The organism is Psychrobacter cibarius (genome assembly GCA_030686115.1).
GTDB lineage: Bacteria > Pseudomonadota > Gammaproteobacteria > Pseudomonadales > Moraxellaceae > Psychrobacter > Psychrobacter cibarius_C.
The window spans coordinates 1,556,159-1,786,844 of the sequence record CP131612.1 but is presented as its reverse complement, the minus strand read 5'-3'; the positions used below and the strand labels follow the sequence as shown (position 1 = coordinate 1,786,844).

General features: G+C 42.9%; 186 protein-coding genes and 1 tRNA gene (1 of these 187 only partly in view). 90 read left to right on the top strand and 97 right to left on the bottom strand.

Features of this window, described 5'->3' with window-relative positions; genetic code table 11:
• Positions 1–73, top strand: the 3' portion of a protein-coding gene (gene msrB, locus Q6344_07450; protein ID WLG12455.1) for a peptide-methionine (R)-S-oxide reductase MsrB. 1,133 nt of this gene lie to the left of the window's left edge; the window shows 73 of its 1,206 coding nt (coding positions 1,134–1,206); its start codon lies beyond the left edge, outside the window; the stop codon is at positions 71–73.
• Between the two features lie 130 nt (positions 74–203).
• On the opposite strand, the gene folE is transcribed toward msrB, so the two are convergent.
• A complete protein-coding gene (folE, locus tag Q6344_07445; GenBank protein WLG12454.1) occupies positions 204–800 on the bottom strand; it encodes a GTP cyclohydrolase I FolE in 597 nt (198 codons plus the stop codon).
• A 353-nt stretch (positions 801–1,153) separates the two neighbouring features.
• On the opposite strand from folE, the gene Q6344_07440 reads away from it, so the two are divergent.
• Together Q6344_07440 and Q6344_07435 are read left to right on the top strand one after the other, a co-directional pair.
• A complete protein-coding gene (locus tag Q6344_07440) occupies positions 1,154–1,960 on the top strand; it encodes an enoyl-ACP reductase (protein WLG12453.1) in 807 nt (268 codons plus the stop codon).
• Positions 1,961–2,070: 110 nt separating this feature from the next.
• Positions 2,071–2,766, top strand: coding sequence for a YoaK family protein (locus tag Q6344_07435; protein WLG12452.1), 696 nt, complete (start codon positions 2,071–2,073; stop codon positions 2,764–2,766).
• A gap of 49 nt (positions 2,767–2,815) precedes the next feature.
• Here the strand turns inward: Q6344_07435 and Q6344_07430 are convergent, their stop codons facing one another.
• Positions 2,816–2,980, bottom strand: coding sequence for a hypothetical protein (locus Q6344_07430; GenBank protein ID WLG12451.1), 165 nt, complete (start codon positions 2,978–2,980; stop codon positions 2,816–2,818).
• 533 nt (positions 2,981–3,513) lie between these two features.
• On the opposite strand from Q6344_07430, the gene Q6344_07425 reads away from it, so the two are divergent.
• Together Q6344_07425 and Q6344_07420 are read left to right on the top strand one after the other, a co-directional pair.
• On the top strand, positions 3,514–4,935 hold the full coding sequence (locus Q6344_07425; protein ID WLG12450.1) for a DASS family sodium-coupled anion symporter: 1,422 nt from the start codon (positions 3,514–3,516) through the stop codon (positions 4,933–4,935).
• A gap of 141 nt (positions 4,936–5,076) precedes the next feature.
• Complete coding sequence (locus Q6344_07420) at positions 5,077–5,880, top strand: metallophosphoesterase family protein (protein WLG12449.1); 804 nt, start codon at positions 5,077–5,079, stop codon at positions 5,878–5,880.
• 40 nt (positions 5,881–5,920) lie between these two features.
• On the opposite strand, the gene Q6344_07415 is transcribed toward Q6344_07420, so the two are convergent.
• The gene (locus Q6344_07415; GenBank protein WLG12448.1) at positions 5,921–6,448 is read right to left on the bottom strand and encodes a hypothetical protein; all 528 of its coding nucleotides are present in this window, start codon (positions 6,446–6,448) and stop codon (positions 5,921–5,923) included.
• Between the two features lie 51 nt (positions 6,449–6,499).
• Between Q6344_07415 and Q6344_07410 the strand changes: the two genes are divergently transcribed.
• The 5 genes from Q6344_07410 to Q6344_07390 all read left to right on the top strand — a co-directional run bounded on the left by Q6344_07410 (position 6,500) and on the right by Q6344_07390 (position 12,915).
• Positions 6,500–7,093, top strand: a complete 594-nt coding sequence (locus Q6344_07410) for a DUF1543 domain-containing protein (GenBank protein WLG12447.1) — start codon at positions 6,500–6,502, stop codon at positions 7,091–7,093.
• Positions 7,094–7,141: 48 nt separating this feature from the next.
• Positions 7,142–7,459 carry a hypothetical protein gene (locus Q6344_07405; GenBank protein WLG12446.1) on the top strand — a complete coding sequence of 106 codons (318 nt, stop codon included), beginning with the start codon at positions 7,142–7,144 and terminating at the stop codon, positions 7,457–7,459.
• 97 nt (positions 7,460–7,556) lie between these two features.
• Entirely contained in the window at positions 7,557–7,889 is a 333-nt protein-coding gene (locus tag Q6344_07400; GenBank protein ID WLG12445.1) for a hypothetical protein, read from the top strand.
• 333 nt (positions 7,890–8,222) lie between these two features.
• Entirely contained in the window at positions 8,223–12,371 is a 4,149-nt protein-coding gene (hrpA, locus tag Q6344_07395) for an ATP-dependent RNA helicase HrpA (GenBank protein ID WLG15172.1), read from the top strand.
• Between the two features lie 175 nt (positions 12,372–12,546).
• Positions 12,547–12,915, top strand: coding sequence for a hypothetical protein (locus tag Q6344_07390; protein WLG12444.1), 369 nt, complete (start codon positions 12,547–12,549; stop codon positions 12,913–12,915).
• Positions 12,916–13,127: 212 nt separating this feature from the next.
• Here the strand turns inward: Q6344_07390 and Q6344_07385 are convergent, their stop codons facing one another.
• Together Q6344_07385 and Q6344_07380 are read right to left on the bottom strand one after the other, a co-directional pair.
• A complete protein-coding gene (locus tag Q6344_07385; protein ID WLG12443.1) occupies positions 13,128–13,457 on the bottom strand; it encodes a hypothetical protein in 330 nt (109 codons plus the stop codon).
• A gap of 292 nt (positions 13,458–13,749) precedes the next feature.
• Positions 13,750–14,607 (bottom strand): AraC family transcriptional regulator, encoded by an 858-nt coding sequence (locus Q6344_07380; GenBank protein WLG12442.1) that lies wholly within the window; start codon positions 14,605–14,607, stop codon positions 13,750–13,752.
• A 185-nt stretch (positions 14,608–14,792) separates the two neighbouring features.
• Here Q6344_07380 and Q6344_07375 point away from each other — a divergent pair, with 185 nt between their 5' ends.
• Positions 14,793–15,206: an organic hydroperoxide resistance protein gene (locus Q6344_07375; protein WLG12441.1), complete on the top strand. Its 414-nt coding sequence runs from the start codon at positions 14,793–14,795 to the stop codon at positions 15,204–15,206.
• 292 nt (positions 15,207–15,498) lie between these two features.
• Here the strand turns inward: Q6344_07375 and Q6344_07370 are convergent, their stop codons facing one another.
• Positions 15,499–15,870, bottom strand: coding sequence for an MliC family protein (locus Q6344_07370; GenBank protein WLG12440.1), 372 nt, complete (start codon positions 15,868–15,870; stop codon positions 15,499–15,501).
• Positions 15,871–16,039: 169 nt separating this feature from the next.
• Positions 16,040–16,960, bottom strand: a complete 921-nt coding sequence (locus tag Q6344_07365) for a DMT family transporter (protein WLG12439.1) — start codon at positions 16,958–16,960, stop codon at positions 16,040–16,042.
• Between the two features lie 339 nt (positions 16,961–17,299).
• Between Q6344_07365 and Q6344_07360 the strand changes: the two genes are divergently transcribed.
• Complete coding sequence (locus Q6344_07360; GenBank protein ID WLG12438.1) at positions 17,300–17,983, top strand: DUF421 domain-containing protein; 684 nt, start codon at positions 17,300–17,302, stop codon at positions 17,981–17,983.
• A gap of 136 nt (positions 17,984–18,119) precedes the next feature.
• Here Q6344_07360 and creD read toward each other — a convergent pair whose 3' ends face one another.
• The 4 genes from creD to pnuC all read right to left on the bottom strand — a co-directional run bounded on the left by creD (position 18,120) and on the right by pnuC (position 21,791).
• Positions 18,120–19,712 (bottom strand): cell envelope integrity protein CreD, encoded by a 1,593-nt coding sequence (gene creD / locus Q6344_07355; GenBank protein ID WLG12437.1) that lies wholly within the window; start codon positions 19,710–19,712, stop codon positions 18,120–18,122.
• Positions 19,713–19,905: 193 nt separating this feature from the next.
• Positions 19,906–20,430 (bottom strand): TIGR00645 family protein, encoded by a 525-nt coding sequence (locus tag Q6344_07350; protein WLG12436.1) that lies wholly within the window; start codon positions 20,428–20,430, stop codon positions 19,906–19,908.
• A 67-nt stretch (positions 20,431–20,497) separates the two neighbouring features.
• Entirely contained in the window at positions 20,498–21,079 is a 582-nt protein-coding gene (locus tag Q6344_07345) for an ATP-binding protein (GenBank protein ID WLG12435.1), read from the bottom strand.
• On the bottom strand, positions 21,030–21,791 hold the full coding sequence (pnuC, locus tag Q6344_07340; GenBank protein WLG12434.1) for a nicotinamide riboside transporter PnuC: 762 nt from the start codon (positions 21,789–21,791) through the stop codon (positions 21,030–21,032). The genes Q6344_07345 and pnuC overlap by 50 nt, the downstream gene beginning before the upstream one ends.
• 297 nt (positions 21,792–22,088) lie before the next feature.
• Here pnuC and Q6344_07335 point away from each other — a divergent pair, with 297 nt between their 5' ends.
• The 6 genes from Q6344_07335 to Q6344_07310 all read left to right on the top strand — a co-directional run bounded on the left by Q6344_07335 (position 22,089) and on the right by Q6344_07310 (position 30,848).
• A complete protein-coding gene (locus tag Q6344_07335) occupies positions 22,089–23,234 on the top strand; it encodes a beta-ketoacyl-ACP synthase III (GenBank protein ID WLG12433.1) in 1,146 nt (381 codons plus the stop codon).
• 253 nt (positions 23,235–23,487) lie between these two features.
• Positions 23,488–24,579, top strand: a complete 1,092-nt coding sequence (gene prfA / locus Q6344_07330) for a peptide chain release factor 1 (GenBank protein WLG12432.1) — start codon at positions 23,488–23,490, stop codon at positions 24,577–24,579.
• Positions 24,580–24,779: 200 nt separating this feature from the next.
• A complete protein-coding gene (lysS, locus tag Q6344_07325; protein ID WLG12431.1) occupies positions 24,780–26,318 on the top strand; it encodes a lysine--tRNA ligase in 1,539 nt (512 codons plus the stop codon).
• A 114-nt stretch (positions 26,319–26,432) separates the two neighbouring features.
• Positions 26,433–27,695 carry a hypothetical protein gene (locus Q6344_07320; protein ID WLG12430.1) on the top strand — a complete coding sequence of 421 codons (1,263 nt, stop codon included), beginning with the start codon at positions 26,433–26,435 and terminating at the stop codon, positions 27,693–27,695.
• 69 nt (positions 27,696–27,764) lie between these two features.
• Positions 27,765–29,714 (top strand): DNA polymerase III subunit gamma/tau, encoded by a 1,950-nt coding sequence (gene dnaX / locus Q6344_07315; protein WLG12429.1) that lies wholly within the window; start codon positions 27,765–27,767, stop codon positions 29,712–29,714.
• Between the two features lie 234 nt (positions 29,715–29,948).
• Positions 29,949–30,848 carry a LysR family transcriptional regulator gene (locus tag Q6344_07310; GenBank protein WLG12428.1) on the top strand — a complete coding sequence of 300 codons (900 nt, stop codon included), beginning with the start codon at positions 29,949–29,951 and terminating at the stop codon, positions 30,846–30,848.
• Positions 30,849–30,962: 114 nt separating this feature from the next.
• Here the strand turns inward: Q6344_07310 and Q6344_07305 are convergent, their stop codons facing one another.
• Both Q6344_07305 and Q6344_07300 read right to left on the bottom strand, forming a co-directional pair.
• Positions 30,963–32,144, bottom strand: a complete 1,182-nt coding sequence (locus Q6344_07305; protein ID WLG12427.1) for an aspartate aminotransferase family protein — start codon at positions 32,142–32,144, stop codon at positions 30,963–30,965.
• 47 nt (positions 32,145–32,191) lie between these two features.
• Positions 32,192–32,383, bottom strand: coding sequence for a DNA gyrase inhibitor YacG (locus Q6344_07300; GenBank protein WLG12426.1), 192 nt, complete (start codon positions 32,381–32,383; stop codon positions 32,192–32,194).
• A 209-nt stretch (positions 32,384–32,592) separates the two neighbouring features.
• Between Q6344_07300 and Q6344_07295 the strand changes: the two genes are divergently transcribed.
• Entirely contained in the window at positions 32,593–33,270 is a 678-nt protein-coding gene (locus Q6344_07295) for an SAM-dependent methyltransferase (GenBank protein WLG12425.1), read from the top strand.
• 140 nt (positions 33,271–33,410) lie between these two features.
• Here the strand turns inward: Q6344_07295 and Q6344_07290 are convergent, their stop codons facing one another.
• Both Q6344_07290 and purD read right to left on the bottom strand, forming a co-directional pair.
• The gene (locus Q6344_07290) at positions 33,411–34,805 is read right to left on the bottom strand and encodes an AarF/ABC1/UbiB kinase family protein (protein WLG12424.1); all 1,395 of its coding nucleotides are present in this window, start codon (positions 34,803–34,805) and stop codon (positions 33,411–33,413) included.
• A 298-nt stretch (positions 34,806–35,103) separates the two neighbouring features.
• Complete coding sequence (purD, locus tag Q6344_07285; protein WLG15171.1) at positions 35,104–36,432, bottom strand: phosphoribosylamine--glycine ligase; 1,329 nt, start codon at positions 36,430–36,432, stop codon at positions 35,104–35,106.
• Between the two features lie 457 nt (positions 36,433–36,889).
• Between purD and Q6344_07280 the strand changes: the two genes are divergently transcribed.
• Positions 36,890–41,737, top strand: a complete 4,848-nt coding sequence (locus Q6344_07280) for an NAD-glutamate dehydrogenase (protein WLG12423.1) — start codon at positions 36,890–36,892, stop codon at positions 41,735–41,737.
• A gap of 151 nt (positions 41,738–41,888) precedes the next feature.
• Here Q6344_07280 and Q6344_07275 read toward each other — a convergent pair whose 3' ends face one another.
• Together Q6344_07275 and Q6344_07270 are read right to left on the bottom strand one after the other, a co-directional pair.
• Positions 41,889–45,839 carry an AAA family ATPase gene (locus tag Q6344_07275; protein WLG12422.1) on the bottom strand — a complete coding sequence of 1,317 codons (3,951 nt, stop codon included), beginning with the start codon at positions 45,837–45,839 and terminating at the stop codon, positions 41,889–41,891.
• 101 nt (positions 45,840–45,940) lie between these two features.
• Complete coding sequence (locus Q6344_07270; protein ID WLG12421.1) at positions 45,941–47,503, bottom strand: exonuclease SbcCD subunit D C-terminal domain-containing protein; 1,563 nt, start codon at positions 47,501–47,503, stop codon at positions 45,941–45,943.
• A 273-nt stretch (positions 47,504–47,776) separates the two neighbouring features.
• Here Q6344_07270 and Q6344_07265 point away from each other — a divergent pair, with 273 nt between their 5' ends.
• Entirely contained in the window at positions 47,777–48,442 is a 666-nt protein-coding gene (locus tag Q6344_07265; GenBank protein ID WLG12420.1) for a DUF4377 domain-containing protein, read from the top strand.
• A 97-nt stretch (positions 48,443–48,539) separates the two neighbouring features.
• Here the strand turns inward: Q6344_07265 and cysG are convergent, their stop codons facing one another.
• Entirely contained in the window at positions 48,540–50,144 is a 1,605-nt protein-coding gene (gene cysG, locus Q6344_07260; protein WLG12419.1) for a siroheme synthase CysG, read from the bottom strand.
• Between the two features lie 249 nt (positions 50,145–50,393).
• A complete protein-coding gene (locus Q6344_07255; protein WLG12418.1) occupies positions 50,394–51,344 on the bottom strand; it encodes an acetyltransferase in 951 nt (316 codons plus the stop codon).
• Positions 51,345–51,734: 390 nt separating this feature from the next.
• Here Q6344_07255 and Q6344_07250 point away from each other — a divergent pair, with 390 nt between their 5' ends.
• The gene (locus Q6344_07250) at positions 51,735–52,550 is read left to right on the top strand and encodes a DUF817 family protein (GenBank protein WLG12417.1); all 816 of its coding nucleotides are present in this window, start codon (positions 51,735–51,737) and stop codon (positions 52,548–52,550) included.
• A 158-nt stretch (positions 52,551–52,708) separates the two neighbouring features.
• Here Q6344_07250 and Q6344_07245 read toward each other — a convergent pair whose 3' ends face one another.
• The 3 genes from Q6344_07245 to Q6344_07235 all read right to left on the bottom strand — a co-directional run bounded on the left by Q6344_07245 (position 52,709) and on the right by Q6344_07235 (position 55,722).
• Entirely contained in the window at positions 52,709–53,347 is a 639-nt protein-coding gene (locus Q6344_07245; GenBank protein WLG12416.1) for a phosphoadenosine phosphosulfate reductase family protein, read from the bottom strand.
• Positions 53,348–53,417: 70 nt separating this feature from the next.
• Entirely contained in the window at positions 53,418–54,038 is a 621-nt protein-coding gene (locus tag Q6344_07240; protein ID WLG12415.1) for a DUF934 domain-containing protein, read from the bottom strand.
• Positions 54,031–55,722, bottom strand: coding sequence for a nitrite/sulfite reductase (locus Q6344_07235; protein ID WLG12414.1), 1,692 nt, complete (start codon positions 55,720–55,722; stop codon positions 54,031–54,033). Before Q6344_07235 ends, Q6344_07240 begins: the two co-directional genes overlap by 8 nt.
• A gap of 242 nt (positions 55,723–55,964) precedes the next feature.
• Between Q6344_07235 and sat the strand changes: the two genes are divergently transcribed.
• Positions 55,965–57,215 carry a sulfate adenylyltransferase gene (gene sat / locus Q6344_07230; protein ID WLG12413.1) on the top strand — a complete coding sequence of 417 codons (1,251 nt, stop codon included), beginning with the start codon at positions 55,965–55,967 and terminating at the stop codon, positions 57,213–57,215.
• A 116-nt stretch (positions 57,216–57,331) separates the two neighbouring features.
• Here the strand turns inward: sat and Q6344_07225 are convergent, their stop codons facing one another.
• Positions 57,332–57,847: a hypothetical protein gene (locus Q6344_07225; GenBank protein ID WLG12412.1), complete on the bottom strand. Its 516-nt coding sequence runs from the start codon at positions 57,845–57,847 to the stop codon at positions 57,332–57,334.
• A 551-nt stretch (positions 57,848–58,398) separates the two neighbouring features.
• Between Q6344_07225 and Q6344_07220 the strand changes: the two genes are divergently transcribed.
• The 5 genes from Q6344_07220 (at position 58,399) to cysA (ending at position 63,718) form a co-directional block, all read left to right on the top strand.
• Positions 58,399–59,409: a sulfate ABC transporter substrate-binding protein gene (locus tag Q6344_07220; GenBank protein ID WLG15170.1), complete on the top strand. Its 1,011-nt coding sequence runs from the start codon at positions 58,399–58,401 to the stop codon at positions 59,407–59,409.
• A 249-nt stretch (positions 59,410–59,658) separates the two neighbouring features.
• Positions 59,659–60,753, top strand: a complete 1,095-nt coding sequence (locus tag Q6344_07215) for a sulfate ABC transporter substrate-binding protein (GenBank protein WLG12411.1) — start codon at positions 59,659–59,661, stop codon at positions 60,751–60,753.
• Between the two features lie 282 nt (positions 60,754–61,035).
• On the top strand, positions 61,036–61,920 hold the full coding sequence (cysT, locus tag Q6344_07210; GenBank protein WLG12410.1) for a sulfate ABC transporter permease subunit CysT: 885 nt from the start codon (positions 61,036–61,038) through the stop codon (positions 61,918–61,920).
• Complete coding sequence (cysW, locus tag Q6344_07205) at positions 61,920–62,876, top strand: sulfate ABC transporter permease subunit CysW (protein WLG12409.1); 957 nt, start codon at positions 61,920–61,922, stop codon at positions 62,874–62,876. Before cysT ends, cysW begins: the two co-directional genes overlap by 1 nt.
• A 119-nt stretch (positions 62,877–62,995) precedes the next feature.
• On the top strand, positions 62,996–63,718 hold the full coding sequence (gene cysA, locus Q6344_07200) for a sulfate ABC transporter ATP-binding protein (protein WLG12408.1): 723 nt from the start codon (positions 62,996–62,998) through the stop codon (positions 63,716–63,718).
• Between the two features lie 72 nt (positions 63,719–63,790).
• On the opposite strand, the gene Q6344_07195 is transcribed toward cysA, so the two are convergent.
• The gene (locus Q6344_07195; GenBank protein WLG12407.1) at positions 63,791–64,120 is read right to left on the bottom strand and encodes a metalloregulator ArsR/SmtB family transcription factor; all 330 of its coding nucleotides are present in this window, start codon (positions 64,118–64,120) and stop codon (positions 63,791–63,793) included.
• Positions 64,121–64,498: 378 nt separating this feature from the next.
• Here Q6344_07195 and Q6344_07190 point away from each other — a divergent pair, with 378 nt between their 5' ends.
• The 3 genes from Q6344_07190 (at position 64,499) to bfr (Q6344_07180) (ending at position 66,162) form a co-directional block, all read left to right on the top strand.
• Positions 64,499–64,690, top strand: a complete 192-nt coding sequence (locus Q6344_07190) for a (2Fe-2S)-binding protein (GenBank protein ID WLG12406.1) — start codon at positions 64,499–64,501, stop codon at positions 64,688–64,690.
• A gap of 436 nt (positions 64,691–65,126) precedes the next feature.
• Positions 65,127–65,615, top strand: a complete 489-nt coding sequence (gene bfr / locus Q6344_07185; GenBank protein ID WLG12405.1) for a bacterioferritin — start codon at positions 65,127–65,129, stop codon at positions 65,613–65,615.
• A gap of 67 nt (positions 65,616–65,682) precedes the next feature.
• Positions 65,683–66,162 carry a bacterioferritin gene (gene bfr, locus Q6344_07180; GenBank protein ID WLG12404.1) on the top strand — a complete coding sequence of 160 codons (480 nt, stop codon included), beginning with the start codon at positions 65,683–65,685 and terminating at the stop codon, positions 66,160–66,162.
• Positions 66,163–66,353: 191 nt separating this feature from the next.
• On the opposite strand, the gene Q6344_07175 is transcribed toward bfr (Q6344_07180), so the two are convergent.
• Entirely contained in the window at positions 66,354–67,730 is a 1,377-nt protein-coding gene (locus Q6344_07175) for a DHA2 family efflux MFS transporter permease subunit (GenBank protein ID WLG12403.1), read from the bottom strand.
• A 355-nt stretch (positions 67,731–68,085) separates the two neighbouring features.
• On the opposite strand from Q6344_07175, the gene yghU reads away from it, so the two are divergent.
• From yghU to Q6344_07125, 10 genes are all read left to right on the top strand, one after another.
• Positions 68,086–68,940, top strand: coding sequence for a glutathione-dependent disulfide-bond oxidoreductase (gene yghU / locus Q6344_07170; protein WLG12402.1), 855 nt, complete (start codon positions 68,086–68,088; stop codon positions 68,938–68,940).
• 359 nt (positions 68,941–69,299) lie between these two features.
• Positions 69,300–70,571, top strand: a complete 1,272-nt coding sequence (locus tag Q6344_07165) for a DUF1176 domain-containing protein (protein ID WLG12401.1) — start codon at positions 69,300–69,302, stop codon at positions 70,569–70,571.
• 583 nt (positions 70,572–71,154) lie between these two features.
• A complete protein-coding gene (locus Q6344_07160) occupies positions 71,155–72,822 on the top strand; it encodes a DEAD/DEAH box helicase (protein ID WLG12400.1) in 1,668 nt (555 codons plus the stop codon).
• Positions 72,823–72,998: 176 nt separating this feature from the next.
• A complete protein-coding gene (locus Q6344_07155; GenBank protein ID WLG12399.1) occupies positions 72,999–74,243 on the top strand; it encodes a DUF819 family protein in 1,245 nt (414 codons plus the stop codon).
• A gap of 299 nt (positions 74,244–74,542) precedes the next feature.
• Complete coding sequence (locus tag Q6344_07150) at positions 74,543–75,091, top strand: peroxiredoxin-like family protein (GenBank protein ID WLG15101.1); 549 nt, start codon at positions 74,543–74,545, stop codon at positions 75,089–75,091.
• A gap of 418 nt (positions 75,092–75,509) precedes the next feature.
• The gene (locus Q6344_07145) at positions 75,510–77,273 is read left to right on the top strand and encodes a hydantoinase B/oxoprolinase family protein (protein WLG15100.1); all 1,764 of its coding nucleotides are present in this window, start codon (positions 75,510–75,512) and stop codon (positions 77,271–77,273) included.
• Between the two features lie 46 nt (positions 77,274–77,319).
• Positions 77,320–79,401: a hydantoinase/oxoprolinase family protein gene (locus Q6344_07140; protein WLG15099.1), complete on the top strand. Its 2,082-nt coding sequence runs from the start codon at positions 77,320–77,322 to the stop codon at positions 79,399–79,401.
• Positions 79,402–79,555: 154 nt separating this feature from the next.
• Positions 79,556–80,626 (top strand): AraC family transcriptional regulator, encoded by a 1,071-nt coding sequence (locus tag Q6344_07135; protein WLG15098.1) that lies wholly within the window; start codon positions 79,556–79,558, stop codon positions 80,624–80,626.
• An 80-nt stretch (positions 80,627–80,706) separates the two neighbouring features.
• Positions 80,707–81,699 (top strand): virulence protein RhuM/Fic/DOC family protein, encoded by a 993-nt coding sequence (locus Q6344_07130; protein ID WLG15097.1) that lies wholly within the window; start codon positions 80,707–80,709, stop codon positions 81,697–81,699.
• Between the two features lie 88 nt (positions 81,700–81,787).
• Entirely contained in the window at positions 81,788–82,531 is a 744-nt protein-coding gene (locus Q6344_07125; protein WLG15096.1) for a zinc-dependent peptidase, read from the top strand.
• A gap of 150 nt (positions 82,532–82,681) precedes the next feature.
• On the opposite strand, the gene Q6344_07120 is transcribed toward Q6344_07125, so the two are convergent.
• On the bottom strand, positions 82,682–83,347 hold the full coding sequence (locus Q6344_07120) for a hypothetical protein (protein ID WLG15095.1): 666 nt from the start codon (positions 83,345–83,347) through the stop codon (positions 82,682–82,684).
• A gap of 395 nt (positions 83,348–83,742) precedes the next feature.
• On the opposite strand from Q6344_07120, the gene Q6344_07115 reads away from it, so the two are divergent.
• A complete protein-coding gene (locus Q6344_07115) occupies positions 83,743–84,228 on the top strand; it encodes a hypothetical protein (GenBank protein ID WLG15094.1) in 486 nt (161 codons plus the stop codon).
• A 1,239-nt stretch (positions 84,229–85,467) separates the two neighbouring features.
• The gene (locus Q6344_07110) at positions 85,468–86,736 is read left to right on the top strand and encodes an integrase arm-type DNA-binding domain-containing protein (GenBank protein ID WLG15093.1); all 1,269 of its coding nucleotides are present in this window, start codon (positions 85,468–85,470) and stop codon (positions 86,734–86,736) included.
• Between the two features lie 206 nt (positions 86,737–86,942).
• Here Q6344_07110 and lldD read toward each other — a convergent pair whose 3' ends face one another.
• From lldD to Q6344_07095, 3 genes are all read right to left on the bottom strand, one after another.
• Complete coding sequence (gene lldD, locus Q6344_07105; GenBank protein ID WLG15092.1) at positions 86,943–88,085, bottom strand: FMN-dependent L-lactate dehydrogenase LldD; 1,143 nt, start codon at positions 88,083–88,085, stop codon at positions 86,943–86,945.
• Between the two features lie 127 nt (positions 88,086–88,212).
• The gene (gene dld / locus Q6344_07100; protein ID WLG15169.1) at positions 88,213–89,919 is read right to left on the bottom strand and encodes a D-lactate dehydrogenase; all 1,707 of its coding nucleotides are present in this window, start codon (positions 89,917–89,919) and stop codon (positions 88,213–88,215) included.
• Between the two features lie 65 nt (positions 89,920–89,984).
• Positions 89,985–91,688, bottom strand: coding sequence for an L-lactate permease (locus Q6344_07095; GenBank protein ID WLG15091.1), 1,704 nt, complete (start codon positions 91,686–91,688; stop codon positions 89,985–89,987).
• A gap of 294 nt (positions 91,689–91,982) precedes the next feature.
• Here Q6344_07095 and Q6344_07090 point away from each other — a divergent pair, with 294 nt between their 5' ends.
• Entirely contained in the window at positions 91,983–92,888 is a 906-nt protein-coding gene (locus Q6344_07090; protein WLG15090.1) for a LysR family transcriptional regulator, read from the top strand.
• A gap of 109 nt (positions 92,889–92,997) precedes the next feature.
• On the opposite strand, the gene Q6344_07085 is transcribed toward Q6344_07090, so the two are convergent.
• From Q6344_07085 to Q6344_07055, 7 genes are all read right to left on the bottom strand, one after another.
• The gene (locus Q6344_07085; GenBank protein WLG15089.1) at positions 92,998–95,379 is read right to left on the bottom strand and encodes a TonB-dependent receptor; all 2,382 of its coding nucleotides are present in this window, start codon (positions 95,377–95,379) and stop codon (positions 92,998–93,000) included.
• Positions 95,380–96,331: 952 nt separating this feature from the next.
• Positions 96,332–98,629, bottom strand: a complete 2,298-nt coding sequence (locus Q6344_07080; GenBank protein ID WLG15088.1) for a TonB-dependent siderophore receptor — start codon at positions 98,627–98,629, stop codon at positions 96,332–96,334.
• Between the two features lie 174 nt (positions 98,630–98,803).
• Positions 98,804–99,790 (bottom strand): siderophore ABC transporter substrate-binding protein, encoded by a 987-nt coding sequence (locus Q6344_07075; GenBank protein WLG15087.1) that lies wholly within the window; start codon positions 99,788–99,790, stop codon positions 98,804–98,806.
• Positions 99,787–100,563, bottom strand: a complete 777-nt coding sequence (locus Q6344_07070; GenBank protein ID WLG15086.1) for an ATP-binding cassette domain-containing protein — start codon at positions 100,561–100,563, stop codon at positions 99,787–99,789. The genes Q6344_07075 and Q6344_07070 overlap by 4 nt, the downstream gene beginning before the upstream one ends.
• Positions 100,560–101,519, bottom strand: a complete 960-nt coding sequence (locus Q6344_07065) for an iron chelate uptake ABC transporter family permease subunit (GenBank protein WLG15085.1) — start codon at positions 101,517–101,519, stop codon at positions 100,560–100,562. Before Q6344_07065 ends, Q6344_07070 begins: the two co-directional genes overlap by 4 nt.
• Positions 101,516–102,454: an iron chelate uptake ABC transporter family permease subunit gene (locus Q6344_07060; GenBank protein WLG15084.1), complete on the bottom strand. Its 939-nt coding sequence runs from the start codon at positions 102,452–102,454 to the stop codon at positions 101,516–101,518. Before Q6344_07060 ends, Q6344_07065 begins: the two co-directional genes overlap by 4 nt.
• A gap of 337 nt (positions 102,455–102,791) precedes the next feature.
• Positions 102,792–103,748, bottom strand: a complete 957-nt coding sequence (locus Q6344_07055; GenBank protein WLG15083.1) for an AraC family transcriptional regulator — start codon at positions 103,746–103,748, stop codon at positions 102,792–102,794.
• A gap of 193 nt (positions 103,749–103,941) precedes the next feature.
• On the opposite strand from Q6344_07055, the gene Q6344_07050 reads away from it, so the two are divergent.
• A complete protein-coding gene (locus Q6344_07050; protein WLG15082.1) occupies positions 103,942–104,247 on the top strand; it encodes a cupin domain-containing protein in 306 nt (101 codons plus the stop codon).
• Positions 104,248–104,777: 530 nt separating this feature from the next.
• On the opposite strand, the gene Q6344_07045 is transcribed toward Q6344_07050, so the two are convergent.
• Together Q6344_07045 and Q6344_07040 are read right to left on the bottom strand one after the other, a co-directional pair.
• Positions 104,778–105,293, bottom strand: a complete 516-nt coding sequence (locus tag Q6344_07045; GenBank protein ID WLG15081.1) for a hypothetical protein — start codon at positions 105,291–105,293, stop codon at positions 104,778–104,780.
• A 340-nt stretch (positions 105,294–105,633) separates the two neighbouring features.
• Positions 105,634–106,590 (bottom strand): hypothetical protein, encoded by a 957-nt coding sequence (locus Q6344_07040; GenBank protein ID WLG15080.1) that lies wholly within the window; start codon positions 106,588–106,590, stop codon positions 105,634–105,636.
• A 237-nt stretch (positions 106,591–106,827) separates the two neighbouring features.
• On the opposite strand from Q6344_07040, the gene Q6344_07035 reads away from it, so the two are divergent.
• The 12 genes from Q6344_07035 (at position 106,828) to Q6344_06980 (ending at position 123,242) form a co-directional block, all read left to right on the top strand.
• Positions 106,828–107,826 carry a LysR family transcriptional regulator gene (locus tag Q6344_07035; GenBank protein ID WLG15079.1) on the top strand — a complete coding sequence of 333 codons (999 nt, stop codon included), beginning with the start codon at positions 106,828–106,830 and terminating at the stop codon, positions 107,824–107,826.
• A 397-nt stretch (positions 107,827–108,223) separates the two neighbouring features.
• Complete coding sequence (locus Q6344_07030) at positions 108,224–109,411, top strand: divalent metal cation transporter (GenBank protein WLG15168.1); 1,188 nt, start codon at positions 108,224–108,226, stop codon at positions 109,409–109,411.
• A 354-nt stretch (positions 109,412–109,765) separates the two neighbouring features.
• Entirely contained in the window at positions 109,766–110,656 is an 891-nt protein-coding gene (gene prpB, locus Q6344_07025; GenBank protein ID WLG15078.1) for a methylisocitrate lyase, read from the top strand.
• A 93-nt stretch (positions 110,657–110,749) separates the two neighbouring features.
• On the top strand, positions 110,750–111,403 hold the full coding sequence (locus tag Q6344_07020; protein ID WLG15077.1) for a DUF2059 domain-containing protein: 654 nt from the start codon (positions 110,750–110,752) through the stop codon (positions 111,401–111,403).
• Between the two features lie 120 nt (positions 111,404–111,523).
• On the top strand, positions 111,524–112,663 hold the full coding sequence (gene prpC, locus Q6344_07015; protein WLG15076.1) for a 2-methylcitrate synthase: 1,140 nt from the start codon (positions 111,524–111,526) through the stop codon (positions 112,661–112,663).
• 670 nt (positions 112,664–113,333) lie between these two features.
• Positions 113,334–115,967 carry a Fe/S-dependent 2-methylisocitrate dehydratase AcnD gene (acnD, locus tag Q6344_07010; protein WLG15167.1) on the top strand — a complete coding sequence of 878 codons (2,634 nt, stop codon included), beginning with the start codon at positions 113,334–113,336 and terminating at the stop codon, positions 115,965–115,967.
• Positions 115,968–116,205: 238 nt separating this feature from the next.
• Positions 116,206–116,883 carry a tetratricopeptide repeat protein gene (locus tag Q6344_07005; GenBank protein ID WLG15075.1) on the top strand — a complete coding sequence of 226 codons (678 nt, stop codon included), beginning with the start codon at positions 116,206–116,208 and terminating at the stop codon, positions 116,881–116,883.
• 13 nt (positions 116,884–116,896) lie between these two features.
• The gene (gene prpF / locus Q6344_07000) at positions 116,897–118,126 is read left to right on the top strand and encodes a 2-methylaconitate cis-trans isomerase PrpF (protein WLG15074.1); all 1,230 of its coding nucleotides are present in this window, start codon (positions 116,897–116,899) and stop codon (positions 118,124–118,126) included.
• A gap of 73 nt (positions 118,127–118,199) precedes the next feature.
• Complete coding sequence (locus Q6344_06995) at positions 118,200–118,964, top strand: hypothetical protein (protein WLG15073.1); 765 nt, start codon at positions 118,200–118,202, stop codon at positions 118,962–118,964.
• Positions 118,965–119,001: 37 nt separating this feature from the next.
• Positions 119,002–120,855: an ABC transporter ATP-binding protein gene (locus Q6344_06990; protein WLG15072.1), complete on the top strand. Its 1,854-nt coding sequence runs from the start codon at positions 119,002–119,004 to the stop codon at positions 120,853–120,855.
• Between the two features lie 71 nt (positions 120,856–120,926).
• Entirely contained in the window at positions 120,927–121,553 is a 627-nt protein-coding gene (locus tag Q6344_06985; GenBank protein ID WLG15071.1) for a GNAT family N-acetyltransferase, read from the top strand.
• A 144-nt stretch (positions 121,554–121,697) separates the two neighbouring features.
• Positions 121,698–123,242 carry a bifunctional 2-methylcitrate dehydratase/aconitate hydratase gene (locus Q6344_06980; GenBank protein WLG15070.1) on the top strand — a complete coding sequence of 515 codons (1,545 nt, stop codon included), beginning with the start codon at positions 121,698–121,700 and terminating at the stop codon, positions 123,240–123,242.
• Between the two features lie 123 nt (positions 123,243–123,365).
• Here the strand turns inward: Q6344_06980 and Q6344_06975 are convergent, their stop codons facing one another.
• Entirely contained in the window at positions 123,366–124,157 is a 792-nt protein-coding gene (locus Q6344_06975; GenBank protein ID WLG15069.1) for an SDR family oxidoreductase, read from the bottom strand.
• 239 nt (positions 124,158–124,396) lie between these two features.
• Between Q6344_06975 and Q6344_06970 the strand changes: the two genes are divergently transcribed.
• Together Q6344_06970 and Q6344_06965 are read left to right on the top strand one after the other, a co-directional pair.
• Positions 124,397–125,761: a DUF2868 domain-containing protein gene (locus Q6344_06970; protein WLG15068.1), complete on the top strand. Its 1,365-nt coding sequence runs from the start codon at positions 124,397–124,399 to the stop codon at positions 125,759–125,761.
• A gap of 130 nt (positions 125,762–125,891) precedes the next feature.
• Positions 125,892–127,526: a DUF3482 domain-containing protein gene (locus tag Q6344_06965; protein ID WLG15067.1), complete on the top strand. Its 1,635-nt coding sequence runs from the start codon at positions 125,892–125,894 to the stop codon at positions 127,524–127,526.
• A gap of 34 nt (positions 127,527–127,560) precedes the next feature.
• On the opposite strand, the gene Q6344_06960 is transcribed toward Q6344_06965, so the two are convergent.
• The 3 genes from Q6344_06960 to Q6344_06950 form a co-directional block, all read right to left on the bottom strand.
• Positions 127,561–128,589, bottom strand: a complete 1,029-nt coding sequence (locus Q6344_06960) for an ArsA family ATPase (protein WLG15066.1) — start codon at positions 128,587–128,589, stop codon at positions 127,561–127,563.
• 33 nt (positions 128,590–128,622) lie between these two features.
• A complete protein-coding gene (locus Q6344_06955) occupies positions 128,623–128,916 on the bottom strand; it encodes a cory-CC-star protein (GenBank protein ID WLG15065.1) in 294 nt (97 codons plus the stop codon).
• Between the two features lie 123 nt (positions 128,917–129,039).
• Positions 129,040–130,719, bottom strand: a complete 1,680-nt coding sequence (locus Q6344_06950; protein ID WLG15064.1) for a carbon starvation protein A — start codon at positions 130,717–130,719, stop codon at positions 129,040–129,042.
• Positions 130,720–131,015: 296 nt separating this feature from the next.
• On the opposite strand from Q6344_06950, the gene Q6344_06945 reads away from it, so the two are divergent.
• Positions 131,016–131,684: a hypothetical protein gene (locus Q6344_06945; protein ID WLG15063.1), complete on the top strand. Its 669-nt coding sequence runs from the start codon at positions 131,016–131,018 to the stop codon at positions 131,682–131,684.
• Positions 131,685–131,786: 102 nt separating this feature from the next.
• Entirely contained in the window at positions 131,787–132,350 is a 564-nt protein-coding gene (locus Q6344_06940; protein WLG15062.1) for a hypoxanthine-guanine phosphoribosyltransferase, read from the top strand.
• A gap of 80 nt (positions 132,351–132,430) precedes the next feature.
• Here Q6344_06940 and Q6344_06935 read toward each other — a convergent pair whose 3' ends face one another.
• The 4 genes from Q6344_06935 to Q6344_06920 form a co-directional block, all read right to left on the bottom strand.
• Positions 132,431–132,949 (bottom strand): MepB family protein, encoded by a 519-nt coding sequence (locus Q6344_06935; protein WLG15061.1) that lies wholly within the window; start codon positions 132,947–132,949, stop codon positions 132,431–132,433.
• A gap of 37 nt (positions 132,950–132,986) precedes the next feature.
• Positions 132,987–135,200 carry an exodeoxyribonuclease V subunit alpha gene (gene recD / locus Q6344_06930; GenBank protein ID WLG15060.1) on the bottom strand — a complete coding sequence of 738 codons (2,214 nt, stop codon included), beginning with the start codon at positions 135,198–135,200 and terminating at the stop codon, positions 132,987–132,989.
• A 74-nt stretch (positions 135,201–135,274) separates the two neighbouring features.
• The gene (locus tag Q6344_06925; GenBank protein ID WLG15059.1) at positions 135,275–139,822 is read right to left on the bottom strand and encodes a UvrD-helicase domain-containing protein; all 4,548 of its coding nucleotides are present in this window, start codon (positions 139,820–139,822) and stop codon (positions 135,275–135,277) included.
• Positions 139,823–139,898: 76 nt separating this feature from the next.
• Positions 139,899–144,425 carry an exodeoxyribonuclease V subunit gamma gene (locus Q6344_06920; GenBank protein ID WLG15058.1) on the bottom strand — a complete coding sequence of 1,509 codons (4,527 nt, stop codon included), beginning with the start codon at positions 144,423–144,425 and terminating at the stop codon, positions 139,899–139,901.
• 457 nt (positions 144,426–144,882) lie between these two features.
• On the opposite strand from Q6344_06920, the gene Q6344_06915 reads away from it, so the two are divergent.
• The 4 genes from Q6344_06915 to Q6344_06900 all read left to right on the top strand — a co-directional run bounded on the left by Q6344_06915 (position 144,883) and on the right by Q6344_06900 (position 147,792).
• Positions 144,883–145,404: a hypothetical protein gene (locus Q6344_06915; GenBank protein WLG15057.1), complete on the top strand. Its 522-nt coding sequence runs from the start codon at positions 144,883–144,885 to the stop codon at positions 145,402–145,404.
• Positions 145,405–145,473: 69 nt separating this feature from the next.
• Entirely contained in the window at positions 145,474–146,271 is a 798-nt protein-coding gene (locus Q6344_06910; protein WLG15056.1) for a hypothetical protein, read from the top strand.
• Between the two features lie 67 nt (positions 146,272–146,338).
• Positions 146,339–146,414, top strand: a tRNA-Arg gene (locus tag Q6344_06905).
• Between the two features lie 166 nt (positions 146,415–146,580).
• On the top strand, positions 146,581–147,792 hold the full coding sequence (locus Q6344_06900) for an integrase arm-type DNA-binding domain-containing protein (protein ID WLG15055.1): 1,212 nt from the start codon (positions 146,581–146,583) through the stop codon (positions 147,790–147,792).
• A gap of 120 nt (positions 147,793–147,912) precedes the next feature.
• On the opposite strand, the gene Q6344_06895 is transcribed toward Q6344_06900, so the two are convergent.
• The 24 genes from Q6344_06895 to Q6344_06780 all read right to left on the bottom strand — a co-directional run bounded on the left by Q6344_06895 (position 147,913) and on the right by Q6344_06780 (position 175,118).
• The gene (locus Q6344_06895) at positions 147,913–148,164 is read right to left on the bottom strand and encodes a hypothetical protein (GenBank protein WLG15054.1); all 252 of its coding nucleotides are present in this window, start codon (positions 148,162–148,164) and stop codon (positions 147,913–147,915) included.
• Between the two features lie 24 nt (positions 148,165–148,188).
• A complete protein-coding gene (locus Q6344_06890) occupies positions 148,189–150,087 on the bottom strand; it encodes a 3'-5' exonuclease (protein ID WLG15053.1) in 1,899 nt (632 codons plus the stop codon).
• Positions 150,088–150,418: 331 nt separating this feature from the next.
• Entirely contained in the window at positions 150,419–152,932 is a 2,514-nt protein-coding gene (locus tag Q6344_06885; protein ID WLG15052.1) for an LPD1 domain-containing protein, read from the bottom strand.
• Between the two features lie 150 nt (positions 152,933–153,082).
• Positions 153,083–153,949, bottom strand: coding sequence for a hypothetical protein (locus tag Q6344_06880; GenBank protein WLG15051.1), 867 nt, complete (start codon positions 153,947–153,949; stop codon positions 153,083–153,085).
• Between the two features lie 6 nt (positions 153,950–153,955).
• Positions 153,956–154,345 (bottom strand): hypothetical protein, encoded by a 390-nt coding sequence (locus tag Q6344_06875; GenBank protein ID WLG15050.1) that lies wholly within the window; start codon positions 154,343–154,345, stop codon positions 153,956–153,958.
• Positions 154,342–154,878 (bottom strand): hypothetical protein, encoded by a 537-nt coding sequence (locus tag Q6344_06870; protein ID WLG15049.1) that lies wholly within the window; start codon positions 154,876–154,878, stop codon positions 154,342–154,344. The genes Q6344_06875 and Q6344_06870 overlap by 4 nt, the downstream gene beginning before the upstream one ends.
• A gap of 30 nt (positions 154,879–154,908) precedes the next feature.
• Positions 154,909–155,094, bottom strand: coding sequence for a hypothetical protein (locus tag Q6344_06865; GenBank protein WLG15048.1), 186 nt, complete (start codon positions 155,092–155,094; stop codon positions 154,909–154,911).
• A gap of 13 nt (positions 155,095–155,107) precedes the next feature.
• The gene (locus Q6344_06860; GenBank protein WLG15047.1) at positions 155,108–155,845 is read right to left on the bottom strand and encodes a hypothetical protein; all 738 of its coding nucleotides are present in this window, start codon (positions 155,843–155,845) and stop codon (positions 155,108–155,110) included.
• Between the two features lie 2 nt (positions 155,846–155,847).
• Positions 155,848–156,711 carry a hypothetical protein gene (locus Q6344_06855; protein WLG15046.1) on the bottom strand — a complete coding sequence of 288 codons (864 nt, stop codon included), beginning with the start codon at positions 156,709–156,711 and terminating at the stop codon, positions 155,848–155,850.
• A complete protein-coding gene (locus Q6344_06850) occupies positions 156,711–160,967 on the bottom strand; it encodes a hypothetical protein (protein WLG15045.1) in 4,257 nt (1,418 codons plus the stop codon). The genes Q6344_06855 and Q6344_06850 overlap by 1 nt, the downstream gene beginning before the upstream one ends.
• 168 nt (positions 160,968–161,135) lie before the next feature.
• Complete coding sequence (locus Q6344_06845) at positions 161,136–163,964, bottom strand: N-6 DNA methylase (GenBank protein ID WLG15044.1); 2,829 nt, start codon at positions 163,962–163,964, stop codon at positions 161,136–161,138.
• Between the two features lie 296 nt (positions 163,965–164,260).
• Positions 164,261–164,860: a hypothetical protein gene (locus tag Q6344_06840; protein WLG15043.1), complete on the bottom strand. Its 600-nt coding sequence runs from the start codon at positions 164,858–164,860 to the stop codon at positions 164,261–164,263.
• A complete protein-coding gene (locus Q6344_06835) occupies positions 164,850–166,454 on the bottom strand; it encodes a hypothetical protein (GenBank protein ID WLG15042.1) in 1,605 nt (534 codons plus the stop codon). Before Q6344_06835 ends, Q6344_06840 begins: the two co-directional genes overlap by 11 nt.
• A gap of 12 nt (positions 166,455–166,466) precedes the next feature.
• Positions 166,467–167,123 (bottom strand): hypothetical protein, encoded by a 657-nt coding sequence (locus tag Q6344_06830; protein WLG15041.1) that lies wholly within the window; start codon positions 167,121–167,123, stop codon positions 166,467–166,469.
• Positions 167,120–168,013: a hypothetical protein gene (locus Q6344_06825; protein ID WLG15040.1), complete on the bottom strand. Its 894-nt coding sequence runs from the start codon at positions 168,011–168,013 to the stop codon at positions 167,120–167,122. Before Q6344_06825 ends, Q6344_06830 begins: the two co-directional genes overlap by 4 nt.
• 60 nt (positions 168,014–168,073) lie before the next feature.
• Entirely contained in the window at positions 168,074–168,565 is a 492-nt protein-coding gene (locus Q6344_06820; protein ID WLG15039.1) for a hypothetical protein, read from the bottom strand.
• Between the two features lie 9 nt (positions 168,566–168,574).
• Complete coding sequence (locus Q6344_06815; protein WLG15038.1) at positions 168,575–169,195, bottom strand: hypothetical protein; 621 nt, start codon at positions 169,193–169,195, stop codon at positions 168,575–168,577.
• A 97-nt stretch (positions 169,196–169,292) separates the two neighbouring features.
• Positions 169,293–169,922, bottom strand: coding sequence for a hypothetical protein (locus Q6344_06810; GenBank protein WLG15037.1), 630 nt, complete (start codon positions 169,920–169,922; stop codon positions 169,293–169,295).
• Positions 169,910–171,373 carry a hypothetical protein gene (locus tag Q6344_06805; GenBank protein ID WLG15036.1) on the bottom strand — a complete coding sequence of 488 codons (1,464 nt, stop codon included), beginning with the start codon at positions 171,371–171,373 and terminating at the stop codon, positions 169,910–169,912. Before Q6344_06805 ends, Q6344_06810 begins: the two co-directional genes overlap by 13 nt.
• Positions 171,357–171,686: a hypothetical protein gene (locus Q6344_06800; GenBank protein WLG15035.1), complete on the bottom strand. Its 330-nt coding sequence runs from the start codon at positions 171,684–171,686 to the stop codon at positions 171,357–171,359. Before Q6344_06800 ends, Q6344_06805 begins: the two co-directional genes overlap by 17 nt.
• 8 nt (positions 171,687–171,694) lie before the next feature.
• Positions 171,695–172,075, bottom strand: coding sequence for a hypothetical protein (locus tag Q6344_06795; GenBank protein WLG15034.1), 381 nt, complete (start codon positions 172,073–172,075; stop codon positions 171,695–171,697).
• Between the two features lie 11 nt (positions 172,076–172,086).
• Entirely contained in the window at positions 172,087–172,620 is a 534-nt protein-coding gene (locus Q6344_06790) for a hypothetical protein (protein ID WLG15033.1), read from the bottom strand.
• 134 nt (positions 172,621–172,754) lie between these two features.
• Positions 172,755–173,654 (bottom strand): hypothetical protein, encoded by a 900-nt coding sequence (locus Q6344_06785; protein WLG15032.1) that lies wholly within the window; start codon positions 173,652–173,654, stop codon positions 172,755–172,757.
• A 75-nt stretch (positions 173,655–173,729) separates the two neighbouring features.
• On the bottom strand, positions 173,730–175,118 hold the full coding sequence (locus Q6344_06780) for a hypothetical protein (protein WLG15031.1): 1,389 nt from the start codon (positions 175,116–175,118) through the stop codon (positions 173,730–173,732).
• Positions 175,119–175,468: 350 nt separating this feature from the next.
• Between Q6344_06780 and Q6344_06775 the strand changes: the two genes are divergently transcribed.
• From Q6344_06775 to Q6344_06765, 3 genes are read left to right on the top strand one after another with little or no spacing between them, the layout of a single operon-like run.
• Entirely contained in the window at positions 175,469–178,345 is a 2,877-nt protein-coding gene (locus tag Q6344_06775) for a contractile injection system protein, VgrG/Pvc8 family (protein ID WLG15030.1), read from the top strand.
• Positions 178,346–178,350: 5 nt separating this feature from the next.
• Positions 178,351–179,247, top strand: coding sequence for a hypothetical protein (locus tag Q6344_06770; GenBank protein ID WLG15029.1), 897 nt, complete (start codon positions 178,351–178,353; stop codon positions 179,245–179,247).
• Positions 179,248–179,264: 17 nt separating this feature from the next.
• On the top strand, positions 179,265–180,527 hold the full coding sequence (locus tag Q6344_06765) for a DUF3396 domain-containing protein (protein WLG15028.1): 1,263 nt from the start codon (positions 179,265–179,267) through the stop codon (positions 180,525–180,527).
• Positions 180,528–180,551: 24 nt separating this feature from the next.
• On the opposite strand, the gene Q6344_06760 is transcribed toward Q6344_06765, so the two are convergent.
• The 14 genes from Q6344_06760 to Q6344_06695 all read right to left on the bottom strand — a co-directional run bounded on the left by Q6344_06760 (position 180,552) and on the right by Q6344_06695 (position 195,286).
• Positions 180,552–180,719 carry a hypothetical protein gene (locus tag Q6344_06760; GenBank protein ID WLG15027.1) on the bottom strand — a complete coding sequence of 56 codons (168 nt, stop codon included), beginning with the start codon at positions 180,717–180,719 and terminating at the stop codon, positions 180,552–180,554.
• Positions 180,720–180,800: 81 nt separating this feature from the next.
• The gene (locus tag Q6344_06755) at positions 180,801–182,060 is read right to left on the bottom strand and encodes a hypothetical protein (protein ID WLG15026.1); all 1,260 of its coding nucleotides are present in this window, start codon (positions 182,058–182,060) and stop codon (positions 180,801–180,803) included.
• A gap of 71 nt (positions 182,061–182,131) precedes the next feature.
• Positions 182,132–182,857, bottom strand: a complete 726-nt coding sequence (locus Q6344_06750) for a hypothetical protein (protein ID WLG15025.1) — start codon at positions 182,855–182,857, stop codon at positions 182,132–182,134.
• A gap of 98 nt (positions 182,858–182,955) precedes the next feature.
• Positions 182,956–184,770, bottom strand: coding sequence for a hypothetical protein (locus Q6344_06745; protein WLG15024.1), 1,815 nt, complete (start codon positions 184,768–184,770; stop codon positions 182,956–182,958).
• 309 nt (positions 184,771–185,079) lie between these two features.
• The gene (locus tag Q6344_06740; protein ID WLG15023.1) at positions 185,080–185,646 is read right to left on the bottom strand and encodes a hypothetical protein; all 567 of its coding nucleotides are present in this window, start codon (positions 185,644–185,646) and stop codon (positions 185,080–185,082) included.
• Positions 185,643–186,836 carry a hypothetical protein gene (locus Q6344_06735; protein WLG15022.1) on the bottom strand — a complete coding sequence of 398 codons (1,194 nt, stop codon included), beginning with the start codon at positions 186,834–186,836 and terminating at the stop codon, positions 185,643–185,645. The genes Q6344_06740 and Q6344_06735 overlap by 4 nt, the downstream gene beginning before the upstream one ends.
• Positions 186,829–187,125, bottom strand: a complete 297-nt coding sequence (locus tag Q6344_06730) for a hypothetical protein (GenBank protein ID WLG15021.1) — start codon at positions 187,123–187,125, stop codon at positions 186,829–186,831. The genes Q6344_06735 and Q6344_06730 overlap by 8 nt, the downstream gene beginning before the upstream one ends.
• Positions 187,126–187,128: 3 nt before the next feature.
• Positions 187,129–189,468, bottom strand: coding sequence for a hypothetical protein (locus Q6344_06725; protein ID WLG15020.1), 2,340 nt, complete (start codon positions 189,466–189,468; stop codon positions 187,129–187,131).
• A gap of 361 nt (positions 189,469–189,829) precedes the next feature.
• Positions 189,830–191,383, bottom strand: coding sequence for a hypothetical protein (locus Q6344_06720; GenBank protein WLG15019.1), 1,554 nt, complete (start codon positions 191,381–191,383; stop codon positions 189,830–189,832).
• Between the two features lie 10 nt (positions 191,384–191,393).
• Entirely contained in the window at positions 191,394–191,924 is a 531-nt protein-coding gene (locus Q6344_06715) for a hypothetical protein (GenBank protein ID WLG15018.1), read from the bottom strand.
• A complete protein-coding gene (locus Q6344_06710) occupies positions 191,921–192,823 on the bottom strand; it encodes a hypothetical protein (protein ID WLG15017.1) in 903 nt (300 codons plus the stop codon). Before Q6344_06710 ends, Q6344_06715 begins: the two co-directional genes overlap by 4 nt.
• A gap of 9 nt (positions 192,824–192,832) precedes the next feature.
• Positions 192,833–193,261 (bottom strand): HIT family protein, encoded by a 429-nt coding sequence (locus Q6344_06705; GenBank protein WLG15016.1) that lies wholly within the window; start codon positions 193,259–193,261, stop codon positions 192,833–192,835.
• Positions 193,262–193,270: 9 nt separating this feature from the next.
• Positions 193,271–194,122, bottom strand: a complete 852-nt coding sequence (locus Q6344_06700; protein ID WLG15015.1) for a hypothetical protein — start codon at positions 194,120–194,122, stop codon at positions 193,271–193,273.
• A gap of 186 nt (positions 194,123–194,308) precedes the next feature.
• On the bottom strand, positions 194,309–195,286 hold the full coding sequence (locus tag Q6344_06695; GenBank protein WLG15014.1) for a hypothetical protein: 978 nt from the start codon (positions 195,284–195,286) through the stop codon (positions 194,309–194,311).
• A gap of 241 nt (positions 195,287–195,527) precedes the next feature.
• Between Q6344_06695 and Q6344_06690 the strand changes: the two genes are divergently transcribed.
• Positions 195,528–195,959 (top strand): hypothetical protein, encoded by a 432-nt coding sequence (locus tag Q6344_06690; protein ID WLG15013.1) that lies wholly within the window; start codon positions 195,528–195,530, stop codon positions 195,957–195,959.
• Positions 195,960–196,070: 111 nt separating this feature from the next.
• Here Q6344_06690 and Q6344_06685 read toward each other — a convergent pair whose 3' ends face one another.
• From Q6344_06685 to Q6344_06640, 10 genes are all read right to left on the bottom strand, one after another.
• Positions 196,071–197,408, bottom strand: a complete 1,338-nt coding sequence (locus Q6344_06685) for a hypothetical protein (GenBank protein ID WLG15012.1) — start codon at positions 197,406–197,408, stop codon at positions 196,071–196,073.
• Between the two features lie 348 nt (positions 197,409–197,756).
• Positions 197,757–200,117 carry a hypothetical protein gene (locus Q6344_06680; protein ID WLG15011.1) on the bottom strand — a complete coding sequence of 787 codons (2,361 nt, stop codon included), beginning with the start codon at positions 200,115–200,117 and terminating at the stop codon, positions 197,757–197,759.
• Between the two features lie 96 nt (positions 200,118–200,213).
• Entirely contained in the window at positions 200,214–201,155 is a 942-nt protein-coding gene (locus Q6344_06675; protein ID WLG15010.1) for a hypothetical protein, read from the bottom strand.
• Positions 201,148–201,846, bottom strand: coding sequence for a helix-turn-helix transcriptional regulator (locus Q6344_06670; protein ID WLG15009.1), 699 nt, complete (start codon positions 201,844–201,846; stop codon positions 201,148–201,150). Before Q6344_06670 ends, Q6344_06675 begins: the two co-directional genes overlap by 8 nt.
• Positions 201,847–202,030: 184 nt before the next feature.
• Entirely contained in the window at positions 202,031–202,507 is a 477-nt protein-coding gene (locus tag Q6344_06665; protein WLG15008.1) for a DUF1064 domain-containing protein, read from the bottom strand.
• 40 nt (positions 202,508–202,547) lie between these two features.
• Positions 202,548–202,949, bottom strand: a complete 402-nt coding sequence (locus Q6344_06660) for a hypothetical protein (GenBank protein ID WLG15007.1) — start codon at positions 202,947–202,949, stop codon at positions 202,548–202,550.
• Positions 202,946–204,301, bottom strand: coding sequence for a YdaU family protein (locus Q6344_06655; protein ID WLG15006.1), 1,356 nt, complete (start codon positions 204,299–204,301; stop codon positions 202,946–202,948). The genes Q6344_06660 and Q6344_06655 overlap by 4 nt, the downstream gene beginning before the upstream one ends.
• Positions 204,301–204,969, bottom strand: a complete 669-nt coding sequence (locus tag Q6344_06650; protein ID WLG15005.1) for a phage antirepressor KilAC domain-containing protein — start codon at positions 204,967–204,969, stop codon at positions 204,301–204,303. The genes Q6344_06655 and Q6344_06650 overlap by 1 nt, the downstream gene beginning before the upstream one ends.
• Before the next feature lie 58 nt (positions 204,970–205,027).
• A complete protein-coding gene (locus Q6344_06645) occupies positions 205,028–205,510 on the bottom strand; it encodes a phage regulatory CII family protein (GenBank protein WLG15004.1) in 483 nt (160 codons plus the stop codon).
• A gap of 65 nt (positions 205,511–205,575) precedes the next feature.
• A complete protein-coding gene (locus Q6344_06640; GenBank protein ID WLG15003.1) occupies positions 205,576–205,827 on the bottom strand; it encodes a hypothetical protein in 252 nt (83 codons plus the stop codon).
• A 104-nt stretch (positions 205,828–205,931) separates the two neighbouring features.
• On the opposite strand from Q6344_06640, the gene Q6344_06635 reads away from it, so the two are divergent.
• From Q6344_06635 to Q6344_06615, 5 genes are all read left to right on the top strand, one after another.
• Positions 205,932–206,684: a S24 family peptidase gene (locus tag Q6344_06635; GenBank protein WLG15002.1), complete on the top strand. Its 753-nt coding sequence runs from the start codon at positions 205,932–205,934 to the stop codon at positions 206,682–206,684.
• Positions 206,685–206,822: 138 nt separating this feature from the next.
• Positions 206,823–207,116 (top strand): excalibur calcium-binding domain-containing protein, encoded by a 294-nt coding sequence (locus tag Q6344_06630; GenBank protein WLG15001.1) that lies wholly within the window; start codon positions 206,823–206,825, stop codon positions 207,114–207,116.
• Positions 207,101–207,487, top strand: coding sequence for a hypothetical protein (locus tag Q6344_06625; protein WLG15000.1), 387 nt, complete (start codon positions 207,101–207,103; stop codon positions 207,485–207,487). Before Q6344_06630 ends, Q6344_06625 begins: the two co-directional genes overlap by 16 nt.
• Before the next feature lie 135 nt (positions 207,488–207,622).
• Positions 207,623–208,486 carry a hypothetical protein gene (locus Q6344_06620; protein WLG14999.1) on the top strand — a complete coding sequence of 288 codons (864 nt, stop codon included), beginning with the start codon at positions 207,623–207,625 and terminating at the stop codon, positions 208,484–208,486.
• A gap of 77 nt (positions 208,487–208,563) precedes the next feature.
• Positions 208,564–209,391, top strand: a complete 828-nt coding sequence (locus Q6344_06615) for a DUF3037 domain-containing protein (protein ID WLG14998.1) — start codon at positions 208,564–208,566, stop codon at positions 209,389–209,391.
• A gap of 82 nt (positions 209,392–209,473) precedes the next feature.
• On the opposite strand, the gene Q6344_06610 is transcribed toward Q6344_06615, so the two are convergent.
• Positions 209,474–210,466: a DUF4917 family protein gene (locus tag Q6344_06610; protein WLG14997.1), complete on the bottom strand. Its 993-nt coding sequence runs from the start codon at positions 210,464–210,466 to the stop codon at positions 209,474–209,476.
• Positions 210,467–210,901: 435 nt separating this feature from the next.
• Here Q6344_06610 and Q6344_06605 point away from each other — a divergent pair, with 435 nt between their 5' ends.
• From Q6344_06605 to Q6344_06590, 4 genes are all read left to right on the top strand, one after another.
• Positions 210,902–211,180, top strand: coding sequence for a hypothetical protein (locus Q6344_06605; GenBank protein WLG14996.1), 279 nt, complete (start codon positions 210,902–210,904; stop codon positions 211,178–211,180).
• Positions 211,177–211,845, top strand: coding sequence for a hypothetical protein (locus Q6344_06600; protein ID WLG14995.1), 669 nt, complete (start codon positions 211,177–211,179; stop codon positions 211,843–211,845). Before Q6344_06605 ends, Q6344_06600 begins: the two co-directional genes overlap by 4 nt.
• A gap of 140 nt (positions 211,846–211,985) precedes the next feature.
• On the top strand, positions 211,986–212,399 hold the full coding sequence (locus Q6344_06595) for a hypothetical protein (GenBank protein WLG14994.1): 414 nt from the start codon (positions 211,986–211,988) through the stop codon (positions 212,397–212,399).
• Between the two features lie 104 nt (positions 212,400–212,503).
• On the top strand, positions 212,504–212,695 hold the full coding sequence (locus tag Q6344_06590; GenBank protein ID WLG14993.1) for a hypothetical protein: 192 nt from the start codon (positions 212,504–212,506) through the stop codon (positions 212,693–212,695).
• A gap of 358 nt (positions 212,696–213,053) precedes the next feature.
• Here Q6344_06590 and Q6344_06585 read toward each other — a convergent pair whose 3' ends face one another.
• Entirely contained in the window at positions 213,054–214,670 is a 1,617-nt protein-coding gene (locus Q6344_06585; GenBank protein WLG14992.1) for an NAD(P)/FAD-dependent oxidoreductase, read from the bottom strand.
• Positions 214,671–215,254: 584 nt separating this feature from the next.
• On the opposite strand from Q6344_06585, the gene urtA reads away from it, so the two are divergent.
• The 12 genes from urtA to Q6344_06525 all read left to right on the top strand — a co-directional run bounded on the left by urtA (position 215,255) and on the right by Q6344_06525 (position 227,905).
• Positions 215,255–216,565, top strand: a complete 1,311-nt coding sequence (gene urtA, locus Q6344_06580) for an urea ABC transporter substrate-binding protein (GenBank protein ID WLG15166.1) — start codon at positions 215,255–215,257, stop codon at positions 216,563–216,565.
• 130 nt (positions 216,566–216,695) lie between these two features.
• Positions 216,696–218,480 carry an urea ABC transporter permease subunit UrtB gene (urtB, locus tag Q6344_06575; GenBank protein ID WLG14991.1) on the top strand — a complete coding sequence of 595 codons (1,785 nt, stop codon included), beginning with the start codon at positions 216,696–216,698 and terminating at the stop codon, positions 218,478–218,480.
• Positions 218,481–218,490: 10 nt separating this feature from the next.
• A complete protein-coding gene (gene urtC, locus Q6344_06570; protein ID WLG14990.1) occupies positions 218,491–219,561 on the top strand; it encodes an urea ABC transporter permease subunit UrtC in 1,071 nt (356 codons plus the stop codon).
• Positions 219,561–220,526 carry an urea ABC transporter ATP-binding protein UrtD gene (gene urtD / locus Q6344_06565; protein ID WLG14989.1) on the top strand — a complete coding sequence of 322 codons (966 nt, stop codon included), beginning with the start codon at positions 219,561–219,563 and terminating at the stop codon, positions 220,524–220,526. Before urtC ends, urtD begins: the two co-directional genes overlap by 1 nt.
• A gap of 46 nt (positions 220,527–220,572) precedes the next feature.
• A complete protein-coding gene (urtE, locus tag Q6344_06560; GenBank protein ID WLG14988.1) occupies positions 220,573–221,271 on the top strand; it encodes an urea ABC transporter ATP-binding subunit UrtE in 699 nt (232 codons plus the stop codon).
• A 29-nt stretch (positions 221,272–221,300) separates the two neighbouring features.
• Positions 221,301–222,290, top strand: coding sequence for an urease accessory protein UreD (locus tag Q6344_06555; protein WLG14987.1), 990 nt, complete (start codon positions 221,301–221,303; stop codon positions 222,288–222,290).
• Positions 222,291–222,444: 154 nt separating this feature from the next.
• Entirely contained in the window at positions 222,445–222,747 is a 303-nt protein-coding gene (ureA, locus tag Q6344_06550; protein ID WLG14986.1) for an urease subunit gamma, read from the top strand.
• A gap of 74 nt (positions 222,748–222,821) precedes the next feature.
• Positions 222,822–224,948: an urease subunit alpha gene (gene ureC / locus Q6344_06545; protein WLG14985.1), complete on the top strand. Its 2,127-nt coding sequence runs from the start codon at positions 222,822–222,824 to the stop codon at positions 224,946–224,948.
• A 74-nt stretch (positions 224,949–225,022) separates the two neighbouring features.
• On the top strand, positions 225,023–225,622 hold the full coding sequence (ureE, locus tag Q6344_06540) for an urease accessory protein UreE (GenBank protein ID WLG14984.1): 600 nt from the start codon (positions 225,023–225,025) through the stop codon (positions 225,620–225,622).
• Positions 225,615–226,430, top strand: a complete 816-nt coding sequence (locus tag Q6344_06535) for an urease accessory UreF family protein (protein WLG14983.1) — start codon at positions 225,615–225,617, stop codon at positions 226,428–226,430. Before ureE ends, Q6344_06535 begins: the two co-directional genes overlap by 8 nt.
• 38 nt (positions 226,431–226,468) lie before the next feature.
• Positions 226,469–227,122, top strand: a complete 654-nt coding sequence (ureG, locus tag Q6344_06530; protein WLG14982.1) for an urease accessory protein UreG — start codon at positions 226,469–226,471, stop codon at positions 227,120–227,122.
• 105 nt (positions 227,123–227,227) lie between these two features.
• The gene (locus Q6344_06525; GenBank protein ID WLG14981.1) at positions 227,228–227,905 is read left to right on the top strand and encodes a HupE/UreJ family protein; all 678 of its coding nucleotides are present in this window, start codon (positions 227,228–227,230) and stop codon (positions 227,903–227,905) included.
• Between the two features lie 332 nt (positions 227,906–228,237).
• On the opposite strand, the gene Q6344_06520 is transcribed toward Q6344_06525, so the two are convergent.
• A complete protein-coding gene (locus tag Q6344_06520; protein WLG14980.1) occupies positions 228,238–230,514 on the bottom strand; it encodes an ESPR-type extended signal peptide-containing protein in 2,277 nt (758 codons plus the stop codon).
• Between the last annotated feature and the right edge of the window lie 172 nt (positions 230,515–230,686).

Below are 230,686 nucleotides of genomic sequence, written 5' to 3'. Positions count from 1 at the left end.
GGCAATGCGTTTTATTCCACTGGCACAGATGGAAGCAGAAGGTTATGGCAATTGGATTGATGACGTAAAATAGGTTAGTTAAGCCTCGTTATATTGCAATTAATGGTTGATTGCTAATTATTAATGATAGCTATATTGAAAGGTACGCATTAAAAAAGGATACTTAAGTATCCTTTTTTTATTATCTATTATTACTTGAAGCGTTAGAATGCAGGTTGACGTCTAGGAATCGCACTCAAAAACTCATTGCGCGCTTGATTGTCATGTACGTACTCACCCAACATCGACATCGTGCGTGTAGTAGAGTGCTGTTTATTTACGCCGCGCATCATCATACACATATGTGCTGCATCCATCACTACTGCTACGCCGCGACAGCCAGTGACATCCATGATAGTTTGTGCCACTTGCTCGCTTAAATTTTCTTGAACTTGCAAGCGACGGGCGAACATGTCGACGATACGGGCAAATTTTGATAAGCCCAGTACTTGACCATTGGGTAAATAGCCTATATGAGCAATACCATGAAAAGGCAGCATATGATGTTCGCACAATGAATAAAATTCAATATTTTGTACCAATACCAGCTCGCGATTGCTTGATGGAAATAGGGCGTCGTTGACGACTTCATCCAAGCTTTGATGATAACCTTGGGTTAGATGTGCAAAAGCTTTTGCAGCACGCATCGGCGTTTCTTCAAGACCGGGACGCTGTAAGTCCTCGCCTGTTGAGAGAATCAGTTGACGATAAGACTCAACGCTTTCTTGGTAATTTGATGCTATTGTTGGGGTGTTACTCATAAGTTTGGCAGCCATCCAAAATGTGGGTGTAGCTTAACGCTAAATCCCTAATTACGAACAGTTACAAATAACTGTTGTAAAGGATTTTTATAAAAATTGTGCAAGCTGGGAAGGGCTGTGATTATACTTGAAATCTACTTAACTTCATACTGCTGTGGCGAGCAGTTGAGCGTTTAATCGATATTAGACGCCATTACAAGGGAATACAGTTTACGACTGTTTACTTAAATTAATTCGTGTATAATGACTTATTTTATAATTTGTACTTTTTACGCTGTGATATTCATCGTATCTAATCACTCTAAATAACTTAATATGATTAAACAATTTTGATCGACCCAAAAGGAAATATTATGCTACTACAAGGACAACGATTTGTCGTGACAGGCATTGCGAGCAAACTGTCTATCGCTTGGGCTATCGCTGAGGCACTGCACCGTGAAGGTGCCTCATTAATTCTCACTTATCCTAATGATAAGATCAAAAAGCGTGTCGATATGGCAGCGGAGAAATTCGAAGCAGATTTGGTACTTGAGTGTGATGTGGCATCTGATGAGTCTATCGCTGCCTGCTTTGAGCAAGTCACTGCCCATTGGGGTGATGGAATCGATGGTGTGGTACATGCGATTGGCTTTGCACCGATGGATCAGCTTGATGGCGATTTTGTTAAGGCGACGACCCGTGAAGGTAGTCAAATTGCCCATGATATCTCAAGCTATAGTTTTGTGGCATTAGCCAAAGAAGCTCGTGCTTTATTGTCCATGCGTCACGGTTCGATGCTGACATTGACATATGAAGGTAGTATCTCGGTATTGCCAAACTATAACGTCATGGGTATGGCAAAGGCCAGCCTCGAAGCCAGTGTTCGCTATTTGGCTACTTCGATGGGCGGTGAAGGCATTCGTGTCAATGCGATCTCAGCAGGTCCTATTCGCACGCTTGCTGCCAGTGGCATCAAATCATTCCGTAAAATGCTCGATATCAGCGAAAAAATCGCGCCGCTACAACGCAATATCACCCAAACCGAAGTCGGTAATGCGGCGCTTTTCTTGCTATCACCTTGGGCATCTGGTATTACCGGCGAGATTATGTTTGTTGACGCAGGTTTTAATACCGTTGCTATCAGTGAGCAATTAATGATGCTTGATGAGCCGAAATAATCCACTTCAATAGTCGGTTATAGGGTTCTATAGATCAGGAAGGCAGCCAATAGGTTGCCTTTTTTGGTTATAATAGATGCTTTTTGGTGATAAGCCATTAGGCGGCGAATATGATAACCAAATTACCAAAGTGGATATTGTGGGGCGGGGCAGTACTGGCATTCAGTGCTGGCTGTGTTAACACTGCTGCGTTAATGGGGTTTACCAATCTATCGGTTTCTCATGTCACTGGCAACGTAAGCTTATTTGCAGCGGCTATTGCTTACTTGGATGTGCGTAGTATCTTGTATATTGGTGCGCTGCTATTGTCTTTTTTGGCAGGCGCGATACTGAGTGGTTATGTGATTGGGCAGACATCATTAAAGTTAGGTAGGCGCTATGGTAGTGCGCTATATATCGAGGCGGCACTGTTAATGGTCAGCTACTGGTTGTATCAGCAGCATGATTATTTAGGACAGTTGGCAGCGGCAATGGCATGCGGATTACAGAATGCCATGGTAGCGACTTATAGTGGCGCGGTTATTCGTACCACCCATTTAACAGGTTTGACATCAGATATGGGCGCAGCGATTGGCAACTGGTTGGCGGGTCGATCGATTAGCAAACCGACATTAGGGTTTCAAGCCATTATTTGGTATTGCTTTTGCGGTGGCAGCGCCGTTGGAGCATTTTTATTCGCCAAGGTTGGCTATGAAGCGCTATTTGTACCCATTGCTATCGTCTTGACGGCAGCATTTATATATAACTATGTCTCAGACCGCCTGCCAGAAAAAAGAGAGCCAAAAAATAAAAGGCACTCATCATAACGATCAGTACCTTTTATTTTTTGCTTTGAGATAATAATAAAGCTGTGATTTAGTTTTTACCTTCTTCATTATGGTCTTCATGTTCATGCAACCCTTGCATCATATCGAGTGCAGAGTCATCGGTACGCTGCTGATCTTTTTTAGCCAAACTGTCTTGATTGATATCTCTTGGTGACATTTTAGTGGTTGAGTCTGTTTTATTTGCATCTGTCATAAAGTGCTCCTATTTATTGTTATTCATTTTCCGATATAAATACTAATAAAAAACAGTTGTTAAGCTATTACTGGTATTAGAAATTTATTTTGACTTATTTAGTATGAGATAGCACCATACGCTTGTACATACTAAGTGTACGCTTGTTTAGTGACGATGTGTAACCGCACATCACAAGGCTTGCTGTTTAATGAAAAACAATTACTTGGTTATAAGTTGCTCTCTCACTCACTTTCGGCGTTCGGTTCAAAAATAAAAAACTCATGAGATAAATGTCATCTCTATAAAGTACCGTTTTAAGGTACCTTTCCTAAAACGCATTAAAGTAACTCTTTACCTGTGAAATAACCATGTTTATTGCAAATTTTATAACGGTTTTTTTATAAAAGCTTTGTTGCATCAGCTTTTTGTTATATATCTGTTATGATAACGGCGTATTTTTTGTGGTTGCTGGTTGAATAACCATTAATAGCTAACATGCGTTTTTATTTTAGCGTCTTTTTACACTGTCTTTGGGAAAATAAGGACATTTTATGTCAGAGCAAAAACTAGATAGCCATCTTCCTGATGATGGCAATGAGTATTTATTTACCGATACCTTTCCAAAGGGTACTGGTAAAGGGTTGATAGTGGTCGCTATTGCGGCAGTTATCAGTATGATTATTTATAATGTATTACCATTCGATATCAACGCCAATAAGGGTCTTGCCTTATTGTTCTTCATCGGCGTATTGTGGCTAACGGAAGCGTTGCACGTCACGATTACGGCACTATTGGTAGTCGTGGTTGGTGCCTTAGTTGGTATACCAGAATTCGATGCCGAAATAGGCTTACAAAGCTTTGCCAATCCGACCATTTATTTGTTTTTTGGTGGTTTTGCTTTAGCGGCAGCCTTGCATGTGCAGCAATTGGATAAAAAAATTGCCCTGAAGATTTTATCGATGTCAGGTGGCAAATTAAGCACGGCGGTATTTTTAATATTTGGCGTGACCGCATTTTTGTCGATGTGGATATCGAATACTGCGACGGCGGCGATGATGTTGCCATTAGCACTGGGTATTTTAACGCAAGTTGACCGTGAAAAAGACCGAGGTACTTTTGTATTTGTACTATTAGGTATCGCTTATTCAGCAAGCCTTGGTGGTTTAGGTACGATCGTTGGTTCGCCACCAAATGCTATCGCTGCAAAAGCGCTCAATATTGCCTTTGTGGACTGGATGAAGTTTGGTGTGCCGATGATGCTGGTATTATTGCCGCTATTGTTAGGCGCGATGTATGTGTTTTTGAAGCCCAACCTGAATCGTAAAATTGTACTGGTTGAAGATGAGCCTATTGTATGGAATAAACCTCGCGTAGTGACGATTATCGTCTTTATTGTCACCGCATTGAGCTGGATTTTCTCCAAAAAGATTGGTGCTGCGCTTGATATTACAGATACTGACGCGGTTATTGCCTTATCAGCCGCTGCCGCTGTGGTCAGCTTAGGCTTGGTATCGTGGAAGCAAGTGTCTGATAATACGGATTGGGGTGTACTCATGCTGTTCGGTGGTGGTATCGCCCTGTCGACGATTCTGAAAGTGTCAGGTGCCTCTTTGGTGTTGGGGGAGACGGTCGCTAATGCCTTGTCTTCTGCACCGCTTATCGTGGTGATGATTGCGGTATCAGCATTTATTATTTTCTTAACGGAGTTTGCTTCTAATACCGCCTCTGCCGCCCTGCTGGTTCCCGTATTTGCTGCTATTGCAGAGCAGATGGGTTTGCCGCACGAAGTGTTGGTATTGGTCATCGGTATTGGTGCATCTTGTGCCTTTATGCTACCAGTTGCAACACCGCCAAATGCGATTGTCTTTGGTACGGGGTTGATTAAACAGAGCGAAATGATCCGTACGGGTGTCATTCTTAATATCATTGCTACCTTTGTCGTCGGATTATGGGCTTATTTCTTCTTAATATAGTTTATCAATCACATTAATCATAATTTATGAAACCCAATGTCTTAATAATCACGAGCCATTGGGTTTTTTTGTTTCTCTTTTCTATTCCTTTTTATGGTTAGTCGATGTATAACATAGTGATTTGTTAGGAAAATAAATAGGATGGCGCACTCTAACTCCAACTCTAATAACAAGCAATTAAATACTATCGCAGCTATTTCCGACATTCATAGTAATGTCTTCGCGCTTGAAGCCGTGTTGACTGATATTAAACAGCGCGATATTGATCAAATTGTTAATCTGGGCGATATTTTATACGGACCGATTGCCCCTAAAGATACCTATGCGCTCTTAATGGCTCAGCAGAACGATATCATTACTATTCGAGGTAATCAGGATAGACAGATTTATGAAGCGACAACGGCGGAGATTGGCAACAACGCAACCATGGCTTTTATCATAGAGGACTTGCCAAAAGCAGCGGTTAATTGGCTACAGAATTTGCCATTTGATTGTCATCTGAGTGAAGATGTTTATCTTTGCCATGGGTCACCAACCGATGACATGGTATATTTGTTAGAAAATATCGAGACGGGTCAGCCGACCTTACGTGATAATCTAGACATTTTGGCACAGCTTAACGGTATTGGCAGTTCAGTGATCGTATGTGGTCATACTCATATTCCACGTACAGTCACGCTATCGACAGGGCAAATGATAGTCAATACAGGTAGCGTGGGTTATCCAGCCTATGAAGATGATTTGCCTATTTTGCATAAAATGCAAACCTATTCGCCCCATGCCAGTTACGCGATTATTAAATGTGTTGATACTGAACAGGGTAAATACTGGCAAACTGAGCATATCAAAGTGCCTTATGATTATGAAGCTGCGGCTAAATTGGCTTCTATGAACGGTCGTGAAGACTGGGCGTTTGCACTGAGAACAGGGCGAGTATTGCCTTGATGAGCAATTAAATATATAAGTATCAGGATTTTGCCTATTTTTAGCATGATTTACTAAGTTGCAAGCTATGATATGCATCAATATCTCTATGACCACACCAAGCCTCTTTCAATGCGGGTAGCGCTTGAATATCTATTTGCCTAAAAAAACCGTCTACATTAAGCTGTCGATAATTTGGTCCTCGCTCCATTAGTTGATTAGAAAATAAAGAAAAGCTTGCAACTGGCGTCTCGGAATGGCTATAGATATGAATACTAATAACATTAGCTCCCTCTTTGCCGCCTAGACCTTCACGCCAAAAACCATGGCTTTGACTGTTTATCTCATCGACTATGGCTTGCATTTTTTCAGGCTGATGCTTTGCGTCGTAAGATAGTAGAATAGGGTTTGAATAAGGGTTCTCAATTTCAACTTTGCTGATGTCATGATAAGTAGCTCTTGATGTTAAGCTTGATTCTTTATTTGTACAGGAAGTTAAACACAACACTATTGGCAAAAATATAGTCGCTATAAACGTCAGCTTAGTAGCTATCAGAATGCCCATATTGATCCTTTTTATATGATTCATCTAACATCACACATTTTACTCAGAAGTTATTAACGTACAAGGTAATTCTTTATGCCAACACTCTTTATGGTACAGCTTGGTGGTCGCCCCAAAGGTCGTTTGATTGAGCAGCATGATATTTTCTTTGGTGTGGCCAATCAGGTGAGCGAGCTGGTAGACGATATCAATAATCATTGGCCAGAAGTCAACAATAAATGGCATATTGACTCGTATCGCGCTATTACTAAAGTTGATAATTATAGTGTCAAATTAATTGAATCAAACAACAAAGTAGATGCTGAGAATGGTTTAAGGTTGTTCTTTATTAATTTAGGTGGTTATCAGCGGGGGAGCTTTGAAGAGTTTCATCATAAACTGCTTATCGTCGCTGCTACTCAAGCAGATGCTATTAAACAAGCCAAACAAAGTACATTTTATAAAGAATTTACTTTTAAAGATAAAGACTCACCTTTTAATGCCGCATCGCACATTGATGATAAATTTCAGGTAGATATCGATGATATATACGACGTGAACGACCTTGTCTCAAACATACAGATTTTAATTGAGCCTACGATTCATAATAGTCACGAACTTGCAAATGCTGATGAAGATAAAGAGTATGTTGGTTATCTAAGTATCAAGAATTTAAGGAAGTTATTTTAAATTCATTTCATTTTTAGTCTCATCATTTAATTAAGGACACACCCCAATATGGCTTTAAATATGTATTATAAAAATGGCATGATTCGCAAATCGCGTTGCCAACTCTCTGATGAGCTATTACCGACCCTTTATCAGATTCATGATAATGCTAAGTTTCCAAAACTCACTTGGTTGATTGATAATGTATATGAAAATCCTCAGATTCAACCCGATGTCGCACAAGCCTTAGCTGATGAAATGGTAGCGTTTGAGAGGTTAATACTTTCGCTGCATCTGCCTTTTCCTAGGCTGCCATTGCAAAAGTTGCAGAATTTCTTTACGGGGGCTGCCATTCGTCAACAGATTATTTATACAAGCAGCGTTTGAGCTTACAAATAATTTATTCACAAAAATAAAATAGGGCTGGCAGGTTTGAGAAATTTGATAAAATGTCACTACTAAACCACGAATTTACGAACCTTTTATGATCTATCAATGCATCACAGAAGAGGGTGAGCATTTACGTTTGGATGTGATTAATAGCGATATTGGTTATATGCTGAAGTATTATTTCGCTACCCAAGGCAATCCTTTAAGATTAGAGGCGCAGCAAGCGACTGAGGATACCTATTATACGACTCTTTCTAATGGTACTAATCTCGTTATGCGGGATCCGAATAATTACTATGAGCTGACACAGTTTGAAGATAGCGATACTTCTTTTTATATTATTAATGCCATCACTGGTCAGGAGATGAATCATTTTTTATGTGAGGATAACTCAATTGAAAAGGATCAGTATGCTTTGATTGCTTAAATGGAGCCAGAGCATTTTAAATTTAAGCCTATGACTAATGAGCTTAGAAATATTTTGACTGAGCGTTTTGAAAATAGATAATAGTCTGCATAGTTGCCAACCAAACACTATAACCACCTTGAATCACGCCCAAATTACCCTCATAATCTAACCACTTCCAAACAATGAATAGCCTAAGTAAATATGCCGAATACTTCTAAGAGCACCTCAGATATGCCGACTGGAAACAATACCAATGGATTTAAATCCGATGAATTAAGTAAATTAACAAACCCAAGTAACAATGATTTAAATATTACGGCAAACAGTAATGAAGCGTCTTCACAACCTGATATGGTTGTTGATTTACCAGTACTCGCTAAAGACAGTTATTATTTAAGTCGTCTTGAGCGTGAACTGGCAAGGGCTGCCGTGGCTAAAAATAAAAAAGTTTCTGACGATAAAGCGGATGATGGGCTAACTAAAAAACGTGCGCAGTATGAAAAAATCAAGACCCGCTCACAGCAAGCGGTGCAGGCACGTATGGATAGCATTCCAGAAAAACTGGCAGAAAAACTGAATCTTGATTTGCCCGTGAGTCAACGTGCAGAAGATTTAGTACAGGCAATTATTGATCACCAAGTCATTATTGTTGCAGGGGAGACGGGTTCTGGTAAGACGACGCAATTGCCGAAGCTGGCAATGCTGGCAGGTCGTGGTATCACTGGGCAGATAGGGCATACCCAGCCTCGACGATTGGCCGCGCGCAGTGTGGCAAACCGTATCGCTGAAGAACTGGGCGAGCAGCTCGGTAATACTGTCAGCTTCAAGATTCGCTTTAATGAGCAAGGTACGGCGCAATCTGTTGTTAAGCTCATGACCGATGGTATCTTGCTGGCAGAATTGGGGCATGATAGATTCTTGAGTAAATACGATACCATCATTATTGATGAGGCGCATGAGCGTAGCTTAAACATTGATTTTATTATGGGTTATCTGAAAAAGCTACTGCCCAAACGTCCTGATTTAAAAGTGATTATTACCTCAGCAACACTTGATACCAAACGCTTTAGTGAATATTTTAGCCGCTATGATAATAAGCTAAAACGCAACGTACCTGCGCCTATTTTCAATGTCGAAGGTCGTAGTTTTCCTGTTGAAGTTCGTTACCGTCCGCTGACCGATGAGCCAGTGAACAGCTCGGATGATGACAGCTATGATGACTTTGAAGAAAATCTGCCACGTGCGGTCGTTGCCGCCGTCGAAGAATGCTTTAGCGATGCACAAAATAAAGGTCATGCCGATCAAGCGGACATTCTCATATTTGCAGCGACAGAAGCTGAGATTCGTGAGCTACAAGAGGTGCTTGAGCGTCATGGACCCAAGCACACCGAAGTGCTGCCACTATTTGCACGGCAGACTTATGAAGAGCAGCAGCGCATCTTTCAACCGTCAGGTCGTGGTCGGCGTATCGTTATTGCGACCAACGTTGCCGAGACCGCGCTGACCGTACCTGGTATCCGCTATGTGATTGACTTGGGTTTTGCGCGGATATCACGCTATTCGTATCGCTCGCGCGTACAGCGTTTACCGATTGAGGCGATCTCGCAAGCGGCTGCCAATCAGCGTAAAGGTCGCTGCGGTCGTGTTGCGCCGGGTGTTTGTATCCGTCTTTATAGTGAAGAGGACTTTACCGGTCGTCCAGAATTTACCGAACCTGAGATTTTACGGACCAATCTTGCATCCGTTATTTTACAGATGGCCAATCTGCGCTTAGGTAGTGTTGATGATTTTGCCTTTATCGAGCCACCCGATAGCCGCTTGGTTACTGATGGGCATAAATTGCTTGATGAGTTAGGCGCGATTACCTCTAAAAATGAAGTAACTGCTGCTCATCAAAACAATCAGCCAAAACCAAAAAAAGGTCTCGACCATTTAAGCCTGACGCCAACTGGACAAAAAATGGCGCGTATGCCAATCGATCCAAGGCTAGCACGTATGTTGGTTGCGGGCAGTGATTTTGATTGTATCCGTGAGATGCTGATTGTAGTAGCGGCTCTTGCTGTACAGGATCCACGCGAGCGTCCTGCCAATAAACGCCAGCAAGCCGATCAAAAGCATGCGGAGTTTCGTCAAGATGATTCCGACTTTTTATTCTATTTAAGTCTGTGGAAAGCCCTATTTGAAAAAGATGAAGATGGCAATAAGCTGTCTGGTAATCAGCGAAAGCAGTTTACAAAGAAAAACTATCTGAGCTTTCCGCGGGTGCGTGAATGGAATCAAACCCATCGTCAGTTAGTACAAATGGTCACAGACCTTAAGCTGACGGATGTTAAAGAGGCAAAAGCTTCTGATAAAGGAGCTGATAAAAATTCTTCGTTAGAAAACATGACCAGCGATCCTACCGCGATCGAAGATGAAGAACTCAAAGCGGTTAGATATGCCAATTTACACCGCGCATTATTGACAGGTCTATTGTCTACGATTGCGCACAAAACTGAGAATCGCGGTGAATACTTAGCAGCTCGCCAGCAAAAAGCCAAAATATTCCCAGCCAGTACGGTATTTAAACAAGTACCGCCTTGGGTCATGGCTTTTGAAGTGGTCGAAACCTCACAAGTCTTTATGCGCACTGTTGCCAAAATTGAACCAGAATGGATTATCTCAGCGGCAGGCGACTTATTAAAATATCACTACTTTGAGCCGCATTGGTCGAAAAAGACTGGACGAGTGAAAGCCTATGCGCAGATTAGTCTGTTTGGTCTCATAATCATTAGTAAGCAGCTGACCAACTATGAGCAAGTGAACTTGGCTGAGTCACGAGAAATCTTCATTCGTGATGGTCTGGTGACTGGTAATTTGGGGCGTCAAGCGCCATTTTTACAGCATAATATGGATAAAATTGCCGACATTGAACGCATTGAAGATAAGTTACGTCGCCGTGATTTGTTGGTTGACGAAGAAGCACTGTATCAATTTTATGATAAAAAAATACCTGAGCATATTGCCAGCCGCAAAGCCTTTGAAGATTGGCGTGCCGAGGTCGAAAAAACTGATGCCAAATATCTATTCTTTACCGATGATGACGTGCTTAACAGCCAAGCACCAACGACAGGCGATTTTCCAGAAGTGTGGAAATTGGGTGATTTAAAATTACCGCTACGCTATGTCTTTGATCCATCAAGCGATGATGATGGCGTGACCATTCGTGTGCCACTGGTAGCGCTACCGCAGCTTGATGCGATCGAGCTATTGTGGGGCGTGCCCGGTTGGCGCTATGAGCTGGTATTGCAATTGCTCAAGTCATTGCCGAAAGACATTCGCCGTCAAATCGTACCGATTCCTGACACCGCCGATAGTTTGTTTGATGAATTGCAGCCCGCTGGTGGTCAAGGATTGCTCAAGCAGCTTTGCCAAGCGCTCAACCGTCGTGGCGTTATGTCAGTGACGCCTGATAGCTTTAATCCCTCTAGCATTGATCGCTATTTACAGCCGCAAATCTGTGTGGTCGACGACAAAAACCGCATTATCGAAAAGGGTCGCGACCTGCAAACGCTACAGATTCGTCATGCCTCTGAAACCCGCCAAGCGGTGAATGAGCAGCAAGGTACGCATACCGAATTCCCTGAGCATTTTGCCTTTAGCAAAAATCATCATAGTGCAGGAGTGGTGATGAAGCAATTTGCTGCTTTGGTTGCAGATGCATCAGGTGAAGCGGTATCTATCCATCAATATACCGATGTCAATGCAGCGTTACAGGCACACCGTATCGGGGTTTTGACCTTGATAAAAGGTAAGCTTGGTGCGAAGAAAAAACAGCTGACCAGCCAAATTGATAAGATATTTAAATTGGCATTCGCGCCACTTGGTGATATGGAAAAGCTAAAAACCATCGTCATCGACGCGGCATTGGACGCGTCGCTCGAAGAGCATTATGTATTATTTGATCATAGTGCTGATTTGCCTGAAAGTGCTGATGATACTGCCGTAGCGCTTGCTGAAGAATTGCCCTTTACACCAGAAGAGTACGAGAAAACCTTGGAAGTGGTGTCGGGTAACTTTCTATTGACAGGTCAAAACGTCATAAAAATCCTGAAAAATGTTTATACTCGCTGGCAACGTATTCGCCAAAGCTTACTCATGCTCGATCGAGAGGTATTTGGTGAGTCTATCGAAGATATCGAAGACCAGCTAGAAGACTTGCACTTGGCTGATTTTGTTTATCGTATGGATTATAGCCATTGGCAGCAGTATCCGCGCTATCTAGAGGCGCTTGAAATTCGTATCGAACGGCTTGAGCACAATCTTGAATCCGATCTCGAAGGGGTATACGCGCTTGATGTGCATATGGAGCGGCTGGCAAATTGTGCCAACGATAAAGCCATTAGTGAGTATCGCTGGATGGTCGAGGAGTATCGTATTCAGCTATTCGCGCAACCGATGAAAACCCGCATGGCAGTGTCACCGAAGCGCCTAAGCAAGATGTGGGATAAAATGAGTTAAGGATCGATTTGAGTTTTAAAATTTACTAATTGACAACATATGACAATTGTCTTGTATAGCTCTTTGATTTAGTCGATAATATTTGATTAAATGAAAGAGCTATTATTTTTTATACCAACGTTTTTTGCATGTTACCTAATATATTGATGTAAGTTTTTGAGCAGGATAAAAAATAATGATTAAATGTAGATTGATAATACTAGCATTTGCATCAACTATATTTATGAGTACGGGCTGTGATGAAACACAAGCCAGTAATAATGAAAATGTGAAGGTATTTGTGCCAACAAGCGTAGAAAAAGAAGTGCAGTTACGCGGTAAGTTTAAAAGAAGCTTTGAGATTCATGAGTTCGTTTCTGATAACATTATTTACTATGTGTCAGACCCAAAGCAATTATTAATTAAAGATTCAAAAAGTCTCAATCAAAAAGGCTATTACAAATATTTCGAAACTTGCATCATTGGTAACATTAGCCCCATCGGTCAATATGGGCCTCTAGGCAAATATCAAAATCAAATAACTATTCGTGAGATTTGCGCGTAGCTTTGATAGAGTAGGTTATCGAATGGATACTCTACTGATTTTAAGTAACCAACCCTCACTCACTATCGATAAAAAGGCTGGATTAGCAATTGCTAACTCAGCCTTTTTTTTGAGTGTCATTGTTTTTCTGCGATGGACAAATCTTTTATGAAGCAAAAAAGCAAAGGTGGCGTCATATGACCTTTGCTCTAAAATTTAGCACCTGAGTAAAATTAGTGGCTGATCTTTTCTGTCAGCACACCCATACTATAAAGCACGAATGCTATAACGGTCAGTGCTACAATAAATGGCGTGAGTATCCAAATCACCACGTTGATCAATAATGAGGGCAATAATCCGTTGAATAATACCGTGTTTGGTGTAAAAAAATCCGTCATAACATCGACTGAACGCTTAGCTACGGGGAATAGCAAGGTGCTTAGTGCCAGCATATAAATATACTTGCTAAAACCAGGGTCGCTCATGACCACCATAAAATAAAACACCAAGAAATAAGTGACACCCAATGCCCAGCATTTGAGAGTATAGCTTAAACGAATCATGTTAGTGCCTCCCGAAATATTCTGACGATCACACGTAGAAAAATTATTATAATAGTTGCAAAATTATGAATATAATATATATGTTATAATATGAATATATAGACCAAGTCAACTGTTTTTTTCTTGGGTAAGATATTTCGTCGTTTGTTTGGCTGGAAAGAGGGAGGGTGTAGGAATCTGTTAAACAGATAATTACATTGTGTACGCAGTTGCTTATGAAGCTGTCAAGACGCAGAGGGATTGCCTTAGTCAGAAACCATTATAGTAGGGGCATTATGGTAGAAGCCTCATTCTAGATATTTAACTCACTGCTTGGGCTTACTCCAAATAGCCGTTTATATTCACGGCTAAATTGGCTGGGACTTTCATAGCCTACTTGCATGGCGATTTGCGATACTTGTGCCTCGCCGAGTTGAATAAGCTGCCGTGCTTTCATCAATCGTAGGCTTTTTTGATATTGAAGCGGGCTTAGTTGAGTGATTTCTTTAAAATGTTGATGAAATCCCGACACACTCATACCGCATCGACTGGCCAAATCTTCTATGATGACGGGCTCTTCTAAATGCGCTTTTAGCCAATCGGTAGCTTGGGCAATACGGTGGGTGTGACTGCCATTAACCACCAGTTGCCGAAGCTTATGACCTTGCTGTGCTGAGAGCAGACGATAATAAATCTCTTGCTGAATTAAAGGTGATAAAAACTCTATATCATTTGGATAATTAAGCAAGTCTATCAGCCGTTCGAATGCGGTTAATATGGTGTCTTCTAATGGCCATTTTATACCTTGATGCTCATAATCGGCATTTTTCTGAGGTGGTATTTGTGCCATTACCTCACGAATGAGCGCTAGATTTAATTTCATAGACAATACGATGACAGGCTTTTCTACAGTGGCGTGTTTGATATGCATGTTTATAGGAATATTGACAGGGCAGAACATCAGACTGCTGTCATCAAATTTCTGGCAATCTGTACCTAAGTAAATTTCACGCGTGCCTTGTAAGACAATACATATGCTAGGTTCTTGGATATAGCTGATAGTCTTTCTTGGTCTGTCGGCACAATAAAAAAACAAGCCTGAAATGTCTGATTCGATAGTTTGGTTTTTGGGTAATATACTAAATAGCTGCTCTACCGTTTTTGTTTTCATGATTTACGCTTACTTTATAATTTGCCTAATGATATAAATATTTATAGTATTAGGCAAGGATTCTGGAGTAATGCTCTACCGGATTAGCGTGCTCACTTCTATAATGATGGCATCAAAACGCAGCAAGATTGATTTGCAGCGTTTTGCACAACACCAATAACACGCCAATCCGTAAGGAATATATGATGAAAATTTTCTATAAAACGCGCGCAACGGCAACCGGTGGTCGTTCTGGTCATACAGGTCTTGACGATGGTTCGCTAGCTTTTGATCTGGTCTCTTTTCAAGAAACAGACAAGGAAGGTGTCAATCCAGAGCAGCTTTTTGCAATGGGTTATGCGGCTTGTTTTGATAGTGCTTTAAATCTGACCGCTCAGCAAATGAAACTGCCAATCACTGCCTCAAAAACCTCGACCCAAGTGGGTATTGGTATGAAAGCCGATGGTAGCTATAACCTAGACATAGATTTGTATGTTGAAGTGTCGGGCATTGATGAGGCTCAAGCGCAAACACTGGTCGAAACAGCTCACCAAGTTTGCCCATACTCTAATGCCACTCGCGGTAATGTCGATGCACGTTTGCATGTGACCGTGGTTTAACGGTCAGCAGTAGTTAATACCTAACGAACGATTCAACAGCTGCTCTAATAACTATAAACAAATATAAAAACGACATGACTTTCAACTGCTTGAGTACATAAGTATTCAGGCAGTTTTTTATTGAGTGATTCAACGTTGATCATTAAAATTAAATTATCAAGCATAAAAAGTTAAGCACAAAAAAGAGCCAGTAGTTTGACTACTGGCTCTTTCGTTTTCAATAGATGAGAATAAAAACATGGGTTTTATTCAAATAACCACCACGTATTATTCATACTTGTTTCTAAGATTATTATAGTTGGCAGTTCACTTGGTATTGTTGACCATTGTCTGATTTGATGGTCATGATGCCGTAATCCGCTTTGGTGTGCCAATCGTAAGTGGTTTTAGGGTTAACATTATTGACATAACGAGCGCCAGAACCTGATACCGCTTGCTCCATGGTGATTTTTGCGTTGGTCAAGCCAACTTTAGGCAAGGTCACGTTTAGGTTAGCAGTTTGACCATTTGCAGTGTAAGCAGCAGTGAGTTGACCATTGTCTTCACAAGTGAATGATTGGACTACTGGCTGAGTATTGGTCTCTGGGGTCGTAGTGGTTGGTGCATTAGTGGCGCAGGCAGACAATAATAGAGCAAAAGGTGCTACGGCTAATAATTTTTTCATAATATGCCTCAAAAGTATCGGTAAAAGTAGGTTGTTACTTCAAGCAACATGATACCGTAGAGAATGTAACTTCATGTTGTGTTTGAGGGCTATGGTAGTAATCTTATCTGTCTTTTTTATGACTAAGCCTCTATTAGCCTATTTATTTTAAATAACGAATGAGAATATTTCACGTAGGGGCTTTTTCTCTATTTAAAATAAATACCAATACTGCACCCAAGATAACTGAGCTTGCTATAACGAATGGCAAGGTCAATTGCTCAGATAAAAACACCACGCCTAATATCGCAGCCAGTATAGGTACACACAGTTGTACAACTGCTGCTTGGGTGTTTTTTAACAAAGGCATGGCCATATACCAGATGCTATAGCCTATACCGGATGCGATCGCTCCTGACGCAAAGGCCAAAAGTACTCCTTTTATAGTAATATCACCTAAATTGATGTTTTCCAAGCCTATATTTTCTAGATAAGTCATGCCTATCACTAACAGTATGGGCGCTGCTATCAGACTCCGAATGAAATTAAAACCTGTGGCTCGCAGCGGTGACACGCATGATTTGCCGCGTATGCTATATATGCCCCAAGCAGCACCACTGATTGCCATAAGCACCGCCGCCAGTAACGAAGGCACCGCTGCTGACGGTAGCATCAAATAGACAAACCCTGATACCGCTACGATAAATGCCAGCCATTGTAAGCCGCTCAATTGCTCTTTTTTATAGATGCCCCAACCAATCATCGTCAGCTGAACCGCTGAAAATAGAATCAGCGCTCCTGTACCAGTATCCAACTCTACATAAGCAATCGAAAAGCATAGCGCATAAATCACTAAGCTCAGGCTACTTAACCAGCTACCTTTGTCGTTTAAAATAGCAGCGTGAGCAATGCTGTCAGGCTCTCGTACATGCTGTCGTAACCGATAAGCATGAATGGTCATGATAATACCTAGGCAGACAGCAGCGCTCAGCAGGCGCAGAATGGTAAAGCTCCAAGCATCTATATGACCCTCTGCTAACGCCATACGGCAAAAGAGAGAGTTTGCAGCAAAGGCGATTAATGCAATAACGGTGTACAAGGTGGCTTTCAAAAATAATTCCTACAATAAAGAAGCTGGTTTTTGAATAAAATAGGCAAATTCGACTTTTAGGGATGTTGTTATTACCGCTTTTTTACCAGCAAAAATAATGGCTGAAGTGCCAAAAATTAGTTGCTAGTTGCTAGTTGCCAATTGGGAGATTTCTCACAACAGACCATATTTTATTGCACTCGCAGGCAAAAGTATTTTTTAAATTGGACTGATGATAGTTGAATTAACAATAAAGGCTGACGACAAAAATGATGTGATGTGGGTCAAGCGCATATTCAGAACGATTGCTGAAGTTAATCGTCATAAATCAAATAAAAACAATAGATAGGAAAAAGTAATATGGATTGGGCAAGTATCTTTATTCATGACACCACTTGGGCATTTGCGCTTGAGATATTGGTGCGCGTCAGCGTCATGTTTGTGCTGATTATCTCGTTTTTGCGTTTGACGGGCAAACGCGGCGTCCGTCAGCTGTCAATCTTTGAGTTGACCATTATTTTATCATTGGGTTCTATCGCAGGTGACCCTATGTTTAACGAGGATTTGCCGATTATTCAGGCGGTGCTGGTCATGAGCGCTGTTATCCTGCTTTATCGATTGTGCACGTGGATCATGATGGAATTCCAACCTTTTGAAGATCTATTAGAAGGGAAGTCGCTCTATATTGTAGAAGATGGGATGCTGGTACTTGATAAGATTAAAAAGGGTAAAATGTCTCATGATGAGTTTTTTACTGAAATGCGCCAACAAGGGGTCGAGCATTTGGGTCAAGTGCGTACAGGCTTGCTAGAGACAGACGGTAATTTTAGCATATTGTTATATCCGCCTGAAAACACTGGCTATGGTATGCCGCTTTTCCCTAAGCAGTATCAACCTGTCGAAGAGATAGAGTCAGAAACATATTACGCATGTATGCACTGCGGCTATGTCGATTATATATCTGACCCAAATCAGCTCTGTGAACGCTGTGAGAATGGATGTCGAGACTGGGCGAAGGCCTTGAATAGTGAGATCATTAGATGATAATAAATGAGATGATAGCTATATTGAATTATCTATGAGTAGATCGAGCGGTCTTATGTTGGCAGGCTTAATAATAGCCAATTCTACCAACGTAAGACAGCCCTAGACTAAACGCTTTTAACATGCCCTATCTGAGTTAGGCAATTTTATACCAATCAATTTTACGGGTCATGACCATCACGCAAGCGAGTAGCACAAAACAGAAGACAGCACCAAGCAATAAATTCATATCTTCGGTGGTTAATATGCCGAAAAACGCCGCATACAATCCTGCCAGTGTGACAGTAAAAATCGCCGCTCGCTTGACGCCGCCCAGTACATAATAAGCATACCAACCAATGAGTCCAACACAGGCGCTGGCAGCAATGGCATACGCTTTCCAAAAGACAATTTGCTCCGCAAGTGGTAATAGTAAGACATAAAACACAAACAGCGCACAACCGACCAACAGATATTGAATAGGGTGAATACGGCTGGATTTGATCACTTCAAATAAGAAGAAAGTGCCGAATGATACTAAGATTAATAATAAGGCATATTTCATCGTTCGTTCAGTTTGTAAATACACATCATTAGGCTCAGCAAAACTCACACCAAAGCTGTTCAGGCGCACGTTTCGATAGCTATCAGGTATGGCGGTAGCTTCTGCTGTGGCAGCGCCTTCCATTGCTATAAGCGCATCACCAGAAGCCATTGACTGGCTATTATTATCGAGAGTGGCTTGACTGGTGACGACACATCGGTTGTTAGCGATGCTGACACACTGCGACAAATCTTGATTGTTGGCTATTGTTAAATACTGATTTTGCCAACTGGCTTCAAAACCTTTAGCGGTAAGTTTTTTGGCATTGGGGAGCGCCTTACCAATAAAGTTTGGCGCATGCCAATTACTGCGCATCGTTAAGTTAAAGTTTTGTCCAGTCGGCACAGTGTTTACATTGCTAATACCAGCTAACGGTAAATCAATGACGATTTCTGTACTGGTCAATGACTCGCTAGTACCGTTCGTAGCAAGGGCGTTATTGCCATTCTGCTGGCTCGTTATGTTTTTTACTGAACGTTGTAATATATCTTGCGGAATAGCTACTTCTACATAGGTCAGGTTTTTCAGCAGCGCTGTCTGAGGGTAGGTCGCTTTTATCGGTTTTTTATCAATGGTCACCGTTGGTAGCGTCGCCACGCCGCGCAGATCTGATACTGGAATAATCAATTTTGCTGCATTCCAGTGGATAATGGTTTTTTCGGGCTGGGTGTTATTTTTATTGGCGGGTGTACTGACAGAACCTTGTGCGTCACTAGCTGTGCTCGTAGTGTCATATAAGCTGCTGATGGCTTGATCAAATGTATAGCGCTGGTCAAATGTCAACGCACCATCATAACTAGTCGCATGATAGATGCCACGTTTGTAGGTATCAGTGCTGACTTCAAGATTTTGTATGGCTTGGGTCTGACTGGCAAAGATAATTTCATTTTTTAAATAGGATGGTGCACATTTACTGGTTGTTTCAGGTGCTGTAATCTGACATTCAGGTGTAATTGTGGTAGGGATGATGATAAATGGGGTGATGACTTCTTGCGGATTGACGTGCTGCTGGGCAATTTCTTTAACCACCGACGCGGCATAATTTTGTCGTTCGTAGATGACTGAGCCAATCATACCGAGACCGATGGCAAAAATAATACAAAGCCCGGCGATGATGGACAATTTAGTCAATAGTGTTTTTTGCATGAAAGCTCCTCATATGAATCTTTAGTCCAAAACTGTGCATATAACAGTCAGTAGGTTCAAAGAAGATCATAGAGGAGAGATGAAGAAAAAATATGTAAGAACGATGGAGAGTGTGTGGAAAAATAAGCCTTAGTGTTTTCTGATACTAGTGTTTTCTGATACTAGTGTTTTCTGATACTAGTGTTTTCTGGTATCAGTGTTTTTTAGTATCACCAACCACTTTATCCATAATAGCAAACAATAAGCCAGACAACACAAAAGTCATATGAATGATGACTTTCCACATGAGTTTGTCCGCTTCACCCTCACTCAATTCATTAGGAATATCCATAAACGATTTTAACAGATCAATCGCAGAAATAGCGACAATGGCACCGATGACTTTTAGTTTTAGACCAGAAAAATCTACTTTGCCCATCCAACTAGGTCGATCAACGTGATCACCAGTGTCAATTTTTGAGACAAATATTTCATAGCCACTAAATATAATAATTAATAATAAACTGGCTACTAAAGAGAGGTCGACCAACACTAATATATTAACAATGACATCTGATACAGAAGCGCTAAATACAGTATTGAACATCATGACTGTTTTTTGAATGAACTTTATAAATAATAAAATAATCCCTAAGACCAGCCCTAAATAAAAAGGCGCTAATATCCAGCGGCTGTTAAAGATGGTTTTTTCTAGGTATCGTTCAATGTTTTTTAGCATGGACATCTCTTAATGCTCTTAAAGGTAAGGTTGTAGGTCATTTACTGATAACGTGGTATAGATGGATTTAAGAAAGCCATTCAAGCACTTGTTGTACCCGCTCATCTCTATCACCACCTATGCGATGAAATGGCTTTTGGTGACGGGTCAGCTGACTTTCAAAATAAGCACTGATTTCATCACGTTGATGTGGGCTATCACGCAAATCATCGGCGACCCACGGAATATCAACTTCGGTTAATAGAATCAAATCATAATGATGCGTTAACGCCGCATTGGTGAGCGCTTTAGGGCAATCACCATAATACCAGTTGGCATAAACCATTAGCTCAAATAAACTGGTGTCACAAAACAAGTAGCTGCTATCAGAATTTTGCGCGGCTTGTGCGGCGAGTTTATTTTCTAACTCAATTTGACCTTGTGCAATAGGGAGTAAATCATCCCAAGTGCAAGTGAGGTGTTCCTTATCCCATTTCGCTTGTAGATAGGTGCGCATGTATTCTGGCACCCAAGGGCAACCAAAATGCGCTGCCAAGTCGCGACATAGCGTGGTCTTACCAGTGCTCTCTGCCCCTAGGATAGCGACATTGATGACCGATTTAGGCGTATGCTGCTTTAGGTTGCAAGCGGTAACGTCGTTGCCATTCATAGTAAGCCCAAATTGCGATAAGAGTGAAGACTACGTATTGTAGCGCAGTAAAAGTGAGACCTTTATAAAAGTATAGCGGGACTGAAATAGCATCGGCGATTATCCAGAGTATCCAATGCTCAATTTTGCGCCGCGCCATCAGCCACATCGCCATCAAAAACAGCGCGGTGGTCAGCATGTCGGTGTAATCAACCCACGTAAATAAATGCAAACCTAATACCGCGCCATCAAAACTAAAGTTATTATTGATGACTGGTCTGAAGTAATACACCAACGCGACAAAGGCAATAGTCGCCGAGGCTAGTAAGGCGAGTATTGGCACATCTTTTTTATCGAGATGTTCTACTTGAATAGCATTCTGGGCGTTAGTCCTTGCTAACGACTCATTTTGCTGCTGACCAGTAGGGTTGATATAATCTTGCTGTTTTTTGATTGCTGTGTTTTTCTTACTCTGTGTCCAATTGATCCAGCCATATAGACTCATCACCGTATAATAGGCATTGATAAACATATCGCCAAATAACTGCCATTTCCACAACAGATAGACAAAGATTGCGGTGCTGACGAGACCAATGGGGAAGACTAGAATATTGGTTCTGCTGGCGAGTAAGACACTTGCTACCCCAAATATGACGGCAATCAATTCAAGAGCAATAAAGACGGTGGGATAGTCAGCGTACTGTCCAAATAACCAGTTAAAAATTTCTACCATGAGTATTCCCAAATATGAGCGGGTTTATGTCTCGCAGTTTTATGAGCTCGAACTGTGAACGCGTCGCTAGCAAAATGCGCCAATTATAACGTAGCTGCTCCAAAATGAAGTCAGGACTTTGCTTATTTTTCGCAACAAACAGATTATTTGTAACAAAGTATTAGAAAAATAATTATATTCAGGCATAATAAAGGCTCTGATTTTAAGTTTACAGTTATTCACTGAAATCAAACGACTGTTATTTTTCCACTTTTATGCTTATCCCAAGCCCTATAGTAGTAGACAAGGAAGCTTATCATGACGACTTGTATCACAGGCACTGGCCTGTATATTCCGCCTTATAGCATCAGTAATGAAGAGCTAGTAGATTCATTTAATAAGTATGTTGAGAATTATAATGCAAAGCATGCTGACGAGATAGCAGCAGGAACTTTGACTGCCCTAGAGCCTTCTTCAGCGGCCTTTATCGAAAAAGTATCTGGTATCAAATCACGTTATGTGATGGAAAAGGATGGTATTTTAGATCCTGAAATCATGGCACCAGTGATTCCTTATCGTCATTTAGGTGAAGAGCTGTCTATCATGGCAGAAATGGGTACTGCGGCTTTGAAAGACGCGCTAGCAGATGCGGGTCTTGAGGCGAATGACCTAGATGGTATTATCCTTGCCTGTTCAAACTTCCAGCGTACTTATCCTGCGGTCGCTATCGAGATTCAAAATGCAATCGGTATGATTGGTGGTTTTGCTTATGATATGAACGTCGCTTGTAGTGCCGCGACTTTTGGTCTATCGCAAGCACACGGCTCTATCGTTTCTGGTCTGGCTAAGCGCATCGCTGTGGTCAACGTTGAGATTACTTCAGCGCATCTAAACTGGCGTAACCGTGACAGCCACTTTATCTTTGGCGATGTCGCGACAGCATCTATCGTCGAAGAGCTAGACACGCCAAAAGGTTATGAGATTCTTAACTCTAAGCTATTTACCCAGTTTTCGACCAATATCAAAAACGAATACGGCTTTATGGATCGCTCAGAGTTCTTAGCAGCACAGACTGAGATGTATCCAGACATTAAAGAGCCAGTCACCGACAAGCTATTCTTACAAAATGGTCGAAAAGTGTTCCGTGAAGTCTGTCCAAAGGTTTCAGAAGTCATCACTGAGCATTTGCAAGAAAATGATATCGCAACGTCTGACGTTAAAATGATGTGGCTGCACCAAGCCAACGCCAATATGTTGGATTTAATCCTACGTACTGTGATTGGTAAAGAAGCAGATAAAGCGATTGTGCCAAGTGTCATTGCTGAATTTGCTAACACCAGTTCAGCCAGTCCGATGATTGTTTTCCATCGCTATAAAGATGAGCTAGCATCAGGTGATTTGGGTGTGATTTGCTCATTTGGTGCGGGTTACTCTATCGGTTCAGTGTTGGTGCGTAAGGTTTAATTTTTAAAGTAAAATCTGGTACTAATAAAAAATAGCTAAGAGCAACCTTAGCTATTTTTTTGTCTGTTATTTTTATTATGAGCATTTAATCACATTATTTAAGCAATATATTATTCAAGAATGAGGCGCTATTTGCGAATATAACGGGAAGAATGCTTAGAATATCGACAAGAATGCGTAGAGGTTTTAATTTACCCCGAAAAATTTGCTATAATCACGGTCTTATTCCTCTCATCCAATTAAAAGTCCTTTTATGAAAGAATCCTTACGCCTGCGTTTAGACCAGATGGTAGACCGTTATGAAGAGGTCACCGCCTTATTATCAGATCCTAGTATCATCAGCGATAATAATAAATTCCGTGAATTGTCTGTCGAACACAGCGACTTGATGGATATCACTACTTTATGGCAGAACTATGTGCGTGCAGAAACGGATCAGGCTGATGCAGAGGCTATGCTGGCTGATGCATCAGATCCTGACATGAAAGAGATGATGATCGATGAGATTGATAACGCCCGCGAGACCATCGTAGAGATGGAAGAGGCGCTCAATGTCATGATGCTACCAAAAGATCCGAATGATAAAGTGCCTGCTTTCTTGGAAATTCGAGCGGGTACAGGTGGTGATGAAGCCGCGATTTTCTCTGGTGACTTGTTCCGCATGTACCAAAAATACGCGCAGACACAAGGCTGGACAGTGGAAGTGCTGTCGGCAAGTGAAGGCGAGCATGGCGGTTATAAAGAAATTATCACTCGCGTATCAGGCAACAGCGTGTATGGGCGCTTAAAGTTTGAATCTGGCGTACACCGTGTGCAGCGTGTGCCTGAAACCGAAAGCCAAGGTCGTGTGCATACCTCAGCTTGTACCGTGGCGGTGATGCCTGAGGTTGAGATTGATGATACAGTAGATCTAAATCCAGCCGATATCCGCTTTGATACCTTCCGTTCAAGCGGTGCGGGTGGTCAGCACGTTAACACCACTGACTCAGCCGTACGTTTGACCCACATTCCAACGGGTACCGTGGTAGAGTGTCAGCAAGAGCGTAGCCAACATAAAAACCGTGCGCAAGCGATGAAAATGCTGATTTCAAAGATTCAGCAAGTCAAAGTACAGGCTCAAGTTGATGCCGCAGATACCATACGCCGTGATTTGGTGGGTAGTGGCGATCGTTCAGAACGCATTCGCACTTATAATTTCCCACAAGGTCGCATGACCGATCACCGTATCAACCTGACGTTATACAAGCTTGATGCCATTATGGAAGGCGACTTGGATGAGATTCTTGATGCACTGTTGCGTGAGCATCAGGCTGATTTGATGGCCAGTATCGGCGGTGGTGATTAGTAACCATCAGGATATTAATGACTAGAGGCTCAATAGCTGGTCGTGAATCATTAATTCATAAAAGCGTGACACTGTCTAGATGACAGTGTCTGTTTGTTTATAGCTGTTTTTTTACGGCTATCGACTATGATAATAAGTATAGATTTAATTTTGCAGTTTTCGTTTATTCCATTTAATTATCTAATAATATTGAGAGTGTTATGTCAAAGCACAATAATCAGAACCAAGACCAAACTCCAGTTGTAGAAGACGCTAACGAGCTGATTGCGCAACTGCAAGCCAAGCTAGACGATATCAGTGCTTCAGGCAAGCAGCCGTATCCAAATACGTTTAAACGTACTGATTATGCGCAAGATTTGCAAACTGCTTTTGACGGCGTCTCAAAACAAGAAATTGAAGAAAAAGCGGCGAATGGTGAAAAAACACAGGTCAACGTGGCAGGTCGCGTCATGCTGAACCGTGGTGCCTTTATTGTTATTCAAGATATGACGGGTCGCATTCAGTTATATGTTGCACGCAAAGAGTTGGACCCAGAGACGTTGGCGACCATTAAATCACTAGATTTGGGTGATATTGTTGGCGTATCAGGCTATATCGGTCGCTCAGGCAAGGGCGACTTATATGTGCATATCGAAGAGTTTCAGTTATTGACTAAAGCGCTACGTCCAATGCCAAACAAGTTTCATGGTCTAGCTGATGTCGAAGCGCGCTATCGTAATCGTCATCTTGATTTGATGACCAATGAGACGACTCGTGATACCTTTATGATTCGCAGTCAAGTCATTAGCGGCATTCGCAAGTTTATGTTAAATGAGCGTTTCATGGAAGTTGAGACGCCGATGATGCATCCTATCCCAGGTGGTGCGGTGGCGCGTCCGTTTGTGACGCATCATAACGCTCTAGATATGCCTTTATATCTGCGTATCGCGCCTGAGCTTTACTTGAAGCGCTTAGTTGTTGGTGGTTTTGAAAGAGTGTTCGAGATTAACCGCAGCTTCCGCAACGAAGGTGTATCAACTCGCCATAATCCTGAATTTACCATGATTGAATTTTATCAAGCTTATGCTGATTATCATGACTTGATGGATTTGACCGAACGCTTATTTAATGAATTGGCGATGGATATCTTGGGCACAACTGAGATTACTTATCAAGAAGAAGCCATCAGTCTAAAAGCGCCATTTATACGTTTGTCTATGTCTGATGCAATTGCAAAATATGCCGAAAATTTCGATATGGCACGTATCAATGACCGTGATTATTTGGCAGAGTACGCCTCGACAACGCTTAAACAGCAAGTGAAAGAGGTGTTTGGTGTGGGCAAACTACAGACCATTATCTTTGAAGAAACCGCTGAACACCAATTGCGTCAGCCAACGTTCATCACTGAATATCCAGCGGAAACGTCACCACTGGCACGTCGTAGTGATGACAATCCTGAAATCACCGATCGTTTTGAGCTATTCATCGGTGGTCGTGAACTGGCAAACGGCTTTAGCGAGCTTAATGATCCTGCTGATCAGGCAGAACGCTTCCGTGGACAAGTCGCTGAAAAAGACGCTGGTGATGATGAAGCGATGCATTTTGATGAAGAGTACATCGAAGCGCTGTCTTATGGCTTACCACCAACCGCAGGTGAAGGTATCGGTATTGACCGTTTAGTGATGTTGTTTACTGATTCTGCCAGTATTCGTGATGTGATTTTGTTCCCGCATATGCGTCGCAAATTAGAAAGCTAAAACTGGTTTACTTGCCATAAATCCATGCTGGGACTAAACTGAACATAAGAAAGCTCTTTTGCTTTCAATGGAATGGTCCCAGATTCTTTATGAGACCTCATTTATAGGGATATCATGGATACTCAGCACGCGTCACCCTCACTTTGGCAACAGATGATTCAACGAAGTTTCTTATCTTTGTATGAATTACCAGCAGATAAAACAACCAATCCTGAGCAGTTTCAAGGTTATGATTTCGTTTTTGAGTTTTCTGGCGCTATCATTTATTTGATCGTCAATGATGTAGTGATGCAAGCGAGTAGGCAAAAAGTAGACAGCGCTCAAGTTCGTGAGTGGAGAAAAGAAGTCGTCAACCAACTAATCAAGCGTCACGCTCAGCTTTATCTAAAAAACGATAAGTCGATGGCAGAAAGTAATACCTCGACAGCTGGTAAGGATGTTTATTTCATTGGTTTGACGTCATTGTCTGTTACACATCAAGATGACAAACTACAAGCATCCTCGCATACGGTTGATTATGAATATGGTAGTCAGTTTTTTGCTGAAGACTGTGTTTTAGATCTGGATGATGAGCAGAGTGTCTTACAGGTATTTAGCCATCAAAACTTTGTCGATATCATCAGCCAATTGGTTACGCCAAGCGATTTGTCCGCATTTTTAGACTTTCATCGCAGCCAGCTGACAGGGTTTGAGTCATTCCAAGACGAATCGACATTACTTACCCAGTTTTTACAGTCGCCTGACTTTCATCAAAGAGCGATTAGGGTGCAAGAGCAATTGATTGACAATCAGTTGATCGATCAGATTGAGCAACGCTTGCTCAAAGCTACAGAACCAGATCAGGCAGTATTTGCCAAAGCACTCATGGCTGAGATTCAGAAAAATACTCGAATGTGGTACAAGCTGTTTAATAGTTTGATCAAAAATTATTATGAGGCAGGTCAACCCCTACCAAAAGAGCCAGTCGATATTTTGGTCGATGAGTCAATGTACACTTACGCTTGTTTGGTTGAAAAAATCTTAGCTTACAAAACGATGGATCAAGACTCTCGCTGGAATGGTTATGTTTGTCATGAGCACTCTTATCACGTGTTTGGACGCCATTATCTGATGGTTTTCTATGCGCAAGATGATAATAGTTCGCTAAGTGCTGACAAGGTGCGCACGTCTCAACAAGATTTGTTGTTGGAGCTCAATGCTCAAATGCAGGATCCAGTGATGGATGATTTGTTTTTGATTGGCGTTGAGTTTAGACCTTGTGACGATAGCGTCAATACAGAGGTGCATTTGGATGCCTTTTATCAAAAAGGCTCAGTGATTGACGCCAATACTCAGCGCTTATATGAACGTTTGGCACAACTTCAAGCGCAGTTATAATCTAAACCTAATATAGCCTACTGGTTTGACACTCCATCTATATTTGTATTATTCACATTGGCATTTATTATGACGCAGCAATATCAAGTTTTAGCGCGCAAATACCGTCCCAAAAACTTTCACGAGTTGATTGGGCAAACGCATGTTTCTCAAGCACTGATTAATGCGATTGATTATAACCGTTTGCATCATGCTTATCTCTTTACGGGCACACGCGGTGTGGGTAAGACCACGATTGCGCGTATTTTATCTAAATGTTTGAACTGCGATACGGGTATCACTAGTACCCCTTGCGGTGTGTGTGATAACTGCATGGCAATCGATCAAGGGCGATTTATCGATCTTATCGAGATTGATGCGGCATCCCGTACCAAAGTAGAAGACACACGTGAGTTGCTGGATAATGTACCGTATGCGCCAAGTCAGGGGCGTTATAAAGTATACCTGATTGATGAAGTACATATGTTGTCCACACACAGTTTTAATGCGCTTCTTAAAACTTTGGAAGAGCCCCCTGAGCATGTAAAATTCTTACTTGCTACGACTGATCCGCAAAAATTGCCAATTACCATTATTTCGCGCTGTTTGCAGTTTGTGCTACGTCCGCTACCGCAAACGTTACTCAGCGAGCATTTGGCAAATGTTCTTACCCAAGAGCAGGTAGGCTATACGCAACCTGCGCTCTGGCAATTGGCCAGCGCCGCCAAAGGCTCGGTACGTGATGCGTTGTCATTGACCGATCAGGCCATTGCTTTTGGTCAAGGTACGCTCGATGATGTCACTGTAAACGCCATGCTTGGTTTAATTGATGCGGCTGATCTGGTCAGTTTAATTACTGATATCTATAACCATGACAAATCTGCTGTCGCGGCTCACATAGAACAAATGCGCGCGCAAATGGTTGATGCCACCAGCATGTTTGATGGTCTTACTGAATTACTGCATCAATTGGCGTTGACTCAGCTGTTGCCTGAAGTGGCATTAAATGTGAATGAGGCACAGGCGCAAGATATTAACACGCTTGCGCAGCATATGAGTCCAGACGTTCTGCAACTGTATTATGAGATTGTCGTGCAAGCACGTGAGGGTGTTAAGCTTGCGAGCACACCAATGCAAGCGCTGGAAATGTGCATTTTACGTCTGCTAGCATTTCGTCCGTTGCCAGTCGATGAGATATTAAATCATACTTATGCTGGCTCTGAAGTACCAGCTATAGAAGATGGAACATCTACAGGTTCTACACAGTCATCGAATAAGTCATCAAATAGCCACTCGGCTTCTGCACAGCCATTACAGTCTTATGGCATTGATTATCAAGCACGAAATAATGATGATTTGCAAGTCGAGACCTATGACAATATTGAGCCAAGTTTGGCTCAAAATTCTGAGCAAAACCATGATGTATTAGTTACTAACCCTGAACCAGTTGTTGAGCCTGAACCAGTTGTTGAGCCTGAACCAGTTGTTGAGCCTGAACCAGTTGTTGAGCCTGAACCAGTTGTTGAGCCTGAACCAGTTGTTGAGCCTGAACCAGTTGTTGAGCCTGATGCAAATAATTCTCAGTTAACAAGGCAACTTGATGATCCTCGTACTTTGCTGCGTTGCCCACCGCAAGAACTGCTAGGTGAGTGGACACCAGAAAAATGGGATTATTGGCTACAAACGGCTCGTGAAGCGGAGATATTGGCTCAAGACGAATTGGCACTTGCGCGTCAAGGCATGATGACGGGCTTATGCGATGGCAAGGCAATATTTATAACCAGTGTAGATAGTCGGCATTTACAAACTACTTTTCAGCAATTAGCGGCTAAACTGCAACAGCAGTTCACCCAAGCAGAAATTGACTTGCAAATCGATGGCAGCGTCATGCAAGCAGAGGATAAGACGCCTGAGCGTCGCCAACAAAAACGCTTGGTGCAAGCCAAAACGGTTGCAGAAGCAAGACTGCTTGCTACGCCTGTGATGCAGTATTTGAATGAGCGCGGTGAAGGAAAAATGGGTAAGGTTCAGTTGTATTAAACAGTCAGAAAAACTGTTGTTAAAATTATTTAAAAGTCTATATAGTTATTAAATACAACTTTCATATAAAATATCAAGGCGATGTTGTACTATCGCCTTGATATTTTTGTTTTTATTGCAGAGTAAATGGACTTTTTTAAACAAGAGAGAAATATTTAATAACGATAAAATAAATTAAGATTCGCTATAATGGTTAAGTTATATTAAAAACTGAAATGAAGTTTAGGTGAGAATATGTTGGATAATTTACGCGGTATGGCTGTGTTCGCCAGTGTAGTTGGACATGGCTCTTTTAGTGGCTCTGCTCGTGAGCTTGGCATTACAACCAGTGCCGTCAGTCAGCAAATCCGCTCATTAGAAAATGAGCTGGGCGTCGTGCTATTACACCGCTCAACTCGTAAGCTGAGCTTAACAGAAGCTGGTGAAAGCTTTTATGAAGCCGCAAAGGATGTGGTAAGTGCTGCTGAACAAGGCCGGATTAAGGTCAATCAGTTGCGTGATGAGTTGGCAGGTAGCTTACGAGTGGCGACAACACCGGAGCTTGGTGTTAATCACATCTTGCCGGCACTCTCTACGTGGATGGCGGCACATGATGATCTTAGCATTACCTATCTGGCAGACAACCACTATATTGACATGATTGATGAGCGGATCGATATTGCGATTCGTATGAGTCCATCGATTAATGACTCGAGCCTCAGCAGTCATCCATTGACCGATGTGCGCCAAATGTTGGTTGCTTCACCGCAGTATCTACGCCAACATACCAAACTGCAGACGCCTAAAGATTTGGCTGACCATCAGCTGATTTGTATTGAAATCATGAAAGATGCCAATCAAATTGATCTCATTCAGACAGAAACGGGTAAGAAGACGCGCACGAAAATGAATTCACGCATTTATACCAATAATGTCTTTATGGCAACCACCTTGGCGAAAGAAGGTCATGGCTTGGTTAGAATGATGGAAATGGACATCAAAAAAGAGCTTGAAAATGGTGATTTGGTCGAAGTGTTGACCGGTTATCAATTACCAAGTTTTGTACTATATGCCGTCACCTTAAACCGTGATCAACAGCCAGCCAAAATCACTCGCTGTTTAGAGGTGTTAAAAAAGTACTTCCATGCCAATTAGGTGACGTTTGAATAATGCAACGTAGAGAGTAGTTTAAAGCCTCCAAAAGCAAAAAGCCTATAGACATATTATCTATAGGCTTTTTTAGTGTTAGCGTTTAATGTAACCAATCATTTAAAATGATGGTTTTAGCAAGTCAATCAGACGCTCAGCCACTTGTGTGCTGTCATCGCGGCTCATATTAAGCGGCGGTAGCAAGCGCACAACATGCCCACCAGTGACATTGATGATGAGCTTTTGTTCATCACGCGCACGATCGACCAACTGACTACAGTCCATGTCTTCAGGTAAGGCGATACCAATCATCATACCTGCACCACGACTGCTGACGCCATATTGTCCTAGTGTATCGACCAGCGTCTCTCGAATAAACAGCCCTTCGGTTACGGCATTGGTCATGATATCACTGTTAGCCAATACGTCATATACGCTATGTACCACACGACTGGCTAGCGGCGTACCACCATAAGTAGAGCCATGACTACCAGCACCAAACAGACCATTAGCGCGGCCACGTACCATACATGCGCCTACTGGAAAACCGTTACCCAAGCCCTTAGCTGTCGTCAATACATCAGGACGCGCATTACTATGTTGATAAGCGAAGTATTTACCCGTACGGCCATTACCTGTTTGCACTTCATCCAGCATAAATAGCCAGTTGTGGGCTTCACACTCTGCTTGTAGTTCTTCAAGATACGTAAATCCGTTAGCAGCAGTATTTAAACCCCCTTCACCTTGAATAGGCTCTACAAAGATGGCGCAAATTTCATCATGATCGTGCGCGGCTTGCTTAATCGCGGCAATATCGCCAAAGGGTACACGGATAAAATCCTCATCTAATGTGTAAAACCCTTCACGGGCTTTTGGGTTGGCGGTGGCTGACAATGATAATAAGGTACGACCATGGAATGACTGCTCCATAACGATGACTTTTGGGCGTTTAAAACCTTGCTGATAGGCATATAGACGCGCCAATTTGAGCGCCGCTTCGTTCGCTTCAGCACCACTGTTGGCAAAGAACACACTGTCCATTTGGGCGGCTGTACATAGCACTTCACCCGCACGCTCTTGCCAGTCGATACCGAATAAATTACTGGTATGTACTAAAGTCGCTGCTTGCTGCTGAATGGCGTCAGTCACTTGCGGGTGGCAATGCCCTAGACCGCATACGGCAATACCAGTCAGCGCATCTAAATAAGGCGTGTCATCTTTGGTATATAGCCAGCTGCCTGAACCGCGTGTAAAGCTGATTGGCTGACGGTTATAAGTGGGCATCAGATAAGTAGCAGACATATAAAACATCCTTAAGATGATAAATTAGTTAAAAGAGAAGGTGTTGATTATAGCTCGTCAGAAAAAGGCGTAGTTTCTGCAGGTAAGGTATAGTCTTCATTTGCCCATGAACCTAAGTCGATAAGTTTGCATTGACTGCTACAGAACGGCTTGTATTTATTGTCTTGCCATGCTGTTTTGGTACCACAACGTGGGCAAGGATAGGTTTTAGGAGAAGTATTGGGGGTAGATTCAGTCATGATAGGGGTGGGAGTATCCTCGATTTATTTGTATGATGAACGTCATTAGCGAGCGGCAGTCGGTAATTGCATCTATTTTTATCTCGTATGCGCTTGATAGACTACGATAGCGCGTTACTCGCTGTCGCCATATTACTATTGAAGTGGATTGGCTATATAATAGCATGCGCCCGAATAATGGCAAAAGACAAATACTTTAAGGATAGTAGATGAGCGATAATATTGAGCTTACACATCAGCAACAGCGAGCATTTCAACCAGAAAAGCTTTCAGCACCACGTGATTTTATTATGCCAAATATCATTCACGACAATGAAAGTACTGTCCCTTTAATATTAGAAATTGGTGCAGGGAAGGGTAAGCATGCGCTTGGTTTCGCCGCAAAAAATACTGATAAGCATTTGATTGCGATCGAACGTACGCGTAATAAATTTGACGCTTTTGCCAAACTGGCAGTGCTACAAGATTCACCGAATTTAACTGCCATTCATGCTGATGCGATCGCATGGATTGTGCATGCCATTAAACCCAATAGTGTCAGTAAGATTTTCATTCTGTACCCCAATCCTGAACAGCATAATCCCAACCAGCAATGGCTAAACATGCCTTTTTTCGAGTTTTTATTGTCACGCTTGCAAGTAGGTGGAGAGATGGTACTAGTAACCAACATCGAAGCCTATATCAATAATGCAGAGCAGCAAGCAACGAAGACATGGTCGTTGCCTAATGAGCGCTATCAAGTCGCTGATGACAGTCAGCGCACGCATTTTGAAATAAAATATTTAGCCCGTGGAGAGGTATGCTGGGAGCTTAATATGCGTAAGCCGGAGGGTTATAAAACTAGGTTTGATGAGTGGCAGGCAGATATTGTGAATCAAGTTAAATAGCCTAAGTAATAAATCAAGACCAATATTGCCAATAATAAGTACTAATTTGTAATATATGAAATAGCCTAAGCGAATAAAATATTAGAAAATAAAACCGCCACAAGAAGGCGGTTCAAAAATTACTTACTCTTCAATTAAGACTATAAATAAGGTTTTACTAAGGTATCGGAATCAGTATAAGCGTCAAGCACTGTCAAAAAGGTGTAAGCACCAATAAATTTTCGACTAATAAACATAAATTCTTTTGGTGGTAAGTTAAACTCAAAAGACTGCATCGCTTTTGTGGCTTGTGTTGAGAGGCGAGAGTGGAGTTTGCTGTTCGCCCAAATATAACGGTCGTCCTTATCTAGACAATCGCTAGGAATTTCAGGATTGGTCGCTGGATCACTAAACGGTTCGGTTGCCAATAAAAATAGTGAGGCCATATCAGAGCGTACTTTATCACTCATACTATCAAAGAAATCGTAACCCGTCATCGCAAGCATCATCGCCTGATGGTCATGGCGGTAACCAGCTTTTAGTAAGCCATGCGCAATGGTCAAAAGGTTGTTATCAAATTGACGAATAGCACCAAAATCTAATAATACTAATTTATCGATATCGCCTTCATTTTCACTGACACGAACCAGATAATTACCAAAGTTGGGGTCTGTCTGCATTTCACCCCACACAAAAATCTCTTGCATCATGATTTCGATGGCTGCCTGACCAATAGCGTTACGACGCTCATGAGGTAATAATTGTAATGCCTCAGAAACTACGGTAATACCTGGCTCATAAGACATACAGAGTAGGCGTTTTTTGGAATAAGTGCGATTAATCTTGGGAACTATGTAACGCGGATCATTACTCAGACGGTCATAAAACCGTTCTGTCGTCGCGGCTTCAGCTTCATAGTCCACTTCATGATGGAGTAGGTCACGTATCTCTTCGAACCAAGCATCGAGCGAACGGGTCTGCGGAACGATATTACTTACTCTTAATAGTTGCTTAAATAAAGCAAGATCTGAGTTGATCGCATCAGCAACACCCGGATACTGAATTTTTAATACAACTTGCTCGCCAGTTGCAATCACGGTGGCTCGATGAACTTGAGCGAGCGACGCAGTACCTATAGGAACCGTATCGACATCTAATTCATGTAGTTTTTCACCCAATAATTGCTGCAGCGTTTGTTGCATGGTTGGCCATGATAGCGTAGCGGTATCGTCATTGAGCGTTTGCAAGGCACGGGTGATTTCTGGTGGCAAAATATGTTCGCCATAAATTGCTAACATTTGACCGATTTTAACGACCGAACCTTTTAGCTTACCTAGCTCTTCTGCGAGGTAGTTTGCTTGAGCCTCCATAAACACTTGGTTGCGTGCTGTGCGAGCTTCTTTGTTTAAGAACATGCCAGACACGCTATTACCCGCCCAGCGGCGACCAATATTTAAGGAGGTTTTAGCAATCGACATTCGTCTATCAAACCCTGAGGTTTTTAAGTTATCGATGGATTGCTTGGTGCTAGAAGGTTTAGACGTATCATTTGCCATAAATATAATCATTCATCCAGTTGGTATTGATTTGTGGGTTCAAAACCTACAATACAAGGGAGATGCGATGTACGGGTACAAAATTGTATCATATAAAGCACATTTGATTGATGAGCCTAAGCTTGCCAATAGCAGTTACTTTGTAAGCCGCAGTATATATTTGCAGATTATAACTTCGTAAAAAATAATATCAAAAAATAAGACCTAGCATCATGCTAGGTCGAATCATAAAAGCTAAAAGTAATTTGGTATATCAGACTGAAACTGCGAACAGCTCTCGCCTGAGTAATATTGATTTTTAACTGTTTTCACGAGCAATGGCATGATGACCAATATCACGGCGATACTGTGCACCATCAAAACTAATCGCACCTGTTACCGCAAGTGCGGCTTGCTGAGCATCTGAAATACTATCTGCAAGAGCAGTCACGCATAATACACGTCCGCCATTCGTCACCACTTCTTTTTCACGGTCTATGGCATCACTGTCAGAAAACGCTGTGCCAGCATGGAAGACTTTGACAGCGTTGTCATTATTGTCATCTAGTTCTGGCAAGCCAGCAATTACATCACCTTTTGATGATGTTTCAGGATAGCCTTTTGAAGCAATGACGATACCGAGGGCAGGGCGGCTGTCCCATTGAGCATCACTAGGTAACTGTCCTGCTAGACCTTGTGCCACCAAATCTACCATTGATGATTGTAAACGCATTAAGATAGGCTGAGTTTCTGGATCACCAAAACGGCAGTTAAATTCGATCACATAAGGATCACCTGCCTCATCAATCATAAGACCTGCATATAAAAATCCTGTATAAGGGTGACCAGCATTATTCATTGCATCAACCACTGGCTGAATGACTTGAGTCATGACTTTTTCATGGACATCTTGAGTGACCACTGGCGCAGGAGAGTATGCTCCCATACCGCCTGTGTTCGGACCTGTATCGCCTTCAAAAGCCCGTTTATGGTCTTGGCTCGTTGCCATTGGCAAGATATTTTTACCATCAATCATGCAGATAAAGCTGGCTTCTTCACCTTGCAAAAACTGCTCAATCACCACTCGGCTGCCTGCATCACCAAACTTATTGTCCGCAAGCATGTCATCGATGGCCTCATATGCCTGTTCGATAGTTTCTGCAACGATGACCCCTTTACCAGCGGCAAGGCCATCAGCTTTGATAACGATGGGTGCACCTTTTTCATCGATATAAGCTTTGGCTGCCACCGCTTCGGTGAAGCCTTTATAGGCTGCGGTAGGGATATTGGTTTGCTCCATGAATTCTTTAGCGAAGGTTTTGGAGCCTTCTAACTGCGCACAGTATGCTGTTGGTCCCCACGCTTGAATCCCAGCATCGCGGCAAGCATCAACGATACCAGTGACCAAAGGCGCTTCTGGTCCAACAATGACCATATCAATGGCATTGTTTTGGCAAAAATCGATGATTGCACTATGCTCACTAGCGTTCTCGTCTGTCGATACTAGGACAATGTTTTGGCATTTAGGTTCAAGCGCTGTACCAGCATTACCAGGCGCGACGTAGACATTATTGACCTTATCGTCTTTTGCACATTGCCATGCTAGCGCGTGTTCGCGACCACCTGAACCAATCACCAAAATATTCATCATACGTCTTGCCCTTAGCATTAAAGTTAATTATGAGTTAGCCACACACTCTCAAATATACTGGCATATTCTAACAAAAAAGTCGTACCGATTGCCATGAGTATCCACTTGCCAGCAATTAATCATCAATAAACGGAAAAACCTGTCTCATGAGCAAATGTTATCGACATGTTGCTGATTCATGAAATGATGTTGTACGCTTTAGCTGGCGCGCTATGTACGTTACACTTCACTAAATTAATGGTATTAAATCCCAATTGCGACATATTCCTAAAAATAAGGGTGAAAAAAGGAGAGAAACTTAAAATATCAAGAAAAAACAGAATAAATTGCGTAAATGGATATACTGCTCCGCAGCACTAATAATGTTTCACATATTTATGCGCTGCCATTAGTTATTACGAATCAATAAACTTAAATAAATGATAAATCAAATCTATAAAAAAGGATGAAGGACATGCCAAACTCCCTCAGTATCGCAAAAGAGCGCATCAGCCAGATAAGCGATATTGCTACCAGTTATGTACAAAAAGACAAATCATTATTTGATCATTTTATTCATAGCTACTATCAGCCATTGCACGCAGAGGCAGCTGAGACTATCAGTAATGCTGACCTAGCGGGCATGGCATTACATCATTTTACGTTGCTCCAAGCCTATGATGGCAGCAAGCCACAACTGAAGGTGCTGAACCCAAAAGCAGAAGAGCAGCATTTTCATAGCTCACATACGGTTATTCAAATTGTTGCCTATGACAGACCGTTTTTAGTCGATACGATTTTGATGAGTCTTGAGTCTGAAGGTATCGATGTTCATCGTACTTATAACATCATTGTCAGTGTTGCACGTGATGATAATGGTCATATTACTCATGTCGAAGGCGCACATGAAAGCGCGACCTCTCATTTGTCTTTGATTCATTGTGAAATTGCCTATCAAGATGATGAGGATCTGGCTGCATTACAGCAAATGTTATTGGCAAAAATTGATACGCTAGATACAGTCGTTGGCGATTGGAAGCAGATGCGTGCGCAGTTGACGGATATCAAAGCTGAGCTATCAAACAAACCACTGCCAGAAGTTTTTTACTCGCAGCAAGAGATACAAGCATTTTTAGATTGGATATTAGACGATCATTTTATATTCTTGGGTTATCGTGAATACCGTTTGGAGGGCGGGCAGGCTGTCGAAGTGAATGCTGAACCTGCTGATTTAGATTTATTCGCCATTGGTAATAGCGGTCTTGGTCTATTACGCGGTGCTGAAGAAGATAAACTGTCAGAAAGTTTTAGCCAATTGCCAAAAGTATTAAAGCAACTATTGACTGAACCGCGAGTATTGATGTTGTCCAAATCAAGCCGTGTATCGCCTGTGCATCGTCCCGTATATATGGATTTTTTGGGTATTCATAAGTTTGATGACAACGGTAAGCTGGTTGGTGAATATCGATTTATTGGTCTATTGACCTCACAAGCGTATCAACTAACGGTACAGCAAATTCCGCTATTACGTGACAAAGCCAATAAGATTATGGCGATGGCAGAACTGCCGCGTGACGGTCATGCGCACCATAAAATGATGCATGTGATTAACACCTTACCGCGTGACGACCTCTTTCAAGCCAGCGTCGAAGAGCTATATCCTATCGTTTCTGGTATCAGCCAGTTGCAAGATAAAAAGAGCCTGCGCCTATTCAGCCGTGTGGATCATTATCAGCGTTTTGTATCATGTTTGGTCTATATCCCGCGCGACAAGTTCAACACCGAGCTACGTATCAAAGTACAGAACGTCCTAAAAGAAGCCTACGGTGGCACATCATCAGGGTTTACCACCGAATTCAATGAATCAGCTCACGCACGTGTGCATGTCCATGTGCGTACGGTGCCAGGTCAAGTAAAAGACGTCGATACTGCTGCACTTGAAGCAAAACTATCTGCTTTAATGCAATCATGGAGCGACAGCTATCAAAAGATGCTATTGGATAATGTGGGTGAGCAACAAGCCAATGCTTTAAACCGTCGCTTTTTAAATTATATCCCTGCGGCTTATCAAGAGCGTTTTGATGCCCGTACTGCGGTTGAAGACACTAAGCGTTTGGCTGTATTGACAGCAGAACAGCCGATGATTTGGCATTTATACCAGTCAACTGGCGATGCAAGCAATCAATTACACCTAAAACTGTATGGTCGTGAACAGCCTGTCATTTTGTCTAAAGTCCTGCCAATCCTTGAAAACTTTGGTGTGTCTGTCATTTCAGCACAAACCTATGAGTTTGATTTGCCAGAGCAGCCCATTTGGATGCAAGAGTATGAGCTAACACTGGAGCATGTCGATACTGTCAACATGCAAGTAGTGCGTGGTCAGTTTGAAGACAGTCTCAAACAGATTTGGGCGGGACATGTCGAGAGTGACTCCTTTAACGAATTGGTATTGACTACCAACTTAGATACTTATGATGTGGTGGTACTACGAGCATTGTCACGCTATATGATGCAAGCAAAAGCACCATTCTCTAGTACTTATATTCAACAAACGGTAGTAAAAAATAGCGACATTAGCGTGGCGCTCGGTAGTCTGTTTGATGCTCGTATGAACCCTAAGTACAGTGAAGATGAGCGCACAGAAAAAACCGCGCAGATTCAACAGCAAATCACGGCTGCATTGGCAGGTGTGGATAGCTTGGATGAAGACCGTATCTTGCGTTGGTATTTAGATTTAATTAACGCCATGGTACGCACCAACTTCTATCAAACCGATAGCGATGGTCAGCGTAAAGATCGTTTATCGTTTAAGTTTTTGGCAGCAGATATTCCTAATCTACCAAAACCAAAGCCGATGTTTGAGATATTCGTGTATTCGCCGCGTGTTGAAGCCGTGCATTTGCGCGGTGGTAAAGTGGCTCGTGGCGGTCTGCGTTGGTCAGATCGTATGGAAGATTTCCGTACCGAAGTGCTTGGTTTGGTCAAAGCACAGATGGTCAAAAACGCCGTAATCGTTCCTGTTGGTTCAAAAGGCGGTTTTATCGTCAAAACCAAAACCATGGCAGATGGTCGCGACGTATTCCAAGCCGAAGGCATTGCTTGTTATCAAGCATTCCTACGCGGCATGCTGGATGTGACGGATAATATCGTTGATGGAAAAATTGTCCCGCCAGCCAACACCGTGCGTCATGATGAAGATGATCCGTACTTAGTGGTGGCGGCTGATAAAGGAACGGCTAGCTTCTCTGATATTGCGAATGCCTTGTCTGCTGAATACGACTTCTGGCTCGACGATGCCTTTGCTTCAGGAGGCTCGGTTGGTTACGATCACAAAGCCATGGGTATCACTGCACGCGGTGGCTGGGAGTCGGTCAAACGCCACTTCCGTATGCGCGGCATGGACATTCAGAACCGTGATAACTTTACCGTGGTTGGTATTGGTGATATGAGTGGTGACGTATTCGGCAATGGCATGCTGCTCTCAACCCATACCCAGCTGGTTGCCGCATTTAACCATCTACATATCTTTATTGATCCTAATCCAGATGCTGCTGCTTCACACGCAGAACGTGCCCGCTTATTTGATATGCCGCGTTCGACGTGGGATGACTATGAAAAGTCACTTATTAGCCAAGGAGGTGGCGTTTTCTCCCGCCAAGATAAGAGCATCACGCTCAGTGCTGAGATGAAACAGCGTTTTGATATCGCTGAAGACAGCATGGCACCCAATGAGTTAATCAGTGCGTTGTTAAAATCGCCTGTTGATCTTATTTGGAATGGCGGTATTGGTACTTATGTGAAAAGCGTGAATGAGAGCCATGCTGATGTCGGCGACCGTGCCAATGACGCAGTACGGGTCAACGGCAATGAGCTACGTACGGCTATCGTTGGTGAAGGTGGTAACTTAGGCTTTACCCAGCAAGGGCGTATCGAATATGCACAAACAGGCGGGCGCATTTATACCGACGCTATCGATAACTCAGGCGGCGTAAACTGCTCAGATCATGAAGTAAATATCAAAATCTTACTTGGTAAAGTGGTCGAGCAAGGCGACATGACCTTAAAGCAGCGTAATGAGTTGCTTGAGAGCATGACTGATAGCGTGGCAGAGCTGGTATTGCGTCAAAACTACCTTCAACCACAAGCGATCGAGCTTAGCCACATTCGTGCCGCGGCTAACTTAAGTGATCATCAGCGTTTTATTCAGATGTTAGAAGGCGAAGGGCGTCTTGATCGGGCGATTGAATATCTGCCATCAGATGAAGAAATTGCCAAACGTCAAAAAGCAGATACTGGCTTGACCAACCCTGAGCTGGCAGTTGTCATGGCTTATGGCAAAATGTGGGTGTATGACAACTTATTATCATCAGACTTGCCAGATGATGCGTACTTTATCAATGAGCTACGCAAGTATTTCCCTGATGAGCTGGCGACGCGTTTCTTTGATGAGATGACTGAACACCGCTTACATCGTGAGATTATCAGCACCTATTTGACCAATAGTGTGGTCAATCGTTTGGGCATTGAAGCACTGTTCCGTCTTTATGAGGAAACAGATCAATCGCTGGCGACTATCGTGCGTGGTTATGCGATTAGCCGTGATGTGTTCAATGTATCAAAAGCTTGGAACACGCTTGAAGCACTGGACAATCAAGTCGATGCTACATTACTACTAACTCTTGAGCTGCGTTTGCGTGATGCGCTTGAGCAAGGTGTTGTTTGGTTTATCAATGCTTTTGGTCAAGAATTGCAAGTCGCTGACATGATCAGTCGCTTTAGTGATAGTGTTGAGAAATTAACCAAATCAGGCGGCTTTATTGAGCAACAATTTGCAGAATACTTGCAAGAAGATACGACTAGCCTGATGCAGGATGATCTGTCTAATAATGATGCCGCATTGTTTGCGATGCTGCCTTATCATGTTGATGCACTTGATGCCGCACTGCTCGCTGAGCAATATGAGCGTCCTGTTGATGAGATTGCAACATTGTACTTTGATGCCTATCACGTCTTGCAGTTAGATTGGATGATGGACAACATCGCCACGTTACCACAGCAAGACTACTGGGATCGCCGCGCACGCCATGCGTTGATGAATGAGCTGTCACGTAGTCTACGTCTACTGATGGATGCTATATTATCTAAACCTGATGCGAAGCAAGCGTTTGGTGAATGGCGTTCACGCCACTTAGATCATCTGGAGTCTGTCACCACAGAGATGAGCAAGTTAGATAATCTGCATCGTAATGATGAAAATGGTCAAATTGGTCTTTCAACGTTGTCAGTATTGATGAGTGAGCTAAGCGGTTTGGTAACCAAGTAACTAAACTAACTAGTCATTCAATAAGCAACAAGATAAACGTCTTTTCAAAAAAACCACCGTTAATTAATAACGGTGGTTTTTTATTGTCTGGCTAAGCGTAAAAAGTAATCAACTGCGTGATGCACGCTCGACTCTTGATGACCGCTTTAACTTACGAGGCTTTTTCATTAGTAATATTGACCACTCGGCGACAGCCTTGACCACTGATTTGGCTAAAACCACCCGAGATTTTTTCAACCTTGATTTGAGTCAAGATGCGATCTTTTAACGCCTGTACGTGAGAGATAATACCAATAAGCTTACCTTCTTGTTGTAAGCTCGTTAAAGTATCGAGCGCAATATCAAGCGACTCTTCATCAAGCGTACCAAACCCTTCATCCAAAAACAGTGAATCCACGCGAATGTTGTGACTCGCCATCTGCGATAGTCCAAGGGCGAGCGCCAAGCTGATAATAAATCCTTCGCCGCCCGATAGATTTTTGGTACTGCGAATATCACCGCCTTGATAGTTATCAATCACATTAAGCTCCAGCGGATTACTGTCATCATGAATGAGCAAATAGCGGTCACTCATTTTTTGCAGTTGCGTATTGGCATGGCTAATCATCACTTCAAACGTTAAACCTTGCGCAAAGGTACGATATTTTTTGCCATCAGCAGAACCAATTAACGTATGTAGCTGCTGCCAAACTTGTAGTTTTTGTTTTTGTTCATCGATTGCAATCAGCTGTATCTCCTGTTGCCCTTTTTGGCTGTCGTTATCCTTAAGCTTTTGGTCAATCGCACCGATTTTTTGACTTAACTCATCGATATCCGTCTGTATTTGATGATGCTTGCTAGCAAGTGTTTCTCGGTCTTCATCTGTCATAGGGGTAGCAAGTTTTTGCTCTAACGCATGCTGGGTATTATTTAACTGCAACTTAGCTTGTTGTAGGGCATTATCAATCGCTAGTTTACGTATATGTAATGCCTCACGCTCTTCTTTAGGCAGACGCGCACTCAAAAAATCCGCCTCATCGATGAACTTTGACTCTGCGAGTAAGTTAGTAAAAATACTGTCCTGTGTATTTACGGTAGTAGTCGCCGACTGTTGCTCTTTGGCTAGCTGTTGCTCTCTGCTCTTTAATTGCTCTAAAGACTGCTGTATAGAATCTAGCTGTCTTTGCGCTATGATTTGTTCGGCTTTAGCCTCATCAGCAGCACTGCGTAACTGATTTTCTTCATGGTCTGTATCTTTATCTGCGAATAGCGCTTTTCTAGCTTTCTTTAATTGTTCGATATCCTCTATTTTATTATCAATTAATGTCTCTAATTCTTTGAGTGCGGTCTCATCATGGGTAAGCTGCGATTGTTTGGTATCAATCTGCGCAGTTAAACCACTTAAGCTATTCAATAGTTGTTGTTGGCTGCTGCTTTGCTCATTGTAGTGTTGCTTCAACTGCTTTAAGACACGACTTTGGGCACGCAATTTTTCAATATAACGGTCATAATCATCGACACTATCAAGCACTTTTTGCTCGTTGATATCATGAAACAGTTTTTCAATTGCGGCTTGAACCTCTGTGCCTGCCAGCTCGATACTGACATAATTTTTGTATTTATCGACTGGGTACTTACTTACCAGAGCTGCAATGGTCGCCATCAAGGGTGACAGTTCGGAGAAGTTAGCAGCGGTTTTCTCATCGATGCTCTCTATTTTTTGAGCAGTCAGCTTTAGGTCAGTTGTCAGATAGCTTATCTCACTAATAAGCGCTTGCTGCTGTTTTTCCTTGTTCTCTAGGGCCTTACTGAGCGCTGATATACTGTCGCTAAGGTCGTCATATTGGGTGAGTATTAGTTTAAGAGCGTGTTTTTGTTCAAGTAGATTGCATTTAATGCTACTTAATAGGGTTAAAGAGCGCTCAACATCAGCATCAATTTTTAAATGGGCAAGCAGCTGGATAATCGCCGCAATCGATTCAGAATAAGGGTTTTTAGCGTCAAACAGTGAGGAAAGATAGTATTGAATATCATCGGTTAACGTTTGAGATTGATGCTGTAAGGGTATCAGCTGCTGCTGTTGGTTATTAATGGCTTCTTTTTTGGTGGCATGGTCAATATGATGTTTAGATAAAGTCTGCTCAAGATTATCAATAATAGTTTCTAATTCAGCTATGTGCTGCTGAGTTAATTGCGCCTTAGTCTGTTTTATTGTGGACGACTGGTTTTGATCGTCATGGGCGTCGGTATTATTATTCTTGGTACTAGGGTCTAATAATGGATGATGTTTGCTATAAGGATGCTCATGTGCACCGCAAAGCGGGCAGGGCGACCCATCCTCTAGCTCTACTATATAATCTTCAAGCTTAGCGACCTTTTGTAGTAGATGTAGATGCTCTTGTTTATCTTGCCTCTTGAGCTTAGCCTCTTCAATATTTATCTTGTGACTGTCAATCAAACCTTCTAAAGTCTTAAGCTCTTGATTCAGTGTGGGTAACGTTGCATTGATGTGTTGAATTTGGCTGGTACGCTCAGACAGCTGCTCTAGCTTAATATTGGCTTGCACAATCTGGGTGCTTATTTGATCGATTTGCTCTTGCTCGCTACGCATATTAGCAATGGGCTGGTTTTGAATGAGGGTGGCTTGCTGCTGTTGTACGCTGACCAATTTCTCGCGTTTTTGCTTAATTAACAATTCATCTGCGGCTTGTTGCTTATATAACTTATCAAAATCAGTCTGTAGCATGCGGGCTTGATTACTATAAGCAAGTTTATCCGCTGTTAGATTGGCATTATCTTCCAACAGCGCCATTAATTGGCGACAGCTGTTATCGAAGGTCACCATATCTTTATCGAGGTCTTTTAGCTCTTGGTAATCGCGAAAGTACTTTTCTACACTGCTAAGCTGAGTCTGAGTCTTTTGCTCTGTTTGTTTGTAGTCAGCTATATCTTGACCTAATTGTTGAGTGTTACTAACTAATACCTCTTTACGCTGATTATCGCTAGCTAAAGAATAAGAGTGCTGTTTTATCTCAGTATCCAACTCACGCGTCTTTTTAATAATAGGCAAAGTAGCATGTAGGCTATCTGTGGCTTGCTTTTCAATGGTATTGATATTATTTAGATGGATTGAAGCTTGTGCCAGTACTTCTTGCTGAGTTGGAATCTTATTAAGTAAACCTTGCTGCTCAACCTCTAACTGCTTGACCAAATTTCGGCTGTAGCTCAGCTCTCGGAAGTGACTGTCAATCTCTAGAGCTTTATTAGCAATGTTTAAGCGCTGTGCTTCTGGGATAAAGGCTTGCTGCGTTTGCTGCGCTGTTGCAAACTCGACCTGATAGGTCGAGAGATTTTGCTGTAGCTGCTGAACGCTATCCAGCCATTGTAACTGTTCACTCAGGGTTTTGAATGTTTGGCGCTGTGCGCTCTGCTGTTGGTTAAAGCTCTCTAAATCTGCTACCAGTAGCTTTTCGTCTTCAATATTTAATAATGACAAGCTATTCACGCCCGCTTGCAGCTTACCAAGCACGTATTCCTCAGAGCGTTTTTTTTCATGAACGTTTAATGATATTTTGGCATAAATAGCAGTGCCCGTTATTTTCTCTAAAATCGCGGCTCTATCGCCGATATCAGACTTTAAAAACGCGGCAAAACTGCCCTGTGCGAGCATGATGGAGCGCGTAAATTGATTAAAATCCATGCCAATGAGGTTTTGTATATAGGCAGAAGTTTTGGACTTCTTCTCTTCTAAAATCTTGCCGGTCTGCACCTCACTAATCTCATGCTTAATTGGTAATAAATTGCCCTTGGCTTTTTTGTGGGCACGATGTTGATACCAATAGCATTGATAACGCTTGGAATCAATCTCTATAATGACTTCTGCTGAGCATTCACCCGTACCTTGAGTCATGATCTCGTTCGTTGAACCAGTGATATCGCCCAGTCTTGGCGTCTGGCTATAGAGTGCTAAGCAAATCGCATCCAATATGGTCGTCTTGCCAGCCCCCGTTTGCCCAGTGATGGCAAAGATGCCTTCATTAAGAAAAGCGGGATCACTAAAGTCAATGTGCCATTCGCCTTTTAAAGAATTTAAGTTTTTAAGTCGTAGTTCGATTAGGCGCATGATAAGGTCTTATTTTTATAGGTAGTAAATGAGGGTAATAATGAGAAATGAAGCTGTTATTCTAGCTAGTTTCTATCAACAGCGTTTATGATTACATAATACTATTCAGCCTGAGTATCTTCGTGACGTAAGTTATAAACGATTTGATCATAGGCGTCACGTAAGGATGATTTTTGCTCATCAGAAATATCATGAGCAATCAAGCAACGCTCGAATACTTCTTCCTCATTTAAATCTTGTAGCGTCTCAGAGATCTGTTGTTGATTTAGTACTTTATTATAGGTACGAGTGTTTTTGATTTTTAACACCTCGCACGGCAAATTATCTACCATCGTTTGGATATGCTCACGTAACTCGCTGATAATCTCCTCACCCGTATAAATAATTTCGAGCCAAACAGATTCTGTTGCGTCAAGAGATTGAATGACTTTATCTATAGCCTGATTAATGCACTCCAAATCACCTGAAACTTGCGCCAGTTGTTGAAACTTTGGAATAGGTAGTGATACTACTTGCATCTGATTAGAGTCATCTCGGTGCAGTATTTTGTTGGAAGTATCGATATTTTTAGGCATTGATTGGTTGTTTTGATCCTGCTGATCAGGGATGTTTTCTATAGCAGCAGTTTTTGTCATCTCATTATTTTTTGATTGCTCGTCAAAACCAAACAAGTCATCCATAAATTCAGTCGTTTGACTGGCTACTTTCTTAACAGGTTTTTCAATCGTGGTAACGGTATTGGTCAGCTGAGGAATAATGCTTTCAACTATATTATTTGAGGCTGACTTTTGACCGCTAATGTCATTTGCTACTGCACCAAACTGTACCAGTAATACTTGTTTTTGCTGTTTTGACTCACCAAATCCCATCGCGATTGGCGAGCCTGAATAGCGAATGCTCTCACGACCACCGACGCGTTGCGGTACGTGCAAATGTCCAAGCGCCACATAGTCAAAAATTTCATCGAACATGTCAGCAGAAATCTTACCGAGTGAGCCGACATAAAGCTCACGTACACCATCGTCTTCAGTAGTGGTGCCACCGGCTGCAAATAGATGCCCTGTAGCAATGATGGGAATGTGACGCTGGTATACTTCAACTAATTGAGCCTGCTTGGCTTTGGCAATGCTAGCCACTTCATCGTAATGAGCACGAATGCCTTTAATGACATTGGCATCTTTGCTATCAGCCGACTCGCCAGCGCCACTAATACGGACATCACGATCACGCAAATAGGGAACAGCCGCAATAATACAATGCGGGTTTCCATTTGTATCGTCTAACACCAATACTTCATCGTTTAAGTCTTCACAAGCCGTACCGATAACATGGACGTTTAAAAACTTGAGTACATTGCTTGGGGCATCCAAAAATGTCGGTGAATCGTGGTTACCTGCGACGATGACGACATGTTGACAGCATGATTTTGAAACTTTTCCTAAAAATTCATAATATAGCGCTTGAGCTCTATTACTTGGGGTCATGGTGTCAAAAATATCACCAGCAACGATCAATATATCCACTTTCTGCAGGCTAATGGTCTCTTGTAGCCAACTTAAAAAGGCTTCAAATTCCTCATAACGCATGCGCCCATAAAGCCGTCTTCCCAAATGCCAGTCGGAGGTATGGAGGATAGTCAGAGGGGTAACAGCAGATACAGACATAATGAGGCTTAATGGTGAATGAAAGACAGCGATTATTCTAGCAAGGATTAGAGAAGTTTGCTTTGCTATAAATTTACCAGTAAAGCAAAGTAGATACGAATGAGTAGTGACATTTGACCGTAAATGAAACGATGATCGTTTATTAAAATAATGGCTATTTAAAAAAGCTGATTAATAAGGCGGATTGTTAATAGTATTAAGTAACAAATAAATGGTACTAGAAAAGGTCCATATTTAGTAACATCCAAGCCATTATTAATATAAGGTTATGTTATGTCGTTTATCAGATTATGCACATTGGCTTTAATTGCCACTTCCTCTTTGGCTGCTTGTAGCAGTTATGAGCAAGCAAATATGAATAATAAAACCAGTGTTAGTCAAATAAAAGATAGCACCGCGTTTTTCCATTCGATTAAACCGAGTCATTCTGACGCAATCATTGGTCAAGTGACTGAGGTCATCTCGCAAGACAGAGAGCAGCAAAAGGTCACTATCGTCGCTCAAGATGGACAGACGTATACCGCGGAAATCAGTAAAGCTAACTTTGCTCAGAAAAACGCCCATCAAATGCAGAAATTAACCATAGGCGATTATGTTGAAGTGATGGGAGAGCAATCAACATCACAATCAGGGGTAGATAGTAAGCACCACATTACTGTCCATGCGATGCCTTATGTTTTACGTAAAATCATCATCGCTGACCATCAAGTAGACTGTGTCGGTGTTGCGCCGCAATCATGTTTACTGACTAAGCCTGCTGAACAAGCTAACGCCGACTGGGAGTATCGATATAGTGGTATAGAAGGTTTTGATTTTGAACCTAATTATGAATACACTTTGCTCATCAAGAATACACCCATTAGCAATCCGCCCGCTGACGCATCATCAATTCATAGCACGCTAATAAAAGTCATTGAGAAACATAAGACCAAATCTTAATTATTAAAAACGAATAGCTCATAAAAGATCAATAGCGTTATACTCAAAAGCCCTGCTAATCTACTGGCAGGGCTTTTTAGAAATTTAAAATCATACTTCAACCAATCACTAACTGCTCCAAACCATCATCAGCCGTTGCCAAATTAGCCACCATAGATAACGCATGGGCTTGCTGGTTGGTATGATCTGCCTTTGGTGTAGCGGCTGTCCCACCACGTAGCCAGTTACTAGCTGTGGTGTCACTATTGTTGTTTTCCTTCTGATTTTGCAAATTATACCAAGCCAAATCATGATGGAGTGCGACCACGTCTCCCATAATGAGCAAGGCTGGCGTGGGTAGCTGGTTTTTTTCTTGCAACTCAACGATGTCGGCAAGCGTACCCGTTAATACTTGCTGATTGGGCATACTGGCATTGGAGACAATGGCAATCGGGGTGTCGCTACTGCGCCCTGCATCAATCAAGCCTTCAGTCAAACGCGCCAGCGAATGCAACCCCATATAAAAGACGACTGTTTCATCCGTATTCAAAAAGCTCTTAAAATTACTATTGGGCGCGCCAGCCTTTAAAAATCCAGTGACAAAACGTACCGACTGCGAATGGTCACGATGAGTCAGTGGAATGCCAGCATAGCTTGCAGCGGCATTGGCAGCGGTAATACCAGGTACGACTTGATAAGGGATACTGTGCGCACGCAAGCTCTCAATTTCTTCGCCGCCACGGCCAAAGATGAAAGGATCACCACCTTTTAGACGCACCACACGGCGACCTTCTTTAGCGCTATTGACCAATAACTCATTGATACCAAGTTGCGCTACTGCATGATTGCTGCGTTTTTTGCCAACAAATACTTTATCAGCATCACGGCGGCATAAATCCAATACTTGCGGTGAGACGAGCGCATCATAATAGACAATGTCAGCCTGCTGCATGAGACGCAGCGCTTTAAAGGTGAGTAGCTCTGGGTCACCTGGGCCTGCACCAACGATATAGACTTCGCCTACATTATTTTGTAGGGTTTGAGGTTCTGTGGATATATCATTCTCTGTATGTTTTTCAGTGATAATTGATACTGTTTTATCTAAATCGGCTTGTAATTGTGCCGCCGCTTCAGCTTCATTGCCCGCAAACATCAGCTGACTGACTGGACCTTCAAATGCTTTTTCCCAAAACTGCCTGCGTCCTGTCAGCGTAGGTATTTTAGTTTTCACTTCGCTACGAAAATCCCCAGCAAGCTTTGCCAATTTACCATAGCCTTGTGGAATCAAGGTTTCGAGGCGAGCGCGTAATAGACGTGCCAGCACTGGCGCTTTGCCGTTTGACGATATGCCAATCACGATTGGATTGCGATCAACAATCGCAGGGAAGATAAAATCGCACAAATGCGGCGTATCGACTACATTAACTGGAATGTTTAGCTCAGTGGCATCAGCATGTATTTGATGGTTAAGTATCTCATCGTCAGTGGCAGCAATAATGACGCGTGCGCCTGTCATATAAGTTTTATTATAATTCTCATAAATCAGCTCATGCTTACTGTCACTGAGCAAGGCTTGTATCTCGTGGCTAATGCTTGGTGCAAGGACAGTAATACACGCGCCAGCACGGCTGAGCAAATCCGCTTTACGTAGTGCCACATCGCCGCCGCCGACGATCAGTACTTTGCGACCTTCTAATTTAAAAAATAGCGGAAAGGTGTTCATATTATGACCAGTTATTCAATGTATGCCACTATTATGATTTATTAGGCGCGAAGGCTCACGTAGCGAATTGGCATTAGCATATTCGTTTTTGTCATGTTGGTGAGGGTTTTTGATGTAAAAGGGAATAGGTGAGTCGTGAAATACAGAACTAAAAAAGCCACAGGCTTACGTCAAAGCTTGTGGCTGTCATTTAGATTAGATTTTTGCATTGGCTATTAGCAATAAAGAGATTTGACCACGTACAAGAACCTATTCAAACTCACTCAGCATCTTAGTCATACGGGCATCTTTTTGTTGCCAGATATCCTCTAACCAGTCAAACATCATTTTTTTGGTGGTTTCATCACGGTCATAGCCGCCGTCCATGATGGCAGCAAATAATTCATCTGGTATCTTTAAGCGAGTCACATCGACGCCCAAACGGCGAATATTACCTTTCCATAAATCATCATAGTCAGGCGCGCCGTCTGGGTAGACAATGGTCACGTCCAAGATAGAATCCAACTCATTGCCTAACGCATTAATGGCTAATGACAAACCGCCAGCCCGTGGTTTTAACAAATGCTGATAAGGAGATTTTTGTTGGTCATGTTTTTCTTTAGTAAAGCGCGTCCCTTCCAAATAGTTTAATAGCGCGAAAGGTTTGTTTTTTAATTGACGACAAGCACGTTTAGCCTCAAGCAAGTTTTGTTTTTTAAGTTCTGGATTCTTGGCCATCGCTTTGGCAGAAAAGCGCTTCATCATCGGAAAGTCTAAGAAATAAAAGGCTTGACCGATGACAGGAATATAAATCAGATTAAATTTGGTAAAAAACCGTGTCAGAGGCAGCGTATCTTGGCTGATATATTGCACAATGCTGGTATCAACCCACGATTGATGGTTGCTTACCAATAGATACTGTTTGTCTTCGCTCAGGTCGTCAGGCAGGTTAATGCGCCAGTCTTTATGAGGTAGCGCATGATCAATGACGGCGTTATTACTATTAATCCAGTATTTAGTAATCGCAATCAGCGCATCATCCGCAGCTTTTGCTCCTGTCAATACTTTTGCCGCTCCCAAAGTCCAGATGGGCAGACCCACCATCGCACTATTGGCAGTAAGAACACTCGTACCGGTTAAAAAAGAGGCGGTCTTGCCTACCGCTGGTAGCTTATCGTGCAGTTTTTCATAGAGTGAATCGATTTTTTTTATAAAAGACATAATAAATATCCATATTAATGAGCGCGAGTGCCTATAAGGAAATAAAAAAGGATGAGTAACTTTGTCCATGATGTGGCTTTATAGCGTCGGTTTAATGCCGAGCGGCCACTGAGGCAAGCCATAGAATACCGCAATGTTAGACAATAAAACGTTCAAGAAACGTTAATTATTCAAATGCTGACTTCTTTATACAGATAGAGATATTCAAAAATAATAGAAAATTGTCTATTAAGCGGAGTATTTGCTATAGTTTGGCGGCCTCTAATAAATACTTTATATAATAAGCTATTGTGAGGAAGAGGAGGATGTATGTCATGGTTCACCATAGCGTATGAAGCGAGCTGTTAAAGCAATAAACGGTAGTCAATATGATTGTAGTGCTAAACTAAGGTGTTGAACATTATTCCGCGTGGCGCCGCGCTGAGTTTAGCGTCTGCTTTGTTTGGCATACTTTTATTATTGGCTTTTGTACTGACTCATCAAATAAGTTGGTCAATTTCTGGTATCTATCGCTATGATCTGTTATTGGCTTATGCTTTGATTATTCAGGTTTTTTTGGTTTATTTCAAATTAGAGACACCGCGTGAGGTATGGGTCATTGCTATTTTTCATATCATGGCCATGGCAATGGAGCTGTTTTTAACCCATCCCAAAATTGGTTCTTGGTATTATCCTGAACCAGCAATTTTTAGAATTGCCACTGTGCCACTTTTCGCTGGATTTATGTATTCGGCCGTAGGTAGTTTTTTAGCGCGTGGCTTAAGATTGTTTAATGCCTCTTTTACCGACTTACCACGTTTACTATGGGTGAGTTTATTGGTTATTTTTTCTTATGCCAACTTCTTCACTAAGTTTTTAGTCCCTGATATTCGCAATATATTGTTCATCGCTTCAGTAGTTTTATTTTGGAAAACCAGAGTGTTTTTTCAAATCCATCACAAGAATAATCTTCAACTGCATGATACCAAGCAATATCAATGTCCATTTTTACCATTACTGTTGTTTCTCGCTTTTTTGGTTTGGTTGGCAGAAAATATTGCTACTTTTACCAATATTTGGCGTTATCCGTCACAAGCAAATGTATGGCATATGGTAGGTTGGGGTAAGCTGGGCTCTTGGTACTTATTACTGATGTTAAGTCTAGTGTTGGTTTTGGCAGTCATGGGTAAAAGGGATGAGAAAGGCGGTTGGCAGTTAGCTCAATAATTTTGATATTGTGTGTGTGTCCTCATTGTTTTGGCAGTAGCGCTAGCGCTTGGATTATAGATTCAAATTTTGTGGGACTGAATATTGAATCTACTATGACAATAAAAAAAACACCTCTTATATCTAAGAAGTGTTTTTATCGTAAAACTACGAAATACCTAAAGCTGCGTGTGCAAGCCACACTCACGGCTTTCTTCTACTTTCGTTGGATCAAAGTAATCAAATTCATTCGGTAAGTGATGCTCTTCGAGATAAACATCTAAATCGGCGTCAGTGTTTTCAAACAATGGTGCTACTTTTAAGACGCCATCTTTTGATAGGCTAAGTACATCAAGACCTTGGCGGAATTCGGTTTGATCTTTACGAATCGCATTGAACCAAACATCTGGCTTTAACTCATCTAGCGCACGGCGGAAGGGTTCCAGTTTTACTTGGTCAGTGAATTCATCATGCTGTGGGTTGTCGATACCTGGGATGCCGTTCATGGTCGCGTCACGATACGCCGCTGTTTGCTTAGGAATATAAGTGATGACGTTTAAGTTTAAATTACGGATGACTTTATTGGCAAATTGATAAGTGGCATCAGTATTGTAGCCTGAGTCTACCCACAATACGGTGATGTCAGGGCGCTGTTTGGCAACCAAATGCAGAATCGCTGACTCGTATGGGCGGAAGTTAGTCGTGATGATTGGGTTTTTCGCTTGGCTTAATGCCCACTCAACGATTTGCTCAGGCGACTTGCCTTGCAATGCTTGGTTGGCTTGGTCGAGGTCTAAACTTGGATGTAATTGGCTCATAATACCTTCCTTAATGGTTGTTAATATAAAAGTGTCGATTAAAAATTAAAATTTATGATCAGTGTTAAAGCTAGGCGATTGAGGGTTCTGACGGTTTAGCAAACATCGGTAAATCCGAAGCACTTTGTCCATCATAACTACTGGCAAGGGCAGTAAATGCTTGCTCAATACCGAATTTAGAGTCTGGCTGCATGTCATGCTCGCTCAATACAAAGCTATCAACACCCATGCGCAATAGATATGCGATTTGATCACGGCCAAACGCGCCAGCCACCCGAATCTCGCCTTGGTAGCCAATTTGGCGTAGGGTACGTGCAAAGCTAAAATTGCGACCATCAGCGAATTTCGGTACATCAATCACGATAAGCGCCTGCGTTGATAAGAACTCACTAAGACCTTCTAACGCATCAGCATCGGTGTCAGCCGTCACCCACAATCCAAGGCGGCTACTGTGCTGTACAATCAGCTCATAAATCTCTTTAACCAGACCACCGACCTGCACGCCTGAGTTATCCAATAAATCAGCGAGCGGTACAATCACATCGGGCTTTTCTTGCCTTTGTAGCAACTCAAGCAACGTAATGTTTGTTGATACAATACTCTCTGGTAGCGCGTCCGTAGTGAGCACATGCCATGTATCTTGGCTGCCGATATCTACGCCATGACTGTCCAAAATATGGTGATTAGCCATAGACCTTCTCCTTAAATGGATCAATACCAACGCGCTCAACCAATTGACCAAAGCTTTCGACATCATTGTCGGTACTGGCTCGCAAGTCTACATAGACATCGACGATCTGCTGTATGGTATTGGCAACCTCAAGAGCAGGGACAGATTTACCTAAGATTTTGCCAAGTTTGGCATCGTCACTGGAATTGCCGCCAATGCTGATCTGATACCAGTGCTCACCTTTTTTATCGACGCCCAAGATACCAATGTCACCTGTATGATGGTGCGCACAAGCATTGATACAACCAGACATGTTTAAGCGAATCTCACCCAAATCATACAGATAGTCTAGATCATCGAACTGTTTTTCGATTTGTTCAGCGATGTTGTGTGTCGTCGCATTAGCAAGCGAGCAGTAATCCCAACCTGGGCAGACAATCATATCTGTTAGGGTATTAATATTAGCGCGTGCTAAATGCAACTCTGCTAGCTGCTGCCACAATTCATAGAGAGTGTTGGTTTGCACATCAGCGAATACCAGATTCTGCTGATAAGTACCACGCAGTTCACCAAAGCTGTATTTGTCAGACAAATCAGCCAGTGCATCCATCTGTGACTCGCTGACATCACCAGAGGGCACATATTTGCCATCGACCAAGCCTGCTTTGAGCGAAATAACGACCGCACGATAACCAGCGACTTTATGCGCCACCGTGTTTTGGTTATACCAATTGGCAAAATCTTTATCAGCATTTAATTGCTGTTGTAGCTTAGACTGTACTTGTAGCGCATCAAACGACACATAGTCAGGCTCACTAAAAAAGCTGCTCGCCGTCGCAAAGTTCTCATCAGTTAAGGTAAGCGAACCATCTTTGGTGTGGGCTTCCCACTCAGCATTGACCAGTTTGGCAAAGGCAGGGCCGCCCATGCTCTCGACCAAAATCTTGATACGTGATCGGTATTTACTGCCTTTATCACGGCGACCATGCAAGTTATAGACACGTAAGATGGCATCTAAATAGCTAAGCAGATGCTGACGCGGCAAGAACTTATTGATGACCTTACCCAAGACAGGAATACGTCCTAGACCGCCACCGACCAATACTTCAAAGCCAATTTCGCCTTCATCGTTGGTTTTGATATGAAGACCGACATCATGTACTTGGGTTGCCGCGCGGTCATCATTGGTACCGATGACGGCAATCTTAAATTTACGTGGTAAAAAAGCAAACTCAGGATGGAAGGTTGACCACTGACGGATAATCTCACAATAGGGACGTGGATCAGCGATTTCTTCTTTATGAATACCAGCATATGGATCGGTGGTTGTGTTACGAATACAGTTGCCCGAGGTTTGGATCGAGTGCATCTGTACTGATGCCAGCTCTGCCAAAATATCTGGCACGTCTTCTAGCTTTGGCCAATTCAGCTGGATATTGGTACGGGTAGTGAAGTGCCCATAACCTTTGTCATATTTACGAGTAATCTCAGCCAATTTTCGCAATTGGTAGCTGGCAAGTAGCCCGTAAGGAATGGCGATACGCAACATCGGTGCATAACGCTGAATATAAAGGCCGTTTTGTAATCGCAGCGGCAAAAATTGCTCTTCTGGCAGCTCACCTGCCAAAAACCGTTCGGTCTGGTCGCGAAACTGAGCGACTCGTTCTTCTACCAAGGTTTGGTCAGCGTAATTATATTGATACATGACGTAATCTCAATTTTGTTTTTAGTCTTAAAAGCAGTGACGAAAATGATTTGCGTGTGTAATCGGTCTTATTGCCAGTCGCAAGGTAAACCATTCAGAGTCACATCATATAAGCTTGCGTCTATAAACATAAATTCCTTTAAGACATATGTATATCCAAACACAGCATAAATTTTCATAACGAAAGTTAGGTAGCCTATGCTTATCAAATTTATCACTACCCATAAAGGTTATAAATCAATATGACATCTATCACCTCTAAGCAACCATCAAAACTTGTTCCGCCGCATGGCAGCACTGATCTTAAGCCACTATTGTTGAATGCTGAGGCACGCGCTCAAGCATTGAAACTTGCCAGCACATTGCCGACCATTACTTTAAGCTCACGTGAGCGTGGTGATTTAATTATGTTCGGTATTGGTGGCTTTACGCCGTTGAATGGCTTTATGAATCAAGCAGACTGGCAGGGTGTGGTTGATGATATGCGTTTGCAAAGTGGTGACAATGCGGATCTGTTTTGGCCAATTCCGATCACCTTGTCTGCACCAAAAGCGACTGCAGATAGTTTGAGTCAAGGCGATAAAGTAGCCTTGGTCGCAAAAGATGGCGAAATCATGGGTATCTTGACGGTAGAAGAAACCTATACCATCGATAAAGAGCACGAGTGTCAGCAAGTATTCACCACAACAGACCCAGAACATCCGGGCGTACAACAAGTTTTAGAGCAAGGTGAGGTCAATATTGCCGGTAGTGTCGAGGTATTGAGCGAAGGCGAGTTCCCAACGTTATATCCAGAAATCTACAAAACGCCAGCAGAAACGCGCGCTATTTTGGACGCTAAAGGCTGGAAAACAGTGGCTGCCTTCCAAACGCGTAATCCAATGCATCGCTCACATGAGTATTTGGCAAAAATTGCGATTGAGATCTGTGACGGTGTATTGATTCATTCATTGCTAGGGGCATTGAAACCTGGTGATATCCCAGCTGATGTCCGTCAAGAAGCGATCAAAACTTTGATTGATAATTACTTTAGACAAGATACGGTTATTCAAGCCGGTTATCCGCTAGATATGCGCTATGCCGGTCCACGCGAGGCATTACTGCATGCCGTATTCCGTCAAAACTATGGCTGTAGCCACTTGATTGTTGGTCGTGACCATGCTGGTGTCGGCGATTATTATGGGGCCTTTGATGCACAAACGATATTTGAACAGGTTGGTAAAGATGATTTGATTACTCAGCCGTTAAAAATCGGCTGGACGTTCTGGTGTAATGCTTGTAATGCCATGGCTTCCGACAAGACTTGCCCGCATGAAGCGTCTGAACACGTGAAAGTATCAGGTACCAAGCTGCGTAAAGCGCTATCAGAAGATGAAGAAGTACCAGACAACTTTAGCCGTCCAGAAGTACTACAAATTTTGCGTGATTATTATGCTGGTATCGCAAGAGAGGAACGTGCTGAAGTGAAATTAGTCGGTGCCTCTGCGGTGTAAACCAAGATTATCAGCATACAAATAAGTATCAAAAAAAGGTGTCAGACTTATTATCTGACACCTTTTTTTGATACTGGTTTTCAACTCCTGTTATCTAAGCTAGCGTTTGTTATCTATTAAATCTCTAAATCTGTTGTCAGCTTTTGATAGTCACCGACCAATGTGCCACCGCCCGAACAAAAATAATTCAACGCGTATTTATCTTGACTATCAATAGTCAGCTTATCATCCTTAAATTGAAAGAATGCCGTACTGTCATTCACTTTGCTTTGGAAAATAATGCCGTGCGCGTCATCTTGACCCATTAATGTCGCCTTGCCATCAAACTGGCAACTGGGCTTTTTAATATCGCTACGGGCGCGAACCTTTATGTTGATTTGCTGATCACTCTCTGCCCGTACCATGACGCCAACCCAATCATAGCCTTGCGCGCGCTTTTCATAACCTTCATCAGCATAATCTCCAACGACTGCTTGCACAGCTGGCATGACATCGGCTATAGGTTGTTTTATGGCTTGGTGATTTACGCTAGGTGTCACGTTATTACAGCCACTTAAGGCAAATAGAGCCGCCGATGTGGTGAAAAATACCGAAAAAAAGCGTGAGTGACGAGCGGCACGAGGTGGAGACATGATCATTTAAGTACCTTTGATAAAGGAGTGATTAAGAGGAATGGTCGTTATCTAAACGCAACGCCTAACAGCATGGCTGTAAGGATATTAGTTGACCACTACAAGAGATAGTATCGTTTACATAAAGGCTCGTCTATATAGTAAGCAATACCATTACTTACTCAAAAGTGTCTGCTCATAACTATAGCGCAAAATACTTAGAAAAAATAAGCCCTGTAAAATAATTAATAAAATGACTTATGCCAAGTTAATCACTCGATAAGCGCATTTGTCACTAAGCATTTGACTCACATGCTGTTAGCATATTTCTCATTATCTATAGAACCGCATCCAAAGAATTATGCGCATTAATAAGATTGTTAATGCTGTGGAAAACGCTTCTATCAACATTATCGAGAGCACCCATGCAACCAGATAACAAAAGTATTCAGCAAGTATCTAAAAATCTTCGTTTTGCGAACATACATACATTTATTGAGGATAAAGAGACACCAACGCCGCTCGCCAATATCAGTGTTAAAGTTGGTAGCGTACTAGCCTTTGCCATGCTAATGACAGGCTGTAATCCTACCAAAGCCACTCAGCAAGACGGCTCAAACGCGACGGGTGATGCAAAAAATATCAGTTTATTAAATGTCTCTTATGATGTATCACGCGATTTCTATAAAGATTATAACGTTTTATTTAGCGCAGACTATCAGCAAAAGCATTCAGACAGTCAGGTAAATATCAACCAATCACATGGTGGCTCAAGCAAACAAGCATTGTCGGTTGCCAATGGTCTGCAAGCAGATGTAGTCACTTTAAACCAAGAAAGTGATATGAATCTGTTGGTTAAAAAAGGCTTGGTTGCCTCTGACTGGCAGCAAGCATTCCCGAACAATGCGGTGCCTTATACCAGTACCATGGTGCTATTGGTGCGCGATGGTAACCCCAAAAACATCAAAGACTGGTCGGACTTGGCGCGTAACGATATAGACGTGGTGATACCAAACCCGAAAACCAGCGGCACCGCGCGTTATGCGTTTTTGGGTGCCTATGGTTACGGATTACATCAATTTAAAGAAACGGTACAAAGTCCTGCCAAAACGGATGATTTTATCAAAAAGCTACTGGCAAACGTGGTCACTTATGACAATGGGGCGCGTGCCGCAACGACCAGCTTTACTCAGCGCGGACTGGGCGATGTGCTCATCACGACCGAAAACGAAGCGCATTTAGCCGCCAAGCAATTTGCCAAAGGACAGGTCAATATCGTTTATCCCAGTTATTCTATTGTGATTGCCAACCCAGTGGCAGTCGTAACGGCAGTGACTGACAAGGGCGGCAAGACGGCAGCGGCGAATGCTTACCTAAAAGGCTTATGGGACACCCCAGTACAAGAGCTCATGGCACAGATGTATATGCGTCCCAGCAACCCACAAGTGCTGGCAGCTCACAAAGCAACCTTGCCTGATATTGAGACTTTTGAGCCGGTAGCAGTATTTGGTTCTTGGGAGCAGATTATGGACACTTTCTTTGTCGATGGTGGGCGTTTTGATCAGCTGGCAAGAGTGAAGTAGGGAGCCTTTATCAAGAGATCATCAATGGCCTGATACATGCTCAAAGTGCTCAATTTGTATGAGCCAGAGCGGGTAGTTAGTAGGGTGTCAGCGTTATGTATTAACGATACTATTTAAGTGATTGATAACCTTGTATTTATCCCTTTGTTATTCCATTTTGGCAATAACATACGCATATTCATCATTAAACATAATAAGATGGCACTGTTAGCATACTTGCATTACTTAACAGATACCTTTGAGGGATTTATGACATACGCTTTGCAATATCAACAAAAAAGTAAAAAACGTAACGTCTTGAGCATTGCAGGCGTTGCATTAACCTTGGGGCTGGCTGGCTGTAGCAATAGCGAGACAGAGACGACTGCTAATGCAGATGGCACAGTTGCCACAGAAGGTCAAAATATTGAGCTGCTGAACGTCTCTTATGATGTGGCACGTGACTTTTATAAAGACTACAACCCATTATTCGTTGAGCACTATAAAGCGGAAAATCCAAACAGCAATATTCTAATCAAGCAGTCACATGGTGGCTCAAGTAAACAAGCGCTGTCAGTTGCCAATGGTCTGCAAGCAGATGTCGCCACCATGAACCAAGGCTCTGATATTGAGCTGCTTGAGAAAAAAGGCTTGGTTGAGTCAGATTGGGAAAGTAAATTCCCAGACAATGCCGTCCCTTTTACCAGTACCATTGTATTCCTAGTCCGTAAAGACAATCCAAAAGGCATCAATGACTGGGAAGATTTGACCAAAGAAGGCGTTGAGATCGTCATGGCCAATCCAAAAGTGACGGGTAATGGTCGTTATGCGTTCCTGGGCGCTTATGGTTATGGCTTGCACGCTTTCGATAAAAACGAGACCAATGCCAAAAACTACGTGAAAGACATGCTCAAAAACGTCAAAGTTTATGAGAATGGCGGGCGCGCCGCGACCACTACTTTCGTTCAACGTGGTATCGGTGATGTCCTAGTGACTTTTGAAAATGAAGCCAACTTGGCAGCGACTGATTTCGGTGCTGGTAAAGTAGACATCGTTTATCCTAAATACTCTATTAAATCAGAAAGCCCTGTTGCGATTGTCAAGTCAGTGACAGATAAAAAAGGCACAACGGATGCCGCAAAAGCTTATCTTGACTACTTATGGAGCGAACCTGCTCAGCAGCTAGCAGCCAATCTATACTTGCGTCCTAGTGTAAAAAGCGTCCTTGATAAAAATGGTGATAAATTACCACCAATCGAAACATTCCGTCCAAATGATGCCTTTGGCACGTGGGATGAGATTATGGGTACTTACTTCAGTGATGGCGGTGTATTCGACCAGCTCGCCATTAACGCCCCGCAGTAATCACTTGCTAAGTGCATAAGAGAAGCTGCTGCGCTAGCAAATGCAGTCAGTCATACCATAGTCATGCAGAATCTTATAAAGGACATGGTCATATACGCTATGTCCTTTATACCGTAAGCATATTAATAACTACCTGATAGCGTGGTTTTATGGACGACATCATCGTTAAATGCTTTCTGTTAAGTGCTCTTTTTAAGTATCAATAGTGAAAACCCACGTGAAGCAATAACAATAAATAGTAATCATCGCTAAGTACGATTGGTTAGGCAATAGGACATCATTATGAGTGCAAAAACATCTCCTGCCAGCAAAGCCCCTGCAAAAAAAGGGTGGTTAACACGTTTGCGCCAACGCAATGTGCTGCCAGGGTTCGGCCTGAGCATGGGTATCACGGTCTTTAGCTTGTCGCTACTGGTGGTATTACCGTTTGCCATGATGGCTTATACCACGACTCAGATGGGTTGGACTGGATTCTGGGAGACGATTAGTCAGCCGCAAGTCACTGCTGCTATCAAGCTAAGCTTATGGATGTCGTTTTTAGCGATGCTCACCAATATGGTGTTTGGCACATTGGTCGCTTGGGTGCTCGTACGCTACGAGTTCTGGGGTAAGTCGCTGATTAATGCGCTAGTTGATTTACCATTTGCATTACCAACGGCGGTCACAGGTATTTCGCTTGCGACCCTTTATGCCCCTAATGGTTTGATTGGACAGTGGTTTGATAAATTTGGCATTCAGGTCGCCTTTACACCCATAGGTATTTGGTTGGCATTGGTCGTGGTCAGCTTTCCCTTTATTGTCCGTGCTGTGCAGCCTGTACTCGCTGAGCTATCGGTTGAATTTGAAGAGGCAGCCGCGGTATTGGGTGCCAATCGTTTCACGACGTTTCGCAAAGTAATTTTGCCAGAGCTGTTGCCCGCTTTACTCATGGGTGCAGGCATGATGTTTGCCCGTGCCACTGGCGAGTACGGTTCGGTTATCTTTATCGCTGGCAATATCCCCATGCAATCAGAGATTTTACCGCTCATTATTATTAGTAAACTAGAGCAGTTTGATGTTCAAGGGGCTTCTGCAGTTGCATTATTTATGCTACTGATCTCATTTGTGATCTTATTGACCATTAATATCATGCAGTGGAAACTGTCGCGCCGTGTAGGAGCTCGCTAATGCAAATATCTAATAGCTACGATTACCAAAGCAACGCAGCGACTAAAGATACGCCATGGATACGCCTTACCTTTATCGTCATCGCAGTGCTATTTATGGTCATCATGTTGGTCATTCCGTTGCTGGCTGTGTTCTATGAGGCCTTTAAAGGTGGCTGGCAGTTGTATATTGCCTCGTTGGTTGATCCAGAAGCTCTGCAAGCCATTAAGCTGACATTGATTACCGCGGCTATCGTCTTACCCATCAATATGGTGATGGGTATCGCCATCGCATGGTTAGTGACGCGCTATCAGTTTAAAGGTAAGCAGCTGGTCACCACCTTGCTTGATCTGCCATTTTCAGTATCACCCGTCGTTGCAGGTTTGATGTTTGTTTTACTATTCGGACTCAATTCCACCATTGGCGGCTGGCTTGAAAGCATGGGATTCCAAGTCATTTATGCGGTTCCAGGTATTGTATTGGCAACGCTGTTTGTTACTTTCCCTTTTGTAGCACGTGAGCTGATACCGCTGATGCAGACGCAAGGCGACTCTGAAGAGCAAGCGGCATTGACCTTGGGCGCGACTGGTTGGCAGACGTTTTGGCATGTGACGCTACCCAATATCAAATGGGCACTACTCTATGGTTTGATTTTGACCAATGCGCGGGCAATGGGTGAGTTTGGGGCGGTGAGTGTGGTATCTGGTCATATTCGCGGCGAGACCAACACCATGCCACTACTGGTTGAGATTGCTTACAATGATTATAACTTTACCGCTGCTTTTGCCTTATCGAGCCTACTAGCTGCATTGGCATTGGTGACGTTGCTTATTCAACAAGTCATGACTAAGCTACAAGAGCGCAAATTTGCCAAGTCCGAACGGCTGGCAAGTGGGCCTGAGTTACTGGTAAGTGCCAACGCTACTAAGGCTACCAATACTACTGATGCAACAACCACTGAAAGTTCGGATAAATGATAAGCAAAATTATCTACACTTGGTCTGCACAAGGGCTGGCATTAGATTTAATTTAATAATGTAAAGGCGGTAACTAAAAAATCTGCCACGATACCAAAGATATAATAAGAGAACCCATTATGAGCATCGAGATTCGCAACGTTAATAAAAAATTCGGTCAGTTTACCGCCTTAGATAATATCAATATCACCGTGCCGACTGGCAAGCTGACCACTTTGCTGGGACCATCAGGCTGTGGCAAAACGACGTTGCTACGCATTATCGCCGGCCTAGAATATGCTGACTCAGGGCAAATATTGTTTGATGAGATGGATGTGACCAATACGCCAGTACAAAAGCGCCATATTGGCTTTATGTTTCAGCATTACGCATTGTTTCGTCATAAAAATATCGCCGATAATGTTGCCTTTGGACTGACCTTGTTACCAAAGAATGAGCGACCGAGTAAGGCAGATATCAATAAACGCGTTGCCGAGCTATTAGACTTGGTGCAGCTGCCACAAGTGGCCAATGCTTATCCGCATCAATTATCAGGCGGTCAGCGTCAACGGATTGCGCTGGCACGCGCCTTAGCAGTGAAGCCAAAATTATTGTTGCTTGATGAGCCTTTTGGTGCACTCGATGCCAAAGTACGTAAAGAGCTGCGCACGTGGTTAAAGAACATTCACCATGAGCTTGGTATTACCAGTATCATGGTTACTCACGATCAAGAAGAAGCCCGCGCGGTCTCAGATGAGATCGTGGTCATGAATCAAGGGCGGGTAGAGCAGGTAGGCACATCGGAGGAGCTGATACACCAGCCAGCCAATGCGTTTATCAGTGATTTTTTAGATTTGGCATAGTGAAATTTGGTGCAGTTTTTCTATTATAACCTATAAAAAAAGACCTATTTATTGTAGGTCTTTTTTTATGGGTTATATCTCAGAAGGCTTGGATATATCAAGGTCTTTGCTAGATATTTGCTTATAAGTAATATCCAAAATCTCTTGGCACCATTCTGGCAAGTCGTCAGCGACTTCATACCACATCCACGTACCGTCGCGAACACAGCTTAAAATACCAAGTTTCTTTAAATGGTTCAAATGACGCGATATCGTTGGCTGTGGTTGATCTAGTATTTCTACCAACTCACCAACACAGCGCGATTCTTTGTTAAATAGAATTTGAAATATTTTTAAGCGCGTCGGGTCAGATAAGACTTTAAATAACTCGATAGGTCGTATCGTAAAATTATTATCAGACATAGAACAATTCCAATTGGGCTTTGTTAATAGGGGTTCAATATAACAGCAGTTATCTACAAAATCGATTAAAAAATGGGCTAAATTACAGTTCGTCGTTAATTTACTACCTTTCATCATATTCGGTTACACGCACGCTTATATTCACTTACATCAATTAACTGTGTGCAATATAACTCTACTTTGATGACTGTACTTTTATACCAATAATATATCAAATGCTATTGCAAATGATAATAGTTATCGTTATTATACATCAAGCCATAAAAATGACCGTGAATATCAAGACAAACACTCTACTCACCATTTTTATCATCAATGCACTAAATTTATGAGCAATAAAAGCAGTTACCGAATAGCGGTATTCAGAGGAGCCAGACCATGTACGTATGCATCTGTAATGACGTAAAAGAAAAGCAAATCAAAGCAGCCATTGCTTCAGGTATCGATACCCTTGACGGTCTAAAAGATACCCTCGATGTTGCGACTTGCTGTGGCTGCTGCGAACCGATGGTTAACGATTACCTAGATGAGCATCATGCGAGACTCGATGTCTTGGCTTACGCTGTTTAAGAATTATCAAACCAGAGATTTACTACCCAGCTGTTCATCACCTCATTACACCAATATCACTAGTACGCCTCGATACCACATACATTCAATATTCCGCACTTATCCTTTGGTCATTATACATAAAGGGTAAGTTGCGAGCGTCCATATAACTTTACCTATACACCTACTTCAATGATATTGAGCATCATTAGCAGCCATTGTTGCGATAAATCAGTTATTACTAAAGCTAGCTAATTATGATTCTCAATTAGCATCTTATTCTTAGTTCATAACATTACAAGCTGTACAGAGCCTATATGCTACTATATCTGTCTCACGTTGTAAGACGTTTTGTTGATTTTGATCTTTACTGATCAGTTTACCAATAGTACTATCCTTATATGGGTAATTATGAATGTAAGGTGATCTGTAAAATATAAATAGGGGAGTATAGGTTATGATAGGTAGCCCAAAAGTCATTGATTATTTGAATTTTTTGTTAGGCGGTGAGCTTGCTGCCCGTGACCAGTATTTTATTCACTCAGAAATGTATGCTGAGTGGCATTATGGCAAATTGTACGACCGTATCCATCATGAGATGGCAGATGAGACGCTACATGCCCAATCTATTATTCGCCGTATCCTAATGCTGAGCGGCACGCCAAAAATGACGGTCAATGCCATCAATATCGGCGCGACAGTTCCTGAAATGCTGCAACTTGATCTTGAGCTAGAGTATCAAGTACAACAGCACTTAAAAGACGGTATTGCTCTCTGTGAAGCAGAGCGCGATTATGTCACGCGTGAGATGTTGGTAGAACAACTAAAAGACACTGAAGAAGATCATGCGCATTGGCTTGAGCAACAGTTGCGCTTAATTGATATGATCAGTCTGCCCAATTATCTGCAAAGCCAAATGGCTGAAGTCACTCCCAATCTTGTTTAATGTCACAAAGATATGAACAATAACCATAGTATTTAGCATAAATAACGACATGAAAGGGAGAGAGATAATGAAAGGGGATAAAGAGGTTATTCGCGCTTTAAATAAAGTGCTCGGACAGTCATTGATTGCCATCAACCAGTATTTTTTACATGCGCGCATTGCGCGCCATTGGGGATTAGAAGCCCTCAATGAAAGTTTCTATAAACAATCCATCGCTGAGATGAAATGGTCTGATGAGCTGATTGCCCGGATTTTATTGCTAGGCGGTTTACCAAATTTGCAAGATTACGGTAAGATGTTCATCGGTGAAGATGTGCCAGAGATTATCGAATGCAATTTGCGCTTAGAAAAACAAAAGTTCGAGATCATTACCGATGCTATTACTCTATGTGAAACAAAGTCTGACTATGTGTCACGCCAGCTATTGGTGACGCTAAAAGATGGTAATGAAGAGTATCAAGACTGGTTAGAGACTCAAGAAGACTTGATCGAAAGCGTTGGGGTTGAGCGCTATATCCAATCACAAATGGATGATTACGCGCCTTAATGGTTCATTATTGATGCAATGAGCCGTACTGTGCTCTAAAAATGCCAGCGTGTCGTGTGGTTTATAATCACTCACATGCTGGCACTTTTATGTCTCATATTTGACAATACGTGCTATCTGCACTGCTGACAAAATCAACGCTTAATCAATATTTTTTCAAACTCTTTATTCAACATCTAAATATCAGCGGCTCAGTATAAGCCGCGCCCATCTTCGGGCTTGAGTCGTAAGAAGTATAGCCCCGAGAGAATGGTTAAGACCCCAAGTATCCAATAGGTGGTTTGAAACGCTGTCAGCGTATCCATTTGTAGGCGTTCACGTAACAGCGTCAGTACCGCTGCCCCAAAAGCAATACCAAAACTAATTGCTAACTGCTGATTGACCGCCATCAAGCTATTGCCACTACTGGTTTGAGTGCCTTCTAAATCACCGATAGTAATCGTATTCATCGCGCTGAATTGCATAGAATTACAAGCGCCCATTATGGTCAAAATAGGGATAAACCATAACCACTGTGAGGCATCGGTAAACTGTGCCAACACAATGATGAGCGTGCCCATCAAAAACGTGTTGAAGACCAGCACTTTGCGATAAGTATGACGCTGAATAATTTTACTGACCCATGGTTTAATCCCGATAGCACCGACTGCGATGGGCGCGAGTAGCCAACCTGCCTGCGACGGTGAGTATTCAAACACCACTTGCAGCAACAGCGGCAGCAAAAACGGTACGGCGCTAATACCTAAGCGCGTGAATAGGTTACCAGTGATGCCAATACGAAAGGTGCGAATGTCAAACAAACTCAAGGGGAACAACGGTGCTTGACGACGCTTGGCGTGCCAGATATAAGCGCCTATCAATAAACTGGCCACCAAACTAAGCAGCAACCCATAGAATCCGCGACCAGTCTGTGAGCCGAACTCTACAGCAAGCGTAAACCCACAAGCCGCTGCCGCAAACAATAAAAATCCTGTCCAATCAAGACGCTTGGTATCCTCAAATAGTGCGGGAACCAGTTTTTTGCCCATGATAAAGCCAAAAATACCCATCGGTATATTGATCAAAAATATCCAATGCCAACTGGTATATTGTACGATATAGCCACCTAAGACCGGCCCTACTAGTGGTGCTACCAAAGCAGGAATCACCGCAAAGTTCATGACGGTCAGCAGCTTATTGCGTGGGTAAGATTTGACCAATATTAAGCGAGCCACAGGCGTCATCATCGCCCCGCCAATACCTTGTATAACCCGTGAGCCAATCAAAAAATCCAACGTTGGTGACGCAGCACATAGCAGTGAGCCAATACAAAAGATAATAATCGCTGCCAAAAATACTCGGCGCGTGCCGTATTTATCCGCCAAAAAACCACTGATGGGAATGAATATGGCCAAAGTTAGCGCATAACTGATCACCGCCCACTGCATTTTTAATGGAGACTCACCCAGCGCCTGTGCCATCTGCGGTAATGAGGTATTTAATATAGTGGCATCCAAAATTTGCATAAATAGCGCCACCGCTAGCACATAGGGCAAGTATTTATCTTGTGTCGGGGTTAGCGTTACCATGTAAATCTCATTAGACATTCCATCATAAAATTAACAAAATAGTCTATTGACGACTAATTCGCTATACCAACCGAGTAGTATAAGAAAGACTCAATCATAATAAAAGGGAATCAAAGTAACGGCTGGCGGTTGAGGTTATAGAATTCTGTGTTTAGAGGTAATAATATTAATACTGCTTACAAGAGAGGACTTTAATGTCAGGGTTGGTTATCGTTATAGTAAACCCTCGCTAACGACTTAAATCAATAGATAAGCAGTATAGTCAATCTCATATGATTGAGATGAGATTGACTATACTGCCGAAGATATAACTAGAAGCATCAACAACATGATAAAGATAAATTGAGGATATATTATGAGTCAGGAAAATAACAAAGCTTACAATCATACCGATGGGCAAAACGATAAATATGTACCGCCAAAGGTTTGGACGCAAGACAAAGAAAACGGTGGTAAGTTTGCCAGTATCAATCGCCCAACAGCGGGTGCGCGCTATGAGAAAGCGCTGCCAGTAGGCGCTGCGCCATTACAGTTGTACTCGTTGAATACGCCAAATGGCGTCAAGGTTAATATCCTGTTAGAAGAGCTTGCCGAGATTGATGTTAAAGGTGCTGAATATGATGCCTATAAAATTGATATCTCTCAAGGAGAGCAGTTTGGTTCTGGCTTTGTAGCCATAAACCCTAACTCAAAAATTCCAGCCTTGGTTGATCATTCTGCCGATATAGCTGGCGAGCCGATAGCACTTTTTGAGTCTGGTGCTATCTTGATGTATCTGGCAGAAAAATTTGACCAATTTATGCCTTTGTCACTTGGCAAAGCACGGGCAGAGTGTTTGTCTTGGGTCATGTGGCAGATGGGCAGTGCGCCTTTTTTAGGTGGCGGCTTCGGACATTTTTATGCTTATGCACCTGAACCGCTAGAGTACCCGATCAACCGCTATACTATGGAAACCAAACGCCAGCTCGATGTGCTGGATACCCATCTAAAAGACAGCACATATATGTGTGGCAACAACGAAGCCGATTATAATATTGCGGATATGATTATTTGGGCATGGTATGGACAATTGGTGCTTGGAAAGCTTTATGACGCTGCCGAGTTCCTGCAAGTTGATGACTACAAGCATGTGAAACGTTGGGCACAGGTAATTGCTGAACGTCCAGCCGTTAAGCGTGCCGTAGACCTATCATTAAAGCCTATTGACTAAATCTGTCGATAACAGACGCATTGATAAAATCAAGGCTGATAGGCTATTTGCTTATCAGCCTTGATTTTATCCGACATCTTGCTATTCTATATCCATATATGGTTATATTAAAATAGAGATATACTTACCTGTTTACACAATGATACATTAGTACAACAGATAGAAACCTTAGTACGTTAAGATAGCTTGAGTAGCTCAAGCACATAACACCTTAATAAGTGGGTATTTGTACTGCTTATTTAATTGGCTCAATACCATTGGGATACCAGCAAGGCGAATAGAGCGACTTATAATAGACTGAGTAAATCAGACAACATATCTGATTGAAATAAGATTGACTATATTGATGGATAACGATTATGAAGGATGATAACCGTAAACGGATCAACTTCTCACGACAGGCGATGGCTAGCGAATTAACAGTTATCAATACCAAACTCAGCGCCATTCATAACGATCAACAGATAGATGCTAATCGATACTCAATATTGCAATATAAAGCCAACTTAACCACCCATCCTAAAAAAATAAAAAAGATACTCTTATTGATGATAAAAAATAAAATACGATTACCTATGTTTGCTGCTATCAGCGCAGCTTTATTTAGTACAGCGACGATGGCCAGCAATGGCGTTGAATTTACCAATCAAGACTGGCAGGTAGTCTGCGACAATACCCGTACGTGCCGGCTGGCAGGCTATCAAGCAGAAAACAATAGCGAATTTCCTATATCGGTATTGCTCATACGCCGTGCAGGCGCAAATGCTGGTGTGGATGGCAAAGTGAAGCTGGGCGGTGCTAAAGAAAGCTCAGCTAAAGCCTTGATGCAACTTGGCAATCGTCATCGTATATCATTGTTCATCAATGGTAGAGACTATGGCGAAACCAAGCCGTTTTCAACTGCAGCAGGCAATGCTGATCTGACCCCAACACAAGTCGCAGCGCTACTAGAGGCGCTGACTAAGTCAAGCAAAATTGAGCTAGTGCTACGTAACTCACGCTGGCAACTCTCTGATAAAGGGGCTAGCGCCGTCATGCTCAAAGCAGATGAAGCCCAAGGTCGAGTAGGGACGTCATCTGCCTTTGTCAATACTGATGGTGCCGCCAAATCAAATAGCACTGTATTGTCACCCAAGTCAGCACCAAAACTTCGCTTTGTGGCGCCCAATCCGAAAGCCGTCGCTAGTAACAATAGAAAGTTTGTGATGAAATCGTCGCAGCTAGCGGCGCTGATGAAAAGTACGATGAAAGATGCGGATAGTGACTGTCCCAATCTATCAGACAAATCACCATGGCGTGTGAGCCGACTGAATGGCTCACAGCTGTTGGCACAACATGATTGCTGGACAGGTGCTTATAATACTGGTGCAGGCATCTGGGTCATCAATGACAGTAGACCTTATAAACCGACATTGGTAACCACCAACGCCACTGGCTATGATAAGGGTAAAATCACTTCCGTACAAAAAGGTCGCGGCATCGGTGATTGTTTAACCAAGACTGATTGGGTATGGATAGGTAAGGCATTTGAAAAAAGCCATGAAAGTACCACAGGGCTTTGCCGTATGATTGAAGCGGGCGGTGCGTGGCAGCTGCCGACGTATGTCACCGAAGTTAAAATGGTGCGATAGCCGCCAATAATACTGCTGATTGTCTTATTACTCAGCATATTGAACAAGCACATTTATAAGTATATTTTCTTTATTTACTGAGAAATTTAATAAATAGCTACATATAATATTTTATTGTGCTATACTGCGTCGCCACGTTAGCTTAGGCTTTCGTGAATTATGAGATTGATAACATCGCCTGCGATTTTGGGTCTAGGATGACCATAAGTAATTGTTGCCGATGATTTTGTGTACTTGAATAACCTATAATGAAAATAGCAGTTATTTTTGACTCATATCTTATCTACCGAACCATAAATATGGTTTAAATTGGTTGTTATTCGCGATTATTTGCTTTGGACAAAGCATTAATAATACGCTTATATCAAACAAGGATGAGACACTCGGCACTACCACCAAAATACGTCAGACAGCACGAACGCATTTATTGTAGAGGCTCTAAGCTTTATTGACTTGGCTTCTGATTATCGACACTTACATGTGGTCCGGTAATTCTTTAATAAAGGCAGCGTGGTGAACGGTTATCAGTGGTATGCATCAAGCTTGCTGAATTTACAGCAACTTATACTTACCAAGGATTCTCATGACTGATATTTTATCTGCAATCGCCGCTGAAAACGGCATCATCGAAAACACTGACACTCCAAATACTGATACTAATAATCAAGCGGCTACTACTGACGCGACTGATGAAGATCAAATTACCTTTGCTGAACTAGACATTGCCAAGCCGATTTTGACCGCGCTTGATCGCAGTGGTTATACCAATCCAACACCTATTCAAGCACAAGCCATTCCTTTTGCACTAGCCGGTCGCGACTTATTATTGTCTGCGCAAACCGGTAGTGGTAAAACTGCGGCATTCGTTATCCCTGTACTTGACCGTTTAAGCCGTGCCACTAGCTTTGATAAATTAACTAAAGCCCTTATCTTAACGCCAACGCGTGAACTTGCTCAGCAAGTACATGATAGCGTACGTACTTATTCTAAAGATATGCGTGGTCTATTCTGCGTGCCTTTAGTTGGCGGCGCACCATACAATGGTCAGATCACTGCGTTGAAAAAAGGCGTTCAAGTTATCGTTGCGACCCCAGGTCGTCTACTTGACCATATCAATGCTGGTCGTGTTGACTTATCAAGCCTAGAAATTTTGGTACTTGATGAAGCTGACCGTATGTTAGACATGGGTTTTGCTGATGACATCAGTGACATCCTTCGTGCCGCACCAATTGATCGTCAAACGATCATGTGTTCTGCAACTTGGGATGGCCCAGTAGGTAAAATCGCTGCCAGCTTCACTAAGAACCCTGAGCGTGTATCAATCAAAGTAGAATCTGCACACATCGAAGAAAAAGTGTACTACTGTGATGATTTTGATCATAAAAACCGTTTGCTTGACAAAATCGTTTGCCAGCAAGATATGGAACAGATCATTATCTTTGCTGCTACTAAACGTAGCACTGAAAAACTGGCCAAACAGCTACAAGAAGCGGGTCATAAAGCCAGCTTCCTACATGGTGATTTGCCACAAAGCAAGCGTAACCGTATCGTTCAAGACTTGCGTAATGGTAAAGTTAAAATCTTAGTAGCGACTGACGTTGCTGCTCGTGGTCTAGATATCCCAGCTATCTCGCACGTTATTAACTATGATCTTCCACGCCAAACTGAAGATTACGTCCATCGTATCGGTCGTTGTGGTCGTGCTGGTCGTACTGGTATCGCTATCAGCTTGTGTAGCATGGATGATCGTCCACAGCTAAACGCTATCAACCGTTATTTAGATCGCAAAATGGAAGTATGTATCATCGAAGGCATGGAGCCTAAGAAGACTTATGTACCTAGCGAAAATAAAGGTAATGGTCGTGGTCGCGGTCGTGGTCGTTCAAACGGCGGCGGTGGTAATGGTCAAGGCCGTGGTCGCTCGAGCGGTGGTTATCAAGGTAATCCTGCTAATGCTCGCGGTCGTTCAAGCGACAGCGCTTCAACTGGTCAACGCGCTAGCAATGACAGCGGTTATCAAGGTAAGCCACGTGACACGTCAGGCAAGTCAAATGAGCGTTCAGGTGGCAAGCCGTATCAAGGCAAGCGCACTGGTGCTCCTAGCCGCGGCGATAGCACTGGCGTTCCACGTGGTGAGCGTGCTGCAACAGGTCGTGGTCGTCCAAGTGGCAGCCAAGGTCGCCCAGCAGGTCGTTCTGACAGCCGTGGTCAAGGTCGTCCAAACGGCGGCAACCGTGGTAACAACTCGTAATACTGTTATATTTGGTGATTAAAATTATTAATTACTTGATCGCCTAAAGATAGCACTAAAAAAGCCAGATACTCGTTATCTGGCTTTTTTGTGTTTATTCGATCGCTGCTTGCGCGTTTTTTTCGCCTTGTCTATACTAACAAGCTTTTATTCATCGTGTGCTGCGGAGCTATTTGATGCCCGATATTTCTCATTTAACCATTGATAGCCTGCCATTGGCCTTTGGCATCATTATGGCCATTATCGGTTTGGTTTTTTATACCCAAGGATTACCCGGTAAATTCTGGCAGCGCTTTTATGCGGTATTGCCGGGTATCGTGCTGTGCTGCTTTATACCTGCGACGCTTAATAGTTTAGGTGTTTTTGCTGACGGTATTGGCTCACAGATTTATGGCTTTACCGCCACGTATCTGTTGCCAGCAAGTTTGCTGTTAATGACCTTGTCGATGGATGTACCGAAGATATTGGGGCTAGGCTGGAAAGCCATCGCCATGTTTTTTGCTGCTAGTATCGCGATTATTATTAGTGGACCAATTAGCTTAGGTGTCGCTAAATGGGTATCGCCTGAGATGTTTACCGATGACACGCTATGGCGTGGGTTTTCGGCGGTGGCGGGTAGTTGGATCGGCGGTGCGGCAAATCAAGCAGCGATGAAGGAGCTATTTGGCGTCAGTGATGATTTATTTGGGATGATGATTTTGGTCGATACCACCAATGCTTCATTATGGTTATTGGCTATCTTGGTATTGGCGAAGCATAGCGATAAGATAGATCGGCTATTGAGGGCAGACACCAGTAGTATTGATAAAGTGATTAAGGCGGTTGAGAATTATGAGCGTGACAATGCTCGTCCAGCCACTTTAAATGACTTGATGGTGATGTTTGGCTTATGCTTTGCTATGGTGGGTGTCGCACACTTTATTGGTGGTCAAATTGCAGGGTTTTTTGCGCCCTATAGCTGGGCAGTACAATATAGCTTTGCCAGCTCGTTCTTTTGGATGGTGGTGATTATCACGTTAATCGGTGTGATTTTTTCTTTCACTAAAGTACGCAGACTCGATCATGTTGGCGCTTCCAAAATAGGTACTGTCTTTATCTTCATCTTGATTGCTGCTATTGGTATGCAAATCAATCTTGCGGGTATCGTTTCGCAATGGCGACTGCTCCTTATTGGTTTATTATGGATGAGCATTCACGTTGTCATTATCTTTGCTGTGGCTAGGATAATTCGTGCGCCGTTTTTCTTTTTGGCAGTCGGCTCCAATGCCAATACTGGCGGTGCATCATCGGCCCCCATTGTCGCAACGGCGTTTCACCCATCACTCGCGCCAGTTGGGGTGTTTTTGGGCATTCTGGGCTATGCGGTAGGCACTTTCGGTGGCTATATTAGTACCCAATTGATGCGCTTGGTAGTAGGGTGAGCGCGAATATAATGCTCAGCATTGGTAACGCCAAACGCTTCTGTAATAACGCTAACTAGTCTGCGCTGTTAATTGCCAGCATATTCATATGAGTCGGACTGGTTAGTATTAGTTGATAAACAACTATGTTGACCCATCATATCTCTACAGAGATAAAAACTTTCAATTTACACCAATTTAATAACAAAAAGCCGACTTCACCGTCGGCTTTTTACTTGTAGTATCAATACATACGAAATTGAGCAAACACTCAAATTTGATATTAAATATTTTTAACCCAAAACTATAAGGATAAAACAATGCAAGCAAACTACAACCCAAAAATCATTGCTGGTGCAACATTTCCTACTATCGAAGTACCAGCTTATAATGGTGGCATGATGCTATTGGGCAAGCCCGAAAATGGTCATGACTGGAAAATGGTGGTTGTTTACCGAGGTCAACACTGTCCCATTTGCACCAAATACCTCAATCAGTTAGAAACATTAAAATCGGCATTTAATGAAACGGGTGTCGACGTCATCGCTGTTTCAGGTGACAGCAACGAGCAGGTAGCAAGTCATTTGGAAAAAATAAATGTGAGCTTTCCTATCGCCTATGATCTGACCGTTGAACAAATGAAAATGCTAGGTCTTTATATCTCTGACCCACGTTCAGAGAAAGAAACCGATCATCCATTTGCAGAGCCCGGCTTGTTTGTTATCAATACAGAAGGGGAGATTCAGATTGTAGATCTCTCCAACGCTCCTTTTACTAGACCTGAGCTGGAAGCCTTGGTAAATGGTCTGGCCTTTATCAGAAATCCAGAAAACAACTATCCTATTCGTGGTACACACGATTATGCTTAAGACTGTCTTATTGACGACGGCATTTTTTCTTGATGTCAGACATTTAATACGCTTAAGTGTGGCTGTAAACTCAAAACTAAACTAATACATAGTCAAAGACGTAAATTCATAGGGCAGTGCATCATAATCGATGCATTGTCTTTTTTATTGCAAACGCTCTTTATTGTTAACATTCTCTCCAAAAGCTGAAATCACAAACCTTATTTATACAGGTGTGCACTCACAGTCAAAAACTCTGCACTGTCAGCCAATTAATTTGCCAAAAACCTCGCTATAGTAAAAAAGCTTCGTCATTAGGATGGATGACAGCCATATAAAGAATGAGTGTAATTGTTAAGTATTGACGGCCACATTGGGCGTTATATTTTACAGAGCCACTCATATCTTCTGATATAAATTTCTAGACAGGGAGTCTCACATGAGCAACGCTCACACTTCAATTGATCCTATTACCTTGTCCGTCGTACGTGGTGCCTTAGAAACGGCGCAGCGCGAGATGACGACAACCTTAGAAAAAACCGCACGTTCTAGTGTCTTTAACTTAGCTCACGATTATAGTAATGCCTTGTTTGATCATCTGCCTGAGATGATCTTGCAGGGTCAAGACATTCCTATTCATCTAGGTTCACTCATGCCAGCCATGAAAGCCGTTGCCGAATATTATGGTGATGACATTCATGAAGGAGACGTTATTTATCACAACGATCCCGTGATGATGGGCAGTCATATCCTAGATTGCTGTATGTATAAGCCAGTGTTTTATAAAGGTGAGTTGGTATTTTGGACAGTATGCAAAGGTCACGTCACTGATATCGGTGGTCCAGTACCGGCAGGATATAATCCAGACGCTAAAGAAATATACGCCGAAGGGTTGCGCATTCCGCCTATCAAAATATGGGAAAAAGGCGTTAGACGTCGTGATGTCATTAACTTAATCCATAGCAACATGCGCTCTCGTCGTAACCAAGAAGGCGATCTCAATGCTCAGTATGGTGCGTGTGCAGTCGGTGAGCGTAACATGATTGCGCTATTAGACAAGTATGGCGTAGAGACCGTCCGAGCAGCGATTGAAGAGCTGAAGAATATGGCTGATACCCATATGCGCTCATTGATCTCATCTATCCCAGATGGTCAGTATCATGGCGAAGCGGTATTAGAAGATTCAGGTCACGGTTTAGGTGATTTGACCATTAGCGCTGATATTGAGATTAAAGACAGTGATGTGCATATCAAGATTACCAGTCCACCGCAAGTACCTTACTTCATTAACTCCTATGCAGGCAACTCGATGTCTGGTGTTCTCCTAGGGCTGATGATGTTTGCCCAAGTAGACCCGCCGTACAACGAAGGTTTATATCGCTGTGTTACGGTAGATCTGGGTGAGCATGGCACGCTATGTAATGCCAAAGAACCTGCCCCTCATGTGAATTGTACTACCACACCGATGGAAACCTTAACGGATGCTGTGCGTATGGCTTTTGAAGATGCAGCACCAGATCGCGTGATTGCTTCCTGGGGTCATGCCTCAGGTATCAACATCTCAGGTATTGACCCAAAAACAGGGGAACAATACGTCACTATGATTCTAGCTTCGATTATCTCTGGTGCTGGCGCGACTCAGCAGATGGATGGATGGCATGCTTGTGGCCCATTATGTTGCTTCGGCGCGTTAAGCTCTGGTGATATTGAACTACTAGAGTATCAGTATCCTATCTTAATTCATAAGTACGGCTTGGCAGAAGACAGTGGCGGCGCTGGTGAGTATCGTGGTGGTTGCGGCACCGTATGGGAAGTTGAGCCATTAGGTCATGAGATGACTGTCGTAGCATTTGGTGAAGGACGTGAGCATCCGACAATGGGCGCTGCAGGTGCAGAACAAATATCACCTGAGCTTAAGTTAGGGCGCTTAGAGATTATCCATAAGGATGGCGTCACTGATCTGCACAAGCAAAACATAATGACTGAAATTCAACCAGGTGACCGTGCGCGTAATACCAATCCTGGCGGTGGCGGCTATGGCAGCTCGTTTGCACGGTCGGTACCCGCAGTATTAAAAGATGTAGAAGAAAGAATCATATCAGTAGCAGCGGCTAAGACTGAGTATGGAGTGGTTATTGACCCACAAACGATGGCGGTCAATGAAGCAGAGACTGAATCGCTACGCCGTAAGCTGACGGCATAACACCAAATACCAACTGATATTAAATAATTTGAGTTAAGGATGACTTATGAAAAATGATTTCCGTATTGGGGTCGATGCTGGCGGGACGTTCACTGACTTTGTTCTGGCCGAAAGAAGTGGCAATGTACATCTGTTCAAAGCACCTTCTACCCCTGAGGATGGTACCTTGGCCATTGCCAACGGGTTACAGCAAATCGCTACCCAGTTTGACCGTCCTATTGAAGATATTATCCAAGCCTGCGACCTATGCATCAACGGTACGACCGTCGCGCTAAACGCCTTGATTCAGATGAAAGGGGTAAAGGTTGGTCTGTTATGCACGGCAGGCCATGAGGACAGTATCGAGATACGTTTAGGTCATAAAGAAGAAGGGCATCGCTATGATGCTAGCTATCCGCCAGCACCGCAAATCGCCACCCGTGATCGTCGCTTTCCTATCCGTGGTCGTATCTTAGCTGATGGCACTGAACACGAGCCGCTAAATGAGCAAGATATCCTCGATGCGATTAAAGTGTTAAAGCAGCAAGACGTTCAGGCTGTTGCTATCTCCTTCGTCTGGTCTATTCGTAATACTCAGCATGAGCAACGCGCCAAAGAGCTGGTTGAGCAGCATATGCCAGGGGTATTCGTTTGCTGCGGTAGTGACGTATATCCACAGATTAAAGAATATACTCGTACCTCAACCACCTTAGTTAATGCCTACCTAAGCCCAGTTATGGCATCTTATGTCCATAAGATTGACGACTACTTTAAGGCGTTAGGCGCTGAGCAGCCCGTACGTTATTTCCAGTCTAATGGCGGGCTTGCAGTTGGTAGTATCATGCGAGAGCGTGCGGTAAATGCCATTAACTCGGGGCCAGCATCTGCACCACAAGCGGGTCTGTATATTGCTAGCCCTTTTGGAATTGACGATATTATCACGGTCGACATGGGCGGTACTTCTTTTGACATCACCATGGCGAAGGCAGGCAGAACCAGCCTCAACCGCGATATTGATTTCTTACGTAATCGTATTGGCGTGCCTATGATTCATGTAGAAACATTAGGGGCGGGCGGCGGCTCTATTGGGCATGTTAATACCTTTGGTATGCTAGAGGTTGGCCCTCAGAGTGCTGGCGCGACGCCTGGACCGGCATGTTATGGTAAAGGTGGTGACTTGCCGACCGTCACAGATGCAAACTTAGTATTGGGCTATCTACAGCCGAATGCGGTATTAGGCGGTAGTGTGACCTTAGACAAAGACAAAGCCGTACAAGCGGTGCAAACACACATCGCTGATCCGCTAAACATCGAGTTAGATCATGCTGCATTCGGCATCAGTGCTATCGTTAACCAAAACATGTCTAATGCCATTCGCCGTATTACTATCGAAAAAGGCTATGACCCTCGGGACTTTGCGCTAGTCTGTGCAGGCGGAGCAGCTGGCATGCATATTATTGCTCTGGCTGAGGAAATGGGAATAGGGACTATTTTAATACCCAAAATTGCATCCTGTCTCTGCGCCTTTGGCCAGATTATCTCTGATATTAAGTATAACTACTTAGCGACACAAATGATGATTCTCGCACCAGATGTAGAGCTGCAAGCACTCAATACCAAGCTACAAGAACTTGAGGAGCAAGGTGTCCAAAAGCTGCTAGAAGATGGCTTTACAGATGAAGATATCACTATCGAGCGTACCATGGAGATGCGCTATGTTGGCCAGGTGCATGAATGTAACGTGCTGATACCGAATGGTAAGCTCGATGCTGATAGCGTCAGCACCATCTTAGAGTTGTTCCATCATCGCCATCGTGAACTTTATACTTATGATGAGCGTGATAGTCACGTCGAGCTGGTCAACATTGAGGTATCGGTAATTGGTAAAATCAGTAAGCCAAAACTACCGAGTCTAGTAGCACAGCAAGGGGATATCAGTAATGCTAAAACGGGTAGCCGCGAGATGCTGTTTGATCAGTCCTATGACTGGATTGATACGCCTATCTATGACGGTGAGAAATTCGGTGCTGGTGCATTGGTCACAGGCCCTGCGCTTATCCAAGAGCCAACCACTACTGTGGTCATTAAAAATGGCTGGCAAGCAGAGCTGCATGAGACTGGAACTTATGAGCTGACTCGAGCAGCATAAAGCAAGTTATGAAACAAAACTAATTAAAGGCTTTAGGCATTAAGTACTCTTTAATGCCTAAAGCCTTTTTTATTTTATGATATAAAAGAGGTTTATTGATGAATAACTGATAGGATATCAGTACAGTTGTATACCATATATTGAGTGTTCAAGGATGAATGCAAATCAAAAGCCAAATCGTTATCAAAATACTTCTCATCAAACCTTACAGTTGCAGGCAGGTCAGACAAACGATACCTCTGCACATTATTTACCAATGAATAAAAATCTTCTAAGACCCTCAGGGTTGGAGATGCCAACAACGGAGCGCATGCAAACCTTAGGTGCCTTCGATTGGAAACATACCATCAATGAGACTTACTTTGATCTTGATGTTAGTTTTCGGCAACCAAATAAGTTTTCTGGTTTTTTGCAACATGCTAAGCTTCTAGAGATAGGTGTTTCGCACTATCATGCTAATACTGTGCACTATAATCGCGGCAGACAGAGTTCCGGCTATATTGATGACAGTATTTTAATTACCTTTCCTATCACAGGCGACGTTCGTTTTACTCAAAAAGGTCGACAGCTAACGTCTAAGCCCGGTCAGTTCTTTATTGAGCTGTCCAGCCTACCTTATGAGTTCTATCATCTGCACGAAGCATCACTGTATGTGATTAAAGTGCCTTTAGCGCTATTAACCCCGCAAATGGGTACTATAGAGCGGCAGTTTGCCCGCAGTCTGTCTATTGATGAAGGGGCAGGCAGGTTGCTAGTATTTCAAATTGGTCAAATACTGGCGCTTATTCATAACAATCAGCTGGGTGATTTAGAGATAAAAATATTAGAGCAGCAGCTGCTTAACCTTATTGTATTGACATTGATCGCCCCGAAAGAGGTGATGATGAGTGCTAGCTCGTCCATACAATCGGTGCACTTAAAGCGGATAGAACACTATGTAAGTCTAAACTTAGCAAGTTCTGACCTTAATCCTAAGACCGTCGCTGCTGCTTGTCATATCTCTGCCAGATACCTACATAAGTTATTTTCTGAGCTACCTTATACTTTTTCAGAATGGGTCAAGGAATTGCGCTTAAAGCAGGCCAATCATATTTTAAAAACCAAAAGCTACGTGACTATAGATGAGGTCGCTCATAGAGTAGGCTATACCGATCAAGGTTATTTTTCACGTATTTATAAGCAGCACTTCGGTTATTCGCCGCGAGATACACCAGGCACAGGATAGTCATTATTATGTACTCTTTCATGCAGTCGCCGTATAATTTATGAATTGAGCATAAGCGCGTATATTAAGGAAAAACCAAGATGGTTGGTGTTACGAATGATAAAACAGCAAAAGTAGAAATATATGAAAGCGCTGATGGGAAGGCGCAGGTAGACGTGCGTTTTGGACAAGATACTGTTTGGCTTACGCAAGCACAAATGACCGAGCTGTTTGGTCGTGACCAATCGGTGATTTCTCGTCATATTTCCAATGCCATAAACGATGAAGAGATCGCTGAAAAAAGCAATATGCAAAAAATGCATATTGCAAATTCTGACCGCCCTGTGACTTTTTATGACTTAGATGTAGTTATCTCAGTAGGTTATCGCATCAAATCTCCCCAAGGTGTGCAGTTTAGACGCTGGGCAACCCAGCGTCTACGTGAATACTTGGTCCAAGGTTATACACTCAATCAAGAGCGCTTTGATAAAAACTCGAGCGAGCTACAACAAGCATTAAATTTAATTCGAAAAACCGCGCAAAGTCCCGAACTTAACACCGATGAAGGTCGCGGCTTGGTTGAAATTATCAGCCGTTATACACAGACATTCTTATGGTTACAGCGTTATGATGAAGGCTTGCTTGATAATCCTTCAGGGGAGGATGGCGGTATCTTACCCAGTCCGACTCAGGCGATGGCAGCGCTGACGGATTTAAAAGCGCAGCTGATAAATAGAGGCGAGGCGACTGAGCTATTTGCTAAGCCTCGCGGTGATGGGTTGGACAGCATACTGGGTAATTTACAGCAAACGGTGTTTGGTGAGCCTGCATATCCGACCATCGAGAGTAAAGCGGCGCATCTGCTATATTTCATGGTCAAAAATCATCCTTTTACCGATGGTAATAAACGCAGCGGCGCTTTTTTGTTCGTGGATTTTTTGCATCGTAATAATCGACTGCTTAATGATAAAGGTGACATGGTTATCAATAACACGGGGCTTGCCGCATTAACCTTGTTGGTCGCTGAATCTGACCCCAACCAAAAAGAAACCTTGATTAAGTTGATTATGAATATGCTGTCTTTAGAGAGTTAATAAATAGGTTTATCATCCGTGGCACGTAATACTCATAACGCTAATAATAAAAAGCACAGTCTAACAACAAAATTAAAGGAAATTCAATATGTTTAGCATGATAAAAGACTGGCGCGAGCAGCGCATACTGGACAATAGCGAATTTACTCATGCTGACTGGCTGCAAGCGGCTCAGCGTATTGTGATACTTGATCGGTTAAATGAGGACGAGCTAACACGCTTGTTTGAGCTGGCGACGCTGTTTTTGGCGGATAAGTCGATTACTGGCGCGCAGGGTTTCGAGATTACCAATGCGGTTAAGCAATCCATCGCCTTGCAAGCTTGCTTGCCTATCTTAAACCTTAGCCTTGAATGGTATGCTGGCTGGTCAGCCATTATCATTTATCCTGGTTCCTATAAGAGTGAAACTACCACTGTCGATGAGCTGGGCATTGTCCATGAGGGTAGTCAGCACCGTAGCGGCGAAGCATGGCTGCGTGGCCCCGTTATTCTGTCGTGGAAGGATGCCAAACATTCAGGGGAGCGCGATGGTCATAACGTGGTCATTCATGAGTTTGTGCATAAGCTTGATATGTTAAATGGTCGTGCCAACGGCTTTCCACCACTGCAAGCGGATATGGATCCTGCGCGCTGGACTGAAATTATGACACGAGATTTTGAGGATTTTCAAAGCCATCATAAATCAGGTCTTGATCGTTATGGCGCGACCAATCCAGCGGAGTTTTTTGCAGTGCTCAGTGAGGTATTTTTTGAGACGCCGCAAAAGCTGGTCGATGCTTACCCTGATATTTACGACATAATGGTGAAGTTTTTTCACCAAACACCACTTTAATCAAAATCATTAATAGTCACTATTAATGTTCGATAATGAATATATAGACATGAAGAAGCAATAAAAAAGGGCAGTGCATGGGTTTCATGACACTGCCTTTTTTTTGGCTTATTTTTTCTTTAAGTCTATATTTTTATAGATAAAAACTATTTAAGTTGTCCATTGCTCATTCACAATAGCGACCAAATAGCGTTTACCTTGATACTCTTCAAACACTAAACGCATGATGCGCCAATCCATACCAGCGTATTCCTCCGAGCCTTTATGATAAAACTCGACAACCTCTGAATTGGGATAAATTTTCTTCAGGTTATTAATCATATTCCCACTGTGTTGGAACTCATTAATGCCGATACTGGCATTGTTAAATTTACTAGCATCAATCCACGTGTCTAAATATGTAGGTAGTGGCGTGACGAGTAGATCGCCCGTACCGTCTTTTTCACCCCAAGTAAAACGAATTTTAGACTGTTGCAAATATTGGGCGAATTGTTCACGGCTAAAGACTTTATCCGTCTCAGGACGCACATAGGCATACATCGAAAAACGGACGCCACGGGTTGGATGAATATCATTGGTGATGCGAGAAAAATCTTTATTCGCAAGCGCGCGCTGAATACGTAAGGCTTGCTGCTTAAGGGTTTGCTGACTGATATCGGAGACAACAGGCGTTGATGAATGACCGTTAGATTGATTGGGAGTGGCTATATTGGATTCAGCAGAAGATTGACAGCCAGTTGCTGCTAGCGCCAAAGCCAATGCGCCGCCAACGGTTAATTTAGATGAACGGTCTTTGAAAGTAGATAATAGGGTCATAAAGCATCCTTATCGCAGTGGTTATCGAAATATACGTTACTGTGAATATAATTGGGCAAATTTCACAAGATTACTGAGCAAAAAGTTGTTATTTAAAAGTTACTAGGGTGTGTCCTTACTCTAAAAACGGTGATGAAAATGAGATAAATTGATGTCAAACAAGGAAATTAGCGCAAATAATATTAAGATATTCATAAGCTATTTAAAGATATTTGGCAAAATTTAGCCATTTTTAGTCCATTTAGTTAATAATCGATTGAATTGAGGACGCGCCCTAAGTAATAGATTGTTTTTAGTAGATAAACCGGAATGATACGATAATACAGCAGAGTCATAATATGGTTATGATGTAATGGTTTATAACACTTATATCATTGAAGCTCGTAGAGAACGCCATGCCAACACATTATTCACTGACGCTGCTAGCTATGGGACTGATAGCAACCAATTCTGCTATAGCTGTTATAGCAGAGTCAACTCAGGCTTATGCAGCCATAAAAATAGCGACCATTAGCAACATGTATCAGCAAGATGTCAGCAATCAAGGCATGGATAATCCGGTCGTATTGCAACAGTATGCCGACCCAGATCTACAAGCCGCGATGCAGATTGAACAGGATTATTTTGATAGAGAGCAAATATCTTGTCATGTTGATTATGATGTATTGTGGGATTCGCAAGATCCTGATTATACCCAAGACAAACAGTTTTCGATGACTGACCAAGGATTGGTGCAAGTGAGTTTGGCACATGGTAGCAATGTTTATTATGAGTTGTCATGTAATGGTACCGGTGAGGATGCTAATTGCCGAGTGGCAGATGTGATTTTAGATGAAGATGGCAAGTCTTTGCGCAAGCATTTACTAGAAGCCTGTCGCTAGCCAATGCTGCGTATTATTTTTATTAATACCTAAATATAAAAAGTTATAAACCCTGAATAAGAATTACATAAACAATCATGAGAGCTTATAAATGACACTGTATAAAACTATGAGCCTAACTTCTAAAGCCATTGGTTTGTTTTCGTATAATGTATATTATGTTAAATAAGCAATACCTGATAGTAAATTCATGGAATTATAATCAAACGGTAAATTATTAATCTGATTGATAATTTCTTGACCAAAATATGTACCACCTATCAAATAAATACTGTAATCACTCCTAACGTAACTACTAGCTGATATGTCTTGAAGGTTTAATCTACCATTCATTCAAAGTTAATCTGTTCGATGAACTTGTTCTGACTATGGTTAATATGCTTATTCCCTTCACCATGCATAGCTAGCCCTTTGCATAGTCTCTCATTCCTAATCATCATCATCCAACAGCAAAATTCACTATCATTCAATTGTTAGCATCTTAATCATCTGGTTCTTTGGTATGAATGCTCTTGCAATACGTTAGGCATATAAAGATATCACTACCTATAGATTATTAGCTTAGCTCAAAAATCATAAATCTTTTTGATATCTGTTACTTCATATCAATTCTAATAGCGCAGGTATGATCTTACAATGCTCCTACTTAGCCTGTCTGCAAGTCTGGTTTGGAACTACCTTATAGTGGCGAATATCATGACCAACTAAGCTGTAATACTTTTTGTTTTAAGTTATCAAAAACCCCTCACTATTCGTAATATAATTTCATCTAAAGCACTAATTTGACAACCGCCAAATTTGCACAAAACAGTACTATGCCCATAATTTTTATATTCTGTGCACGTACAGGAGCATGGTTTTTTTCAAAAATATGCTCAATCAAATGCTAGGCAAAGCATCCATCTTATATTAACTCCAATTATTTGACCAAAATAACCAGTAATAATAACCTACAGCTCAATAAACGCATAGCCTACTCCTCCTTCAGTAGTTATACTATAATCATCCCCAAGTGAAGGTTGGGGATAATTTGACATTAAAACCTCTAATTTAAAGGGTTTTATAAAATGATTAATGAATAACAGTGTCCATGTTAGTGTCCAACAGCTATCTATATTTCTCAGAAGATGCTTTTCAAAATTTATAAAACGTGCGCAAAGGTTGCTCTAGCTCTAAGTATAGAGATAATAGATTAACACTCACAATTTACCTAGCTTATAAAGCTGACGGATGTACCTCATGGCTGTCGATAATTTAAATGATATCAATAAACTTGAATGCCGAGATAAAGATTACTCGGTCAGTGTCTCAGGTATCGCGGGTTTAAGTATTCGTATTTATCCAAATGGTAAAAAGGAATACTACTTACGGTACGCTCATCCGCACATCGATGGTAAGCGCCCTAGAATGATGTTAGGTAAGGTCGAAGATATCAGTCTATATGAAGCTAAGTATAAAGCAGAAACTATAATTAGCATGGTCGTGCAAGGCTCTGACCCTAAAGCTATCCATAAAAAAGAGCAAGTCAATAAGTATGCTCATCTAAAGAACGCCACATTTTCTGAAATCACACAAGCGTGGCGAGATCACAAAACGTCAAGTCGTCACCATAGTAAATCTAGAAAGCGCGCGTTTAGTGACTCAACCCTTAAATTTTGGGATTTATGTCTAGGATACATGTGTCGTGAGATTGGCGATTTAAGAATGAACGGTATCACCAGCGAGATGATATTGAGTGTATGTGAGGCGATTCAAAACAATGAAAATCAAGCAACCTTCGTTGGTGCCAGCACTCGGCTTTATACTGAAAAAGTCTTCTCATTTGCTGTCGCAAGAGGATTATGCGATAGAAATGTAGCTATTGATACACGTGGCGAGCTAGCGCCTGCTAATTCAGGCAACCATTTACCAGCCATTACCAAGCCCGATCAGTTTGCCACCCTCCTGAACGATATGTCTAATTTCAAAGGTGCAAGTAAAATCACATTAGAAGCGATGAATTTACTGCCATATATCTTTGTGCGTAGTATCGATTTGCGGTCTATGCGTTGGCAAGATATAGATTGGGATAATAAGGTATGGGAGTTTTCTCCTACTAAAGGCGAAGGTCGTGATGACATGGTATCGCACTTAGTTGTACCACTAGCCACTCAGGTTATTGCCCGCTTACGAGAACTACAATTAGCTACAGGTCATAAAGAATATGTATTTGCATCGATACGCGCCTCGAGCAATCCTTATATTAGTAAAGCAACGCTAGTGCAAATATTTCATAGGCTTGGATATAAGGATGTTCAATGCGCTCATGGATTTCGAGCATCAGCGAAAACTCTACTAATGGAACAACCTGAACTGCGTTATTCAGATATCGTGACTGAGCTGCAATTAGGACATCGAATAAAGGATACGCATGGCGGCGCTTATAACCGATTAGATGAAATAGATACTAGGGTACACATGATGCAAGATTGGGCAGACTATATAGATAAGCTCCGGGGTTCAACGTAATACTTACTTTACATTGATCGTATCACTCAACAATAATATGCCTATTAGCATTCACAGTGCACAATAAGCCCTTTGCATAGCATCTCATTCCCATTCATCACATAACAACCAAAACACACTAACATTCGCAAGCTGACGGCTTCTAAGCTCCGGTATCTTATTTGCATGAGTTCACTTCATGTACTGACAAACTCTATAGCATCGGTTTAATTATCCAGCTTTACCAAACAATCAGAATTAATATCAGCAATCGTTTTGGCACCAGTCAAGGTCATTGCGACGCGTATTTCTTTATCTAGCAGTTCTAACAAATTGCTTACTCCTGCACCGCCATCCGCTGCTAAAGCATAAATAAAAGCGCGCCCTAGCATGCAAATATCAGCGCCCAAAGCCAACATGCGCACAATATCTAAGCCATTACGTATGCCAGAGTCGGCTAAAATTTTAATCTCTCCTTTCACCGCATCGGCAATAGGAGGCAGCGCCCGTGCACTGGATAAAACACCGTCCAGCTGTCGCCCACCATGATTGGATACGACTATGCCGTCTGCCCCAAAACGCACCGCATCTTTGGCATCTTCGGGGTCCAAAATACCTTTGATGACCATAGGCCCATCCCAGTACTCGCGAATCCAATCTAAATCTTTCCAAGAAATAGAGGGGTCGAAGTTATTACCTAGCCAGCCTATATAGTCTTCCAATCCTGTTGTCTTGCCTAAATAAGTAGAGATATTACCCAGATCGTGCGGACGGCCATTTAGTCCTACATCCCATGCCCATTGCGGATGCGTCATAGACTGGAAGTAACGGCGCATAGCGGCATTTTTACCGCTCATACCGGAGTGCATATCTCGGTAGCGTGCCCCTGGTACCGGCATATCTACCGTAAAAACCAAGGTCGAACACCCCGCAGCTTTGGCACGCTCCAAGGCATTTTTCATAAAACCTCGGTCCTTTAATACATAAAGCTGAAACCACATTGGACGGTTAATTTTAGGCACTACTTCCTCAATCGGACAAACCGAAACTGTCGACATGGTAAACGGAATGCCTTTTTGATCGGCTGCCATAGCGGCCTGCACTTCTCCGCGGCGCGCATACATACCTGTCAGACCCACGGGTGACAACGCGACAGGCATAGACAGAGTTTCATTAAATAACTGCGTCTCTAAGCTCAGTTGTGACATATCATTCAGTACACGTTGTCTAAGGGCAATTTTTGATAAATCTTCAACATTATGTTTTAAGGTATATTCCTCATAAGCACCGCCATCTATATAATGAAATAGAAATGGTGGCAGTCGGCGCTTGGCAGCAGCCCTGTAGTCGTTTGGAGATGAAATAATCATACGCTTGCCCTTATTCTGTTAGATACCTATGTAATATTTTTGAATCTCTAATTATTTATTGATTAGTGCTAAACGATGGATGCAATTGGCTTATTTTTGAAGCGGCAAGCTCAACCCACACTCACTATTACACACAGCAAGAGCAATTACGTTTGGTTTTCGACATTTTGCCAATACCCGGATTAAAGGTATTGGTTGGGTCTAGACTTTTATAGAAGTTTTGCAAATCAGGTTCTGCTTCATACAAGTGCCCCACATTATGCTCAGCAGGATATTTTGCCCCGCGTGCACTCAACAGCTCTAACATCATCTTTTTAACAAGCTTGGCATCACTGCCCTTCTTCAAGATATAGTCTTGATGAAACACATAACAAAAGAAATGTCCGTAATACAGCTTCTTTTCTAAGCGTTTTTCAATGTCTTCAGGCAAGCTTTCAAGCCACTCTAGCTCGTTACGTGGTATGGCAATATCCAGCGCTAATATCTCACCGACTTCTTTTTCATGTATGATTTCATAGCGTAATGCGGCACCGGCTGCTGCAAAACGATTTAAAAGTGCGCTTTCTGATTCTTCCTGACTACATTCAAAATAATTGCCTGTGTCCGACGCATCAAAAAACGTCTTCAGAAAATTCTGTGCCTCGGCTATACCTTCATCACTCATTTTTATGATGAGGTGATGTTCATATTGATCGCGATACTCCATCATGCGCTTCGGCAAATGCTTGGGAAATATATTGGCGACGAACTGCATGATTTTGTCAGTAAAATGCTTTGGCATCCATGACCATTTATGGAACTTTGCATCCATAGCGCCTTTGATAGAGAACAGTCTAGGTAAAGCATTTGTACCGAGATGCTTGATACTCAAGAACGTGTCTTTACCGTATTTAGCGGATACATCGAATATATCACGATGCATATACTCGCCCACTTCAGGGATATTGTCGAAGCGGGATAGTATCTGTCTTCTGAGCTGTGCAAGCTCACTCACACTGTTAGTGCCTATGTAGAAGGTTTGCTCTTTTGCAGCTATTGGATAAGTGTCAAGACGTACTGCAAACACGGCAAGCTTGCCAGCACAGCCGCTTGCTTCATACAGTCTGCGCTTGTCCGCATTAAAGCGACTGGGTGTGCTTGCATCAACATCTTTTACTCGGGCGATGTACTCTCTGTCAGATGCGAGCTTACCAGTGTCAGGTAATTCTTTTTTATCAAAATGACCGTTTTGCAAATTTGTTAATATTTCTTCCGGAGTATCACCCAACTCGACGTCTAGATGATTGACTAGCACCAGTTGACCGTGTTCATTTATTTGGGCAAACAACGCAAGCTCGGTATAGGCAGGGCCTCTTTTAACTAGAGCCCCACCAGAGTTATTAGATATACCACCAATAATAGACGCTCCCAATGTCGAGGAACCGATGACAGAGTGAGGCGCTCTATTGACAGCCTTAAGCTGACTTTGCAACTGATGCAATGTCGCCCCAGACAAGCTAATCACTTGCTCGCCATCATTCACCAAATACAACTGGTTTATGGCAAGCGTATTAATCACCACAACAGGTCTATCGTAGTCATTACCGCTCGGTGTTGATCCTTCAGTCAGGCCTGTTTTTGCCGCTTGCATAATGATAATACAGTCGCCTTCAACGCACACTTCTAAGCTACGCCAAATGTCCAGCAATGTTTGCGGGAACAAAACCGCTAAGGCACTGCCGCCACCAGAGCGCCACCCCATTCTATAGTGCTCATTTTTCTCTGGATCAGCCTGTACATTACTCGCGCCTAGCAAGTTGGTTAGTTTATCTAACACCTGATCAGGACTAAGCATGCCTTGAGAAACGTGATTTGACGAAGATATATGATGCTCCTTATCTTGTGATTGTGTATCATTCATCATGCTAAGGGACCTTGAAAACCAAAAATGTAAATAGCGGCCATGACGATGATGCCACAGAACAACACGTAGTATATGGTGGGTAAAATAGTACGCCTAAGTGTGGCGCCCTCCATACCAAGTAAACCTACTGTTGCCGATGCAGCCACCACGTTATGTATGGCAACCATATTACCGGCTGCGGCACCAACCGCTTGCGCCGCGATGATTAGAGAAGGTGAAATATGTAAGCTCATGGCGGCTTCATATTGGAATTGACTGAACATCATATTAGATACGGTATTAGAGCCTGCGATAAATGCACCTAAAGCACCAATGGTTGCACTAATCAATGGAAAAACATTACCAAAAGTACCTGAAAACAACTCTGCACTGGCGACTGGCATACTCGCCACATCTGATAAGTTTATGCCTGAATTAATAAAAATTCTAACCATTGGAATCGTAAAAATAAGTACAAAACCTGCCCCTAACACGGTCTTGCCTGATTCTTTAAAGGCACTGTTTAGGGCGCTGACGGGCTTTCTAGTTTGAAAAGCGGCGGCAACCAAAGCACTAATTAGTAACAAGCCGCCTGGTAAGTATAAAGGACTAAAACTGGCACTGATATCTGTCTCACCTAAAATCGAGGTTAGGTCTACTGCCACACTGTTAAGTAAAGACTGAAAGCCTGTAAATACTCTTGAAAACACCAGTAAAAGGGCAACCAGTAAATAAGGGAACCACGCCATAAGGGTGGACATCTTCTTATCACTCAAGGTCAACGTAATATCTTCTTTACTGACCACTAACTTACCAAGCCATTCACTCGGCCAGTTTTTTTGCGGTTCAAAATCCCATATGGTTTTTGGCACCAAAAACCCTCTTTTAGCAGCATTAACAACAATAGTAATACTGACCAAGCCACCGACCAGTGACGGAAACTCTGGCCCTAAAAAAACACCAGTTATCATATAAGGGATTGTAAATGCCAAGCCTGCAAAAATCGCAAACGGCCAAATCGCAAAGCCTTCTCGCCAGCTTTTGTTTTTACCAAAGAAGCGAGTGAGCATCATCACCATAAAAAGTGGCATAAACGTACCAATGACACCGTGAATAATGGCGACTTGACTGGTAATCAGTTGTAAAAATTCGCTCCACTGTACTCCTTGTTGTGCCAGTTGAGCGCTAATGGCAGCTTTATCTAACCCATCGTTTACCCCTATCACAATAGGCGTACCGACCGCACCAAATGATACAGGTGTACTTTGTATCATCATTCCCATCAACACCGCACCCAGCGCCGGAAATCCTACTGCCACCAGCAAAGGCGCTGCAATAGCGGCAGCTGTACCAAAACCAGAGGCACCCTCAAGAAAGCAGCCAAAGCACCATGCAATAATAATGGCTTGCACACGCCTATCTGGCGATACATTAGTAAACCCAGCACGGATAACGGCGATTGCACCAGTATGTTTCAATGTATTCAACAAAAAAATAGCCCCAAAGACTATCCACAATACCGAAACCGTAATGACCAAACCCTGAATAATAGATGATGACACTCGGTTAAGCGTCATATCCCATATAAAAATGGCAAGCGCAGCGGTAACCACTAAAATGATAGGCATTGTTTTTTTAGCTGACCATTGCAAACCTATCAGAAAAATACCACAGAGAACGATTGGCAGTAATGCCAAAAGCCCATATATTGTTTGATTCAAAATTACATCCTTTTGATTGTGTGATCTTCCCTGAACCAAGTCATCGAAGCCTTTATTTTGACGAATTCATGATGACTAAGTTGTATTAAATATTCACAAATAGGGACTGCTTATTTACTAAAGCTATCTTGTAGACAAAGCTGAGCACGACTTGCGACAGTTTATGTCCCAATGTTAAAAATGCCCTGAAATAGTCTACGCCTTGTTAATTCATTGATATATTGCATCAATGGACAATGTTATTTTCCTTTTTTGATATAATCAGAAACACATTACTGCAATTGGAGAACAAGTGTGACCAAAGCTGACGACATGATTTTATTCGTTCAAGTTGTTGAAGAAGGGTCATTTTCTAGAGTCGCTGAAAAATTATCATTGACGAACTCAGTAGTGAGCAAGCGCATTGCGAGATTAGAAGAAAACTTAAATACACAACTGCTTTATAGAACCACTAGAAAGTTGAGCTTAACCGATGCAGGCAGGGCGCTTTATAACAAAGCTAAAATTGCTAAATCCGCCTTTCAAGAAGCTGAAAATGCTGTCACGGGTTACGGCGAAGATATGAAAGGCCATATACGTATAACCATGCCTGTGGTCTCTGCGAATTTCATATTTAGCGAATCTATTGCCGAATTCTGTAAACAACACCCTGAAGTATCAGTAGAGTTACAAATTACCAATCGATTGGTTGACTTGATAGAAGAAGGATTTGATTTGGCACTAAGGACCGCTGTGCTTGAAGATTCCTCGCTCATTGCAAGGCGTCTTATAGATAGCCAATGGATTATATGCGCGACTCCAGCCTATTTAAAGCAATATGGTACGCCTCAAACTCCTGAACAGTTACAGAATCATGAGTGCTTGGTTTATAAGTTTGATAATACGGCTAACAGTACATGGCCGCTATATATAGACGGCAAAGAGCAATTAATATCTGTCCATGGTCGGTTTCATAGCAACCATCTGAGTGCAATTAAACAAGCCGCGCTTAGCGATTTAGGTATCGCTTTTTTACCACAAGTGTTGATCTATGAGGAAATACAGAAAAATACACTCACGCAGATTTTACGATGTTTTACCAGCAAGAAGCTTGGCCTATATGCGGTTTATCCTAAGGCCAGACAACCGGATCAAAAGTTAAAATTGCTCGTTGCACATTTACGAGACTCATTACATCAAAAACAGGCTTACTACTACTAAGTAATAAGCCTGTTTTTGATGTATATAAAAAAACTAATAAAGCGGTATTAAAATTAAAGAAATGGTGAAGATTTTTTTATGGGCAATAAAAACTGGTCTGATATTATTTTTAATAATCCACAGTGTAGCTCAAGCCATAAGTTGTACCCGAGGCAGGCAAACGATTCAAGTCGCCATAGGTTGTTTGATGATAGACCGTTAGATAATCTTTATTGAGTAAGTTATAAATCCCATAGTCTACTCGACCTACCGGCATTTTGACTTGTCCTAATACATCAAGTGTCATATAACCTGTGACTGGCAATGCGCTAGAATCAGGGTCTTTTTGTTGATCCTTAAAGGCTTTATCATCACCACCAATCGCTAATGCTTGTAGACGTATATTACTGCCTTTATCGAAGTTATATTGTGCAAATGCGGTGCCTTTAAGTGGTGTCAAGCGTACGGCATCAAGCTCCAACCAATCACCATCTTTATCATACTGGCCACGAGTATAGGCGACACTGCCACCCAATTGCCATTGATCATCAATATCATGGCTGAGCGAACCTTCTATTCCGTAGACGCGCTCATCAGTATCGACCACTTCTACCGTATAGTCATTGGTAAAGCGTACCGTTTTGTCTGACTCATTATAAAAACCGCTCAATCGTGCAGCAGTACTGCCATGCTTACCTTGCCAGCCCAACTCGTAATTATCGATTGCGATAGGTTGTACATTGTCTGAATTGACCACAAAGCCTGCCCGTACATCACGTAGCGCACGCTGAATGTCAGCAGTCGTAAAGCCTTGTGAAAAATTGGCAAATACTTGGTCATTTGGGGTTAATTGATAGCTGGTACCGATATTAAATAGGGTTTTATCGTGGTCTGTATTGCCCTTTTCCACTTGACCAGCCTGATAGTCAATGCCATAAGCATCGCTGACACCACTGATGCGAGGATCATTAAAATACTCTTCGAGCAATTGCTCATAAATGGGCGTGAAAGTAGCCGTTTCTGCTTTCAATTTTTGATAGCGCACGCCAGCACTGGTATGCCATTTATCAGTGATATCTATATCGGCATTGACAAAAGCGCCCCATTTATCAATGGTGGTATCTGGTCCACCATTATAAGATAGTCCGTTGGTTTGAGCGCTCAAACCATTACTAGCAAGAAACGTGTTTAAGTCTTGCCCTTCATAGGTTTGCTCACTTTTTTCGCGTTCAAAATCAGCCCCATAGCTAAACAGTGTCTTTTGACCCGCAATTTCACTATCCGTTTGCATAGCGGCACGCAAACCCATCACCTCAATATCTGCTTCTGATTGAGTGACGAATGTTGCCGCGCCCAAAAGCTTACCTAGCGTGTCTTTATCAGTAAGACCCTTGGTAGCCCAAACTTCAGCTGCTTGGTCTGCTGCACTTTTCCCAGAAGGATAAAAACGGCCTTTTTCGTCTCGATAGTAGCCAGTCACGCTCAAATTTGAGCCTGCAATATCATCATTATTATAATTTAGGTTCACTGATGTTTTGGTGGTATAAGGCTCGTTTTCTACATTGGCACCATAAATAGCCTTTAAGGAAGGTTTTGCGCCAAATAATACTTGTAAATTTTTACCATAATCTGGACCATAGTCAGTATCCTGCTCATCATTATAGTAAGTCACTGCCAAATCAAGACGTTGGCTGTCAGTGAGCTCTATACCTAAGCTACCATTAATACTTAGCGACTCGGTATCTTGTTGGTCAGTTTGATTGACGTCTGGACTGATGCGATTATCGTGGCTATCGAATTTGCCGCCCTTACGATCATAATCCACATCTAGGCGACCATAGACTCGCTCACCGCCATAACCCAATGTTTGCCCCACATGATAACCCAATGAATCTGAGTCAAAATTACGACTGCTACTGACGCCGACTCTGGTTTGCCTGATAGAGCCATAACCCACCATAGATTTTGTGACGAGATTAATCAGACCACCAGCCGCGCCAGCCCCATAAATACTGGTCGCACCAGAGAGCACCTCTACCCGCTCAAGCTGCGCAGGGTCGATACTGTTTAGCTCGCGTGAAAGGCTGCGTGAGCCACTCAATGGCACACCATTCAGCAAAAACTGCACGGGACGGCCATGCATGGTCGTGCCATAGTTACTGGTTGAGCCGCTGCTTGCCCCCAAACTTGGAATCAGCTGAGCCAATATATCTCCAGTAGTGCGATTGCCTGTCGCCTGCATCTGCAGCTCATTTTCGGTAATTACCTGTGTGACGGCGGGCATCTCACTAATTTTTTGTGCCAAAGCCGTTCCTGTCCTTGCTTTAGCAGTGACCGTAATGGTATCTAAAGTCACGTTTGGTAACTCACTTGAGGCGGCGTTGACAGCTAAGTCTTCTGAAAGCATTGTATTTGAAGCGATGTCCATAGCACTGACATTGTTTTGTGCATATAGTTGCTGGCTGATACAAAGGGTAAGAAAGGATAGAGCAACTTGATGGTGGCGTTTCATATTCACTTCACTTAATTGGAGGATCAAAGAGTGGTAAAAGTTATATTTAGCTAATAATGCTATGTGTACTAACTTTGTGAACAATATTGTAAATGATAATCATTGTTGTTTCTATAATTATTTACAATATCGAAACCCCTTATTACTCCCAAAAAATACTGCTCCAGCGTCACTCAAGATTCGACATCTATTTATGATGGCCTTGGTAGAATAGAGGGTGCCAAACGTACCAGAACGCCAAATGAGATTGAACTGACTATATTGCCGTCCTCTCAAAAGGCAAACTCATTGCTATTTTTATTTCAGTAGCTTTGTTAGTTTGCTTAATTTTGACAACGATTGGCGTAGTAGTCATGAGCTGGATGCTCAAGCTAAGGTGATTGTGATCTTTGGACGAGCGGTGGAAGCTGCTGGTGACGTCGATGTACTATGGATTTAGAACAACAATTCGCAGAAGTGGCTCGCCGTGGTAGTACGCTACTGCTCATTTCATTAATATTAGACCAATACGGTCTTATGAATTTGCCGGCAAGAGAGATAAATACTGGGTGTTCAGTAGGTGTCACTTTCGTTCTGCTAGGCATGATTATGGAGCTGTGGCTCACTCCTTCATTTTAAGTGCCATAAAAAGCACTCCAATAGGCACCGCTAAATCTACTTTTCATCTTAAGAATTAATCGGGTGCGTTAATATGATGTGTTTAAATATAATTCAGTAAGCCTATAACAAGCTTTCAATGAGCACCATTCTATTTATGCTTTAGGTAACAACTTGCCAGTAGAATAACGAGTAATTATTGATATCGCTAAGTCTACGTCTCATCTACTTTTTGAGCCTTGAACTCACAGAAGAGTGAATTATATGCTAATAAATTTCCTATTTTGGTGCGGCAAATCTTTAGCACTATAATTCACTAATCTATAATGATATTACAAACACGCCTTAACTCAAATCAAAAATCCATTGTGGCTGACAGCATAAAGGTACGCGGCTCGCCCAAGCCAAGACTGGTATAATGCGGCTTTGCCCAATAGGCTTTATTGGTTACGTTAGCAACACTTGTTCTCAATGTCAGCGGCTTTTTATCAATAGAGGTGGCATAACGTGCACCTAAATCATATACAGTGCGACCTGGTAATGACAGTGAGTTGCCTGCATCAAGATATTGCTTAGATATCGAGTTTGCATTAGCTGTCAATGTCAAATCTTGAATAAAAGGTAGGTCCCATTCAACGCCAAGCTTAGACTGCCATTTTGGGACACCTGTAGCTCTATTGCCCTCATTAACGCCACCAAGCGTCTTGGTTAGCTTCGCATCAATATATGAAACCCCACCCATTAGGCGTATATCTTCAATGGGTGAGCCAAAAAATCCCCATTCAACACCTCGGTTACGCTGTTCGCCAGCATAAGAAAAGATATTACTAACAGGGTCCAAATAACTATTAGGTTTCTCTATTTCATAAACACTTAGGGTGTGTGAGAATTCACCAAGATCAAGCTTTACGCCAACTTCTTTTTGTTGCGTCTTATAAGGGGCAAACATTTCACCAGCATTTTCTGCATCTATCGGTGCAGTAGAACCTTGGCTCAAACCTTCTATATAGTTAGCATATAAAGAAACTTGATCGTTTACTTTACTTAGTAGCGCTATTGATGGCGTAGTCGCACTTTCGTTGTAATCCTTTGCTGATGCCAGCATACCTGCTTGTTTACTTTCTACCTGTTGATGGCGTAGTCCTAAAGTCAGCTGATATTTATCCTCAGCAAAAGACAGTGTGTCTGCAAGACCATAGCTGGTCAAATTCGTTTTTGTGTTCAGTAGCGCAGGAGAATTGAAGGGAATATTACGCGACTCCCATACTGGTTTATATATGTTCGTGACCCAATCTTCAGCTAATAAACCCCTTCTAGCACTTAAATCATAATCTTCCTGATAGTCAACGATGTTAAATGCCAATTGATGATTAACTCGTCCTGTTTGGAATTTACTTTTTAACCCTATCTCAGCAGACTGTCTTTCGATTTCATCATCAACTTCTCCAAGGTTAGTCCGATAGTCTCCTGCGGCATTGATAATCTGCGCGACAGAGGCACTCTGCGACTTAAATTTTGTTTTACTATTTCCGCCCGCACCATAAATCATTAAATCATCAGTCACATCATATTCACCACGTATCATTAGCCCCTTATCTTCACTATCATTAAATGCCCAGCTTGGGTTCAATAGAGTCGCTGGTTTGGGCGGCTTAGGAATTGACAATCCTGGTGCTAGGGTGAGACCGCGAGTCGGTCCATCGACACGATCTTTACTATGATAAAGATCTGTCGATAATCGAGCACGCTCTCCTTTCCAGTCCAGTGCAACAGAAGCCAGTTGCGCTTGTTTTTCTTGATCATTTACTGCACTATCACCCTCTCTATAAGCACCATTAATCCGAACACCAAACTGCTTGTCTTCACCAAAACGCCGTCCTACATCCACATGCCCACCAAGTTGTGAGTCTGATAAATATCTTGCCGTCACTCGCGTCAACGGCTCATCGCCTGCTCGTTTAGGCACTAGATTGACTGCACCGCCTACTGAGCCTTTGGGCGGCATACCATTCAATAAAGCTGAGGGCCCTTTAAGTACTTCGATACGCTCAAACATCTCAGGTGAGCTACGATAATAAGGTGCCATACCGAATAGCCCGTCTACCGTAACATCACCAATGTCTGAAGAGAATCCACGGATAGAATAACTTTCAAGATTCTGGCCACCAACCCCACTGCTAAAGACGGCAGGATCAGTAGCAGCGATGACAGCCGTAATATCGGTGGCTTGCTGATCTTCAATAAATTTATCGGTATAGCTGATGGCACTAAACGGCGTCTCTAAAAAATCCTTATTTCCCAAGAATCCAGCGTGATTGGTATAGGTCACCTGCCCACCTGAGTAGATAGGATTGTCATTGCGTTCTGCCACTACTGTTATCGCAGGCAAGGTCACTGTAGGAACGTTGTTATCCTCCTCTAACGGTGGGTTTTGCGCTCCATTGCCAGACTCAGTGGTTTGCTCACTATGTATCACATTACTATTTGTCTGTGCATACGCTGATGGCATACAGATGAATACCGTCCCAGCGACTAGGCTCAAAGACATGGCAAGTCTTGCTGATACGATATAATTGAGCGCGAAAGAAGGTTTGGTCAGTGTCGCCCGCTGTTTGACCCTATTTTTATGATCTAGGTGTTGAAGTTGGTACATGGAAACGTCCTCTTGTTCTGATGGAAAATAATAATGCGAATAAAAATACAAATGATAATCATTAAAAATTTAGGATAAAAAGAACCCTCTCTTTCTCACTTAATTATTCACTAGGGCGTGTCCTAGTCCTACGTTAAAAAACATCGTTCGTCTTAGAAGGTTCCTAGAGTGTCTCTAGGACGTTGGCTGATAGCCTTTGAGGACATCGTCCATTATGATGTTTAATGAGGTTGGGCTAGCGGCTGCTATATACCACGCATCTGCATCAACAAAAACAACACGACCATTTTTCCATGCTGTTGTTTGACGAAGTAAAGGGTTGCTCACATCATCAGGATTGATAATAGCGCGATGCTCCATGACAGCGGTACGGTCTACAATATAAAGAATGTCTGGATCTGCCTGCTGTATAAATTCGCTAGAAATCGGCTGTCCATGCAGGCTGGTCTCTACAATCGTACTCGCAGGCTTGACGCCCAAGTCATTGAAGATAAAACCATAGCGTGATTGCAGCCCAAAATTGCTAAAAGCCCCATTATTATGTAAGACAACCAGTGCTTTTTCTGGGCGGTTTTTTGTGAAGTCCTGAACCTCTTTGACTCTTGTATCTAACTGCGTGGCTTTTTGTTCTGCCAATGCCTCCTTATGAAAAATACGACCTAAGGTTAATAAGTGACTTTTAACACCAGCTATATGCTGCTGACTGTTATCAAAATTCACATCGAAATGTAGAGTCGGTGCAATCTCTGACAGCTCTTGATAGTTAGCGGCGTGCAGCGGGGTCATCAAAATCAGATCAGGATGTAGCGCATGGATACGTTCCATATTTGGCTGAACGATAGCGCCCAAGTCCTCTACTGCGTCATCCGCTTTGTACTGCGAAAGAAAGTGGGGAATATAGTCTTTGACCATTCCTGCAATCGGAACATCGAGCTGATCCAAAAAATCAGCTTCATTCATATCCAGTACCGCAACGCGTTGCACTCGATTATTGATGACAGTAGTACCAAGCTCATGCTTGATCGTGATGGGCGTCTCAAGTTTTTGTGACGCGTGTGCTGGCTCATTTGTCAGCTCAGTAGATGCTTTTTCGCATCCTTGTAATGATACCGCTGCCGACATGGTCAGTATCCAGACCCAACCTCTCTTATTCAAAATCATACTTTTACCTCTGATAAATTGAAGTAGTTGCACAGGCAACCACGTTCACTACGAATGATCTCAAAATCAAGATCGTATAACTCACTTAAGTTGGTTTCTGTCACGACCTGTTCAGACAGTCCACTAAATGTAAGCGCGCCATGCTTCAACGCCACAATATAATCAGAATAATTGGCTGCAAAATTGATATCATGAATCACCAAAATCACCGTGCGCCCCCGCTCATCACATAGACGGCGTAAGGCTTGCATGATTTGCACGGCATGCTTCATGTCAAGATTGTTTAGTGGCTCATCCAATAACAACACATCTGTCTGTTGCGCGATGGTCATCGCCAAAAAAGCCATTTGCCGCTGTCCACCACTTAATTCATCCAGATAAGAATGACGTAGAGGCTCTAATGCCAAAAAATCAATGGCCTCATCAATGATGCGTCGATCTTCTGTGGTTAACGCACCACGGCTATACGGAAAGCGCCCAAAGGAGATCAGCTCCTCTACAGTCAATCGTAGATTAAACCCTGGAGACTGCCGCAGTGTCGCAACATGATGCGCGTATTCAGCAGTGCGAATCTCACGGATGTTGCGATCATTGAATGATATCTCACCGCTACTTGGCTCCAATAGCCTTGCCATCATCATCAACAAGGTGGATTTTCCAGCACCATTAGGACCAATTAAAGAGGTAACACTGCCAGCCTGAAATTCTAGGCTGATATCTGATAGCACAGATTTTTTGCCATAGTTTTTATGGACATGGTTGATGGTAATCATGTGAACCCTCTAGTACGGACAGTCAGCGCAAGAAAATAGATGCCACCCACAAGGTTGACGAGAATACTGACACTGGTTTTATAATTAAAGACATGCTCAACAAAGATTTGAGCGACTAAAAATATGGCGATAGTAATGGCACAAGCGATGGGTAAGGTGACTCTATGCTGGTTACTCCCTGCAAGCGCATAAGCGATGTTGGCAATGAACACACCCATAAATACCGTAGGACCGATCAAGCTCGTTGACACAGCCACCAAAATGGCAATTAAAGCCAGATATAACTTAACGTATCTAGGATGGTTTACACCAAGAGACAGCGACGGCTCACGGCCAAGCGCCATCACATCTAAAACAGGCAGTGTCTTACGACTAACCCATAGTACGGTGGCTACCGCAAGCGCTCCATAAAACAGAGTCTCTGGCTGAGATCGATGAAACGAGGTATAGCTTAACCCCTGAAAAACCGAAAACTCGCCAGGGCTAATACGCAGCTGAATAAACTGCGTAACCGTACCGATGACCATCGTCAACACCAAGCCAAATAACAACAAGGTATAGACATCATTTTTACATCGAGGGAAAAGCCAGTGATGAAGTGCCCAAGAATATGCCAGCATCAATACGATTGATACGATTGATACGATAAAATCACCACTGACACCCAGCAGCATCAGTCCATTTGTACCCATCACAAACAGCAGCAGCACTTGCCACAATAAATAAACAGCCTCATAGCCCATGATAGAAGGCGCCAAAATACGATTGCCAACAATAGTCTGAAAGATTATAGATGAAAAAGCTAAGCATATACTACCGAGAACAATAGTCGCTAGACGCATCAAACGCTTAGGAATTAAGTAATCAAAATCTAAATCAGAGCCTATCAATAAGAAGATAAGCGCCAGCAATATAATCAGTATCACGGTCGCCCAAACCTTTGCCGCAGCACTCATCTCACCCCCTTCATGATTAACACAAGGAATATTACACCGCCTACCCCGCCTGCGGTAAGGCCAATGGGAACCTCAAAAGGATAAATGACGAGCCGCCCAAAAATATCACAAATCAGCAGCAAACAAGCACCGCCTAAGGCGACTACTGGCAGTGTCCGCGACAGGTTTTCCCCGTACTTTAGAGCGACTAGATTTGGAATAACCAGCCCCACAAAAGGTATGGCGCCGATGGTGATGACTGAAGCGGCCACCGTTACTGAGACTAGCATAAGCCCTAAGGCAGCTGTCGCCGCATAGCCGAGTCCTAGACTGGCGGCCATGTCCTCGCCCATACCCAGTACCGTAAAGCGATGGGCATAAATATAGGCTAATACAATGATGGGAAAAATAATATAAATCAGCTCGTAATGACCTTGTACAACCCTTGAGAAATCTCCCAATAACCACCCTTGCATACTTTGTAAAATATTATGGCGATACGCATAAAACTCCGCAATTGAGCTCAGCACACTGCCATACATCAACCCAAGGACAGGAATAAGCACAGCGCTCTTAAACTTAATACGGCTAATAATGAGAATAAAAAGTAAGCTTGCGGCAAAGCAAAAAACCAGCGCAAAGACCATTTTACTACTCGTACTGGCATTAGGAAGCATGGTGAGCGAGACCAAAATGCCAAGTTTGGCAGCATCCAAACCCCCTGAAGTTGCGGGCTCAACAAACTTGTTACGGACGATGTGCTGTAAAATCACGCCGCTAACAGACAAACCCACTCCTGTCAGTACCAGCGCAATCAGCCGTGGTATACGGCTCGCCGTTAAGGTCAACCATGCATCGTTGGAGAAATTAAAGAGAGCGATAAGTGAGGTCTGTTTTGAGCCCAGCATAAGAGAAACGGCACAGAGCAAAATAAGTAACAAAGATAGTGAGCGCATTATTGAAGTTCTTCTTACTTATTACGAATGACTTTTTACTACGCTGAAACATACCACCAACAGTCTATAAAACTCATTGCTAGGATTTTTCATTAAAGCATAAATGAGAATCAATCATACTATGCTTGTTTGAATAGGTAAGTTGAATATAAGGTGAAATTGGGAAGTTATACCGTGAATAAGGGAACTTATTCGGAACGATACCTCAGCATTTATCAAGGTTTAAAGATTGAATTAACTCAGGCGCAACATAAGTTTGGCATAAATAAGTCGTATATCAGCAATGCTTATTTAGCTGATTTTAGAAGATTGTGGCAGCTTGACATCTATTGGTTGGCTAGATAAGTTGTGTAGGTGTAACGCCGTAAAATTTGGCAAAAGCTTTACTGAAATTGCTAGGATCACGATAGCCAACATACCATGCAGTCTCTTGGACGCTTTTATATTCATCTAGCAACAAACGCATTGCTTCCTGCATACGCAGTTCACGGATAAAGCTGCCGATTGTTTTACCCGTTTGTTGTTTGAACTGTTGCTTGAGATAGCATTCGTTTATACCCACTCGTTGAGCCAACAAGGAAATTGTTAATTTATTACTGTACTCTTGGCGAATAATATCAACGGCCTGATCAATTTGGCTTTTTTGGTTTGCTAATCGGCCTGATATATCTTGAATGCCTAAAATATCTTGGCAAAGCAGCAATGCTTGACTCTCTAAAGCTAATCGATCACTCAAAGTACAGCAAGGTAAAGAGAGGATATAAGCTGCACGAGCAAGTAGACGTGGCTGGTTGGATAAGCTGACTTGAACCATTTCAGGATCTTGATTATTAGAAGGTAATAGCCATGTTGGAACAGCGAAGCTTTCTGCCCAGCGCGACAACAATGTTTGATTAAAATCGATTGTTACGATATGGCTATTTATAGGAGAATTCTGCAAATATTCAGTATCAACTATAGAGTTGATATCACCAAAATTTCCTGATCGTCGCCAAATTTGCTGCGAATGAATACTTGTATCAGTCCGTAAATTACTAGCATGTAAGGTATAGTTCGCATCTACAATTAAGTGCATCCCTACATCACAAGAAAATGGTGCGGCGGGTTCCACCAAAGATTGGCTGCTAGCAATGCTGTTTCGACCGAGCATGATACCATTATGAAAGCTCAGCAAGTCACCATAACCAGAGCTGCCATCATAAGTTGGACGTTTAAGCAAATAGTCAGAATCAGGATGATCGAAAGACCAGTATTCGGTCTGATAGTGGTCGTAAAATGCATGTAAGTTTGCCATATAAATACAATCAAGATGTTTTGGTATGTGTGTTTATGTTATATCCAGCTAAAAATAGCTTTACACGTATAGATAGCCAGTTCTCCAGTCTCGAAGCAATAATAGCATTATTAGTAATAAACAATCATCTTAATGTTAATGATTATCAATTAAATATAATTCAATGGTATTCACATACCAAAAAGGAGTAAGCATGAGTCTGCTTATAGCGAATATAAAAAAAGAGCTTGATGATATTGAACAGTTTTGGAAGCCTACTGATATTGCTCAGTTTAATCAATTAACAGTAAAACTGGCTAAATTGAAAGGTGAGTATGAATGGCATAATCACGAATATGAAGATAAGCTATTTCACGTATTGTCAGGACAGTTATTTATTATATTAGAAGACAAAACCGTAGAGGTGAACGCTGGTGAAGTTGTCGTTATTCCTAAGAACAGTAACCATAAACCTTATGCGCCTACTGAAACGAGTGTAATGTTTTTTGAACCTTTATGAATATATAGCCGGTACAATATAATTCAGATACAAGGAAGGCGAGCGAAAGTACTACAAATAGTAGACTAAGCGAGCCTGACACAGTATCTGATTTATATAGAATTAAATCTATAACAATGTTTCTATTACAGCTATTTGATTGAAATGCATTTGAGCACTCAGTATTAATAATTTGTAAAGCCGTTAAAAATACTGCTACCTTTGTAAATTAAGTGTCGAAAATGCAACATGCAGAATAAACTTATCAACCATTTATTGAATACGCACTTTGCTTTTCAAAGAGTGGTCAGCCAATCACTCTTGCAGATTTTTCTCCTAATGAAGGTGTAAATATTAGCAATCTCATTACTCGCGTTTATATTATTTCAATATCAGGATATAACGAGGCTAAGTTAACCAAATCCCTCCAATGAGTAGGAGCTTCTCTGCCTGCTTGCAAAGCTATCTGGAGATATGCATATGTCAAATAGCTGGTTTTAAATAAGTCGTCATCTGCGTTTCAATTCTATTGTATTAGCCTATAAACTTGATTATTTTTCCTCACGGTATAAGATATTTTTTGCTTCTACTCTAAAATTTTCATGACTAATCGCAGGCTCAATGCTAGCTGCATTTAGGTCCACACGTGAGACAGACGCTTCTGCCTCACGATATAAAATATTCTGTGCTTCCTGTCTAAAATCACCATAACTAATAGCAGTCTCGACTTGAGCATGCTTAGCTTCAACATTAGCCTGATTGTGATTTTTTTTAACCTCTGCTAGCGGTGAGCTATCTGCTGCCGCCTCGTTGATTTGATGAGTAGCTACCGTAACAGGTAGATGAACACTTACCATGGATGTTTGAGGGATTGTTGAAAAAAAACGAGCCGACACAAATATAGCCATTAATAACAAGACGCCCACTATAGAAAACCATTTTACATGACTCAGCAAACTGTCTTTTGCTAGCTTTGCTGTGTTGGTTGCTAATAGTGGCTCGTTATTAGAATTACTGGATAAGCCAACACTTTTATTGATATCATTTTTATTGTCTGAAATAGTCATAATTCAATACCGAGTCAATCCATGTTATGAACGGCCTATCACCGTATCCTTCATCTCAGGATACGGGCTCTCAGGTATGTTGCAATGATTTTTGGTATGAGCGATAGAATTGACTGATAAGCGGCTTGAAAGCACTATTATTGTATGGCTAGTTGCTGATGAGCAATTTGAAAAATGGTGATAAAAATGAGATGAATTGCAGTCTAATAAGCAAAATAGCACAGGTTATCTCGAAGTATTAGGCAGATATTTAACGCTGCTTGGCAAAATTCAGTCCATTTGAATTGATAACATGCCTTAGATTGAATGACTAGTTGACATTATGAATGTGCAACAGACCTTAATCATTGGTCTCACGATACAAGGTACTTTGGGATTCTTCTCTAAAGTCATCATAAGTGATGGCTGCCTCAGCTGCTGGCATGGTCGATGGGGCTTCAGTAGTCTCTATCCCATTAGGATTAGTGTCTGGATTCTCAGTGGGCGATTCATCTGGTTGCGATATCACTGTCGATTTGTCTATCGCGCTTGTATCAGCAGAAGGTTGGTTGTCATCGGTTACTACTGCTTTGCCAGTGCTAACAGCTGGTGCTGCATCTGTCGTTGTTGTTTTCGTCTCTGCACTATCAGGTGCAATCGTTTTCGTTGAGGTCGATAGAACGCCGGTGAAAATTAGTGTTGCTACAATAGTAGCAATCAATAATGAGCCAAAGATCATGCCAATAATAAGTGGTTTTTTGCTACTTACTTGCTTTTCCTTTGATTTTGCTAATTGTTTAGCAATAGCATTGTCATTTACAGCGTCGTTATTATTAGATAGTTGTTCGTTTCTAACTTTTTCAGCTGCTAATCTTTCTGAATCTTGACGTTTTAAATCATCAGCATTCGCGCTGTCAGCGATATATAAAGAAGATTTATCGTTATTTGCATCAGAGTCTAAAGAGTTGTCAGTATTAGCTATCGGTGCATGATTTGTCGAAAAACCCTCGTCTTTATCGTCATCAGAAAAATCTATATTAATACCTGTGCTCACGCTTTCTTGCTCTAAATTAGCAAATAATTCTAGCTCTGTGGCGCTTAATGGCTCGTATGATGAAAGATGGTTGGTATTTTTTAGTGGTTTTAATGCATTTTCTTTGAAATCAGGGTTATCCTCATTACTATCGACATTTTCGACACGCGTGATGAAACGCTCGTAGATATTATCTTTACGCATACGCTTACGTGGCTTAGTATTAGCAATTTTGGCTAAATTTGCCTCTAACTGCGCATTAGGGCTATTTTTTTTGTCGCTCATGAAGTAATACCAAACCAGTTTTTACCGAGAAAAAGTAGATAACAGCTAGAATTAAGAATAAAGTTTTTATTGTTTGCTAAAGTGTAACACTAACGTTAACAAACAATATAGTAGCTCGCCTCGTTCGCTTCAAGCATAATTTGTCGCTTACTGCTCTTATTCGGATAAAATAATCAAAATAGCCAAAAAAATAAGCCACAAGCAACGATGACATCATAAACAAGTGAGCATAAAGATATGGATTTAAAACAGCTCAATGCTTTTATTGCTATCGCAGATTCACGGAGCTTTAGTGCCGCAGCGACTAAAACTGGATTGTCACAACCAAGCTTGAGTCGTCTGCTTAAACAGCTTGAAACAGATATGGGTGTGGAATTGGTCGATCGCTACCATAGACCGCTACATCTGACTGAAGCTGGTACATTCTTTTACGACAAAATCAGCGCCATATTGACAGAGATTGATACCGTCACCAGCATGACGCAGCGGCTATCCACGCCCAGTAGCATGCTAAATATTGGCTTTGTCCCATCCGTGCTTTATGGATTGCTTCCTGAAATTATTGCCATGCTGAAGCAATCCAGCCCCGATATCGAAGTCAATCTCAAAGACATCAGCTCATATCAACAAATAGAGGCGCTCAAATCTGGTGAGATAGACATCGGATTTGGGCGTTTCCCCCATCAAGATCCATGGATTCAGCAAATACTACTGCGTCATGAACGTTATGTCGTCGCCTTACCAAAAGCCCATCCTTTGGCGCAGGTAAAGGAGCAACGGTTGATAGACTTAGCGAACAATCGTCTGATTCTCTACCATCAAACCCATTTACCGATAGCGACTAGCGTAAAGCTGGATAATAATACAAAATCCAGACGCACAAGCGCTGAGCAATCCACACTTAGCGCGCCTATTACTGAACCTTTACTACACTTATTCGCACAATACGGTATTTCGCCTTTTATGACTACGACGGTGAGTGACTTGCAAGTAGCACTAGGCTTAGTGGCGGCTGGCGAAGGCATTACCCTTGTGCCTGCTAGCCTAAAGACCGTGCGTACCGACCAAATCAGTTATCAACGTTTGATACACGAAAACGTCACCTCCCCTATTTATCTACATACACTCAAAGATTTCGTTCATCCCAGCATTTCTGATTTGCTGAGCGCCACCTATCAGGTATATGAGCAGCGCGGCATCACTTATCGTCAGCAAAAATTTGTGTCACAGCCTTAAATTATCAGATATTGGATGGATATTGTGTTATAAAGAACCGCTAAAAAATAATCAGCCTTAATACTTGATATTAGCAACTGATTATGCTAACTAAAAAGAATGGCAATGCAAACAAATAGTAATAACAACTAGAATAATCATTCTCCTGACTGGCTTCGGTGTGCTAAAGTCGATACAAGATGAATCGTTTTATATTTAAGCAGTTTATAAAGCGCTTCTCTCATGATCATTGGCAAGCTGACACAGGTAAGTGATAATTTGCCGTTTTAACCATTTAGAGGTATTCATGACCACACAACCACTCAATAATCCACGCACCAACCCAAATGCCACTGACGATACCGCGACATCGCCACAAGAAGGCTTTAGCTGGCGCATTTTTGGTCCCGGTATTTTGATGGCAACCGCTGCTATCGGTGGCTCGCATTTGATTTCATCGACGCAGGCTGGCGCTATATATGGCTGGCAACTGGCCATTATGATTATTTTAGCCAACGTTTTTAAGTATCCATTTTTTCGCTTTGCAACCGACTACGTCTATGACACTGGCGAGAGTTTGATTGCAGGCTATGCCAAACGCTCAAAAGTATATCTGTGGGTATATTTTATACTCTCTATCCTATCAGCCGTCATTAGTACGGGCGCGGTCTCATTAATAGCAGCGGTTATCTTAGGTTTTATGCTACCCGCTTCTCTTGGGCTATCGACGATGGCACTGTCTCTAATCATCGTGGCGGTTTCTTGGTTCTTTTTAATTGCAGGTCACTATAAGCTGCTTGATGGTGTGACCAAATGGATTATGATTGCCTTGACGACTGCGACCGTCGCTGCTGTCATCATTGCTGCTGGCAAGCCAACGGTTATGGCTGCTGACTTTGTCGCGGCCTCTCCTTGGAATTTAGCAACTTTAGGTTTTATTGTGGCACTCATGGGCTGGATGCCAGCACCGCTTGAGTTTGCCGCCATTACCTCGATGTGGACATCTGCCAAAGTCAAAGCCGATCACACCACCCATCGCCAAGGTTTGTTAGATTTTAACGTCGGTTATGCCGTCTCAGCAATTTTAGCCTTATTTTTCTTGTCATTAGGTGTGTTTGTACAGTATGGCTCAGGACAAGAAATTGAGCTGGTCGGTGGCGCTTATATCAATCAGTTGATCAACATGTATACCGCAACCATCGGCGAATGGTCACGTCTATTGGTCGCTTTCGTCGCCTTTATGTGTATGTTTGGCACGACGATCACCTGTGCAGACGGTTATGGCCGTGCCAACGCTGAGTGCTGGCGTCTAATAAAAGGTGAAAGCGAAATCAACAAAAAGCAAATCGCTTTTTGGACGACCTATGCTATCGGTGGTGGGTTGATGATTATCACTTTCTTTACTGGACAATTAGGGACTATGCTTAAGTTTGCCATGATATCGGCGTTTGTCTCAGCGCCTATCTTTGGCTGGTTAAATTACTCACTGGTTAAAAACCATAAAAAACTGTCTTTTGGCATGAATGCACTCTCTATCGCGGGACTCATCTTCTTAACGGGTTTTGCGCTGTTATTTTTAGCCAATCTTGCTGGACTATTTGGCTAGGTATCGGTTTTAAAAATATCTATTTATATCATAAAAGCCCTTTTAGCTTAGCTATTAGGGCTTTTTGGTAAGCTAAAACCATGAATCGATAAAAATAAGCGCAACCGCTATTGTAAATAAATGTAAATAATGGACTATACGTGTCTTTGCAAATTCAGCAATATGAATAATAGTTTAAGCAAACCATTACTTTATAGATAATGCTATTTACATAGTGAATAATATTAATTTTAATAAACTAGTTGTTTAAATTATTTAAATAGATATGCTCAAACAATGCTTTTCACTCACTGATTATTGAGTATAATCGAACACAATAACGATAATACTATCTCTCTATGCAAGGACACTCACATGACTTCACCTTCAGCAGGCGCACGCTTTCGCAGTGCTTTGACCCAAAAAAACGATAATAACCAGCCACTACAAATTGCAGGTGCTATCAATGCCTATACTGCAATGATGGCGACCCAAGTCGGCCATCAAGCGTTGTATCTCTCCGGTGCTGGTGTGGCAAATGCCTCATTTGGTCTTCCTGATTTGGGTATGACTAGCCTTGATAATGTACTAGAAGATGCACGACGTATCACTGACGCAGTTGATACGCCGTTATTAGTAGATATCGATACTGGTTTTGGTGGCGCGTTTAACATTGCACAAACCATCAGAAAAATGGAAAAAGCGGGCGTGGCAGCCGTACATATCGAAGATCAAGTCGCTCAAAAGCGCTGTGGTCATCGCCCAAATAAAGAAATCGTCAGTATCTCAGAAATGGTTGATCGCTTAAAAGCGGCATTAGATGCCAAAACTGACCCTGATTTTGTGGTCATGGCACGTACGGATGCGCTATCGGTCGAAGGGCTTGATGCTGCTGTAGAGCGCGCTGTTGCCTTCCAAGAAGCAGGCGCAGACATGATTTTTGCTGAAGCCTTAACGGATATCGAAATGTATCGTAAGTTCACTGACGTACTAGATATTCCAGTACTCGCCAACATGACAGAGTTTGGTCAGACCGACCTTTACACCACTGATCAACTATATAGCGTGGGTGTCGAGATGGTGTTGTACCCACTATCAGCATTCCGTGCGATGAACAAAGCGGCATTAAACGTTTATCAGCATCTATTGACTGATGGCACACAAGAAAAAGTTGTTGATACCATGCAAACCCGCATGGAGCTGTATGATTTCTTAAATTATCATGAGTTTGAGCAGACGCTAGACAAGCTATTTGCTAATAAGTAGTTAAGCATTCGTCATTGGCAACACTGAATAGATAGCTTACCTTTGAGTGTGTTATCTTTTCGAAATCCGTCTTCATTTATTTTTAGGTTATTTATGCCATTTTTTACTGCTAATACTGCTCTTAAAACGTCACTACTGAGCAGCACACTTGCGGCGCTGTTATTTATGACGGGCTGTGATAAAACACCAGACACCGCCGAAGACACCGCCAGTAGTGCAAGCACTGCTGAAGTTGATGCTACCAAAGAGGCTCCTGCGCCTGTCACTCAAAACGACTTGGTCATGACGACGATTACGCTAGATACCGTCGACAGTCTATTGTTCGCACCAGTTATCAATAGTGGTGCGCTCAGTGCAGAGCAAGTCAGCTGCCTTGAATCACGCGATAAAGACTTGGGTAAAGCCGAAGTCGATAGCTTCTATAAGAGTCAGTTTACCGATGCAGAGTTAAAAGAGCTGGATAGCTTTTACACGTCAGAGGTAGGGAAAAAGCTGATTACGTTTGGCAATGAGCAACTGCGCGTCATGAATGGTGAAGAAATTGCAACGCCAATGGCTGACCCTACTCCAGAGGAGATGACTGAAATTCAGACATTCATGGAATCACCACTGGGTGTCAAGTACATGAAAATCAATAATGCAGAAGGCGAAGGCAGCGCAATGGAAGTCTTGAATGGCCCTATTGAAGCCGAATTCAAGCGTTGCAATGTCGATTTAGATGGTCCACAGCTTGAACAGCCTGCGTAATACTTGACTGGCGCTATAGTCAGTCATCAACTGACAAATTTATTATTAGAAACTTAGAAACTTAGAAACTTAGAAACACTGTTTTTCACCCAAAAAGCTACCCACAAAAGGAATTTTATCATGGCAGCACAAAACCCATCAACAAAAGTATTGTCAGGCGCAGGTCTACGTGGTCAGGTCGCTGGCAAAACCGCGCTATCTACCGTCGGCAAGTCAGGATCAGGTTTGACGTATCGCGGTTATGACGTGTCAGAACTGGCAGACAAATGCATCTTTGAAGAAGTGGCCTACTTGCTGCTTTATGGCAACTTGCCAAACCAAAGCGAGCTTGACGCTTACCAAGCCAAGCTCAAAAGCTTACGTGGTCTACCACAGTCACTAAAAGACGTGCTTGAGCGTATCCCTGCCGAATCGCATCCAATGGATGTATTACGTACCGGTTGCTCTATGCTGGGTAACTTAGAAACCGAAATGAGTTTTGATGAAGAAAACGACCAAGCAGATCGCATGCTTGCGGTATTCCCTTCTATCATCAACTACTGGTATCGTTTTACCCATGACAACGTGCGTATCGAAACTGAAACGGATGATGCGACGATTGGCGGTCATTTCTTACATCTGTTAAAGGGTGAAAAACCAAACGAGCTACACACAAAAGTAATGAACGTCTCGCTTATCCTCTATGCAGAGCATGAGTTTAACGCTTCAACCTTTACCGCACGTGTATGTGCCTCTACGCTATCTGATATCCATTCTTGTATCACTGGCGCGATTGGCTCATTGCGCGGTCCTCTTCATGGCGGTGCTAATGAGGCGGCAATGGATATGATTGAAGGTTTTAGCTCACTTGATGAAGCCGAAACCGAGATGATGGGTATGCTGGCGCGTAAAGACAAAATTATGGGCTTTGGTCATGCGATCTATAGCGAATCAGATCCACGTAACGTCGTTATTAAAGGTTGGGCTGAAAAACTGGCAGCGGATGTTGGTGATGAAGTGCTATATCCAGTATCAGTACGCTGTGAAGAAGTGATGTGGCGTGAGAAAAAACTGTTCTGTAATGCTGACTTTTTTCACGCCTCTGCCTATCACTTCATGGGTATTCCAACCAAGCTGTTCACGCCTATTTTTGTCTGTTCACGCCTAACAGGCTGGGCGGCTCACGTATTTGAGCAACGTGCTAATAACCGTATCATTCGCCCAAGTGCGGAATATACCGGTGAAGAGTTGCGCCCAGTACCAGAGATGAGCGCGCGTTAATTAGTTAAAATAAAATTATTATTTTTAAGAGGTGCTTTGCGTGCTGATAGTTAGATACCCTTTAACTGGCGCGCATAGCACACTCTATAAATAATACTCAAGTTTTTGATATCTATGTTTACGTTTGGAGAAGTATGATGACGGTATGGCCATCATATGTCGTCTGGGTGGCGAGCTTTTTATGGTTAGTAGTATTACTAATAAAACCTATCGTCTATCCTAAGTACCAAAATCAAAAGATATCAAAAGTAGATATATTTATTTTCATCATATCAGCAATTACTCTACTCAGTTTTAGCTATACCAGCATCAAATTTACGATAGATTTTGCTCAGGATAATTTAAGTCGAGAATGGTTAGATTTTTTGCTCAACTTATGGGGCTCTTTATTTGTCATAAATCTAGTGTGCATGATAATGGCTTGGGTCAAATTATTTCGCCCAACCAACCCATCTTCGCATACCAACTGGTTTTTTGTATTCACCACGACATTAGGAGTTGGTCATATACTGGCTTTAGGATCCTATGTTTGAATACTCAATATCATTTTTTTAGCAAAGTCTTTTTTATTAAAGAAGTTTTTGCTGAAAAAATATCTTTTCAATAAAAATATTCATTCAATCCAGCTAACAGCCAAAGGTGACTTATGGACAACGCACTAGTACAACCAATGAACGAACTCTTTAAAAAGCCACTACCCGATACCGATTTATATTATTTTGATACCCGTGAGGCTGTCGAGAGCATCGAAGCTGGCGCGTATGACAAGCTACCGTTTTGCTCAAAAGTACTATGTGAAAACTTGGTGCGCCGTTGCCCACCAGAAGAGCTAACCGCGGCGCTTAAACAGCATATCGAAGGCAAACAAGATTTAGATTTTCCTTGGTACCCTGCCCGCGTCGTTTGTCATGATATTTTGGGTCAGACGGCGTTTGTTGATTTGGCTGGTCTACGTGATGCCATCGCTGAGCAAGGCGGTGACCCATCAAAAGTAAATCCAATCGTACCAACGCAATTAATTGTCGACCATTCATTGGCTGTTGAGCATGCAGGATTTGAAGAAAATGCCTTTGAGAAAAACCGTGCCATTGAAGAGCGCCGTAACGATGACCGCTTTCATTTTATCAACTGGTGCCAGTATGCCTTTGATAATGTCAACGTCGTACCGCCCGGTAACGGCATCATGCACCAAATTAACCTAGAAAAAATGTCACCAGTGGTGCAAGTGGTGCAAAACAAAGCCGGTGAAGAAGTCGCTTTTGCTGATACTTTGGTTGGTACGGATAGCCACACCCCAATGGTCGATGCTTTAGGTGTTATCTCAATCGGGGTTGGCGGATTGGAAGCTGAAAGTGTGATGCTAGGCAACCCGTCTTATATGCGCCTACCGAATTACGTTGGGGTTAAATTAACCGGCAAATTGCAAAAAGGCATTACGGGTACGGATCTCGTACTAGCGATGACTGAGTTTTTACGTGATGCAGGTGTGGTTTCTACCTATATCGAATTCTTTGGTGAAGGTGCACGTCAGCTGAGTGTCGGTGATCGTGCCTCTATCTCCAACATGACGCCTGAATATGGCGCAACGGCTGCGATGTTCTATATCGATGAGCAAACCACTGATTATCTACGCCTGACTGGTCGTAGTGAAGATCAGATTAAACTGGTTGAGCAGTATGCCAAGCAAACGGGTCTATGGGCTGATGGTATGGAAAATGCGGCTTATGACCGTGTACTTGAGTTTGATCTATCAGCAGTCGTACGTAATATGGCAGGGCCGTCGCGTCCGCATGCACGTGTATCGACCACTGATTTGGTTGCCAAAGGTATCGCTCACGGTGCTGATGAAAAACTACCAGAACCCAAAGACGGCATGATGCCAGATGGTGCGGTGATTATCGCGGCTATTACCAGCTGTACCAATACGTCTAACCCACGCAATATGGTTGCTGCTGGTCTGGTTGCGCGTAATGCTAATAAGAAAGGTTTGTTACGCAAGCCTTGGGTGAAATCATCATTAGCACCTGGTTCAAAAACGGTAAAAATGTACCTAGAAGAAGCTGGTCTGATGCCTGAGCTACAAGAAATCGGCTTTGACGTGGTTGGTTTTGCTTGTACCACTTGTAACGGCATGAGCGGCGCATTAGACCCTGATATCGAAAAAGAGATCATCGATAATGATCTGTTCACCACAGCTGTACTGTCTGGTAACCGTAACTTTGACGGTCGTATCCATCCGTATGCCAAGCAAGCGTTTTTAGCGTCACCACCATTGGTGATTGCCTATGCTATCGCCGGTAATATTCGCTTCGATATCGAAAAAGACTCGTTAGGAAAAGACCAAGACGGCAATGACGTTTATCTAAAAGACATCTGGTTCGATGATGATGAAGTTGATGCCATCGTGGCTAAAGCGGTAAAACCTGAGCAATTCAACGCTGTTTATATTCCGATGTTTGACGAAGCCAAAAAAGACACCGGCAAAGCATTAAGTCCGCTCTATAACTGGCGTGAACAGACTACTTATATCCGCCGTCCGCCGTATTGGGAAGGCAAAATGGCAGCGATGAATAAGCTAAAAGGTATGCGCCCGTTAGCGGTGTTAGGTGACAATATCACTACTGACCATTTATCACCATCTAATGCTATCTTAGGTGACTCAGCTGCTGGCGAGTACCTTGATACTATGGGCTTACCTGCCGAGGACTACAACTCGTATGCAACCCATCGCGGCGACCACTTAACCGCGCAGCGTGCGACCTTTGCCAATCCTAAGCTACTGAATGAGATGGTGCGTAACGAGAACGGTGAGGTGATTCAAGGTTCATTGGCTCGCGTTGAGCCAGAAGGTCAGGTCATGCGCATGTGGGAAGCGATTGAAACCTATATGAACCGCGAGCAGCCGCTGATCATCATCGCCGGTGACGGCTATGGTCAAGGCTCAAGCCGTGACTGGGCTGCTAAAGGCGTCCGTTTAGCAGGTGTAGAGGTGGTGGTTGCTGAAGATTTTGAGCGTATTCACCGCCAAAACTTGGTCGGTATGGGCGCACTACCTTTGCAGTTTAAAGAAGGTGTCAATCGTAATACTCTAAATATCGGTGGCACCGAAGTATTTGATATCGAAGGCGAAGTGTCTGCTGGCGGTGAGATGACATTGGTCATTAACCGCACAGATGGTACTGTCGATAAAGCCTCAGTGAAATGTCGTTTAGATACTGCTGATGAGGTCAAAATGTACAACGCAGGCGGTATGCTCCAGCGCTTTGCCAAAGAGTTTATCGAAGGTACGTTAGACATCGTTTAATAGAAACGAATAAACAACAACGATAGCTGCCGTACACGTGACAAAAGCCAATGTTATATTTATATGGCATTGGCTTTTTTAGTAGTCTCACAATAGATTCTGATACTCTTTAGTCTTATTAGGCTTCTATCCATTAAATACATTACTTATAGTATTTTATTTAAATGAATTTTCTTAAAAAAATAAACATTTGTTTTTCTATTTAGTATAATTGTCATTTTTTATCATAAGAAGTGGCATGAAAAACATCCATAGAACTTTTATTATTTTAATTTCTGTATTGAATCTTAGCGGTTGTAGTAGTCTCACTGATTTATCAATGGTAGACGTCTCTATTTCCATTGTCGTTATTGCTATTATTATTGGTTGTTGGGTTTCTAATGTACGTACCGGCCGCGATATACAAGAGTCCGTTGATAGTATTATACAAATTCGACGGCAACAACTTGAAATGGCTAAGTCCGATTTGAGACCTGGCATTGATGAAGGCGACCCAGTTTCGCAGTATCTCTTGGCGCTTAAATTTCATACTGGTGATGGTGTCGGTCAAGACTTAGTAGCAGCGTGTTACTGGTACAGTTTGTCCGCTGAAAGTGGATTTATTCATGCCGTGACAACTTTAGCCCTTATGTATATAAAAGGATGGGGTACCAAGCAAGATTTGACTAAAGCTGCTAAGCTTTTGTCTATTGCCTCAGAAGAAGGCGATCTGCAGGCACAGAACTTTTTAGCAGCAGCATATTTAAACGGATGGGGTGTTCGAAAAAATGAAGAAAAAGCACGTTATTGGCTGCAACAAGCAGCTGCACAAAGCTCTGAAGAAACCAGTGAGTCTATAAATATGTTGTCGCCGCAATCTATTGAATCATTAACAATGGTCATTCAAAACGGTGATGAATATATCGTACTAAAATAATAGGAATAAAAAAATGACCCGACCAAACCCTGCTTTTGCTCCACAAATCTCTGTCCCTGCTACCTATATGCGTGGCGGTACTTCAAAAGGCACATTTTTTAAATTATCCGACTTACCTGAGCGTTGCCAAGTCGCTGGCGAGTCGCGTGATAATTTCCTATTACGTGTCATCGGTAGCCCTGATCCTTATGGTAAGCAAATCGATGGCTTAGGCAATGGTAGCTCTAGCACCTCAAAAACAGTCATTCTCTCTCAATCTGATAAAGCAGATCATGATGTGAATTATCTGTTTGGGCAGGTAAATATTGCCAAACCAATGATTGATTGGGCTGGTAACTGTGGCAACTTAACTGCGGCGGTTGGTGCTTGTGCTATTAACATGGGCTTAGTCGATGCTGATAAGATCGCTAATAGTGCTGCAGATGGCATCTGTGAAGTGCGTATTTGGCAGGAAAATATCGGTAAAACGATTATCGCTCATGTACCTGTTTATACTGATGGGCAAGGAAAAGTGCAAGTACAAGAAACCGGCGATTTTGAATTAGACGGCGTCACCTTCCCAGCGGCTGAAGTCAAAATCGAATTTATCGATCCCGTTGATTCATCAAGTGACATGTTCCCGACAAATAATCTAATCGATGACTTTGATGTATCTGGCTGTGGCTTGGCTGCTGATAGTGTCAAAGCAACCTTTATCAGTGCAGGTATTCCAACCATCTTTATGAAAGCAGAAGATTTAGGCTTTACTGGCACTGAGTTGCAAGGTGATATTAATAGCGATAGTGAGCTACTTGCCAAGCTTGAAAACATCCGTGCCAAAGGCGGCGTTGCGATGGGGCTGTTTAAAGACGTCAGTGAAGCGCAAACCAGTCAACATATTCCTAAAATCGCTTGGGTTGCTCCTGCGCAAAGTTATACCGCTTCAAGTGGCAAAGCCGTTGATGCGAATGAGATTGATCTTGTCGTACGGGCGATGAGCATGGGGCAACTACATCATGCCATGATGGGCACGGCAGCAGTCGCTATTGCCGCCGCAGCGACCACGCAAGGGACATTGGTCAATGAAGCAGCAGGTGCAGGCGAGCTGACCGAGGTGCGTTTTGGTCACCCTTCAGGAACCTTACTTGTAGGTGGAAAAACCGAGCAAGTCGATGGACGCTGGCAAGCCAAAAAAGTCTCGATGAGTCGCTCGGCACGTCGTATTATGGTTGGTGAAGTCTTTGTGCCAGCGGATGCTTTTTAATTTTGATAATATTTTTCTCTGATATAATTTAAAGCTCAAATAGCTAGATTAATAAAATAAAGGCTAAACTCATATGCTATTTAATGAAGTCATTGAACGGATGAATTTGTTTACACTTTCGGCAGTAAGAACATCAGATTTAGCAATTTCAGCAAAAAAAATGATGAATTGGGATAAAGAAGCATGGTCTACCTCTCCTTGTTTGTCTACTGCCGCTAATAGACCAGACTTAGATGAAAAACTATTACCGTTAGTACATGATTTATCAAATGAATTAAGTGTAACTATTTCTTTGATCTTTAGAGAGCCTGAACCCTCTGATATTTCAGAACATGGCGGTGTAAAATTTGGTCATGAGAAAGAATTTACACCTATTGAACATATAGTAGGTACTCAAATAATTCTATACAACTTCTGCCTTCTTGAAGCATATGAATTCGACTTGTATAAAAAATTATTAGATAAAAATAAGGAAAATTTTTTAGATGAAAAAGTTTCTTTAAAAGACATTCTTAATAGGGGTTCAGACAAGCTACTTGCGGGAATTCTTGAACGTGAGCAAAATAAGCATGAGAGAATGGGCGTAAGAAACAGAGTGAATAATTGGAATAAACTTGGTGTAGAACCTATACCCGAAGAATGGGTAAAAGCATATGAGGATATTTCAAATAGAAGGAATACACTGACTCATGAAGCTCATCCAGATGATGTAACTTTAATTGAAGCAATTATTTGTTTCCATCGCATGAGGCTAATAGCAAGGAAGATAGCAATACATTTCGAAGACGATACCGTAACCCTTTGTCAAAGCCCTTTAGATGATTATCCTGAAATTTAAATGAATTTTCCCCAGTTAAAAGTGTGTTGTTATCTCAATGTCCAATATTCTCCCACCACGCAAACTAGCCTTAGACAAGAAGCCACCGCTCAAAAAAACGGCGCGGCGCGCATTGCTGTGGGATATCCTCAAAAAGCTTGCCGTCTTTGCCGCGCCATATAAAGTATTAATTATTGCCACTTTGATATTGACCGTACTGGGTTCGTTTACGGCTCAGGTCAATGCTTTTGTGCTGCGCTATGCCGTTGATACTTTGACCGAAATTTCCACGCTTGCCGAGCCTTGGGAAGCTGGCGTGCGCATGCTAACCATTATCAGTGCGGTACTCTTAACCAAAGAGATACTGTCGATATTTATCTCTTTTGGACAACGCTTTTTTGGCGAAAAGATTCGTATCAATTTATCACGTGATTTATCACAAAAAATCATTGAGCGCATCTTAACCTACCGCATGGCATTTTATACCAGTAGCGAAAACGACAGCGGCAAGTTGCAAACCCGCATCGATTATGGCGTCAGCAGCTTAACCAGTTTGGTGCAAAACTTCTTTATCGATATGCTACCGCTGTTTGCCAGTGCGATCGTCTCACTCATCATTATGTTTTCGACCAATTTTTGGATCGGCTTGGTCGGTCTTATTATCATTCCCATTTACTTTTTCATAAGTCAAAAACAAGCGCGGCGTCTACAAGGGTTCCGTCGGCAGATGCGTGGATATCGAGAAGCCAAAAGTGGCTTGGTTATCTCCTTGATCAACTCTATCAGCGTGGTGAAATCCTTTGTCCGTGAGTCGATAGAGGCAGAAAAGCACTTAACCATTCAAAAAGACATGACTGACAATCAGCTGCGTATTCGCAGTATTGGTTTTATTTATGATGCGATAAAGACCTTTATTGAGCAAATTGGCGTGGTGGTTATCATTCTGCTAACGTCCTACTTTGTATTAAAAGGCGAGATGACCATCGGTATGATTTTATTCCATGTCATGCTGTTTCAAAATGTCGCCGCCCCTATTCGTCAATTGCATCGTATCTATGATCAGATTAATAATGCCCTGACTTACGCTGAAGGCTTCTTTGATATATTAGAAGATGAAAGCCAAGTTGAAGATATCACGGGCAGAAGTAGTAAAAATTTAAAAGGTCATATTGAGCTGAAAAACGTCGATTTCATATATCCTAATGGCACGCAAGCGCTAAAAGATGTCAGCTTTACTATCAAGCCCAATCGTATTACTGCGCTGGTGGGTTTAAGTGGTGCTGGCAAGAGTACGATTATCAGCTTATTGGTAAAGTTTTATGCGCCAGATAGCGGTACCATATGGCTAGACGGACATAATTTAGCCGACTGCGATACTCATGAGTTGCGTCAAAATATCGGTTTAGTACTACAAAGCAATCATATCTTTTCGGGTACGATTAGCGAAAATATCCGCTATGGTGATATGAATGCGACTGAGGAAGATATTATCATTGCAGCAAAAAAAGCCTCCATCCATGAGCAAATTATTAATTTAGCAAAAGGCTATGAGAGTACAGCAAAGTCATTGTCTGGTGGTCAACAGCAACGTATCGCGCTGGCACGGATGTTTTTAAAAGATCCGCCTATTGTGTTTTTGGATGAGCCAACCGCTAGCCTAGATGCCATCGCCAGCCAACAAGTGAAGAAGAGCCTAGATCTCATCAAAAAAGATCGTACCGTAATTATGGTTTCGCATAATATTGCCCAAATTATCGATGCGGATGACTTAGTCGTGATAGAAGATGGTCGCGTGGTTGAAACCGGTACCCATGAAGCGCTATATGAGAAACACGGCAAGTATTTTGAGATATTCAATGCCATGTCGGACAGCTTAAATTTGGATAAAATCAGCCAGACTCTAAAGGGTTAGGAATGGTTAATGTGTGCCTAAATCGTTATAATGCCAATCTTTTACTGCCTATTTCCAGAAGCTAGCCCACTATGAATTGTGAATTTTCTATCAAAACCTTTGATGAGCTGACCTCAGTTGATCTCTATCATATTTTAAAAGCCCGATCACAAGTGTTTGTGGTTGAGCAAAACTGCGCCTATCAAGATATGGATGAGGTGGACTTTGATTGCCTACATCTGATCGCGCATCAAAACGAGGCGTTGGTAGGCTACTGCCGTATCATTCCGCCTGAATTTAATAAGTTAAAATCCAATCTATCGGTCGCTGACCCTACGATTAAGACCAATCATACTGCTATGCCTGCCATCGGTAGAGTGTTGGTGTTATCAGAGCACAGAGGTGAAGGTATCGCACGGCAGATGATGATTCATGCCATTGCGCACTGCCGTAAAAAATACGGTAAGAAGCGCCCGATTATACTCTCTGCACAAGCCTACTTACTCAGCTTTTATGAGTCCTTGGGGTTTGTAACTGAAGGCGATCATTATCTCGAAGACAACATAGAACATGTAAAAATGGTTCTATACGTTGCCAAGAAAAATAAAATACAAAAAGAGCGTACTGAGTCTGCCTCCACAACGAACAAAGTATTAAGTTTTCTGCTGTTTATCATGGCGGCTTTATTTGTGTTAGGTCTACTATATTTGATGATTTAAGCGCGCCGCAAGGTTTTAATTTTTAACATAATTCAGTTTGGTTGTTTCATATTGAGTATGCTACTTTTAAATGATGGCTAATTTAAAAAAATGACCGAGATAATGGGTCAAGGAAGCAGCACACTCAAGGAAGAGGAGACAACCATGTCAAATGATAATTCAGATACAACACATTCAAATAAAAATGATGCAACGGTAGAAAGCAATGTCCGTCCAGAATATGACATTGAGATTCAAAAGATTGCTGATTATGTGCTCAATTATTCGATAGATAACGACTCCCCCAATAGCACAGATGCTTGGAATACCGCACGTCTCTGCTTGATGGATACGCTTGGCTGCGGTCTGCTTGCGCTACGTTTCCCTGAATGTACTAAGCATCTGGGTCCTGATTGTGCCGATCAGCTTACCCCTAATGGCGCGCGCGTTCCGGGTACAGCCCACAGACTAGATCCTATCAAAGCTGCCTTTGATATCGGCTGTATGGTGCGCTGGCTCGATTATAATGACACGTGGCTGGCTGCTGAATGGGGACACCCTTCGGACAATTTAGGCGGTATCCTAGCAGTCGCCGATTATATCAGCCAACAAAGTGTCAGTCGCAATCATCCGCCATTAATCATGCGTGAGGTGCTTGAGGCTATGATTATGGCGCATGAGATTCAGGGGGTAATTGCACTGGAAAATTCATTCAACCGTGTGGGTCTTGATCATGTGTTTTTAGTTAAATTGGCCTCTACTGCTGTGGTCGCCAAGCTCTATAAATTGCCACGTGAGCGTATCATGGCTGCCATCTCGCAGGCGATCGTCGATGGTCAGGCGTTGCGTACCTATCGTCATGCACCCAATGCTGGTAGCCGTAAATCTTGGGCGGCAGGCGACGCTACCAGTCGTGCGGTACGCTTGGTTGACATTACTCGTCGCGGTGAAATGGGTATCCCTGGGGCACTCTCTGCACCGCAATGGGGGTTTTATGATGTATTGTTTAGCCATACCAATAAAGACTTAGCCCTTAAACCTGCAAACGAGCGCCGTTTTACTTTCCAGCGTGAGTTTGGCAGTTACGTGATGGAAAACATCTTATTTAAGTTAAGCTTTCCTGCCGAGTTTCATGCGCAGACTGCTTGTGAGGCTGCTGTAATTTTACATCCACGTATTGACGATAGAATCGACGATATTGAAAAAATTGTCCTGACAACTCATGAATCTGCGATTAGAATCATCTCAAAAGAAGGCACATTGGCCAACCCTGCTGATCGCGATCATTGTTTGCAATATATGGTCGCGGTGCCTCTGCTAACTGGCGATTTAATGGCAGAAAACTACGAAGACGATTATCATGCACAGCACCATGTTTTGATCGACGGTCTACGCCGCAAAATGATCGTAGAAGAAGATGCGGGTTATTCAAAAGATTACCATGACCCAAGCAAGCGCTCGATTGCCAATGCCATTCAGATATTTTTTAAAGATGGTAGCAGTACCGACAAGGTTGTTGTCGAATACCCTATCGGACATAAGCGCCGCCGCAAAGAAGGTATTCCTGTATTAGAAGCCAAGTTTCGTGCCAGTTTAGCAACGCGTTTTATCGACAGTCGCTGTCAGGATATTTTTGCGCTTTGTAGCGATCAAACCCGCTTAGAGCACACACCTGTACATGAGTTTATGGACTTGTTTATGGCGAATTAAGCATGTGCCTATCTAAAAACAACCCTTATCTTATCAATAAAATAGGGCGTGTTCTCATATCAACGACACGCCCTATATTTTTATCTCTTGAATTGGCTTTGTGAACGTTTCAACCATTTAGAGCTACCAAGGTATGGATTCCCCTGCCCAGTCAACAAAGCTTCCTGATTGCAACGCTGTCATACGGTTAAGCACTTCTAATAAGCATTCCACACTATAGGCTGGCGAGAACAACTGACCTTCGGCCACATTACCTTGAAAAGGGGCTGATAGTTGCGTATTTACCGTTCCTGGCTGCAGGACAACCACGCACACGTCTTTGAGCGAGCGACTCCATTCAATACTCAGGTTTTTCATGCCCATATTGAGTGCCGCTTTACTCATACGATAGCTATACCATCCGCCCAGTTGGTTGCCACTGATACTGCCAACGCGCGCGGATATCGTTGCAAAGATTGCGGGCTTGTCATTACTACGCGCAGATTTGGCTAATAGTAGTCTAAAATGCTTGGCAATGAGTAAGCTGGCTAAGGCATTCACTTGCATGTTTTGTAAAAAGAAATCAGTCTCAACCTGACGCAGCGCTTTTTCTGGCTGCTGCATCGCCGTGTGTAATAACCCTGCACAATTGATAATCCAATCAATATGAGTGGTTTGCTGCTGAATAACCTCAGCTGCTTGTTGGATACTCTGTTCATCGCAGATATTCATGGATATCCAATGCAGATTGTCAGCCTCAAAATCAGGTACATTGCGATGATAAGTCGTAAAGACATGAATACCCTGTTTTCCACCATTATCGGTATTCGCATTCTCATCCTTATTGTCACTGGCAGTGCTATTTACTAATTGCTCAATCATCGCTTTACCAATGCCGCCTGTACCACCAACGATTAGATATGTTCTGTTATTCATGATGATTCCTTTTTTGAATTCTCTTTAACAGCGTTTTTTACCCTCTGTTTTTTTACACTATTGTTATTATCATTTTGTTCATTATTCATTTTGGCTGATTTTTATTGTCTTTACTATAATAAAAATGCTTAATAAATGTTCATTTTTTAACATTTGGCGAAGGCGTGCCCTCATATATACGCTACAATAATCAAGAATTATCTCCTACATAAACGCCTTTATATGGATGTTATCGCATTATGCTATCACCCCAAGATCAATTGACTGAGTTGGTACGCACGCTTGAGACGCAGCAACATGTCTTTGCCACTGACCCGCTACTTATCACGGAAAAACTACAAGGTGAGGATGGCAAACCCATTCAAAAATTGCACCGCCGAGCCTCACGTATCGATAGTAACGGTGCGCTGGCACGAGTATTGGGCAAAATTGATGGGCGTATTAAAGGCATCATGGTGGTCATGAGCGTGGTGTGGTGTCTCTCAGGATTTTTGGGCTTATTCACCTTACTACAGACCAATGTGGTGAATTTCTTTTATGTCTTGGTTTGCTTGCTGGGTTTTCATACCATTATGCTGTTAGGCTGGCTGGTGATGACCCTGATTAATCAAGGCAAGCAGTCTTCGAATTGGTTTGCCAATTTTGTCAGTCCCAGTTATCTGATACGTGGCAAGGATGATGTTACCAAGGCAGCAGTCGACTTGTACGAGCGCCAATTACAGCATAGCGGGATGCGCTGGTATTTGGGGAGATTTAGTCATCAGTTATGGCTGGCAACGTTGACAGGCATGCTGCTGGCGATTATTTTCCTATTGATTGTGCGTCAGTATAGCTTTAGCTGGGAGTCGACTTTACTATCCGATCAAGCGCTAATTACTTTGACACAGGTACTTGGCTGGTTACCAAGTATGGTGGGATTCGATGTGCCAGATAGCACCGCTATCGTACAGAGTCGCTTGGTGACTGATGCGATGCCATTGACTGTTGCGCGGCAATGGGCAGGCTTATTGGTTGGTAGCTTGCTGATGTACGGTATTGTACCAAGAGCGATTGCTTGGGCGTTTTGCGCATTGATGTTCCGTCGTAAAAAGATGCGTTTGGACATCAAGCAGCCCTATTATCAAAAGATTTTAAACTTTTGGCAACGTCAGGTGGTAGATGCTGATGACTTTAATGAAGTGCCCGTTCCTATTGCGCCAAAAGCAGCCGTCAGCGCTGGCAAGAAGCTGGTTGCTTTGCTTGAGTATCCAGCAGAGCAGGATAACTGGTGGCTTGCAGGTCTGGATGCCAATATTAATAATAGCGAGATAGAGAATTTCGGTATCGTTGATGATCGTGACGATATGGCACGTTTGAAGACGTATTTAGACAGTCACCCAGTGCAGGTCTTACTTGGTATTCATCATAAAGCCTTACCTGACCGTGGCACGCTACGCAAACTTGATCAAATCGCTGCTCACGCCAAAGATGGACTCATCGTGCAGCTGCTGAGTGATGCAAGCGCTTTAGAGTTAACCAAGCAGGTTGCAGACCATCAAGATATTCGTTATCAGCAGTGGCAAACCGCACTCTCTGCCCGCAACATTGGTCTAGTGAATAATTGATTGACTAGCCAAAATGGGATTATCAGTTACTTAAGACAAATGGTTAGTATTAATACCGAAATAGCACATAATTTGTTCTACAATAAAAGCCACTGTATGTTTTGATCATTAATAAATATAAGACGATATTATGAATAATGATAATAAAAAAGAGAACTATGAACACAATAAACCTGCTGGTCTCTTTGCAGATAAGGCTTATGAGGCAACCTCTAATACCGCAAACAGCACTTTAAAATCAGCTGTAACTGAGTCAGTGGAAACTCAAGACAATCAACCTTTATCAACTGAACCATTAACAACAACGACAAGTATGACAAGGAAAACCATCGCCAGTGGTGAACCGCTAAAATTGGCCGTCGTTGGTCATACCAATACGGGCAAGACATCCATACTACGTACACTATTGCGTGACGTCTATTTTGGTGAAGTCAAAAACGAAGCCGCAACTACCCGTCATGTAGAGCAAGCCAAATTAACAGACAGCCAAACGGGCGAAGTGTTGGTGGTATTGTATGACACACCGGGTTTAGAAGATGCGTCAGGATTGATGGATTGGTTGGAGGACAATACTGCCAGTCGGCGTGATGGCATTGAGCGTTTGCAACAGTTTTTGGCAGCAGATATTGCCCAAGGTGGTGATGCACTAAATAGCAATGAGGACTATAGCCAAGAGGCCAAAGTAATTCGGCAGCTGTTGGCAAGTGATATGGCTATTTATGTCGTCGATGCACGTGAGCCAGTACTCGGTAAATATAAAGACGAGCTAGCTATTTTATCTTGGGCAGCGATTCCTGTCATGCCAGTATTTAATTTCACTGACGCTCAAGATGCCAATATAGATGAGTGGCAGACGATGCTAGCGCGTCGTAATTTGCATATTTCTACACGCTTTGACTCCGTGGCTTTTGAGTTTGCAGATGAAATGCGCTTATGGCAGAATTTAGCCACCATGCTTACCCACTCTGAGATGCTTGAGCAGTTGATGGCACGTCGTACTGAAGACTGGGCACAGCTAAATGACGAGGCCAACATTATTATTGCTGATTTTTTAATCAATGTTACTGCTTTTGTTCGTGAGATTAGTGAAGATGACGACCCAATGCCAGTATTACAGCAAATGCAAGAGGCCGTGAGGCAAAGTGAACGGGCGATGCAGAACAACTTGCTCAATTTATATAAGTTTTATGACAATGACGTAGCGGCAACGCCACTTGAGCTAAAAGCTTATCAACAAGATCCGTTCGACCCTGAGCTGCTAAAAAGTTACGGTATTCGCACCACTTCTGGCGCGGCAGCTGGCGCGTTATTGGGTCTTGGCATCGATGCTGCAGCACTTGGCACTACTTTAGGATTAGGTGCTGCCATTGGCGGTATCGCAGGTGGGCTGTTATCTAATACCAGTAGTATTGCCGATAGAATCACTGGGGTAAAACGTTTGTATATCGACCCTGCAACATTGACCTTGTTGGCAACGCGAGCGATAGATTTACTCACCGCCCTACGTCATCGTGGTCATGCAGCAACTGATGCCACGCAATTGCTGTATAAAGGTGAGAAATCCAGTATTGAACAGTCGTTAGATGACGAAAGCGCCACTGTCACACCATGGCCGACACATAAATTGCCCAGTGAGCTAAAAAAAGCTCGTGGCAAACCGCAATGGTCATCACTCAGTAGTGGTAAATCTGACCAAGCTCAATTGTTACGCGCAGATATGGCATGGTCGCTAGCAAGTAAGCTACAGTCTTATAAACCTGAGTAATTATCGTCAAGTTTGACTAAAGTTGTAGATGTTATTATTTAAGTACTGGTCGCAATAGAGCACCTAGTGCATCAGTGCCGCGTACGTCCGTTTGCTGCAGATATATTGGGTATAGCGGGTAATTGGGAAAACTTTGCTCAATATCTTGCATTAGCTGTTGCTGGCGCTCAGCACGACGCTGCCAAAACGTATCGGACTGGGTCGAATCTATTAACTGATTGATAACGATGGCGGCTGGCATGAGCTTACTGTCTTCTAACTGAGCTATCGCTCGCTTTGTTTCAGCCAGTGGCAATACATCAGCCGTCATAACCAATACAATGGCGGTTTTTGTACGGTCATGCAGTAGCAACCCTGCCTGACGAAACAGCTGTTTGCGTTTTTCTAGTACGGATACAGCCTGCTCCCAGCGGTCAGTTTTTTTTGCGGCAAATGGATTGGCTAAATCATTGTCATTTTTTTGCTGGATTTTTTGTTCATGACTGCCCAAATGATTTGCCACTGAGCGCAGTTTTGCCTGCCGCCGCTGCTGAGCGAGCAATCCATCCGTCCATGCCCCCATCATCTCAGGCAGGACTAATAAACGCAGTGTATGTCCCGTCGGTGCGGTATCAAAAATAACGTGCTCATAGCCGGCATCTGCTGCTGCAACCAAGTGCTGACACATGGATTCGAGCATGGCGGCTTCTTGTGCGCCAGGCGCTGATTTTGATAGCCGTAGGTGCTCGCGAATTTTTGGTATCATGTCTGGATTGGCATAAGAAGTAATGGTGCGTTCAACTTGGGCAAAATGCTCATCAACGATGATATCAGGGTTTAGTTCAATAGCATCTAGATAAGAAGTTACTGCTGTTTTTTGGTTTTTTAGTGGGACGTTTAACACATCGCCCAAGCTGTGTGCTGGATCGGTCGAGACAATCAGTGTCTTTTTGCCTTGATTGGCATAATAGCTGGCAAGTGCGGCGGCAGTGGTGGTTTTACCGACACCGCCCTTGCCACCGATAAATATAATCGGTTGGGTTGCCAGTTGCTCTACCAATGCGGGTAAAGGGTGTAATGCCATACTTGTATCTCATTTTGATGAATTCAAAGGAAACTAGCAGCAACCTACGTGGTCAAAAGGGCATCTATCCATGCCCATTCTGGTATGCCATTCATGGAAGTTTTCTAGAAACAATGGCTGCAACTCTAATGTATAAAAGCTGGCCGGATTGTCGATACCCAAGCTTTCCGCAAACATGAGCAGCATGAAAAAATCTTCTTCATCACGTGCGGCGCGTGCCATCGTCTGACGATAAGGCGCATGATAAAACTCATTTAGACCAGCGGAAAACCGTTGCCACCATGGTTCAATATTTTTTATGGGATTTGTCATATTTGTCGTTTCCATGAAGACTTTTATTTTGCGTATGCTTATTAACTATCATGCCTATATGAGACAAAAAACGCCAGCAATTGCTGCTAGCGTTTTTATCGTATTTCAGTAAGTATCTAACTAGTTATTCAACATGGCTTAGAGATTGCTTTTGCCTCTGTGTATCGACCACTCTTTTCGGAGTACCGATAGACTCTCAAACGTCACTAAAATCGTAGCTATTAAGATAATGACATCCATAATAATAAGCAGCCAATTACCATCATTGAAAAAGGTTTTTAGCTGAATCAATAACGCAAAAATCGTCATGACCAGTAAAAATGACAATGGCCCCAAGGTATACCACACAGGTCTGCCTTTACGTAACAAGATGACAGTAACAATCATCAAGGTTAATGCGGCCATTAGCTGATTCGTCGTGCCAAATAACGGCCAAATAATCATACCGCCAGCACCATCGATGCCACCAGCACCAAAGGCTAATAACAAACAGCTGCCAACGGCAAGCAATGTTGCCACCACACTTTTATTTAGAACAGGTAGTTTATAAATTTCACCAAACTCTTGGAAAATATAGCGTTGCAAACGTACTCCAGTATCCATCGTGGTGCCAGCGAACAATGCTGCCATTACCGTCAGCATCGTCTGTGATAAAACCATATCAATGCCGACACCAGCATTCAATATAGTTGCACCGCCATCAATAAAGGCACCAATAGAGCCATCGCCAAATTTTTGATAAACGGCTTGCCAGTCGCCAAGGGTTGCAAAGCCTGCTGTTGCCGCGAGTATCGCACCAAGTGCCAGCATCCCCTCACCCATGGCACCGAAGTAACCAACGAATCGCACATCCTCTTCTTTATCAATCTGCTTAGATGTCGTACCCGTTGCTACCAGACCATGAAAGCCTGAAATTGCACCACAAGCAATGGTCACAAACAATAAAGGCACCATAGATGGTGTGCCGATTGGCAATGCCGTGTTTATCGCTGGCGCGACAATATTTGGCGTCGCAATAAAGATGGCAGCGTATAACAAAATTAGACCGACAAATAACTGTAAGCCATTGATGTAATCGCGCGGCTGCAAGAGCATCCAAACCGGTAATAAAGAAGCGATTGCCGCATAAGCAAACAAGATAATAATCCAAACAGCATTGTCAGGTAAGCCTAAGAATGTCTCAGGCAATACGACAGGGAACATAGGACCAAGATAGATAAGCCCATATAAAGCCGTGACCCCAATGATTGATACCCAAACCAGATTCATCTTATAGCGATAAATACACTGACCGATGATAAAGGCGACTATCAAAGCCCCCCAAACAGGTAGCACAGCGGACGGGGTTTTTATCATCATATTAGCAATAGCGACGCCAAATACCGCATTTACCATGAGTAATAATAGGAAGATAACGATCATCATCAAGCTACGTACACGTGTACCCATGACGGTACCGGCAATCGAGCCAATCGACTGACCTCGATTGCGCATACTAGCCCAAATGGCTGACATATCGTGGACACCTGCCATAAAAATCGTGCCCAATACTACCCAAATGATAGCAGGTACCCAGCCCCAAATAACGGCAATGGCAGGACCAATAATCGGAGCCGCTCCTGCGACTGAAGTAAAATGATGTCCCCATAGCACATATTTATTGGTAGGGATATAATCCACCCCATCTTTCATAGTATGCGCTGGCGTGGGGATACTGTTATCCAATGCCAAGATTTTAGTAGCGATAAATTTTGAGTAAAACAGATAACCGCAAAGCATCGCTGCAACAGCAAACACTAGCACGATTGCACTATTCATCTTATCTCTCCTTAGACAAGTAATAGGTAGCCTTATAAGTTCAAGCTTTTTAATTTAGAATATAAAAAATATGTTAAATTAGTCGGCGACTAGTGACTTAGCGCACCTGTCCAAAGGCTGTTTATAGAAGTACTGTGGTATCATCATCCATTAATAAGGCTTTGCATTCTATCGTTAGCACATGTCACTAGTCAGCATATGGTGAGTCTTTGACTGCAACCCATTTAGATACTAACTGATTTAACGACAAATGTAACGCTGGTTAAACATGAAAAACAACAAATAAAGGAAGCACTATGGCGCATTATTTTGGGTTTGTACCTTCAGATAAATTGAAAGCATTAATCATTGACGCTGAGCAAGTGATTGCCTCAAATGAGGAGGTCGAATACTACCCATATCGTGATGCCCTGACGCATCAAACAGCACGTGATCTAATCGACAATTTGTTGATTGGATTGGTAGATATTATTCCAAACCCTGAACGTCAAGCCTCCATGCGCAAAATTGTTGGCACAGTTGAAAAAGCAACAGATACGCTGCTTAATATCTTACTCGGTAAAGAGAATAACGAAGAAGTGATGCCAAGCTTTCACTTCTTGAGAGATCGGGCGACGTTTATTGATAATGAAGGTGTAAAACGAGTGGGTTTCAAATTATCTGATGCAGATGCACAAACCATCGAAAAAGGCTTTGCTGCTATCACACCTGAGCAAGTAGATATGAAAGCATTTAAAACAGCGCTTGAAACCATGAATGAAGAGACATTGACTCATTTTATCAGCCGCTATGCTGAAACGCTGAAACTTGGCATGATTAAACGCAAAGCTGTCCCAGTGGCCAAAGCCGCCATTGATAAAGGCATGAGTATGGCCTTAAATAAGTTGCTACCCGACCTACCGGATCGCTCTTTAAATCGTTTAGCAAACTATTACCGCCCTTTCATCGTAGAAAAGCCAGAATAAATGCCAGTATTTGATTAATTTTGCCTCAAAAGACAGATGGTATTGGGCAAATTCACTAAAATTTGCTAAAATAAGCGGCACTTTTTACCGAAGGCGCACCCGATGACCCAAATCAGCAACCAAGAAATTGAAAAAACATTACGCAACTCAGAGTGCCTTATCAGTAGCATCGAAGTAGCCGCTGCTTATGAGCGCCTTGCCGCCCAACTCAACCTACATTATGCTGGTTTAAACCCAATCGTTATGGTTGTTATGAATGGTGGACTTATTCCAGCTGGTCAATTATTGACTCATTTGACGTTCTACCATCGCATGCATTATATTCATGCATCACGCTATCGTGATAATGCAGGCACCAATGAGCTAGATTGGAAATTCAAACCTGATGTTAGTATCGAAGGTGAGCATGTATTGCTGATTGACGATATTTTTGATGAAGGTATCACGCTAAAAACAGTTGTCGAAGAATTAAGCAAAGAAAAACCTTTATCACTTGAATGTTGTGTGTTGCTTAATAAAGAGCATGATCGTAAAGTTGAAGATTTTGATGTTGATTTTGTCGGTATCAATGTTGCAGATCGTTATGTCTATGGCTGTGGTATGGATTTCCATGGTTACTTGCGTCATCTGCCTGGCATCTATGCCATCAAAGAAGACAAAGTTTAAGTTCTACATTTGAGTTCAAAAAAAGCATCCAATTTGGATGCTTTTTTATTGCTTGGATTTTGCACTTACTGTTAATTTTGCTACTCATACAATGCCCGTATTTTTTCTGTAGGCAGTATGTTTGTACCAGTCACCACGAAGAAATAATCGAGTTGCCAATTCTGTGTCTTCTTAGCAGTATTACTGGTTGGATTATCCCAGCTAGGATACACCCTGATACCCATCTTACCTTTTGTAAAATGAGACTGAAGAATATTATGTCTAAGCAAGACATTTTTTGGAAAAACAAACTGCCCAAATGTATGCTTATCTTTAAATGTCGTGACTACCAATAAGTCTGGTGACGAATCATATTGAAAAGGTTGATTAATACCTTTGGAATCTTTTTCCCAAAAGGTAACGAACTGCCCTACTTTGGTAGGTGTTTGTTTAGCTACTCTGAATCTAACTGTTTTGACAGCCCGTCTGTTCATTAATTCAAATGTACCAGCAGCATATTCTAGATTTTGTTGTTCTTCTTGAGTTGAAGCAATAATCAATTGGTTGGGCTTATAAATAATTTCATTAATATGCTCTAGCACAGTATCAAAGGTATACAACTCTAGTCCTCTTTTTATATTTCTGAGCATTTATCTATTAATGCTTAGAAAACTGTAATGCCAAACCTGTATGGCGCTCAGTAGGTGTTTGAACAGCCTTTTCAAAAGCAGATTTTGTACTATATATGGTTACCTGTTTCTTAGCACGGGTCACCGCCGTATAAATAAGCTCTTTGCTTAGCAATCTAGCATGACTATTATCAAAAGTAATAGCCACATGATCAAACTCAGACCCTTGTGACTTATGAATGGTCATTGCATATGCGGTGGCGATGACTTCTTCATTTAGTAAATTAACGGCAATCCCTTGTGTTTTATTTTCAAAAAACACTTCTAGTCGGCTTCTATCATCGCTAGTCTGCAAGCAGAAACCGATATCACCATTAAACAATCCTAATTCATAGTTGTTTTGTAGAACCATGACAGGACGGCCATGAAACCATGTGTTTTGGCCCAGTGGTAGCTTTAGCTCAGTTAGGTGCCATTGAGTGAGATAGTTATTAATGTAGTGATCGCCCCATTCACCATTATGACCAGCACTTAGAATTCTGAATTCATTAAATGTCTCCATTAGTGATGTAATCGTATTTTTTACTGATTCTGGCATGGATTTTTCTATTGGATCTTTTAGAAGTTCTTTTATTTTATTTATATATTTAATATATTTTAAAGATATTCCTGAAATAATTTTTTTATTGCTTAGGCTATTTTTTGTATTATTATCTTTAAACTCATTTGTTTGCAGTGTATTTACATATTGAAAACTCAAGGCTTCATCCTGCCTTAACAGCTGCCAGATGGCTTGCGTATCTATCTCTACCTGATTAATTTGGTAGGCAAGTTTGCCAATACCTGATTCTGCGCTAAATCTGCGGCTTTCGGTTAACTCTGCATGAATGGGTTGTAACAGTGGAATACGGCACAAGTCAGCCAATACTGCTCCTGCATCGACTGCTGCCAATTGGTTCGCATCGCCTAGCAATATAAGCCTTGCACTTGGTTTTACCGCACTTACGAGATAATTAGCCAACTCGACCCCGAGCATCGACGCCTCATCAACGATGATAATATCTTCGCCAAGTGGATTGTTAGTATCGTAGCGCGGTCTGCCCGTCCGACCAATACCTAACAAGCGATGGATGGTTTTAGCTTCTTGTAACTGTAGATCAATATCTGCTGCATCGAGAGCAGCTTGTAAAGATTCTTGCATGCGTTGGGCAGCCTTACCAGTCGGTGCTGCCAATGCCAGACTGGCACTATCTGTACTGAATCTAATATTTCCAGCCCCGTATCCCCCACTCTCTGTCGCTTGTTGCAGCGCAATGACTAACTGAGCCACGGTATAGGTTTTACCTGTACCTGGACCACCAGTAATGATGCTAAATGCATTATTATTAGCCACATTAATAGCTGCTATCTGCTGATCGTTTAAATTTTTGGGTATTGATATATTTAGAGGGGTTATCTGTTGATGTAAAATAGTATTAATGTGCTGTGCTAAGTTAAATTCTGCTTGCCAAGAACGATGTAGCCAAAAAGTTAGTGATACTGCTGAACCTTCTTTGTTTTGACTGTTAACTTGTTTGTAAATAATAGGTTGATTATTTTTGCCTAGGCTATTTAATTTATCGTTATTATCAATGCTACTATTAACTTCAGCAAACAAATCATGTTCGTTAACTAGGCGTATAAAAAAACTTAAGTCCGTATTTTTCAATAATTGGTATAGCGTAGCAATCATGTCAAAACGCTTGGTTAGCACCTCTTTTTCGTGGTTGCTAAGCGCCAATTGCATCCACAGCTGCTCTTTCTTATCAAATAGCGTGTCTAGCAATACGAATAGCGACCTTTCAGTTGTAGAGTCATCATCTGATTGCGTATTTAGTTTGCTATCTATCAGCGTAAAGATTGGCATTGCTAGCATCTCTAATAGCTGTTGCTGCCAAGCATATAGCGTAACTACCTCATTATTGATTTGACCTTGCAATGCTTCTTCATGCTCAGCGGCTTCAATGGTTAATACGGTATGCCCCTCTTCCAAATGAGTCGCTAACATAACGAATAGAGCGGTGAATAAATTACTTTCCTCTGTTTTATCGACTTGCTTGCTATCAGTATTAGCTTTTGCCTCTGTTGCCTTATACGCTAAATACGTTTGCTCGCGGCGTAGCAATATATAATCACTGATATTGCTAGTCCAGCTTTGTTGTAGCCCAATTACTGCCTTGCTCTCTTTTTTATTATTACTCATCGTATGCTTGTCTCTATGTTGAAATAGTTAATCGATATCATGTTTTTTAGCATTTAATCATTACTTATAGCCTACTAGTCGGGTATGCCAAACAACGCATCCAAACCTTTAATAAAATCGATTGGAATATCCCAAGTCACTAGTCCATAGCGGTCGTTGTGCATTGAGTGGCTATTATCAGCCTCTTTAACATCTTGTGATAGATCATCAGCTATTTGAGAATTGGGATCATACACACCTCGTAAAAAAACATACTCCACAGCGCCTAAATACTTATCTTCATTGCCTGCATAATCATGTATTCTCATTGAAAGGAATCGATGTAAAGCTACTTGATAAATCGCTGCTTGTAGCCAGTACCCTGCCTTGGACATTGCTTGCTTAAGTGTATCTTCATTATAATCGCTTAGGCTATTTCCTAGAAAGTTGCTTTTATAATCGACAACGTAATACTTGCCAGCATGTTCGTACACTAAGTCAATTTCGCCGCGTAAATAACGATACAAATGCGCTTTGTTTTGCGGAATAAGAGTGACGTGTTTGTCCATCTCATTAGGGAGATATTGTTGGAAGAGTTTAGTGATATCCTGTACTTTAAATTTCTCTGACAACCCCATATTGAACTCTAACTCAGAAAACCGCTGACCTGCATTAAGAGAGTTTAATGGTTGATTGGAGGCCAATAGCGGCGCATGTAGCACCTCTTCAATCCAATTGATTAGTGCCTCATGCTTGGTAGCATCTATTGAAGCAAGATCAAGTGAACCAGTATTAAATGAACCGTCATCGCCTTGCTCTTGCTTCTTCGCTTGTGATCGACGGCTTTGCTGCTCAGCGCTACTATAAACTAGAGGCAGTTGATAGCTGTTGATAGCTCTATCGATAACCTGAGACCACTGCACTTTATTGCTGAAATCAATTTTTTCAAATATCTCATGCAAAAACGTACCCGCATTAGCACCTTTAACAAAGGTAAAGCGGATATCATCTTCTGATTTGAGATTTAACCCATCGACTTCTTTAAGAAACGCGTTACTACTAAGTAAAGGCTCAACCGACACTGAAGTGTCTGCCATATCAATGTCTATAGCATCATCCATACGCTCATCCGCTATCGCCATCGCTTGTGTAGATTCATCGAGCTGACGTGCCAAAGCGGTAAAGCTGGTCTTAGCCCAGCCATAAAAATAATTGGTTTTCATCACCTCTGCAAAAGGCGCGTATTCAATAGTCTCTGTGGCAGGCTTATGAGCATCTAACTTGGTTGCGGCTAGCTGAACATTGTCATTTACGCCTGCTGATTTAGCAGCATTGCTTACGTAGTTATTGTCATAGAACTCATTAACCTTATGCCCTCTGAGCATGCCTATCGTACCTTTAAGTCTATCTGGTAGTTCAAACTTTGGTTCTGGCGATTCAAACCAATAAAACACAGGCTTTAACTCAAACCCTGTCTTATTGTTAGGATCTCGCAGCACAACATAAAGCTGCTCACTGGCGCGAGTAAAAGCCACATAACCAAGCCGTCGCAGCTCATCGAAATCTTCCCGCGTTTCGATATTGGTGTAATAGTCCTCTGTAGTCGCTGAGCCTTTTAAGGATGAGAAGCGGCGCTGGTTTCCCGTTGATTCACTATCTATCGAATGATAAACTTCTGTCGACTTATGCACTAGCGCTGAAGGCGCTTGTTGGGCATTGTACAAGTACAACCCGTAGTCTTCCTTATTCCCAGACTTCCTACTGGCATCACCCATTCCCAATACATAGACAATGGGGAACTCAAGTCCTTTGGACTTATGAATGGTCATCAACTGTACGCCAGATTCTGTAGGCAGTGGATATTGCTTAGCCCAATCACTGTTAGGGGCAGCATCTATATTTTGTCTAAACCAAGCCAATAGTTCATGCTCACCCATACCTAGGCCATACTGCGCCAAGATATCCATCACATGACGCAAATCCATGATATGACGATCGCCTTCTGGACGAGCCGCTAGCGCTTGCCAAACGCCTTGTGGCTGTATGGGATTTTTATCTAACAAGTAATGCAATGCCGACAAGATGCCAAAGTGCTGCCAACGTTGTGCGCCTTCTTTTAGATAAGTAATAAAGTCTTGATAGCTCTTTTTATTATCAGTAGCCTCATTAACTGAGGTATCCTTAGAATTAGAATTATTTAAATGGGAGCTCGTTGTACTACTGCCCTCAGTAATGCCTGACTCATGATCCGTCATCATGGCTTTGATGTTTTTAATACTCAGTCCATATAGATGACTGGTCAACACCCGATTAATCATGTCATGACGATACGGATATAGCATGGCACTCAGCAGCGCCGCCACATCTTCTGCCATGATGGTTTCAAAGATACTGACATCACTGGTAGTTAAGGTCGGTACATTAAGCTTAACCAACTCATCCTCAACCCGCTTTAAGTCTTTTTTGGTACGTGCCAGCACGCCGATATCACTGGGCTGGATAGGCTTGCCTTTTAAGGTCTGATCACTACTAAGCAAAGTCGCAATATGACGCGCTGTGATTTCATGCTCATCGTACTCAAGCTCTTTGTCTTTATCATAAGGTAAGTGTAAGACGCTCACTGGCTGGGCAGAGAGCACCTCAGTCACTAAGGTAGTGCTGTGAGCGTCTGGTTCATTAAACCAAGACAGCTGATTTTCTGGTTTTGCCGCTTTGATATGCTGGTAATAAATACCTGCGCCTAATTGAGCTAACTTATTCTCACCAGTGGTTGCATCAGCCATGCCGAACCAACAGTTTAGGGCATTAATCACACCAGCATTTGAGCGTCGGTTAATATCGAGCGTCCAAAGCGTGCTTTTATCAAATTGAGCTTTCATGTAGTTATAGTTAGCCACATCGCCACCACGAAACCCATAAATAGCCTGCTTAGGGTCACCAACCAATAGCAGGAACTCATGGCTGGCTTTTTTAGTAGCTGACTGTATATCATTATCAGCAACCTTGCCCTTTTTCTTTGGCAAATAAATGCTTTCAATCATAATGGCTTGTGCGCCATTGATATCTTGCGACTCATCAATCAACGCCACAGGATAGTGATGACGAATATAACGCGCCAGCTTTTCGCCTTGCCGACCCGTTAATGCTTGGTTTAAACGCACCATTTGCAGGCTAAAGGTCGTCTCACCACGCTCTTCCAAAATAATTGGTAGCCTGTCACGTACCGCAAGCACGATATGACGATTAAGATTGGCTAAAACAGTCACTATATATTCATCGAGCTGTTGGATATAGTTATATAGCATGAGCAACATCTGCACTGATTCAGTATTGACGAATCTGATTCTTCCTTGCTCTTTATCTTCTAAAAATCCAGAATCTTCTGAATCATCGAAAGTTGCTTGAAGCTGTTTTAAGAAATTCGCTTGCGGGGTAGATAAACTTTGATAAAAAGAAAGCTGCTTCTTTTGAATAAGGCCTTTAAAATCTTCATAAAAACATAAGTTTTTAGCGACACTCTTTCGATTATTAAATCCTTCTTTTTTTCTAAAGCTCAGATCTAAATAAGGTTGAAGATCATTAAAATCAAAATCACAGAACTGAACTAAGAACTTTTCATAATTTTGAATACTAAAGTCATTTACTACAATCTCATCAATTGGCGCAGAAATAAAATTAAGCGAGCGAGTCACATATTTTTTATGATCACTCACGGCAGTCAACTTGCCTTGCTGATCCATAAGCGCATACAGTTTAGGCTGCTCATGATGTAAGCGGCTTTGAAACTGACGCAGCTCATCATGAATAATACTATCGGTCACCTGCTCAATACTGCTCTCTTCGATAATAGCCATACCTTGCTGATGACCTGTCTCGCTACTGTACTCCTTCAGCCATTTTTGTGCCAAGCTATCGAGCGTACCCACAAACAGTTTATCCAACGTGGTTAAAACCAGTGCGGTACGCCTGATAGCTTCCGTCATTGGATAGCTGTACACGTGATCCAGCAAATAACCAACGAGATGCAGGTTAATGGGATCTTGCATGATGCCATCCAAGCGCACATATTTAGCCTGTGCTACCAACCAATCTTCACGGTCTTTTTTTGCTTGCGCACGCTTTGTGGCAGCAGCTTGCTTATCAGTAGCAAGGTCTTGGTTTAACTCATCAGCGCCTATCTCAGTATTTAAATCCGTACTTGATTTTTTGCCCTCTTGTTTATCCTTATCGCTTTCAGGCATCACCTGCAATATATTGGGATACAAAGCCTCCTTATTACTGATGTCAGCACTTAAACTGTTGACCCACTGCAATAATTGATAAAAATCCACCAAACGATCATGAATACGCTGACGCATCTCAGCGGCAGCGGCTCGCGTAAAGGTAGTAGCAATAATTTGCTCTGGCGCACGTCGTGCTTCAATTAGCAGGCGCAATACAATGCCTGTTAGCGTCCAAGTTTTACCAGTACCAGCAGACGCTTCAATCAGGTGCTTGCCCGTTAGGTCAACATCAACTGCTGGTATCACATCAGCCTTACGCTCACTCATAGGATCTGAGTGAGGCGCATCTGAGTGCTCATCGAATAAATGTGGCTGTGTAGAAAGTTCAATGATATTGGTTGGATCAGTCAAGTCTGTCATATGGGCGCATACTTTTAATTATTATTTATTAAAACAAGATAGCAAAAATTAATTAGAGGCTGTTCTAGATAATGGGCTAGCCATCTAAGTCAATTAACGCAGTAAACATCGGCTCGTACAATGGTCGCGCCAAGGTGGTCAACGCGTCTGACAAAGCCTTAAATCCATCTTGATCACGTAGTACATATTGCCAAATGGCATGCTGAGAGCAAGTATCATATACTGTGTCTGTATGATAGCCAGACCGTAGCCAATCTGAAAAGTCTGCTCGTTTTGGCCAATAACTGCCGCCTTCACTATCTTCAGATTTTGAACACTGATCAAGGTAATTGAGTGCATATTCAGGCAATAAAGTAATAGGCACTTGCCCAGATAACTTGGAAAAAATCGCCCATTTTATCAGCTCAATAACAGCGTCTTCATAGACAATGGGGCTTAGTTTAAATGCGATTACTTTGTCATACTTTTTGACTTGTGAGCTAGGCTTATTAAAGCGCCAAATACTCACCCCATCATTGAGTGCCACTTGCTCAGCAGTGGTACGTCTGGCCACTTGCCAATACAAATGTGATAACCAAAATTTGAGTAAATGCCTAGGACTGGCAGAATTGGGCAATATGTTTAACCACTGCTTGGGTGATTGCTGAGCATAAGGCATGCCCGCCTGAATATGAGAGTGGCTATCATGCGCATCTATCGGCACTGCTGTTGGTAATGATACTGGTGCTAATATAGGTACTGAGCCTTTGATCTTAATGATTTTCGGCAACAGCTTAAGCAGTGCTTCTACCTCTTCGATATCTGCTTGGCTTTTTGACTCGTTATTAATACTATTTAGCAAGTTTGCCAGCTCTATCTGGACAGGATGCTCGGCGGTTGGCGTTAGTAGCTGCAAACCTGTCGTACCCTCTGCTCCATCTTCATTAGGTACAATATTTTCGCCAAAACCATTAGCTATTAACTGCTCTTTAAATTCCAAACATTGCTGTTGCAGTTTTTGTTGTTGATTGGGTAGCGTGGTTTGGCGAGCGACACCAGCGGGCATAATTTTTTGATACATCAGGATTGGCGTAGTGGTTTCAGCCGCTACATTACTATTATTCTTACTCTCATCAGTAACCAACTGTTTAATCAAATGATCTTTGATTTGATAGGTAGTCAAACTGTTTAGAAATAATGGCTCTTGATGCGACAGTGCTTCTTCACCTTGTACCACATGCACCTTTTGCGAGCGTAAGAACGCTTTGGCAGGATGGCGCACTTGGTACGCCAATACTCCTTCAACGTCTATCTCTCCAATATTAAATATGCTATCAGATACCGCTTGGGTAAGCGCATCTATCATGCTACTAGTATCGCTAGTATTAGCTACTGTATCTAGTGCCAGCATTTCAACCAGTGTAGCCAAGGTTTGATTGTCTACTCGACCTAACTGACCCAAGCCTTGACCAAGCATCTTAGCGATTGCTTCGTACTGTGTCTTTGTGGGCAAGCCAACCAACTGTACCTGCTCACTAGACACTCTGCCCTTTAGTATATTGAATACAGCTTGCCAAAGCGGCGCAGGTGGAAACTGTTTTTTCTGAGCCAGCTTGGTTTTACGCATCGCTGTATTTAATAAAGCATCCAGTTCATCAATCATATCAACAGGGCTTGCATCCTGAGCATTGATATTGACGTTGGCATTAGCATTGCCATCAATATCAGTAGACGCTTGCTCAAAAATATCAGCGCCTTCAGTTTCGGTCTCAAACAGACTCTCATGGAAAGGCAGAGCAGGATGCTCAGTCACTAACCACTGCTTAATCAATTTAGGCAAATAGCGCTTGAGACTCTCGGTAGTGGGATCAATATTCTCAGGCAATGTATCCAGCGAGTTCACCTGCCACTGCACCTCACCTTGCAAAAACTGTAGCAATTCGCTTACTGGGTTGGCTGGCAGGTGCTCGTGGGTATCCGTCAGGCTTTGACCGTTGTAGAACATCCAACAAGCACTGCGCGCGCATAACAGCGCATCTAAAAATGCGCCATTATCATCGTCCTCACTGACTCTGTCACCACGACGTGAGTTAGTCGCTTTCATCAAATCATAGCGGTTATCACGGTCACGCCCAGGGAACTCTGAGAGATCCATGTTGAGCATGACCACCAACTCAAAAGGAACGTTTCTTAAGGCACCAAACTTACCAAAGGTAATCACCCCAGTCGGCTCCGCACTGACTTGCTGACTCTCAAGCTCGTTTTCGATACTGTCTAACATAAAGCTTAATTTAAGCGGTAGTTGCTCTACACCTGCTAGCCTCTGCTCTACTTCTCTGTTGGCGCTATCGCCACTGGAGTACTGTCTGTAGTGACGATTGGCTCGTAGACTTGACTTAAAGCCATTCATCGCATTGTAGATGGCTCGCATGGTACGTGTTTGATCCACATCACCAAAGTAACGATGAATCACTTGTCTCTCAATCTGATCGAGCCAGTCTTCCGCTTTCATTTTTTTTGTATGGTCATCCCTTCGTGCGACCAAACCGGTATAAATGCGGCAAAGCGCTTCAACAATCAACGCATCATTTAGGCTCACTTGTGGTAACGGTAAGGTCATTTCTGGTAAGGCAGTGCTTGGCCATTCATCTTCATTTAGAGCATATAAGCAATCACTCAACTCAGCTTCTGGCATGACCAGACCTAGGGTCAATCTGTCTAACGCTTGCGCAAAACTAAAGCGATAGTCATAGTCATTACTATCCAAAGTTTGCTTAAGATGCAGCTCATCAAAACCGCGAATAAAGCCTGCCTCTACCAATAAATCACAGCCACGGCTCATTTGCTCATGAGTCAGTCCAAAGCTTTCAAACAAGGGCGGCAACATCAACCAGTCTAAGACTTCAGCCGCTTCAAAACGGGCGCTATGGCTACCTAATAATTTATAAAAACCAATAATCGCTTCCCATAACTGCCGAATATCGGCATCGACAACACCAGTGACTTTAGCAGGTAAGGTCAAACCATCTTGACCTCTACCATTGACAAAGATAGAGTTAATCAGCGCATGATGACGCTCAACATCGGGTAGTAACACCACGATGTCAGATATATGGCGTTTTTTCTCACCAGATTTGATAGGTTCATTTAGCCAGCGCCCAATCATAATACGCAGCACTTCAAGTTGACGCTGCAAACTATGACATGAGTGAATGCTTAGGCTATTATCTTGAGAAGAGATTGCCCAAAAACGGTCTTTCTCAAAGCGCTTCTTCTCCAACGCCTCATCGTCATACCAGGCCGTTGCTTGCTTATCCTCATCAAGGCTTGGCGCTATCTGCTGACTCACTGCTTGCGAGACCGTAGCAGCCGCTGCTTGCTGGGTCGATTGCTCATCAAGCATCAACACATCGTTTTGCAAACGTCGTAATAAACTTAGGCTATGTTGGGCATCTTGAGCACTAAAATCATTATAAATGCTTTCATCTGCACCACTATCAAAATTATCTTGCCACTCTACTATTTCTTCTTGGTATTGCTCATTACCCGATAAATTGGCAAGCATGGCAAAGGTATCACGAGATTGCTTGCCCAAACGTGATAGCAAACTATGACCGTAATCACGTAAAAAGACACTCTCAGGGTTGATAATCTGTTGACGCTGTAGCCATGATTTATCGACGATATCTGCCCAAAACAGCTTTGATGGGTTGTAATGCAATAACGTGATATTCATGTACTTCGATAAACGCTGCAAGAAGTCGAGCTCGGTCTGTGGCAACTGCTGAATGGTAAATATACGCAGCACTTTGGGCAACTGAGCGCGCTCATTCGCCTTGTTGTCTTTCAAAGCCGACCAGAAGACATCTTCAAGTGCCACACGGTGTAGATGAACGTCAGCAAACAAATGCGACCATAAGAAGCGCTGGGCAGCCTCTAACTCAATATAATGCTCAACCAACCATTCAGGCGTGCCGCGTGCATACTTATCAAAACGCAGTGACAATGCATCTTTCTCTGCGATCAATTCATCTACATTTAGCGGTTTGTTATACGACCATAACGCTAGCCAATCCTCACGATGGGTCAAGTAGCGGTTAAACACTCTTGCCAAATCGCTTGCCAGCTGCCAAATACGGGCATCTTGTTGTGACTTGTCCTTTATAATGTCCTGTCGCACATTGTCTTGATGAGTATCTGCCTGCGGCTCATCAATCAAAGATGCCAGTAGCGGATTAACCGGATGTTTTTCATCTGCAACAATCGCCTCTTGATAGTAGGTCAAATACCCAAACAATCGCCACTGCATGACCGTTGGTGACAACACCGCCACTTCTGGCACATTTAGGGTTGCCGCTTCTGGATTCTGCTCTAACAAATACGCGTTATGGCAGGTTAATACATCCTGCATGAGCGTCCACTGATACTGACCCCAAAACTTAGTACGTACCAACGTACTAATACCAGCACGGCTGGCAATGGTTTTGTCCAACCAATCGCCCAATACCATTGAGGGCACAATGACAATAAAAGGTTCAAAAACAGGTTGATCCTTAGACTGATATTGCACAAGCAGTTGATCAACAAGGTTTTCGGTGCGGTGCGATTGAATAATGGTAAACATAGAGGATAATCTGATTGAAGTTATAATATGAGTGATAGTGTGATGTAGACGGTCGTGAATGCCTGAAATGGAATAACATTTGCGTTAACTTTCTAATGCATATTGATGGCTGCTAAGGAATACCACGAAGGATACTCACCAATCTATGTTTCGCGGTCGTTACTACAATGTATTTCTGCTAGCATGGCTGTCATAAACACGATGCAAATGACAACAATGATTAACTATCATTGCATCATCAGTGATTATTTATAACAATCATAAAATAGGCTGCTGATTAGTGTGCCATCGATAGCTATCGTTTACTAGTATATGTGCCACTATTATAATATCTTACGACAGATAGTGTCGCATTGATAAGTCTCATATTTATGAATAGAGAAGTCAGTGCTGCTGTCAGATCAATTGCTGTAATTTTTATGTCCATAACCCTTTTTTAACGGAATAACTTAATACTATGCCCTTGCGTCCCATTGATGCCATTTTCGTTCATCCTAAACGACGTCTATATGTTGTATACTATCGCGGTGAATTGTGGCAATTGCCACGTATGAAAATTGACGACAGATCGTGGCAAAACAGACAGCCCTATACTGATGATAGTCGCTCGCTTTATTTGAGCATCCATCAAGCCATTAACGACCCCATACTTGCACAAAAACTGCGAACATTGAATCTGCCTGTCGCGGTGCGTGGGAGCACACTGCCACGCTTTGAAGCATGGTGGGAAGCCCATGGTTTTGAATGGCTTAAAGACAAGCTTACGATGGGCGAATCGCCATTGGCTGCACACCAAATAAAAGCCATTGACAATGATGTTACCTCCCCTTCAAACGATCAACCTGTGCTATCCAATCAAAATAGTACAATTAGTCATAAGAATACTAGCGAGAAAAAACTTTTACCTGATTCAGAAACCGATGTTTTTGCAGATATGCTGGCGGACTTAGCAGATGAAGTGTTGCACCAACAGCTTTAAAAATAATACGTCACTCACCGCATTTTATGTAAACTTGACACAAACCCATTAAGAGAAGAGCAGTAACATATGAGAGACTACAAGCTGCTACTGGCTGGACTAATTTTACTGCTGCTGATAATCTTTATTGCAATCTTTACGTGGTTATGGAGCAGTAACCGTAAAAATATAGATCCCCTACCGATCATGGCAAATGCAAATGAGTCGTCAGCCACCACTCAAGACGAGGTAAATACCCTCACCGACAGTACGCTGTATATAAAGGCAGAAGAGGATTTACAAGCACCCTTGGACGATATCATCGTTAGCTTCGAATCTCGTTATCCTCATGTGCAGGTTGTGCCAAGTTATGTACCCGCCAGCGACCTCTTAACATTATCAAACGCCAATCCTAACCATGATAAACGCTCAGAATTAGGCGCTGATATAGACATGATCATCGCTAACGACAGTCTATCTGTAGACCGTCTGACACCGTTACAAGCAGAGCTAAAAGCGGCTCAAAATAAAATAAACCAAGACAAAGAAAATATCAGCAATACTGATGATAAAAAAGTAGATACTGCTGAGACTGGTGCCATTGAGACTGACAATGCAGAGGCACGTACCCTAAATTCTTTCAGCTATGCACTGAGAGGCAAGCAAGCGCTTGAAGGGATTATTTTGACAGAGAATACTGCTGCTATTAACTTCCGTAATTTTTTACTTTCGAGTACCGGACAAGATATATTAGAAAAGTACGATTATTATAATATCGAAGGTTATAAAAACAGTGTAAATGACTTGTTTAATCCAACATCACGTGCACAAGAAGCAGCAAATGCCAACACTGTGAATGTCGCTGACGCCTTGAGTAATGGCAAGTAATGATAAAATCTTTATATTTTGTTGATTGCTTTTATGAGCGATTTTTCCTACAATGTTATTCCAAAATGCGCCTATAGCTCAACAGGATAGAGCAGTTGCCTCCTAAGCGATCGATCGGGGTTCGAGTCCCTGTGGGCGCACCATATAAATACACCAAGAAACCCCTTAACACCCTATGAACAAGGCCTTCAGGGGTTTTTTATTGTCCAAAACTTACCTTATATACCCATAATTATCCCTTGCTTACTGTAATTTTTACAGTATTCTATACAGTATGAGCGCAAAAATACTGTAGAGGATACTGTAAAAATGGCAAAAACTGTCAAACCCCTTACCAATACTCAAGTCGATAAGGCCAAGCCTTTGGACAAACCCTATACCTTAACCGATGGCGGTGGTCTTTATTTACATATTAGTAAGGCCGGCACAAAAGCCTGGCGCATTGACTACACAACACCTATCACAAGAAAGCGTGTCACAGTAACACTAGGTCAATACCCAGAGATCACTTTAGCAGCTGCAAGACAGATGCGGACTGATATTAAGTATCATCTTGCTAACGGTGATGATCCACGCGATATCAAAAGAGATGAAGATCGCAAGCAATTGCTTGAGTCTAAAAACACATTCGCTATGGTTGCTGAAGAGTATATGAGCCGCAAGACTCATATAGCCCCCTCTACTATCAAAAATAACTATAGGCAGCTGAAACGGCTAAATGCATACCTTGGCAGCATGCCTATAACTGATATCAAGCCAATGGATGTATTAGAAGCTTGCAGATCAGCTGAGGCGCAAGGATATATTGAGACAGCGGTAAAGATGCGCACAATGGCAGGACAAGTATTTAGATATGGTGTGCAGACTGGGCGCTGCGAGCGTGATATTACACAGGATTTATTAGGTGCATTGAAAACACCGGTAGTACAACACCATCCTACTATCTTAGATACGGATGAGCTTGGTAGATTGCTTAACGATATTGATGAATATCAAGGATCATTTGAAGTTAAAATCGCTATAAAATTGATGCCTATGCTTTTCGTGAGGGCTGGCGAGCTACGTTACGCTCTCTGGGATGACTTTGATCTTCATGAAGGTACTTGGACTTTTACTCCAAGAAAAACTCAACGTAGAACTGGTCTATCTCTTATCGTTCCACTACCTACGCAAGCCATTGTTTTAATACGTGAGTTATCCCTACACGCCCGTAGCCAGTACCTATTCCCAGCTATTCATACGACTGTCCAACCAATGTCAGAGAACACGATGAATCAAGCTTTGAAGCGGCTTGGCTACAGTGGATCAAAACAGACAGTACATGGGTTTAGAGCCACAGCAAGAACCTTGATTGTAGAGAAGCTAGGTTTTCCTGAAGCATTGGTAGAGCAACAGCTTGCTCATCGTGTAAGGGATATGCACGGCAGAGCCTACAATCGCACTGTGTTCTTACCAGAGCGCAAAGTGATGATGCAGGCATGGGCCGACTATTTAGATAAATTGAAAGAAAATACTGATTAATATGCTTCTAATTAAGGAACAATTTTTTGATTTGTGCCTTGCCAAGATACGAATCAAAATGTTCTAAGCTGCTGACGTAGATTGACTATGTTTAATATATCTATTAAATAAAGAGAGTTTTTATTCACTTACAAAAAATAGGATATCGCCTGTTAGTGAAACTCCTCGTCCTTCTTCAAAATCACCGATGTATTCAGCAGGCATTTTTGTAGTATATATTTCATCACCATCAACTCTATAAGGTAGAACACCTGCTGGATAAAAAAACTCCCCATCAAAATGGCCTATATGCTCGTTATTTGGTGAAAACAACTGTAAGTGAACATTTTTCTGAGATACATCTTTCATTTTATCTTCTCTTTTAGATTTCATTTAGTTTACTGTCTTTTTGAATAATTAAAACAACCTACTTTGTTTTTCTAAAATATCCGATAGGATATCAGTATAGTGATTAGGCTTAGCATAAAGCACTGTTAAATAGTCCTTGGCACGAGTCATACCCACATATGCAGTCTTTCTTAGCTCAGGCGTATCTTCTTCAACAACAGCCAGACCCATCATATATACATTTCTAAACTCTAAACCTTTGCATGAGTCTGTCATGATAACTTTAACACTAGGACAATTGAGATCTAAATTCAGCTTATCTTCTTTTGTTAAGATTGCACTAACACAACCATTGCCACATCCTAGCTCTAGTAGTCTACTGGTTAGTTTTGGAATCAGATTCTTAACTATATCTCTTTTGACATTTGACTCCATAATGATAATAGCAGATTCTGATAACTCGATTCCGTTTCCTGTATGACTCATGATGTCCTGTGCGACATAATCTATCATTTCATTAAAAGAATTCTTTTGAATCAATAAAGGTAAATCACCTTCGCGGCAATCCCCGTAATCAGGTATCAGTGATTTGTTCTCACTTTCAGCATCAACATCAAGATCCTCCCCTTTGAACTCTGTACACAGCTCTAATATTTGTCGTGTATTACGATAACTTTTATTAAGCAATGTAGGTTTCTTGCCTTGTACATTCAAACCCACAGACTTCCAAGTAAAGTTTTTTCTACCAAATATATTTTGAGCAGGGTCGTAACAGAAAAGTAAGCTATCCTTCTCTGATAGAAGGCTCAACACCCCTCTAATCATATCTTCTGTAAAATCTTGACCTTCATCAATCAAGATAGCATCGTACTTCTGGAAATCTTTCTGACTTTCGACATAATCAATAAGGCTTTCTGAACGACGGATATTATAATCATCCCAACTCTCCTTATCGCCCTTTCTTAGCCTAATATTGGTCAAGTCGGATAAAAGGCTGTGGTAATGCTTTACTTCTATATATCCTTTACCAGATGAACGATAAGGCTCTATATGTGAGTTGTTTAAACTTGCACCTAAATGACTTCTTAATGAAATATTAAAGCATACGACCAGTATCCGCCAATGAGGATTGAATCTAGCTAAGTGTCGAGCACGATATGTCACAACCAGGGATTTACCGCTACCAGCAACTCCTTTAAGAATACGATGGCCAGTACCAATAGATTTTGAAACTATCTCTTGTTGTTTATCCAAAACCTTGATCAGATCATCATTATTTAGCGCAATATCCAATGAAAGCTCTTGCTGTGGATTGACACGTAATTCTGGAAATATAGCGTATCTAACAGCATCTAACTCTTTGCTACTTAGTGGTGTAAACGCAAACTTATGGTTAAAAGACCCTAGTAGCTGTTCAACAAATGAGTTACATGATTCTTTATCATCTATATCTACACGTAAGTCATCCTGGAAAATGCATTTTTGATGGCTAAGTATTGAGTCATCCATTAGCCCTGCTTTTTCAGCTTGGGCTCTTTCCATACCAGTAAATATGACGCACTCAGTTGTTGGAAATCTTAACTTGCCAGCAAAATTACCGACTTTCTGTCTAAGCGAGTGTTTCTTTTCTAACAAATTTCTAATTTGTAGTTGAACACTGCGCGCTTGTTTAAGAGGGTTCTCACGATTTTGTGTTGAACCATCACTATTTTTTATAATGAAGGTGCTAGGATTTGCTGTGGCTATATAAGACGCACTCCAATCCTTAACTTCGATTAAAATTATACCGTGATACTTTGAGAAGATAAGAAAATCGCCATGCTTACTTTGAATGGAGGCACAGGGTTCGTACCAAACAATCCAGTCACTATCAGGGAGAAGCACACTTTTAAGCAAGTTGTAGACTCTACGCTCTCCTGATGTAGAACTTTTGACTACTCCTATGCTATCTGGAATCATTTCAGCCATATATATTTCCTTGCATTGGTACTGATAAGGTCAATACCATTCAAATTTTCCATAAAAAAATTCAGCATTTTAGCCTACTTTTGTAGGAAAGCAAAACAAACCTTTTATAAAATCATGTTCAGTTTTAAAATATATATCTAAGGATTAGCTTTTTGATAGCTAGACAAAACTATTTTTGCAAAGCGATGTAGGCTCCAAGTATTCGACTAGAACAGCTAAAGCGACTTTCTAGTCGAATACTTAGAGCCTGTATAGGAGTATGTAGAATCTAATATCAAATTGAATTATAAAAATAGCGTTAATTTAGAAGCTTAAAACATCTACTCGCTTTTTACATATAATTATCAGAGAACAATCGATTAAGCTCTAATTGTTCCTCATCAAACAGCACGCTTGGCGCACCAAAAATAGCATCCATCATGACTTGATCAGCGCTAGCATTCTCAAAGATTTTCTCGCTTTTAATCACTTCAAACAAATTTTTGAATGCCAAGTTGATTTTCTTACGCTCTTCACCTTCGGGGTATGCTTGGTGGAAGCCTCCATATAACGCGTTATCTGCCCCATAGCTTAAATAATCATTACGTCTGTCCTGATCTTTTAGACTATCTTCTAAAAAGGCTTGAAACGCACGTGCGGCCATTTCGTGTGTGGTTGACCAGTAAGGCTTTGAACGCTCGGCATCAAGCTTCTTAGAATTGGCATAAAACTCTGATATAGGCTCACCAGTGCTTAAAACAATCGGCTCCCCTACTTTATCTTGATTAAAAAAAGCAACCGCCACTTTGCGCCATTGATTATGATTTTTTCTACGCTTAGGCCTATGTGGCGACCCAAGTTTTGCATCAACAATCTCTACTGCCTCCTTAGCATCTTTAGCGTCAAATATCAGTTTAGCCAAGCGCGTACTATTTTCTTTGATATTAAGTAGCGCAAGCTCTACATCCTTATCAGTAATTCTGAATACTTCAGGTGCTCTAACATCGCCATTCTTCATGGCCTCTTGTAGCTTAGCAAAAGCTACTGACAGGTTGATTGATTTCTCGGCTGCCATCATAGGGTCAATACTTAAGTACTTGCCAGCGCCGGTCGCACCATCTACGCCTAACACTTCGCCCAAGATATTATCGATCGCATGGAACCACTCATGGCCAAGTGAGCCACCACCTTTCATTTTAGTAATATTGATGACACGCTGGACCGGTTCATAATGTGCCAAAGCTCCTTTAGTACCACGGGCACCTAAAGCCAGTGCTAGCCTCCCACCAAAAGCCAAAGACTTAGGATCAATTCCCACAATGTCTGACAGGTCCATCATAGCGGCTGCCGCATTCTCAACGTGAAATTTAGCACTGGTTTTATCCTTCAGTACCCAATTACCTGACTGAATATCACGAAAGCCAAACGTATCTTTTAATTCTTCAGTAGAGTTGATGGTGACCGGTTCACCGCCAATACGCTTAATACTGTCAGCAACAATCAACTCAAAAGTACTCTTTCTCTTACCCTTATGCTTGCCTTGCTCATCTGATGGACCTTTATCAGGCTTAATAGTTAATTCCCAGTCATTGTATTTACCTTTAATGGCCCTATTGGCATGTTTGATAAAAGCGTCTGACTGCAGCTCTACAATATTCCAAAACCTTTCTCCTAGTGCTATCCATGCTAAGCTTGATAGCGGATCAACCAGTGCCACTAATTTGTTGGCCAAAGCGATTCGTTCGACGTCGTCCACAAGCTCTTTGTACTTATCAATATCCTCATTAACGACAACCGGCGCTATATCTCTTGCAAATCTTTTGTTGAATTCAATATTAGGATATTTCTCAGCAAGCCAGCTTCTCATTGACGTTTGCCGTGCATAGTAGCTACCACGTCTGCGAGGAGCCCTAAAGCTACCACCCACATATTCTACAAAACCTTGCTCCTTGGCAGTATCGTTAGGCACATCCAAGGTTTCTAGTGCAAGCTTTTCAGCCGCCTTGTATTCGCTCTCAAACTCAAAAGACTTATTTTCGATAAACTCTCTTTGCTCTGTTACTTTAACAACTGCTTGATTATATTGGCCCTCATCCAATGCACTAATAGTGTGACCAGACATTTCGCTGGCAATAGCTTTGAGCTCAGCAATCAGATCCCTGGTACCAACAATATTTTTATTCTCAGTAAGGCGTGATTTTAGCGTATTGATACCGTTAACATAGGCCCTACGAGCCAGCGCCTTCTGATCAACAATTGGAATAGCGTTGAAATGCGCAGCAAGTCTTAGCTTATTTTCAGTACGGCCACCAATAACTCGGCGCCCTGATGTGCTATTTTGCAAGAAACCCATTACATCCCAATAAGGCTCAGGTGCCACAGAGGCTAAAACCTTTTGGATAAGATAAGCGGTACCGGCTTCCACGTTTTGATCTTTTAATGCCTGATAATCCACATTCCCCATAATGTTAGATTTTTTAATCACATCTTCAGCAACTAAAGCATCAGCTTCGATTTCATCCCATTCAATATCAGTAGCTTTAACAGTAATGCCGTCTTTGGCCAAATCTTTAATACGGCTACTGGCACGTTCTTTGTGCGACCCTGCGATATAGCCGGTATCGGCATAACGATAATTCTCATCGTTTGGATTGTCACTGTACTCGTCATCATCTGTGCTACTCAATTCATAATTAGCAGCAGCTTGCTGGACTTCTTTTAACGTTAAGTGGCCTATTGCACCGATATCCTTCAATATGTCAGTGAGCTTTTTTGCGGCCATTAAGCGCGCCTTTATGTTTGTGGCCGCTTGCAAGCTGGCAAGTGCTGTCTGCAGTCGTTTTAATTGAGCGAGCTTTTGTTTCATAACCATGTGTCCAGTTGATCGTGTTTAGATGATCAATTATGGCAAACAAAAAAGGTATGCTTTTTATAGTGTTCCAACAAAAAACCCCATCAATAATGATGGGGTTTTATCAAATCTATTAACTACTATTTGAACCTTAAACAAATATTATTATAGATACCGCAGGCACTTTTCTAATGTCTGACAAAAGTGCTCATAGCCATTTAGTCCACCATTGACCGTCTCACGGACAATGCGAGCGCCATAATTCATCTTATAGTCTTTGGTTTCAATACCCTTTGAAGTCAGCGTATTTAGTGTATAACCATCATCATACGTATTGATTTTTTCAGCTTTGGCGTTGCAGCCGTTTAACTGCCAAAAAGCCATTGCTGCTTTTACTGCATTCTCTAAATCTTCAATATGCTTTGGGTTGTCGCCAAACGGAATACCTGTCATGTTCTGCAAGATATAGTAGTTACTACGGAACGTATTTTGAATGATACCGCCACCGCGATAATCCCAACCATCGTTGGTACCAGGGCGATTACCATAACGACTACCATATAGATAATTGGCCGTGGCCACCTGCCCTTTCGCCAGTAGTTTCTTAGCTGCCGAAACAGAGGCAATGCGAGTACTAAAAACTTGACGCAATCGACCCGCTGTATAAGCAAAACTTTCACGCTTGGCATTAAAGCCGTTGGACTCAACAATGCAGTTTGAAAGAAAAGAACACATTTGCTTTTTAGTCAAAATGTCATACTGCGGCGCGTACTTTAAAATAAGTGAAATCGCTTCAGCATTGACGCTAGGATAAACCTTACGCAGGTTCGCCAATGTGAGATTGTATGGTCTGTTTTCTGTGGATACGGCGGGTATTACGCCTAAGCGCTGAATGAGCTCATCGCGAAATGCTGCGTCTTCCATTGCTTTATTGGCAGTATCGACGAGCAGTTGCGTCAGCATATTGGTACCTGATACGTGCTCACGCAATTTGGCAAAGATATCGGTGTCGGTGACTGTGGTAGTAGTCATGAAGCATTACTCCTGTGTGGGTTCGGTTTTGCCACGCATGATATTAAGCTGTTCTTTTAGCAGCTCATTTTCAGCGGATAGTATTCTTGTTTTGATTGATAAAGATCGATTGCGCTTGGTCGCACGGCGTAAAACAAAAGCCACAATCAGCATCATGAAAACCATGATTACCCGTGCTAAAGCACTCTGATAAGAGGGTTCAAATATCGTGCTACCCCAGTCCGCCCAAATAAGCATGAGCCACGACAATACGCCCAGCGCCAATATGGTTGATATTGACTTTTGGACCGTGCAAGTGTTTTTACTCATCAGTAGGTAAACGCATACGGTAATACCAACAAATGGGGCAATGAGATTGATCAAGCGCCAGTCAAGTAGTGCGTATAGATAATTCACTTGTCATCCCCCTTTAAAATCCACGCGGCCAATAATTTAAGGCGACTCATTGCCAATGTTCTAATGCCGTTAAGGGTAAAGGTAGTAAATATCTTTCTCAGGCCATCCCATAGTTCAGTACTACGGATAGCTTCGCCAAGGTTAAAGACCAGTAACGTGCCAGCAAATCCTGAACACAGCCCTGTAAACATCAGCATTGCCATTGTCGGGCTGGATACAAACGTAGGCAAAATAACAAATGCGCCGATCAATCCTGCTAGAAAGCCCATCACAAGATTCATAAATTTTTGGATATAAGATAATTGCGCTTCTTTCATTACATCCACGTATAAAGATGCTACCGATCCGATAGCGGCCAGCACTACGGTCAATATAAAGAACACCCAAATAGGCAGATTTAGGTATAAGAACAAATGCGTCTGACCAAGCTCACGAGCGAAAACCTCACCACCCGCGCCGACAGCAGCCACATTAGCGCCGTTACCAACAATGTTTGCCAGCGCAATTTTTGCGGTGGCGACTTTGTGGCTCATGCCTTGTTACTCCTTTTTCATATGTTGGATTTATCGTCTTACTGAATTGGTCGAGATAACGGCATCTAAACGAGCAATAACCCCTGACTTGTAAAGACGGTCTTGTTCAATGGTTTTTGATAAGCGCTCAAAGCTCGGTGAGTCTCGATACAGTTTTATAAAAGACAGTCCCATTTTAAGGGCTTCAGGCAAGCTCATTTTGCCGTGTTCCACCATGGTAAAAGCATCCTCAAGCAAGGCATTCTGCAAGTCTTGCGGCGGCCCCTGATAAATGGTCAAGGGTGTGAAATCGTGACGGCTCCATAGCGCCGTCACCTCCTATCTTGCTTACAGTTAAGCCTTTGTTGTCGCTGCCTAACGTGACAAAATGCGCCAGCTGACGCACACCGTTACCATAGGCGTCAAAAAGGTCGTTAAATTTGCGAGTGGCTGATAGTTGGTTGATGAAAGCAAAGCGCTCTTGAATAACGGCATTGATCTCACTATCGGTCATGGTTGGCGGTATAGGCTCCCAAACAACGTCTTCGCCACCAATAATGCTGGCCAAGTTGCCGCTAAGCTGGCACGCCATTTGTCCGATCAACCAGTCGGCTACGTTCTCGCATATCCCCTCTAAAACAACCACATGAGCGCCCAGTAAGTGATTGATTGTCAGCTCACCCACTTGCACTTCGCTTGGTACATCTGATTGTATGGTTTCAAACATATACTCATCGTTCGCGCCAGCGTCATCAGCGTTGTACTTGTGGCTCGTGGTGGCTTGATGGTTCAATAGTATGTAGTAACGCTCTTGCGCCGTTAAACGACCTGCCAGCGCTGCATCGCCGCTTAAATGGCCAATTAAAGCGCTCAGGCGTTTTTCGTTAAACTCTGATGGTATGTGTGCAATGTCTATGGCATCGCCAATACTGAGATCAGGCAAGCTCAGGCTTTCATTTAATAATTGAATGGTTAGTGTTGTGGTCATGATTAGCGCCTTGTATTGATAATGTTTTGTGCATCCCATGCGGTTAATGATAAAAATACGACTTGTACCCTAACGGCAATGCGGTCGCCGTCCTTGGTCATGGGGGCTGTGATTGGTGCTGATACACTCTCAACCACCATGGGGCTATAGGTTTTGCCGCCGTATTGAAGTTGTACCAATGGGGGAATAATTGAAGGAAACATGGCCTCGGAAAAACCGTCTTTTATCCCGCCAACCAATAGCGATTGCTTGGATAGTTCGGCGGCTGATGCCCATATTTGCAATTGCTGTAAAGCGTCCTCTACCTCTATTTTTGCGTTCGCCCATGCTTCAAAAAACAAGCTGCCTGTGATGCGGATTGAGCTAGCAGATGTGAAGATCTGATGACTATTTAACTTGGTAAAGTTTGAGCGCCCCATCAAGCCTTCTAATTTGCTCTCGCTCTCGCTCAGCATATCGCCAACGCCTGTCGCATTAGCCGTCATTGAAACGCCCTTGGCAATCGTAGCACCCACGCCAGTTGGGTCATTTGATAGTGCAAACAAGCTGTAGTAAGCGGCGTTGATTTGGCCTGACTGGATCATACCCATCAGGTTAGGTAAGCGCCCCTCGGGGTTTGATGATTCAAAGGGTGTGCTGTACTGACTTTCGATGGAAAAATCGGCATCCTCAAAAATAGACTCAACCGTGGGCTTGCTGGTATCAACGCTATAGGTTTGCTGACCTTGGCCACCCTCAAAATTACCCTCTACAACTGGTCTAATTTTTACAACAAGGTTTTTGTTTAAGCCTTTTTCGCGCCAAACGCTGCCTAACGTTTTACCGCTAGGCTTTTGGCTTTTGTTGTTGGCTGGTGTGTCCAGCATTACGCGCCAGCCATGTCGGTAAGAGCTCTTAAGCTGACAGCAATCGTTTTTTGCTGCAAGGTCACGCTGATAGCTTCTAGCTTGGCGGTAAGCTCGGCATCGTCCTCAACCTGATCTACCAAGTCGATGAGCTCGTCAGTATCAACTGCCGTGGGGTCAAAGTCGGCGGTGCTCATTTGTTGCTCGATCTCGTTAATACGCTTGGCGTAGGCGCTCTCGGTGAACGTAGTTTCTACCACTGGCTCCTCTACCGGTACTGTGATTGGCTTTGGTTCTTGATCTATCGCTGGTACGGATGGTTTGGGCGCATCATACGTGTCTGTTGTTCTCATATCTTCATCTACCTGTACGTCTAGCGCGTCTATCAACGCTGATTGATATTCGTTGATGTTGTCGGTGAATACGTGCTTGATCGTAGTAATAATCTCGGTACCGCTAGCACCTTTTAATATCTTGCATTCGCCATACGCATCGATATCAGCACGCAAGTAAACGCCGCCCTTTGTGATCTGAACGGTGATACCGTAAGTTGGGTTAGATTTGCTGTCTAGGCCGTCAAACATTGAGTCTTGGTAAGCGGTAGCGGTAAAGTCACCGACCACAGCATCAGCGCCAAGCGAGATCGCCGCGTCCACGGTCTTACAAACGGCATCGGCAAAATTAAGCGTTTGGCGTGCAAAAAGGCCGCTATCAATGTGGTATAGATCGTTATAATCCGATTTGTTTTCGTAGTCGTCTTCAAGTCCGACATGAATGTCGTCATCGCCAATACCTAAAATATTTAGCTTGTCCTTATTGCGGTCTAGGAACATTTGCGGGTATTCGCTGCTATCGATATCTTCATACTCGTCATCATCGCTGGCTTGATCTGCGGCAAAAAGCTCTTTAATGCCTTTAAACGCGGGGTATGCGGCTAGCAATTCATCGAGGTTGTTAAATATTTTTGGCGTGCTATTTCTATAAGCGCGGGTTTGTGCGTTGTCAGCGTAAACAGTGAATCTACCGTCTGAGTTGGGGATGGCCAGCCAGCTGTCTTTTTTCTTACTGTTCATGTAAGCGATATAAGTACCGTTTTCGCCGCGCTCGATTGGCGGGTAGCTCTTGCCAGTATCATCGGCGCTAAAAAACTCTTTACCCTCTTTTAGCTTCATAGATGGATTGCTTGCTTTGACTACTTCAAGCTGTTTTAAAACACTGGCATCGTCAGGATAATTACCGCCGCTAAAGTTCTCGCCTTTCACATGGTACTTGCCAGCCTGTTCGGTTACGGTGGCCAGTACGCGGCCACGGCTGTTGACATAGACCGAAACGGTTTTTTCTACTCCATCGCCGCTTTCTTCATTGTCAAAATACTGCGGATAACCGTCTTGATTTGCCTCAATAGCAAAATCCATTCTATCTATAGCGGTAGTGCGAACCCTTACTAGCACTGGCTGCTTGTAATTTTCGACCTGTTCAGCACTAAACCCAAACTCATCAGCATTTTCAATAAGCCATGCGCGGTAGTTTTCGGCATCGCCATTATCGTATGCCAGCTTTACGGCCATAGCTCTACCGTTGCCGCTTTCAACAATTAAGTCATCGCCCACGATAGGCGCACCGTTCCCCACTCGGTCTGTTTGGCCTAGTTTTTCGGGTTGAAGTTTTTTAGCATTAGCCTTGATCGCCTCAACGGATTTTTTATCGCTACGATCACGCGGCTGTAGTGCTTGTGGAAAATCAGGATTGGCGACACCCGCTGCGTCATGAGATACGATGAGTTTTTTTGCTTCTACTAGCGCAAAATTACTGCTGATCTTAGTGCCTTTAACTGTCGTTGACTCGTTGACGCTGCCTTTGGTTACTTTGTCATCCGTGGTAGTGTCGCTGGCAAGGTCTAAATCTTCATCAAAGAAAATATTTAATATAAGATCGCTAGCTGCTGCATTATTTGTTGATAATTTGTCAAACTGATTGACATTTTCATGATCATCTTGGTAAGATTTATTTAAGCCTTGGTAATGGCTGGGATCGGAGAGCCGATCAAACGATTCGTTTGAGACAGCATCCCCTAGAGCTGCCAAGGCTTCTTTTTTGTTTATTCCAATATCATAAAGCGCTTCGCCTTTATCTGTTTTCTCAAGTACCACTCTTGCATCTCTAGCGATACCATCGACTTCTACCGATACCGTCAAAACATAGTAACCATATATATTCGGGGCTTTGTCTTTGTACGCTTCGGTGTAGCTGTGATACTTACCTTTTTTGATCATTTCAGGAATCGCGGCAACCAGCTGTAATTTATCGCGGAATGTATGATTTGCTTTTGCAATATGCTTACCACCACGGCGCTTCAAGGCCACATCGCTATCAATCGCTTGGCAAAAAACCACCTTGTCTTTTAGGTTTTCATCAAAATAAGCCATTGCATTGTTTTTGGCGGTTTTGAAGTCCACGCCCTCGCTCACGTCTATCTCTTGACCTGTGATAGAGACTGTCGCGTCCTCATTACTGCCAGTATCTTTTTTTGATCCCACCAGCGTTAACTCGGTGTTTAATATTTGCGCCAAACGCTCGCGGCGCTTAGTGATCTCAATGGTTGTTTGGCCAGCTGATTTCTCGTTATCCATGATTGATTGAGCTATGCCGATCAAATCCTGCTTACCTACGCGATAAGCAATTAATAGCTGCTCGTAAGCTGGCATTTTGGCCGCTGCCAGTGCATCAGCCAGTCTAAAAAACTGCTCTTTAGGTAGCGCTTGAACAGACTCTATGGTCATATCCCATTCTTTAAAACGCTTGCTAGATTTAGACAAGCTACTGATAATACCTTCCATTTCGTTGTACTTATTGGCCTCGCTTTGGGCTGCGATCTGCTCATCCGTAAGCTGTACGTCAGGATTAAAAATAAGTTGACTTACTGGTGCGTTCATTTGGCCACCTTCATCAATAAAGGTTCCCATAGTTCCGTCAGCTGAATAACTTTTGAACGTGCCACGGCTGATCTCGCCGTACTCACCCATCCATATCACCGCGTCACCCTCTGAGAAAGCGCCGCCCTTTGGCTTCTCAGGCTCAGGCGCTTTCTCGCTTTCGTCCTTACGCGATTGCAATGCCATATCGATTTTTTTGTTTAAATCCATAATGTCGATATCTAACATGCTGATCGTAGACTTTCTATCAGCGACCGTCTGTTCTGCGTCCAATAGCTCTTGCTCAACCTTGGCTTGGCGTGCTTGCGCGGCTTTAAAGCGTTTAGAGTTCTTAGCGGCCAAACGCATAATGCGGCGTGCTACCGTTTTTAACTGCACGTTATCGCCGTGTTTTGGTGATAGGGCGGCGGTTACATCGCGCTTATTCAACATCCACTTCCACGACACCATATAGTCACTTGGTAGCAGTTTTGATGAGGACTCCAACGGTTTATGGAACCAAATAGACAGCTTTTGGCCGTCCGATAAATCAAAGACAAACGCGATGTTAATAACGCCTTGGCGCTTAAATTCTTTAGTTGGCGTGACGTTGGTCACAGATAGACTTTCGCTACTTGCTTGACTAAGCGCCTTGAACAAACGATCGCTTAATAATGGTAAGCGACTCTTTGTGTCCATTAGCGCATCAAAACCCACTTCCTGTGCGTCCATGGCAAATAGTGCATCTACTAAATCAAACTCTGTAATAAGTTCGTTGCGGCTATCAGCGCGGGTGAGATCTAAGTACAAGCGGCTGTCTTTACCGCCATGGCTTATTAGGTTGTTGTTGCTATCCCACTGGACGCTATCAAACGTGACGCGCTCAGCTTCAACGACCAATTCAGGCGCGGTGATTACTGGTAGGTAGCTCTTATTCTGCGAGGGGTTATCCATCAGCTTGTTAATGGCATCAATCGACCAAGCGTGGTCTTGATTCATACCGTCAAACTGCATAGCGTTGTTGGTGATTAGCTGGCAAGTAGTGCCACCCAAGCTGTCTAGCTGCGACTTGGCGACTTGTAAGGCGTGGTTGCCGTCCATCGCGCCGCCAATGGCCATGCTGTCGATATAATTATTTAATGAGTCAAAAACGTTCACAACGTGCCAGCTATCATCGACACTGCCAACGCTGCTATTAAAACCCAAGCTGTCAAAACCTGTACTGTCCGCTAATACGGCCAGCATTTCACGATGACGGCCAGTAATGCGGCCAACCTCATAACGGCTGTACTGACTGAAAGATGAGCCATCAGGCTTGGTTGTATGGTGATTGCTATGAGCTTTATTCTGTGTGGTGTATGCCATGTCGCCGTACCTATAAATAATTAATAAGATACGGTTATTTTGACAAGTTTTGAGGTAGGCGGTTTAGGGGTGTTCCGTGGCGCGATAGCATAAAAAAACCCACCGTTTAAGGTGGGTTCTTTATTAGGTCATATCTTTAACTATTTTGCTGATACAAGTTTTTTCTTCCTAGCTTTGTGCAATACGCTTCAGCAAAAATTCTACACGACTCGCATCGTCACCCTTACCCTTGTAGCCGTAAGCTTTATCTACGGCTTTGTCAAGCGCAGCATGGGCTTTGGTTAGCTCAGGGTAAGGATCAATCATATAAGTGTTATAAAGATTAGCAAGAGTTGGCGCAATCTTACCTGCTATATGATAATAACAATTATCTAAATTGACTTGGTAGTGCTTACGAGCATCTAAAACGGTTTGAGCAGCTAATTCAATAGATTTTTTCGCTTTTAATGTTTTATCATCTTCACACTTAGCATCAAAAGGGAATAGGAAGTTATTATAAACAATACTGTTTGAATAGCGATAATCGCTCTTTAGCCGTCCTGCTACTAGACGCATGAAGGAGTTGTGCATATTGCTAGATAACATGCCGAAATGATAAAGAGTAGCATCAGATAAGCTAAACACTGCATCACTACACACCGTCTTATTACTTATGAATCCGATAGGTATATACTTTCTATTTTCAGATGACACTCTTGGGATAAGTAAATAATTTTCACTTTCCGGTTGACGAATCTCAGTGAATAAGTGCGGTGTAGCAGCTAGCTTTTGAGTTGCTACTTTGCTACTTTGCTCACGCATATCTTTCACATTTTTAAGACGTTGCATGACTGTTGGCATTTTGGCCAAATCATTATTTAGCTCTAATGCATTACAACTATCAAACCACAAACACCAGCGCTTAACACTACTTAAAAACTCTTGTGATCCTATAAATGGGCGTAAGTATTTTTCTGTTATTGGCTCTTCTTTTATTAGCTCTTGATATTCTTTATTAGAAAGAAGTAGATTGCCACCATCTGTCGGCTGACTACCTTTAGACATTAACGTTTGATTGGAGATTTGCTTATTCGTTCTGTCAAAAAAGATAAGTGGAGAATCAATTAAATAGCCGTTAATTAGCTTTGCTTTGTTAGGTTTGGGTTCACCATTGATATCATCGTAGCTAAAAATGATCTTTTCTTTACTTTCTTTCGTACCATAACCAACGATGATGCAATGTACAGCTGCTACACCCTTACCCTCATTTGACCATTTAAAAGTATGGTGTGCAAAATTTATATATCCGCCACAGTCTTTAAGTAGGTATTGCCATAATATGGCTACATGCTCACCTTGCACGATAGAATTAGTGGACACAAAAGCTGTTTCGACTTGGTGTTTTGGCTTAGTTACTGACTGCATATAGTGCATGGCTTTGATGTACCACCCTGCCACATAATCTAATGATTTATACTTTTTTATACTATTAGCAGCATGAGCCAAGTCTGCTTTTTGTTCTTTACTTTGATAGGTATAACCAATGAAAGGCGGATTGCCCATCACAAAATCGCACTCATTGGCTGCTAAAACGTCCTCCCAGTCAATTTGTAGGGCATTACCCTCTGTAATGTGTGGACTGTACACAATAGGCGTTGTAGGGCGTGTAGTACCAAAACGCTCAGCAGTGGCTTGGTTCAGTTGATGATCGGTGATCCACATAGCGACCCTTGCGATATGAGCCGCGTGTGGTTCAATCTCGATACCATAGAACTGATCAACTGTGACTTGACACATACTGCTAATATCAAGCAGACCTCTTTGTTCATCTCCATAGATTTGTGAGATTAGCTGATTTTCTAGCAGGCGTAACTCACGGTAAGCAATGATTAGGAAATTGCCACAACCACAAGCAGGATCGAAGAATTTTAATGTAGGCAATTTTTCATACAGTTTTAATGCTCTTGGCGTGTCCTTAGCACACTTTGAAAACTCATCACGCAGTTCTTGCAAGAACAAGGAGTTGATGACCTTTAAAATATTTTTTTCACTGGTGTAATGAGCACCAGACTCACGACGCTTATCATCACTATTAGCTGTGTCATCTATATCGAGTACGCTTTGGAACATTGAGCCAAAAATTGCAGGGCTGATCTCGCTCCAATCAAGGCTATTACACTGAAGGACTAAGTTATAGAGGTTTTCATCAAAATAAGGGATGCGGATTGATTGCGAGAACAGATCACCGTTGATATAAGCAAAGGCAGCATAACTTTCTGGTAAGCGACTAGAGCGATCTTTAGTGTTTAAAGTATCAAAAAGCGTGGTAAACACTTCGTTGAGATTGCTACCGTCACTTCTTGCCTCGTTTTTGAGCAACCCATCTAACAGGTTTTTTTGTCCAAATATACCGGTGTCATCGGCAAAGAAACAAAAAATCAGACGAGTCAAGAATAACGCCAATTCATCAGCATTAACCCCATCTGAGATAAACGCCTGATGTAGCTTAGCAACCATTTCGGTTGCTTGACGGTTAATCGGGTTTTCTTCAACAATCTCCGCCATTGCAGCGTTTGGCGCTAAGAAGTCCAACCATTCAGCATTTTTAGGCAGATCAGCAATCGGACATTTATATTCTTTGATATTCAGAGGATTTTCAATATCAAATATCCATAGCTCATCAAAGTTAGATAGTACGATATATCTTGGCTTATCCGCTGCGCTTAGTCGTTCATAGTATTTACTGACTTGGTTATAAGCTTTATTAAGATCAATACCACGGCTTTTTTGTTCAATCATCACCAGTTTAGGAATAAAGGCATCAACATACTTTTGAGATTTATCATCTTTTAGACGATGTTCAAATGCTTTTAGCTGTACTTGACCAGATACACCATAAGCATTGAATATCTGCGTCCAAAAATTCTGACTTTGACCTCTCTCATATCCTTCAGCGTCTTTATAGTCATGGATAATACGATGTAGCTGCTCACGGATATGCTGATAATCTAAACTCATGCTTGTTAATTCCCTCAAGATTACTGTGCGAGTATCACAATACACTACAGAACTTTGTAGCTCCGTGGCATTAGAAATTTTTATCAAAAACTTTGATAATTTTTTACTATTGTCTCAATCACTAAAAATATAATTAACCGTACTTTACTTAGTAGAAACTATTGATAAGGATTCTATCACTGATTAAGCCTTTAAGACACTAGATGAAAATTCATGCTGAATGGTATTTTGAATACTGCACCCACAAGATAAAACTATTCAGTGATGACAGAGTTTGTTTCATGATCTTAATTCAGTTAACGCTCGAAAATTAACGGCCGGATCTTCTGAAAAGTAATCGCTTCTTTGACAACCTCACTTCTACCAGTGGCGCTTGCCTCAGTGCGACCGCTTTTGGCCGCAACAATCCAAGATCGTGTGACGGCTGGCGGGTCATTCGGTTTTTTATGGTTAATCAAGCCAATGGTTAGCTTAAAACTATAATCTCTTGGTACGTGCACCGTGCCGTCCTTATTGAACGCCAAGTCATAGCATGCCCTAAATGATCTAAAAATAGCGCCGGTGCTGGTTTCAATGAATGTCATGTCCATTTCATCGGCGGTCTTTTGCGTTAAATAGCTGGCGGGTAACGCGCCAACGTAGAATGACTCGGCATCAGCACTGCCTAGTGACAAGTCGGCCTCGGTCACAAGATAACTTAATGTTTTGTCGGTAAACCACGGTATACCAGCACCAATACCGTAAATATCCTCGATCGTCACAACATACATGCACTGTAATAAGATCTCATGCGCTCTAACTTCGCCATACATTTTTTTAATATCCTGCATAGGCAAGTAGTTTTTGGCTGTGCCGGTCGCAGCGGCGGCAAAACCACTAAAAATATTAGTCTTCATCGTCAAAGTCCAATTCATCAGGTAGCGGGTCGTCTTGTGGCGGGTTCATCGACTGTCCATCGGGCATCATCATATGATCGCCCTCAGCTGGCGGCGGCGTGGTGATAGAGATAGCGATTTTCTCAGCCATGGCCATGTCATAGCCCATTTCGTCTTCTAATATTAATTGTGCGGTTTCTTTATCCAAGCCAAGCTCCTTGATCATCTGTATAGCCTGTACCTGAATGGTTGTCGTGTTGGCGCGATTCTGCTTATTGTTGAGCGCTTGTGAGGCCGCCGCATTTTGATCACTGTAGAAATCGAATTGCCATGGATACTCTTTAGAGTCAAAGTGCTCACCGTACTTGATACCCCAGTGAATACTCATTAAGTGATTAAGCGCGTCAATAACGGCCTGACGGATGAGCATAGATCTATTCATAATCTGTGCTGACGTATGGAACGCCGCCCCATCACCTAAGCCACCCGCCAGCATGTCAGCCCAACCCATCAGTGCCAAATCAATACCAAGGCCACCCGCCAAACGTCTTAGGTTGATCATCAACGTACCTTCGTTAAGCGGCGCTTGACGCTGTGTTAGATCCCCCACTGACTGCAATATCTGCTTTTCGCCCCATTGCGGTAATACATGATAGCTTGTACCGTACAATGCTTCGCCGCCTTTAAATGCCTCCTCTACCTTGTCTCGATAGTTACCAAGCATTTTAGTAAGTCCTTCTCTATATTTCGTAGCTTGTTTCGGCGGCATCCCCTCCATGTTGATCGTTAAAAAGGCTTGCTTTACGCTGTCTGCAATCTGCTGGTTATTGAGTCCAGCGCGGCTAATGGTTACGTCTTGCCACGGTTCCTCGATCGGGTATAAGAACGAGCCGCCAACCTCACTTGGTAAGATAGGATTGTCATAACGATTGTCATAAATCAGCGTTTTTTCATCCTGCCAAACTTGCCGTGACATTTGCGGTACGTTGGTAATGCGCGGCATTTTTACTCGTAGCATTTGCATAGGGGTTAGCTTGGCAATCGTGCGCTCATAGTCTTCTTCTTCCAACGCATGAAAGCCGATCGTATCCCCTGCTTGCTCAAACGGCATGATCAGTGGTGGCGCGGTGTGTCGGTTGTTCATCAGGCCAACCACGCCAGCACGTTTGTCGGTATAGATACGCGCATAGCTATCACCAAAACCGATCGCCTGACGTGCCAATGCGAATATGTGACGGTTGATAATTGCCGTCATGTGACGTGATTCGCGCTCTACCTTATCGCGCAGCTCTTTGGCGCGGCGGCCTTTGCCTCTAATGCGATCATGCGGGGTCATAAAGATCATATCCCCTGTCGTTTCGTGGCCACCCAGCGCGGCGGTAGCGTGCAAACTTAATGCCTCTGCAATTTGCGGGTCTTTTTGCATAATCTCCCACATGGTGTAGATCTGCTGGCGGGTGCGCGGTATTTTTTCTTTGTTGTAGTACGTGCCAAGCTCAAATTGGTTCATGGCCTCATATTGATGGTTTGCGTCATGAATACTTGATGGCAAGCGAGCCTGTTTCATTTCGCGGTTGCCGATCATCATGCCTGCCATTCTGTTAAAAAGTTTCATATTGCCGCCTGATTAATTTTGGGATTGGCTAGTATCGCTACCGCCTTCTTTGACGCCGCTGTGATAGTGGTATCTCACTGAAATTTTGCCAGCGATCATATCAACCGTTGAATATATGCTGCCATTAACGGTTTGATTGCCGTATGACACACTGTTGCCGTTGACCGTTTGACCACCATTGATCAGCTGATTGCCTGTCATGAAGTAATCGCCTATTTGGTTAACGTCGCCTTTTGCGTTTGTTTCAGCATTAATATTTAGCTCACCAGCATTGATGGTCACTATGTCGGCATCAAGGTTTATTTTGCTGGCTTTTAGATTGATGAAGTCTTTGGCGCTTAGTGTCATACTGGTACGCGCCAGCACCTCGATATTCTCTTGTCGGATGCGCCGCACGTCCACGATTGCGCGTCCTTGTCCGTGACGGCGGTAAAAAGCCACCACTGGCATTGACACATCGCCTTGCTCAAAAAATACCCATACGTCAGCACCTACCAGCAACTCGCGCTCAGTGTCCAAGTCGTCATCGCCAATAGGATAAGCCAGCATTGCGGTGATACCGTCTGCTACACCGTCCGTTAAACCCTCAATAGTGACTTTCGCGATACGGTTAACCTTGTCGTAGCTCACCAGCTTGGCGGGGTGCATGTAGGGGGATATAAAGCTCATTGTTTGGTGTCCTCGACTTGTGCCAGCCACGCTTTTGTTGCTGCAACCGATCGACCGCCCAACGCTCCTGATTCATAGACGTGCACGCCAGTAAGCGTGATCAGTGATTGATCATCGACCGATATCGTCTTACCAGCATCCAAGCGCTCATCTAGCTGGCGCGTGATTGTGGCTTTAGTGATCAATATACGACGTAGGTTTTGTAGTTCTCGGGTGTCAGCGCGGGGATAATACTGTATTGACCGCTCAGCTCTCGCCGTGCCTAAAATATCTGATCCGTTGTCATCGATTGATAGGTAGTTAACGTTGCCATGCCTGATTACGTTTGGATTGTCGATCCACTGGACGGCACTTTTATCAAAGAGGATCGCATCACCGTTCATAAGCTCGTTTAAGCGTATGACAGATAGGCCATTATCGGTATTGCATACCACAGCAGCTTCTTTCTGCAATGCCAATGCTATTGGCACGGTTGGCAACTGCCCTTTTAAGCAAGTAAAACTGGCCAGTTTGATATCGCGCTGGATCCTGATTTTTGCGCCAAGTGCTCGATAAACTTCATTAAAGCTGGTGTTTTCTAGGTGTACCGCCTTACTGGTCACGCCTAACAGCGCCTCGCATCCAGCAATAACAGCAATCACATGAATAGCTGTGACACGGCGGCCGGCCTTGATTGACTGCTCATTAATGGCTTGTGATTTAACGATTACCAGCGGCACACCTTTTGGTGTGGTCATCTTGCGGCCAATGGTAAATAAATCACGCAATCTATCATCAGCCTTTACCACCAGCTCAAGCGTTACTGGCACTGGCACAAGGTCTGTGCGATAGATTGCGCTGATTAGATTACCACCGCCAATTTGACTGCCATTTTCAAGCTGAATATTCACGCGTTTGTCTCAATAAATGGTTGTTTGAGGTGTGGCCGCCGATTGATTGGCGGCCATGTTTTATAAATGCCATAACCAAGGGCTAGTGTTGGGGTAGCGCGGGTCGTCATCGGGTATTTCAATACTAAACGGCTGGAATTGAAACGCCTCTTTTTGCATGACCTTTACCGCATCATCGTATAGCTGGCGTGCCTCACTTGACGACATGCCAGCGGGTTGAACACCTAAATTCTGCGCCCCCTCCATGCGCCGTGCCTGAACGAGATCGCAATGAGCACGGATAACTGGCGCAATAATTACCCAGTCATCCACCCCCAAAACGGTGTTTTTATCGATCACCAATAGCGGCTTATCACATGATTGGTCGCTTTTGGGGCAGTGCTGCAATTCGCCTGACCACCCCGCGTATGTTTTGGTGTTAATAATAAAAACCTTAACAACATCACTGAGCAATAAAGAAGAACCAGTCGTTAAAAGCTCGTCATACAAGTCACTGGCGGCATCTTGGATCGTGCCAATGACGTGATTTACGTCTGTGTCATTAACGCTCACAAGGCATCCTTAACCAAAAATGGTAACGTCATTTGAAGTGAATGAGGGCGTTAGGCCACCAAGTGTATTGAGCGCATTAGTTAGCGTATTGGCGAAAACATCTGTACTTGTTGCGCCTAACTTGCTGTCATTACCAAAGAAGTTATAACGGCAGTTTGCTTGTACTTGTAGGATTTGGCTGCGACTGGCTGCATCGATTTCACCGCCACCGTCAGTAAAAGTGATCGCGCTATCAATAAGCTCATATTCACGCAAGCCTTTGATGTTATCGCCGTCATCAACAAAACCGTCATAAACGCGTGCCAGCGGAATAATGCCGTCATGAATATTTACCAAGTCGTCTGCAAACTGTGAAATAACGCCACTTTCAGTTTCAATAAACGTCCATTGACCTTCAAAGTTTGTCTTACGCGTACCAGCTGCGTGCATCTGCAAGCCGCGTGCGGTGTCCACATCGGCTGAGTCATGGTGAGTACAGATCGGACGTTGGAAGTTCTGTAGCAGCACATATAGGCTTTCGTAGCCATCAATAACCAATACAGCGTTGCACGCCAACATAGCAGCACCCAACGATTTAACCGTATGGTACTGCTTGCGATAAGCCGTTAAGCTTGGGGTGTTTGTTTTCATGAAAAAGCCTTATCAATGAATGAGTGATAAGGCTATTTTGACAAGTTATTAGGCGGGGCTTTTAGGGGTGTTCCATTGATGCTCTTATGACTCAGGGTTAATAAGGTGAAAAATTGGCCACTTGATATAATGTGCCAGCGGCGGCTAAGGTTAATCCTATATCGTCAGTATCAACACTAACGGCAACCTCAGGCACAACCTGCCAAGGCACAAGGCGGGTCATTGTTGGTGCAAGCTCTGATAGCTCAGCAATGTTTACGGACGCATCAATTTTAATGCGCACGCGGCTGGTTAAAAACGATCCAGCCCCGCCTTTTTCTCTGACGTGGTTTGGATAGTTGCTTGCCAGCGCCTTTGAGTGCCATAACTGCTTGACCTCGTTTTGGTTCGGGTAAAGCATATTTAAAACAAACTGTAAAAACCCTAGGCCACGCTCACTGGCCATAGCCTCCCAATTCGCATAAATAATACTCATCAACTTATCGCTCAGGCCGTCATCATCGCGCCGTAGCACCGCAAGGCCGTTTAGCTTAGTAAAGCGCTCAACAACGGTACGACCACCCTGCCACGGTACGCCATAGTTATAAATGTCGTTAAGTTGGTCGATCATCTGATCTTGGATGGTAGCGACAAACACGCCAGCCATGGCACGCTCTAATTCATTCGCTGCGCTACTGTGCAAAATTGGTGATAAAAAATCACTGCCAGTTAAAGTTACATTGTCCATGTCGCGTTACCACCACCTGCCGTCCGAGTTAAATTGATAGTTATACTGTCACTATTTAGAAAAGCCCATTCATGCGGCTTTACTGGGTTAGCGGTTACGTCTTCACTGCTCACGGTAAAATCACTAATACGGTCTTGAAAAGCTGATATGTCGGTACGCAAGCGCGTTGCAATCTCTAATTGATTGAACCCATCGGCGTTATGATGGATCGCGGCAAGAGATCCCTTACCGTAGCTGGCAAGCAACAACTCTTTAATCTGCGTACGCACTGAATCCATGTCGTGCACGGGAGCCAAGCGCCCTGTGATCGTAATTTTGTATGGCCGTTCTACCACGGCCTTAACTCTAACGCGCCCCTCTAGCAAGCTATCAGCGCGTGCCACTAATTGTTGAATATCGGTAATCAGCTGGGCTTTCTCACTGGAACCACTGTTTTTGGCCACCACCGCAAGATTTAAGTGATTGATGCTATCTAGTGACGCGCCATAATACTTTTCATGCGCCGCCTCATTCCATACTGCCATGTAATCAAAACGACTCATAAAATGCTGCATGATCAAAAAGGTAAAATTACCCATGAATACCGCATTACGGTCGTACATTGAAGGGAAGCTTGCCAACAATCTAAGCTGATTGATCGTTAACGGATTAGTGCCAGCACGGATCATATCCCCCGCTTTAAAATATAGGTTTAGCTTGCTTTCATCACTGGTATTAATCTCATTGAGCGCGGCTTGCCCTAGGCTTGCTGCATCGACCTCACCATAGCTCTGAGTGATTGCAAACTCATAAACCTCACCCGCCTGTACGGTCTTGCCAGCGCGATCGCTTGCCCCAAAAATGACGTTGATATTTATCAAATCGTCACTTTGTAAGGTATAGGCTGGCGCGTCTATAGCGGCGTTCATAAATTTTGGTGCGTACTGGTAGATCTCGCCAGTGGTCGTATTGGTGATACCAATGCCTGAGAAGTAAGCGCCGTCAGTGGTTGATAATGCCACGGTATAAAATGGCTCGTTTATTGGTACGGTCATGCTCACGCGGTTAATAAGGCTTTGTTCGACCAAAACTTTTTTTACTTCACCTGCGCTCAACGTTAGCGAGGCTAGTAAGCGCCATTGTCGCCCGGTACCGTCCTCAACAAGCCGGCCTTGCGATATCGTTAATGTGCTTTGCGCGTTGTTTTCAACGGTCAAAAGGTGCTGGCAGGGTGAGGCTGTTGGTAATATGCCTTTGTTAATCGCATCGGCAATAATAGTGCGATTTTTTGACTTAATAAACGGCTCGATCGCGTTTACATCATTATCGCGTTTTAAAGAAATTGCCACCTCAACGATTGACGTTAGCATTGCTCTAACGGTAGGGTCACCAGCACGCCAGCGCTCGGCTATTTCGGGATAGTCATTAATATTGCTGTTTATGCTCTCTAGTATTTTATTGCGCTCTGACATTGTAGTAGTCCTGATCCATGGTTTCTGCTGTTGACTGGCCAAGCTCGATATCAATGCCGCCTACTCTCAGGTAGATATATAACTGATCATAACCAACGGTGGCCGTATCAATACTAAGCTGACTATCACTAAGTTGGTTTAATAGCGGTATGTCACGGCGTAGTTGTGCCAAAAAATTATCAGCGTTGTCAGTGCTCAGCTCACGCAATAGCATGTTGCGCACGTCCGCGCCGTAACTTTGGCCAAAATATCCGTTTGGCGGCGTGGCCAACCAGTGATCGATCATGTCTTTTATTTTCGCTGCATCAATCATGGCCAGCCTTATTTATCGTTGTTTTGTTTGAGTGAGGATATTTGAGCAAATGGGCTATGAGCCACAAAAACGAGCATCATAGTCAGCCACACCATTAGCACGCCAATAATGCCTAATATCACTACCAAACCCGCCCCGCCAGCGCCCCACGTCTGCGACTGCACCATAAAAGCGTAGAAACGCCATAACAAAAACAGATAAAGCGCGGCGAATGGCACGGCAAAGCTGGTGGCCGCCTTTACCGACTTTGACAATGCCACGGCAAGCGTGGTGCTATTCATCATGTTATTTAGCGCTTTAATACGTGCCCTGATATCAAAGTACAAAAAGATAAGGATCATCCACGCCGTCCCAGTCAAAAACGCGTCCACTATGTAGCTGTTTTGCATGATCTCACCTGTTATTTGTTGGATTCTTTTATTTTGGCCAACTGCTCTGTCAGCTCGGCCTTTTCGGTTGTTTTGTTTTGGATGATCACATCAAGATCTTTTACCTCATCAAGTAAGGCGTTACGCTGCTGAGATTTGTTCATCAGTTCTCGACTACCGCCAGTGGGCGTTTTGCGCACTTTCATCTTGGCGCGTTTAGCATCAAACTTTTTTTGACCTGTTTTAATCATGGTGGCCAGCGCATCGACTGAGGCGTTAAATGAATCGTCATAGCCGTTATCAAAATCACCAGCCAGTGGGATCATCTTGCCGTTAACATCAATACGGAATATGTCGTACTTAGCGCCGTCATCAACCAAGCGCAAATAAATCTTTACCGTTTGTCCGTTCTCTAAGGCCATGCTGACTGGTCGCACGCTTGCGCCTGATATGCGCTTTACTTTTTCAACCTCGGTGGCCACGATCTTTTCTTTTGCGCTATAAGACAAGCGTTTTGAGAAGTCGGCAACTAATTTGGTTTTTTTTGTGATCTCGGATAGTTTCATGTGTCACCTGCTTAAAATGAATGTTAGCGTTTATCCCTCTATTGTAGGTCGATAGCTTGGCGGCTTAACGGCAGTGTTCCAATAAAAAACCGCCCCATATTGAGGCGGCTTTTCTCGTTGCCAGCAGCCGATCTTTAGGAGTTAAAATAACGTGACGCGCCAGCCTTTTGTAATGCCTTCAAGCGATTTTTATTGCCTTTGTAAAGATTCATGCGCATACCCTTACTAAACGATCGGATCTGCTTTTTGATAGCGGAACCAGTACCCGCTTTACGGCGTGCTTTTTTAAGCGCGGCTTTTTGGCCAGCTTTAAGTAATGGCTTGCCTTCAATACGCTTGTTAATGGTGACTTTCTTACCATTACGAATGGCTTTGACGGCTTTGTATTTCAGCGTTTTACCGTTGACTTTCTTAACCGTTGTTTTACCAGCACGTAATTTCTTGCCAGCGGCATCAAACTGTGGCTCTTGATTACCCAAGCTATCAAACTCGCCTGATTCTTCGGCATCGTCCACGTCTTCATCGCTATAAGCGAACGCGGCCACAAACACATCAAAATCATCACCGTCATCAGGCATGTTTTCTAATACCGTCTCAGCGGCGGCAAGTGCTGCTGCATCGGCAACTTCAACATCATCATCGAACAGATCATCGATTACTGAGTCTTCAACACCTAGGGTTGATAGCGCGTCTGCTACGTGGGCTGAGAATGTAATTTTAACGTTTTCATCGATGCCCTCGATATCCTCATCGTCGTCATCAACAAATGCTTCAAGCATCAGCGCGTCTAGCACCTCACTTGGCAGGATATCTTCATCGTCATAATCCGCTTCTGATAGTGTGGCGGCAAGCATAAATGCAACCGATAGCGCCTGAATACGCATTTGACTGGTGGCTACGATCGCCATACGTTCACTGATTGGATCAGCTCCTAACTTATCGGCGGCATCTTTTGGGTTGAGCGCATCAAACTGGGCTTGCTGGCGCTCATGGTTGCGGTCACGGCGGCGCTGGTTCATCATTGGGTTTAACATATTTTTTCCTTGAAAAATGATTATTTACACTGTGATTGGTACTGATCGCTGGCATGATAGTGATCAAGCGGGTTATTACTTGGTGACTGTGGTTTCTAAAAAGGCTTGGCGTGCGCACCCTTGCGGACGGCGGCTAAACTTAATGTCTGCCTTACTAAATGGATCATCGGCGCGTGGTGTGATACTGAGCGCGTAATAACGACCGCCAAGCTCTGACGATTGCACCAATAAACCTTTGCCGCTATCATCAACAACGCACGCATCTAAAAAGCGTTCGCATTCACTGGTCGCATCTTTAACAAAGCTGCTCATGCCTTTTAGTAAGTGCTTCTTGGTGATACCGATCACGACATTGGCGGTATAAGTCTCAATTTCGGATGAGTTGATCAAGCGTAAGGCACTGGTCTTGCTGTTGTACTGGGTTAGTGCATCCCCGTAGATAAAGCGATCGCCGCCGTCAAAACGCTCATTAATGACAACGTTCACGCCAGCGCTCGCAAGCGCATTTTGCGCTTCCTCATCTAGTGTTAAGCCGCTTATTTTCTCCATATCGCGGAATAATACTGGGAAGTCGTAACCCGCGATTGGTCGATAGATTGGCGGGATTCCAGCGGCATTAGTGGCCGCATTACGGATCAATAATTGCGCAAGATAGTCACCAACGCACGGGCGCCATTTTTTACGCGCCAATACGGTTGTTGCATTGCTTGGACGCGACTTATTAGGGTTCCAAAAAACCCAAAAACGATGGTCGTTAATGCTTAGTGTTTCAGCCAATGCCACGGCTGATTGCCAGTCTGTGATATTGCCAATATCAAGCAATACATGACAGTTGATCTTACCCATCACCTCTGCCAGTGCCTCAATATTAGGTAGGCTAGCCACCTCACAAGAGACTATATAGCGTGGACGATCGCGCATGTCTAACAACGCGTTTTTAATCTCTTTTGGTGTCAAGTCGGTTACGGTGCTGGCTGGCACAGCAAGCTCAACTTGTTTGGTGCGATAAGCGCCGAGTTGGTTTAACGCACCCATGGTTTCAAGCGCCGTCTTGATTGCTGCCGCATCGCTTTTGCTATAGCTGGTCGTGACTGACTCGAAAAAGTCATACTCACTATCAAGTGCGCCGTAAAAGTCTAACTTGCCTGTGATATAACTAAAATCATCGGCGTGCTGTTCTTCTAACGCTTCAACGCCGCCGCCAGTGTATAAACGGCCTTTTAATTCCGTTAATACACTGCCGTCTATCTTGTCGTTAAAACTGATCTTGAAAATAAGATTGTTTAGCGGATCAGTGTCAGTGGTAAGGGTTTTTTCATCAACTGCCATGACTTTTGCCACGACATTTGAATCAAACGCGTATTCTGTAACAAGCTCTACGCTTGCCAGCGCTGCGAGATTGGGCGATTCCGTCAGTGCCATAGAAGACGCTAGAATACTTAAATAAAGGGTCTGAGCGCTCATAATAAAATGCCTATACTGTGTTGGTATTTCATCAGTATAGGCAAGGTTTGATTGAGGCTTTTAGGGGTGTTCCATGAGGTATTACACATCACCACCATTGCTTGTGAAATTAATAACAGCCATGATTTTAGCGGTTATCGAACCATCAAAGTTTTTGATTGCTCTTAACTTTGTACGCTTTAAGATATTAATAAAAATTTATACTACCGAATATATGAACTTGATAGAAATCACTACAATTTCATTATCAACACTAGTTGACAATATTCTAATAAACTTTATAATTTTGTTGCAAATAATACTAAGCTATTAGTCACGCTCACAATCAAGCAGTTCTGAGAACTATCCTTATGTCTTCGCAAATTGATCGTTTACATCAACTTGTCATTAGCTCTGATTTACTAGCACCTTCTGATCTATATCCAGTAGCTTTTTCTTGGAAAAGCACTATTAATTACTCATCATCAGCTAAATTGTTGGTCTATACTCATAGCTTTTTAAATGCAGACGCATGTTCATCTTTGATTGGTGCGCCAGTTTGTTTGACCACACTATCAGCAACTCGAATTCCAACTTATCGCACCGGCATTATTCAAGCAATAAACTATCAGCACTCAGATGGGGCGCTACACTTTTATGGCTTAAGCATTGTGTCCCCTGATTGGTTGTTGACTCAAAATATTTGTACTCGTAGCTTCGTTAATCGATCCACCTTTGATATTGTCACTAGCGTTTTGGCAAACTATGATTTTGAGTGGCAATGGTCTGAAATATTACTTGCCTCAGAGTCTTTACAACGGCCACTTGCCTTGCGTACTCAGTCAGATGTTAGTGACTGGGACTTTGTCACTGGACTGCTTGCTGATATTGGTATCTCTATGCTTTGGGTTGCAAAAGAATCTATAGAAGATATTGGGTCTCTAGTTCTAATCAGTAACTTTGATGACTTAGAGATACCTTCTTTAAACTATAACTATTCGCAAAACTCTGTACAGTCTGGACAAGACACCGTTGATGAGCTGCAACCAACCGTTATGCAACGAGGCACACGCACCGTCACCGTCCGTGCTGACGGTCTTTCCGCTGACACCATTTATGAAGGTACAGCGGATAATGAGTCACCGCTGGCAATAGATAGTACAGCGGTACTGCTAGCATCGCCCTCAAGAGTCACAAGCGATGCCGATGCCATACGCCTAGCTAAGCAGTGGGTGGCTGCAAATAATAGTCATCGCGGCCATTATCAAGCCACAGGCTCCCTGCGCGGGATGAATGTGGGCGCAAACGTTTATATTAATAATATCCCCAACATCCAAAGCATTGAAACCCACTGTTTATCATTACAGATGATCGGAGTCGAGCCTGATAGTGACAGCATTTCCTATCAGCACCACACTATGATTAAAGACTGGCTACAGCGTCTTACTAAGGACACTCAGTACGGATCAATGAGCATTCCCGCCTATGCCTATGAAATAGCCCGCAGCACAGGGATATGGGTTAGTGCTGAACTGCTTGATTCAAATATCCCCTATTGCCCTTATCCAAGCATCCTCTCCTTTGCCAGTCATACCTATAGCGGTCCTACCCAAGCGCGTACAGGTAACGCTAACACCTCAACAACTCCAAGTTACGCATCTACCGTCACTGATGACACTCTACAGCAAACCATAACTACTCCTGTTTGGGCAGGTCTTAGCGCTCAAAGTGATGACTCGACGCCTCCCTTACGTAGTCTGCAACTCTCATCGGGTACCACGCATGGCTGGCAGTTTGCCCCGCGTGATGGACAACCCGTGTTGCTGACCTATTGGTATGGTGACATCGACAGCCCAGTGATTAGCCGATCTTTATATGACGGTATTGGTATGGGTGATACTGACATCAATGATATAACAGCAGGATCAAGTGAGCTTGCGCATCGATACAACATAAAGGGTGGCTCCTCACCAAGGTGGCATGGGAGCGGACTTGGGCACTCACAAATCAATGATGATGATAATCATAGCGGGTGGATATCAGGGATTGCGCAATACGGTCTAGTCAATAGCTCTGAGATCAGCCTGCTGTTCGATGATACGCCTAATAAAGTTGGACTCAAGTGGAGTGCTAATATTGGCACTCATGCGGATGCAATGAGCGCAACTATCACAGACAAGGCCACCTTCGCCCCCAGTCAGCACGTTATTGAACTGGGTATCCTACGCCATCGTTTTAGCAACCATCAATCCACTAACAGCGGACAAGGCTTCAGAGTAGCAACTGATAACAGTCTTCAAATCACAGGCAATAAAGGGGTGTTGCTGTCTACCTTTGGTATCCGTCATACACAATTGGAGCATGAATCAGCATGGGTCAATGATGCAGGACAACGTCAGCTTAAAATAGGTGCTGAGCTGGGTGAGACGCTAGAAGAGGCCAAACAAGCACATCTGCAATCGACCGAGGCACTCAGTCGTGCTGTTCAATCAGTAGATGCCTTTAAAACCACGGCACAAGTGATAGATGAGACACTCAATACAGAAGTCTTAGGCGCACCCGATGTGATGCTGGTCAGCAAAGATAGCATCCTCGCCTCTGCCAGTAATACGCTGTGGACAGCAAAGACGATTGTCAGACAATCCGGCGGCACGCAGTCAGATGTGGTGGCAGGAAATTATAAGCTAACGGCAGATATGATTGAGTCACTCTCGGGCGTTGGTGGTCAAGCGGCCCTATCAGGACTACATATCAGTGCCAATACCAAACCTGTAGCGATACAAGCGCAAGGAGGTGAGTTGCAGTTGCACTCTCAGCAAGGTATGACGATTGGTAGTGAATCAGGTCAAGTGAATGTGTCGAGTCCTAAGCGCATCAAGCTACAAACCAGTAGCGGTGCTTCGATTACGATTGATGACAGTGGCATTAAACTGGTGTGCCCAGGGACGATTAAGATAAAGGCGGTGAAGAAGAGTCTGGTTGCTGGTGGACGTGCAAAATTTAAATTACCAGCAATGCCCAAACACCATGAAGAGTTCTTTATTTTAAAAGGATCTAATGGAGAACTTATAAGAAATCATCGGTACATTATTGAATTAAATAATGGTGTGGAGTTCCATGGTTTAACAGATGCAGAAGGTAAAACTCAAACTATTAATACAAATGGCTCTAAAGAGCTAACAATACATATATTGGATGATTATTCAGATGAGTATCATCAATTTAGTGAAGACTCTTATTCGGAATAGAATTTATGGCTAAAAGCTCAAAGCCTACTAATGGTCAAGGTAAAACCAGTACTAAACCTATTGCTGAAAGTAAAATCGTTACGCTAAAGCCAAGCTTAGAGCGTAACTATCTATGTGCCCATATTTGTTTTGCAGAGAAATTTCCGCGTATCAGTAGGGCTGGAGCTAAGCTCAAACAGCGTGCCTGTACGCTTGCAATATGGGCGGAAGAAGAGGCTAATCATCTAATTTGGAAATATAAGGCAGAAGTTGGTTATATGATGAATAAGAACCCTCCTATGCCTATTATGAGTCCGAAGAATGGTGAAGAAATGCGCCCCAGTCGTTTTCCGCTTGGAAGAGCATCACAAATGGGATTGTTCACTAAAGATAGCTTAGAGGATAGTGCAAAAGGTCGGTTAAGAATACCTGACTGTGTCATTTTAAAGACTACTGATGCTGAATTGATTAATCTTCGAATGACAGGTGCAGGAAATTTTAAGAAACTAATACCAATACGAGATAATATAGAGTCGGTTGTTGAAATTAAATTTGGTACCGATACATTGTCTGATGGGCAAATTAAAGCATATAGAAGAATTGCTGGTTCAAATAAGAAGTTTAATAAATTAAGAGATACAGACTGTCGATGCGAACTTAGAAATCCACAAAAATATGGTGCACAAACTAAAGCATATACTTATTTAAAAAATCCATGGGCACAAGTAGCTGTCAAACATGAGAGTTCTTTAGCACATGGAACAATTAAACCTACAAATCAACCTGTTTCAGATTATCTAGATAATCCTGTGGTTACTGATATCATCATCGGTGGCGCAGTTGTCGCTACAGTTGCTGTAGGTATTTTCTTGGCGCCTGAGATTGCAGCAGGTGCACTAATTTTAAGAATAGCCACACTATAAGTATAATAGGAAAAACTATGGAAGATATAGAAAGATATAAAGACGAGTTTGAATATTTTGATGAGAGTCTTGGAGATAACGGTCTGACCGTTTTATCTGTTCACCTAGAGGCTTGTTTTTTCTTTTGGGATGGGCATACCAAGGAAGTCAGACAACAGCTAAAAGCGTGTATGGATCATTATATGGACTTATTTAGTGACCACATCGAATGGGGATTTGATCCTAAAGGCTGGACACAAAAACCGATAGATAAGCTGCCTACCTTTGAGCAAACCCTAGAGAACAACGCGCATGTTGATGACTGTATTGAATGGTTCGTTGCAAGCGGAAATTATAAAGAATTAAATGCAAGCTTTGATTATAAATTATCTTGTCTTACTGCTCGGGGTTGGGAAGTTCAAGAACCTAGTAGATTGCTTTTTCGTATTCATAGACAGAAGTTTTATGATTCAGAAACTCATCAAGCAATTATTGAACTTTTCAACGACTGTATTAGCCGTTTAAACCCTTATCACGCTACTATGGGCTGGAGTCCCGCTTATGGTTACGATAACGATAGAGTAGGTATTGATATCCTTGACCAAGCGCATTGCTTTTTTGGTCTTAATATTTATGATCTCGGAGACATAATGACTTTAAGTCATGGTATTAAGAGTATCGACTGGTGGACGTATATTAGTCATGAACTCGCAGAACGGGTCGGTGGAATCGATATTTTTAAGGCTCAAGTTAAAAAACAGAAAATCACTTATAAGGATTATTCTGATGGGTTGCTATTGATTGCTGCCGATACACCGCAACTACTACCAGCCGATGATAAAATCCCTGACAGTTATCTAAATATTAATGCCATTACTCGCCCTATGCGTAATGGCAATTATGATTCTTTAGGTAATGGTTACGATGAAGGTATTGGCTATCAAAGCTTTAATACTTACTTTACAGACTTATGGATGAGACGCTTCGATAATCCTAGATTGTGGCGAAGACTACCACAGCCAGTGGACAATAGAACTTTATCACAGCCGTCAATTGAACCGATAACGCTTATGTCTGCACAAGTTTGCGAGATTGATGGTCGCTATCGCTATGAAGAAGAGTACGACCACATCAGAGACCATCCAGTATATTTCGCAGAACCTTATGAAAGAGCTGAAGACCTTCGACAGTATGTAGTACTGCTCAAAGGTGATATTGCGCCCTACTTCATCAAAATGAATCAGCATGGGCATACAGAAGAAAGAGTATCTATAACGTGGACGTTGTTCGAGAAACTCTAATATTGGATCATGTCCTAGCAACGTTTAATAATTGCTCGCCGTTACTTTGAACGGCTTATCCATACGACCGCGCTTAAAACGGCCGATAATTACGCCTTTATTCAATGACGGCAAACTATTACTCTCTGTCTTATCGATAACGCCCTGATATTGCACGCCAGCGGCGCTACCTAATTTTTTACTCTCAATCATAATCTGTCCTATTAAAAAGCCTATACTGTTTTCACAGTATAGGCTTGGTCTGAAAGGTTAAGTTAGGACTGTTCCATAGGGTTAGTAGCCCATCCAACTACCAATAGCACATGACTTAATGGTTGTATCTTTACCAAACGCTAGATAAACAAGATCGTTTCTACTGTCTTCTGTCACAGCAAACTCAATAGTATATGGCTTGAAAGCCACAATACCGTCTTGATCACGCATGTATTCAGTTGTAGCAGAAGCACCATAGATATTGGCCTTATGATAACCTGTGGCAAATGCTGCTCTACCATTACCACCGCCAATGTGTATCATTTGCCAATCATTGTGGTATAACGACTCAAAGAAATATTCAACCACGTTATAAACATCGGGGTCGTTGTTTCTGTAATACTGCCACGGCTCACCATTTATACGATATTTTGCATGTACTTCACCAATAGGGTTTTCATCTCCGCTTCGATGGTTGAACATAGTTTCGTTGTATGTTGGCATACAAACATTAGGATCAAATTTTTTTTCCATCACCGCACAACTGTGTACCTCTAGCGTGTCACCTGTTGCCCCCATTTTGTAGAAAAGATCATTAGCAGGATCTACGTTTGGTGTGGGTTTAAATACTAACCAATTGTGCTCAGCACGCGGCTTGTTTGGTGTATGCGAACTTTGGAAAGTATATTTTAACTTTAGCTCTTTTAAGTCTTTCTCCCCATCGTATGTCTTTATAATACCGTTTGTATTGATACCCAGAAATGAGTAGTAATACTTAGGGGCGATTGGAAGAACTGGCAAGCTATCAAGACTAATCACTCCACCTAGACCATCTGTATCGCCGCTGTCGATCATATATGGATAACCAATAAACGCGAGTGATTTACCATCTTGTCCATAAGCTGTCATACGACTAAAGGTGTCATAGTCTGTAGTCTCAGCATTTAGGTCAAAAGTAACAAACAAGCCGCCGTTACGACTAACAGTGATCCATTCTTTGGGCAAGTCTTCGTTGAAGTTTGAAACAAAACCATTACTTGGCGTGCATGTAATGCTGCCACCACCGCTTGTATTGCTACCAATACGCAAAACGCTAACCTCACTCACCCCGCGCTTAAAAGCATCTTCTACCGCCAAGTAACTTGGATTAGATGGATCACGTCCTAACAACGGCTGGTAATTGCTGGCAGTCAGTTTGAACGGTTTATCCATGCGGCCACGTTTAAAGCGTCCCGTAATCACGCCATTGGCTAATGACGGTAAACTGTTGCTCTCTGTTTTATCGATAACGCCCTGATACTGCACACCAGCGGCGCTACCTAGTGTTTTACTCTCGATCATAATCAATCCTCATGACTTTTAGAAAATGGCGGTCGAAAAGCACTTACGACCGCCAGTAGCACACCAGTGTTTTAGTTGAGCACACGCAACTTGTTACCGCGAGTGTGGTTGTATTGCTTAACATTGCGCAAGATTTGGTCTTTATCTACCAAGGCCGTAGGATAGATATTAGTTGTTTTCTTAGCTGGAGCTAGCGTACTGGTCGCTGTCTCGAAAAAAGCGAACGCACCAGTATTGAAGACTTCTACATGATCTTCTTCTACTGTGTCAGCCAGCTTGATATCGTTGGTTTTCATGGCGTTATTTCTGAACTGGAACCATGCGTTACCGCCTAAACGTTGGTCGTTAACTGCTTCATTCGCTGGCTGCTCAACTTCGTTTGCGTTAGCGTCATCGCTGTTACCAATATCTGACGGCACATCATCGTTGGTAACGTTATCCATTTGACTAGGTTTTTCGCTGTCGTCTGCGCTTGCTTCACTATCGATCTGATCGCCATGCTCGCTATCAGTATCATCTTGAACCGTCTGTACGTCTTCATTGGTATCATCCTTATCATCTGCTGGTGCTGGTTGATCGTTGTTTGCTTCGGCAAGCGCGGCTTCAAAATCAAAGCCCTGATGATCCAGTAAGCGCCATGTAAGCTCTGACTTATTATCAGCGCTTAGGTAGTCCACCTCGGCTTCGGTCAATAGATCTTCCATCTGATCAGCGGTGTATTTTTTATACACGCGCTTAAACTCTGTCAGCTGCTCTAGTTGCTCAAGATTTTCAGGTAATTGCTTAACGTCTGTCATGTCGGTAATCCTTGGATATTGGTTAAAAATAAATTTAAAAAAAGCCTTGCTGCCACTTATGACAGCAAGGCTTTAGTGGCTAAACCTTCGCTTGTTGATTAAAGCGCTGGCAAGTTGATCATTTCAATCAACATGCACTGATTGCGATAACGAGGTAGCGGGTTAACCTCGCCAGCCATACGGCTGTAGATCGCCACGTCTTTTTCAAACGCGGTAGCATTTGACGTTAGTACCATTGGCGGTACTGCGGTAAAGCCAACAAACGGCGCTTGTGCTGGCGTGATAGCGCGTGGCACTAACAACGCGTGTGCTGTGGTGGTGTCCGATTCTTCGTCAAACACACCCATGCTTGATGGAACGTAATAGACGTTTGCACCGTTGTTTTTAAGACGCCCAATACGGTAGACGGAATACTGATCACCAAACGGTACGCCTGTTGCTTCGTAGTTTTGGCCACCCATACCTGAGAAGAAAGCCGCGCCGCGATCCGACACATAAAGATCATAACCTGCAATCGCCATATTGATAGCGCGAGACAAGCGAGTACGTGCCAGCCCTAACGTGATATTGATGTTAGAGAACGCATCCGCTAGGTTGGTTGGTGACACGCCAGTCTTGTTGAAGTCAAACGTAACCACGCGGCCAGTTTTTGCGTTTTGATCCGATAGGCACATATTAAACGCGGTACGCAATAAGCGGCCTGTCTGCTCAAAGTAGTAACGCTGCATAGCGATTGTTTGCGCGGCTCCGTACCAGTTGATACCAAGCTCGTTCGATAGCTGAGTGATTGCATCGATTGACGCGGTAGAACGCGAACGATGAGGGGCTGCATAAATAGAACGATGTAAGAACTTCATATCTACCGATGGTTCACGCAAAATGCTGTTGCCGTTGCTGTCTTTACGCTCGTAGTCAAAGACAAGCTCAAGGCTCACGTCATCAGGCTCAGGATCAGCACCGTTTGTTGTATCAAAATTCACCTCGATAGTGTGCGCATCAAGGTCAGCCACAGCGGTTGTTACGATATAGGTATCTGTACCGATTTCAACTGGATCTAGCGGCTGTAATACACTACGCCCACCATCGGTCGGATGATCGCGGTGCTTGTCATTGGCAATCTCAATGCCTTTAATCATAATGGCAACGCGGCCACCTAAGAACGGCGCTTTTGGTGAGGTTTTATCAACAATAAATTTAATGGTTTTATCGCCGCGCTTTTCAGCGGTATAGGCCACACGCGAATCAAGCGTGAACACGCCAGCGCTGGCTTTTTTCATGGTCAATGTATGGCGGTTTTCAAGGTATGGCATACCCGCTTTGTCACCGTCCATCAATTCGCCACGGCGCATAACGCCCATGTCTAAACCTGCGGTCGCTGTACCATAAACGATCGGCAATTCGTTACTACCCATTGGGTTTGGTAACATCGATAGCAGCGGTAGTGAGTTAGAGATACCGTACGCGATAATGACTTGAGTTGCGGCTGGCACGACTGACAATGCTTCGTGATGACCTAGTGATAGGCTGTCAAAAGTAGGCTCTGCGTTGGCGTCGTATTTTTCAGCACCACCAAACGGCGCGGCGGCTGTGGTTAATGCGGCGGCAATCGCATACTCTGACGGCATTTCACCACCGTTACGGCGCTTAAATTCAATAATACCGTCTTCTAAACCATCAAATACCGCTTGCTGGTCTTCTGCCATGTATTTACTGTTTAAGATGCGCTGTAGCGACTCGGGTAGTTCGCTCATAGCTGCTTCTCGGCCTTGGGGGTTGCTTGCCAGCATTGAGTCAAACGCGGCGACTTGATCGCTACTATTGCCCTTTTTTCCTAAGATTCGCATAAGGCGGCGGGTTGCTTGTATCTCTTTATGTGCTGCTGCGTCAAATACTGCTGCTTGCTTCTTATCCATGGGGTTAATCCTATATGGTCGGTTGGATAGTGATAGAACGTCTAAACTGATAGTATTAATGTTAATAGGCTTTCAAATGGTCGTTTTAGGGGTGTTCCAAACGCAAAAAAGCCGCTTATTAGGCGGCTTTCTGTTTTGAAGATAGGAAGTCTTTTTTAAAACGCATACGCATATCCTTGCTAGACTGGTGTCTCTTATTTAAGAAGCACTCTGTGTTTTGAGCCTGCATAAATATAAAGGAGCCCTGCTATTTAGCAGAGCCCCTTTATTAAAGCAATCGTAGAAATTTTCTTCATTAGCATTTGCTAATCACTCATAAGGTACAGTCACGTCCTTGATATCAGCTTCATTAAACGCTTCAAGATAGTTAAGATCGAACCGCTGCGACAATGCGTACCGCTTGCCAGCGCTGGCAAGCATGGCCTGAGCCATAATTCCTGTGACTTCGTGGTACTCTTTATGGCCATTCAGCATAAAACAAAGAAGATCGCCTTTTTTTGGTTCCCAATTTGGCATACTTTTTAAGCGCTCATCGCCCTCTAATTCAATGTCGTAAGGCTCAACGAGCACGATCGATGACATTGCTTCGGGTAAAACAAACATGCCAGTATCATGAAACGCGCCGCCCAAGCTATCGAGCATTAAAACCATGGCATGACCTAACGACTCATAATCGATCGCGTGTTCATCGCTATTGCTTACCGATCCTAGACCTGACCAAGTATCGCGGTCGCGGTCTTTGGTACTATCCCCAACTGGCAAAACAACGCGTCTAAAAGCGAATGTCGGTATCACTGACTGGCTGCGCAAGGTGATAATCCGATTGGTCAAACGCTGGCCATTCGTCACCAGCTCGTTTTCTATCCGTAAGCTCATTTATTGCCCCATTTTTTCTGATAATTATTAATCTCGGTTTGATAGATCTCTTTAAAACTGGCTGGCACGTTCTTTTTACCTATCTGACCTTTGGCGTACTGGTAGCTGGCGCGTTCGGCTTGCATTGGCTGGTGAGGCGACTTGGCTTGCTGACGCTTATGCTCGGCCTTGATCTGCTTTTCAGCGGCGGTAGCGGCTTGCTTGATCTTTTTGCTCCAATGTAAACGACCATTCCAGTTATTAAGCGCTTCTGTCTGCTTCATGGCTTCACGTTCTAGCGTGCTGGCTGGCCTACGGTGTGACTTAACTTGGTTACTGGCCTTAGCTATGTCTTCACGCGCATAATCTCTGATCTTGGCGATCATGTGTGGACTGGTGACGTACTTCATGACACGTAAAGCGTGCTTACAAGCCACGCCAGTTAATTTAGGGTTACGTGTTGAGGGGTAACGGTTCTCATCAAGGCCGTAGTTATACTTGCCTATCGTGGCCACATACCTATACCAGTAACGATGACGGCCACAATCACAATCAAATCGAATCTTGCCGTCAATAACCGCTTCTCTCACGTCCACAACGGTTGGCGCTTTGGTGCGACCTAGCAGTAAATTTGGATAGTCGAGCAACTGTACCGTCACATAGTGGTGTGTGTCCTTACTACCAATACCTGCGTTCGTGAAAAAACTAATCACGTTACCCTTGCGCTTAAACACGCTGGCAAGGTGGATCTGAGTATTGGCACGCTTAATATCTTCTACGCGGGATTGGTTGATCACTTGCTGGGGTGTGATACCGCCTAAAAACTTGTTTGAGGCCGCTTTGACATTGGCAAGATAGGCATCAAGTATCGCGGCGTTAAGTGTCTTTTTTAACTCACGGTTGCGCTTGGTATCCCCTAGGGTAAATTCCAATAACTCGCCAGCACTAATGCCAGCTCTGTTTTTGGCCGTTTTAACCAATGACTCTAATTTTTTGGTCGTTAAGCGTTCGCCGTGCTCAATATCTTGTAGTACGCCTTTAAAATATTGCTTTTGACGGCTGGCGTGCTTGCGCTGCTCACCAACGGTCTTGCCTGTCTGTGTGCGCCACTGTCTAAGCTCATCAAGGGTCATGCCGTTAAGCTGGCGATCTTGATAACTGGTGCTGTCTTCACGATCAGGGCTTAAAAAGTCTTCGGGGTAATTATCCATCGATACCAGCCCCTTTGCTCATGTGCTCACGTTTAAGCTGTGCCAAGTTTATTGGCAAGGGTAAAAAGATGGTACGGCGCGGCAACGGTTCCCCTATGCGGTTCGTGCCAGCGCATAGCATCACAACATCTGCATTATCACGATTGCCATACACACGATAAGCAACCAAGCTGGGGTCGTGCACCTCATCTGTGCCAATATCCCACACAATCAACTTATCGGTACGCGATCGGCGTACCAGCAAGTCAACGTGCGTTCTAACGGCGTTTAGGTAGATATTATCAATCATGGCTTAACGTCCTTTGGTAGTACCGCTGCCAAAATTGGTAATAGTCACGTTACCTTCTTTGATATAACCCGCCAGCCCGCCGCTGGCTGGCGGGGTTTCCTTATAAAAACTATTGGTTGTTTCGGGTTTTGGCAAAAGCCTGAAAACTGGCGGCTGCATAATTGTATCTTGCACAATCAAAGACTCAATCATGCCGTCCTCACCATTCTCGCCAATGTCGCCACCTCTGCCACCATGCGATTTAGACAAATTAGGCTTATCGCTGGCTTTGTAAAAATGGAACGGACTAAATGTGCCTACACTGTACCCGCTAGCGCCACCCAATGTAACGCCACCATCGAGCGCTCGCTTACAAAGAGACGATAAATTGTAACGCTCATATTGTGAATCAAACCAAATATGCTGGAAAAACACCCTGTTATCCGTGTCTGAATCAATCTCTGATTTATACAAATTATAAACCTCACCATTGGGGACAGCAGATATGCTTCTAGGGAATACTGACAATATCTTGAAAGCAGGGCGAAAGCCTAAGTCGTATAGAACAACATCGGTAATGCTAGCCCGCCTTAATATTACGGCTGGCATCTCAGCAGCAGGCGTGATTGTAATACTAATATTATCAGGCATGTCATCAAAAGCTGCTCTAATTACGTCTATATTGGGGTTTCTGTCATCAGCTAAAAACCATTCTACTGACCCTACGTTTGGTGTTGCTAGGCCATAGGGTGCGCCGCCGCCTGAAGCTGTGCCATTTTGACGACCTGATATACCGTGACCCTCTCCCTCGTCTTGAGTGTAAACCCAAGAGCCACCACCACCACCACCGCCGCCGCCTCCCGCAATAATACCGTAGTTATCGACCACGATATTACCCTTGATAGCCGTACCACCATTGCCGCCCGCTGTGGCTGTGTCTATTACCTTGTAAGCACTAGGATTGTACGAATCAATAAGACTGACCGCGCCCATACCGCCATTACCACCGTGGCCTAAAATACGGCCTCTATTCTCAACAACAATTTGCGCTCCTGACGGCCAGTTTGCACCCTCGATCATTGCTGGCGTGCTGGTATCAGGCGCTATAATGTCCACGCCCGCATCGACGATAAAACGAATCTTATCGATTGCTGTTGGATATGACCCGCTTTGCTGTTTGTAATACTCGTCAAGGCTAATACCATCAGTAGTGCTTTGCGTTATATGCAAGGCGGTTTCATTAGCCCCAGCATCAGCAATAGGTACGTTGATTGATAAATTAGCGGGTGCGCCAACGGTTAGTCGGACGTGTTTTTGCGGTTCTTCTTCATTGTCGTCGGTCGTGGTAGTAAAGTCGATGACTGCTTGGCCGTTTCTAAGTATGACTGTGCCGCTATCGGTTTTTTCTGGCGCGGTAATATCGTTACTGGCGCTATTTAAAATACCCTCTTTGACCGTCCAGTTAAGTATTTGACCATCAGGTAGGTTATTGGCTGTAACCGTAAAACGCACCGCGCTACCCTCATTTACGGCTGCTTTATTGGCTGTAACCTTCCAAACAGTCTCGATAACATCGTTAGGGTCATATCGCTCAAAAGTGTGGGTTGTTTGCAGTGGGTAGACATGAGGGCGGGAACCGCTGGCTAGTACGTCTGTCATACCTTTTTGACCTAAAACAATGCCATAGTCGTTGATGAATGGATCGCTAGGATCGGATGATATAAATATTTTGCCAGTAATGCGCCGCCAAGCCGTATCTAATCCTAAAATATCGTCAAATATTGGCTTAGGGTTAACTGGTGTGTGGGTATGGTGCTGATACCCCATTGGGTAAAGCGCTTGCATAGCAAGCTGAAAACGGTTTTTATTCAAGTATTGCGGGTGGGGATCTGACGCGGCTAAGTGGTTTTCCATTAGCACTATTGATATTGCGCCGTTGGGATCTGTCGTTACCGTGATGTTCTCAGAAGCAACTTCTTTGAGCGACAAGCCGAATGAGGCAACAAACGTAATATTAGGGTGTACCGTGAATAAAGCATTAGAAGGTGACGCGGCAATAGCAAACAAAACCCCTGTATCTGTCAACAACCCTACCTCGTAAACAGACTTTATATCAGGCAAGGTGATATTTGCACTAAATCTTAGTGTCTTACTGTTTGACTCAACATCGCCTGACAGAATATTAACGCGCTTAAGCTCACTTAATAATTTCTTCTCACTTCCATTTGGTGTGTACTTGCCAGCACCAACGGCAACATGAGTTAAATTTAATTGAATTTTTGGCGTTTCGCTGGCAGCACTTAGCATCGCTAGCTTTCCAGCCTCGGTGATCTTGAAGATGATAGGGTTTGGTAAGTCAGTCATATTGTTTTTCCATCTTTTGATATTTGATATGAATAATTTTACCGCGTGCCAGCTGGCGTGATTAGGCGTGTTCCATTGCTTTGATTGGGGTCACATGACCCTCACATGACCCTCACATGACCCTCACATGAGGGTTATTTTATAGCAAAAGTCAGTCCGCTTTTAAACCCTTGATATTAAATGGTTTTATGTGGTTTTTACCCCTAAAACGGCTATATTCAGTCCGCTTTTTTTAACCTCATACAAAAAACAATAGTTTACTTTTTTATCAAACCTGCAGAAAGTTTTTAAGAGATAAGTTATTGATATATATACAAACACGTTTTTGGCCAAAAAAAATAATATAATACTATTGTTTGCTTTATCCCATAAGCGCGGCCAACTCGTCCAAGTCCTCCCACTGCTGTTTATCTTTATCGCTGCCCTTGAATCCGACCTTGTTTGCTGGCGTGTAGTTGATATTCTCCAAAAAGGCAAACGCGAACGTATCGGCAATATCGGGTGAGGTGATACCGTCTTTTAGCATGTCCTTTTTACTGGTAATTCCCCAGCGTGATTTCTCATCAAAGAAGTACGGCAAGCGGCTCATTTGCGTTTCAAGATTGGTGACAACTTGATACATGCGGCGCACTTTAGGGCTTATGCTGAATATGCCTCGCTCAACGGTTTTTGCCATGGTCACATAGGCGTGAGCACGTTTATTGAAGTAAAGCGTTTTTAGGTTGTTGTTAAAGCAAGGTACGCCCCAGTTTACAGTCTCAAAATACAAGCCCTCAGCTTTAAGCGACTGGCATAAGCCCATACCAGCGCCCATCGGATCGATAACAATGGTCGCGCCAGCGTATTCAGCAACGGTTGCGTATATCTTGGCTTTTAGCTCGTTAATATTGGCGCGGTTGCTAAATAGCGGTATGTCGACCAAGTGCGCATGGCGCTCAATGCGGCCTTGGTAGTCTTTATCGACCACCTTAAACACACTAATTACGCTGCTATCACGGCCAACGTCACCGCCAACGTCCACGGTAATGATATAACCGTACTCGTCATCCTCGGTGATCGCGGGTTTACGCTTTAGCATTTGCGTTATTTCTGATCGCGTCAGTAAGAACTTACCCTTTAATTCGGGGAACTTGCCACGTATGCGGATCATATAGCCAGCATGATCACGGCTGCCATACTGGTATAGCGCCTCGATCAGCTTAGATTCACTCACCAGCGGGGATAACTCACCGTTAAACTCTAACGCAATCCATACGCCGTTGTTGTGGTGGCTCAGCTTATGGTGCGTGTCATAGAAAAAGCCAGTGTTGGTCGCTGGCTGGCTCGTCAGTACGGCGCGGTTGTTCTCATGGGTCAATGCACCGATCGCGACTTCCATCACGGCATCATCGATACCGCAAGCCTCATCAGCCCATACCATGTAGTGATCACCATGCTGGCCAGCAATGTTGGTCGGCTGGTGTTTAGGCGCGGTCTTAGCAAAAACAAACCAAGTGTCTTTAAAGCCCTTGATGTAGATCTTTTCTGTCAGTACCACGACAAAATCAGCCAGCCAGCCAAGCGCGGGGTTATTACGCAAGCGCTGAATACAAATATTGATCTCTTTCCAAACGACCGTCCTTAACTGGCCAATTTGCGGCGCGGTAAAAAGCATGACGGACTCAGGGTAAAACAGTAAGTGCCATAACGCGATAATGCCAGCCGACCTAGATTTACCTGTACCATGGCCTGACGCAACGGACGTGCGACTACTTGGAATTTGAATCGACTCAAAAAGCAATTCCTGCTGCGGGGTTACGGCCTGTCCTGAATCGATCGTCATGTCTAACGCTTCAACCGCAAAACGCGTTATGTCATAGCGGTATCGGTCGCACACCTCAAGCCATTCAGGTAACTCTAGTAAGCTCTCTATCATTACGACTCACTTAGATACTAAATGGCATCATGTCGAACTCGTCATCCTCTGCCGTATTATTATCGGCATCGGGCTGGCGTGTTATGACATAGCCGCCATGGGCTGATCTTGCCGCCCATACTGCAAGCAATACCGCAATATGTCCGTTGTTAATCCCCATGCTGTCAAAGTCGAGCGCCTTACCGCGCTCATCGACCTTGCGCGTTTGAATAACCTGTTTAGGGTCATAGCGCTGTACCGTCTTATCCAGTACCAACAAGCCAGCGGCTAGGCTGGCCTTATAAGCCGCCATAACCGCTTGCATCTGCTCTTTTTCGTTGAACGATAGGCTCCAATGGTTAAAAACGTTTGGCGTGTCGGTTACAACGATCGTGTCACCTTTGGCGGCTGGCTGGTCGCGCCACTCGGCCTCTTTACTGATCAAGATCTTGCCACTATCAGCAAGGGTTACGGCCAAAATACGCACAGCCTCACCGTCATAGGTGGCGGCGCGTGCATCGATGTAGATTGCATTTGGGTTTACTGATTTTTTGTCACTCATGGCGTGTCATCCTTAATGTCGTATTGGTTGATCTCGCCAGTAAGCGGATCGGCTGTTACGCGGGTGTGCCTGTTGGCTTTACGCTCGATCACGTCCGCTTCAATCACAAAACTGTTTAGCTTGTCAGGCGGGTCACGGTGGCCGCCCACTGGTGGCAAGTTTGGCGGTATGCTGCCGTCAGGTTCGCCAGTATCGGTAATGTCGTCATCAAAGCCGCCTAACCCCACCACGTTTGGCTCAGCACCTACCACGATGCAATCAACCGTCACGGCGTGCACAGTCTCAATACCTACGTCTGCCTTATCAGGGTAAAGCGTGTTTTCTACCACTCTAAAATTCCACTTGTCCTTGATGATCGACTCGCCAGCAAAACCAAGCTCATAAAAAACATCAATACCGCGCTTGCGCTCATGCTTCCAAAAGTTAACAAACTGGTTAGCGATCGATGAGGCCGCGTGAGGATCAGGCGCAAAAAAGGCAATTTGGCATCGATAAGACACGGCAGCCGTTCTTGCCTGTACCACGCGTTGTAATGGATCACTTGGGATCACCACGTTTTGCCATGTTGGGGAACCAATAACCACTTCACGCTCAGGTGGCGACTCAATGGCGCTGATTGCTGTCACCATGAATGGTAGGTTTACTGACGTGCCTGAATTGGTCGTATCACCCATGGCCTCGGCGTTTTCGTTCTGCTGGACGGCCTTTAGCATTTTTTCAACATCATCAACCATGCTGCCTTTGGCCACGATGATAGCGCCCTCAACGCGGCGCGTTTTCCAGTCTCTAATGGATTGCTGGCCAGCTGGCGTGCACCACTGGCGAAAATCCCTTAGTTTTAACCCCCATGCGTTCTGTATTGACTCCAGCGGGGATAACAAACGGCTAACCTTGCTCAAAATAATCTCCTAAGTGCGTCTGAAAATAGCTGGACGATCGCGGCGATCGGTAAATTCTGATCGTCCTTGTAACGCCTCGTTTGTATTCCAAACGGTGATGGTTTCATCGCCCTTGAAGCGCGGAATAATGTGTACGTGTAAATGAAAAACCGTCTGATCTGCATAAGCGCCCTTATTCACAATCAAGTTGTAGCTATCCAGTCCGCGATCTTTGGCGATCATGGAGGCAAGCTCGAATGTCGCGCCAGTGATATCAGGCGCGGCGCTGGCATCGTCAACGTGTGGCACTGGTATAACCACCAAGTGCCCTAGCGCTATAGGGTTAAGCGGCGTAAAAGACAGAAAATCAACACCCCGCAAATGGTGCTCTCTTATATCGCCAGCCTGTATTTTTGAGTGATCACAAAACACACACCCATTTTTATGATATTGGCTCATACCTACCCCTTAACGGCCTTTGAAAATGCGGGTGCGTTCGCGGCGGTGTCTCTCTTGATCGGCCTTGGCTTGTTTGGTGTCGCCTGTCGTGCGTAGGTCAAGATCACTCGTACCTTGCATGTTGAAGCTATCCCACTGCGCAACGGCCTCATCAAACGACACTGACGGACAAATCAGGCCGTCAAAAACCTCTAGTTTGCGGTCGTGTCGGCGCTGGCGTAGTCGCTCCAACTTCTCTTGGCGGGATATCTGCTCACCTTGCGACTTCATTGCCTCGTTTTGGTAATGACTGATCATCAGGTTGGCTTCATTGGCGGTGGCAATGCTGTCGTACTGGTGCAAAATGGCCATTTCCAGCGCTGACTTGTGGCTGGCTTGCTGCGGGGTTAGATGATCCAAGCTGTCAAACGCCATTTCAGCTTCATCTTCATCTAGCCAAAACAAGCTATCGAACGTGCCGTTACCGCGATTGGTGTTGTAATTGGGCTGACGCACATAATCAAAGCCGTAAAAGCCTGTGATATCAAACTTGCCTGACGCGCCGCGCTTGCGCATAACGGCGCTGCTAAACCCGCCAGCCTTATTGGTGTAAAGACGTTCTGAGTATTTACCAGTATCGGTGTCTAAAAACTCATGTCTTGATGTGACATTGCCGTCATTGTCGGCGGTCAGCTCGATTGTGCGTAGGGCTGGCTCGATGCGCATGTTTTCGCCAGTTTTAGGGTTCACCCAAACATCAGGCGGGTTCATGCCAAAACGTGCGCGTATTTCATGGCCGTAATAGCCGTACAGATCGCCGCTGGCAACCAACTCTTGCGTATCAGGTGCGTTGATACGCTCGATCATCGATCGAATGTTCATGTCCGATCGATCAACGCCAACGTGCTTGCGGCCGCGATCTGCTAGGTTGTAGGTGATTGTGTCTGTTCTTTTTGACATAAAAAATGCCCCTTAAATAAACGTAGTGAATACGTCTAGTTTAAGGGGCACTGAGGGGCTGGCTTGTGGGGTGTTCCTCTGACTGGCTTCGTACTATTTCTAGCTTTCCTACTCTACATTTTCGGCTTCATAACCATAAACATAAGAAGTATCGTATTTATCTTCATCTATATCAGTATCAACCTCGTCTGCGTCAGCACTTGTCACAGCCTTAGTTGGCTTTCTATCGTCTACCTTTTGATTTTCATTACCAGGCTTTTCGCTTCTAGGCTCTTCTACATTAGAAGCTTGCTGCGTCTGATCAGCAATAACAGCTGAGTCTTCCTCAAAATCTTCTACATACTCATCTTCATAATAACTATCTGCTTTAACGGCCTGACCTTCCATGCTATCAACACCTGAAACATTATCAGATTTCTTATTTCTCTGTATAAACTTATCTAATAGCGCTATCGTTGCAAGCATCGCAGCTGGTTTACCAATACCCGCTTCATAACTTTGTTGTTCCTCTCCAGTTTCTGAATACGTTTTTTTCAGCTGATAATCCATTTTAGTTGAAAATGTATTACCTGAAATATCATTGAACTCATTAATATTAAATTCACTAATACCCATACTTGCCAGCTCTAGCTTGATGTCATAACCACTATAAACATTAGCAAAAGGATTGGAGTTGTACCCAATATTACTATTGACCAATTTACTATACATAACCGCTAGATCATCTGCTGAATTCGCATTTCCTAAATAGGATACATTCACCTCTGCTGAGCAAGACAAATCTCCATTTTCAAGAGTGGTGGGCTGTGAAATATAGTCAAAGGATATCTCTGAGTCATAAAGCAACGACGTATCAATAACACCAGCACCATATTTAGTGTTAATTACCTCTTCTGCTCGTTCCTTGATATGCTCTTTCATTCTGTCAATGGCCCAAGGCTCTAAACAAGGATTTCCAGTCGCCTCAACCAGATTTTCCTTCGCGGCTGCACCCTCAGTGTCATCCGATGTATCAAGTGATGAATCGCACGCAGTGATTAATACCGCAGAAAACAGTATCAGCAGTAGAGATTTGGTAATAGACATGCAATATCCTTGATGACGGTGAATTTTTATTGATTGTATCACCGTTAAAATGAATAATAATCGACTTTTAAGCGGAAATGCTATTTATAGTTTGAATTAATAACCTCTTACCCAGCTTTCAAAAGATATCTACGAGATTTTACATCTAAACCCATGACACTAAAAATAATGTCGTTGACAATATTATTGTCATGACACTATAATTGATGTCAACCAATATTTTAAATTACAGGATGTAACAATGACGTATTTATTAGAGTCAGAATTATTACAATCACAAGATACCTGGAAGCGCAGTCAAATTAGACTGACACCTACTCTACATAAGGCTGTAGCTGACTACGCCGCTGAGGAGGACGTTGCCTCTTTCAATACAGCTTTGCTTGTTTTGATAAACCAAGGGCTTACTTCATTGAAGAAATTGAGTCGAAAAATTATCTTTACAGAATGGCATCCGACCCACCTTGAGCTCGAAGACAGTGATAGTTTTATAAGTCATAATGAAAAGGTCCGAATGGCTTGTTCAAAGTATATGAGTGACTTTTTTAATGATTACCCAAGCCATGAACTAATTAGTTTTGAGTTTAAAAGCCGAACCCAAAAGATACATAGAAAAGATCAAGAAGTCCTTTATGGTATTCGTATTTGGTATAGCTATCCTGTTGGTAAGTAAGCAATAAAAAACCCACCTTTTAAAAGGTGGGTTGAACTGAAGCTCAATGAAATTATTTTTGTGTGAGAAACTCATTATAGCAATTAAATGTCATCCTTCAATTCATAAAGCCTACTCATTGTGATAGTAAATTCCACCCATTGGGTGTTCTTTCATCCATTCCAAAAAACCATAGCTAAAATCAGGAGTTGGATGTTGCCTTTGAGCCCCATAAGAACTAATCTCAGACTTTAAAACTTTATTTTTCTCATCCACTTCATAAAAATGTTTTTTAATATCAAAATCTAAACGCCGATTAAAGGATAGTAGTTCGTCCTCATTAACGCAGATATCAGGTAGATCATATTTTGTATGACTCTCGTACCCCCAACCTAAAATAATTCTTTGTTGTGCCATAAGTAATGGGAGCTTAGCATCCAAACTACTCAATATATCTATATCAAGCTTTAATTCAATCTGCCAATGAATTTTTATTGATTGTAGTAATTCTTCTACAGGCTCGTTAGAGTAATTAAAAATTTCTAATATTAGATTGTCGATATTTTCTGTAAATTTACAATCCAGAATAATAATATTATTGTGAATTTTATTTAGAATATCAAATAAAATTAGCAAAGCTAATACATGTCTATTTTGACTACGGTTGAACTCCATTTTTAATTGAGCAATAAGCTCTTTATCTACATTTTCAAATGCCATTTCAAATAAATAACTAGGGACCTGGGCGAAATACAATGATGGAATATCTAAACAAAATTCAAAAATTTTACATAATAGATTTAAGTGAATATCAACATCAATCTTAGGCATCATTTGCATTGCTAAAGCTAAATAAGTTATATATTCACATGAATTAAGTTTTAGAATATTTTCTTTATTAGTTCTTTTTAATATGGATAACTCCACTAAGTCATTCTGTCTCTTACAATTCTCTATCGGTATAAGTAATTCTTTTGCATACGCATGACCTTCTAGTAACGCTAACATTGAGAGTGGACTTGAATACAGTAAATTTCCAAACTCATCCAAATAACAAATTTTAATAAAAACACCAATTTTTTCGTCATATCTTAGAGAGTAATTTATTTTTGAAAACTTATCATCCTCTCCTCCCTCATCGTAGTCAAAATTATGTAATGTAATTTCCGCATCGTTAATAGCTAAAACTTCTAAAGTTTGTTCATTTTGATATTTAAACCACCTATTTAACCTTATACTATATTGTAGTCCCCAAAGGGTAGTAGTAGAATCTAAAAAGTGTGTCGTTTCATGGACATACGTCTTGTATATTTCTAAATCATTGCCTTCTAATTCTTCTACCTCTTCTGTATTTATTATTTCTCCTGCTTGCTCGGTTGTCTTTTTAAATAAACCAGTATCTATTTCAATTAATTGAGTAAGAAAATCATAGCTACCAACGTTTTGTTTGTTAAAAATTTTTCTGCTCATTGCACCCTCCAATTAATTCTATTTAATTTGACGTATTTATCGAAAGTTTGGGTTCCATTATCTATATTGAAACCTGTAACTACTTTGGCAAAACGCTTGATGCTATATAAGGTATTCTAGAAAAACACTATCTATAATACATACCTTCCCCAGTCCTGTCTGTAATTGCATGTGCTAAGCCTCTGTCCGATAGATTTTGAAAAGTTTTATCATTGCTGTTTTGATAGTACGTGATTGTGCATCTGATAAGCTAGCGCTTCTCAAAATTGTTTGCAACTGCATAACCACCCCTAATTTAACAAATGTCGATTGTAACATTGCCTGTAACAACTCGTTGTCCCTATTCAATCATCCCCACTGGCGTTGTTGGCCTAACCCACCAGTGATAGCGTGTGCCAAGCTGCGATCTGACACGTTTTGGTTAATGCTGTCATTGCTGCTCTGTATCATGATCGGCTTGCTATTCCCGCCACTATCAAGGCGCTGTTTGATTTTTGGCATGTTAGGCACGCTTAACATAGGCGTTGATGGAAAATGCGCGGGGGCGTAACCAAGATCCTTGCCAGCTGGCGTGCTCGAATTAAAGATCATTGGTGTGTTGTCGCTAAAGTTGCTCTTAACGTCACCAGCGCCGCCTCTGTTGGGTGTCATCTTACCAACCTCAACGCCAAGCGCACTGCTATTATTTTTAGCCTTATTTGCCAGCGAACCTTTAACCTCCTTGCTTGCTTGCTGTTTTTGCGTGACAGCATCCTTAACGTTTTGAGCAATCTTACCAGTCTTTGCTTTAGCCTCGTCAATGATAGTGGTGTCTTCAATGGGCTTTAGCTGCTTATCGATTGCCGCTTTATACTGATCTCTGTACTGGTGGTGTTCTGCGTACTTAGGATCATCATAGCGCCAGCGTATGTAGTTACGGCCTAAAACTTCATTGGCTTTTCCATAGGACACATTAGGCTTATTTAAAAACTCTTTCTTAGTCCGACTATAACTAGGGTCTGTGTTGATTTCATTAACGGCAAATTTGGCTTGCTCGTTCAACGCCTCTTGTGACTGTATAATCTTGCCATTCTTAACCATGCCTTTAGAGTTTAAGTGCTTATACAGCTTTTTACCGCGTTCTTTTTGCCATGAGAACATACCTAAATTGTATTCGTTGTTAGCGGGGTCACTGTGTCCACCAAACAGGTATTTGTCTTGATAGCCGTTTTCGCGTCCAACCTCTGCCGTCATAGCTCTTGCTTGACCATCTGACAAGCCAGCATTTCTAAATGATTCATACACCATCATTTGATTTTTGTTTTGCTTTTCGGATAAATTGGCGGCGGTTGCTCCATTTGCTCCCGCATTGGTTGACGTTATGCCGTCCATACCACCATCAATAAAGTTACCAACATTGTCGATTGCGGCTGAGACTGTTGACAACGAGTTTTCATAGAAGTTACGAGCCGCGCCAGCCATGGTGGTAAAAAACGGCTTGATACCCTCGTTCCATGTGTCACTCATTTTCGCTGGCAAGTTATAAGCGGTAATAGCACTCGTCCAACTCTCAATATAAGGCGATGCAACGCCGCCAAGCCATTCGCCGCCCTCACTGCCAAGCCAGCCACCAACGACTGCGCCAACAGCTGTGCCGACCACTGGCACGACCGATCCAACAGTAGCGCCTATGACCGCGCCAGCACCCGCACCCGCCAGCCTACCCACACCCTCTGATTTGCCTTGATGATCGAGGCTATCCCAGTCCATAGCAAGACCAGCTGTGCCAGCGACCGCGCTAAGCACCCCTAGCATTTTTAGGCCGCCCATTTTCTTAAATAGGTTTTTAAGGCCGCCGCCACGACCACGGCCACCGCCGCCAAGCAAGCCGCCAAGTAAACCACCGCCGCCACCATTACCACGCTGTTTTCTAATGGCTTTTAGTATCTTATCCAGTAGTTTTTCATTTTCGTTGTTATGGCGTGATTGATCGTTTGGCAACGGTTCCCGCCGCTTCATCGCCTTTAATTTTGATACGCTAAATTTAACCCCGCGACCTGCCAGCTTTCCAATGCCGCTAATTGGGGATAAAAGATCTTTTGCCTCTCTAAAACTATCGAACAATGGATCAATGCCACTGGTATCACTACGGCCACCACTTAATGAGCCAAAACCCAGCTTTTTACGCTCGTTTTCGGACGCTGAGCTACTGCCCCCAGTGAAACGGCCTCTTGCGTCACGTTCGCGCCCTGCTGCGTCTGTGCTGGCGCGGGTATCCCTGTTAGGACTGCGCGTTCGACTGCTGGCATTGGCACTGTCACGGCTGATCGGTACGGTATCGCCACCTGCCTGATCACCACGTTGGTTGCGTCTTGCGGCACGAGCCTGATTACCGATGTTTTGAGTATTGCTGTTTGATTGCGTGCGCTGGCTGGCATTTGGTGCACGGCGGGTTATGCTGGCGGGTTCACCAGTAATGCGACTTGAGGATGAGGTGCGGCCACTGGCGGCGCGTTCTCGGTTGCTGTTAACGCTGCTCTGACTGCTGGCTTGATAGGTGGACTTTCTCACCGCCCTTGTTAGCTCAGTCATACGCGTATTAGCAATTTGATTTTGGCTCTTTAATATTTGGATGATCTCTTGCGTGTCATCGTGCACACGGTCGATACCATCGCTCATTTTATTAACGCCAACGATAAAGCCGCCAGCATCATAGTTTAGGTATGTCATGATCTATGCCTTATTTGATAATTCGGTCATTAGATTATGGCACTGCTAAGCGATACGGCGGTCTTGGTGTTCCTACTGGTCCAATTTAGAACTTCCTTAATCAACGTCTGTATAATCTACCTCATCAATGTCATTGGCGCCGCCCTCATTACCCTCATCATCAAGGCCAAAATCAGCGCTTGCTTCAGCTTCCTTGATCCGTTTTAAACGCTCATGTAACTCTGGTTTCAGTCGTTCGCGTGCTTCACGCTCTTTCTTATCAATATCACCAAGCGCCGCCAATGCACCCAAACGGCGGTCTTGATCTGATTGTTTGAAGTCGTCCGCTGTGATCCCGCATAACGGCATTTCAACTTCTGATATGGTTTTAAGCGCCATAGCCAAACTGGTAGTAGTTTCAGTCAAGGCTTTACTTAGAACCATGGCCTTTTGTACCTTTTGCGCGGCGGCCTCAACCTCTGCTGTTGGCTCATTTTTAGCGTTTTCGCCTATTTCAAAATCAGCACCGTAATTACCTGCCAGCGCCTCTTGCTCTATCCGATCCGCTTCATCTACCAAATCAGGGATACTCAACGTGATATCAAGCGCCTGATCAAATAACTTACCTAAATTAGCGTACCTACGCCGAGTCTTTACAATGATAGCGGCGCGGCCTTTGGCATCAATCACTACATTGTCGGCTATTTCACTAATCTTGCTTCCTGCTGCTTCCAATTCCTCCTCTGATTCCCTGTTTTGTGCTTTATTGGTTTTTGAGGGAATCAAAGTATTATTTTGCGATTCCTGCTTCCTAGATTGCTTGCTTCCTGCGTCCTCTTCCTGTGTTTTGAGGATATTTTTAGGCGATTTAACGAGGCTTTGCTTCGTCCATGCTTCCTTTCTTCGCCTTTTGCTTACCGAACCACTAGACTTTGGTGCATTATCCCCATAGGTTGTTTGTAGCTGGTCCAGTAATTCTCGGTCGGTTATTTCGGGTGTGTTCTCCCATATAAGTTTGGCAGCCGCCCATATCTCATCCCTTGAAAATTGATTACTCACGGCCAACCCCCACCATTTTTATATCATCGATTATCATTGGTGCCGGTAGCGGTATGCTGTACTGGTAGTGACGGTCACGGTCCTTTAGTAAACGGTGGCGGTCTTCACGATCAACACGCTCGGTGATCTGCATCATTTGCGTATCAATAGCTTGCGCTTGCCGTGCCTGTTTCACCTCTATTGATCTGACAACACGCATCACAGTACTAGCGGCCACGACTGTCTCAACACTGGCACTATCGGCCTTATGATCCTCTCTGACGATACTACATAGACGTTTTGAAGCATCTAGTAGCGCGGCATGGTCATTTTTACAGATCGACTTCACATGACTAACGATCACATCAGCCACGTTGCCTGTTAACATTTCAATAAGTGCATGCGACTGGTTAACAACGTGATTCACGGTACCCGCTAACATATCGATTTCAGGTTCTGTCGATAGGCCACATATATAATCTAATGATTGGCCGTAAAGGTCCTGAAATATAAGAAGATCAATAAGCGTTAAATCTTTTTTGCCATTCTCAATCTCACTAATACGATTTCGGTTGTTTGAGACACCCCACACAGCTTGCATGACCTCAGTTTGAGACATACCAGCATTGCGCCGCGCCGCTGCTAAATTTAAACCTACCGTGACGTTAATGTTTTTAATATCACGCCTTGTATATCCTGATCGTTTAGCCACTATTCCCCCTGAGCGTCATACATTGCAAAATACTGGCAATGTTCATATAATTAAGATGCTTAGCTACTCAGAACAAACTATGTATTCAAAAGCGTCAATGCTTCCAACATTGGCGCTTTTTATTGTCTAATTCTCATCAAGCTTTTTTACATAGATTTTAATTGCAAAGTTAGTATCAACCTCCTCACAATCTACCGTCCTTTAGATGGGTCCGATCAGTTTCATATATTTCGATACCGTATTTTTCTTTCATGTGCTTACTTTTATTGATGTAATCCTGCGTACGCGTGCCCTTAAAATCTTCTACCACTTCACAGCCGGTCCTGGTATCAATATAAACGAAATCGGCTTTATAGATCACCGCTCTAATTGCCTTGCCAGCCTCGTTTCTGCTTTTAGGAATGAGCTCATAAGGCACTTGTAAGCGTAAGTCTCTAATCCTACCGGCGCGCTCTTTTAGCTTTAAAAAAATATAGCGCTCACTTTCACCTTTGCTGTGAAACTTAATACCATCAACAATCGTCTTCACGTTGCCGTACTTACTTTTTTTGGTCGCTTGCTTGGTTGTCCATAGTTCAGATACTTTGTGCGCGTTGATCTTACCTACACTAGTGGAAGCTATATCTGTCCAGCTGATACCGCGTTTTTTAGCCAAAACCATATTCTCCTCTAATTGGTTTGTCGTTAGTTTTTATGCCCTTTCATTCTTCTATTACCGCCCAGCCAGCCTCATCACCAACAAACGCAGCAAAGTCACTGGCATTCATTTCATAAAAGTTGGTCAGCTCAATCCTATGTGCAAGAATCCATGCTTTATTAGCCACACGTATGATGTCTTCAAAAGTTAGCGGCTCTGGCTGCTCAAACAACAATGTGTCGTTAATTACTGTTGGCCATAAGTGTTCTGGCAATGTTGAGCGTGGCAAGCTTACTTTTACAAAAGCAACAAAATAGCGGTCTGGATGATTCTTTTTATATTCAATATCAGCCAGCTCTTTCGCTGTCTTTTGCTTGTTTAGCCAGCGCTCAAACTTCCAAGCGCCGCGCCCTAGTTCTATTTTTTCTGCCTGGTTCATAGATAGCTTTTGGTCTGAAGTGCTCATACCGCCTCTTTCATTTCTTCTAGCAACCTGTCATAAGCTGCTACTCGAGCTTCACCAGTCTGAACATATCGGTCTACATAAGCTTCAGTCTCAGGATTGGTCATACCAGGTAAAGGCATGCGCTTACAGCCATTCAAAAATAGTGGCATGTCATCATTGGCCTTAGCAGTCTCATGGCTTGGATGGTAAATAGGAGGCAAATCACTATCAAAGTCTGAAGCGTTTTTGGCAGTGGTACCGGTCCAGTCTTCGTTATCCGTGGTAAAACGGCCTTTCGCCTTTTCCTGACGTGCTTGAGTGATTTTTTGTTTATCTATCTCACCTGCTAACCACTTACGAAGTTTAGCTTTACGATTTGATTCAGTGATTATTGGATTGCCACGTAGAGCCTGCTCAGCGTAATGTGCTTTGAATTCTTCAATGTGTAACTCGTACTGGTCATCAGTCAGCTGCATCATCTTGCCGGCACGGAATAGTTCACCGCGCATCGTATCTATTGATGGCGCTATCCAGTTCTCGATATCATCTGCATGCTGACTACGTATCTGTTCAGCTTGGACTGGTACCTGAGCATTTAGGCGCTTTTGCTCTGCCAGCCTGATGTCTTCTTCTGTTTGCTGAGTCAGCTCAAAACTGTCCTCAAAAGAATCATCAACAGTCACTGGGCTTGTGTGTGTGCCCTCACTAACTGGTTGTTGGTTATTGGTTTCTAGTTCATGGTTACTAGTTATAGCGGTATTTTTTGCGTTACTAGCGTTACATTGCTCGTTACTGTGCGTTACAGATTTCGTTACACCACTTGTAACGTTACTTGTTACATCATCAATGTGTGTTGCATATAGCTGCTTTAGATCAGCAGCTTTAATACCCTTCTCAACCGACACACCTATATTAGTGAGGCTTTCAATCATCAACTTACGCTCTTGACGGAACTTACGAATACGCTCTGCGCTGGTCATTGGTGTGTCATCAGCGTTACATGTAACGTTACAAGCATCGTTACTTGGCGTTACACCTTGCGTTACATCATTCGTTACAGCGTTACGCTTGCCGTTACTGTCGGCGTTACGGTTTTGGTATTTATAGTTTTTAACTTCTCTATCAATACGATGGTGGTGATGACGCTTGCCACGTTTGACAAAGAATTCATCAAGTACGTATTCAAGCATTGTGCGATATTCAGGCGTGGTACATAGCAGACGACGTGCCAATCTATCCATGTCTGAGGTGTCGATAGCTTGTTCGCTGTGATAGTACATGTCTATCAAGTCACGATAGATAGCACGCTCAGGTAACGACAGGTGACGTGCTGAGTTATTGAAGTCAGCAGGATTGAACATATAAAAATGCATTAGGCCACTCCTTCACTCACTAGACGCTCAATAATCCATGCTTCACCGCGCTTGGTAAATAGTGCTTGCGAGTAGCCTTGATCAGTCTGTTTAACTTCGCCCAAGCCTTTGTCAATAAACCATTGCTGAAATACACGTGAACGCTTCACAGCTCTGTTATAAACACCAAGTTCATCGAGAACTTTGTTCATTGCAACAGCTGATAGACGCACCTTTTGAGCAACTTGGGTAGCATTAAGTAGGCCTTTTCGCTCAACCACATTGTCATAGTGCAGAACTTTTGGCGCGTTTTGCTCAATCTGTAACGCTTGGTTTGCTGCTAGCTGCAGAGCTTCAGCGAAACTTTGTGGGATCACTGGCGCATTTGCTTTCGCCTCTAGCTCTCTCCATCTGTCTATAAGCGCACCGGTAAACTCAGGTGATAACTGTGCTACGACTACAAGACTATCGCGCTCACCTTGATCACCTGTAAAAACATAAACCTGTGTTGTGCGAGGACGGCCCATAGTATCCTGAGTATATTCATCCTCAATTTGAGGTTGGACAATCACGCCAGTTTTGACGACTGATTCAATAGTGCGCTTCACGTTATCGTGACGCTTATTAACCAGGTCAGCTATTTGCTGGCTGGTCATTCTTTTATCAGTGTTTTGCCTTAAGATATTCATAGTGCTATACTCCAATTACAGGTTTAGCTTTATTGAAGCCCTAATCAGTTGCAGCTGATTAGGGTTTTTTATTGCCTTGATTTTTCCGCAAGTGCGGATTGTCTTTAGCATGTTTGCGCTTGACGTGGTTCTTGAGCGATTGAAGTGAAGACATCGCTTTCTGTATTTTCGGTAGCAGACTGTCAAGCTCATTGCAGCTTATGCGTCCATCTTCCAGCGCCTTGTGCATTTCAGTCATCACGTCGCCTTGACATGCTGACGCTGATAATGCCGTCATGATCAATTCATCCTTTGTTGCTTCCACAGTTACTTCGCAGTAAACCCCACCCAATCGGCTGGCCATCGCTTGGATGATTGAATGATCACCAGTGAATTCCATAATCGTCAGCGCCTCATCTAGTCTCAGATGATGAGTATCGCAATTAGGATTAACTTTGCTGTTCAGCACATTGCTAGACATACCCATGCGTGCGGCAATTGCGGTTGATCCGCCATGCTGAGTGTTGTGCACTGTCTTATGTGCTGCATCTATTACGTCCATCGTGTTGCACCTATCTATAAAAACGTTTTGTTAAGCCCTATATTTTTGTATCTTTTGATATAGGGTTAGGCTGGTTCTGGTTCGATCTGCTGTTGTGGTTGTGGTTTAAATCTATCTTTAATTTCGTCTACTGAGATTTTTGAAAGATCTGAAAGATTTTGCGAATAATTAGTTTCGCTAGTGAATTCAGTGCGCGGTAAAGAACCCTTTTTAGCCCATTTATAAATAGCGCGGACACTTAAGCCTGTTTTTTCTGCTACGGCAGGTACACCACCACATTCATCATCAATAAATAGTTTTAGTAAAGTCGGTTGCATATTTATGATTCCTATTTTAAGAACAATTGGTTCATATTAACAGGTACTGACTTTTCATTCAATAGGAAATACAATTGAACAAATGGTTCATAAGGAATAAGCACATGAATAGTTCAGATGACGCAAAGACAGCATTTGCAAAAAGGCTGAACGACACTTTGACTGAAAAAGGTTATACGCAAAGAGGCAGTGCCCAACGTCTCAAGCGAGAGGCGAAGTTCACCATTTCTGACAGAGCTATAAATAAATGGCTAAAAGCTGAGACACTGCCGGATCATCAAAATATAGAAGTGTTAGCTAAGTTTCTTGGCGTGAACTTCAATTGGTTGGCTGCTGGACAGGGCGAAAAGATAGTGAAGCAAAATAAGTCTGACCTTCCTCAGCAACTAACAGAGCTTGAGAGCATAAAAAGTAGCAATACAGTGCAAGTTTCTGATGACGCCAGCGGAATGATAGAAATACCCTTATATGGTGTTTATTTTTGTTGCGGGCATGGCGACACTAACTGTGAGTTTCAGGAAATAAAAGGTACTCGCAGATTTCCACCTTCTTTTTTCAGAGAAAGAAATATACAGCCTGAAAACTTTAAATTGGTTTGTGCGTCTAATGGCAGCATGGCGCCATATATTAATGATAAAGACGAGGTAGGTCTTAATTTAGCATCAAGGGAAGTGCATGACGGTAAGGTGTATGCCATATTATTAGATGGCGATAGAATGTTTAAACAGATATTTAGAGAAGCTGGCGGTGCATTGAGACTGCACAGTTTCAATTCTGACTATCCTGACCGTCTAGTGACGGCTGAAAATCATAGCAGCTTGATAATCGTTGGCGAACAAGTTTATAGAGCGGGTTAAATATGTCGAATACTAATGACTGGGCTTACATGTGGATATGCCACTTTCTGAAGTTTGCTAAGCCAGTCGATACACTGCCTTTAGGTTGGTGCGTATATCGTGAAGCAGTAGATTTCGAATAACACAAGGATGTGATGAATGAAAAATTTAATACTCGCCGCTGCACTATCTGTGTTCGCTTTATCGTCCAATGCCGGCGTTACTACGATAGACAATCCATTTCAAAGCAATACAGTTCTGAAGGAATCTGTTGAAGTGGATCACCCTCTATTCGCTAAGGGTGCTGGTGGTGCTCAATGCAAAGGCTTACCTAGTACCTGCGGCCAAATGGCCAATTGTGAGCAAGCTAAGCAGGCATTGGAGTGTGGTAACAAACGACTAGATAGAGACAAAGACGGAGTACCATGCGAGTCAATATGCCCAGGTGGTTAATCATTTCAACAGCCCTATCAGTAGCTGCATGCTCTCCTGCTCAAGATGATAGCTACGCTCGACAGTTTGTTTCTGGTGGTGTTGCGGTGCATGAAGCGTTCTGGGCCGTTGATCATGATACGCCCTATCCGTTCACTACAGATGGTGAAATCTCATGTGTCTATTATCCAGATTTTGGCATTGAAGTGTATTTTCAACCTTTCGGCTATATCGAAGACTCTTCTATTGGTACGCCGCTTAATAAGGCAGCTGCAGAGTCTCTGAAGAAAGATGGCATGATCCCAAACGTGCCATACAGTATTAAAGAAAGTGCTGATTTGAGTGAGGCTGTAGAGGTTGGGTTGAAGGCGTGTGACAGACACGATACCTAATAAAAAATAGTTTTATTTGAAGAAACAATGGTTGAAATGATTTCTTGTAATATAGCTTTTCATAAAAGATCTTATTAATGAGTCATAAGAGAATACTTTAAGACTTCATATCAAAAATGATAACTGGAGAAAAATGTGCCTAATAAAATAGTTAGATTGTTAGATGTGAATTGCTATCGTAACTTTAAGGGATGGATTACAGATAAAAATAATCTTAATCCAGTATTTGTTGCTAGTTTTAAACATCCCAGTGAAGCTAAAGCTATTGATATGTATGGGAAGATATATCCTTTAGATTTTGCTGATAGATCGTTGTTTAACGAAATCGTAGGCTATTTAATGGCCAACGCTCTTGGAATTCCGCAGCCAAAATACGCCTGTATTGCATTGATTCCAACTCAAGACATTGCTGCAAACGATAGCGTTGGATTTTCTAAATCTGAGTTGGGAAAAAGTTTTTTTGATAATGAATTCTACCCTATTTTCTGTACCTCCAAAATTGACAAAAGTGAAACTGCCTTCGAATACCATACACGTAGCAAAAAGTTAATAGAGGAACTTGCAAAATGGTCACATATAGGTGATACCATAGCAATGGATAACACTATCGCACACGTCGATAGGCATATGGGAAATTTACTTAGAACAGGTAAAGCGAAATACCATGTTATTGATAACGATATATTAGTATGTAAATACTCTGCCTATGGCTGGCTAACCAGCGATTTAGATGTGAATAGGAAGTATAAGAATCAGCTTTTTGATATCGCAAAAGACTATATGCCTCAAAAAGAATTTTCTAAAATTCGTAGTAGTATGATCCATGAATGTAACAAGCATTCCAATGCTATCGTATCGATAGACAAAGAGGTAAAGAGTTGGATGAATTCTATATATGACTCAAATTCATCAGATTATATTGAATTTCTAGATTTCTTAAACAAGAGAGCGGATAATGCATTTGAACAAGCAACATCCAGAGCGGAACTATTAATATGAATACGTCATGGCTGAGTTTACTTAACAGCAGCGAAAACAGTGACTTGATATCAGGAAGCTGGTTTACTGTGCGGTTTATGCCCGACAGAATTTCGGGAGAGATATTTAACATTGGAGTAGTTTTCGTAGATAAAGATAGCAAATGTCATTATAGGATTCTGGAAACTACAGATGCCTTTCAATGTTTGTTTGGTACAATTGGGGCTGCAAATATTAAGTTTCTGCTTGATATAGTTGAAGAGATGCTTACGAATAACAACTACACAATTACGCCCTCTCCTCACATAATCTATTCAAATTATCAAACAGCACGAGGTGAAAGTGTTGAAGAAATATTAGACGACTTGTACAGATCAATGGTATCGCTAATATGTAGAGATGAAAAAAAACCAAAGAAAAATCAAACTATTGGTACAACTCAGCTACGCCAGAAAGTATTTAATCAAATTGAGAGTAAAAGAAAAGGAATGAAGGATAAAATTTATAATCCAGAGCCTTTTTTGATTAAAAATGCTAGTAATCCAAAGGAAATGTTAGTAGACATGCCCATTTCTAAATATAGCTTAGAAGATTCCACTACTAGAGCAGAGTACTACGGTACGATTGTTTCAGCTGCTTACTTAGATGATATTCATCGTCGATACAATATTGATTATGTTGGATGTACTAATGTCGCAAACTGTTGTGAGATTTTAGGAAAATCCATTAAAGCTAGTATAATTATTTATGTACCGCCTGTAGATGACATAATATTCACAGAAGCAGTTCAAATAAATATTCAAAATGAATTGGACAAGTGTTTATATTCTTTGGAAAAGATGAATAAAGATGGTTTCGATATTGATATTCAAATGGCCCACTCCTCCGAAGAATGTGTCCACAAAGTGTTAGAATTTGTCGATTAATGAATACATGTTGAATTGAAAACCCACTTCATAGTGGGTTTTTCTATATTCCGATCAGATTAAAGTAATTATCTGTTTATACTTAGGGCTTAACATCTTCATTAATTAGTGGATAACTGTTAGATTCGAAAAATACCAAATCTAAGTCGCTCCTATGCAATATTGCTTTTAAATCCTGTACTCTCTGTTCTTTATCAGACTTAGATTCTCCCGAATAAATTGATACTGCAACTCTTGTAAGATTGGTGTTTTTCTTAATAGCGTTTACAAGATGGTTATCATAATCTTGATCTAAAGAATGTCCAACCACTATTAAAGAACCTTTAATTTCAGAGAAGGTTTGATAGCAAAATGTTAAATAGCTATTAGATAGGATTTTATTCAGTTTATACTCACTTTTACCCTCAGAAACATACACAGGTATTTTAGTGTTAATTCCTTCGTAGTTGAAATCTTCACTCGATGGCAAGGAGTTTGACGTGTGACCAATTTTAGAAACTGCTCCTACCAAGTCTTGTTGCAAATGCAAAGCTCCATGCAAGTAGTAAAACCCTATTTTTTTTCCATAGATACTTGTATCTTGCGGATCAAACAAACTATTACTGTTCCAAAAGAAATCTGCAATCTTATTAGATGGCAAGCTGCTGTATGACGACCAATACAAAATTAAGTCATAACATGTGGTGAATATTTTTTCAAAAATCTCAAGCTCTTTCCCAATTTCTTCTTTTTTAACATCGGAATAATTAATATGTACAGCTTCAACGGTATTAAAGAGATTATCTTGGACCGTCTTATAAAGATCTAAATATTCTTGTAGATCATCTTCACCAATAGATTTTTTTACTAAAATAGCATATGCCAAAGCTTTTAAGACTTCTTCAAAGTTAACTGTCTTAAGATCTTCAAATATCCCTATTATCTGCTCACTTAAAACTGGCTTAATTGCATTTTTTTTTGAGTATTCATAAAGCGATTTATATGAATATCGATTACAAATATTCAGACTAAATCCGTTACCAAGCAACAAATTATCCCAACCGCTACTTTTTATATCATCCCAATTCTGTATCAAATCCCTTACTCCTCAGCTTTTTCCAGTTTATTATGTTAGTAATGACTTCTTTGAACTTTCTGTAAAAACGCTGATAATAGCTTCATAGCAATAGCCTTAATAGGTAGATGACGTGAGCTTAGAATGTATCACCGCCCTATTCTATTAGCAATAATTATCTTACTTATGTTTATTTCTATAAAGAATTATTAAATCACAACTCTAGAGCCCGCCTTGAGCGGGTTTTTTTGTGCCTAATAATACATATTGGTTCTTATTTAAAGATTAATTGGTTCATATTATAGTTGACATAAAAGAACCATAGGTTCATAATTAGTTCATAAGCTAGTAATGACCTAGCCGAAATTATCTAGTAGCACCAAATTTTAGACAATAAAAAGCCCCTTCTCGACTGGACATCTAAAGGGGCTTTACTCAACAAGGAGTGAAAGGATTATGGCACAACATTTCGCACTACTCAACCAAATAAAGTCAGGCGGTGCACATATCGTCGCAGGACTGGCGGTAGGTATGTCACTTGTAGTAGTTGGCAACATCACTGGCTGCAACAGCTACCTTCTCAGCCAAGCCGAGCAAGACGTAGCGACATCAACGCTTGAGCCGCGCATGAGCTCAATCGATAGCCCTGAGCTAATAGAGTTCAGAGAGCAGAACGCTCACGCCAATCAAAAACTCGCTGAAATGCGCTTATACGCTGCTGGAGGCAACCAATGAACTTACATATCAAACTAAACCTGAACTCAGTGCGTAAATATCCTGACGGTACGTTTGGGGCCCAAGTGATCACGTCAGATGCAGATGACAATCAAGCTTTCTATGCCTGCAAAGTTAAACGCACTGCTCCATTTGAAGTAGAGCTTGATCGCAGTAATGTTCATGAATTCATCGATAGCCGCTGGCAGACTACCACTGTCAATGATGCACTCGCTACGCAGCTGACAGGCTCAATGTGTAGGTTTGTATCGTCATATGCTCATCTGTTTACTAAAGACGTTTCTGAAGGCAGAGACGGAAAACAGTTTGGCATGTGGACTGATGCAGTTGTCGCTATTGCTGATAAAGGTGGCAAGCATAAGTTAAAAATAGGCGACAAGATATTTGAATCCAAAGATGCTATCTCTCTTTTAGGTAATGGTCAAAACGTTATTGAGTACCGCCTAATAGGAGACTCGCTACGTATTCTTAGCCTTAACTTAGCTGATGACCCTTACCTATTAAAACGCCTTCAAAAGCAGTTTTATGTTGCTAAAGAAAGGTATGAGCGTGTTAGGAACAGCAGACCAATCGGTGGTGGTTCTTGGGCAGATAATCAAAATGCGCGTAAAGAGTTCGGTAAGTCTCGTTACGACCATCGCGAACTTCAACGTGATAGAGCTTAGAGATTTAGTAGACAGCTATCTCAATCTCTTTCATCGAATGTACCTCTCTGCTCTCAATGTAAAGCAAAAACAATCTAATAACTGATGATACAAACCGCTTAGTAACGATAAAGACTGCAAATAGGTATTAGGAGTTGATCATGAATCATAGTAGAAGAAAATTAATAGATGAAGCTTACACTGCGAATGTGCGCTGTGAAAAAATGATACCGATTTATATGTGCTTAGCCGACACGCTTAGCGAAGACTTAACAGACGCTATATTTGGTTGTAATGACGTTTGTAACTTACTCCAACTACCTAATGATATAGAAGGTGATGACTGTATTGCTGAAGAGCTGCAGCGTAACAGTAAAGTTGGTTACCTCGCACAATTTGCTACCCCTACCCCTCATAACTTTTCATCGGATGGTAGTGTTTGCTTTAGCGATTGGGGATGGTGTCAGACTAAATGGTTTTATGCTGATGATATTGGGAATCTTGAGAGCCCAGCGATCAGTTGGGCCCACACACACTTTGAAGAATGCAAGGCTAGAGCGACCAGTTACGGATAAAGAATAGCTGATTGTTATACCACATGACTTGAAGAAGCGATACATAAGCCCTTCTTCAGTTGGGATAATTAATTGTAAGAGTATTGAAGACAAAGGAGATTGAAATGATAGGTAGGTATTACACCACAGGCGACATCAAGGAAATATTTGGCTGGGAATCCAATACGACAATTCATCGCAAGCGTGATGCCGGCTTTTTACCACCACCTGATCTTGAAGGACGGCCTAATAAATGGTTAAAGGTTAAGATCGATGCGCTAGTAAACGATACTAACAAAAACAAAAATGACGCCTAATTGCGTCATTTTTTGTTTATACAGTATAATAAACAGTATCCATGAAAATAAATTTAATTAATTATAATTAAATCATATATTTATATAATAATTTCGAGTCTTGGTGGGCGCACCAACAAACATTGTCAAAAGTAATCAAAAGACCTCACAACCTACCAGTTGCGGGGTTTTTTAATGTATTAGCATATCGCATCATAACATTGCATAACTTACGATACATTTTCATACAGCATACCTGCAAAACACAAAAAAGCCTTTCAAGCTTTATACTTAATAGCTTGAAAGGCTTTTTCGATCGCATATTTTTATCTAGGTAAGCGTTTTAATATTAGGATTTGCTTACCGTTTAGAGCCGCTCTTACTCTAGGTTCAACATCGATTTTGCCACGGCTTCTGCCACTTTAATGCCATCAATTCCTGCTGATAATATGCCACCTGCGTAGCCAGCACCCTCGCCTGCTGGGAATAAGCCTTTGGTGTTAATGCTTTGGAATTCTTTATTACGTTTAATACTGATTGGTGACGATGTTCTGGTTTCTACGCCAGTTAATAAGCCATCATCAGATGAAAATCCTTTGATTTTTCTATTAAACGCTGGAATGGCTTCACGTATGGCATCCACGGCAAAGTCAGGTAACGCTTTGCTTAAGTCAGTTAAGGTAATGCCGGGAGTATAAGACGGTTTTACATCGCCCAATTCTGAGTCTGGTTTTCCTTTTAAGAAATCGCCAATGGTTTGCGCTGGTGCACTGTAGTCTTTTCCGCCTAATTCAAACGCTAAGGTTTCTAGTTGTCTTTGTAATTCGATACCAGCAAGAGGATGGTTTGGGTAATCTCGCTCTGGGTCGATACCTACCACAATAGCACTGTTGGCATTACGCTCGTTCCTTGAATATTGGCTCATGCCGTTAGTGACAACACGGCCTTCTTCTGATGCGGCGGCAACCACGGTTCCGCCTGGACACATACAGAAGCTATAAACAGAACGACCATTTTTGCAGTGATGAACCAGTTTGTAATCCGCAGCGCCAAGTATTTCGTTCCCAGCATTGTCACCAAAGCGTGCTTGGTCTATGGTTGACTGTTTATGTTCAATCCTAAAGCCAATTGAAAAAGGTTTTGCTTCAACATACACGCCTTTATCATGGATCATTTGGAAGGTATCGCGCGCGCTATGACCAACAGCAAGAACAACATGGCTGGTTTTTAAGGTTACGCCAGTATTAAGGGTCACGCCTGTTACTTTTGAGTCAGTGATATGCAAGTCATCTACACGAGTCGCAAAACGAACTTCCCCACCAAGCGCTATGATCTCGGCACGCATTTTTTCTACCATGGTCACTAACTTATAAGTACCTATGTGCGGTTTACTGACAAATAAAATCTCATCTGGTGCGCCGGCTTTAACAAACTCGGTCATGACTTTACGGCCATAATGATTTGGATCTTTCACTTGGCTATATAGTTTGCCGTCAGAAAAAGTACCCGCTCCGCCTTCACCGAATTGTACGTTTGATTCAGTGTTTAATTTACGCTGACGCCAAAAACCAAAGGTGTCTTTGGTGCGTTGTCTGACTTCATTACCACGTTCAATGATAATAGGTTTAAAACCCATTTGAGCAAGGGTAAGTGCTGCTAATAAACCACAAGGTCCAAAACCAATAACAACAGGACGCTCAGTTAAATCTTTTGGCGCTGTACCTACATATTTGTAGCTGGTGTCTGGTGTTGCTTTAACATGGTTGTCTGACTCAAACTGAACCAGTAAATCATTGGTTAAATCCGAGTCGGTCAGGGTGATGTCTAGCGTATAAATTAATTGGATATTTCTTTTATTACGAGCATCATAACCACGTTTAAACATCACAAATGACGCCATTTGCTCAGCAGAGATTTTAAGTTTTGTCGTTATCGCAGTCGTTAAATCTTCAGGTGCATGATTTAATGGCAATTTAATTTCAGTTAAACGTATCATTGGTTACTCATAAACTCGTGTAGAAAACAGTCTCGCATTTTACTGGTACTGGTACAAATAAGCGAATAAATATTTTACTTACGCAGGGTGAATTTACGGTTTCTTCAGCATAGATCAGCATCCTATTATAAAAACTAAATGTCAGACTTCATCCCAAGCTAGCTACCAAGCCTAATGGCTAACGTGCTTTAGCTAAAAAAAACCTCCCTTTAGTTAAGTTGACATCATTTAGTACGTTTGCTTCTTAATTTCCTTCTGTTCACACTTCCTGAACTCAAAAAAAAACATCGCTTCTGATGTCATCATTTTTTATACCGCTTTAGCATTCCTTAACCAGACATAAATGGTGCATAGAAAATCATAAAAACCAATTATGGTGCACAAAAGTGCCCTAGCTCCTGATAAAGACCAATATTGGTGCATTTGTCTAGTATTTTATATTGGCATAGATATTGAAGTATTAATAATAGTTAGGAATGGCTCGTTCACTCGGCCTACCATGCTGCTACTTTATCTTTCTGGAGAAATATATGTCTTTATTGCCAACGCTTATCACTGCTACTCCTATAAGTACAAATTATCGTATCGACTCAAAATTGACATCACGTTTGTCTCTACTAGCAGTAGCCGTTGTCGGCAGCTTAAGTCTTATGGGTTGTCAAAAACCTGCGGAAACCAGTGCAGAAACCAATTCTACCGCCACAAAAACGGACACCTCTGAGACGGCTGCTACCACTGCGGCAGATGGTGACACCATCAAAGTTGGTATCTTGCATTCTTTATCTGGAACGATGGCCATCTCTGAGACGTCATTAAAAGATACGGCGCTCATGACCATTGATGAAATTAATGCCAATGGCGGTGTGTTAGGTAAGCAGCTAGAGCCAATCGTCGTAGATCCCGCTTCTGATTGGCCGTTATTCGCTGAAAAAGCGCGTCAGCTGTTAACCCAAGATAAAGTGGATGTGATATTTGGGGGTTGGACGTCGGTGTCACGTAAGTCTGTGCTACCTGTCGTTGAAGAACTAAATGGCCTCATGTTCTACCCCGTGCAGTATGAGGGTCAAGAACAGTCAGAAAACATTTTCTACACTGGTGCTGCACCAAACCAACAAGCTATTCCTGCCGTTGAATACTTAATGAGTCCAGAGGGTGGTAGTGCAGAACGCTTTGTCTTACTTGGGACAGATTATGTTTATCCTCGGACTACTAACCAGATACTGCGGGCTTTCTTAAAATCTAAAGGCGTCGCTGAAACAGATATCATGGAAGAGTACACCCCTTTCGGTTTTAGCAACTATCAGACCATCGTTGGCAATATTAAAAGCTTCTCTACTGGTAAAAAGACGGCGGTTATCTCTACCATTAATGGGGATTCAAACGTACCTTTTTATCGTGAGCTTGCCAACCAAGGTATTAAAGCCTCTGATATCCCAGTCATGGCATTCTCAGTGGGAGAAGAAGAGCTTCGCGGTATCGATACCAGCTTATTGCAAGGGCATTTGGCGTCATGGAACTACTTTATGTCGGTTAAAAATCCTGTCAACAGCGACTTCACTAAAAAATATAAGAAATATGCGCTGGATCATAAGCTACCCAATGCTGACAAGGTCGTGACCAATGATCCTATGGAAGCCACCTACGTGGGTATCAATATGTGGAAACAAGCAGTCGAAAAAGCTGGTACGACTAATGTTGATAAAGTGCGTATTAGTATGGGAGGTCAGACTTTTGATGCGCCATCAGGGTATACATTGAAAATGGATGAGGAAAACCATCACTTATGGAAGCCTGTCATGATCGGTCAAATCCGTGCCGATGGTCAGTTCGATGTGATCAGCAAAACGCCAAAAGTCATTCGTGCTGAGCCATGGAGTCAGTACATTCCTAAATAAGGTGTTGTCACCTAAACCGCAATCCTTAGCCCCTTAATGGTATCAAAACCAGCAACCCTTTAGCTCCTCTACTGATAAAACAGTTTTTAGTAGAGGTTAAAGGAGTGTTGACTGCAAAAAAGGAACCATCATGTCACATTACCCTTCCTATTATAAAAGTGACGCGCCAGCCAATTATTTTAACAAGACTTTTATCATCGCCTTACTATCTTTACTCCTCCTCATTGCTATCACATCAGCTGCTCATGCTCACGAGACGCCAGTAGTACACAGCCACGAGCGCGATGAGGCAGTATCTACTAATACTATGGCAGCGACATCCAATGCTGTAAGTGAAGAGACCTTACTTGCTCAAAACAAGCAGTCTGTAACGACATCAGCTGATCTTGCGATAAGTAAAGGGGATGCTATCGAACAGTTCGTTGCTGCTGACTTCACCAAGCGCCAAACCATGCTCAATCAGTGGCCGGGGTCAGTTGAGAGTTTGGATACTTTAGTTGAGCTGATAAAAAACGATGAGCTATACCAAGGTAATGGTGGGCAAACTTATCTACTTAACAGCGAAGATGAGCTATTTACTTATCCTGCTAAGCAGCTGACCACCGAGTGGCCGAGTGACTTGGCGCAAGTGACTTTGACCAATACGCTACGCTCAGCCTTAGTCTTTGGACAAGCCAAGGTTAAGCTTGAGTCAAACGATCCTACGCAACGTTTACAGGCAGTCGCCATCTTAGCGGACAATATCGAACAGCTAGATCCAGCACTCATAAGTACTGCTGCCACTAATGAGCAAGACGACGACGTCAAAACAGCGTTGAGTACTTTACAAGCAAGAATTGATTTTAGAGATGGCGACGTCACTACCCAAATTGCCGCGCTTACCGTGCTTGCTGATAGCGATAGCCCACAAGTATTAGTGGATGTTAAAAAAGCATTGGCGGCAGATGATATCGATCCTGTGCTCAAATCTGCGCTGTTAGACGCTGAGGATAGTATTGAGCAGCGCATTACCATCAGTACTTGGATAGGTCATCTGTTCACGGGGCTTAGTACGGCAAGTATCTTACTACTGGCGGCATTAGGGCTTGCCATTACCTTTGGTCTGCTTGGGGTCATCAATATGGCTCATGGTGAGCTCATTATGATTGGTGCTTACGCCACTTATATGGTGCAAAATCTCTTTCAAGCATATTTTCCTAGTATGACTGGATGGTATCTGGTTGCTGCTATACCCGTCGCTTTCTTAGTCAGTGCCATTATCGGCATGATTATTGAACGAATCATTATTCGCCCGCTTTACGGTCGTGAGCTTGAAACCTTACTAGCAACCTTCGGTGTCAGTCTGATTCTTATGCAGTTGGTTCGGATGATATTTGGCGCGCAAAACGTCGAAGTCAGCAATGTCGACTGGTTGAGCGGTGCCTATCAAGTCTCCTCGAGCCTTGTGCTTCCCTTCAATCGTATCGCTATTATTGGCTTTACCATCATTATTCTTATGCTACTGGTGTACTTACTGAACAAGACTCGTTTCGGGCTATTTGTGCGCGCTGTGACTCAAAACCGGCAAATGGCACGTGCAGTGGGTATCTCCTCTGCTCGCATCGACATGTTGGCTTTTGGACTTGGCTCAGGCCTCGCAGGTCTCGCTGGCTGTGCTTTGGCGCAAGTAGGCAATGTCGGACCCGACTTAGGTCAAACTTATATTATTGATGCGTTCTTAGTCGTCGTGGTTGGCGGTGTTGGGCAAGTATGGGGCGCGGTATTGGCATCTTTAGGTCTTGGTGTCAGTGGTACGGTGCTTGAAATTGGCATTGGTGCTGTGATGGCTAAGATTGTGTTACTGGTTCTTGTGATTTTGTTTATTCAAAAACGTCCACAAGGTTTATTTGCCCTCAAAGGCCGTTTTGTGGATTAAGGAGAACCTCATGCGTTTGACTCAATTATTATCTGATTCCCCACGTAATGCCATTCTGATTGGTTTGTGTTTTTTAGTGCTACTGATATTGCCTTGGCTCCATTTACTACCTGAAACCTCTAGTTTTCACCTGTCTGCTTACTGGATAACTTTGATTGGTAAAATAATGGCGCTCGCCATGGTAGCACTGGCTTTAGACTTGGTCTGGGGCTATGCCGGCATTCTAAGCTTAGGTCATGGTCTTTATTTTGCGCTAGGAGGCTATGCTTTTGGTATGTACTTGACGCGTGAAACTGCTGGCACGGGCTTGCCAGACTTTATGCGTTTCTTAAGTTGGACAGAGCTACCGTGGTATTGGGCAGGCACTCAACATTTCTGGTGGGCGATGGCTTTAGTGGTGCTAGTTCCCGGTCTGGTCGCTTTTATCTTTGGCTATTTTGCTTTTCGCTCAAAAATTAAAGGGGTTTATTTTTCGATTATTACTCAGGCCATGACCTACGCGGCAGCTTTACTGTTTTTCCGTAACGAAACAGGCTTTGGTGGTAACAATGGCTTCACAGGTTTTACGACGCTATTAGGTTATGACATCACGGCCTCTTCAACGAGGGCTGTGCTGTGCTTTACGACTGCTTTGGCGCTGCTACTGTCCTATCTTGGACTACGCTATCTGATGAGCCAACCTTATGGGCGCGTGCTTGGTGCCATTCGTGATAGTGAGAATCGTTTGCAGTATTTAGGCTATCGCACGCTTTGGTACAAGCTTTCAGCTTGGGTGTTGTCTGCAGTCATTGCTGGTATCGCTGGTGCTCTATATGTACCGCAAGTTGGTATCATTAATCCAGGTGAGATTAACCCCGTCAACTCTATCGAGATGGCAGTATGGGTGGCTGCTGGAGGTAGAGGTTCATTAATCGGTGCCATTGTAGGCGCTGGTACAATTAATGTGATTAAAACGTATTTTACCGTCGCCTATCCGGAGTTTTGGTTACTTATTCTAGGCGGATTATTTGTAGTGGTTACTATATTTCTCCCTAACGGCATCATTGGTGTACTCGATCGTTTTAAGAAGGAAAAAGAATAATGTCAATAATATGTAATAATGCTGCTTCCCAAAAAACAGCTAACAATGCGCTTATTAAAAATAAAAATGATCCTAGTATACATAAGCCAATGGGAAATCATGACAATACAAATAACATAACGATTGCAGAAACCAAGCCTACCCGACCAGTCACTAGTTTGGCTGAAGATTATGGGAATAGCGGTGGCTTGGCGCACCCTGTTTCTAAATCAGGTCCAGATATGAGACATGGGATTGCGCTATATTTAGAAGGCGTTAGCGTGTGGTTTGACTCGTTTCGTGCACTCAATGATTTGTCTTTATACATTGAGGCGGGCGAGCTACGCTGCATCATTGGTCCTAATGGTGCAGGTAAGACGACTTTAATGGATGTTATTACGGGTAAAACGCGCCCGACCACAGGTAGCGCATTTTTTGGTCAAGTACATAATTTAGCCAAACTATCTACCGAAGAAATAGCGGAAGCAGGCATTGGCCGTAAGTTTCAAAAACCCACCGTATTTGAGAAATTTACCGTACTTGATAACTTAATGCTGGCTGCACCAGAGGACAAACGGGTATCGAAAAGCTGGTTTACTCGTATTGACGCAGAAATCCAAGATACCCTTGACTCAACGCTTGATCAAATACGCCTAAAAGAGCTGATTAACAAGCCAGCAGGATTATTGTCTCATGGTCAAAAACAGTGGCTAGAGATTGGAATGTTACTGATGCAAAGACCAAAACTTATCTTACTTGATGAACCAGTAGCAGGCATGACCGATGCCGAAACGGAACATACTGCTGAGTTATGTCTACGCCTTAAAAAGAATCACACCTTAATCGTAGTTGAACATGACATGACTTTCATTGATGCCATAAGTGAAAAAGTAACGGTCTTAGCAAATGGCGCTATTTTGGCTGAAGGCACGTTGAGTGAAGTACAGAATAATGAGGCCGTTATTGAGACCTATTTAGGTCGATAATTGATAGTAGTGCTTAGAAATAGACCTAAAAAATAGAGGTGCTTATATGTTAGAAATCAATGCCATAAATCAATATTATGGTGGCAGTCACATATTACGTGATGTCACCCTCGCCGCCCCTGTAGGAGGATGTAGCGTGGTACTTGGTCGTAATGGCGTCGGTAAAACCACCTTGCTTAAATGCTTGATGGGCATCCTACCAATAAAATCAGGTGAGATTTTATTAGACGGTAAGGATATTAGTCAGATGACGCCTGAGCAGCGTGTGCGCGCAGGACTCGCTTATGTGCCGCAAGGACGCGATATATTTTCCACCTTGACCGTTGAAGAAAACATTCTGATTGGAATGGCGAAATTCTCTCAACGAAAAGCAAGCAAAGTACCCAAACACTTGTATGATATATTTCCAGTGCTAGACGAAATGAAGCATCGCCGCGGTGGCGATTTATCAGGCGGTCAGCAGCAGCAACTTGCTATTGCTCGTGCGCTTGCATCAGAGCCTCGAGTACTAGTACTTGATGAGCCGACTGAAGGTATCCAACCGTCCATTATTAAAGACATTGGTAGAGTCATTCGTAGTCTTGCTAATAAAGGCGATATGGCAATTGTTTTAGTCGAGCAGTTTTATGATTTTGCAGAAGAGCTTGCCGATAACTATACCGTGCTCTCTAGAGGACGAGTGGTAGCTCAAGGGGCTGGATGTGACATGGCAAAAAACAATATTCAAGAGTTGGTGGCAATCTAAAAGGACACTTTATAAAAGGGAATACAATTTTGACTTGGCAATCCTCACTACAGCTCCATTTCGACTGCGCCTCTACTGCTGCAAAAACTCGGCTGTGTCATCGTGCCCATACTGGCGCACTCATGGTGCAGCGCGCGCTGTATCCTGAGCCTGATAGTACTGATAACAGCCAAGCAGGGATTTGCCATATTTATGTGTTGTATCCTCCTGCTGGTATTGCTGATGATGACCGCTTAACATTGGAATTTGACCTACACTCTAATAGCCATGCGGTGATTACTACTCCTGGAGCTGGAAAATGGTACGGGCAACGCAAATCGTTACGATCCTCTAGACCTAGCGACTCATCAAAATTTAATAACGGTACTCAATCGGCAAACAGCAACACTTCTAACGACTGTTTTAATGATGTTATCAGCGCAGAACAGCATATCGACGCCCGCCTCGATGACCACGCTGTCCTTGAATGGCTACCACAAGAAAGCATTTATTACGATCATTCTGTCTCTACTGCCAATAACCGCTTTTATTTAGCTAAGACGGCAAGTTTATTGACTTGGGATATTGCTGTGTTCGGACGTCAAGCGTATCAAGAGACTTTTTCTAATGGTCATTATGCCAACCGCTTAGAGATATGGCGTGAGGGCAGTTTATTGGTCAGTGAATGCACCTCCCAGCCAGCCAATACGCGCTGGTTTACCTCACCATTAGGACTGAACAATCAACATGTGCACGGCTCTTTTTGGGCAATACCTAGCACAGAGGTCATTGCACCTGAGTTACAAAATAATCCGCTCAAGCTTGGTCAATATTTAGATGCCACTATCACCGAGATACGCAGTCTCATTGATACGCAGTCACTACCCATTCACTGTACTCACAATTTTCAAGGTATCAACTGCCGTTATTTAGGAGCAGATGTGCGTGTCTGCTTTGAGGCTTTTTACCAAATTCGCGAGCTTATCAGGTCTAAATGGTACATGCTTGAACCTCATCGACCGAGAATTTGGGACACCTAATATTATACATATGCTCCTACATACTATCATCCTTAAACCGTGCTGAATCAAACCAGAATAACTATACTTAGTACATTTAACTTAGCCTATTTATTTTATAAAGATTAAAGACGAATCATAGCCTTCAGAAGACAATAATTATTAAGGAAGTTTTATGCAGTTAAATCCTACAGAAAAAGATAAACTCTTACTATTTACCGCAGGCATGGTGGCGGAACGTCGTAAGAATCGTGGCGTCAAGCTTAATTACCCTGAGTCTATCGCTTATATCAGCATGCTCCTGATGGAAGGTGCGCGTGATGGCAAAACCGTGGCGCAACTGATGAGTGAAGGAGCCACTTATCTCTCTGCCGATGACGTCATGGAAGGCATTGCAGAGATGATACATGATGTCCAAGTTGAAGCCACTTTCCCCGATGGCACTAAGCTAGTGACAGTGCATAACCCTATCGTATAGCTTACTTGCTATAAAGCCGTATAAAACGATATTGAACAAGAGCCATTGCCATAAGACGATTAAGGATAATAAAAATGACGATGAAAGCAGGCGAATATAATATTAAAGCAGGCGATATGGCTTTGAACGCTGGTCGATATGTTCAAAACATAAAGGTAATCAATACCGGCGACCGCCCTATTCAAATCGGTTCTCACTATCACTTCTATGAAGTCAATGCAGCACTGATCTTTGATCGAGAGTCGACGCTTGGCTATCGACTCAATATCCTATCTGGTACTGCAGTACGCTTTGAGCCGGGCCAAGCACGAGAAGTTGAGCTAGTCGCTATCGCCGGTAAACAACACATTTATGGTTTTTCGGGCAAAGTTATGGGCGCTGTAGACCCTAAAACCTCTCAAAACACCTCGAAAAAACGCATTGACCGACGTATATATGCCGAGCATTTTGGCCCTACCACAGGGGACAAAGTACGCTTGGCAGATACAAATTTATGGCTTGAGGTCGAATATGACTTGACTAGTCACAGTGACCAACATACTTATAGCATCAGCATTGGTGAAGAGGTCAAATTTGGTGGCGGCAAGGTAATCCGCGACGGTATGGGTCAATCACAACTGCTGGGTGACCAAGTTGCCGATACTATTATTACCAATGCTTTGATTGTGGACTACAGTGGTATCTACAAGGCAGATGTCGCTATCACAGAGGGTCGTATCAGTGGCATTGGTAAAGCTGGCAATCCTGATATTCAGCCTAACGTGACGTTACCTATTGGCGCGGCTACCGAAATTATCGCAGGAGAAGGTAAAATCTTGACTGCTGGCGGTATCGATAGTCATATTCACTTCATTGCACCACAGCAATGTGAGACGGCATTGATGTCTGGTGTAACCACGATGTTAGGCGGTGGTACGGGACCTGCTGAAGGCACTCTTGCCACTACTTGTACGCCTGGTGCCTATCATATTCACAGCATGCTAAAAGCCACTGATGCTATTCCGATGAATATTGGATTCTTAGGTAAAGGCAATGTTAGTCTACCCGCCCCCATTGTAGAGCAAATCGAAGCAGGAGCTATCGGGCTTAAGCTTCATGAAGACTGGGGCTCCACGCCCAAAGCCATTGATAACTGCCTTAGCGTGGCCGAAGAATATGATGTGCAAGTGGCGATTCATACTGATACGTTAAATGAAAGCGGCTATTTAGATAGCACTCTCGGCGCGTTTAAAGACCGCTGTATTCACACCTTCCATACCGAAGGCGCTGGCGGCGGTCATGCCCCAGATATCTTAAAAGCTATTGGCGAAACCAACGTTTTACCCTCATCAACCAATCCAACGCGCCCTTTTACTATTAATACCATTGACGAGCATCTCGACATGCTTATGGTTTGTCACCACTTAAGCCCAGCCATTGCTGAAGATGTCGCTTTTGCAGAAAGCCGTATTCGTAAAGAAACCATTGCCGCCGAAGATATTTTACAAGACATGGGTGCCATCTCCATGATGAGTAGTGATTCGCAAGCGATGGGACGCGTGGGAGAAGTTATTATTCGCACGTGGCAAACGGCTGATAAAATGAAAGCCCAACGCGGTCATCTGGCTCCTGATCAATCAGCTAAAACTGAGCAAGCATTAGAAAATATCATGCTAAGTCCCACTGACTCTGATAGCAGCAATGATAATTTTCGTATCAAACGCTACCTCGCAAAATACACCATCAACCCTGCCATCACTCATGGCATTAGTGACGAAGTGGGATCCATTGAAATAGATAAATGGGCGGATTTAATTTTATGGTCGCCTGCATTTTTTGGCGTAAAGCCCGACCTTATCATTAAAGGCGGCTTGATTGCGGCAGCGTCCATGGGCGACCTCAATGCTTCCATTTCAACCCCGCAGCCTGTGCACTATCGCAGCATGTTTGGTAGCTTCCCCAAAACAGTGGCGCAGACTTGCATCACCTTTATGTCAAGCGCTGCGATAGACAAAGGCGTTGATAAGCAATTAGGACTAGAAAAAGTCATTAAAGCCGTACACAACATTCGTAAGATACGTAAACAAGACATGAAGTTTAATAGCTACTGTCCTAAGATGGAGGTTAACCCTGAGACTTATGAAGTGTACGCAGATGGTGAGCTGCTGACCTGTGAGCCTGCCGACTATCTACCGATGGCACAGCGCTATTTTTTGTTCTAGCTGCTTTTTATTGTCGTGCTGATAATCTACCATCAGCTGTCAACCATCTACTTTAACGGACTATAAACATAATTATGAACATTTATACGCAACGTCTTGATCTATCAACCCTCAGCGCTGAACAACAAGCGATTATTGATAGGCAAAAACAGGCAGAAAACTTTTTATATTTAGATTTCGATACCCGTCAACGTAGCCGTTTTAAAGCAGAAACACAGCATCAAGAATCCATTGGTGTTGATTTGCCACGTACGGAAACCATTAAGAATGACAGTGTGCTAGCAGACCATCAAGGCAATTTAATACAGATTATGGCTGCCAAGCAGGGATTAATCGAAGTGACTGCCGATAATGATTTTGACCTTATGAAAGGCGCTTACCATTTAGGCAACCGCCATGTTCCTTTAATGCTGACACCTAATGCACTCTACTTTGAGCCTGACCATGTTTTAGAAGCGATGTTACATCAACTTGGCCTATATACCCAAGCCGTACAAGCGCCATTTGAGCCAGAAACGGGTGCGTATAAAGGTGAGCACGGCGGACATTCTCACTCTCATAGCCACAATCGTGATCATAGTCATAGCCATGCACATAGCGATAACCATCAGCACAATCACTCTGACGCTCACAGCCATAGCCATAGCCGTAATCATGAGCATAATCATGACTAATCATGCCACACACTCCCAGCATCCTGCCAGTACAACACAAGGTATAAATGATCTGAATAATACAGAGGTAACTGGACGTTTGCTCATGCTGGCGTCAAGCAACCTACCTATTGGCAGTTATACCTACTCGCAAGGCATAGAGCCTGCTATCGAATCAGGGCTCATTCACGACGAAAGCAGTGGTTTAGCGTTTATGAGTGACTATTTGGAGCTGGCATTATGTCGTTATGAGCTACCGCTACTGGCACTCATGATAGAGGCACTTATGATTAATGATGTGGCGCTGACTGATGCTTTAGGTGCCGATTATCACGCTAGCCGCGAAACCAAAGAGTTTGTCTATGAGTCAAGTCAATTGGCACTGTCTTTATCCGCATGGCTAGATAATGTTCTTGAGCTCAACGTGCCTGATAGCTTACTCGCTCATGGATTTTTGCCACTGTTTGCCCATGTCAGCTCGCACTGGCAACTTAAGCCTGTACAAGCCATCACCACCTATGCCTTTGGTCAAATTGAAAATATGGTGCTGGCTGCGGTCAAAACCGTACCGCTTGGACAAATGGCAGGACAGCGCATCATTTGGCAGCTGCAACAGTTATTAAGTCAGCAAATACAGCCACTGGCTGCTAACGTCCAGCAAAAATTTTCGCACGTTCAACATATGGCGTTAATGACTGATTGCTCTGATATAACAACATTTAAGCTAAATCTTCTCTATCAACAGCTACATATGTCCGCCAACCTACCAAATTTAGCCATACTGTCTTGTCAGCATGAAAGGCAATACAGCCGCCTATTTCGCTCTTAATCGTTAATAAACACAACTCTCATCAAGGAACTTTATTTATGGCACTAACACCCAAAGTCGAAAGCAAACATTCAGACACGACCTTGTCTCCCCTACGCCTAGGTATTGGCGGTCCCGTTGGCTCAGGAAAAACGGCATTGACGCTGAGACTATGTCAACGCCTGCGCGATGACATCAATATGGCCGTGGTAACTAATGATATTTATACCAAAGAAGACTCTGAATTTTTAACCCGTCATGAGGCGATGCCCGCTGAGCGCATTCGCGGTGTTGAAACCGGTGGCTGCCCGCATACTGCCATCCGTGAAGATGCCTCAATTAACTTATCTGCCATCGCCGAATTACAGCAGCAATTTGCAGGTCTTGAGCTTATTATCATCGAGTCTGGTGGTGATAATTTGGCAGCGACTTTTAGCCCTGAATTATCCGACTTGACGCTATATGTCATTGATGTCTCGGCAGGCGATAAAATTCCTCGTAAAGGCGGCCCTGGTATCATGAAATCGGACTTGCTCATTATCAATAAAACCGACCTTGCCCCTTTCGTAGGCGCCTCACTTGAGGTTATGGCGCATGATGCCAAAAAAATGCGCGGTGATAAGCCTGTGGTATTTAGTAACATGAAAACAGGCGAAGGTCTTGATGACATTGTTGCTTTTATCTTAGATAAAGGCATGTTAAGTGTGGCGTAGAATGCCTTAGGTGATAGCATCAATAAGTACTCTACAAACCGCTGATGGATCAGTGGATTATCAGTCAGTTTTTATATCGATTTGTTTATTTATTAAGGATTTATCATGACAACAGACACAGCCAAAACGATGACACGCAAAAATATCTTCCAAAAAACCACCATAATCAGTGGCTTAGCACTGTTATCATTGCTACCAACACTCGCGTTTGCTCACCCTGGGCATGGCTTGATGGCAGCAGATGGCTCATTTAGCCTTTCAATATTGTCTGGTATATTACACCCTTTGACTGGGTTCGACCATCTGATGTTAGCGCTGGGCATGGGCATGCTATTTACTCAAATGCACAGCTTTAAAAAAGGCTTTGTAGCACTGTTAATTGGTCTAGTAACAGGATTTGTACTGAGTTTAAGTGTGAGCTTGAACAGCCTGTTTATTGAATACGGCATTCTACTCTCTATCGTACTACTGACCATGGCACTTATGAGCCGCTACTTTAATGTGGCATTGAATCAAAGCCACGAGATGTCCGTCAAAACCGTGTATAAATTCTTAGTCATTGGCTTTGGTGCGCTTGCTATGTTCCACGGTGCAGCTCATGCAATCGAAGTTCCTGCAAACAGTAATACCGCTGGCTTCTTTACGGGTATGATTGTTGCCATGCTAGGTCTATATACTATCGGCAAAGGATTTGCCACTTATCTAAACACTCACCTGCAAGACAGTTTGATTATTCAACGTGTTATAGCTGTTGTCGGTTTATGCGGTGTGCTGTTAGGGTAACTTTATTAATTTATACACAGAGTTGTTTAACACGGTAGTAAGTTGAAGGGGCTGGCTGTGCAGCGATCTATCATAACAATGAGTATTGATGCCATACTTACCAAAATGCACGCAGGTGACATTATATAAATTGCCTTATGCCCCTGAGCTTATGACAGCTCTTAAAGAAACTCTTAAAGAAATAAGGCCGCTCAAGCGACCGCTTAGCTCACAGCAGGATTGGCATTCAAAAGGGTTTGGGCTATAAGAAGCTTTAGATAATAAGTAAAAATGGTCATCAGAAAAAAAGGACAAATTAATGTCCTTTTTTTGGCTTTTGGTTTACTTAATGCTTACCAGCTAAAGCCCATACCCATGCCACCAGAGTTCTCATCTTTTGTGAAAGCACCACCGAGACTAAAGCTGGTATTGGGATTAATGACACGCTGATACCCCAATGAGACCGCTTGCTCGGAGCCCTGAAAACCTGCACCCACGCCTATGCGGTTCTTACCTTGTAAACCTGACGTGCTGGTTGCCATGTTTAACATCGCAGCACTCATCGCACCTTGACGATCAAAACGATCATCAATTTCCTTAAAGCGCTGTCCATTGTCTTGCAGATAATTGTGAATAGAGTCATTTAGAGCATTAAATTTAGTATCGGCATAAGTGTTCGAGGTTTCGATAGCGCTTGTTTTTGCGTCTTGTAACTGACTGACATTGACTGCGTCATTATCAGCGGTACCATTAGCAACATTGATAATCTGACGCTGGTTAAGATCCGAACCAACCGACACTGTGTTTTCACGGTTAGAGCTAGAGTCATTGCCGAGTACCACGGCGTTTTTTGCAGTAGTATTAACATTATTGCCGAGCACAAAAGTATTGTCGCCAGACACGGTATTATTATTGCCCATACTATAGCTGTTATTGCCACTGACCGTACTTAGATCGCCAATCGCACCTGAATGATTTCCAGTCGCTTTATTACCAGTGCCAATGCTGATAGCTTGCTCGCCGATTGCTTGAGCACCATCTCCCATTGCAATAGATTGCTTACCCTGCGCCGCCGCGTTAGCGCCTAAAGCCATTGCGTTGTCTCCACTAGCAATCGCTTCTGCAGACTCACCACCATTGATGCTTAGGTATTTATGCTGTGCAGCAATCTCCTGTTTAACGCTCAATACCTGATCATTCGTATAACTTTGTGACGATGCTAGAGTCTCAGTTGCTTTGCCATCGGTGTAGCCTTTGGAGGCGGTTAAAGTCTCAGTTGCTTTACCATCGGTGTAGCCTTTGGAGGCGGTTAAAGTCTCAGTTGCTTTACCATCGGTGTAGCCTTTGGAGGCGGTTAAAGTCTCGGTTGCTTTGCCGTCGGTATAGCCTTTTGAGGCGGTTAAAGTTTCGGTTGCTTTATCGTCGGTATAGCCTTTGGAGGCAGTTAAGGTTTCAGTCGCTTTGCCATCGGTGTAACCTTTTGAGGCAGTTAAAGTTTCAGTTGCTTTGCCATCGGTGTAACCTTTCGATGCGGTTAAAGTTTCAGTTGCTTTGTCGTCGGTGTAACCTTTCGATGCGGTTAAAGTTTCAGTTGCTTTGTCGTCGGTGTAACCTTTCGATGCGGTTAAAGTTTCAGTTGCTTTGTCGTCGGTGTATCGTTTATTTACCGCATCTGTATCATTTATTGCATCTGCCACGTTAGTGATACGTTTTTCGAAACCCTTGCTACCAACTGAAATCGTATCTCTTTCATCTGCAATGGAGAAACTACCGATGGCCGTTGCGCCTGTCGCAGTGGCTTGGCTATTACTGCCAAACACGCTGCTGTCTGTACCTGATGCGGTATTCTGATAACCAACTGCAACACTGTAGTCACCCTCTGATGTATTTTCAAAACCGATGGCACTACTGTCTTCACCTGATGCTGTATTATTATAACCGACGGCACTGCTATTTACATTCGAGGCGGTATTTTTATAGCCAATTGCACTGCTATTTATGTTCGATGCCGTGTTGTTATAACCAAATGCACTACTATAACCCTCTGAGGCGATATTATTAGATCCTACCGCACTACTATTGATACGCGATGCGGTATTGTTATAACCAACGGCACTACTGTACTTAACTGATGCTTCATTATTAGCACCTAACGCACTACTATAATCACCTGATGCTACATTAGTATAACCAACCGCACTGCTATAACCACCCGAAGACTTATTGAAAAATCCCACTGCATTGCTAGAGTTACCTGTTGCTTCATTTGCATGACCTAGCGCACTAGTCGCTTCATTAGAAGCTTTATTGTCAATACCTAAGGCACTACTATTAATACCGTCTGCTACATTATTTATTCCACAGGCTACTGCAATGACACCTGTTGCCGTACTTCCTCCAGAAACAGGATCCGTTACGCATACCACGCCTGCCCACACTGTCGAGCCACTGATCGCTGCGATACTGAAGGCAAGCCCTTTTAGAGTCAACATCTTATAGTCATTTGAACGAGCTATCAGGGCGATAGTGCCAGTCGTGCCGCTGGTCTTACCAGCGCTCTTAGTATTCTCAGATACCACCACTATACAACCTAGTGATTGACTCCAAATCTTTTTAAATACTTTATTCATAGCTCGCTCCATAAGTCCAAAAACTAATCGTCGATAAAATCAAGGCTATCTATGTCACTTACTATGCCACTTACATTAACCATGCTCATAAATGACAACTGTCATTTATTAAAGCACAAAGCTAACATACCTGTATATTTATATTAAAGGATATTTAATCTTCAGGACTGTC

What these genes read in the sequence shown, in the direction of transcription:
- Q6344_06855 (WLG15046.1), bottom strand. Translation starts at nt 156,711, where the DNA reads ATGCTGGACACACCAGCCAACAACAAAAGCCAAAAGCCTAGCGGTAAA.
- ureE (WLG14984.1), top strand. Translation starts at nt 225,023, where the DNA reads ATGAACATTTATACGCAACGTCTTGATCTATCAACCCTCAGCGCTGAA.
- Q6344_06700 (WLG15015.1), bottom strand. Translation starts at nt 194,122, where the DNA reads ATGAACATTCGATCGATGATCGAGCGTATCAACGCACCTGATACGCAA.
- yghU (WLG12402.1), top strand. Translation starts at nt 68,086, where the DNA reads ATGAGTCAGGAAAATAACAAAGCTTACAATCATACCGATGGGCAAAAC.
- Q6344_06845 (WLG15044.1), bottom strand. Translation starts at nt 163,964, where the DNA reads ATGAGTTTAGATTATCAGCATATCCGTGAGCAGCTACATCGTATTATC.
- creD (WLG12437.1), bottom strand. Translation starts at nt 19,712, where the DNA reads ATGCAAAAAACACTATTGACTAAATTGTCCATCATCGCCGGGCTTTGT.
- prpF (WLG15074.1), top strand. Translation starts at nt 116,897, where the DNA reads ATGACCCGACCAAACCCTGCTTTTGCTCCACAAATCTCTGTCCCTGCT.
- cysG (WLG12419.1), bottom strand. Translation starts at nt 50,144, where the DNA reads ATGAACACCTTTCCGCTATTTTTTAAATTAGAAGGTCGCAAAGTACTG.
- urtD (WLG14989.1), top strand. Translation starts at nt 219,561, where the DNA reads ATGTCAATAATATGTAATAATGCTGCTTCCCAAAAAACAGCTAACAAT.
- Q6344_07335 (WLG12433.1), top strand. Translation starts at nt 22,089, where the DNA reads ATGACGACTTGTATCACAGGCACTGGCCTGTATATTCCGCCTTATAGC.
- Q6344_06970 (WLG15068.1), top strand. Translation starts at nt 124,397, where the DNA reads ATGCTATCACCCCAAGATCAATTGACTGAGTTGGTACGCACGCTTGAG.
- Q6344_07435 (WLG12452.1), top strand. Translation starts at nt 2,071, where the DNA reads ATGATAACCAAATTACCAAAGTGGATATTGTGGGGCGGGGCAGTACTG.
- Q6344_06795 (WLG15034.1), bottom strand. Translation starts at nt 172,075, where the DNA reads ATGCAAAACAGCTACATAGTGGACGCGTTTTTGACTGGGACGGCGTGG.
- Q6344_06585 (WLG14992.1), bottom strand. Translation starts at nt 214,670, where the DNA reads ATGATACGTTTAACTGAAATTAAATTGCCATTAAATCATGCACCTGAA.
- Q6344_06800 (WLG15035.1), bottom strand. Translation starts at nt 171,686, where the DNA reads ATGATTGATGCAGCGAAAATAAAAGACATGATCGATCACTGGTTGGCC.
- Q6344_07235 (WLG12414.1), bottom strand. Translation starts at nt 55,722, where the DNA reads ATGTATCAATATAATTACGCTGACCAAACCTTGGTAGAAGAACGAGTC.
- Q6344_07280 (WLG12423.1), top strand. Translation starts at nt 36,890, where the DNA reads ATGCCAAACTCCCTCAGTATCGCAAAAGAGCGCATCAGCCAGATAAGC.
- Q6344_07155 (WLG12399.1), top strand. Translation starts at nt 72,999, where the DNA reads ATGCCCGATATTTCTCATTTAACCATTGATAGCCTGCCATTGGCCTTT.
- Q6344_07400 (WLG12445.1), top strand. Translation starts at nt 7,557, where the DNA reads ATGATCTATCAATGCATCACAGAAGAGGGTGAGCATTTACGTTTGGAT.
- folE (WLG12454.1), bottom strand. Translation starts at nt 800, where the DNA reads ATGAGTAACACCCCAACAATAGCATCAAATTACCAAGAAAGCGTTGAG.
- ureA (WLG14986.1), top strand. Translation starts at nt 222,445, where the DNA reads ATGCAGTTAAATCCTACAGAAAAAGATAAACTCTTACTATTTACCGCA.
- Q6344_06630 (WLG15001.1), top strand. Translation starts at nt 206,823, where the DNA reads ATGAAAAATTTAATACTCGCCGCTGCACTATCTGTGTTCGCTTTATCG.
- cysW (WLG12409.1), top strand. Translation starts at nt 61,920, where the DNA reads ATGCAAATATCTAATAGCTACGATTACCAAAGCAACGCAGCGACTAAA.
- Q6344_06590 (WLG14993.1), top strand. Translation starts at nt 212,504, where the DNA reads ATGATAGGTAGGTATTACACCACAGGCGACATCAAGGAAATATTTGGC.
- Q6344_06760 (WLG15027.1), bottom strand. Translation starts at nt 180,719, where the DNA reads ATGATTGAGAGTAAAAAATTAGGTAGCGCCGCTGGCGTGCAATATCAG.
- Q6344_06805 (WLG15036.1), bottom strand. Translation starts at nt 171,373, where the DNA reads ATGTCAGAGCGCAATAAAATACTAGAGAGCATAAACAGCAATATTAAT.
- Q6344_07130 (WLG15097.1), top strand. Translation starts at nt 80,707, where the DNA reads ATGGTTGGTGTTACGAATGATAAAACAGCAAAAGTAGAAATATATGAA.
- prpC (WLG15076.1), top strand. Translation starts at nt 111,524, where the DNA reads ATGGCAGCACAAAACCCATCAACAAAAGTATTGTCAGGCGCAGGTCTA.
- Q6344_07080 (WLG15088.1), bottom strand. Translation starts at nt 98,629, where the DNA reads ATGTACCAACTTCAACACCTAGATCATAAAAATAGGGTCAAACAGCGG.
- Q6344_06600 (WLG14995.1), top strand. Translation starts at nt 211,177, where the DNA reads ATGAACTTACATATCAAACTAAACCTGAACTCAGTGCGTAAATATCCT.
- Q6344_07375 (WLG12441.1), top strand. Translation starts at nt 14,793, where the DNA reads ATGAAAATTTTCTATAAAACGCGCGCAACGGCAACCGGTGGTCGTTCT.
- Q6344_06985 (WLG15071.1), top strand. Translation starts at nt 120,927, where the DNA reads ATGAATTGTGAATTTTCTATCAAAACCTTTGATGAGCTGACCTCAGTT.
- Q6344_06705 (WLG15016.1), bottom strand. Translation starts at nt 193,261, where the DNA reads ATGAGCCAATATCATAAAAATGGGTGTGTGTTTTGTGATCACTCAAAA.
- Q6344_06595 (WLG14994.1), top strand. Translation starts at nt 211,986, where the DNA reads ATGAATCATAGTAGAAGAAAATTAATAGATGAAGCTTACACTGCGAAT.
- Q6344_07405 (WLG12446.1), top strand. Translation starts at nt 7,142, where the DNA reads ATGGCTTTAAATATGTATTATAAAAATGGCATGATTCGCAAATCGCGT.
- Q6344_06625 (WLG15000.1), top strand. Translation starts at nt 207,101, where the DNA reads ATGCCCAGGTGGTTAATCATTTCAACAGCCCTATCAGTAGCTGCATGC.
- urtB (WLG14991.1), top strand. Translation starts at nt 216,696, where the DNA reads ATGTCACATTACCCTTCCTATTATAAAAGTGACGCGCCAGCCAATTAT.
- Q6344_06685 (WLG15012.1), bottom strand. Translation starts at nt 197,408, where the DNA reads ATGAGCAGAAAAATTTTTAACAAACAAAACGTTGGTAGCTATGATTTT.
- Q6344_06735 (WLG15022.1), bottom strand. Translation starts at nt 186,836, where the DNA reads ATGGATAATTACCCCGAAGACTTTTTAAGCCCTGATCGTGAAGACAGC.
- Q6344_07120 (WLG15095.1), bottom strand. Translation starts at nt 83,347, where the DNA reads ATGACCCTATTATCTACTTTCAAAGACCGTTCATCTAAATTAACCGTT.
- Q6344_06745 (WLG15024.1), bottom strand. Translation starts at nt 184,770, where the DNA reads ATGGATAAGAAGCAAGCAGCAGTATTTGACGCAGCAGCACATAAAGAG.
- Q6344_06640 (WLG15003.1), bottom strand. Translation starts at nt 205,827, where the DNA reads ATGCAACCGACTTTACTAAAACTATTTATTGATGATGAATGTGGTGGT.
- Q6344_06990 (WLG15072.1), top strand. Translation starts at nt 119,002, where the DNA reads ATGTCCAATATTCTCCCACCACGCAAACTAGCCTTAGACAAGAAGCCA.
- bfr (WLG12405.1), top strand. Translation starts at nt 65,127, where the DNA reads ATGATAGGTAGCCCAAAAGTCATTGATTATTTGAATTTTTTGTTAGGC.
- Q6344_06940 (WLG15062.1), top strand. Translation starts at nt 131,787, where the DNA reads ATGACCCAAATCAGCAACCAAGAAATTGAAAAAACATTACGCAACTCA.
- Q6344_06915 (WLG15057.1), top strand. Translation starts at nt 144,883, where the DNA reads ATGCCCTTGCGTCCCATTGATGCCATTTTCGTTCATCCTAAACGACGT.
- Q6344_07005 (WLG15075.1), top strand. Translation starts at nt 116,206, where the DNA reads ATGAAAAACATCCATAGAACTTTTATTATTTTAATTTCTGTATTGAAT.
- Q6344_06910 (WLG15056.1), top strand. Translation starts at nt 145,474, where the DNA reads ATGAGAGACTACAAGCTGCTACTGGCTGGACTAATTTTACTGCTGCTG.
- Q6344_07190 (WLG12406.1), top strand. Translation starts at nt 64,499, where the DNA reads ATGTACGTATGCATCTGTAATGACGTAAAAGAAAAGCAAATCAAAGCA.
- Q6344_06980 (WLG15070.1), top strand. Translation starts at nt 121,698, where the DNA reads ATGTCAAATGATAATTCAGATACAACACATTCAAATAAAAATGATGCA.
- Q6344_07125 (WLG15096.1), top strand. Translation starts at nt 81,788, where the DNA reads ATGTTTAGCATGATAAAAGACTGGCGCGAGCAGCGCATACTGGACAAT.
- Q6344_06635 (WLG15002.1), top strand. Translation starts at nt 205,932, where the DNA reads ATGAATAGTTCAGATGACGCAAAGACAGCATTTGCAAAAAGGCTGAAC.
- Q6344_07115 (WLG15094.1), top strand. Translation starts at nt 83,743, where the DNA reads ATGCCAACACATTATTCACTGACGCTGCTAGCTATGGGACTGATAGCA.
- lysS (WLG12431.1), top strand. Translation starts at nt 24,780, where the DNA reads ATGTCAAAGCACAATAATCAGAACCAAGACCAAACTCCAGTTGTAGAA.
- Q6344_06790 (WLG15033.1), bottom strand. Translation starts at nt 172,620, where the DNA reads ATGAAACTATCCGAGATCACAAAAAAAACCAAATTAGTTGCCGACTTC.
- Q6344_07030 (WLG15168.1), top strand. Translation starts at nt 108,224, where the DNA reads ATGGCAACCGCTGCTATCGGTGGCTCGCATTTGATTTCATCGACGCAG.
- Q6344_07145 (WLG15100.1), top strand. Translation starts at nt 75,510, where the DNA reads ATGAGCAACGCTCACACTTCAATTGATCCTATTACCTTGTCCGTCGTA.
- Q6344_06960 (WLG15066.1), bottom strand. Translation starts at nt 128,589, where the DNA reads ATGGCATTACACCCTTTACCCGCATTGGTAGAGCAACTGGCAACCCAA.
- Q6344_07430 (WLG12451.1), bottom strand. Translation starts at nt 2,980, where the DNA reads ATGACAGATGCAAATAAAACAGACTCAACCACTAAAATGTCACCAAGA.
- recD (WLG15060.1), bottom strand. Translation starts at nt 135,200, where the DNA reads ATGAGTAATAATAAAAAAGAGAGCAAGGCAGTAATTGGGCTACAACAA.
- acnD (WLG15167.1), top strand. Translation starts at nt 113,334, where the DNA reads ATGAACGAACTCTTTAAAAAGCCACTACCCGATACCGATTTATATTAT.
- Q6344_06865 (WLG15048.1), bottom strand. Translation starts at nt 155,094, where the DNA reads ATGGTGGAACACGGCAAAATGAGCTTGCCTGAAGCCCTTAAAATGGGA.
- ureG (WLG14982.1), top strand. Translation starts at nt 226,469, where the DNA reads ATGGCACTAACACCCAAAGTCGAAAGCAAACATTCAGACACGACCTTG.
- Q6344_06715 (WLG15018.1), bottom strand. Translation starts at nt 191,924, where the DNA reads ATGAGTGACAAAAAATCAGTAAACCCAAATGCAATCTACATCGATGCA.
- Q6344_07360 (WLG12438.1), top strand. Translation starts at nt 17,300, where the DNA reads ATGGATTGGGCAAGTATCTTTATTCATGACACCACTTGGGCATTTGCG.
- Q6344_06900 (WLG15055.1), top strand. Translation starts at nt 146,581, where the DNA reads ATGGCAAAAACTGTCAAACCCCTTACCAATACTCAAGTCGATAAGGCC.
- Q6344_07320 (WLG12430.1), top strand. Translation starts at nt 26,433, where the DNA reads ATGGATACTCAGCACGCGTCACCCTCACTTTGGCAACAGATGATTCAA.
- Q6344_07370 (WLG12440.1), bottom strand. Translation starts at nt 15,870, where the DNA reads ATGAAAAAATTATTAGCCGTAGCACCTTTTGCTCTATTATTGTCTGCC.
- Q6344_06850 (WLG15045.1), bottom strand. Translation starts at nt 160,967, where the DNA reads ATGGCATACACCACACAGAATAAAGCTCATAGCAATCACCATACAACC.
- Q6344_06830 (WLG15041.1), bottom strand. Translation starts at nt 167,123, where the DNA reads ATGAGCTTTATATCCCCCTACATGCACCCCGCCAAGCTGGTGAGCTAC.
- Q6344_07040 (WLG15080.1), bottom strand. Translation starts at nt 106,590, where the DNA reads ATGAGCGACAAAAAAAATAGCCCTAATGCGCAGTTAGAGGCAAATTTA.
- Q6344_07380 (WLG12442.1), bottom strand. Translation starts at nt 14,607, where the DNA reads ATGAAAACAAAAACGGTAGAGCAGCTATTTAGTATATTACCCAAAAAC.
- Q6344_07215 (WLG12411.1), top strand. Translation starts at nt 59,659, where the DNA reads ATGACATACGCTTTGCAATATCAACAAAAAAGTAAAAAACGTAACGTC.
- Q6344_06785 (WLG15032.1), bottom strand. Translation starts at nt 173,654, where the DNA reads ATGTTAAACCCAATGATGAACCAGCGCCGCCGTGACCGCAACCATGAG.
- Q6344_07195 (WLG12407.1), bottom strand. Translation starts at nt 64,120, where the DNA reads ATGTCTGATAATAATTTTACGATACGACCTATCGAGTTATTTAAAGTC.
- Q6344_06870 (WLG15049.1), bottom strand. Translation starts at nt 154,878, where the DNA reads ATGAGCCACAAAGTCGCCACCGCAAAAATTGCGCTGGCAAACATTGTT.
- Q6344_07295 (WLG12425.1), top strand. Translation starts at nt 32,593, where the DNA reads ATGAGCGATAATATTGAGCTTACACATCAGCAACAGCGAGCATTTCAA.
- urtE (WLG14988.1), top strand. Translation starts at nt 220,573, where the DNA reads ATGTTAGAAATCAATGCCATAAATCAATATTATGGTGGCAGTCACATA.
- Q6344_07310 (WLG12428.1), top strand. Translation starts at nt 29,949, where the DNA reads ATGTTGGATAATTTACGCGGTATGGCTGTGTTCGCCAGTGTAGTTGGA.
- Q6344_07075 (WLG15087.1), bottom strand. Translation starts at nt 99,790, where the DNA reads ATGATTTTGAATAAGAGAGGTTGGGTCTGGATACTGACCATGTCGGCA.
- Q6344_06660 (WLG15007.1), bottom strand. Translation starts at nt 202,949, where the DNA reads ATGAGCACTTCAGACCAAAAGCTATCTATGAACCAGGCAGAAAAAATA.
- Q6344_07265 (WLG12420.1), top strand. Translation starts at nt 47,777, where the DNA reads ATGTCGTTTATCAGATTATGCACATTGGCTTTAATTGCCACTTCCTCT.
- Q6344_06895 (WLG15054.1), bottom strand. Translation starts at nt 148,164, where the DNA reads ATGAAATCTAAAAGAGAAGATAAAATGAAAGATGTATCTCAGAAAAAT.
- Q6344_07245 (WLG12416.1), bottom strand. Translation starts at nt 53,347, where the DNA reads ATGAGCCAATTACATCCAAGTTTAGACCTCGACCAAGCCAACCAAGCA.
- Q6344_07045 (WLG15081.1), bottom strand. Translation starts at nt 105,293, where the DNA reads ATGACTATTTCAGACAATAAAAATGATATCAATAAAAGTGTTGGCTTA.
- Q6344_07055 (WLG15083.1), bottom strand. Translation starts at nt 103,748, where the DNA reads ATGGCAAACTTACATGCATTTTACGACCACTATCAGACCGAATACTGG.
- Q6344_07290 (WLG12424.1), bottom strand. Translation starts at nt 34,805, where the DNA reads ATGGCAAATGATACGTCTAAACCTTCTAGCACCAAGCAATCCATCGAT.
- Q6344_06730 (WLG15021.1), bottom strand. Translation starts at nt 187,125, where the DNA reads ATGATTGATAATATCTACCTAAACGCCGTTAGAACGCACGTTGACTTG.
- Q6344_07350 (WLG12436.1), bottom strand. Translation starts at nt 20,430, where the DNA reads ATGCTAAAAAACATTGAACGATACCTAGAAAAAACCATCTTTAACAGC.
- Q6344_06740 (WLG15023.1), bottom strand. Translation starts at nt 185,646, where the DNA reads ATGAGCTTACGGATAGAAAACGAGCTGGTGACGAATGGCCAGCGTTTG.
- Q6344_06615 (WLG14998.1), top strand. Translation starts at nt 208,564, where the DNA reads ATGCCCGACAGAATTTCGGGAGAGATATTTAACATTGGAGTAGTTTTC.
- Q6344_06775 (WLG15030.1), top strand. Translation starts at nt 175,469, where the DNA reads ATGTCTTCGCAAATTGATCGTTTACATCAACTTGTCATTAGCTCTGAT.
- urtC (WLG14990.1), top strand. Translation starts at nt 218,491, where the DNA reads ATGCGTTTGACTCAATTATTATCTGATTCCCCACGTAATGCCATTCTG.
- Q6344_07385 (WLG12443.1), bottom strand. Translation starts at nt 13,457, where the DNA reads ATGATTCGTTTAAGCTATACTCTCAAATGCTGGGCATTGGGTGTCACT.
- Q6344_07085 (WLG15089.1), bottom strand. Translation starts at nt 95,379, where the DNA reads ATGAAACGCCACCATCAAGTTGCTCTATCCTTTCTTACCCTTTGTATC.
- Q6344_07390 (WLG12444.1), top strand. Translation starts at nt 12,547, where the DNA reads ATGATTAAATGTAGATTGATAATACTAGCATTTGCATCAACTATATTT.
- hrpA (WLG15172.1), top strand. Translation starts at nt 8,223, where the DNA reads ATGGTTGTTGATTTACCAGTACTCGCTAAAGACAGTTATTATTTAAGT.
- pnuC (WLG12434.1), bottom strand. Translation starts at nt 21,791, where the DNA reads ATGGTAGAAATTTTTAACTGGTTATTTGGACAGTACGCTGACTATCCC.
- Q6344_07300 (WLG12426.1), bottom strand. Translation starts at nt 32,383, where the DNA reads ATGACTGAATCTACCCCCAATACTTCTCCTAAAACCTATCCTTGCCCA.
- purD (WLG15171.1), bottom strand. Translation starts at nt 36,432, where the DNA reads ATGAATATTTTGGTGATTGGTTCAGGTGGTCGCGAACACGCGCTAGCA.
- Q6344_06695 (WLG15014.1), bottom strand. Translation starts at nt 195,286, where the DNA reads ATGTCTATTACCAAATCTCTACTGCTGATACTGTTTTCTGCGGTATTA.
- Q6344_07175 (WLG12403.1), bottom strand. Translation starts at nt 67,730, where the DNA reads ATGGTAACGCTAACCCCGACACAAGATAAATACTTGCCCTATGTGCTA.
- Q6344_06885 (WLG15052.1), bottom strand. Translation starts at nt 152,932, where the DNA reads ATGAAACAAAAGCTCGCTCAATTAAAACGACTGCAGACAGCACTTGCC.
- Q6344_07135 (WLG15098.1), top strand. Translation starts at nt 79,556, where the DNA reads ATGAATGCAAATCAAAAGCCAAATCGTTATCAAAATACTTCTCATCAA.
- Q6344_07415 (WLG12448.1), bottom strand. Translation starts at nt 6,448, where the DNA reads ATGAATCATATAAAAAGGATCAATATGGGCATTCTGATAGCTACTAAG.
- Q6344_07270 (WLG12421.1), bottom strand. Translation starts at nt 47,503, where the DNA reads ATGTCTGTATCTGCTGTTACCCCTCTGACTATCCTCCATACCTCCGAC.
- bfr (WLG12404.1), top strand. Translation starts at nt 65,683, where the DNA reads ATGAAAGGGGATAAAGAGGTTATTCGCGCTTTAAATAAAGTGCTCGGA.
- Q6344_06815 (WLG15038.1), bottom strand. Translation starts at nt 169,195, where the DNA reads ATGAAAACAAACACCCCAAGCTTAACGGCTTATCGCAAGCAGTACCAT.
- sat (WLG12413.1), top strand. Translation starts at nt 55,965, where the DNA reads ATGACATCTATCACCTCTAAGCAACCATCAAAACTTGTTCCGCCGCAT.
- prfA (WLG12432.1), top strand. Translation starts at nt 23,488, where the DNA reads ATGAAAGAATCCTTACGCCTGCGTTTAGACCAGATGGTAGACCGTTAT.
- Q6344_07065 (WLG15085.1), bottom strand. Translation starts at nt 101,519, where the DNA reads ATGAGTGCTGCGGCAAAGGTTTGGGCGACCGTGATACTGATTATATTG.
- lldD (WLG15092.1), bottom strand. Translation starts at nt 88,085, where the DNA reads ATGATTATTTCATCTCCAAACGACTACAGGGCTGCTGCCAAGCGCCGA.
- Q6344_06945 (WLG15063.1), top strand. Translation starts at nt 131,016, where the DNA reads ATGGCGCATTATTTTGGGTTTGTACCTTCAGATAAATTGAAAGCATTA.
- Q6344_06520 (WLG14980.1), bottom strand. Translation starts at nt 230,514, where the DNA reads ATGAATAAAGTATTTAAAAAGATTTGGAGTCAATCACTAGGTTGTATA.
- cysA (WLG12408.1), top strand. Translation starts at nt 62,996, where the DNA reads ATGAGCATCGAGATTCGCAACGTTAATAAAAAATTCGGTCAGTTTACC.
- Q6344_07150 (WLG15101.1), top strand. Translation starts at nt 74,543, where the DNA reads ATGCAAGCAAACTACAACCCAAAAATCATTGCTGGTGCAACATTTCCT.
- Q6344_07220 (WLG15170.1), top strand. Translation starts at nt 58,399, where the DNA reads ATGACAGGCTGTAATCCTACCAAAGCCACTCAGCAAGACGGCTCAAAC.
- Q6344_07255 (WLG12418.1), bottom strand. Translation starts at nt 51,344, where the DNA reads ATGTCTTTTATAAAAAAAATCGATTCACTCTATGAAAAACTGCACGAT.
- Q6344_07070 (WLG15086.1), bottom strand. Translation starts at nt 100,563, where the DNA reads ATGATTACCATCAACCATGTCCATAAAAACTATGGCAAAAAATCTGTG.
- Q6344_07225 (WLG12412.1), bottom strand. Translation starts at nt 57,847, where the DNA reads ATGTCTCCACCTCGTGCCGCTCGTCACTCACGCTTTTTTTCGGTATTT.
- Q6344_06720 (WLG15019.1), bottom strand. Translation starts at nt 191,383, where the DNA reads ATGATAGAGAGCTTACTAGAGTTACCTGAATGGCTTGAGGTGTGCGAC.
- Q6344_06770 (WLG15029.1), top strand. Translation starts at nt 178,351, where the DNA reads ATGGCTAAAAGCTCAAAGCCTACTAATGGTCAAGGTAAAACCAGTACT.
- Q6344_07420 (WLG12449.1), top strand. Translation starts at nt 5,077, where the DNA reads ATGGCGCACTCTAACTCCAACTCTAATAACAAGCAATTAAATACTATC.
- Q6344_06890 (WLG15053.1), bottom strand. Translation starts at nt 150,087, where the DNA reads ATGGCTGAAATGATTCCAGATAGCATAGGAGTAGTCAAAAGTTCTACA.
- dnaX (WLG12429.1), top strand. Translation starts at nt 27,765, where the DNA reads ATGACGCAGCAATATCAAGTTTTAGCGCGCAAATACCGTCCCAAAAAC.
- Q6344_06650 (WLG15005.1), bottom strand. Translation starts at nt 204,969, where the DNA reads ATGAATATCTTAAGGCAAAACACTGATAAAAGAATGACCAGCCAGCAA.
- Q6344_06925 (WLG15059.1), bottom strand. Translation starts at nt 139,822, where the DNA reads ATGACAGACTTGACTGATCCAACCAATATCATTGAACTTTCTACACAG.
- Q6344_06690 (WLG15013.1), top strand. Translation starts at nt 195,528, where the DNA reads ATGACGTATTTATTAGAGTCAGAATTATTACAATCACAAGATACCTGG.
- Q6344_07240 (WLG12415.1), bottom strand. Translation starts at nt 54,038, where the DNA reads ATGGCTAATCACCATATTTTGGACAGTCATGGCGTAGATATCGGCAGC.
- Q6344_07275 (WLG12422.1), bottom strand. Translation starts at nt 45,839, where the DNA reads ATGCGCCTAATCGAACTACGACTTAAAAACTTAAATTCTTTAAAAGGC.
- Q6344_06835 (WLG15042.1), bottom strand. Translation starts at nt 166,454, where the DNA reads ATGAAACTTTTTAACAGAATGGCAGGCATGATGATCGGCAACCGCGAA.
- Q6344_06840 (WLG15043.1), bottom strand. Translation starts at nt 164,860, where the DNA reads ATGAAGACTAATATTTTTAGTGGTTTTGCCGCCGCTGCGACCGGCACA.
- Q6344_06765 (WLG15028.1), top strand. Translation starts at nt 179,265, where the DNA reads ATGGAAGATATAGAAAGATATAAAGACGAGTTTGAATATTTTGATGAG.
- Q6344_07035 (WLG15079.1), top strand. Translation starts at nt 106,828, where the DNA reads ATGGATTTAAAACAGCTCAATGCTTTTATTGCTATCGCAGATTCACGG.
- ureC (WLG14985.1), top strand. Translation starts at nt 222,822, where the DNA reads ATGACGATGAAAGCAGGCGAATATAATATTAAAGCAGGCGATATGGCT.
- Q6344_07165 (WLG12401.1), top strand. Translation starts at nt 69,300, where the DNA reads ATGAAGGATGATAACCGTAAACGGATCAACTTCTCACGACAGGCGATG.
- Q6344_06955 (WLG15065.1), bottom strand. Translation starts at nt 128,916, where the DNA reads ATGGAAACGACAAATATGACAAATCCCATAAAAAATATTGAACCATGG.
- Q6344_07425 (WLG12450.1), top strand. Translation starts at nt 3,514, where the DNA reads ATGTCAGAGCAAAAACTAGATAGCCATCTTCCTGATGATGGCAATGAG.
- Q6344_06750 (WLG15025.1), bottom strand. Translation starts at nt 182,857, where the DNA reads ATGACAGACGTTAAGCAATTACCTGAAAATCTTGAGCAACTAGAGCAG.
- Q6344_06725 (WLG15020.1), bottom strand. Translation starts at nt 189,468, where the DNA reads ATGACTGACTTACCAAACCCTATCATCTTCAAGATCACCGAGGCTGGA.
- Q6344_06920 (WLG15058.1), bottom strand. Translation starts at nt 144,425, where the DNA reads ATGTTTACCATTATTCAATCGCACCGCACCGAAAACCTTGTTGATCAA.
- Q6344_07050 (WLG15082.1), top strand. Translation starts at nt 103,942, where the DNA reads ATGAGTCTGCTTATAGCGAATATAAAAAAAGAGCTTGATGATATTGAA.
- Q6344_06995 (WLG15073.1), top strand. Translation starts at nt 118,200, where the DNA reads ATGCTATTTAATGAAGTCATTGAACGGATGAATTTGTTTACACTTTCG.
- Q6344_07140 (WLG15099.1), top strand. Translation starts at nt 77,320, where the DNA reads ATGAAAAATGATTTCCGTATTGGGGTCGATGCTGGCGGGACGTTCACT.
- Q6344_06860 (WLG15047.1), bottom strand. Translation starts at nt 155,845, where the DNA reads ATGACCACAACACTAACCATTCAATTATTAAATGAAAGCCTGAGCTTG.
- dld (WLG15169.1), bottom strand. Translation starts at nt 89,919, where the DNA reads ATGCTTAGTCCTGATCAGGTGTTAGATAAACTAACCAACTTGCTAGGC.
- Q6344_07410 (WLG12447.1), top strand. Translation starts at nt 6,500, where the DNA reads ATGCCAACACTCTTTATGGTACAGCTTGGTGGTCGCCCCAAAGGTCGT.
- Q6344_06880 (WLG15051.1), bottom strand. Translation starts at nt 153,949, where the DNA reads ATGACTACTACCACAGTCACCGACACCGATATCTTTGCCAAATTGCGT.
- cysT (WLG12410.1), top strand. Translation starts at nt 61,036, where the DNA reads ATGAGTGCAAAAACATCTCCTGCCAGCAAAGCCCCTGCAAAAAAAGGG.
- Q6344_06525 (WLG14981.1), top strand. Translation starts at nt 227,228, where the DNA reads ATGACAACAGACACAGCCAAAACGATGACACGCAAAAATATCTTCCAA.
- Q6344_06975 (WLG15069.1), bottom strand. Translation starts at nt 124,157, where the DNA reads ATGAATAACAGAACATATCTAATCGTTGGTGGTACAGGCGGCATTGGT.
- Q6344_06665 (WLG15008.1), bottom strand. Translation starts at nt 202,507, where the DNA reads ATGGTTTTGGCTAAAAAACGCGGTATCAGCTGGACAGATATAGCTTCC.
- Q6344_06755 (WLG15026.1), bottom strand. Translation starts at nt 182,060, where the DNA reads ATGATCGAGAGTAAAACACTAGGTAGCGCCGCTGGTGTGCAGTATCAG.
- Q6344_07160 (WLG12400.1), top strand. Translation starts at nt 71,155, where the DNA reads ATGACTGATATTTTATCTGCAATCGCCGCTGAAAACGGCATCATCGAA.
- Q6344_07305 (WLG12427.1), bottom strand. Translation starts at nt 32,144, where the DNA reads ATGTCTGCTACTTATCTGATGCCCACTTATAACCGTCAGCCAATCAGC.
- Q6344_06605 (WLG14996.1), top strand. Translation starts at nt 210,902, where the DNA reads ATGGCACAACATTTCGCACTACTCAACCAAATAAAGTCAGGCGGTGCA.
- Q6344_07110 (WLG15093.1), top strand. Translation starts at nt 85,468, where the DNA reads ATGGCTGTCGATAATTTAAATGATATCAATAAACTTGAATGCCGAGAT.
- Q6344_07020 (WLG15077.1), top strand. Translation starts at nt 110,750, where the DNA reads ATGCCATTTTTTACTGCTAATACTGCTCTTAAAACGTCACTACTGAGC.
- Q6344_06535 (WLG14983.1), top strand. Translation starts at nt 225,615, where the DNA reads ATGACTAATCATGCCACACACTCCCAGCATCCTGCCAGTACAACACAA.
- prpB (WLG15078.1), top strand. Translation starts at nt 109,766, where the DNA reads ATGACTTCACCTTCAGCAGGCGCACGCTTTCGCAGTGCTTTGACCCAA.
- Q6344_06655 (WLG15006.1), bottom strand. Translation starts at nt 204,301, where the DNA reads ATGCATTTTTATATGTTCAATCCTGCTGACTTCAATAACTCAGCACGT.
- Q6344_06810 (WLG15037.1), bottom strand. Translation starts at nt 169,922, where the DNA reads ATGGACAATGTAACTTTAACTGGCAGTGATTTTTTATCACCAATTTTG.
- Q6344_06645 (WLG15004.1), bottom strand. Translation starts at nt 205,510, where the DNA reads ATGGACGTAATAGATGCAGCACATAAGACAGTGCACAACACTCAGCAT.
- Q6344_06950 (WLG15064.1), bottom strand. Translation starts at nt 130,719, where the DNA reads ATGAATAGTGCAATCGTGCTAGTGTTTGCTGTTGCAGCGATGCTTTGC.
- Q6344_06965 (WLG15067.1), top strand. Translation starts at nt 125,892, where the DNA reads ATGAATAATGATAATAAAAAAGAGAACTATGAACACAATAAACCTGCT.
- Q6344_07440 (WLG12453.1), top strand. Translation starts at nt 1,154, where the DNA reads ATGCTACTACAAGGACAACGATTTGTCGTGACAGGCATTGCGAGCAAA.
- Q6344_06780 (WLG15031.1), bottom strand. Translation starts at nt 175,118, where the DNA reads ATGAGCGCTCAGACCCTTTATTTAAGTATTCTAGCGTCTTCTATGGCA.
- Q6344_07060 (WLG15084.1), bottom strand. Translation starts at nt 102,454, where the DNA reads ATGCGCTCACTATCTTTGTTACTTATTTTGCTCTGTGCCGTTTCTCTT.
- Q6344_07345 (WLG12435.1), bottom strand. Translation starts at nt 21,079, where the DNA reads ATGAATGGCAACGACGTTACCGCTTGCAACCTAAAGCAGCATACGCCT.
- Q6344_06680 (WLG15011.1), bottom strand. Translation starts at nt 200,117, where the DNA reads ATGACATACCTAAACTATGATGCTGGCGGCTTTATCGTTGGCGTTAAT.